Below are 219,817 nucleotides of genomic sequence, written 5' to 3' on the forward strand. Positions count from 1 at the left end.
GCGCCAGCAGCAGGGCCGCCCCCCCGGCGGAAGAGCGAGCGAGCCGGACTATCCTCTGCCGACAGCCATGGGCCCCGTCTATATCCGCTACCGACCGCCCCAAACGGCCTCTGCAATGGCCTGATCTGGTCGAAGGGCGGCTGCGCCTCGATCGTCTAGGCGCAACAGCGCCGTCAAACTTTCTTCCCCTGCCGGCTGCGCCGCCATTCCTCGCGCACCAAGAAAGTCCTCCTCTGCTGTCAGGCCCCTCCGGGGTGCGCCGCCGATCGCCTCCGACCTCCCGATCGCCATCGAGGCCGCAATGGAGCGGGCTCGAACGGAAACGGAGACTTACCATGGCGACCATCGGCACCTTCAAGAAGACCGGCTCGAACGACTTCACCGGGGAGATCGTCACCCTCAGCGTACAGGCCAAGAACGTCCGCATCGTCCAGGATCAGCGCGCCACCGGCGAGAACGCACCCAGCCACCGGGTTCTGGTCGGCCGCGTCGAGATCGGCGCCGCCTGGTCCAAGCAGTCGAACGAGGGCCGCAACTACCTCGGCCTGAAGCTCGACGATCCCAGCTTCACTGCCCCGATCTACGCCAACCTCTTCGACGACGAGGACGGCGAAGGTTACTCGCTGATCTGGTCCCGCCCCACCGGCCGACGCACCGACTAAGGCCACCTACGAAGGCCCCGACCGCCACGGTCGGGGCCTATCGCCATGCTGGTGGAGCGAATCAGCGGGCGCTGCGCAGGGCGCATGCGCGCACCCGCGCCAGCAGCATCTTGTGGCGCGAGGTGCAAAGAACGACTATTATAGCCGTAGTTCTGGCGTGCGTATTGGTCCGGGTGGGAGGTGATCGTCATGATCACCGCCCGACAATCTCGGGCCGCACGCGCGTTGCTGGGATGGACACAGGAGACGCTCGCTGACCGGGCCCGCGTATCACTGACCGCGCTCAAAAGGCTCGAGTCAGAAAGCGGGCTCGAAGTCTATGAGAGCACTCGCGATGAAGTCCGGCGCGCGTTCGAGCGCAGCGGGATCGTGCTCCTGAACTCCGCCCAAGGTGTTGGGGTGATGCTCGTTGAAGGATCTAGGGCAGACTGATCGCCGTCGCAGCGCAACGGCTCCCCGCAATGCGGGCGCTGACCGACAATCGTCAGTGGCAAATCCATCCATTCTGGATAGAAGCGCCTCGCTATGGTTACGGCGATGACGAGCAACTTCCCTGAGACACCGCCGAGCGATCCGTCGGTCACCGACTATGATCGCTCGCACCTCAAGCTCTATCTGCGCCTTCTCGATGCCGACGCCGAGGGCGCCGACTGGCGGGAGGTCGCATCAATCCTCTTCGGCCTCGATCCGGATGCAGATCCCATTCGCGCCAAGACCGTCCACGCCGCACATCTGGCGCGCGCCAAATGGATGACTGAGCACGGGCCAAACGAACTGGGCCGCTGACCGGTTTGTTTTGGTGATGCAGTAACGACATCACGTTGTCGCCACTTCGCTCTTCCCACGCAACCTCAACCTCCTGATTCTCTTCGAGCGCATCTCGCGTGCACGGATATGCGCGGAGGCTGGAGGGTGGCAGACGACGGCGATTGGCGTTCGGAGCACGCATACGACTATGTCGATGAGCTCTCGCCCACGGATTTGGCTTGGGAGTTCCTGCGCCGCAATCCCGAGTATCAGCGCGCTTACCGAGCCATCCGAACGCGCGCGCGCTTGACGCAAGAGGCGGAGACCGCTCTTGCCGAGCAATGGGGGTTGCGAAGTCCTGGCCGACCCCCGCCACTCCGCCAAACATCAACCGATATTCTGGTCCGTCCACGCCAATCCCGCCGCGATCGTTCTCACACCCGGTTGTACGCCAAGCACACTTCGGCTGACGAGCGATGACCTGCGTCCGCTCATGATCCTGCAGCATGCGCCGAGCCTCATGCGCCTCGATATTCGCGGCGATCAGTATGACGTCGAACTCACCGATCCCGATGATCGCCGAACCCTGTGCGCACTGACAGTTCTCGATGCGCTTACCCCCGACAGACTGGCCTCTCTTGAACGGTTCTGGTCCGGCCTCGCCGGAAAGCGGGTGCCCGCCGACCAGCGAGTGACACGACAGCGCCGCGCCCGTGCGCGTTTAATGCTGCGAGCCATCGATGGCGATGCGGCTCAGGCCACTTATCGGGCTATCGCGCTTCAGCTCTACCCGCAGCATCCTACCGAGCCCGGCGACTGGGTCGGCAGCCCGGTGCGAGAGACCGTGATCCGCCTTGCGCGCGATGGGCGGGTGCTTGTCGGTGGCGGATATCTCGACTTGATGCGCCGTCCCCGGCGCTCCCGCGGCTAAAGCCGCGATGTCGAAATTAGCCGCTTAACTTCGACATCGTCCGACCCGCCGAACGCACGCCACGATGCTCGCATCCCGCCGTCCCTGCACGGTGCCCCTGCGAACCACCGAGGTCTCTATGGCTGAAAAGGCCGCCACGCTCCCGAACCGCTACCTCCGCACGCCAGAAGCCGCCCGATTCCTCGGCCTCTCGCAACGGACGCTGGAAAAGCACCGCACCTACGGCACAGGACCGACCTTCCGTAAGCTCGGCGGCCGGGTCGTCTATTCAATCGACGAACTGCAGGCTTGGGCGGACCTCGGCGTTGCGACATCGACCTCCGATCCCCGTGCCCGCACCGTGCCGCCGGCCAAGCCCCATGCCGCCATCGCCGGACTCCCCGATCGCGCCTGATCGCCGATGCCCCCACCGACCCGGCAGCACGACGAACGCGCCCAGCTCGACCTGTTCAGATCGCTCCCCGGCGACCTTGCACCCCGCGACGCACAGGACCTCATGGCCTATCCATTCTTCTCCCTCGCCAAATCCAAGCGGCTCGCCCCAATCGACTTCAAAGCCGGTTCGGTGAAGATCCGCGTCGAAGCCGTACCCGAGCACGGCATGGCAACCATCTGGGACGCCGACATTCTCATCTGGGCCGCCTCCCAGATCGTCGAGGCGCGCGACCTCGGACTGCGCCCGTCGCGCCTGATGGCGACCACACCCTACGAAATCCTGAACTTCATCGGCCGGGGTGTCTCGCTGCGAGACTATGAGCGGCTCAAAGCTGCCCTCGACCGCCTCCAGTCGACGACGGTAGCCACCTCGATCCGGCAACCGACCGAGCGGCGCATGCACCGCTTCTCGTGGATCAATGAATGGAAGGAGCGAATCGACGAACGCGGACGCCCGCTCGGCCTGGAACTCATCGTCCCCGACTGGTTCTTCTCAGCCGTGCTCGACGACGCGCTCGTGCTGACGATCGACCGCGACTATTTCAACCTGACCGGCGGCCTCGAACGATGGCTCTACCGCCTAGTCCGCAAGCATGGCGGCCGACAGGAAACCGGATGGAGTTTCGACTTCGCGCATCTCCACGCGAAGTCCGGCTCGCTTTCGCCGCTCAAGCACTTCGCCTACGACCTGCGAGAGATCGTCCAGCGACAGCCACTCCCAGGCTACAAGCTCGCGATCCTGCCCGGCGCGGGCTGTCCCGACATCCTGACCTTTGTGCCCACCGATCCGATACCGTTCGCGGTGCCGCGCCGGCGCCGCCTGAAGCTCGCCCGGCCTGTGGATAAGCTGTGAAACCCCTCGTGCTATCAGGGACCAGCCCTATCGTGCCATCGGGGACCGGGCCATCGTGCTATCGGGGACCGGAATCGTCGAATTCCGCTTCGGATTCAGTGACTTATTTCGACTCTAACATTGCTAACCTAGATTCCTTCGGAATCTGTCTAACGGCCGCGCGCATCGTCGCGGTTTCGCCGAGCGACGCGCCGCCGGGACAGCCCGCATCATGATCGTGGCGCTGCTCAATCAGAAGGGCGGTGTCGGCAAGACGACGCTGGCGCTGCACCTCGCCGGACAGTGGGCGTGTGAGGGCAAGCGGGTCACCGTGATCGATGCCGACCCGCAAGGTTCGGCACTCGACTGGTCGGAACAACGCGCCCGCGAAGGCCACCCGCGGCTATTCGGCGTCGTCGGGCTGGCGCGCGACACGCTGCATCGCGAGGCACCCGAGCTTGCCCGTGATGTCGACCATGTCGTCATCGACGGGCCGCCGCGTGTTGCCAGTCTGATGCGCTCGGCGCTGCTCGCGACCGACGTCGTTCTGATCCCGGTTCAGCCGTCCCCGCTCGACGGTTGGGCGTCCGCCGAGATGCTCTCATTGCTCGGCGAGGCGCGCATCTACCGGCCCGAACTGGCCGCGCGGTTCGTCCTCAATCGCTGCTCGGCGCGCACCGTCATCGCACGCGAGACCGCAGCCGCACTGGCCGATCACGACCCGCCCGTGCTCGCCGCAGCGATCGGGCAGCGCATCGGCTTTGCAGAAGCCGCGCAAAGCGGCAGGCTCGCCAGCGAACTTAGCCACGCCCAGATTGCCGCCTCCGAAATCGCAGCGCTCGCCGCAGCGATCACTGGCATACTGCCATGAAGGAGCGGCAATCCTCCGGCGGTTTCGCTGCCCGACCGGGCGACGCCGAACGCTGGGTGCGAGCACCCGAACACACGCCGGTTCGTCCCCCCACAGCCGCCGAGGAATATCCCGCGCGCCTCACGATCGACGTCACTGTCGACATGCGCGGGCGGATCAAGATCGCGGCATTCCAGCGCGGCCAGACCGTCGCGGACATGCTGCGCGCGCTCTTCGAGCGTGAATTTCCAGCGCCATCAGGAGAGAAGGAATGACCACGCTCACCGCACCAGTTCCGGCAACCGACGGCTCCGAGCTGACGCAGGTCGAGCTTGTCTGGGTCGAGCAACAGACCGAACATTGGCTCCGCTTCGGCCGGGAAGTGGGCGAGCAGATCCTCGACCGTCGCCGCCGCGTTCTCTTCTTCGCTCCCGACGCCGTTTTCGCGCTCGTCAGATGGGCATCGAATGATCACGGCACGATCGCCTCGCGGCTCGACATCTTGCGCGCGGCCAGGCGAAGCGAGGGCTATCAGACAGTCCCAACCGTCTCGCCGGGTGCGGAAATCCTGCTGCGCGCCGCCGGCTGGCCGAAGGTGTCGCAGCTTCTGGAACATATCGACGCGATCGAAGCCCAGGACATCGACCCCTGCGCCGTGTCGCCCGACCACTGGCGACACGTCCAGAACCGCCTCGCGGTGGGAGCGCCGCCGCGACGATACACGCGAACGCGACATCGCGCTTTTGAACGCATGCGCGAGATCGGCGCATGACTCGCCGTCGTTACGCGGCAGCCACCACTGCGGGAATTGCGCTGGTAGCGACCTCGACGCTGGCGTCGTTCACGCCCCGGCTGATCTGGAACGCCTCGGCGAGCACGCCGATCGGCCTCTACGCCATCGCGCCCGCCAAGACGCTCGATCGCGGCGCGCTCGCGGTAGTCGTGCCACCGCCACCGCTCGCCGACTTCCTCGCCGAAGGCGGCTACCTCCCGCGCGGACTACCGCTCATCAAGCATGTCGCCGCAGTCCCCGGCCAGCGCGTCTGCCGCGTAGGACGGGCCATCACCATCGATGGCGCGATCGTCGGGAACTTGCAGGAACACGACCGGAACGGCCGGCCACTTCCCGGCTGGTACGGCTGTCGGCGGGTGTTGGAGGACGAGCTGTTCTTCATGAACACGGCGGTCCCAGGCAGCTTCGACGGCCGATATTTCGGCCCACTCAGCACCCGCGCCGTCATCGGCCGCGCGACCCCACTCTACACCGATGAACAGGGCGATGGCCGTTTCACATGGCGGGCGTCTGCGCGGTGACGACTCTCCCCCAATCCACTTCACCTCACGCGAAAGGAGATCAGCAATGGCATTGATTGGACAGTTCAAGCGCTTTGATGCGGGGTATCAGGGGCGCATCGAGACCCTCGGACTCTCGGCGGACCTCATGCTCGTCCCCGTCGGTCAGAGCGACGCGGAGAACGCTCCCGACTATCGTATCCATCTCGGCACCGACGAGGACGGCCCTGAAGTCGGCGCGGGCTGGAAACGGACCGGCGAGCGTGCCGGGGAATATGTCTCGCTACAGCTAGATTCCCCGACATTTACCTACCCGATCCGCGCCAACCTCTTCCAGTCCCCCGACGACGCCAGCGCCTGGGGGCTGTTCTGGAATCGTCCGCCAAAGCGCGGCGAGCGCGACTGACCCATGTCGGCCCAGCGCATCCGGACAGCGGCACCCAGACGCCGGAGCACCCCTGCCTGGGCGCTCATTTTCCTTCTCGGCCCGGCCTCCGGCCTCGCCCCGCTCACAGGCGCCAGCGCGCAATCGGCCGGCCCCGTCATGCCCACGCCGAGCGACCCCTACGCAGCCTACATCGCAGAAGCCTCGCAACGCTTCGGCGTGCCGGAGATGTGGATCAGGGCCGTGATGCGCGTCGAGAGCCGCGGGGATGTCCGCGCACTCTCGCCAAAGGGTGCGATGGGATTGATGCAGATCATGCCTGCGACATGGGGCTATCTGCGCGCGCGCTACGGCCTCGGCATCAACCCCTACGACACGCGCGACAACATCCTGGCGGGCGCCGCATATCTGCGCGAACTGCGCGATCGCTACGACTCGCCGGGCTTCCTCGCCGCCTACAATGCCGGCCCCGGTCGCTACGAAGACTATCGGGCGACCGGCAGACCGCTCCCTCCCGAAACCATCGCCTATGTGGCGGCGATCGCACCCGTCATCGGGGCGGAGCCGCTCTCTTCCTCCGTCCCGGCCACTGCGCCCGATCCATTCGCATGGACACGCTCTGCGCTGTTCGTTTCACAGACCGGCAGCAATCCCAGCACGCCGCGACCGCAGCCCGACGAGGGCGCCGCACCGCGTCCGCTGCAGACGGCCGACAGCGCCGGAACGCCCAGACAAGACACCCGCGACACCATCTTCGTCGCACGGGCCCCGGCTCCGGCGCCGCGATGACCGCCCCTCCCAGCCGGTGCAGCATGGCGTGCCCCGTCGCAGGTTCGGCGGGAAATGGGGAGGTATGGGGGAGAACAACCGCACGATGGCAGGATAAAGGGCCGCGAGGTGCGGTTTTGTGCGGTCGTGGTTTATCAGGGACTTATGATCGAGAAACGCGAGGTTCAGGCTATGGCCGCAGCCTGCGCGAGCCGAATTTTCCGAGGACATTAGCCGACGTTTCGCGATGTGCGGAGCGACGCCGATGACCGGCGACGACACCATCCGCATCCGTCCAGGCCGTATACGCTCGACGAAGACGCAGGCCGCGCGACCCTTCATTTCCCAGGCCCTCGCCGCTGCCCAGCGCGCCGGGGGAATGATTTCTCGGCGCGGAAATCTGTCCTCGGGGAGCCGCTCCCGTTTCGGCCGCGGGCAACGCGCGTCCATTCAGGCCAACCGCTTGCTCACGGCGCGCACGCGCGGCGTGGTGGTGAAAGCGCGAGTGGTCCGGCTCGGCGGACGTAATGCGCCGCTGGCCACACACCTGAGCTATCTGCGTCGCGACGGGGTTACCCGGGACGGAGAGAAGGCGCGCCTGTTCGGGCCCGGCGGCGGCGATGTCGATGCAAAGGGCTTCGCCGAGCGCAGCGCCGACGACCGTCATCACTTCCGCTTCATCGTCTCGCCAGACGACGCCGTCGAGATGTCCGACCTCAAGGCCTTCACCCGGGACCTGGCCGGGCAGATGGAGCAGGATCTCGGCACGCGCCTCGATTGGGCGGCGGTGGACCATTGGAACACGGAGCATCCCCACGTTCACCTGATCGTGCGCGGCGTGCGGGACGACGGCGAAAATCTCGTCATATCTCGCGACTACATCAAAGAAGGCATGCGCGACCGCGCGCGCGATCTTGTCACTCAGGAACTCGGCCCTCGCACCGACCTCGAAATCCGCCGCACCCTTGAACGCCAGATCGACGCCGAGCGATGGACCAGCCTCGATCGGCAGCTTGCCCGCGACGCCTACAGGACCGGCGTCATAGACCTCGCGCCATCAGCCAACCGGCAACCTGACGCATTCCACGTTCTCAAGATCGGGCGTCTTCGCAAACTCGAGGCGCTGGCTCTCGCCGAGGAGATCGGGCCGGGACAATGGACAGTCTCGGAACAGGCCGAGGCGACGCTTCGTCAGCTCGGCGAACGCGGCGATATTATCAAACGCATCCACCGTGGGCTTGCCACCAGTGGGATCGACCGCAGTGCCGCGAGCTATGTGCTGGCGGCCGAGACGATCAGCGACCCGATCGTCGGCCGTCTCGTTTCGCGCGGCCTCGACGACGAATTGAAGGGAACGGCCTATGCCGTCGTCGACGGCGTCGATGGCCGCACCCACCACATCAAACTCCCCGACTTCGACGCGGCTGGCGACAGCGCTCCCGGCTCTATCGTCGAGCTTCGCCGCTTCCATGACGCGCGCGGCGCCCAGCGCACGGCGCTGGCCGTGCGCTCCGATCTCGACGTTAGCGGGCAGATCGCGGCGGATGGCGCGACCTGGCTCGACCGTCAGGCCATCTCGCGCAACCCGCCCGCGCTCGCCAGCGCCGGGTTTGGCGCCGAAGTCCGGGACGCGCTGGATCGACGGGCCCAGCATTTGATCCAACGCGGTCTGGCCGAGCAGCGGGGCATCGGCGTCACGTTCAACCCCGGACTGATCGACACCCTCCGGCAACGCGAACTGGCGAGCGCGGCGGAAAAGATCGCGACGGAGACCGGGCGGCGACACGTCGGCACCGCCAGCGGCGAGTACGTCGCCGGCACCTACCGCCAGCGCCTGACGCTCGCGTCGGGCCGCTTCGCGATGATCGACGATGGCATGGGATTCCAGCTCGTGCCCTGGACGCCGTCGATCGACCGCCAGCTCGGCCAGCACATCAGCGGCGTCGCAAGACCCGATGGCGGGGTCGACTGGACCTCCCGCAAGCGCGGCCTCGCCCTCTAACCCAATCAAGGATCGATCATGTCCGCGACCAAGATACTCTGGGGCCAAATCCTCGCCGTCTTCCTGATCGTCCTGCTCACGACATGGGGCGCGACCGAATGGACGGCGTACCGGCTCGGATTTCAGGACGGTCTTGGCGCGCCATGGTTCACCATCGGACGCTGGCCGATCTACTACCCGCCCGCACTCTTCTGGTGGTGGTATTTCTATGATGCCTACGCGCCTTCGGTGTTCGCCGAGGGCGGCATGATCGCCGCGTCAGGCGGGATCGTCGCCACAATCGTCGCGATCGGAATGTCGGTATGGCGGGCGCGGGAGGCACAGAATGTGGAGACCTATGGCTCGGCGCGCTGGGCCCGCCTCGACGAGGTGAAGGCTGCCCACCTCCTCGATCAAGACGGGGTGATCCTGGGGAAACTTGATCGTGATTATCTCCGCCATGACGGCCCGGAGCATGTGCTCTGCTTCGCGCCGACCCGTTCCGGCAAGGGCGTCGGCCTCGTCGTCCCTTCACTCCTCACCTGGCCCGGCTCCGCGATCGTCCACGATATCAAGGGAGAGAACTGGACGCTGACCGCCGGTTATCGCTCGCGCTTTGGCCGCGTGCTGCTGTTCGACCCGACCAACGCCATGTCGGCCGCCTATAACCCGCTCCTCGAAGTACGGCGCGGCGAATGGGAAGTGCGCGACGTCCAGAATATCGCGGACATCCTCGTCGACCCGGAAGGCAGCCTCGAAAAGCGCAACCACTGGGAGAAGACCAGCCACGCCCTGCTGGTCGGTGCAATTCTTCATGTCCTCTACGCCGAGAAGGACAAGACCCTCGCCGGTGTCGCCGCGTTCCTGTCAGATCCCCGGCGCCCGATCGATTCGACCCTCGGGGCGATGATGAAGACTGCCCATCTCGGCGAAGCCGGGCCGCACCCCGTCATCGCCAGCGCGGCGCGGGAGCTTCTCAACAAGTCTGAGAATGAGCGATCCGGCGTGCTCTCCACCGCCATGTCGTTCCTTGGCCTCTATCGCGATCCCGTCGTTGCCGAGGTTACGCGCCGCTGCGATTGGCGCATCACCGACCTAGTCAGCGGCAAGCACCCGACGACGCTCTACCTCGTCGTGCCGCCCTCGGACATCAACCGGACGAAGCCGCTGATCCGGCTTATCCTCAATCAAGTCGGCCGCCGCCTCACCGAGGATCTGCAGGCGAAGGCGGGCCGGCATCGCCTGCTCCTCATGCTCGACGAGTTTCCCGCGCTCGGACGCCTCGACTTTTTCGAGAGCGCCCTGGCTTTCATGGCCGGTTATGGCCTCAAGAGCTTCCTCATCGCCCAATCGCTCAACCAGATCGATAAGGCTTACGGCCCCAACAACTCGATCCTCGACAACTGCCATGTCCGGGTGAGCTTCGCGACCAACGACGAACGCACAGCGAAACGGGTGTCCGACGCGCTCGGCACCGCCACCGAGATGAAGGCGATGAAGAACTATGCCGGCCACCGGCTGTCGCCCTGGCTCGGGCACATGATGGTCTCCCGGTCGGAAACCGCCCGTCCGCTCCTGACCCCGGGTGAAATCATGCAGCTCCCGGCAGGCGACGAGATCGTCATGGTCGCGGGAACGCCGCCGATCCGGGCACAGAAGGCACGCTATTTCGAGGACCGCCGCTTGCAGGAACGGGTGATCAGCCCACCCGTCCTGCGCAAAATCGCTGCCCCTGCGCCGGACGACTGGAGCAGGCTCGCTCTTCCCCACCCGCCGGCGGACGCTGCGCCGCCGTCCACCGTCGCGACTGATGACGAGGACACGACCGGCTCCGAACAGCGGCGCCAGCCCGAGATCGACCGTGCGCCTCCACCAGAGCCGGCCAAACCGATCAGCGAATTTGATTTCGATGCCGACGACGAGGCCGAGGACGACATAGCGCGCACCAGTCGCATGCGCGACACGATGCGGATGGCGGCGCGGCAGGCCTCACTCGACCCCGGCGACGGCATCGAGCTTTAGGAGGCCGACATGGCAAAGAAACAGCGGCTGTCGGTCTATCTCGACAATGACGTGCTCGACGCCCTCACCGCTTACGCCGTCCGTCGCGGACATTCGCTATCGCTGGTCGCCGAGGCGGGCATCGCGTCGTTCCTGTCGCCGGACGCCGCCGAGCGACAGGAAGCCGTCACGGCCAAGCGGCTCGACCAGCTAGACCGGCGATTGGCGCGGATCGAGCGCGACCTAGGCATCTCGATCGAGACGCTGGCCATCTTCGTGAGGTTCTGGCTGACAACCACGCCCGCTTTGCCCGAGCCTGCCGCCCAGGCTGCCCGCGCAAAGGCCAGTGAACGATACGACGCCTTCGTCACGGCGCTCGGTCGCCGCCTCGCCAACGGACCGAAGCTGCGGAACGAGATTCCCGAAGACGAAACACCGCCCGAATGACCGCACTTGGGACATTTCGGTCGTTCGGGGCATTCGCGTCGAACGACGAGTATCGGCAGAACCTGACATTAGATGTTGGAAGACACCCTAGGTATGTCGATCAGTGATAACGGCCGTGGAATAATCTCTTGCCACAACGTAGAATAGCTGATGCGTTTTGCGACCTACAAAAGGACTGCAAGTGCAGGCCGCAACAAGTTCGACCTCGCGAGCATCCGCGCAATCCCTTTGCGTGCGGTCGCGATCGACCTCGGATTCGGGCTGACGGCTGGCGGCACCGGACGTTGCCGTCTGCCCGGCCACGATGATCGCAATCCCTCCTTTTCCATTCGATCAGCGACTAACCGCTTCACCTGCTATGCATGTGGCGAAAACGGCGACGTGATCGATCTCGTGATGAAGATGCGCGATATCAGCTTCGTCGACGCTTGCGAATGGCTCACTGATCGGCATCTCGGCGGCGCCTCAGTGCGGCCGGAAATGGGGCGAAGGCCAGCCGGTAGAGCGGCGGCCGCCAAGCGCGCTTCGAGCGTGTCCGCCAAGGCGGAACACGCCGTCGCGCCCGACCACGAAGCCTTCGAATGGCTGCTACTTGATTCCAAGCTGAGTTCGTCCGGCTACGACTACCTGGCCAGCCGCGGCTTCAGTGCCGAGACCATAGCGCATTTCCGCGTCGGCCAGATCGGTGATCGCGGCAAGGCAATGAGGAAGGCGGTAGCCCGCTTCGGCCTGGAAAGGTTGCGGCGCTGCGGGCTCGTCTGCGATGGCAAGTTCGGAGACCGGTTCGTTTTTCCAGCCGGCTACCTCCTGTTCCCCTTCATTATAGACGGCAACGTCGCGTATCTTCAGGCGCGGCGCCCAGACAGCGGCACGCAGTGGCGCTGGCTCTGTCCGAACAGTCTCCTGCCCCCAGTGTTCAACCGGTCCGCGCTAACTGACGGCACGGCCACGATCTCCATTTGCGAAGGCGTCACTGACGTCGTCTCAGCCCACGAACTCGGCATGCCCGCCATCGGGCTCGTCGGCGCGAACGCTCGTCTCGAGGATGCAACGCTCGACTTGCTTCGCGGCCGCAACGTCGCGATCTTTGGCGACCGCGATGCCGCCGGCTCCCGCTTCGCCCGGCATCTGGTCGATCGGCTTGCGGAGATCGGTGTCACGGCGATACCAAAGCGGCTGCCGCCGGGAGCCGATGATCTGAACGACCATCTACGAAGGGTCAGAGGCCTCTTAGTATGACATGGCACGAGTTGCTCCAGCTGCCAGAGACCGCGCTCTGGGCATGGCGAAAGGTGCGCCGTGCATACCAAGCGGCTGACAGCCTGTATGATCCAGCCGAAGTCGCGGCCTTCGAGCTGAACCTCGAGGCTGAACTCGACGCCATCTGCGCCGCCTTCGCCGAAGGCCGCTGGTCGAACCGGCCGCTGCGCCTCGTGCCGCAGCCCAAGAACCCGGACAAGCAGGGCGCGCCGAGGATGCGCCAGTTCTTCGAGGTGTCCGTCCGCGACCAGGTCGCCTGGGCGGCGGTCGCGACCGTCCTGGGTCCCGAACTGGACCGGAAGATGCCCCCTTGGAGCTACGGGAACCGATTATACCGCGCCGCGTGGTATGATGAGGGACAGGAGACGGGAAAGGCCTCTCGGCTGAACATCGGGCCCTACAGGCATGCGGCTGGGCATCTATACCGCCGGTTCAAGCACAGCTGGCCACTGTACCGGCGCCACATCTCGCTGACGGCGCGGCGGATGGTCAACGAACGGCTCGACCCTGAGCTGCTCGACGAGAGCGATCTACGCGCCCTCGGCCAATCGGACGGCCTGCGATACCTGGATGCGCAGTTCTGGATCCGGAAGGCTCCGGAGGGCGGCACCATGTTCGCTGGATCGTTCGACCTCATGAAGTTCTACCCCTCCGTGCGGGTCGAGGCCATTCGACGGGGGTTCGATGATCACGTCCAAGGCATCGGCGACGAGCCGGTTCTGGCTGAACTACTCCGCCAGATGCTCGTGTTCGAGGTGGATGCCTCAGGCGTCTCGGAAGACATGAGGGAAGCGATCAACCCGCCTGTGTCATCCGGCGAGTTCGACGGCATCCCTACAGGCCTCTTCGTCGGCGGCTTCTTGGCGAACGTGGCAATGCTCTCGATCGACCTAGAAGCCGACAGGCTGCTGCTCGAGAACCGGGAAATCGCTCACTTCCGCTTCGTCGACGACCATGAAGTCCTGGCCTACGACTTCGAAGCCCTTCTGGATTGGATCCGAACCTATATCGGACTGCTGGAAGCATCCGGGATCGGCGTAAAGGTCGAGCCGGATAAATACGTTCCTCCCGAACTTAAGTGGCTCATCCATCCAGAGAGGCTGGAAGACGAGAAAGAGATCGAGAGGCCCCCGAATGCCGAAGAGGCGATGACCCGCGCAAGGAAGGCGTCAATGGTCGACGGGCGGAAGCCCACGCAGCTCATGACCCGTACCCTGGCCCAAGTGTCGATGCTGGCCGCGACCGACTTCGACCTCTTGACTGATGCCGGACGCAGTCAGCGACTTGAGCAGCTGGAGTGGCTGCTGCTCGCCAACATCCCCGAGCAGGAGATTCGGGGTGACACCCGCATGGCATTTGCTGCCGCGCGGATCGCATTGCTTACGCCGGCCCTTTTCCGCCCGAACGACGATCTCCTCGCCGCACGTCGCTCGATGCAGGGCCACCTCGACAAGAGAGACAAGGACAGACGCAGCGGCAGAGCCACCGACGAAGCGAACGAGATGGAGATCGCGAGCCTCGAGAAGCGCGTTGCGGAACTCGACGACCTCGAGAGGAAGGGTTGGCGCAACCTTCTGGATCGACACTTCGGCCTCCTCTTCGAGGCCTTCGCGGCACACCCGGACAAGGTGCGACTGTTCCTGCGCGTCATCGACTTCTGCCGCACGACAGGCCACGACGGCCTAGGCAGGCTGACGAGGTGGATGGACGAGAATCGAAACGGGGAAACCCGTCTCCTGTGCTGCTACCTCGGTGCGACGGCCGTCCAGGCACTCTCCCGGCACATCTTGACCGCTTGCGCGGACGTCAACCGGCCCAACCTGCTACACCGGGAGAGGAACGCTGCGATCTCCTTCCTTGAGAGCGTACTGAGCACGGACCTGGACCGTTTCGTCCCCATGGCCGCAGAGACTGCGTCCCTCCAGCACTTCCAGCATGACGCCAGGCGTGCCTATGTCGCCGCTCTGCTCCTCGGCGCCGCGGAGGTAGAGCAAGTCGCCCCTCAGCTCTCCGAGAAGATGCGTCAGCGCGTCATGGCGGCGATCGGCGGTGACACGTTCGAAGCCCTCGCCGCCGCCACCCGCGTTCCGATCGGCAGCTGGTATCACCTATTCCTGTCGACGACACGCGCGCATCGGGATCTGCCGCCGTCCTACTGGCCGAGAATCGAAGCCGCGCACGACCCGAACATTCCACAGGACTGGCTCAGTCTGCGGCGATACCCTGCAAGGCTGCCGGCCAAAGCGTGGGCGCGTCTCGTCCGCTATCCGGACCTGCTTCGCACAGACGATGCGGGCTGGCTGATCGAGGCCGCTCGCGCGAACCCGGCGGAGTTTGCCGGCCTCCCGCCATCAGATCCCGTCGTTGCCTCCGTGAAGGCGAGCCTCGCCGCCGAGAAAGGCGAGATGACGTTGCTGGACTGGGCGGCCTTCGCAAGGGAGCGTGAGCCGAACGATCCGCGCCGATCGGAGTGGACCGCTCTGGAAATCGCAAGGCAGATGCTGACGGCGTTCGGCGAGTTCGGCGGACCAGACATAGATGGCCTCGACCTGATCCACCCGGAGAACGTCTTCGTCGACCCGTCCTGGAAGGACCCGCCAGCCGACGTCCTCACGAACGAGCGGCTTACCTGGGAAGGCTGGCGCTCGGTGGCGCGGGCGAAGCCGGTGCACCTCCATCCGGAAGGGCTCGAGGACTACAGATACCGGGAGAATTTGGACGACAATGATCGCAAGTGGGCACGCCGGCTCAGACCGGTCGGCCAGTTGCTTTGGGGAACGCTGCGGCATGACTTCAGCCTGCCTTCGGCTTGGAACATCCGGGGACAGGAGCGCAGCCTAGTGGACTTGGTCGCCTGGGATCTCGAGCGTCTGCCTATCTCGTCGTTCACGCTGAAGATTCTCCAGGCATGCCTCCTTCCCCGCTCGCTGGAGAGCGCCCTGCTCCTCGACTTTCCCTCATTGTTCGGGAACCTCTTCGGTGGCGCGGCCGACGACGTCGAGTTCGACCGGCCGATCAAGAGCCTCCCCGTGCTGATCGATGTGATCGAGAGGGCACAGCTGGTCCTGACCCGAAGCCAGATGACCGTCCTAGAATACGAGCCCAGGCAGCTCATACCCGTTCGATTGCAGCATGTCGGACGGTTGGGCGAGGGCGATGCGGCCGAGCCGGAGGATCTCCAATGACGACGCCACACGTGTCCAGCCTCGAGGAGAAGTTGAAGATCGGGCTAATCCAGACATCACTCGATCCTGCCGCGGCGTGGGTGACGAACACGAAGATGACCGCATGCGAGGAAGAGCGGGCGATCATCGAGATCCGCTCCTTCTTCGCGACGTTCCATCAGGAGGAACCGCCTCCACACATTATCGTGCTTCCCGAACTGGCAGTCCCTACGGGTTTCGAAGCGAAGCTGCGCACGATGGCGACGAAGATGGAATCGGTGGTGATCGCTGGCTTCGACTACCGGGATGGGAACTCCGCGGGACAAGTCCACAACGACGCGCTCCTCATCGTTCCCCGCGTTTGGCGCGGTAAGAAGATGGGAGCGAAGACGACCACGCGCCGGATCGGGAAGACCTATCCGGCACCCGAGGAGAAGAAGAAGCTCCAGGCGATATCGTGTTCCTTCAAGGAGGACCCATCGGTCTGGCTGCTCGACGGCGGCGACATCGGCAGCTTCGGCGTGATGGTCTGCTACGACTTCCTCGATCTCGAGCGGATCGCGATGTATCGCGGCAAGGTCCACCATCTCTTCATCCTCGCGCTCAACAAGGATGCCACGTCCTTCCGTCACGTCGCGGAGGCCGTCGCCAGGATGGCCTTCTGCAACGTGATCATCTGCAATTGCGGACACTACGGCGGATCGCTCGCCGTCTCACCATACCGGCTGCCTGAGCGACGGACGATCTACCAGCATTCCGGTGCCGGCCTCGCCACCGCGCAGGTGATCGAGGTGCCCGTCTCGAAGCTCGACGAACATCAGCACCTCAACTATCCGCAGAGCGACGGTGTCAATCTCTTCAAGAGCCTGCCACCGGGCTACGTGTTCGCAGCCCCGCTGTATCGGCACATCGTGGATCTCTGATCGTGGCAGGCCTCTTGGATCGGATTCGTCACCGCCTCGCGGGTTCGCCGGCCGACCGCGCGGGAGGAAGGTCGTCAGGCTCCGACGAGCCCAGTGGCGAGGATCTCGCACTCAGGCTGTCATCGATGCCTGGCTATCGTGTCCTGCGGGAGGTTGATGCGAATGCTGGCGTCAAGCGGCTGCGGGCCACCGTCGCCGGCGAGCGCATCGCGGCGGTCGTCGACACGGAAACTACGGGTCTCGATCCGACCAACGACCGGATCATCGAGATCGCCGTCCAACGCATGATTTTCGATGGGGGGAAGCGCATCGTCGAGATCGAGCGCGCGAGGTCGTGGTTGGAGGACCCGCAACGCCCTCTCAGCGCCGATATCTCGCGGCTGACCGGACTCGTCGATCGCGACCTGTGCGGGCAGCGGTTCGACGACGAGGCGATCCTCGAAATGGTCGGCGCTTCTGACATCGTCATCGCCCACAACGCCGCGTTCGATCGCCCTTTCCTAGACCGGCGATTCCCGAGCCTCTCGGACTTTCCTTGGGCATGCAGCCTATCTCAGCTGGATTGGCGCGACCTCGGCTATGACGGTCGGGCACTGGGCCACCTCGTGCTGCAGAGCGGATGGTTCTTCGATGGCCACCGCGCCGGAAACGACACAAGCGCGCTGATCACACTACTGGGGACAATGGCACCAGATGGCCGCTCCGTCCTCGCCCACCTTCTGGACAGGTGCGAACGCGACAGCCATCGTATCGACGCCATCGGCGCCCCCTTTGAGGCCAAGGACGGATTGAAGTCACGGGGTTACAAATGGGACGCCGTCCGTCGCCACTGGTGGCGCGAGGTAGAGGCTTCCGAGCTCTCTCATGAAGAGGATTGGCTCGAAACGGAGGTGTATCGTGGCCGAGGCCGCCCGCGGTCCATCCCAATCACGCCGAGGACGCGCTTCAAGCGCGAAAGCCAGGCGTGATAGCCGCGCTCAGACTTAAGACCAAGTGCAAGGCTTGCGGATCCGTCCAAGAGTTACCCGGATGATCTATATCGGGCGCTGCCGACGGTGGCAGCTTTCGTCGAGACCGGACGATCATTAGCGCGCACCTGAGCGACTGACCTTGGTCGAGAGCGGCCGCAGAGCGGGCCTGTAACCCGCCGATTGCCTGTCTTTGCACGCTACAGTGCGATGACCACTCGACACTTGTTGAAATGCCTAGGTTTCTGCCTCCTCTATCTGCCCCACGCAGGGCCGCGCGACGTGCGTGGCCGGTAATCGGACGGGGCAAGGGTGACAAACCTGCACGCCAAACGAGAAGCGCTCCGACGCGGCGCGCGCATGCTCAGCACCGCGCTCGGACCGTCAATCGCGCAGTTTCTGGAAGACCCGGCCGTGGTCGAAGTCATGCTCAACCCGGACGGCCGACTCTGGGTCGATCGCCTCGCGGAAGGACTGGTCGAGACTGAGGCGACGCTCTCGCCCGAAGACGGGGAGAGGATCATCAGGCTAGTCGCGCACCATGTCGGCGCCGAGGTTCACGCCGGCGCGCCGCGCGTTTCCGCCGAACTGCCGGAAACCGGCGAGCGCTTTGAGGGCCTTCTGCCGCCCGTCGTCACCGCGCCAACCTTCGCCATCCGCAAGCCCGCCGTCGCGCTGTTCACGCTCGACGACTATGTCTGGACCGGCGTGATGCCAGCGGCGCACGCGGACGCGCTGCGCGTCGCCGTCGCCGAACGCCGCAATATCCTCGTTGCTGGCGGCACCTCCACCGGCAAGACGACGCTCACCAACGCCCTGCTGGCCGAAGTCGCCAAGACCAGCGACCGTGTCGTGCTGATCGAGGACACGCGCGAGTTGCAATGCGCCGCCCCGAACCTGGTCGCCATGCGAACCAAGGACGGCGTCGCGACGCTTTCCGACCTCGTCCGCTCGTCCCTTCGGCTCCGTCCCGACCGGATTCCGATCGGCGAGGTTCGCGGCGCGGAGGCGCTAGACCTCCTCAAGGCCTGGGGCACCGGACATCCCGGCGGGATCGGCACGATCCATGCCGGAAGCGCGATGGGCGCGCTCCGCCGCATGGAGCAGCTCATACAAGAAGCGGTCATCACCGTCCCGCGCGCGCTCATCGCGGAGACGATCGACATCGTCGCCGTCCTGTCCGGCCGGGGCGCAGCCCGGCGGCTTGCCGAACTGGCGCGCGTCGAAGGGCTGACAGGCGATGGCGACTACCGAGTGTCCCTCATCTTCTCGCCCGTCACAGGAGATCCGTCATGACCATCCGCGTGTCCAGCGCCCGTCGCCTCACGACAGTCGTTTCCTTCATCGCCTTCTCGGTCGCATTCGCCCCAGCCGCTCACGCCTCGGGATCGTCGATGCCTTGGGAGGCGCCGCTCCAATCGATTCTAGAATCGATCGAGGGGCCGGTGGCGAAAATCCTGTCGGTCATTGTCATCATTGTGACCGGCCTGACCCTCGCGTTCGGAGACAGCTCCGGCGGATTTCGCCGACTCATCCAGATCGTGTTCGGTCTCTCGATCGCCTTCGCCGCATCCAGCTTCTTCCTGTCATTCTTCTCGTTCGGCGGCGGGGCGCTGGTTTGATGGCGCTGGGCGCCGATCCTGCGGGCGACGTCCCCGGCTTCTCGGTCCCGGTTCACCGCGCCCTGACCGAGCATATCCTACTTGGGGGTGCCCCGCGCTCGATCGCGATCCTCAACGGGACGCTTGCCGGCGCGGTCGGTCTCGGCCTGCGCCTCTGGGTCGCGGGAATCGCCATCGGCCTGATCGGGCATGTGGCCGCAGTCTGGGCAGCGAAGCGCGACCCGCAATTTGTCGACGTGGTGAGGCGCCACCTCCGCTTTCCAACGCACCTATCGGTTTGAGGGTGCGCGACATGATGAGCCTCGCCGAATACCGCAACCGCAATTCCCGGCTCGCCGATTTCCTCCCTTGGGTCGGACTTGCCAGCGAGGGGGTGGTCCTCAACAAGGACGGATCGTTCCAGCGCACCGCGCGCTTTCGCGGGCCAGACCTCGATAGCGCCGTTCCGGCAGAACTGGTCGCAGTCGCCGCACGCCTCAACAATGCCTTCCGACGTCTCGGCTCAGGCTGGTCGATTTTCGTCGAAGCACAGCGCCACGAGGCTGCAACCTACCCGTCGAGCGAATTTCCGGACAACGCATCCGCGCTGGTGGACGCCGAGCGGAAAGCGGACTTCGAGGAGGAAGGCAGCCATTTCGAGTCGAGCTACTACCTCACGTTCCTCTACCTGCCTCCGGGCGAGGACGCCGCCCGCGCCGAAAGCTGGCTCTACGAAGGACGGGACCAAGGCGGTGTCGACGCGTTCGAAATCCTTCGCGGATTTGTCGACCGCACCGACCGAATCCTCCAGCTTATCGACGCTTTCATGCCCGAGAGCGCGTGGCTCGGCGATGCCGAGACTCTGACCTACCTGCACTCGACGGTCTCGACCAAGCGGCATCGCGTCCGCGTGCCCGAAACGCCGATGTATCTCGACGCGCTTCTCGCAGACCAACCGCTTACAGGTGGCCTCGAGCCACGGCTGGGCACGGCGCACCTGCGCGTATTGTCGATAGTCGGCTTCCCGACGGCGACGACGCCGGGGATACTCGACGAACTCAACCGGCTCGCCTTCCCTTATCGTTGGTCGACCCGCGCGATCCTGCTCGACAAGACCGATGCCACGAGGCTCCTGACCAAAATCCGGCGCCAGTGGTTCGCCAAGCGCAAGTCGATCGCCGCGATCCTCAAGGAGGTGATGACGAACGAGGCCTCGGTGCTGGTCGACAGCGACGCGGCCAACAAGGCTGCGGACGCCGACCTCGCTCTGCAGGAGCTAGGCGCGGACTATGCCGGCCAAGCCTATGTCACGGCGACCATCACCGTCTGGGACAACGATCCTCGCATCGCGGCCGAAAAGCTCCGCCTCGCAGAAAAGGTGATCCAGGGCCGCGACTTCACCGCGATGCCCGAGACGATCAACGCGGTCGACGCTTGGCTCGGTAGCCTCCCCGGCCACGTCTACGCCAACGTCCGGCAACCCCCGATCTCGACATTGAACCTCGCACACATAATCCCGCTGTCGGCGGTGTGGGCGGGGCCGGAACGGGACGAGCATTTTGGCGCCCCCCCCTTGCTCTACGGCAAGACCGATGGCTCCACCCCGTTCCGGCTGTCCATCCATGTCGGCGACGTAGGCCACACGCTGATCGTCGGCCCGACGGGCGCCGGCAAGTCGGTGCTCTTAGCGCTCATGGCGCTTCAGTTTCGCCGATACGCTGGCGCTCAGGTCTTCGCCTTCGACTTCGGCGGCTCGATCCGCGCCGCAGCGCTCGCCATGGGCGGCGACTGGCATGACCTTGGAGGCGGCCTCACTGACGGCTCCGATCAAAGCGTCTCGCTGCAACCGCTCGCGCGGATCGACGACGCTGCCGAACGGTCCTGGGCGGCCGACTGGATTGCGGCGATCCTCGCACGCGAGACCATCACGCTTTCGCCCGAGACGAAGGAGCATATCTGGTCGGCGCTGACGTCGCTGGCCTCTGCTCCGGCGTCGGAGCGGACGATGACCGGGCTCTCGGTCCTTCTGCAATCGAACGACCTCAAACAGGCGCTGCGCCCCTATTGTGTCGGCGGTCCCTATGGCCGCCTCCTCGACGCCGAGACCGAATATCTCGGCGAGGCGACCGTGCAGGCGTTCGAAACCGAGGGGCTTATCGGCACCGCAGCCGCACCGGCCGTGCTTGCCTACCTGTTCCACCGCATCGGCGACCGGCTCGACGGAAGCCCAACCCTCATTATCATCGACGAGGGCTGGCTCGCCCTCGACGACGAGGGGTTTGCCGGTCAACTCCGGGAATGGCTCAAGACGCTCCGCAAAAAGAACGCGAGCGTGCTCTTCGCCACACAGTCACTGTCCGACATCGACGGCTCCGCGATTGCGCCGGCCATCATCGAGAGCTGCCAAACCCGTATCCTGCTCCCCAACGAACGCGCGATTGAGCCTCAGATCACCGCCATCTACCGGCGGTTCGGCCTGAACGACCGCCAGATCGAGATCCTCGCGCGGGCGATGCCCAAGCGCGACTATTACTGCCAATCCCGGAAAGGAAACCGGCTCTTCGAGCTCGGTCTCTCTAAAGTCGCGCTCGCGCTCTGCGGTGCCTCCTCGCGCGCGGATCAGTCCGCGATCGCCACGATCCTAGCCGAACACGACCGCGCGGACTTCCTCGCGGCCTGGCTTCAGCATCACGACCTCGGTTGGGCGGCCGATCTCATCCCCATCCTAGAAAATAAGGAGACGACACCATGAAACCTCGACCCGGTCGCAGCATCCGCATCTCGATGCTCCTCCTGAGCGGTGCGATGACCGCCGGACTGATGCCGGCGCAGCCCGCCCATGCGCAGTTCGGTGGGATCGTGTTCGACCCGCGCAACTATGCGCAGAACATCCTTACCGCCGCTCGCACGCTCCAGCAGATCAACAACCAGATCACCTCGTTACAGAACGAAGCGGCAATGCTCATCAATCAGGGCCGCAATCTTGCGAGCCTGCCATACTCCTCGCTCCAGCAGCTTCAGCAATCGGTCCAGCAGACCCAACAGCTGCTCGGCCAGGCGCAGCGGATCGCCTACAACGTCGAGAACATCGATCAGGCATTCCGCACGACCTATGGGAACGCCTCGCTCTCCGCCACGGATCAGCAACTCGTCGCCGGCGCGCGCGAACGCTGGCAAAACACAGTCGGCGGCCTGCAGGACGCCATGCGGGTACAAGCCGGCGTCGTTGGAAACATCGACACCAACCGGACCGAGATGAGCGCGCTCATCGGCCGCAGCCAAGGCGCGACGGGCGCGCTTCAGGCGACGCAAGCCGGGAACCAGCTCCTCGCCTTGCAGGCCCAGCAGCTCGCCGACCTGACCGCCGTCGTGTCCGCAAACGGACGCGCGCAGGCGCTTTCCGAAGCAGAGAGATCCGCGGCCGTCGAGCAAGGGCGCGAACAGCGCCGGCGTTTCCTCACGCCGGGCACTGGCTACCAGCCCGGCAACGCGCGCATGTTCCAGAACAACGGCAACTGACCCGCCGATGGACGGGAAGTTCTTTGCCCGGATTGGTGCCGGGGTCTTCGTCGCGATCGCCATCACGGCGACAGCCGTCGAAATGACGCGCGACAAGGCGCCGATTGTGCGTCCGACTGTGACCCCATCCGCCGGGCGAGAGGGCGATCCCCTCCGCGTCGAACTGGTCAGGTGCCAGGAGCTAGGCGAAGCCGGACCGCGCGATCGTGACTGCCTGAAGGCATGGGCAGAGAACCGGCGCCGATTTCTCGCACCCGGTGCCCGGCCGGCCGGACTGATCCAAGCGCCCGCCACTGCCGACAGGCCGAAGGCCGGCACGGAGGCGCCAGCCCCATGAACAATACCGGCGTCATCGACCACTTTCTTGAGGTCTTCACCCGCTACATCGACGGGGGATTCGGCCTGCTCGGCGGAGAGGTCGCCTTCATCGCGACCACGCTGATCGTCATCGACGTCACGCTCGCGGCTCTGTTCTGGTCCTGGGGCGCCGACGACGACATTCTCGCGCGACTGGTCAAGAAGACCCTGTTCGTGGGCGTCTTCGCCTACATCATCGGCAACTGGAACAACCTTGCCAGAATCGTCTTCGAGAGCTTCGCCGGCCTCGGCCTGAAGGCGAGCGGCACGAGCTTCACGACCGCCGACCTGCTCCGCCCAGGCCGCGTCGCCCAAACCGGGCTCGATGCCGGGAGGCCCATCCTCGACTCGATCTCGGACCTGATGGGCTACTGGTCCTTCTTCGAGAATTTCATCCAGATCGCCTGCATGTTCTTCGCGTGGGTGCTGGTGCTGCTCGCCTTCTTCATTCTGGCAATCCAGCTTTTCGTCACGCTGATCGAGTTCAAGCTGACCACGCTCGCGGGCTTCGTGCTGATCCCGTTCGGCCTGTTCGGCAAATCCGCCTTCATGGCTGAGCGCGTCCTCGGCAATGTGATCTCATCGGGGATCAAGGTCTTGGTCCTCGCCGTCATCATCGGCATCGGATCGACGCTCTTCTCCGAGTTCACAAACGGCTTTGCCGGGCCGACCCCGACGATAGACGAGGCGATGGCAATCGCGCTCGCGGCATTGTCGCTCCTCGGCCTCGGGATCTTCGGGCCGGGCATCGCAAGCGGCATCGTCTCCGGTGGTCCGCAGCTCAGCGCCGGTGCGGCTGTCGGCACCGGCCTCGCTGCGGGCGGCGTCGTCGCGCTCGGCGCCGGGGCCGTCGGTGCTGCCGCAACGGGAGGGTCCGCGCTCGCCGGCGCCGCTGCCGCCGCGGCGCGCGGAGGCGCTGCGGTCGCTGGCGGCGCATCGACCGCCTACAGCCTCGGCGCGGCCGGGGAGTCCGGTATTTCCGGCGTCGCCTCCGGGCTGGGTGGCGGCGCACGCGCTGGCGCTCAAGCCGCCGCTTCTCCTCTGCGGCGCGCCGCCTCCCGCGCCAGAGACTCCATGCAGTCAAGCTTCAACGAGGGTGGTCGCGCCGTCCTCACCGGCGGTGCCCCGCGCCCGACACCGACCAACGAAAGCGCGCCTAGCCAAGGCGACGGGCCGCCGGCTTGGGCACGCCGCATGCGTCACTCCCAGCGCATGACCCATGCCGTGCAGGCGACGGCGCACGCGGTCCGCTCGGGCGATGCGGGCGGCGGCGGGGCATCCATCAACCTCTCCGAAGGCAACGGCTGATGTTCAAGAGACCCTCGACACATTACGGGAAGGTCCCCGCGCCGGAGACGCCATATCAGCGCGCCGCGCAGGTCTGGGACGATCGTATCGGCTCTGCTCGGCTGCAGGCTCGCAACTGGCGCTACATGGCGTTCGGCTCGCTCTTCCTGTCAGCGGGCTTCGCCGCTGCACTCGTCTGGCAGTCTGCTCGTGGATCGGTGGTCCCTTGGGTGGTGCAAACCGACCGCCTCGGCCAGGCGCAGGCCGTCGGGCCGGCAACGGCCGACTACCAGCCCACCGATGCGCAGATCGCATTCCACCTCGGGAGATTTATCGAGGAGGTGCGCTCCGTCCCGGCCGATGCGATCATCGTCCGGCAGAACTGGCTGCGCGCATACGACTTCACCACCGATCGCGGCGCCGCCGCGCTCAATGACTACGCGCGGGCCAACGACCCGTTCAGCAAGGTCGGTCGCCAGCAGGTCTCCGTCGAAGTCTCGAGCGTCATCCGTGCGTCGCCCAGCAGCTTCCGCGTCGCCTGGATCGAACGCCGGTACGAGAACGGCCAGCTCGGCACCACGGAGCGCTGGACCGCGATCCTGACAACCGTCGTGCAAGCCCCGCGCGACGCCGACACGGTGCGGAAGAACCCGCTCGGAATCTACGTCAACGCAATCAATTGGTCTCGGGAGCTAGGGCAATGAAGCCGACTTTCCGTAAAGCCGGCTCTGCGGTTTCACGCTTTTCCGTAAAGCCGTGCATTGTGCTCGCCGGCCTGTCGGCGCTCGGCGCTATGCCAGGATGTGCGGCGACGACCCCGCCTCCGAAGATCACCTATGACGATGCGGCCCCGGCCACGGTGATGCCGGAACCTCCCGCACCCGTCACCGTCGTCGAGGTGCCCAAGCCGCTGCCGCTGCCGGGACAGCTCAAGCCAATCGAACGAAGCGCCCGCCCACCCGAGCCGGTCGATCCGGCCGTTCGCATCAACCTCGCCAACGCCGCCGCACGCATGCAGCCCGTCCGCGACGGCTTCATCAACTCGATGCAGGTTTACCCGTTCACACCCGGCGCGCTCTATCAAGTCTATACCGCCATCGGGCAGATCACCGACATCGCGCTCCAGCCTGGGGAGCAACTCGTCGGATCGGGACCGGTAGCAGCAGGAGATACCGTTCGCTGGATCTTCGGGGACACAATGAGCGGGGCTGGCGCGGCGCAGCAGGTCCACATCCTCGTCAAACCCACCAGGACCGACCTGACGACGAACCTCATCATCAACACCAGTCTGCGAACCTATCATATGGAGTTACACTCGACCGAGCGGACCTACATGGCGTCGGTGTCGTGGCAGTACCCGCAAGATGAGCTGATCGCGCTGCGCAACCAAAGCGCCGCCGCTCAGGCTTCGCCAACCGTCGCCACCGGGATCGACCTCGCCGCCATCAACTTCCGATACGCCATCGAGGGCGACAAGGCGCCGTGGCGTCCCCTGCGCGCCTTCGACGACGGGCAGCAGGTCTTCATCGAGTTCCCGACCGGCATCGCTCAAGGCGAGATGCCGCCGCTGTTCGTCGTCGGCGACAGCGGCAAAACCTCCGAGCTGGTCAACTACCGCGTCCGCGGCCGTCATATGATCGTCGATCGGCTCTTTGCAGCCGCAGAATTGCGGTATGGGTCCGACAATAAGCAGCAGCGCGTCCGCATCGTCCGGACCGACGGCAGGCCCGCGAAGTGACCGAGCATCCGCCTTCGCCAGACGAGCGGCCGGATGAAGACGGCGAGCCGCTGACCGGCGAGCCGATCAACCCCGCAGCAATGCGCCTGCGCGCCGAACCGCCCCGCGTCACGAGGCTCTCTCGCCGCGTGCTTGCTACCATCGGCCTCGGCGCGACCCTCGGCGTGGGCGGCGCGTTGGTCTATGCGCTGCAGACCAGACATGCTGTGCATGCGCCCGAGGACCAGTATTCGACCGAGAACAGGCCGACCGCCGATGGCGTGGCCGCTCTTCCCCGAGACTATGCGACCGTCCCTAAATTGGGGCCACCCCTCCCAGGCGACCTCGGAAAGCCGATTCTGAGCGCGCAGCAGCGCGGACAGGATATTCCGGCGGCAGGCGCGACTGGCGCCCCCGGATCGGCGCCACGGGTCAGTCCAGAGCGCCAAAGGCGCTTTCAGGAAATTGAGTCCGCTCGAACAGCACGTCTCTTCGCCACGTCGGAGGCGCGCGGTGCCGAGGCGCCACCTGTGTCTGCCGGCGTGTTAGATTCCGGGACCGGGACAGCAGGGGCGCCGCCGAATACCCTATCCACAGCGCAGGATCGCCAGGCTGCCTTCCTCAATGCGGCACCCGAACGTCGGACGGTTTCGACCGAGCGGGTGACGTCGCCGCCATCCCGAAACATTCTGCAAGCTGGTGCTGTTATCTCGGCGGCGCTTATCACTGGCATACGGTCGGATTTGCCGGGCCAGATCACCGCTCAGGTGACGGAGAACACCTACGACAGCCTGACAGGCCGCATCCTTCTTGTTCCCCAAGGTACGCGACTGATCGGCCAATACGATAGCAGCGTCCAATTTGGGCAGTCTCGCGTATTGCTCGTCTGGAATCGTCTTCTTTTCCCTGATGGCAGATCCTTCGTCCTCGAGCGCTCACCAGGGGCAGATGCTGAAGGCTTCGCCGGCCTGCAAGACGGAGTAAATTTCCATTGGCTGGAGCTGGCCAAAGCGGCTGGGTTGTCGACACTGCTCAGTGTCGGGACTGAATTGGCGATCGACAATGACGACACGCTGCTCCGTGCTATCCGAAACGGCAGTCAGAACACATTCAACGATGCAGGGCAGCAGATCGTGCGTCGCCAACTGAACGTGGCGCCGACCCTCACGATCCGTCCTGGTTTCCCGGTTCGGGTAATCGTGACCCGCGACATGATCCTCGAGCCCTACGGAGAGCAATGATGGGAAAGCTGAAGATCACCTCGATCGACGATGACAAGCCGGTGAAGATCAATATCGAGCTCCCTGCCGGCCTCCATCGCGATCTCTCGGAGTATGCCGCCGTGCTCTCTGCGCAGTCGGGACAACCCGTTTCAGATCCGGCCCGGCTCATCGCCCCGATGTTGGAGCGGTTCATGGCGACCGATCGAGAGTTTGCGCGTGCTCGCCGGACAGGACGTTAGGCTGGCGGCCAGCGTCTGGCAGGAGCCGGCAGTTTGTGCCTTATCGCGACAACCGATCATCCCGACCTAGCGTTTCGGCGATCGTCACCAACTTCGTCGCGACCGGGTGTGCTCCGTGTTTTCGCCAGATAGCCATCATCGACATAGCCTCAGCTTCGCCACGCATAGGTCGGACAGCAAGCCGGTCTGGCTCGGTCCGCACGACTGAATCATTCGTCAGCGTGATCCCATAGCCCATCGCGACCAGATCGTAGATGCCGGCTTCCGAGACCGCGTGCACCTCAATGTTCGGCAGCCCATTCTCGCTTACCAGCCGCATCGTCAGACAGTCCAGAATATCTGAGCAAGGTCCACCCACACAGGAAACGAAGGTCTCCCCGCCAATGTCGGCCCAGGTCACTTCGGCCTTGCTGGAGAGGCGATGATCGCGAGGAAGCACGACGTAGATCCCCTCTCGCCAAAGCTCCTTAGTGGCGCAGGTCGGCAGATCGCCGCCTCGATGAACAAACGCTACGTCGAGCTCGCCTGCTGCTACACTGCGTTGCGCGTCAACGTGGGAGTATTCGCCGAGCATCATTCTGACTGCTGGATAGCGTGCCCGAAACGCGCCCAGCGCGCGAAGGAGGCGCCCACTTGTCCGCGACACGCCGACCCGGAGATCGCGGCTCTGTCGCCGGTGGACAGCGACGGCCTCGCGCGCTGCACCGTCGAATCGCTCGGCCGCGTCCACCGCGCTCTCGAGAAAGAGCCTTCCTGCAGGTGTGACCTGAATGCCAGCAGGACTGCGTATGAACAGAGGGAATCCGAGCCGGCGCTCCAATAACTGAATACGCCGGCTCACGGACGACTGCGGAAGTCCGAGCGTCTCGGCAGCTCGGCGAAAGCTACCCGCCTCGGCGGCCGAGATCGCACATTGAAGATTACGCAGATCGAGCGACAAATTGGTCAATATGCCGGCTGCCTGTCCTAGATTGCCATTACTGAACCGCCATCGACGCGGAGGTTGGTGCCGGTTATGAAGCCTGCCTGATCCGACGCGAGGAAGACGACGGCGGCCGCAACGTCTTCCGGATTGCCGGGGCGGCCGACCCCGATGTTGGGGCGAAGGACCGGCAGGAAATGAGCGGCCAGTTCGTCCGGCGAAAGATGCTCCGCGCCCTCCTGCTGCGACAGCAGGTCGCGGACGATGGGGGTATCTACGTAGGCCGGCGATACCACGTTCACGAACACCCCGCGGCTTGCGTAGGTCTTGGAGAGCCCCTTCGTCAGGATGTTCAGCGCGCTTTTGGCCGAGGCATATTCGATAGCGACGGCGTCGGGCTGGATGCCGCTTTCCGACGAGATGTTGATGATCCGTCCCCATCCGCGTTCCGCCATCGCTGGTGCCAACGCCCTAGTGATACGCACCACGGAAAGGACGTTGAACTCCCAGGTCTCCAGCCAATCGACGTCAGGGACATCCTCGAAAGGCCGGAACAGCCCGCCCGTCGACGACCTTAAGCCACCCGCATTATTCACGACAATGTCGATCGGCCCGAGCTTCGCTTCGATCGTGGCAAGCGCCTGCGCTAAGCTCTCTTCGTTGGTGACGTCGCCGCCGACCGCAAACGCCCTATCTCCCAGCGCCTCGACGATCGATACCAGCTTGCCCTCGCTGCGAGCCAAGAGCGCCACATTGGCACCCTCGGCGTGCAATGCTCGGGCGATCGCCTCGCCGATGCCTTGGCTCGCACCGGTCACCAAGGCGGTTCGACCTGTAAGCCCCATGTCCATCAAGACCTCCTATGGCTTGCCGATGCTGCTGCCGGGCGTCGCGCGGAACTCCGGTTTGCGCTCCGGGCTCGCCTCGGCCAGCGCCTTGCGGACGCCTTCCGCGTCGAGATTGGCAGCATAAACCGGGGTGCCCGGCTGCTGCCGCCAGGACTCGTCGAGAGGGCCGGCGTCGATCCCGTCATAGCCCAGCTCGTCGAAGAGCTTGATGACTCTCTCCTTGTGGCTCGCATTGTCGCCGGCCACCGGCAACGCGATGCGTCCCGGCGTGCCTGCCGGCTTGCCGCCGTTGAGCAGGCTCTGCCAGTGCAGGTTGTTGATGGCCTTCAGCACCGGGCGGCCGAGCTGATCTGCGACCCAACGGCTTTCAGCCGCACCATCCTCGATCGGATCGATCCGCCCATCCCGCTCCTGGGGATAGTAATTCCCCGTCTCCACGACGGCGACATCGGCATCCACACCGTCGAAGAGATCCTTCGGCAGATCGACGATCCTGAAGGCCGGGATTGCGACGAAGACGACCTCGCCACTGCGCGCCGCCTCATGGATGGTCACCGCCTTGGCGCCGGTTTCGGCGGCGAGATCTGCAAGCGATCCCGGGCCGCGCGAATTGGCGATGAAAACATCATGGCCCAGCGTCGAGAGCCGTCGTGCCAGCGAGCCGCCAATTTCCCCTGACCCTATGATTCCAACCTTCATCACTCATCTCCCAGCCTATGAATGGTTTGGTCGTCGCCAGCGTGGCGGCGCGCCGTTGTCGGCGCCGACGCGTGAGTACGCCGACGCCGGGGCAGTTCAGTCGATCAGAGCCGGTAGCCGCCGCTTGCCTCGATCACCTGACCGGTGACCCAGCCAGCATCGTCCGAAGCGAGGAAGGCAACGACCGCGGCGATGTCCGACGTTTCGCCGAAACGGCCGAACGCGGTGTCGGCCTCGATTGCCTTCACGGTGTTGGCGTCCTCTCGGACGGCAGCGTTCATGTCGGTCCGCGTCCAGCCCGGGGCCACCGCGTTCACCGCGATCCCGCGCGGACCAAGCTCCATCGCAAGCGCGTGAGTAAGGTTGTTGATCGCCGCCTTGGCCATCGAATAGATCGGCACCATCGGCTGCGGGCGCGTGGAAAGGCCTGACGAGATATTGATGATCCGCGCGCCATCGGACAGACGGCTGAGCGCCGACTGGACCATGAAGAACGGTGCGCGGGCATGGACCGCGATCAGCAAGTCCCAAGCCTCAGGCGTAGCATCGGCGAGACCGCCCCATCCTGAGTTGCCGGCATTGTTGACGAGAATGTCGAGCGTCTTGCTGCCGTTGCGCTCCGTCAGCTCGCGATCCAGCTCGTCGTACAAGCTAGGGATCGACCCAGCATCCGAGAGGTCAGCCTGTAGCGCGAAGGCAGTCCCGCCTGCCTTCTCGATCGCTTCGACCGCCTCTTCCGCGCCAGCGCTGCTGGCATTGTACGTGATCGCCACCGTCGCGCCGTCGGCCGCGAGCCGTTCAGCGATCGTCCGGCCGATGCCCCGGCCCGCGCCGGTCACGAGAGCGGTTTTGCCATTCAAAGTCTGCGCCATTGGAGATTTCCTTCGTAAAGCGGTTTGCAAATCTGGGATTTTCGGTCGAGCTGGTGCGCTCGATCAGGCGACACGTTCGCGCGTGATCGGGCCAGGATTGGCTACGACGACCGCGAGCGCGAGGCGGATCAGGTCAGCGTCGCCGCCAAACTCATTGTCCGCGATGTGATGCAGGAACACGCCGACCTGCTCGAGCTGCCGGGCACCCTTGAGATCGCCGGCGTTGATCGGCTTGAAACCAGCGTCACCGATGAGGCTCCGCGTTACGTCACCGGCGGCCTTGTCGTCGGTTGCGTAGAAGACGTTGGCCTTCACCGGCGATGCCGACCATGCTGCCGCTTCGAGCGACGGGGCTGCGATCAGGTTGAACCCCTTGACGATGCGCGCCTTTGGCAAGCGCCGTTGCAGATCTTCCGAAGTCGAGCTGTCGCGCATGAAGTCCAGATCATGGAAGTGCACGAAATCGGCGGTGACGCCGAGCGGGTTCATGGTCTCGATCACGACCTTGCCGTCTAGCGCGTCGCCGACTTCGCCGACGATCGCCTCGACCCGCGGCCAGTAAATCGAGAAAAGCACGACTTCGCCGAACTCCGCCGCCTCGCGGATCGTGCCGAGCCGCGCTCTGTCGCCCAGCTCCGCAAGAAGAGGTTCGATCTTCCGGTCCTCGCCGTCTTTCGCGATGACAAGTTCATGGCCTGCGGCTGCCCAGGCGCGGGCCAAACGACTGCCGAGATTGCCGGCGTTTAAAATTCCGATCCTCATTTGATATCCTACTAGCCTCGATCTTCGCGCCCTAGGGGAGCGGCCCAATCGAAAGTTAGGATATGGTTCCGAAATAGATTAGATGACCGTTTAGCCTCAGTCTGTTGTTTCCATGAACAACAGTTGGCGCACGGCGAGAGAGCGGAGCGGCACGCCCGCTCGCTTGAAAACGTCGGTAGGCTGGGGGGTTAGCCTAGGGCATGTTCCATAGCGGTAGCGACAGCGGGTTCTCCCCGGGCCTGATCCGGACCACCACCATCATCTTCAAAGGCGTCGCGACAAAGATCAATAAAGCCACGGACTTTCGGGTCCATGTAGCGCGTCGAGGCAAAAACAGCGTGGACCGGCATCGGAATGCTGGCCCAATCTGGCAGGAGGCGGACCAACCTACCTTCGACGACGTGCGGCTCGGCCATGAATCGTGGAAGCTGCGCAATTCCCAATCCGGATAGCGTCAGGTTCTTCGCCGCAACGATGTTATCGAGCACGCAGCGCGGCGTGTGCGTCACCTTCTCCGTCGCCTGACCATCGACCAACGTCCAAGTCGGGCGGCCACTCGACGCTTTCATGATGAGATCATGGTCCTTGAGATCAGTGACCGTGAGGACCGGCGCGGCGCGTTTCAGGTATGCGGGCGAAGCATAGAGGCCGTAGGTTATCTCTCCGAGCTTGCGCGCCGACAGATCGGAATCCTGCAGGGCGCCAATGCGGATCGCCACATCGATGCCCTCATGGATGATGTCGACGAGCCGGATCGAATAAACGGTCTCCACGCTGACCTGAGGCCATCTCGACAGATAGGCGGCGATCCAGTCATCCACCCGCGTCGTGCCGAACTCGGGTGTCGCTGAGATCTTCAAGCGGCCCTTGGGCTCCTGGCTTTGTTGAGCGACAGCGGCTTGCGCCGCCTCTGCCGCCGCCAGGATGGACGTGGCGCGCTCGAAATAATCCCGACCGGCCTCGGTCACGCTGAGCCGGCGCGTCGATCTGTTCAACAGTCTGGCGCCCAGCTTTTCCTCGACCCGCTGCACGATCCGGCTCACCCGCGCTTTGTCGGTATCGAGCCGTTCGGCCGCAGCGGTGAAGGATTCCTCCGTCACCACCGCGACGAAGACCTGCATCTCGGAAAAGCCAACTGTCGTCGTCATGGACAACGCCCTGTCATGCGGCGCATTTCATAGCAATCGGCGCAGCTAGCGGTGAGCTGACATTCAATCACGCGGTGCTGTTTCGATCGCGTCGACGCGATCTGGATAGAACGCAAGATGCCCCTTGATGACCGACATATGGTCGAAGGGATCTTCGTAGGACCAGGCAACATCCTTGGCGGCGCCATCGTGCGCGCTGAAGTAGCTTGCATCGCCCTTGTATGGGCAATGGGTGCGCGTGTCGCTAGAGGTAAGCGCCTCCATCGCGATCTCGCTGCGCGGAATGTAGAAGACCGGCGGCAAGCTGGCCTCGCGAAGGATCAGGGCATTGCGGCTCTCTGCCACAACTGTGTCTCCGATCCGCACGATAACCTTCTCTTCCGCCGGTTCGACGCTGATCGGATGATCGGGACCGGGCCGCGTTCCACCTTGCATGTCATGTTCCTTCTTGTTCGATCGCGACGACAACGGGCCGCGCCGGTCGGCGCTGGTCCGCAACGTGAATTTAGGATGCCTATTGCTCGAGCGGAACGAGTTGCATGGCCTGCCCACCGAGCTTGGGAACGAGCCGCTGCTGGATAGCGACCACGGCAGGCAACGGGCGCCACGCGATCGTCATCGTCTCAATGCGGCCATCCGCATCAAGGTGCACGTGGTCGAACGCATCGATCACATGGTCTTCGAACCGGATCGTGAGGATAGCGATGACGTCGGGGCCGTCGCGCATCATCTTCTTCGGCTCGAACGCGTCGATCGTGGAGAGCAGTGCGCCGAGGACGGCGATCACGCTGTCCCGCCCCTTGAATGGCGTCGGGAGGATCGGGCTGTTGAGCTCGACGGTCTCGGACAGATGCTCGCTTGCGCGCGCAAGGTCGCCCTCGTGCATCGCTTCGAGGAAAGGGGTCAAATGGTCTTGGCTTGGCATCGCTGCAGCTCCTGAATGCGGGCGGCCCTGCGACTTTTCGCAGGGCCGCCCGCAACGGGTGCCGGACGCCGGGGGGCAGGCGTCCGGCGGGGGGCTCAGTTGGCGGTGGTAGCGGCGCTGGCCTGGGCCATGAACAGGTCGACATGGACCTGCGGCATGCCATCGAACGTGCCGCCGATCGGCGACGGGCGATCTGCTGTTTCGATCAGGTGCTGCGCTTCTTCGCGCGACACGGGCTTACCGGGCTGCGTGTAGGCGGCCTCGGCATCCGGACCCGTCGCCTGCAGATCCATCTTCGGAGCGTACGGCCAGAAGTAGATCGGCGTGCTCGGTTCGATGCGCCAGCTGTCCGCGAGCGAGCCCGCGTCGATCGCATCGAAGCCGATCTTGTCGAAGAACTCGGTCACCGCCTGCTTCGCGCCGGCGTCGTCGCCCGCGATCGGCAGCGTCGTGCGGTTAGCCGAACCGCTCGGCGTCGCGTCGGCCTTCATGTGGAGCCAGCTCAGGTTGTGGAAGCCCTTGACGACCTTCGAACCCGGCAGACGCTGCGCGATCAGCTCGCTGGAAGTCAGCTCGGCCTTATCGAGAACGTCGTTATTGCCGAACGCGGGATAATAGTTCGTCTGGTCGAGGACGACCTTGCCCGCGAACTTGTCGGCAGGCAGCTGCTCGGAAGCGGCGATCGGGATCGAGAGCGTGACGATGTCACCCGCTGCGATCACTTCCTCGGTAGAGCCGGCGCTCGCCAGCGGACCAAGCTCCTCGACCAGTTCCTTGACGGTTTCCGCGCCGCGAGAGTTACTGATGACGACCTTGTAGCCGGCTGAGGTTGCAAGACGAGCAATGGCCTTGCCGACGAGGCCGGAGCCGATGATGCCGATTGTCTGTGTCATGTTCGTGATCTTTCTTCTCAGGGCGGTAGCCGCCGACAGGATTCATGCGCCGTCACTGTCTCGCGAGCCTTAGGACGGCGAGCATCGCAGCAGGCGACAGCAGCAAATTATGAATTTGATTGAGAAGATAACAGTCCGACCAAGGGCAACAGACTGTTGCCCCTCTAGCAGACAATACCCGCGCGAGCCACGTTGGCGATGGCAGGCCTGAAGCGGTCGGCGGACGAGGGCCGCTGCACGACCGCGAGGCACATCAGACTGGCATGCTCAGCTCGTCTTTGTCGAACGCCCGAATAACTGCCGGTCTCTGCAGGGTCCGGGCGGTAAGCTCGGCCCAGGCCGGATAGCGGCCCATCTCGACGTCGACGAGGCCGCCCCATCGATAGAAGACGAGCAGGAACGCGTCGACGACAGAGTAGGCATCGGCAACCGCCCATTGGCGCCCGTCCACCAATATGCGCTCGATCGCGTCGAACGCATCGAGCAGGTTGCCGCGCCCCTTGGCCCTGATACCGGCATGCGCTGGGGCATCAGCGCTGAAGCGCTCAGGGCGCCACTGTTGCGCAAACGCGACCGCATGGACCCATCCGGACAGCCAGTTCATCCATTCGAGCGCGCGCGCTTCTCGCGCGGGATCTGCGGGCATCAGGTCGAGGTCCGGTCGCAGCCGGGCGAGCCACGTCAGGATCGCAGGAACCTCGGTGAGCAAGAACGGCTCTCCACCCGCGCGACCGGGCACCGGAGATAATGCTGGCACACGACCCTTGGGATTGCGCGCGAGCCAGGCAGAGCCGAGCGTGTCACGATCTGCCGCGCGCGCCGACACACGATGCGCGCGATAGGCGCATCCCACTTCCTCAAGCACGATCCGGACCGCCAGCGAGCAAGAGCCGGCATCATAGAAGAAGTCGAAACCGGCTTCGTCGGTCATCGTGCCGCTCCCGCCGCCGACGCCCCGACAAGCGCGCGCAGAACCGTCGCACGTATGGTCTCGGTCGGGCGGCCGATCAGCCCGCTCAGCGTGCGCGAGCCATCGGCCAAGATGCCGCCCGCGGCCTTGGCGCTGTACTCGGCCAACGCCGCTGCGAACCCATCAGGTAGGCCGGCACCGATCAGAGCCTCGCGGTAGCCGCTTTCGGGCAGATCACGATATTCGACCGTCCTGCCGCTGGCTTCGCCCAGCGCCGCAGCGACATCCGACAGGGTAAAGGCTTCATCACCCGCCAGCTCGTAGACGCGATTTGGAGCCAGCGGCTCGGTAAGGATCACGGCCGCCGCTTCAGCATAGTCGGCGCGGGCGGCGCCCGAAATCCCACCGTCGCCCGTGCTGCCGAGCAGCGCGCCATGCGCGATCGCAGCTTCGGCACCGATCAGGTAATTCTCATTGTACCAGCCATTGCGCAGGATGGCGTAGGGAACGCCGCTCGCGGCGATCGCGCGCTCGGTTTCGCGGTGCGACTCCGCAAGACTGATCGGGTTCGCGTCGGCGTGGATGATACTGGTATAGGCGATCAACTCAACGCCGGCCCGCGCCGCTGCGTCGACCACGGCGCGATGCTGAGCGATGCGCTGGTCGGGCGTGTCGGACGAGATGAACAGCAGTCGCGTCACCCCCGCCAGCGGCTCAACCAAACGCTCTGGGGCGTCATAGTCGAACGGGCGGACCGCTACGCCCTGCCCGGCCAGGTCGGCGGCTTTGGCCGGATCGCGGACAAGGGCGACGACCTGGTTGGCGGCGGTACGCTGCAGAAGCGCTGCGAGGACAAGGCGGCCGAGCTGGCCAGTGGCGCCGGTGACTGCGAACATGATTGCTCCTTTCGAAAATGGAGCAAGCCACCTATGCCTATACCGCACTCGCGATAAGTACCAACACCGAGGTTAGTATGAAAGAGAAGCGCACTGACCACCTCGCGCGTCAGCTCGCACGCGGTGAAGTTTTTGACGCGAACTGTCGTTCTCGGGAGGTGCTGATGCACCTGACGGGTAAATGGAACGTCCTGCTGCTGATCGCGCTGCGTGACGGCACCATGCGCTTCGCCGAACTTCGTAGGAAAGTAGGCGGAGTGAGCGAACGCATGCTTGCCAGAAGCCTTCAGCAACTCGAGGGCCACCGCCTGCTTGTTCGCAAGAGCTATCCGGTCGTCCCGCCACACGTCGAATACACGCTGACCACGTTGGGGATGGAGGCTGCGGACCGCATGGCGGGACTGACCGACTGGATTGAAGAGAATGTGCATGCGCTAATCCAGGAGTGACGGCCTGTCAGGCGCTAGCTCTCGCAATTAGGCTGCCAAACTGTGACAGACCGTTGTCTAGAGGGACAACGCTACTTCACCCCCGCCGATGCTAATGCGCATTAGCCTAAGAGTAGCGAGCAAGCGCTAGCGCGGGGCAGGCCAGAAGATGCGTGAATTCGATCTGATAGTATACGGCGCGTCCGGCTTCACCGGCCAGCAGGCTGCCCGCTATCTCGCCGAAAAAGCACCTAAAGATCTCCGTTGGGCAATCGGCGGAAGAAGCTCCAGCAGTATGAACAAAGCCGGTGTCAACGTCCCGATCGTGGTCGCAGACGGGGCCGATCCCGCTGCCCTTGCGGATTTGGCGAAGCGCGCGCGCGTCGTGCTTAACATGGCCGGACCATTCAAGCTGTACGGCGACAAGCTTGTCGAAGCATGTATCGAGGCGGGCACCGATTACGCCGACATCAGCGGTGAAACAGCGCGCATCCGCCGATTGATCGATCGCTGCCACGCCAAGGCGGAGGAGCGACAGGTCAAGGTTGTCAATTTCTGCGGCGCCAGCTCACTGCCTGCGGACCTGGCGGTGGCCTTGCTCGATGAGCGGCTAGGAGGGACGCTCCACCAGGCCACCGCTACCGTTTCCATTGTGGGCGGCTCGTTTAACGGAGGGACGATTGCCAGTATCGTCGACGCCATAGAATCCGGCGACGCCATGATAGAGCGCGACCCGTTCCTCCTAGGGCCGGAGCCGGGCGGTGCGCCCCAGGATATTGAACGAGATCCCACGGGGCTTTTGCGCGGCGGCGAACTTGGGGCGTGGCTTGCGCCCTCGCCACTCGGCATTTCGGACACCCGCGCCGTTCGGCGAAGCGCAGCTCTGCTCGGACGCAATATCACCTTCCAGGAATATGCCGTTTTTGAGAGCTGGCGGGAGGCGGCTACATTCGCCGCGGCCCTTCGCTTGCTGGGGATCGCATTACGGCAACCATGGGCGAGGCGGCTGATTCAAAACCGCATTAGGCCCGGCACCGGTCCAAGTGCCGAGCAAATGGACCGCGCTCGCTTTCAACTCGTTGTGCGTGGCGTCGGAGCTGCGGGCGTGACGGGCTCCGCCCAGATCACTGGCGATGGAGATGCAGGGAACCGCATCACCGTCGCATGTGCCTGCGAATGCGCGCTTGCCCTGGCATTGAACCACCCATCGTTACCCGCGAGATTCGGAGTCCTGACGCCCGCAGTCGCTATCGGGACCATGCTGGCCGAACGGCTACGGCAAGCCGGAATGACAATATCGGTAGTCTGATCGGCGCCCTTGGGGGGTGTGCCACGTGGCAGACCACGTCGTCGGCCGCCCCGCAGAATATCTCAACGTCACCCTTCGACGTCGCTCCTGAAGCCATCGCGACAGACGTCCACAAAATCCCGAACCTTGGGGTCCATGTAGCGCGTCGACGCAAAGACAGCGTGGACCGGCACAGGGATACGCGCCCAGCCCTGCAGCACCCTTGTAAGCCGACTACCCGCCACATGGGGTTCACCCATGTATGTTGGAAGCTGCACGATCCCCAAACCCGATAGAGCGGCGTTCATAGCCGCCACCGTGTTGTCGAGAGCGCAGCGCGGCGTATGCAAAACCTTCTCCGTCTTCTCGCCATTCACTAACGTCCAACCGGGGCGACCGCGCGGCGCGTGCATAATCAGATCATGTCGCTTCAGGTCATCAACAGTGCGAAGTGGTGCCGCACGATCCAGATAGCCGGGAGACGCATACAACCCGTAGCTCAGCTCCCCCAGCTTGCGTGCCGACAGCTCTGAATCTTCCAACGAACCTATGCGGATCGCTACGTCCACGCCCTCATGGATGATATCGACAAGGCGGTTGGTATATTCCGTTTCGATGCTCACCTTCGGCCACCTATGAAGGAAGGCCGCAATCCAACCATCGACCCGCATCGTCCCAAACTCGGCACCAACAGTTATTTTGAGGCGGCCTTTCGGTTCCTCCGCGCGCTGCGCCACGGCGGCTTCGGCCATCTCAGCCGCCTTAACGATCGACGAAACACGCTCGAAATAGTCCCGCCCCACCTCTGTCACGCTAAGGTGTCGCGTCGACCGATTGAGAAGCCGCGCTCCGAGCTTTTCTTCCATCCGCCGCACGATCCGGCTTATCCGCGCCTTATCGGTATTCAAGCGTTCCGCAGCTGTGGTGAACGATCCTTCGACCACCACGGCGATAAAAGCCTGCATTTCTGCGAAATCTACTGTTGTCGTCATAAGCAACGGTGTGTCACTTTTCGCTAGCCTTATCAATCGACGAACAACTGTCATCTTGGCCCAGTCGCGCAAAAGGGAGTGAAGATGAGCATCGAGGAGACGGAAAGTGCCGCTTCGGGCGCACCGTCGACACCGCGGGAGGCGGCCCGCGCCAGCCACCATAGCGGTGCAACAACGACGGGAACCGAACGCAATTGCTGGCACACCACCGACGCTCAAATCTCGTCAGACGAGCCAAATATCAAGGCGGCTAAGGGCTTCTTCGCAGCGCAGTATTGCGGCGAGCTGGACGGCTCATTTGCGAACTTCGTTCAACCCGATTTCCGTTTTGTGGTTTCCTGCGCATGCAATGACGAGCTTCGCGCCGCCATTCCCTGGGCCGGCTACGAGCATAAAGGTCGTGAGGGCTATCAGCGTCTCACGGCGCTTCTCTACTCTGAGTACGAGCTGCTCTCCTACGAGACCACGCGGTACACCAACGCTGGCACCCAGGTGTTCGTCGAGGGCCACTTTCGCCTGCGGCACCGCGAAACGGCGAGGATCGCCGACAGCGACTTTCTCGCGCGGCTTGAGATGCGGAATGGCAAGATCGCGAGCGGTCAGTTCTACGAGAATACGGCTGCGGTCGCTGCCGCCCGCAGCGCAGACTGACCGCATACCGAAGCTGCTCACGTCATAGGCACCCATCCGGTGACCGTCGCTTCGAGGCCGCGCCAGACGCGCTTGTGTCAGACGGTCGAGACGCGCCAGTAGACGAGCTGCGCCGACCGAAGGCGAAGCTAGGGGCGCCGCGCTCCCGGTCCCGAATGATATGTTTAACTTTTCAAACCCGCCGATTTGCCGCCGAACATGCGAAACAACCGCTCTCCGGCATCAGAGGGCTTCCGGTCCCCGCATCTATCGCCTTCTATCGCCGCGCCTCGGAAAACGCGGAGAATTACATGGGCACGAACACTACCCCAGCCGCCTCGCGGCGAACCATCCGCCGACAGCAGCTCCGCGAAATCGTGCCCCTAGCTGACAGCACCATCTTCGAGATGGAGCAACGCGGTGAGTTTCCTCAGCGCTTCTATCTGACCTCTCGATGCGTCGTTTGGGATCTCGGGGAGGTGGAGCAATGGCTTGACGCGCGACGTGCGGCCTCCCGCGCGAAGTCCATCAAACTCGCGCCAACACCTGATGTTCGCTTGCGTCGCGCGAAGCCCGTCACACAGTAGGATCGAGTTCGAGCATGCCCATCGCCTTGGGCATGAGCGTGGGAATATACTTCTGGCCCGCTGTCCACGCTTCGATAAGGTTCGACCATTCTTGCATCATGTGGCGGCGCTGATGCTCGTACTCGGCCTTGTTATAGACGCCCCGAGACGACCGCCCATCCTCATGCGCCAGACACTTCTCGATCCAGTCGCGGTTGAAGCCTAGCTCGTTTAGCAGCGTCGACCCGGTACGTCGCAGGTCATGGACGGTGAACGGCTCTAGCGGCAGCCCCTCACTCTTCGCCCTCTCAACCACCGAATATGTCACGCGGTTGAAGGTCGCGCGCGACATCGGGGCGTCGGCATCGTACCGCGATGGGAGTAGGTACTTTGAGTTGCCGGCGCAGGTCTTCAATGCGACCATGATGTCGAGCACCTGGGCCGACAGATAGACGTTGTGGGCCTTCGACCGCTTCATGCGCTCTTTCGGAATCGTCCACACGGCGTTCTCGAAATCGACCTCGTCCCAGACCGCGTCCTGCAACTCACTCTTGCGGACCATCGTCATCAAGAACAACCGCATGCCTAGTCGGATCGTCGGCAGCGTCGCTACGTGTTCCAATTGCTTGAGCATCACGCGGATCTCACTCGGCGAGAGCGAGCGGTCCTTCGGAACAAAGGTTGCAATCGAAGCAGGCCCGACCTCATCGGCGGGGTTCGCGACCTTCTCGCCGTGCAGAATCGCAAATCCGTAAATCTGCTTCAGGATGTCTCGGACATGGATAGCGGTAGCCGGAGCGCCTCGATCGACGATCTTGCCGCAGTGAGCGCGAAGGTCGTTGGGGCTGATCTCCGTCAGTAGGCGGTTACGCCATGCGGGGAGCAACTCCCGCTCCCAGATCGACCGCCGCATCGCCCGCGTGCTGTCGGCCATCGGGGCGGCAGTGAGCCACTTTTCGCCGAACTCGCCGAAGCTCTTCGCTTCCTTGATGCGTCGCTTTTCCCGTTGCTTTTCGATCGCGGGAGACTGGCCCTCCGCAACAAGTCGCCGAGCATCTATGCACTTCTCGCGCGCCCGAGCTAGCGAAAGACCATCGGGCCCATACTTTCCAAGGACAATAGTCTCGCGTCGGCCGTGAAGCCTGTAGTCTAGACGAAATGAAATCGAGCCCTTTACGGAGACGAGAACATACATACCGTCCCTGTCCGTTACCTTGTATGGCTTTTCTCTTGTTCTAAGCGATCGAATAGCTGTGTCCGTGAGCATATGAGCCTCCGAGCTAAAAATACCGTCAGGCGATTTTTAGAGGCCGCAAGGGATCTTTCCGTAAGCATTACAGATGCTTACGGCGAAAAAAATACCGTCACGACTTCAATTGCCGTGACGGTATTCGCGAAAATCGCGTTGCGCAATACTTCCACAGTCCGTCACTCTGTCCACAAACCGGAACGCTAGGCCGGTGATCGACGGTGATAGATGACGACAGGAAATTATTTTGTTTTCAGAGGGTTACATCGCAGAAAATCGCAGTTTCGGCGGCTTCCGGCGGCGCGGGAATTATTCCCACTCGATCGTGCCGGGGGGTTTGGAGGTGTAATCGTAGACCACCCGGTTGATGCCCTGCACTTCGTTCACGATGCGCGTGGCGCAGCGGGCGAGGAAGGCGGCGTCGAAGGGGTAGATGTCCGCCGTCATGCCGTCCGTCGAGGTGACGGCGCGCAGCGCGCAGACCGAATCATAGGTGCGGTGATCGCCCATCACGCCCACGGTGCGGACGGGGAGCAGCACCGCGAAGGCCTGCCAGATCGCATCGTACAGACCCGCGCGGCGGATCTCGTCGAGATAGATGGCGTCGGCCTTGCGCAGGATGTCGCACCGCTCCTGCGTCACCTCGCCCGGAATGCGGATGGCGAGGCCCGGCCCCGGGAAGGGATGGCGGCCGACGAAGATGTCCGGCAGGCCCAGCTCCTTGCCCAGCACGCGCACTTCATCCTTGAACAGCTCACGCAGCGGCTCGACCAGCTGCATGTTCATCCGCTCGGGCAGGCCGCCGACATTGTGGTGGCTCTTGATCGTGACCGAAGGCCCGCCGGTGAAGCTGACGCTCTCGATCACATCGGGATAGAGCGTGCCCTGCGCGAGGAAATCAGCGCCGCCGATCTTCTTGGCTTCGGCCTCGAACAATTCGATGAAGGCCTTGCCGATGAACTTGCGCTTGGCCTCCGGATCGGTGAGCCCGGCGAGACCGCCCAGGAAACGCTCGCTGGCGTCCACATGGACGAGCGGGATGCCGTAATGCTCGCGGAACAGGCTCACCACCTGCTCCGCCTCACCCAGCCGCATCAGGCCGTGATCCACGAACACGCAGGTCAGCTGATCGCCGATCGCCTCGTGGATCAGCACCGCCGCCACCGCGGAATCGACGCCGCCCGAAAGCCCGCAGATCACGCGACCCGTGCCCACCTGCGCACGGATGTCGGCGATCTTGGCGGCGCGGAATTCTGCCATCGTCCAGTCGCCCGCGAGACCGCAGATGTGGCGCGCGAAATTGGCGATCAGCTTGCCGCCGTCCGGCGTGTGGACCACCTCCGGGTGGAACATCATCGAATAGAAGCGGCGCTTCTCATCGGTGGCGATCGCGTAGGGCGCGCCCTCGGAGCGGGCGACGATCGAGAAGCCGGGGGCGAGTTCCTCGACGCGATCGCCGTGGCTCATCCACACTTGGTGGCTCTCGCCCTGCTTCCACAGCCCGTCGAACAAGGCCGACTCGCCGACCACATCGATGAAGGCGCGGCCGAATTCCCGATTGTCGGAGGGGGCGACGCGCCCGCCCAGCTGATGCGCCATCGTCTGCTGACCGTAGCAGATCGCGAGAATCGGCAGCCCGCTTTCGAAGAAACGCTGCGGCGCGCGCGGGCTATCCTCCCACATCACGGACGAAGGCCCGCCCGAGAAGATGATGCCGGCGGGCTTCATCCGATCGAAAGCCGCATCGGCGGCGTTGAAGGGAGCGATTTCGCAATAGACGCCCGCTTCGCGCACGCGGCGCGCGATCAGCTGGGTCACTTGGCTGCCGAAATCGACGATCAGGATGCAATCTTGCGGGGCGACGCTCATGCCCAAGGCCGGATAGGGACGGAGGCGCACCCTGTCCAGCAGACGCTTCGGGCAATGTGCTGAAAAGCGCATTGCTGTCGGTACCGCATGCGCCGGAGGCACATCAGCAAACAGCCGCTCTGCGGCGCCTCTGTAACGGTAATGCCTTATTTACCAACGCACGCGTAGGTTGCGCCGTTCATCGGTCAACGGGACATCTTCATGCCGCGTCGTATCCGAGCTTTGCTGTCGATCCTGCGAGAAGAAGTGGAGCTGCACGCGGCCGAATCGGAGCGCGTGGCCGGCCGCACGAACCTGCTCGCCCTGAACGCGACGATCGAGGCCGCGCGCTCCGGCGATGCCGGGCGCGGCTTTTCGGTGGTGGCGCAGGAGGTGAAGGCGCTGGCGGGGCAGGCGCGCAAATCCGCCGCCGCTTTCCGCGCCGACGTGCTGGATCGGTTGGATCTCGCCAACGGCATCGCCAGCGAGATGCTGGCCGAGATCGAGGGCGCGCGGCTGGTGGAGCTGGCGGACACGATGATGGCGCAGGTCACGCGCACGCTGGCGGGCCGGGGCGCGCATCTCGCGATGCTCTCGACCGATCCCGCGATCACCGAGGGCGTGATGCGGCGGACGCCGGAGGCGCTGGCGGTGGGCAATGCCCGCCTCGCCCACATGGTGAGGGCCAGCCAGGACTATCTGAACGCCTTTGTCGTCGCCGCCGACGGCCGGCTGATCATGAGCGGGCACGAGGCGCCCAATCTGGCGATGCACGATTTCTCGCGTGCCGATCAGTTCATGAAGGCGATGGCGAGCGCCGATCCCGACGCCTGGTTCACCGACGCGGTGTGGCAGAACCCCTTCTCCCATTATCGCGCGGTGCTGGTCTTCGTGATGGCGATCCGCACACAGAGCGGCGGCGCGCCCGATGGGGTGCTCTATCTGGAATTCGACTGGCAGCAGCTGATGAACGAGGTGTTCGCCGCCGGGCTCGCCGATCGCGAAACCGGGCGCGGCATGACCGTGACGATTGTGGACGTCGACGGCCGCTCGGTCGGCTCCTCCTGCGGTGGCGCGTTCGGGCGGCCGGTGGCACTGCCGCCGGGCACGCTTTCGGGGATCGAGCGGCGCGCGGATTCGGTCGCGGCGTTCGCCGCCGCCACGCCCTTCCGCTCCTTCTCCGGTCTCGGCTTCCGCTGCCTGATCGAACAGCCCATGCCGAGCGAGGAGGAGATTGCGCGCGCGATCGGCGCCAGCGATCGGGAGATCGCCGCTCTGACGCAGGCCACCGAACGCCGCGCCGCCTGACCGACAGGCATTTACCCCCGCCGATAAGCGGCTAAGCTATTGCGCTTGCGGGGCAGGCACCGAAAGGCGCGCCGGGGGGCACGTCGCCAGTCCTCGCACCCTATGAGGACGCCGAAAGACCGATGAACCGTTTCCTGCTCGGCCCGATCGGCATGGCCGTCCTCCTCGCCGTCGCCGTGGCCCTGTCGAGCGACCGCAAGGCGATCCGGCTGCGCGTGGTGGGTGCGGCCTTCGCGCTGCAGGCAGGCATCGCGATCCTCGTCCTCTATGTGCCGGCCGGACGGCGGGTGATCCGGGGCCTGTCCGAAGGCGTCGCCGCCCTGCTCGGCTATGCGCAGGCGGGCGTGGACTTCATCTTCGGGCCGATCGCGTCCCCCGAAATCGGCGGCCATGCCTTCGCCATCGCCGCCCTCCCGGTGATCATCTTCTTCGCCTCGCTCATCTCGATCCTCTATTATCTCGGCGTCATGCAGTTCATCGTCCGCTGGATCGGCGGCGGGATCGAAAAGGTGATCGGCGTCTCCAAGGTGGAGTCGCTGTGCGCCGCCGCCAACATCTTCGTCGGCCAGTCCGAATCCCCGCTGGTGATCCGCCCCTATCTGGCGAGCCTGACGCCCACCCAGCTCTTCACCGTGATGACGAGCGGCATGGCCGGCGTGGCCGGCACGATCCTGGCCGCTTATGCCGCGATGGGCGTGAAGGTGGATTATCTGCTGGCGGCCAGCTTCATGTCCGCGCCGGGCGGCATCCTGATGGCCAAGCTGATGATGCCCGATCCCCGCCCCGTCGCCGGCGCCTCGACCGAGGTGGCGGAGGATGAAGTGATCGCGCTGGCCGACGTGCACGAGGCCGAGGAGCGCCCCGCCAACATCATCCAGGCGGCGGCCGAGGGCGCGCAGCTGGGCGTGCGGCTGGCGGTGGCCGTCGGCGCGATGGTGCTGGCGTTCGTGGCGCTGGTGGCGCTGGCCAACGGTCTGCTGGGACAGGCGGGCGCCCTGATCGGGCAGAGCGACCTGACCTTCCAGAAGCTGCTGGGATCGGTGTTCGCGCCGGTCATGTATCTGCTCAACGTGCCCTGGACCGAGGCGAGCGCGGCGGGCGGCCTGTTCGGCGAGAAGATCGTGCTGAACGAGTTCGTGGCCTATATCCACCTCGGCAAGCTGGCGCCGCCTTTGTCCGAACATGCCACCGCCGTCGTCACCTTCGCTTTGTGCGGCTTCGCCAACTTCTCGTCGATCGCGATCCAGATGGCGGTGACGGGCAACCTCGCCCCCAACCAGCGCCCGATGATCGCCAAGCTGGGCATCCGGGCCCTGTGCGCGGGTAGTCTCGCGAACCTGATGTCGGCGGCGCTGGCGGGGATGCTGATCGCGTAGCTTGCGATCGTCCCTGCCGCGCTGATCGGCAGGACTCGGACCTCCATCCTCCCCCGCCAAGGGAGGTGGCGCCGCAGACGGCGGAGGGGCCGACAGCGACCGATCCGCTTCCGCCCCCTCCGTCAGGCTTTGCCTGACACCTCCCCCTGGCGGGGAGGATGAACCTGCGCCCCCTATCGCCGGAACCAGTGTTGCGCGCCGAACCAGGCGCCGCCCACGGCCGCCATCGCCACGCAGAAGATCGCGACGATCCAGAAGCCGGCGCCGTGCTGGAGCGGGATGCCGCCGACGTTCATGCCGAACAGGCCGGTGACGAAGGTGAGCGGCAGGAAGACCAGCGCGACCACCGAGATCAGCAGCGCGCGATCCTCCATCAGCTCGGCACGCAGATCGGTGAGCTGCTCGTGGATCAGCGCCGATCGCTCGCGCACCGATTCCAGTTCCTCGGCCATGCGCGAGAAGCGATCGGCGGCCTCGCGCAGATGGAGGCGATCATCCTCCTCCAGCCAGTGCGCGTCGAGCCCCGCCAAAGCGGTGAGCGCTTCCCGCTGGGGCACGATGAAGCGGCGATAGACGATCGCCTCGGATCGCGCGCGTGCGATCCTGCGGCGCGTGTCATAGGCCTGATCGGGCTCCAGCATCGTCTCGCAATCGTCCACCAGATCGCCGAGATCGGCGATGGTGGGATCGATCTGCTTCGTGATCAGCATCGCCAGATGCGAGACGAAATCGCCCGGATCCTTGATCTGGCCCGCCTCCATCTGCTCGCGCACCACGCCCAGGGTGGCGATCGGGCGATAGCTGACCGAGATCACGCGCCCTTCCTCCAGCCACAGGCGGATCGAGACGAGCGGATCGCCATCGTCGGGCGTGAGCGCGGGGCCGCGCAGATTGACGAGCGCGCCCTCCCCGATCGCCTCGCAGCGCGGGCGCGTCTCCACCGCCGTCAGTGCGTAGGCGACCGTCTCGGGCATGCCACCGTGGGCGCGCAGCCATTCCAGCGTGCCGCCCTCGCGCCCGTCCAGATGCGCCCAGACGAGCCGCGCGGGATCGGGCTGCTGCGCGCACGCCTGCGCCGGCTCCGCCTCATGCCCCTTCCCGTCCGCGCCCAACACGATAGCGAAGCGATTACTCATGCGTTTCCGATCAATTCCACCGACAGGCCCGGCGGCGGCAACGTGGGAACGGGCCCGACGATCCGCACCGCATCAGCGCGCGCGCGATTGAGGATGGCGGCGGGCGCATCGGGGGCGTGATAGATGCGGTCGGCCAGCGCGAGCAGGCGGGCCGCGCGCAGGGTGAGATCGTCGGGATCGCGAGACGTCAGTTCGATCCGCTCCACCCGTGCGGAGGGCTCCTCCCTCTCTTGCGGAGAAAAAGCGGGATCGGCCTGGGCGATCATCGGATCGAGCGGACCGCCCGGCATCAACATTTCAGCGATCGCCCGGCGACGCTCTCCCGCGTCGGGATAAGAAGAGCGGAGCGCTTGCCGCGCCTCCGCCAGCGTGCGCGCCAGCGCGCCGAGCGTATGGGGCAGCAGCACCTCCAACCGCTGGCGCAATGCCGCCGCGAGGCCGGCCGAGGCGCCGCCGGTGCCGATGGCGATCGTCACCGGATCGCGATCGACGATCGCGGGGAGCGTGAAATCGCAGAGATCCGGCCGATCGGCGACGTTCAGGAGAAGCCCGCGCGCGCGGAGGCGTGCGGCGGTGTCATCGGGCTGATCCAGCGCGACGAAGGCCAGCTTTGCGTCGGCCGTCTCATCGACGATCGTCGCGCCCGCGCGCTCCAGCAGGCGCCGCTTGGCCTCGCCCGCCGCTCCCTCGCCCACCAAAATGACAGGCAGGCCGCGCACGCGCACGAAGATGGGAAGGCTCTGCACCCCGGCCTTGTCGCGCGGTCACGATGCCTTGCCAAGCGGGATGCGTCCGGTCGCCGCGACGCGCCAGCAAACCGTCATGCGAGCATGTTCCGGTAGCGACCGGGGCACACCCCGACGCGCTCATCCTTTCGCCCGGGCCTCGCCAGGGCGACGGGATCAGACCCGCATCGGCATCAGCACATACAGCGCCGGCGCCTTGTCATTTTCGCGGATCAGCGTGGGGGCTGCGGCGTCGGCGAGGTGGATCTCCACCGAATCGCCTTCGATCTGGCCGAGAATGTCGAGCAGATAGCGCGCGTTGAAGCCGATCTCGAACGGCAGACTGGTATAGTCGCCGGGGACCTCCTCGGCCGCCGTGCCGTTTTCCGGGCTGGTCACCGAGAGCGTGATCTTGTCGCGCTCCAGCGCCATCTTCACGGCGCGGGTCTTCTCGCTGGCGATGGTGGCGACGCGATCGACGCCATCCTCGAAGCTGCGCGGATCGATCTTCAGCAGCTTGTCATTCCCGGTGGGAATGACGCGGCTGTAATCGGGGAACGTGCCGTCGATCAGCTTGGAGGTGAGGATCGCCGCGCCCATGCCGAAGCGAACCTTGGTGGGCGAGAGCGATACTTCGACCGAACCGTCCACCTCGTCCAGCAGCTTGCGCAGCTCACCCACGCACTTCCGCGGGATGATCACGTCGGGCATGCCCTCGGCGCCGTCCGGACGCGGCACGGTGACGCGCGCGAGGCGGTGGCCATCGGTGGCGGCGGCCTTCAGCACCGGCGTCGCATCGTCCGACACGTGCAGGAAGATGCCGTTCAGATAGTAACGCGTCTCTTCGGTGGAGATGGCGAAGCGCGTCTTGTCGATGATCTGCTTCAGCGTTTCGGCCGGCAGCTCGAACTTGGTCGGCAGCTCGCCTTCCGCAATCACGGGGAAATCGTCGCGCGGCAGCGTCTGCAGATTGAAGCGCGCGCGGCCCGCCACGATCAGCATCTTGCCCTCGGCGGCCGAAAGCTGGACCTGGCTGCCCTCGGAGAGCTTGCGGGCGATATCGAACAGCGTGTGCGCGGGAACCGTGATCGCGCCGGGCGTATCCACCGCGGCGCCGATCGTCTCCACGATCTGGAGATCGAGGTCGGTCGCCATCAGCTTCAGGCCGCCATCGGCCGAAGCCTCCAGCAGCACGTTCGACAGGATCGGTATGGTATTCCTACGCTCCACGACCGATTGCACATGGCTCAGCGCCTTCAACAAGGTCGCTCGCTCGATCGTCGCCTTCATATTCCGCCCCGAAATCCGCTGGGACAAGGCTTATAGCGCGGGCGACCGCCTCCGCCAGAGTTTGTTTGAGCTTTGCGGGAAGGGACTTGTGGATGGCCGCATTGTGCGGGGCCCGCGCATGCAGCAGAGGGGGCGCGATGAAGCGGCGCGCGATCCTGATGGTGACGATGGTGGCGCCGGGCCTGGTCGCCGCATCCGGGCCGCAGGCGATCGGCCAATATGGCCGCTGGGGCGCGTTTCGCACGGCGGACGGCGGCGCCTGTTACGCGATCGCCCAGCCCGCCAGATCAGGAAAGGACGACACCGCCGCGATCACCATCTCGTCCTGGCCCACGCGGCGGCTGTTCCGCCAGATCCACGTGCGGTTTCGGGGAGAGGCGGAGAATGATGCGATGCTGACGATCGCGGATCGCCGCTTCCCGCTGACGACACGCGGTGCCGACGGGTGGCTCGCCTCCAGCCGGGATGGCACGCAGATCATCCGCCTGCTGCGCGATGCCGAAACGCTGCGCGTGATCGCCCGGATCAACGGCCGCCGCGTGACCGACAGCTATGCCCCGGCAGGCGCCGCCAGCGCGATCGATGCCGCCGATGTCGCCTGCCTGCGCGGGCGCTAGATCCAGCGGACACCGCAGGTCTGGTGGTATGAAAGGAAACCGTGCTCCTGCGAGCGGCGTGCCCAAAAGCACACGGCACCGCCCGAATATCCACCCATCCTAGCCGGAGCGGCACATTTTCCCTATATGGGCCGGCATCATGAACGCCCCCATGCCCATCCCCGGACTGATCGATCCCGTGCCCGTGCCGCGCGCGCCAACCCTGCGCCCCGATGGCCGGATCGACCTGATCGGCCTGCCGCGCGAGACGCTGCGCGACGTGCTGGCCGAAGCCGGGCTGGACGCGAAGCAGGCGAAGCTGCGCGCCAAGCAGATCTGGCACTGGATCTACAATCGCGGCGCGCGCGACTTTTCGGCCATGACGGACATCGCCAAGGCGATGCATCCGTGGCTGGAGGAGCGCTTCGTGGTCGGCCGGCCGAGCGTGATGGAGGCGCAAGTCTCCACCGACGGCACGCGCAAATGGCTGCTCCAGTCCGACGACGGCCATGATTACGAGATGGTGTTCATCCCCGATGCGGATCGCGGCACGCTCTGCGTCTCCAGCCAGGTGGGCTGCACGCTCAATTGCAGCTTCTGCCATACGGGCACGATGCGGCTGGTCCGCAACCTGACGGCGGGCGAGATCGTGGGCCAGGTGATGCTGGCGCGCGATGCGCTGGGCGAATGGCCGAGCCAGCCCGAGGGGCGCCTGCTCACCAACATCGTGATGATGGGCATGGGCGAGCCGCTCTACAATTTCGACGCGGTGCGCGATGCGCTGAAGCTGGTGATGGACGGCGACGGCCTCGCGCTCTCCAAGCGGCGCATCACGCTCTCCACCTCGGGCGTGATCCCGATGATGGAACGGGCGGGCGCGGAGATCGGCGTCAATCTGGCCGTCTCGCTCCACGGCGTGACCAAGGAGGTCCGCGACGAGCTGGTGCCGCTCAACAAGAAATACGGGATCGAGGAATTGCTGGCGGCCTGCGCCGCCTATCCCGGCGCCAACAACGCCCGGCGCATCACGTTCGAATATGTGATGCTGAAGGACAAGAATGACAGCGACGATCATGCACGCGAACTCGTGCGCCTGATCCGCCATTATGATCTGCCGGCGAAGGTGAATCTGATCCCGTTCAATCCGTGGCCGGGCAGCGAATATGAATGCTCGACCAAGGAGCGGATCGCACGCTTTTCGGACATCGTGTTCAAGGGCGGCATCTCCGCCCCCGTGCGCACGCCGCGCGGCCGCGACATCGATGCCGCCTGCGGCCAGCTGAAGACCGCGGCCGAAAAAAAGCGCAGAAGTGAGCGGGATCGCGAGGCCGCCGCGACGAATGCAGAGATTGCACTCCCGGCCTGAGCAATTACCTAGCCGGGCATGTGGCTATTCGATCGTGCGTTCAAGAAGCTGATCCGCAAGGGCGAGCTTCAGGTTACCGACTATAAGGGCAGGGTCTATCGCTATGGCGAGCCCGTGCCGGGACGGGAATTGGTGGCGGTGCGCTTCACCGATCGCACCACGCCCGAACGGATCGTTTCCGCCCCCTCGCTCGGCGCGGGCGAGGCCTATATGGATGGGCGCCTGATCATGGAGCGGGGCGACATCCACGCCCTGATCGATCTGGTCACCTGGAACAATCGCTGGGAGAAACGCGGCGACCGCGCCAAGCTGGAGCGCAAGGTGCGGATGCCCGGCCACGATCTCGGCGGCTGGCTGCGGACCTGGAATTACGAGCGCCGCGCCCGGCGCAACGTGGCCCACCATTATGATCTGTCGGCGCGGCTCTACGATCTCTTCCTCGATGTCGACCGCCAATATAGCTGCGCCTATTTCACCGATCCGGGCAACAGCCTGGAACAGGCGCAGATCGACAAGAAGGCGCATATCGCCGCCAAGCTGAAGCTCGATCGGCCGGGCCTGCGCGTGCTGGAGATCGGCTGCGGCTGGGGCGGGCTCGCGCTCTACATCCACGAAAAGACCGGCGCCGAAGTGCTGGGCATCACCCTGTCCGAAGAGCAATTGATCGTCGCGCGCCAGCGGGCCGAGGCGGCGGGCGTGGCGGACAAGGTGAAGTTCGAGCTGATCGACTATCGCGCGATGACGGGCAAATATGACCGGATCGTCTCAGTCGGCATGTTCGAGCATGTCGGGCCCGGCCATTTCCGCCAGTTCTTCGCCCGCTGTCGCAAGCTTCTGGCCGATGACGGCGTGATGCTGCTGCACACGATCGGCCGGATGGGCGCGCGCCGCCCGACCGATCCATGGACGGTCAAATATATCTTCCCCGGCGGCTATATCCCGACGCTTTCCGAAATCGCCGAGGCGACCGAGGCGGTGCGGCTGATCACCACCGACGTGGAGACGCTGCGCCACCATTATGGCCATACGCTGGAGCGGTGGCTGCGCCGCACACAGGCCGCGAAGGCCGAGATCGAGGCGATGTACGATCCACGCTTCTACCGGATGTGGGAATTCTACCTCGCCGGATCGATGACCGGATTCTTCAACGGGCAGATGGTGAATTATCAGCTGCAATATGTGCGCGATCGCACCGCGCTGCCGATCACGCGCGATTATATCGCGGAGGCGGAGACGGCGCTGCGGGGCGAGTAAGGCGGGACTGATTAGCCCTAACGTCATCCCGGACTTGTTCCGGGATACACGGTGCGGCTGGATCAGCGGCGTCGAATTTGCCGCTCGGTGGATCCCGGAACAAGTCCGAGATGACGATGGGCTTTATTCGAGCACCTTGACCATCCGCCCCGCCTTCCGCAGACGGCCGGCGCCGCTCCTCCGCTGGGGAAGGAGCGACGCCTCCGGGATCACTTTCCCTCCGGCCCCCCGTGGCGACGATCGCCGTCCGGGCCGTCGCCGTGCATCCGGTGCTGCATCGCGACGATCATCTCGTCCCGATCGATCACGCCGTCATGATTGACGTCGGCCTTGTCGAACGCGGCGAGCGCGGCCTTCTGCGCCTCGGCCAGCGTGACCTTGCCATCGTGGTTCGCATCAGCCTTTTCCAGCATGCGGCCGCCGCCCATCATGCCGAAGCCGGGGCCGCCATGGCCACGCATGCCCATGCGGCCCATCCGACCGGGGCCTTCGCCGGGACCATCCGGTCCGGGGCCGCGCATATGATCGGGACCACCGGGTCCGCCAGGTCCGTCGCGACCGTCAGGACCATCCGGACCGCCGCGCCCCTCGGGACCGCGCGGGCCACGCTCGCCCGGCGGGGGCGGCGGCGGCGCATCGAATTCGGCGCGCGAGATCGATCCGTCCTTGTTCGTATCCAGCATCGCGAACATCCGATCGCGATCCGCCTTCATATCGGCCTCGCGGTCGGCGCGGCGCTTGGCGACCATCGCGACGCGATCAGCATCGTCGAACACGCCATCCTTGTTGAGATCCAGCATCGCGAAATGCTGGGCGACCATCGCCGGCACGTCCGCGCGCTTCAGCGGTTCCCGCATCGGCCGGTGGCCTTCCATGCCGCCCGGCGGCGGGGGCGGCGGCATCATGCCCGCGCCGTCGCCGGCATTCTGCGCGACCGCGGCGCCCGCCATCAGGACGCCCAGCGCCGCGCCCGTGAGAAATTTACGCATCCGATCCACTCCAGCTATGCGACCCATCGCCGCAGCATGACCTCTCTGTGCGAGTCGTCTTGCACGGATAGTTCGATGGCGATGCGATGTTGCGATGCTGACATGTTGAGCGGTTCGGCAAAGCCGAACCGGGCGGCACCGGCCCGCTCCCCCACCCCACCTCCCAATCAGGATACTCTGTGGGAGGTCGGGAGGGGGAGCGGGCCGGTGCCGCCATCCGCGTGAGCGGATCAGACTAACGCGCCAGCGCCCTCGCCCGGCGACGCTGCACCGACGAGCCCAGCCCGATCGCCTCGCGATATTTGGCCACCGTGCGCCGCGCGAGGCCGAAGCCCTTGGCGTTCAACAGCTCGACCAGCTTGTCGTCGGACAGGATATCGTCGCCTTCCTCGGCGATGAGCCTGGCGATCTGGCTCTTCACCGCCTCGGCCGAGACGGCATCGCCCCCGTCCGTGCCGGCGACACCGCTCGTGAAGAAATATTTGAGCTCGTAGAATCCGCGCTCGCACGAGAGATATTTGTTCGAGGTGACGCGGCTGACGGTGGATTCGTGCATGCCGATCGCATCCGCCACCGTCCTCAGCGTGAGCGGCTTCAGGTGGCTGACGCCCTGCAGGAAGAAGCCCTCCTGCTGCTTCACGATCTCGGTCGTGACCTTCATGATCGTGCGCGCGCGCTGATCCAGCGCCTTCACCAGCCAGTTGGCGCTGGCGAGGCAATCCGCGACCCATGCCTTGGACTGGCGATTGGCGGCGCCCGCGCTCAGCTCGGCATGATAGCGCCGATCGACCAGCACGCGCGGCAGGGTGGCGCTGTTCAGCTCGATCTGCCAGCCGCCGCGAAGCCGCCCGACGAACACATCGGGGGAGACGGGGGTGGCGGGCTCGCCGCCAAATTTCAGGCCGGGCTTCGGATCGTAATTGCGAAGCTCCCGGATCATGTCCGACAGATCTTCCTCATCCACCATGCAGATGCGGCGCAGCTGGGCGAGCTGGCCGCGCGCGAGCAGATCGAGATGATCGAGCAGGGCCGCCATGGCGGGATCGTAGCGATCCACCTCGCGCGCCTGAATGGCGAGGCATTCGGCCAGATTGCGGGCGCCGACGCCTGACGGATCGAAGCTCTGGATCACGGCCAGCACCGGCTGCACCTGCGACAGTTCCAGCCCGAGCTGCGCCGCCAGATCGTCGAGCGGCTCGGTCAGGTAACCGGCATCGTCGATCGCATCGATCAGGCGGTGCGCGATCAGCAGGGCGATCCCGTCCAGCCGCTCGCCCGCCTGCGCGGCGAGGTGATCGTGGAGCGAGAGCGCGGTGGCTGCGACCGTGTCGAAATCGAAGCCCTCGTCGGAGAGGGAGCCGCCGCTCTGCCCGCCCGCATCGATCGCGCTGTCGTGGTGGAAGGTTTCCTCGCCATAATCGACGTCGAGCGGGGCATCGGCGTCCGCATCGCCCGCCACCACCAGCCGATCGGCGGTGGGAGGATCATCGGGGAGATCGCCGCCAAGATCCCCGGCCGCGTCCCCGGCCCATTCGCCGTCCGGATCGGGCGCGGGCGCCTCGCCCTCCTCCGGGCCGCCGGTCAGCAGCGGGTTCTTCTCGATCTCCTCGGCGATGAACGCCTCGATCTCGAGATTGGAGAGCGCCAGCAGCTTGATCGCCTGCTGCAGCTGCGGCGTCATCACCAGCGACTGGGATTGCCGCAGGTCGAGGCGCGGGGCGAGGCTCATGGCTTCAGCGGGCCGCAATCAATCGTTCGTGCTGAGCGAAGTCGAAGCACGGCTACACAGGACATCGCTTGCAGCACGTCCTTCGACTTCGCTCAGGACGAACTGGGTTCCTGAGGAGGCCGGTGCCACTGCTATAGCTCGAAGCTCTCGCCCAGATACAGGCGGCGCACATCCTCGTTCGCGACGAGATCGGCCGGGCTGCCCTGGAAGAGGACGCGGCCATCATAGATGATGCAGGCGCGATCGACGATGTCGAGCGTCTCGCGCACGTTATGATCGGTGATCAGCACGCCGATGTCGCGCCGCTTCAGATCCTTCACCAGATCGCGAATGTCGCTGATCGAGATGGGATCGATGCCGGCGAACGGCTCGTCCAGCAGCATGATCGAGGGATCGGCGGCGAGGCTGCGCGCGATCTCGCAGCGGCGACGCTCGCCGCCCGACAGCGCGGTGGCGGGCGCATCGCGCAACCGCTCCAGATGGAATTCGCCCAGCAGCGATTCGAGCCGCTCGGCGCGCACGGCCTTGTCCGGCTCGGACACTTCCAGCACGGACATGATGTTCTGAGCGACCGACAGCCCCCGGAAGATCGAGGTTTCCTGCGGCAGATAGCCGAGGCCCAGGATCGCGCGGCGATACATGGGCAGGCCGGTGACATCGTTGCCGTCGAGCAGGATACGGCCCGCATCGGGCTTCACGAGGCCCATGACGGAATAGAAACAGGTCGTTTTGCCGGCGCCGTTCGGGCCGAGCAGGCCGACCACTTCGCCGCGCGCGACCTCCAGACTCACGTCATGAAGCACCTGGCGCTTGTCATAAGCCTTGGCGATCGAAACGATCGCGAGCCCCGATGCCTGATCGGGCACGTGGGGCGCGGAGGCCGTGAGAGACATCTCGTTCATCGCTCCGCGTTACCCGTTCGGGCGGCGAACGGCAATTCGGCTTGCTTCTTGCAGGTTAGGAAGAGCCCTTTGATGCGCCTGACGGCGCGGTGCCGCACCAGCCCGCTCCCCCACCCGGCCTCCCATCTAGGATACTCTGCTTGGGAGGCCGGGGGAGCGGCCACGGTTCAGCAGAGCTGAGCCGTCTCAAGGAATCACTCAGTCGACGCGCTCGGTGCGAATCCAGTCTGGAGTTTCTTTCCCGCGCACGATCTTCGCGTAGAGGGCGAGCTTCCAGCCCATGTAGAGCGGCAGGCGGATGAGCGTCGAAGCGGAGAGCATCGCGCGGCCGGCGGCGGCCCAGGCGGCCAGCACCGCCATCACCACCAGCCCGGCCAGCCCGATCATCGCGACCGGCGCCGCCAAAGGCGCCGCGCCGATCAGCCAGAGCAGCAGCCACAGCAGCACGGCCGCACCGTTCAGCATCAGCAACAGGGTGAGCGGGGCGGTGAGCAGGTGCAGGCCCATCCACAGCATCTGCCAGTCGAGCCGGGCGAGGCCGCGCAGCAGCAGAGGCAGGCCGAAGCCGCGCGCGGTGGCGAGGAAGCCGCCCTCCCAGCGCGCGCGCTGCGTGCCGGTGCCCTGCTCGCTGGAGGGATTGGACCAGATGGTCGCACGCGGCTCGAACACCGGCGGCTGGCTGCGGCGGACGAGATCGACGCCGAGCGCCAGATCCTCGACGATATTGCCCGTCGCCAGATCGAGCGACGCATAAAGCGGCCACGGAAAGGCCATGCCGGAGCCGGTGAGCAGAGCGGGCGCGCCGATGCGGCGGCCGCCGCGCTGGCGCACCAGATTCTTCACGAGCATCGCGAAATTGGAGATCTGCACGATCGGGCCGCCATCGCGGCGCGGCGCGAACAGATAGCTGGCCTGCACGGCGCGGCCATATTTCTCCGAGGTCGCGGCCAGCCGCGCGATGGCGCCGGCGGCGGGCGTGCAATCGGCATCGACGACGATCACGGTGGCGGGAGGTGCCGCCATCAGAGCCGCCTTGCCACCCGCCAGCGCATAGCCCTTCCCGCGCCGATCGGGCTCATTCAGCACATGGACCTCGGCGCCGCCCGCACGCGCCTGCTCGGCGGTGGCATCGCTGCAATTGTGCGCGACGACGAGGACGCGCGTGCCAGCGGGCGATTCGGCGATCATCTTCTCCACCGAGGCGCGAACCACGCTTTGCTCGTTATGCGCGGGCACGATCAGGGCGATCGATCCGGTGGGGCGGGCAAGGCCGCCCGTGTCGTTGCCGCGCAGGCCCAACAGCACCTCGATCAGGAACACCCCGTCCGTGACGATCAGGGGCACGCACAGGATCGCAGCAAGGAACCCGAGGATCATCATGCGCGGAACAGCTCCGCCATCGCGGCGCCATTGGCGCGCGCGTCGTGGCGGGCGAGAACGCGGGCGCGGCCTACCTCCCCCATCGCGCGCAGATCGGCCGGATCGGCGGCGAGGGCTGCGGCCATCGCATCACACAGGGCCTCGATCGATCCGGCGGGGACGACCCAGCCGCAGCTGGCATCCACCAGTTCGGGCACGCCCGCGATGGCGGTGGTGACGACGGGCACGCGGAGCGCGAGCGCCTCCATGATGACGACCGGCAGGCCTTCCGCGAAGCTGGGCAGCACCATCGCGCGGGACGCGAGCAGGCGCGCGCGGACGCCCGCCGCATCGAGATAGCCGGTGATCGCGATAATCTCGCCAAGGCCGTGATCGGCGATGGCGGCTTCGATCTCTTTCCGCATCTCGCCGTCGCCCACCAAAGTCAGGTGGAAGGGGACACCCCGCGCCCGCAATGCGGCGGCGGCCTCGATCAGCAGAGGCAGGCCCTTCTGCGCGCTCAGGCGGGCGACGCAGCACAGCTCGGCGGCGGAGACGGGTGGCGCAGGTGGCGCCGAAGCGAAGCCCTCGTCGATGCCGCAGCGGACGACGTTCAGCTTTTGCCACTGGGCGGGCTTCGTCCAGCGCATCAGCTGGCTCCGGCCGAAATCGCTGATCGCGACCACCTGGGCGGCATCCACGATCTTGGCGGGCAGATCGAGCGCACCGGGCGCATCGAACTCCTCCGGCCCATGGACCGTGAAACTGTAGGGAATGCCCGACAGGAGATGGACGAGCCGGGCGACGGCGGCGGGATTGGTGCCGAAATGGGCGTGGAGCCGATCGACGCCTGCCAGAGCACGCGCGAGCCAGCAGGCCTCGACCAGATAGATCAGGTGACGCAGCGCGATCTTGGGACGCCCCTGCCCCATCGCGATCGCGGCCTTTAGCGCGCCGAGAAAGCGACCGGGCCTGGCGAGCGCCATCTTCGCCGCCGCGCACAGCAAGGCCGATTTGGGCTGACCGAGGATGACGGTGGTGCGATCCAGCTCGGCGCGATCGGCAGCATCGGGCAGCGACGCATCGGGCGGGCGGATCGAGAAGCGCAGGACATCGACCCCCGCCGCCTCCACGCCCGCAATCTCGCGGCGGATGAAGCTGTGGCTGACGGCCGGATACCGGTTCACGAGATAGGCGACGCGCATTTTCCCCCGAACGTCTGCCTGCAAAGGATGGTGACGGGGTTAACGCGCGATTGTTTCACCGTCCAGCGGGTGAAACCAAACCCCCGTTTGCCCTGAGCTTGTCGAAGGGCAGTCCTTCTTCCGCGCCGACGGAGAAGAAGGACAGTGCCCTTCGACTGCCCGCCTGCGGCAGTCGCTCAGGACAGGCCCCGACAGGCTCAGCACAAACGGGAAAAGAGAGGGATCAGAACGGCAGCTTGAAGCCCGGCGGCAGCGGCAGGCCCGCCGTCATCTTGCCCATTTCCTCGTTGCCGGCGGCATCCGCCTTGCCGCGCGCGTCGTTCAGCGCGGCGGCGATCAGATCCTCCAGCATCTGCTTTTCGGACAGGACCATCAGCGAATCGTCGATCGCGACGCCGATGATGCGGCCCTTGGCGGTGGCGCGGATCTTGACGAGACCGCCGCCGGCGACGCCCTCCACCTCGATCTTGTCGAGCCCGGCCTGGGCATCGGCCATCTGCGACTGGATATTGCCGGCCATCGCCTGCGCGGCGGCCATCAGTTCGTTCAGATCCTTCATCGCGACATACTCCTGGATTCGTCGGGCGCGTAGCCGATCAGCTCCGCATCGGGAAAGGCGGCGAAAGCGGCGGCCACGACCGGCGCTGCCAAGATGGCATCGCGCGCCGCATTTTCACGGGCCCTGTCCTCATCGTCGAGCGAGGGCTTGCCGATGCCGTCCGCCACCGTGATCGACCAGACGACGCCGGGCCGCGCCTTGCGGAGGCAATCCTGCAGTGGGCGGACATCCTCCGCCTTGAGGCCGGAACCCGCCGCCACCAGCAATTCGGGCGCGGCGAAGCGGATGAAGCGCAGCCGGCGGATCGTGACCGCCCATGTCTTCGCGGTGGGGACCGGGCTCTGGTCCATCAGATCGAACAAGGCCTGCGGGCTATCGGGCAGAGCGGGCGGCTGCGGCGGCTCCTCGCGCTGGACGGCGACGGGCGCGGCGGCGGCGACCGGCGCGCTCGCTGCTGCGGGAGGCGGGCTGGAGCCTGGGACCAGGGCCGATACCTCGCCCGAACGGAGGCGCTTCGCCAGATCCTGCGGATCGGGCAGCTGGCTGGCGTGAACGACGCGGAGCAGGGCCATCTCGGCCGCCTCGCGCGGCAGCACCGCCGTCTGCACCTCGCCATGGCCCTTGAGCAGCAATTGCCACAGGCGATGGAGCGTGGCGAAACCCATCCGGCTCGCCCAATCGGCGAACGCCTCGCGCTCTTCCACCGACAGCGCGGGATCGTCGGCCCCGCCCACCTTGGCGCGGGTGACGCCGTGGACGGTTTCCAGCAGGCCCTTGAGCATCGCGGCGGGCTCCACGCCCAGCGCATGCTGCTGCGCGACCGAGCCCAGCACGCCCGGCACGTCGCCCGCCAGCAATTGCCCGAACAGCCGCCGGATCGCGCCGCGATCGGACAGGCCGAGCATGTCGCGCACCTGCGCGGCGGTGACGCCGCCACCAGCCGCGCCGTGCGCGATCGCCTGATCGAGGATCGAGAGGCCGTCGCGCGCCGAGCCTTCGGCCGCGCGCGCCACCAAGGCCAGCGCCTCGGGCTCGACCTCGACGCCCTCCTCCGTGGCGACCTTCGCGAAATGGGCGGCGAGGCTGTCGGCCGGAATGCGGCGCAGATCGAAGCGCTGGCAGCGCGACAGCACCGTGACCGGCACCTTGTTCACCTCCGTGGTGGCGAACAGGAATTTCACATGCGCCGGCGGCTCCTCCAGCGTTTTCAGAAGCGCGTTGAACGCATTCTTCGAGAGCATGTGGACTTCGTCGATGATGTAGACCTTGTAGCGCGCCGAGACGGCCGCGTAGCGCACCGCCTCGATGATCTCGCGCACGTCGTCCACGCCGGTATGGCTGGCGGCGTCCATCTCCACCACGTCGATGTGGCGGCCCTCGGCGATGGCGACGCAGGGCTCGCACTGCCCACAGGGATCGATCGTGGGGCCGCCCTGCCCGTCCGGCCCGATGCAGTTGAGCGCCTTGGCGATCAGGCGCGCCGTGGAGGTCTTGCCGACACCGCGCACGCCGGTGAGCAGGAAGGCATGGGCGAGACGATCGCGGCGGATCGCATTGCCCAGCGTCTGCACCATCGCATCCTGCCCGATCAGCTCCGTAAAGCGCTGCGGCCGATATTTGCGCGCGAGGACACGATAGACGGGTGGGGAGTCGGACATGGGCACAGCCTAGCGCCTCCGACGCGGCGCGTCATTCCCCGGCGCGCGTCCCTTCCGGACAGGGCGATATCCGCGACCGCGCATTTTTCCGTCGATAGCGGGCGGATCCACCTTGACGCGCCGCAGCATTCGTTCAGTATCGTTAATGAACAATTAACAAACTGGAAACATCGCCGACAGATTCAAAGAGGGGGTAAGAGTATGGTGCGCGCCCGTATCCGGCTTCTTGTTGCGTCCGTGATCGCCTTCGCCGCTGCCACGACGCAGCCCGCGCAGGCGGTGACCTTCAACCTCAACGATGTCGGAGGCGCCGGACAGGGGACGCTGGCCCGACAGGGCTTCGACATCGCCACCAAATTCTGGTCCTCGGTGCTGACCGACAATGTGACCATCAATCTGAACATCGGCTTCGAGAGTCTGGGCAGCAACATCCTCGGCCAGACGGGCAGCAATTCGCAGATCGCCTATCTCGCGGACGTCTATGGCGCGCTGGCCGCCGACCGGACATCCCTGCTCGACCAGAGCGCGGTGGCGCATCTGCCGACGCCGCAAGGCCCGGACGGCAGCGTCTCCATGGTCGTCAACAACTTCGCCGATCCCGCCACGCGGTCCGGCTATACGGACGCCAGCCAGCGCTTCGACAATGACGGCTCGGCGAACAATTTCGCGCTGGAGGTCAACACCGCCAATCTGAGGGCGCTGGGCATCACACAGGACGCCTTCGGCGCGCCGATCGACAGCAATCCCGACGGCACGATCATCTTCAGCACCGATTTCGCATTCGATTTCGATCCGACCGACGGGATCACGACCGGAAGCTCCGATTTCATCGCCGTCGCCATCCACGAGATCGGCCATGCGCTGGGCTTTGTCAGCGGAGTGGATACTTACGACATCGTGTCGGGCCCCAACAGCCCGATCATCGACCCGGACAATCTGCCCATCACCTACGCGCAGGCGCTGGAACTGGGCCTGCTGACCGACGATGGCAGCTCCAATCTCGAAGATTTCGCGCTGGGCAACACGCTCGATCTCTTCCGCTATAACGAAGCAGGCCTGCTCGACTGGTCGACCAGCGATGGCCGCAAGATCTTCTCCGTCGACGGACAGACCGCCGTCTACGGCACGGGCGCCTTCTCGCTCGGATCGTTCAACGGCGACGGGAATCAGGCGTCGCACTGGCTGCAGCCCGCCGACCAGTCGACGCGCGATGCCGCCTGCAGCAATTTCCTGGGGATCATGAACCCCTATCTCTGCCGAGGTCAGAGCGGTTCGATCAGCGGGCTCGATCTGGCCGCGATGGACGCGATCGGCTGGGATCTGGCCGCCAACGTGCGCGATCAGGCCAGCTACAGCTTCAGCACGGCGGACGCCTATCGCGCCTTCGCATCGGGCGTGCCGGAGCCCGCGACCTGGGCGGAACTGGTGCTGGGCTTCGGCCTGATCGGCGCGGGTGCGCGGCGCCATCGCAGGCGGCTCGCCCCGGCCTGAGGCGGGATTTCGGCGAAGATGGGGTCCGGGGCCGCAGGCGTTTCGCCTGACGCTCCGGGCTCCTGTTTCGCAGAAGGACCGGCGCGATACGCTGAGCTTTGCCTGAAAGCGGTGGGAGCCGGAACGACCCGATACGAAATCGTTGCGGCTGCTTCCTTCCGGACCTGACCGGGTTGGCGACGGCACCGTCCGCCCGACTCCCGTGCGGGCATATGGTCGAGAGGGGGCGGGCTGGCAAGTGCCGCGCCAGAGGCGCACTCAGAGCCTGTCTGGAAATGCGAGGAAGATCGCATTTCGAGGGGCCGCAAGGCGCAACCCTAAACAATCTCGGCGGGATGCGGCCGGGCGAAGCGCAGCACCCCATAACCCACGATCGCGGACAGCAGCGATCCGGCCAGCACGCCCAGCTTCACCTCCGCCAACATCGGCCCGTCGCCAAAAGCGAGGCCGCCGACGAACAGGCTCATCGTGAAGCCGATGCCGCCCAGTATCGCCGCGCCGTAAAGCTGGAGCCCGCTCGCACCCTCCGGCCGGGGCGCCAGCCGGAAATGCAGGCAGGCGAAGGTGCCGAGGCCGATCCCCGCCTGCTTGCCGAGGAACAGCCCCGCCGCGATCGCCAGCGGCAACGGTGCCGCCAGCGCGCCGAGCCCAAGCCCCGCCAGCGAGACGCCCGCATTGGCGAAACCGAACATCGGCACCACCCCGAAGGCGACCCAGGGGTGCAGCCGGTGTTCCAGATCGTGCAGCGGTGCCGAGCCGCCATGGCCCCGCAGCGGAATCGTCAGCGCCGCCAGCACGCCGGCCACGGTGGCGTGGACGCCCGAGCGATAGATGGCGACCCAGAGCAGGGCCGCCAGCACGGCATAGGGCCACAGCCGATCCACGCCGCGCCGGTTGAGCAGGAGCATCACGGCGAGGATCGCGGCGGCGGCGGCCAGCATCACGCCATCGACCGCCGCCGTATAGCCGAAGGCGATGATCAGCACCGCGCCGATATCGTCCACCACGGCCACGGTGGTAAGGAACAGGCGGAGCGCGGGCGGCACGCGCGGGCCCGCCAGCAGCAGGATCGCCTGGGCGAAGGCGATATCGGTCGCCGCCGGGATCGCCCAACCGCGCGCCAGCGCCGGATCGCGCGCGGCGAACAGGAGATAGACGATCGCGGGGACGATCATGCCCGCAGCCGCGACGATCACCGGCAGCACGCGCGCTCCGGCATCGCTGAGCGAGCCTTCCAGCACTTCGCGCTTCACCTCCAGCCCCACCAGCAGGAAGAAGAGCGCCATCAGTGCATCGTTGATCCAGTGGGCGACGCTGAGCGGCCCGATATGCGCGTGCAGCGCCTCCTGATATTCGGACGCATAAGGCGAATTGGCCACGATCAGGGCCAGCGCGGCCGCCGCGATCAGCAGGATGCCCCCGGCCGCCTCCATCCGGAAAAAGGCGGAGGTCGTGGAAAGGAGCGTCTTGGTCGCCATCGGCCCGGGCTAACCTGCGGAAGCGGGCCCGGCAATCCGCGATTCCCGCTTGCGCCCGACCATCCGCGACCTACGCTCCACCCCGGGGACAGGGGGGCGATCGATTGGGGGCGATCGAGAGCGCGGCGCAGGCCGCGGCGTGGCTGCTCGCCGCGCTGACGCGCGAACTGGGGCTGTTCGCGGCGATCGGCCTCGCCGTCGGCGGGCTGGACGATCTCGCCGTGGATGGGCTGTGGATCGGCCGCAGCCTGTGGCGGCGCGCGACCGTCTATCGCCGCCACGCGCGCATGACGATGGCGACGCTGCCGCCCCCGGAGGAGCCCGGCGCCATCGCCATCTTTATCGGCGCCTGGTCCGAATCCGCCGTCATCGGCGCGATGCTGCGAGCGGCGCTGGCCGGGATCCGGCACGGCGATTATCGGATCTATGTCGGCACCTATCCCAATGATCCGGAGACGGAGCGCGCCGTGCTGGGTGTCGGCGATGCGCGGATCCGCAGGGTAGGCGGCGTGCTGCCGGGGCCGACCACCAAGGCCGAATGCCTGAACCGCATCTGGCAGTCGATGCTGGCCGACGAGCGGGCATCGGGCCGCCGCTTCAAGGCGATCGTGCTGCACGACGCCGAGGACGTGATCCACCCGCACGAACTGGACCTCTACGACCGGATGATCGAACGCTTCGATCTCGTCCAGATTCCCGTGCTGCCGCTGCTCGCGAACGAGAGTCGCTGGGCCTGGACGATTTCGGCCACCTATGCGGACGAGTTCGCCGAATCGCACCAGAAAAGCCTGGTCCTGCGCGAGGCGGTGGGCGCGGCGGTGCCCTCCGCCGGGGTGGGCTGCGCGATCCAGCGCGCGATGATGGCGCGGATCGCCGAGCAAGGCGGCGGCCTGCCTTTCTCCGCCGACAGCCTGACCGAGGATTATGAGCTCGGCCTGCGCGTGCGCGCGATGGGCGGGCGGAGCGCATTCATCGCGATGCCCGTGGCGCCGGGAAAGGGGCTGGTGGCGGTGCGGGCCCATTTCCCGGAAACGATCGAGGCGGCCGTCCGCCAGAAGACGCGCTGGATCATCGGCATCGCGCTGGCAGGATGGGACAGGCTGCGCTGGGACGGCGGCGTTACCGAGCGCTGGATGCGGCTGCGCGACAGGCGGGCACCGATCGCCGCGCTGGTGCTGGCAGTCGCTTACGGTGCGCTCCTTCTCTCGATCGTCTGCCGGATCGCCGGGATCCGCCCGGACTGGCCGGACGCGCTGGAGCCCATCCTGACGCTGACAGGCGCGCTGCTCGTCTGGCGGCTCGCGATGCGCGCCCTGTTCGTAACGAAGGCCTATGGCTGGCGCGAGGGGCTGTGCGCGATCCCGCGCGTGTTCATCGCCAACATCATCGAGATCGCGGCGGCGTGGCGGGCGGTGCTGCATTACGTGCCGGGCACGACGCCCATATGGGACAAGACGCGCCATCGCTTTCCCGAGAGGGTCGGCGAATGAAGGGCCGCCAGGGGCGATTCCTGCTGATCGTGATCGGCGGCTGGGCGCTGGCGCGGGCCGCGATGCTGTGGCCGACGGAAACGCCGCTGGCCGGAGAGGCGGAGCGGATGGCCGACAGCGAAGGCGGCGAGCGATCGCGACGACGCGCGCCGCCGCGCGTGCCCGTTCTGGCGTTGCCCCCCGGCCGTGAGGCGAGCCGGAGAAGCAAACGGGGCCCTCTCATGGCCAGGCCGGCCATCCGGACGATCCACGGGTTCCTACCCTCTCCTTCCGCCCCTTCCGTGGTGCGGATCGACGCGCCTCCGGTCGAAGAGCCCGGAAGCACGCCGCCTCGTATCGAACCCGGCGAGAGCCCCGCGCCGCCCTCCCCGCCTGCGCCACGCCCGGCGTCGCGAGACCGCATCGAGGCGCAGGCCTATCTCTTCATCCGCCCCGGCAGCGGGCGGGCGCTGGCTGCGGGCAGCGCGCTGGGCGGGAGCCAGGCCGCCATCCGGATCGCCGTTCCGATCGACGGGCATGGCCATGTCGCGGCCGCCGCCCGCGTTTACGCGCCGCTCGCGGCGAAGGGCGCCGAGGCCGCTCTGGGCATCGATTGGCGCCCGCTCGCGAACCGCGCGCTGCGCGTCTCGGTCGAGCGGCGCCAGCGGTTCGACTCCGCCGGCCGCTCCGCCTGGTCGGCTTATGCTGCCGGGGGAGTCTATCGGGCGCTCGGCCCGGGCTTGCTGCTGGATGCCTATGCGCAGGCCGGCATCGTGGGCGCGCGGCAGCGCGACCGGTTCGCCGACGGCGCGATCAGGATCGAGCGGCCCGCGACGATCGGCCCCGTCGCGATCGGCCTCGGCGGCGGGCTCTGGGGCGCCGCCCAGCCGGGTGCCGCGCGGCTCGATATCGGCCCGCGCGCCGTTGCCCGCCTGCCCGTCGCCGATCATGTGCTGAGCCTCGCCGTCGAAGGCCGCTTTCGCGTGGCGGGCAACGCGCGGCCCGGATCCGGTGTCGCGATGACGCTCGCGGCGGACCTTTGAGGCGCCTCCGCGCTTGCCTATATCGCACAGGCCCGCCTAAGCGCTGGCTTCCTTTCCTTTCCAGCCCGAGTGAAACCATGTCCGCGATGCTGAAGATCAGTCTGCCCGATGGCTCCGTCCGCGAAGTCGCGGTCGGCACCACTCCGGCCGACATCGCGGCTGCGATCGGGCCGGGCCTCGCCAAGGCGGCGATCGCCGCGCGTGTCGACGGCGAGCTGCGCGACATCATGCGCCCGCTGGAGGCCGACGCCAGCCTCGCGCTGGTGACGGCGAAGGACGAGGCCGACGCGCTCGATCTCGCCCGCCACGATTATGCGCATGTGCTGGCCGAGGCGGTGCAGAACCTTTTCCCCGGCACGCAGATCACGTTCGGCCCGTCCACGGACGATGGCTTCTATTATGATTTCGCGCCCAAGGATCGCGCCTTCACCGAGGAGGATCTGCCCGCGATCGAGGCCGAGATGCGCAAGATCATCGCGAAGGACGAGAAGCTCGTTCGCGAAGTGTGGGATCGTGACGATCTGATCGCATTGTGGAAGCGTCAGGGCGAGACGTTCAAGGCCGAATGGGCGGGCGAGCTGCCCGAGGGCGAGGAGCTGACCGTCTATCGCGCGGGCGAATTCCTCGACATGTGCCGCGGGCCGCATCTGGCCTCGACGGGCAAGCTGGACCCCAACGCCTTCAAGCTCACGCGCGTCTCCGGCGCTTATTGGCGCGGCGACCAGAAGAACGCGATGCTCTCGCGCATCTACGGCACGGGCTGGCTCACCAAGAAGCAGCTCGACGCGCACCTGACGCGACTGGAAGAGGCCGCCAAGCGCGACCATCGCCGCATCGGCCAGGAGATGGACCTGTTCCACCTCCAGCCGGAGGCGCAGGGCAGCGTGTTCTGGCATCCCAAGGGCTTCGTGATGTGGCGCGTGCTGGAGGCCTATATGCGCCGCCGGCTGGATGCCGCCGACTATGCCGAGGTGAAGACGCCGCAGCTGATGGACGCGCACCAGTGGGAGCAGAGCGGCCACTGGGGCAAATATCGCGAAAACATGTTCGTCGTGCCCGACGAGGTGCCCAACACCGAGGAGGAAGGCCCCGTCCTGACGGGCGAAGGCGACCTGATGGCGCTGAAGCCGATGAACTGCCCGGCGCACGTGCTGATCTTCAAGCAGGGCATCAAGAGCTATCGCGACCTGCCGATCCGCATGGCCGAATTCGGCTGCTGCCACCGCAACGAGGCGCATGGCGCGCTCCACGGCATCATGCGGGTGCGCCAGTTCACGCAGGACGACGCGCACATCTTCATCCGGCCCGACCAGCTGGTGGACGAGGTGACGCGCTTCTGCGACCTGCTCGACGTGATCTACAAGGATCTCGGCTTCGATCAGTATGCGATCAAGCTGGCGCTGCGCCCGGAGAAGCGCTTCGGCAGCGAAGAGATGTGGGATTGGGCCGAGCAGAGCCTGCGCGACGCCGTCGCCGCGACGGGCCGCGCCACCGAGGCGTTCGGCTGGGAGGAGCTTCCCGGCGAAGGCGCCTTCTATGCGCCGAAGCTGGAGTTTCACCTGACCGACGCGATCGGTCGGACGTGGCAGTGCGGCACGCTGCAGACCGACACGGTGCTGCCCGAACGACTGGACGCGAGCTTCATCGGCGAGGATGGCGCGCGCCACCGGCCGATCATGCTCCACCGCGCGATCCTCGGCACGTTCGAGCGCTTCCTGGGCATCCTGATCGAGCATCATGCCGGCCGCATGCCGATGTGGCTTTCGCCCGTGCAGGCGGTGGTGGCGACGATCGTGTCCGACGCGGATGATTATGCCCACGCCGCGATCGCCAAGCTGCGCGCGGCGGGGCTGCGCGTGGAAGGCGACCTCCGCAACGAGAAGATCAACTACAAGGTGCGCGAGCACAGCCTGGCGCGCGTGCCGGCCCTGCTGGTGGTCGGCCGGCGCGAGGCGGAGGAAGGCACCGTCGCCATCCGCCGCCTGGGCAAGGAAGGCCAGCAGGTGGTGACGCTGGACGAGGCGATCGCGCTGCTTTCCGCCGAGGCGACCCCGCCCGATCTGGTGGCCGCCAATGGCTGAAACCCTCCGGGCGTGATAGGAGGATGGCATGACCGTCTTCCAGAACGTCCGGAAGGGATTGATCCCCGCTCGGCTCACCGTGGACGAAGTCTATGCGCTCACCGAATCGGGGGTGCTGGGCGAGGGCGACGATTTCGAGCTGATCGACGGGGAGATCGTGCCGATGGCGGCTGCCAAAGCAAGCTGGCACGAACTGATGAAGTCGAAACTTACACGCGCGCTCGTATTGGCTACGACCGCCGATGTGCGCCTGTTCGTTGAAGCCTCGATCACGCTGTCGCCCAATACCCTGGTCGAACCCGATCTGGTGTTGGCGACGGGATCGATGTCGCGCGAACTACGCGGCCCCGATCTGCTGCTGGCGATCGAAGTTGCCGACACATCGCTGGGCTATGATATCCGCGTGAAGGCGCCACTCTATGCCCGCTTCGGCGTGCGCGACTATTGGGTCGTCGATGCCGTGCGGCAGACGATCCGGGTTCATCGCGATCCACAGGACGGCGTCTATCGTGATGTCGAGGAGTATGAGCGGCAGGACGAAATCACGGCACTGTTGCTGCCCGACGTCACGATCCGGCTCGATCGACTCGACTGACGCCGCCCATCTTTAAAAACGCGCTCCCAGCGCGTATATGCGCGCGATGCGGCATAGGGCCGCGACAGGAGAAAGCGTTATACCACCGCCCATGATGCGCCGTCCGCTCGGCCAGCCGCCGATGCCGCTGAACGGCCCGCGCTACAACGAGTTCATCCAGAGCCAGAAGGTTCGGGTGATCGACGAGAATGGCGAAAATCTGGGCGTGATGTACACGCGCGAGGCGATGGCGCAGGCCAACGAGATCGGTCTCGATCTGGTTGAGGTGTCGCCCAACGCCGATCCGCCCGTCGCCAAGTTCCTCGACGTCGGCAAGTTCAAGTACGAGACGCAGAAGAAGGCGAATCTCGCCCGCAAAAGCCAGAAGACGCAGGAGATCAAAGAGATCAAGATGCGTCCCAACATCGACGACCATGATTACGGCACGAAGATGAAGAAGATCTTCGAGTTCATCGAGGAAGGCGACAAGGTGAAATGCACCCTGCGCTTCCGGGGCCGCGAGATGGCGCATCTTCAGCTCGGCATGCAGGTGCTGCAGCGCGTGCAGGCCGACACGGCGGAAATCGCCAAGGTGGAGCAGTTCCCGCGCACCGAAGGCCGCCAGATGCTGATGGTGATCGCGCCCAAGTGAGGTGACGGGCGGCCTGCGCGGGCCGCCCTTAACCCGCGCTGTCATGCTGAACTTGTTTCAGCATCCATGGACCGGGATCACAACCGTACCGTCCAGTGGCGATGTCAGGCCGTGGATCCTGAAACAAGTTCAGGATGACGGGGGCTAGGACGGCATCGCCTCAAACGGTCGGGCGCTTCTCGAAGCCCTGCACCACATCCCCGCTCTCGTCATCCGTCACCGCGACGTCCGTCACGCGCGCGGCCGGCGGCCCCGCATGGGCCCGCGCCACGATCGCCTCGATCATTTCGGGCGCGCCGCGGACGACCGCCTCCACGCTGCCGTCCGCGCGATTGCGGACCCAGCCGTCGAGGCCGAGCGCGTGTGCCTGCTCCATGAACCAGGCGCGATAGAAGACGCCCTGCACCTTGCCGGTGATGCGGAGATTCTTCGCGATCATCGTCTCCTCCTTTGCCCGCCGCCGCTGCCGCCGATCAGGAAGACCAGCAGGAACGGCCAGAAGAACGTCCAGAACAGATCGCCGATCGTGCCCGAGAGCGTCCACTTGGTCGGGAAGAGATAATCCGCGACCTCGTTCAGCGTTTCCAGGATGATGACGGGCAGCAGGTTGCGCCTGTCTCCCCAGCTGCGCCCGCGCAGCAGCACGGTGCCAAGCCAGAGGATCAGGCCTGCATTCATGTGAAGCAGCTTGTCGCTGGCCGGGCCATTGCGCTCGATCCAGAGCGCGGCGTCGTGATAGCGGTGCATCCAGCCCAGCAGGGTGATCTGGACGGTGTGAAGGAAGGACATCATGCGAGAGCGGACCTAGCCGCTGCGGATGAGATGTCGAGCGCTGTAGCGCGAAACGGGGCGATCCTGCGACCGCCCCGTCCGTTTAAATCAAAGCTTAGAGGTCAGTTCGGGGACGATCTGGAAGAGATCGCCGACGAGGCCGATGTCGGCGACCTGGAAGATGGGGGCGTCCTCGTCCTTGTTGATGGCGACGATGGTCTTGCTGTCCTTCATGCCGGCGAGATGCTGGATCGCCCCCGAAATGCCGACCGCGACATAGACGTCCGGCGCCACGATCTTGCCGGTCTGGCCGACCTGATAGTCGTTCGGCGCATAGCCCGCATCGACTGCGGCCCGGCTCGCGCCGACGCCCGCGCCGAGCTTGTCCGCCAGCGGATCGATCACCGCATGGAACTGCTCCTCCGAGCCCAGCGCGCGGCCGCCCGAGACGATCACCCTGGCCGACGTCAGTTCCGGACGCTCCGACTTGGCGATCTCGGCGCCGACGAAGCTCGACAGGCCCGCATCGGCACCCGACGCCGCCTCGATCGCGGCCGAGCCGCCCTCGCGGGCCGCCTTCTCGAACGCGGTGCCGCGCACCGTGATCACCTTCTTCGCGTCCGACGACTGCACCGTCGCGATCGCATTGCCCGCATAGATGGGGCGCGTGAACGTATCGGCGCTCTCGACCGAGAGGATGTCGCTGACCTGCATCACGTCGAGCAGGGCCGCCACGCGCGGCGCGATATTCTTGCCGTTGGAGGTGGCGGGCGCCACGAACGCGTCATGGCCGCCCATCAGCGCGACCACGGCCGGCGCGACATTCTCCGCCAGCGCATGCTCGAACGCGGCATCGTCCAGCACCACGACCTTGGCGACGCCGGCGATCTTCGCGGCCGCCTCCGCCACGCCGGCGACGCCGGAACCGGCGACCAGCAGGTGGACCTCGCCGAGCTGGGTGGCGGCGGTGACGGCGGAGAGCGTGGCGTCCTTCACGGCGCCCGCTTCCTGTTCGACCCAGACGAGGACGCTCATGCGGCGACTCCCAAAGCTTTCAGCTTGCCGACGAGTTCATCCACGTCGGCCACCTTGATGCCCGCCTGACGCTTCGGCGGCTCGGCCACCTTCAGCGTCTTCAGGCGCGGGGCGATGTCCACGCCCAGATCGGCGGGCGCCTTCACGGCCATCGGCTTCGACTTGGCCTTCATGATGTTCGGCAGCGACGCATAGCGCGGCTCGTTGAGGCGCAGATCGGTCGTCACGATCGCGGGGATCTTGAGGCTGACCGTCTCGAGGCCGCCATCCACTTCGCGCGTCACGGCGACGCTCTCGCCCGACACCTCGACCTTCGACGCGAACGTGCCCTGGCCCCAGCCGAGCAGCGCCGCCAGCATCTGGCCGGTCTGGTTCGAATCGTCGTCGATCGCCTGCTTGCCGAGGATCACGAGGCCGGGAGCCTCCTCGGTGGCGATCGCCTTCAGGATCTTGGCGACGGCGAGCGGCTCGACCTCGTCGTCCGTCTGCACCAGGATCGCGCGATCGGCGCCCATCGCCAGCGCGGTGCGCAGCGTGTCCTGCGCCTTCTGCGGGCCGACCGAGACGGCCACGACCTCGGTCGCGACACCCTTCTCCTTCAGGCGGATCGCTTCCTCGACCGCAATCTCGTCGAACGGGTTCATCGACATCTTCACGTTCGCCAGATCGACGCCCGTGCCGTCCAGCTTCACCCGCGGCTTCACATTATAATCGATCACCCGCTTCACGGGCACCAGAACCTTCATGGCTCGTCTCCTCTCGTGGCCTCCGCGCTTACCAACGGACGCTCGAACCGGTTGAGCCATGGCCGGCCCCGGTCCTGTCCGCACGACTTAGCAGCGGATTGACGTATACGTAAAGACACTGTCCTATGCGTCTTACGTCGGGCCGCGCCGTCGCCTGCCCGTTCGGTTTGTCCGCCGTCGCCGCGATTGCAAATGCGAACTTGCGAACTTGCGAAGGGCCGATCCGCAGACCAGCCCTTCGCAGGACCGGATCAGGCGGCCTTCTTCACCTGCGCCACGATCTTCTTGGCGGCGTCGCCCAGATCGTCGGCGGCCACGATCGGCAGACCGCTATTGGCGAGGATGTCCTTGCCCTGCTGCACGTTCGTGCCCTCAAGGCGCACGACGAGCGGCACCGAGAGGTTCACTTCCTTCGCGGCGGCGACGATGCCTTCCGCGATGATATCGCAGCGCATGATGCCGCCGAAGATGTTGACGAGGATGCCCTCGACCGCCGGATCGGACAGGATCAGCTTGAACGCCGACGTCACCTTCTCCTTGTTGGCGCCGCCGCCCACGTCGAGGAAGTTGGCCGGGAAGGCGCCGTTGAGCTTGATGATGTCCATCGTCGCCATGGCGAGACCGGCGCCGTTGACCATGCAGCCGATGTTGCCGTCGAGCTTGATGTAGGCGAGGTCGTACTTCGACGCCTCGACCTCGGCCGGATCCTCTTCCGTCTCGTCGCGCAGCGCGAGAATGTCGGGGTGGCGATACAGGCTGTTCGAATCGAACGAAACCTTCGCGTCCAGCACCAGCAGCTTGCCGTCGACCGTCTCGACCAGCGGGTTGATCTCCAGCATGGCCATGTCGGTCGCCATGAAGGCGTCATAGAGCTGGCTGGCGACCTTGGCCGCCTGCTTGTTGAGATCGCCCGTGAGCTTCAGCGCGAACGCCACGGCGCGGCCGTGATGCGGCTGGAAACCCTCGGCCGGATCGATCGTGATCGTACGGATCAGCTCCGGCGTGTCGTGCGCGACCGTCTCGATGTCCATGCCGCCCTCGGTGGAGACGACCATCGCGACGCGGCCGGTGGCACGATCGACGAGCATCGAAAGATAATATTCCTTCGCGATGTCCGCGCCGTCCGTGATGTACAGACGGTTGACCTGCTTGCCGGCCTCACCCGTCTGGATCGTCACCAGCGTGTTGCCGAGCATGTCGGTCGCGTTCGCGCGGACCTCGTCCAGCGTCTTCGAGAGGCGGACGCCGCCCTTGGCTTCGGGGGCCAGTTCCTTGAACTTGCCCTTGCCGCGGCCGCCGGCATGGATCTGCGACTTCACGACATAGAGCGGTCCGGGCAGCTTGCCGGCGGCCTCGACCGCCTCATCGACCGTCATGGCCGCATAGCCGGCGGGAATCGCCACGCCGAACTTCGCAAGCAGTTCCTTGGCCTGATATTCGTGGATGTTCATCGAGCGGGACCCCTTCTGGGCGGAAGCGGGGGTAGAGTCCCCCGGGGAAAAGCGCTCCGCGCCTAAAGCATATGCGGCATGCAGGCCGCAAGGCCGCGTCTCGCAACTGCGGCATGACACGTCTATGGAGCGGCGATGCACTGGGCCATCGGACTCGCTCTGTTTTTCCTCACCGTCGCCGGGATGGAGGCCTTCGCCTATGCCGCGCACCGCTGGCTGATGCACGGGCCGGGCTGGTTCCTGCACGAGAGCCACCATCGCCCCCGCACCGGCAAGTGGGAGCTGAACGATCTGTATGCGGCGATCTTCGCCGTGCCCTCGTTCGTGCTGATCCTGGGCGGGGCGCAGCTGGGCTGGTGGCCGGGCTGCACCTGGATCGGTGCGGGCATCGCCGCCTATGGCGCCATCTATTTCGGCTTCCACGACTGGATCGTGCACCAGCGCCTTCCGGGGCGCTTCGTGCCGCGATCACGCTACATGAAGCGGATCGTGCAGGCGCACCGGCTGCATCATGTGGTGAACACCAAGCACGGCACGGTGAGCTTCGGCTTCCTCGTCGCCCCCGCGCCGGAGCGCCTCAAGGCCGAGCTGAAGCGTCGCGAAATGGCCGGAGTCCGCGCGCCCCGCGCTTGACCCCGTCATCGATCGCTTGATCGATCGAATCGATTGTAGTGGCCGGATTATCCAATTTCTTCTTTGCTGCCGACATGCGTAGATCGACGCTGTCAGACCGACTCACAGCAAGGGAAATACCGATGGCGATCATGAGCACCCCTATCAAGCCGTTCACGGCGACGGCCTACAAGGAAGGCAAGTTCGTCGACGTCACCGACGCGGACGTGAAGGGCAAATGGTCTGTCTTCTTCTTCTATCCGGCCGACTTCACGTTCGTCTGCCCGACGGAGCTTGAGGATCTGGCCGACATCTATCCGACGCTGCAGGGCATGGGCGTCGAGGTCTATTCGGTCTCGACCGACACGCATTTCAGCCACAAGGCCTGGCACGACACGTCGCCGGCGATCGGCAAGATCAACTACTACATGCTGGGCGACCAGAACCATGTGATCTCGAACAATTTCGACGTTCTGCGTCCGGGCGTGGGCCTGGCCGATCGCGGCACCTTCGTGGTGGACCCCGAGGGCGTCGTCCAGCTCGTCGAGATCACGCCGGAGGGCGTGGGCCGCAACGCGGCCGAGCTGCTCCGCAAGATCAAGGCGCTGCAGTATTGGGTCAGCCACCCGGGCGAAGTGTGCCCGGCCAAGTGGGAAGAGGGCGAAGCCACGCTCGCTCCCTCGCTCGACCTCGTCGGCAAGATCTAACTCCCTATCGCCGGGGCGGGCCTTCGCCTGCCCCGGCACCTTACCCCCATTTAGCGTAACCGGAGTTCCCCATGTTGGACGCCAATCTGCAGGGCCAGTTGAAGGCCTATCTCGCGAACATCCGTCAGCCGATCGAGCTGGTGGCGTCGCTGGACGACGCGCCCAAATCGGTCGAGCTCCGTGACCTGCTGATCCAGATCGCCGGCCTCGCGCCGGACAAGGTTTCCTTCGTCCGCGCGGACGACAACGCCCGCAAGCCCAGCTTCCTGATCCGCCGCGTCGGCACCGAGATCGGCGTGCGCTTCGCCGGCATCCCGATGGGCCATGAATTCACCAGCCTCGTTCTGGCGCTGCTGCAGGTGGGCGGTCATCCGTCCAAGGCCGCGCAGGACCTGATCGAGCAAGTGAAGGGCCTCGACGGCGATTTCGCGTTCGAGACCTATTTCTCGCTCTCGTGCCAGAATTGCCCCGACGTGGTGCAGGCGCTGAACCTGATGAGCGTGCTGAACCCGCGCATCAGCCATGTCGCGATCGAGGGCGGCCTGTTTCAGGACGAGGTGAACGAGCGCAAGGTGATGGCCGTGCCCACCATCTTCCTGAACGGCGAACTGTTCGGCCAGGGCCGGATGGAGATGGAGCAGATCGTCGCCAAGATCGACAGCGGCGCCACCGCCAAAGCCGCCGAGAAGATAAAGGCCAAGGATCCGTTCGACGTGCTGGTGGTCGGCGGCGGCCCCGCCGGGGCGGCCGCGGCGATCTACACCGCGCGCAAGGGCATCCGCACCGGCATCGCCGCCGAGCGCTTCGGCGGGCAGGTGCTCGACACGATGGCGATCGAGAATTTCATCTCCGTCTCGCACACGGAAGGGCCCAAGCTCGCCGCGCATCTGGAGCAGCACGTCAAGGACTATGACGTGGACATCATGAACCTGCAGAAGGCGCAGAAGCTGATCCCCGCGAAGAGCGAGGGCGGCCTGCACGAAGTGGTGCTGGAAAATGGCGCGAGCCTGAAGGCGCGCACGATCATCCTCTCCACCGGCGCGCGCTGGCGGCAGATGGGCGTGCCCGGCGAGGACACGTACAAGAACAAGGGCGTGGCCTATTGCCCGCACTGCGACGGCCCGCTCTTCAAGGGCAAGCGCGTGGCCGTGATCGGCGGCGGCAATTCGGGCGTCGAGGCGGCGATCGATCTGGCCGGCATCGTGGCGCATGTGACGCTGATCGAATATGACAGCGATCTGCGCGCCGATGCGGTGCTGCAGCGCAAGCTGGCCAGCCTGCCCAACGTGAAGATCATCACGTCCGCGCTCACCACCGAGGTGAAGGGCGACGGCGAGAAGGTGAACGCGCTCGTCTACAAGGACCGCAACCACGGGACGGTGCACGAGATCGAGCTGGAGGGCATCTTCGTCCAGATCGGGCTTGTGCCCAACACCGAATTCCTGCGCGACACGGTGGCGCTCTCCCCGCGTGGCGAGATCGAGATCGACGCGCGCGGCGAAACCTCGCAGCCGGGCATCTTCGCGGCGGGCGACTGCACGACCGTGCCCTACAAGCAGATCGTGATCGCGATGGGCGCGGGATCGACGGCGGCGCTTTCGGCCTTCGATTATCTGATCCGCCTGCCCACGCAGGACGAGGCCGAGCGCGAGGCGATCGCGGCCTGATCCTTCTCCCGTTCGTCATGAGCGAAGTCGAAGGACGAACGGGTTTTTTTAGGCAGGCCTTATTCCGGCAAGGCCTTCAAGAACGCCGTCACCACCAGCGCGCTGTTTTCGCTCGCCAGCGGATAGAAAGCGCGCGCCTGATTCTCGCCCGGATCACCGCCGGCCAGATCGGAGAGGCTGCGGAAGGCGATGAACGGCACGGCGTTCGAATAGGCGACGTGGGCGACCGCCGCCGTCTCCATATCCAGCACCTGCGCGTCGAACGTCTTGAACAGATATTGCCGATATTCGGCATTATCCATGAACACCGGCCCCGACACGCCATGCCCGCCCACGATCACGCGGGGCTGCGCCTTCAGGCACAGGGAATCGGAACAGCGCTTGAGAGTAACCGGCGGCATCGCCTTCGCCACCGCCAGCATGGCCGGATCGGCATCGAACCACACGCGCCGCTCGTAGCGCGGATTGCCGGCGCGCACGACGCCGACCGTGCGCGGGAACATCATCCCGTAACTGGCGAGATTCGCCGCGCCATCGTCGCGATGCGGGGGCACGAAGCCATCGGCGGTCTTTCGCCCGAACGCGCTTTCCAGATATTCGGCCCACGTGTCGGCGACGACGACATCGCCCACGTCCAGCTTGGGATCGATGCCCCCGGCGACACCGGAAAAGACGATGCTTTTGACCGGGAAGCGATCCAGCGCGAGCTGCGTCGTCATCGCCGCGTTCGTCATGCTGACGCCGCTCAGGAACAGCACCACCTTCTTGCCGCCGAGCGTGCCGAGAAGGAAACGATTGCCGTTGATCACCTGCTCGGACGTGCCGGTCATCGCCTTCTGCAGAGCGATCCACTCCGGCTCGAACGCGGAGATGACGGCGATGCGTTTCTCCGGCTCGGCGGCGGCCGCGGGAAGCGCCAGGCCGAGCAGGCCCATCCCTATCGAAACACGAGCAATCTGGCGCACGAGCAGCCCTCCCTGAATGATATACGGCCCGCCCCACCCGTTCGCCCTGAGCCTGTCGAAGGGCTGTTCTTCTCTCTTGCTGACGAAGAGGAAGGACGGTGCTTCGACAGGCTCAGCACGAACGGACAAGGTGGTCGGGGCCTCCCCTTCCCCAGCCTAGCGGGCGATGCTGCGCCGCAAAAGAGGCGTCAGGGGCGGATCCAGAAGGTGAAGGCGGCGGTATGGTTCATCCGGATGCGGCCGCCGGGATCGTTGATCGTCTGATTCTGATAGCCGACGTCCATCGTCGAGCGCCCGAATAGGGGCACTTCGAAGCCCACCAAGGTGCGGAGCTGATCGAAGCCGTCGCGGGCGCCCCAATCGGTCTTGTTGAGCGCGACGAATCCCTCGATCTGGATCAGCGGGCGCGCATGCTTGGGATTGCCGAGCGGATGGACGTAACGGACGAGCTGGCGCAGGCGCCAACCCGTATCCTCGCCATGCGACAGGGTGCGACGCTCGATCCGCGTGCGCAGCAGTCCGCTGCCGCCCGCCACCTTCGGCAAGGCCCAGTTGAGCTGGCCGAAGATGCGCTCCTCGTTGCGATCGCGGCCATTCTCGATCGGCAGGAACACATGCGCATAGCCGACATAGGCGGTGACCGTATCGGTGAGGCGATAGCCGACGGCGGGGCGCAGAAGGAGCTGCTGCGTGCGGCTGATGCCGTTGCCGATGCGGGGCTGCGCCTCGACGAAATAAGCGAATTTGTTGACGTTCCCGATCACGGTGAAATTGGCCCAGAGCTGCTCGTCATGCTCGGTCCGGGCCGACGCGGGGCTCACCGGAAACACTCCGGCAAGCATCAGCAACAATCCAGAAAAGATCAACGTAATCAGGCGCTTATTTCGCATCCCGCTTCCGTGCCTTACCGGCGTGGGCGCGTCCAGAGCGTATCGGGCCGGGGCGGCAGGGGATCAGGTGCGGCCTGACGGGCGAGGCGCCACGCGCGGAAGACCGCGGCGAGCTTCGACCATTTGGAGGTCGACACGCGATGATCCCAGGCGTGCGCGCCCGCCTGCGCCACCGCGCGACCGATCCCGCCATAGATGTCCGCCGCCGCCAGCACCGCCCAGCGTGCGCGGAACGGCAGCGCATACGCGCCGATGCGCGCGCTCGCCTCGTACCGCGCGGCCTGATCGGTCAGCAGCCGCGCGAGCGAGACGAGGCCGGCGCGGTGCGCGGGACGCATATGTTCGCCGGGGGGGACATCCAGCTCCGCCAGCCATTCGGCCGGAAGATAGCAGCGGCCGACCGCATCATCCTCGCTCAGATCGCGGGCGATATTGGCGAGCTGGAAAGCGAGGCCGAGATCGCAGGCGCGGTCCAGCGTCGCCTCGTCCCCAGCGGGCACGCCCATCACGATCGCCATCATCACGCCGACCGCGCCCGCGACATGATAGCAATAGCGCAGGAGATCGTCGGCCGTGCGCGGGCTCCAGCCCTCGCCATCCAGCGCGAAACCATCGATCACGTCGAACGGTAGCCAGTGCGGAATCCCGCATTCGGCCGCGACGAGGCCCAGGGCATCGAAGGCGGGTTCGCCCGTCGCCTTGCCCGCCAGCGCATCGGCGGTGAGCGCCCGGATGCGTGCGATCCGCTCGGGCCCGTCGGACAGGCGCGTCATGCCATGGCCATGATCCTGCCCGTCGGCGATATCGTCGCAGGCGCGGCACCAGGCATAGAGCAGCCACGCCCGATCGCGCGTCTGCGGATCGAACAATTTCGACGCCATCGCGAAGGACTTGGAGCCCCGCGCGATCGACTCGCGTGCGAACCGAACAAGCGCGGCGCGATCCGTGCTCAGAGTTCGGCCGCTTTCATCTGGCCCACGGTGCGGATCGGTTGGTGCGCGGCCATGCGCGCGAGCAGATCGTCGAGCGTATCCGCCGCGATCAACAGATCCTGATGCTGGGGCCGCAGGAACCCCACCTCGCCCATCGTCCGCACGAAGGTGAGCAGGCCATCATAATAGCCGGCCACGTTGAGCAGGCCGACGGGCTTGGCGTGATAGCCGATCTGCGCCCAGCTCATCGCCTCCCACAATTCGTCCATCGTGCCGGTGCCGCCGGGAAGCGTGACGAAGCCGTCCGACAGATCGGTGAAGGCCTTCTTGCGCTGGTGCATCGTGTCGACGACGTGCAGCTCGGTGAGGCCGCGATGCGCGACCTCGGCATCGACCAAGGCCTTGGGGATCACGCCGATCACCTCTCCGCCCGCCGCCAGCGCGCCGTCCGCGACCGCGCCCATCAGCCCGAGCCGCCCGCCGCCATAGACGACGCCGATGCCGCGCTCGGCCAGCGTGCGCCCGACTTCGGCGGCGTTCTCGACATAGCGGGAATCGGCCGGCGTGGCCGAACCGCAATAGACTGCGAGGCGCTTCATGCTTCTGCTACTCCAGCATCACTATCCGTTCGTGCTGAGCGAAGTCGAAGCACGTGCTGCAAGCGGCAACCTATGCAGCACGTGCTTCGACTTCGCTCAGCACGAACGGCTCCTTTGACACTCACCGCAAATCCTCCAGCATGAGACGCGCCGTGGCCTTGGCCGATCCGACGACGCCGGGAATGCCCGCGCCCGGATGCGTGCCGGCGCCGACGAAATACAGGTTCGGGATCGCATCGTCGCGATTGTGCGTGCGAAACCAGGCGGACTGGGTCAGCAGCGGCTCCAGACTGAAGGCCGAGCCGAGATGCGCGGCGAGATCGCCCCGGAAATCCTCCGGCGTGTAGCAGAAGCGCGTGACGATCCGCGCCTGGATGTCCGGGATCAGGCGCCGCTCGATTTCCGCCAGGATGCGATCGGCATAGGCCTCCTTCATCTGCTCCCAGTCGATCGGCAGCTTGCCGAGATGCGGCACGGGCGCGAGCGCATAGAAGGTCGAGCAGCCCTCCGGCGCCAGCGACGGATCGGTGACGGTCGGGTGATGCAGATAGAGCGAGAAATCGGCGGGCAGCACGCCGGTTTCGTAAATGTCGTGAAGCAGGCCGCCATAGCGCGGGCCGAACAGGATCATGTGGTGCGGAATGCCCGGCCACGTGCCCTTGATCCCGAAATGGACGACGAAGAGCGAAGGCGACCAGCGCTTGCGCTCCAGCGACCTGGCCACACGCCGCCCGCGCCCCGATCCGCCGAGCAGATCGCGATAGCTGTGCATCAGATCGGCATTGGAGGCGACCGCATCGAACTTCGCGCTCCAGCCGCTCTTCGTGCGGACGCCGGTCACGCGGTCGCCCAGCGTCGCGATCTCCTCGACCGGATCGCCGACGCGGATCGTGCCGCCCAGCCGCTCGAACAGGGCCACCATGCCATCCACCAGCGCGCTGGTGCCGCCCTTGGCGAACCAGACGCCGCCGGCTTTCTCCAGCTTGTGGATCAGCGCGTAGATGGAGCTGGTCGTCATCGGATTGCCGCCGACCAGAAGCGTATGGAACGACAGCGTCTGCCGCAGCCGCTCGTCCTTCACGAAGGACGACACCATCGAATAGACCGAGCGCCACGCCTGATATTGGGCAAGCGCGGGCGCGGCTTTGATCATGCTCGCGAAATCGAGGAAGGCGTGCGCGCCGAGCTTCTCATAGCCCTCGTGATAGACGCCCGCCGAATAATCGAGGAAGCGGCGGTAGCCCGCCAGATCGCCGGGGCACATGCGCTCGATCTCGGCCTGCAAAGCGGGCTCGTCGTTCGAATAATCGAAGTTCGTGCCGTCGGGCCAGTTGAGCCGATAGAAAGGCATCACCGGCTGCAGCGTCACGTCGCGATCGATCGACTGGCCGGAGAGGCCCCACAATTCCTGCAGGCAGGCCGGATCGGTGATCACGGTGGGGCCGGCATCGAAGGTGAAGCCCTCGCGCTGCCAGCGATAGGCGCGCCCGCCCGGACGATCGCGCGCCTCGATCAGCGTGGTGGCGATCCCCGCCGATTGCAGGCGGATGGCAAGCGCCAGCCCGCCGAATCCGGCGCCGATCACCGCCGCCGTGCGCGCTGCCATAGACTTCATCCCCCCAAGATCACGCGCATGGCCCGTCCCAGCGGCACAGGGGGCTTTCCGCACATGATGCGGGCCTTGTCCAGCCCGGTCGACTGGCCGGCATAGAAGCGCGCGATCAGCTTTCCATCGAGCGCATAGAAACGCTCGAGCATCCTGTAGCGATCGGCCGGCGCCGCCGCGCGGAACAGCATCCGTGCGAGCAGGCGATAATAACCGCGCTCCTTCCATGCCTTTTCGGCGTGGACGCGCAGCGCCTCATGCAGCGCATGCACTTCCAGACTGGGCAGCGACGCCACCAGAGAGGCCGTCCGCACCGCATCGGGCAGCGAATAGCCGGTCATCGGCTGGAACAGGCCAGCGCCCATGCCGATCTTGCCGATCCATTGCGGGCCGGTGCGCCACAGAAGCTCGAAATTGCCGCCGGTGGCGATGGGGAGTGCGGCCGCCTCCTCCCGCTCCACCGCGCGGACGCTCCAGCCGCGCGCGGCGGCATAATCGGCGATGCGGGTGCGGATGGCGGGCACGTCCAGCTCGGCGCCGGTGGTGTAATAGGTATCCTCGACGAAGAGGCGATCGGGGCCGAAGGGCAGCAGATAGACGAAGCGATAGCCGTCCGCCTGATCGACCGTGGCGTCCATGATCGTCGGCCGGGTGAGCCCGTGCGGGCGATCCAGCACGAGCAACTGCCCGACGAACTTCTGCCAGCCCAGCTCCAGCGCGGAGAGATCGCGCGCACCGCGCGCATCGATGCAGGATTCCGCCTCGATCCGGCTGCCGTCCACCAGCGTCACGCCTCCGCGATCCACCGCCATCACGCGCGCGCCGGTGACGAGATCCTCAGGGGGAAGCGCGGTGCGGACGACGGCGTCCAGCCGCTCGGATTCGATCGAGTGATACGCGTTCGGGATCGAACGGGCGTAGCGCGGGAAGGCGACGTCATAGCCTTCCCAGCTGTGGCAGATGAGCGGCGCGACCAGCCCCATATCTTCCGGCGCGATATCGCTGCCGAAGAAGGACCAGATGTGATTCCCGCCGATCCGCTCGCCGCTTTCGACGAGCATCACGCGCGTGCCGGGGCGCCGCGCGCGGATGGCGAGCGCGAGCAATCCCCCCGCCAGCCCGCCGCCGGCGATCAACAGGTCCACGGGTCGCGCCATAGCGTTCTCCCTAGCCCTTCCTCACCACGCGAGAAAGCGGGCTTCCTCGCGAAAAATAAGGTTCATTTGTCGTTAACCTGCCGCCGAACCGCAATGAAACGCCTCTAGCAGCGACCAGCCGCTTCAAACGAGGATATTGTTTTCATGAGCATTATGCTGGCCGGCCGGTTCGTGGCCGCTGCCCTTTCGATCGTCGCCGGTTCGGCCGCTCTGGCCGCCGGATCCTCCCCCACGCCGACCGCCATCAGCCTCGGCACCAGCCCCTACACCCAGAATTTCGACACGCTGACCGCGACCGGCACCAGCAGCTACACGGCGCTGCCCACCGGCTGGCAGATCACCGAGAACGGCACCGGCGCCGCCGCCGACGGCCGCTATATCGTCGGCACCGGCAGCAACAATGCGGGCGGCGCCTACAGCTTCGGTGCGGCCGGCAGCAGCGATCGCGCGCTCGGCAGCCTCACCAGCGGCACCGTCAACCCGATCTATTTCGGCGCCTTCTTCACCAACGATACCGGCGCGACGATCACGGGCCTGTCGCTCGATTACACGGGCGAGCTGTGGCGCCGTGGCTCCAATTCGGGCGATGCGCTGAACTTCAGCTATTATGTCGGCACGCCGACCTCGCTCTCGTCGACGGGCTGGGTGAATTTCGACGCGCTCGATTTCGTCTCGCCGGGCACCGGCAGTGGCGCCGTGGACGGCAACACCGTTTCCACCGACATCGCCGCGATCATCTCCGGCCTGTCGATCAGCGCGGGCTCCAGCTTCGCCATCCGCTGGACCGACAGCACCATCTCGCCCGGCACGAATGACGGCATGGCGATCGACGATCTGAGCCTGACCGCGATCACCGCGTCGGCCGTGCCCGAAACCGGCACCTGGGCGATGATGGTGGCGGGCTTCGGCCTGCTCGGCGGGGCGATGCGCCGCCGCCGCGTGACGGCGTTCGCCTGAACCGCACGACGCGGCGACCGGATCGGGCTCCGCGCCTGATCCGATCGTCGCGGCAGGTCATTTCGCCCGGTGGGAAATGGCTCTAGGAGGGCGGCGATGGAGATCATCGTCGCCCTCTTTCTGTCCGCGCTGGCGATGACTTTGATCGTGGGCGTGCGCTATCTGATCGCGAGCGCGGGCTTCGCCTGGGCGACGAAGCTGCGCCAGCCGGGCCTTTATGCCGGCCAGCGCCCGCAGATCCTGCGCGAGATCGGCTGGAGCCTCGCCTCCGCCGCCATTTACGGCGTGCCGGCCGGGATCGTGGCGTGGGGCTGGCAGCAGCGCGGCTGGACGCGGATCTATGAGGATGCGCATGCCTATCCGCTCTGGTGGATGCCCGTCTCGGTGCTCGTTTATCTGCTCGCGCACGATACCTGGTTCTATTGGACGCACCGCGCGATGCACGAGCCGCGCCTGTTCCGGCTGATGCATGCGGTCCATCACGCCAGCCGCCCGCCGACCGCCTGGGCGGCGATGAGCTTTCATCCGTGGGAGGCGCTGACCGGCGCGATCGTGATCCCCGCGCTCGTCTTCCTCGTGCCGATCCATGTCGGCGCGCTGGGCGTGGTGCTGACGATCATGACGGTGATGGGCGTCACCAATCATATGGGTTGGGAGATGTTTCCGCGCGCTCTGGTGGAGGGGCCGGCGGGCCGCTGGCTGATCACGGCGAGCCACCACCAGCGCCACCACGAGCAATATCGCTGCAATTACGGGCTGTACTTCCGCCTGTGGGATCGGTTGTCCGGGACGGACAAGGGGCTTGGGCAGTTCGGGGCGGAGAAAAGGGGCACGCTTCGCTGACGCTTTCGCGGGGCTGCGCCCTACCTGCACCACGTCCACTCGTCGTCATGCCAGCGCAGGCTGGCATCTCTCTCTGCTTCGGCGATCAGATAGTTTTGTGCTGATAGACATGGATCCTAGCCTTCGCTGGGATGACGGGAGAAGGTTCGACGACCTTAGCCCCGGTTGCCGACGTTCCTCCTCCCCTCCCTGGAAGGGAGGGGTCGGGGGTAGGTGGAAGCTCGCGCTACCGCTGATAGGATGGGCGGGTGCAGTGCATACCGCCCGAGACGACAAACAATGCGCGGCGCCTCCGACGCGAGGCAACGTTCGAAGAGCGGCTGTTATGGTCGGCCTTGCGCGAGAGCAGGCCCCGCTTCACGCGCCAGTTGGCGATCGATCGATATGTTGTCGATTTCGCCTGCCGGTCCGCACGGATAGCCATCGAGCTTGATGGAGGGCAGCATTCCAGCCGGACCGAGGAGGATGCCGCTCGGACCGCTCATCTGGAGCAGCAGGGTTGGACTGTTTTGCGCTTCTGGAACAACGAGGTACGCGATCATCTCGAGGGTGTGGTCGACACGATCCTTCGAGCCGTCTCGCGAGCTTCCACCCACCCCCAACCCCTCCCTTCCAGGGAGGGGAGCTAGGTCCGCGTCCCCAAGAGCAGCCCTTCACAACAAGCGCGGCTGCTCGATCAACTGCCAGCGGCCCAGCGTGCGATGCATGGTCAGGCGCAGCAGGCTGTGGATCAGGACGAAATCCTGCGCGCGCCAGGCGATCGGATCGATCGGGCGGCCGGCGAAGGCGGGCAAGGCATCGTAGCCGAGCGTGACGTGCGGGTTGAACGCCCACTCCTTGCGCGGGGCGATCCCGGCGCCGGTCAGCGCCCCTGCCACGGATTTCTGGAAGCGCCGCAGCGCAGGTGCCCAGGCGGGCACGAGGCTGCCGCCGCGATGGCCGATCCGGTCCAGCGCGAGATCGAATGCGTCGGCGCGCACGCGATCCAGCGCGGCGTGCATCCGGGCGCCGAGCGCGGACGGCTCGCTCTCATAATCCTCGGTGATGAAGAGCGTCATGTGCAGCCGTGCGGGCGCGACCCGATCCGCGATCGCGATCCGCCGCTGGATCCGCTCCATCTCCGCCACCGCCTCGGCTGGCGGGCGCAGGGCGACGAAATAGCGATGTTTGGCGAGCGATCCGGGCGGGAAATCCGGCTGATGGACGGTCACGATTCGAGGCTCCTCCACCCCGGATCATGTCAGGCCATTCGGAACATTTCAAGAACGATCTGCTACCCTGCCCCGTTCGTGCTGAGCTTGTCGAAGCACTGCCCTTCTTTCTGCACACGAGAAAGAGAAGGACGGCCCTTCGACAGGCTCAGGGCAAACGGGGAGTGGCGTAGGGAGTAATTAGGCGCCGGCCTGCGCGAGCAGTTCTTTCGCCTTGGCGCCGGTCCAGTCGAGATCGCCCGAAATACGCCACACTTCCTTGCCCTCGGCATCGTAGAGGATCGAGACGGGCAGCGACGCCTCCTTCAGCGCCATCATCAGCGCATTGTCGCGATCATGATAGGGGTGGATCGCGATGCCCTTGTCCTTGAGGAACGGCGTGACGACCTTCGCGCCCTGCATATCCTGGCTGATCGCGATCACCTGCAACTTGTCCGGCTCGGCGGTGGAGAGCTTGGCCAGCGTGGGGAGCTCCTTCACGCAGGGGACGCACCACGTCGCCCACAAATTCACCAGCAAGGGCTTGCCCTTGAAATCGGCGATCGTCTTCTCCGATCCGTCGGCCAGATCCTCGAACTTCGTCTTGGGCGCATATTTGCCCTGATTGTCCGTGATCGCGGCCAGCGACGGCTCCGGCGCGGCGGCCGGAGCGGCGGCGGTGGGCGCGGTCGCTTGCGGCGCTGCGGCCTCTTGCTTATGGCAGCCGCCGGTCGTTGCGACCATCAGCATCATCACGGGAAGAAGGGCTACACGCCGCATGTCTGACTCCAACGCCATGTGGGGAGGACGGTTCGCTGGCGGGCCTAGCGCGATCATGCGCGAAATCAACGCCTCGATCCCATTCGACAAGCGATTGTGGAAGCAGGACATTGCCGGCAGCCGCGCGCATGTGGCGATGCTGGGCGCGCAGGGCATCGTCGCGGCCGACGACATGGCCGCGATCGACGGCGGCCTCGCGACCATCGCCGAGGAATATGCGGCGAACGGCGTGCCCGAGGATCTGGACCGCGAAGACATCCACATGACGGCGGAGAGCCGCCTGGCCGAACTGATCGGCCCGGCAGCCGGCCGCCTGCACACCGCCCGCAGCCGCAACGATCAGGTGGCGACCGACTTCAAGCTGTGGGTGCGCGACGCGATCGACGCGGTGGAGGCGGGCCTGAAGAGCCTGCAGGTGGCGCTGGTGACGCGCGCCGGGGAACATGCCGCCAGCGTGATGCCGGGCTTCACGCATCTGCAGGTGGCGCAGCCGGTCACGCTGGGCCACCATCTGATGGCCTATTATGAGATGATCGGCCGGGATCGTAGCCGCTTCGCCGATGCGCGGGCGCGGGCCAACCTCTGCCCGCTGGGATCGGCGGCGCTGGCGGGCACGGGTTTCCCGATCGATCGCGCGGCGACGGCGAGCGCGCTGGGCTTCGACGGCCCGACGCGCAACTCGCTCGACAGCGTCTCCGATCGCGATTTCGCGCTCGATTATCTGATGGCCGCCACCCAGTGCGCGCTGCATCTGTCGCGGCTGGCCGAAGAATTCGTGATCTGGGCGAGCCAGCCCTACGGCTTCGTCTCGCTGCCCGACAGTTACTCCACCGGATCGTCGATCATGCCGCAGAAGCGGAACCCGGATGCGGCCGAACTCGTGCGCGGGCATAGCGGGCGCATCGCGGGCTGCATGGTGGCGCTCACGATGACGATGAAGGGCCTGCCCCTGGCCTATTCCAAGGACATGCAGGACGATAAGCCGCCCGTGTTCGAGGCGCACGATCTGCTGGCGCTCTCGATCGCGGCGATGACCGGGATGGTGGAAAGCTCCACCTTCCGCACCGATCGCATGCGCGGCGCCGCCGAGGCGGGCTTCTCCACCGCGACCGATCTGGCCGACTGGCTGGTGCGGCAGGCGGACATTCCGTTCCGCGAGGCGCATCATATCACGGGCCGGGCGGTGAAGCTGGCCGAGACGGAGGGCGTGGCGCTGTCGGCGCTGTCGCTGGAGGCGCTGAAGGAGATCGACGCGCGGATCGACGCGCGCGTATTCGCCGCGCTCACCGTCGACGCCTCGGTCGCCGCGCGCAAGAGCTTCGGCGGCACCGCGCCGGATCAGGTGCGCGCCCGCGTGGCGGAGGCCAAGGCGGGGCTGGAGGCAGACGCATGAAGACGGCCGCTTTCCTCCTGCTCGCCACGCTGGCGCTGGCCGGCTGCGGCAAGCGCCAGCCGCTGGTGCCGGCCGCCGGCCACGCTCTGCCGGTGAAGCCCGCCACATCGGCGACGCAGCCCAACTCGACCAAGCTGCTCGCCTCGCCCGCGCAGATGCGCCCCACGCGCAGCGACGAGGTGCTGACGCGGAGCCAGGTGCGCCCCGACGACCATTTCGATCTGCCGCCGCGCTGACCATGGACCATTTCGAGCTTCGCGACGGCAGCCTGCATGCCGAGGACGTGGCGCTGGCCACGATCGCCGACGCCGTCGGCACGCCCACCTATGTCTATTCCACCGCCACGATCGAGCGGCACGTGCGCGTGTTCCGTGAGGGGCTGGAGGGTGTTGAGAGTGGCCCCGAGGGACCGCTGATCGCCTTCGCGGTGAAGGCCAATCCCAACAAGGCGGTGCTGGCGACGCTGGCGGCGGCAGGCTTTGGCGCCGATGTCGTCTCCGGCGGCGAGCTGATGCGCGCGCGGGCGGCGGGCATTCCGGCGAACAAGATCGTCTTCTCCGGCGTCGGCAAGACCGCCGACGAGATGGCGCTGGCGCTGCGCGAGGGCATCTTCCAGTTCAATCTGGAATCGGAGCCCGAGGCGGAGATGCTGTCGGAAGTGGCGACGACGCTGGGCCTCACCGCGCCCGTCGCCTTCCGCGTGAACCCCGATGTGGAGGCGGGCACGCACGCCAAGATCTCCACCGGCGGATCCGAGGACAAGTTCGGCGTACCGATCAGCCGAGCCATGGCCGCCTATGCGCGCGCGGCGATCTTGCCCGGCCTGACGGTGCAGGGCGTGGCCGTGCATATCGGCAGCCAGCTGACCGATCTCGGCCCCAGCCGTGCCGCCTTCAGCCGGGTCGGCGCGCTGATCGCGGAATTGCGCGCGGCGGGCCATTCCATCGCCACCGCCGATCTGGGCGGCGGGCTGGGCGTGCCCTACGATCCCGCCAAGCCGGTGCCGCCGAGCCCCGCCGAATATGGCGCGATGGTGCGCGAGGTGACGGCCGGCTGGAACGTTCGCCTGCTGTTCGAGCCGGGCCGCGTGATCGTGGGCAATGCGGGCGTTCTGCTGACGCGCGTGATCCGCGTGAAGCAGGGCGAGACGCAGCCCTTCCTGATCGTGGACGCGGCGATGAACGACCTGATCCGCCCCAGCCTGTACGAGGCCTATCACGCCATCCGCGCGGTGACGCCCACGGGCGCGCAGTTCACGGCGACGGTGGTGGGCCCGATCTGCGAGAGCGGCGACACTTTCGCCAAGCGCCGCACGATGGACGAGGTGAAGGACGGCGATCTCGTCGCCTTCATGACGGCCGGCGCATACGGCGCGACGATGGCCAGCACGTATAATTCGCGTGGGTTAACGCCGGAGGTGATGGTTTCCCGTCACGAATGGGCGATAGTGCGGCCCCGCCAGACAATCGAATCACTGATTTCCGCCGATTCCCTGCCCGCGTGGCTCGAGAAGGAGACAGTTGCATGAGTGTGAAGCCCGTCCGTAAGGCTATTTTTCCTGTCGCCGGTTTCGGCACGCGCTTCCTCCCCGCCACCAAGGCCGTTCCCAAGGAACTGCTTCCCGTCGTCGATCGGCCGCTGATCCAATATGCGGTGGACGAGGCATTGGCGGCGGGCTTCGACCAGCTGATTTTCGTCACCGGCCGATCCAAGCACGCGATCGAGGATTATTTCGATCGCGCGTTCGAGATCGAGGCCGATCTGCACGCCAAGCAGAAGACCGAGATCATCGAACTGCTGAAGCCCACCCGGCTGAAGCCCGGCCAGGCGGCGTTCGTGCGCCAGCAGGAAATGTCGGGCCTCGGCCATGCCGTGTGGTGCGCCAAGGGGCTGATCGGCAACGAGCCCTTCGCCGTGCTGCTGCCCGACGAGCTTCTGTGGAATCCGGCCAATCCCTGCCTGAAGCAGATGCGCGAAACCTATGACGCGAAGGGCGGCAACGTCATCTCCGTGGTCGAGGTGCCGGCCGAGCATACGCATCGCTATGGCGTGATCACGCCGGGCGCGGGCGAAGGCGCCGTGACCGAGATCAAGGGGATGGTGGAGAAGCCCAAGCAGGGCACCTCGCCGTCGAACCTCGCCGTGGTCGGCCGCTATATCCTGCAGCCCGAAGTGCTCGACATCCTCGATGCGGGCAAGAAGGGTGCGGGCGGTGAGATCCAGCTGACCGACGCGATGGCCGAACTGATCGGCGTGCAGCCTTTCCACGCCCAGACCTTCGACGGCACGCGCCACGATTGCGGCGAGAAACTGGGCTTCATCCAGGCCAATGTCGCGCTCGCGCTGGAGCGCGAGGATATCGGGCCCGCGCTGAAGGCTTGGCTCAAGGGGCTCTGATTCCCTTCCGCGAAAGCGGGATCGTTCTTCTTCTCTCTCTGCGTCTCCGCGTCTCTGCGTGAAAAAGAAAAATGGATTCGCGCAGAGGCGCAGAGACACGGAGAAGAAAAGGTGATGGGCCCTGCGGGCCGGGCCATTGCGGGGCGGCCTATCGCGATAGTGATGCAGTGGTGCAAAGGGTGAGGCGATGACCGCGCTCGCCCGTCTCGCGTTGACCGACCTCCGCAATCATGCGGCGCTGACGATCGCGCCGGGGCCGGGTCTCGTGCTGCTCACGGGGCTGAACGGTTCGGGCAAGACCAATATCCTCGAGGCCGTCTCGCTGCTGGCGCCAGGGCGCGGGCTGCGCGGGGCGACCTTGTCCGAAATGGCGCGCAGCGACGGTCCGGGCGGCTTCGCGATCAGCGCGCGCACGATCGACGAGCAGGAACTGGGCACGGGTACGCTGGCGGCCGCGCCCGAGCGGCGGCAGGTGCGCATCAACGGCGCGAGCGGCAGCGCCACGGCGCTGGGCGATTATCTGGCGATCCTGTGGGTGACGCCGGCGATGGACCGGCTGTTCGTGGAAGGGGCGAGCGCGCGGCGGCGCTTTCTCGACCGGCTGGTGCTGGCGCGAGAGCCGGGCCATGCGACCCACGCCAGCCGCTACGAAGCGGCGATGCGCGCGCGCAACAAGCTGCTGGCCGAACCCGACGGCGCCGATCCCGGCTGGCTCGCCGCGCTGGAGGCCGGCATGGCCGAACATGGCAGCGCGATCGCCGCCGCGCGCATCGGCACGGTGGAGAGATTGGGCGAACGGCTGACGGCGCAGGCCGAAGGACCGTTCGCGCGGGCCGGACTTGCCCTGGATGGCTGGGCACCTGCGCCGGAGGATGGCCAGACCGCCCTCGCCCACGAACTCCGCGCGGGCCGGGGACGCGATGCCGCCGCCGGGCGCACGCTGGCGGGGCCGCATCGCACCGATCTGGCCGTCACGCATCTCGGCAAGGCGCAGCCCGCCGCGCTCTGCTCCACGGGCGAGCAGAAGGCGCTGCTGCTCGGCATCGTCCTTGCCCATGCCGATCTGGTGGCGGCGGATCGCCGCGCGCGGCCGATCCTGCTGCTCGACGAGGTAGCGGCGCATCTGGATCCGCTGCGGCGCGCCGCTTTGCTCGATCGGCTCACCGATGCGGGCGGGCAGGTATGGATGACGGGCACCGACATGGCGGCCTTCGGCCCTCTCCCCGCAGCGGCAACATCGATCGATCTGGGCCAATAAGCCTTAGAAAAGCCCAGATTCCCGAGAAAAAGCCGGATCGGCCCGATCGAAGTGTTAGGAACTGAACCGGGCCTAACGCATTGACCTGTGCAGTAGCTCTTATTGCCCGACGTCACTCCAGGCCGGGAATGGCAATGGACCGTATCGACGAGCATGTGCTGGAAGGCGCCAATATGGTGTGGGACCTCTTCGACGGAGAGGCCGGCGGCGCCATCGAACGCCGCGTCGCCTGGGCCCTCGATTGCGCCCGGATCGAGGACGCCATGTATTGGCTGGCCGTAGGAGCCGCCCTCAACGGCGAGCCTCGATAGGGTCGATCGATCAGGCTGGCGGGGACGCAACGAGCTCCTGAGAAAGCAGGAGCCGAGGGCATCTCGCGCTGCGTCTGAAGCCCTGGACTCCGGCTTTCGCCGGAGTACCGATCGCCCGGCCTGGGGCGGGGCCTCCCCTTATTTCGGCCCTTCCGCGTAGGTCTTGACCAGATCGGTCAGGAAATCGCGCCCGCCATAGACGGACGCGACCGAGCGCCGCTCGTTCAGGCCGTGCGCGCCGTTTCCGTCCGGATCGCCATAGCCGCCGGGCGGACCATAGACCGGGATGCCGATCCCTTCGAGGAAGATGCCGTCCGTGCCGCCGGTCGACATGGCGGGGACGAAGGGCACGCCCGGATAATATTTGGCGACGAGCTTCTCGGCCGGGCCGAAGATCTTGGGATCCAGCGGCGGCGGCACCGCCGGCGGACGGATCGGCTGCACCAGCGTGACCGTCACCTTCGGATCGTCGATCGCTTTGGCCAGCGCCGCCTGCGTCGCTTCCACGCTGTTGCCGGGGAAGATCCGGCAATTGATGTTGGCGCCCGCACGCTGCGGCAGCGCGTTGTTGGCATGGCCGCCGTCGAGCAACGTCGCCACGCAGGTCGTCCGCAGCATCGAATGATAGGAGCGGTCCTTGTCGAGGATCGCGAGCGCGGCCTTGTCGGTCGGATCCTTGGAGATGGCGACCATCGCCGCGCCCAGCTCGCCCGGCTGCGTCTTGCCGACGCGCGCGAAATAGCTGCGCGTCGTATCCGACAGCTGGACCGGGAATTCATACGCCGCGACCTTCTTCAGCGCATCGGCCAATTCGTAGATCGCATTGTCCGGCACGGGCACCGAGCTGTGGCCGCCGGGATTGGTCGTCTCGATCCGATAATTCTGCACGGCCTTCTCGCCGACATGCATCGTCATCAGCACGACCTTGCCGTGGCCATCCGTGCGCCCGCCGCCGCCCTCGTTGAGCGCGAATTCGGCCGCGATCAGATCGGGCTTGTTCTTGGCGAGCCACTCGGCGCCGTCGAACGCGCCGGTCGTTTCCTCGCCGCAGGTGAGCGCCATCTTGATCGTGCGCTTGGGCTTGTACCCGCTCCTCTTGAAGCGGATCATCATATCGACCCAGGCGGCGTCCATCGCCTTCATGTCCGAGGTACCACGGCCGTAGAAATAGCCGTTTTCCTCGATCAGTTTGTACGGATCGCGCGTCCAGTCCTCGCGCTTGGCGACGACGACGTCGAGATGGCCGAGCAGCAGCATCGGCTTCAGCGTCTTCGAGGTGCCGGGATAGACGAGAACGAGGCCGCCCTCTTTCGGCTTCTCGGGAATGGCGAAGCGCGTGATCTGGTCCGGCGTGTAGCCCGCCTCCTTCAGATGCGCCTCGATCTTGTCGGCCAGCAACGTGCAGCTGCCGGTGGTGATCGACGTGTCCGTCTCCACCATCTCCTGATAGAGCGCGCGGAAGCTCTGCTGCTCCGGCGTGAGCGGCGCGGTCTGCGCGGCGAGCGACGTGGCCAGCAGCGACACACCGGCCGATCCCAAAAGTCGCTTCTTCATGCCTGTCCCCCATTGACCGGGCGACGGGCGCCCGCAGCGGTCATGATGGAATGCGGATCGCCCGGCGCGCAAGCCCGGATCGATTTCGGCGCAGAAATGGCCGCCAATCGGGAACCAGGCCGCGGATCGAGAGTTGGGCGATCTGGAGAGAGGGTGCCCCTCTTCAACGATAACAGAATAAGCACTCGTAAGCGTAGCTTGTATCCCCCCGCCCCGCGTCGCTCCCCCCTTGCGGCGCGGGGCATCGTGTTTGTGGGGTTTTCCGGCCACACCGCGCCTTCCCATTTCGCTTGGGTTACGCCGCCCGAATCCCTATATGCTCGGTATGGCAGATACCCCCGAAACCAGCGGCTCCACCAACAGCGCCAGCGAAGATTATGGCGCCTCCTCGATCAAGGTGCTCAAGGGCCTCGATGCGGTCCGCAAGCGGCCTGGCATGTATATCGGCGATACGGACGACGGCTCCGGCCTCCACCATATGGTGTTCGAAGTCTCCGACAACGCGATCGACGAAGCGCTGGCGGGCCATTGCGACCGGATCGTCATCACGCTGAATCCCGAAGGCTCTGTTTCGGTCGAGGACAATGGCCGCGGCATTCCGACGGGCATCCATGCCGAGGAGGGCGTCTCCGCCGCCGAGGTCATCATGACCCAGCTGCATGCCGGCGGTAAGTTCGACAATACGAACGACGCCAATGCCTACAAGGTTTCGGGCGGCCTGCACGGCGTGGGCGTGTCGGTGGTGAACGCGCTCAGCGAATATCTGGACCTGACGATCTGGCGCGACGGCGAGCAGCACGAGATGCGCTTCGCGCACGGTGACGCGGTGGCGCCGCTCAAGGTGACCGGCAAGGCACCCGAGGGCAAGAAGGGCACCAAGGTGACCTTCCTGCCGAGCCCCGCCACGTTCAAGATCACCGAATTCGATTTCGAGAAGCTCGAGCATCGCTATCGCGAGCTGGCCTTCCTCAATTCGGGCGTGCGCATCTTCCTGGTCGATGCGCGCCATGCCGAGAAGGTGGAGCATGAGCTGTATTACGAGGGCGGCATCGCGGCTTTCGTGAAATATCTCGACCGTGCCAAATCGCCGCTGTTCCCGGATCCGATCGCGGTGACCGGCCAGCGCGACGATGTGGGCATCGACGTCGCGCTGGAATGGAATGACAGCTATTACGAGAATGTCCTTCCGTTCACGAACAACATCCCGCAGCGCGACGGCGGCACGCATCTGGCCGCCTTCCGCGCCGCGCTGACGCGCACGCTGAACAATTATGCGGAAAAGTCCGGCGCGCTGAAGAAGGAGAAGGTGACCCTCACCGGCGACGACATGCGCGAGGGCCTCACCGCGATCGTCTCGGTCAAGCTGCCCGATCCCAAGTTCAGCAGCCAGACCAAGGACAAGCTCGTCTCGTCCGAGGTGCGCGCGCCGCTGGAAAGCCTGATCGCGGACAAGCTCGCCGAATGGCTGGAGGAGAATCCCAACCACGCCAAGGCGATCGTCCAGAAGATCATCGACGCCGCCGCTGCGCGCGAAGCCGCCAAGAAGGCGCGCGAGCTGACCCGGCGCAAGGGCGTGATGGACATCGCCTCCCTGCCCGGCAAGCTGGCCGACTGCCAGGAGCGTGATCCCGCCAAGAGCGAGCTCTTCCTGGTCGAGGGTGACTCGGCCGGCGGCTCCGCCAAGCAGGGCCGCGATCGCAACACGCAGGCGATCCTGCCGCTGAAGGGCAAAATCCTGAACGTGGAGCGCGCGCGCTTCGACAAGATGCTGTCGTCCAAGGAAGTCGGCACGCTCATCCAAGCGATGGGCACCGGCATCGGCCGCGACGATTTCAACATCGAGAAGCTGCGCTACCACAAGATCGTCATTATGACGGACGCCGACGTGGACGGCGCGCACATCCGCACGTTGCTGCTGACCTTCTTCTACAGGCACATGCCGGAGATCATCGAGCGCGGGCACCTCTTCATCGCCCAGCCGCCGCTCTACAAGGTCGCGAAGGGCCGCTCCGAAGTCTATCTGAAGGACGGTCCGGCGCTGGACAATTACCTTGTCGAAGCGGGCCTCGGCTCCAATGCGCTGGAAACGAGCGAGGGCACGCGCACCGGGCTCGATCTGCGGACGCTGATCGATCATGCGCAGCGCGTGTCGCGCCTGATGGCCTATGTGCCGCGCCGCTACGATCATGGGATGATCGAGGCGATGGCGCTGGCCGGCGCGCTCGATCCCGAGATCGGCGATCGGGCCCGCGTGGCGGTGACGGCGGGCGAGTGGCTCAATCGCGCCGATCCCGAGGCACGCTGGACGGTCGAGGCGACCGGCGAGGGCGGCTATCACGCCAAGCGCCTGTGGCGCGGCGTGACCGACCATCATGTGGTGGATGCGGGCTTCGTGGTTTCGACCGAGGCGCGCCGCCTCCATGCGCTGATCGCCGAGCAGGCCACGAGCTATTCCGGCGAGGCACGGCTCGTCTCGATCAAGCAGGCCGAGAGCCGTGACGAAGCCGACGAGGATGCGGCGCCCGAGCCCGCCAAGGGCAAGCGCATCACGCGTCCGTCCGAGCTGCTGGAGGCGATCCTCGCCTCGGGCCGCAAGGGCCTCGCCATCGCCCGCTACAAGGGCCTCGGCGAGATGAATGCCGAGCAGCTGTGGGAAACCACGCTGGATCCGGCCAACCGCTCGATGCTGAAGGTGGAGATCGCGCAGGCCGACGTGGCCGACGAGATCTTCACGCGCCTGATGGGCGACGTGGTGGAGCCACGCCGCGAATTCATTCAGGACAATGCGCTGTCGGTCGCCAATCTGGACGTGTGACGTCCGGCTGACATGCGTTTGACGTCATCGCGACCCCGGCCTTGAGCCGGGGTCGCGATGGCGAAGGTGCTGTGGATCGAAATAGTGCGGTGAGGGATTGAGCAGGCCATGACCGACATCGTCTCGATCCGATCCGACCGGCTTTCCGCCGAAATCTCCACGCTCGGCGCCGAACTGCATGCCCTACGCGACGAAGCCGGGCGCGATCTCCTGTGGGATGGCGATCCGGCCTGGTGGACGGGCCGCGCACCAGTGCTGTTCCCGATCGTGGGCGCGGTGGCGAACGACACGATCCATGTCGACGGCACGGCCTACACGCTCGCCAAGCACGGTTTCGCCCGCAAGACCGAGTGGGAGCTGGTGGAGCGGACGGAGAGCTGCGCCACGTTCCGGCTGGAGGACAGCGAGGCGACCCGCGCCGTCTATCCCTTCGCTTTCCGGCTCGACCTGCGCTTCACGATCGAGGGCGCGACGCTCTCGATGATCGCGACGCTCGACAATATCGGTACGCGCGATCTGCCCGCGAGCTTCGGCTTCCACCCGGCCCTGCGCTGGCCCCTGCCCTATGGCGGCGCGAAGGACGCGCATCGCGTGATCTTCGCGGCACCCGAGCCCGCGCCGATCCGCCGCATCGACGGCGCCGGGCTGATGCGCCCCGCACCCGAACCGACGCCGGTGGCGGGCGACACGCTCGCGCCCGATGCCAACCTGTTCGAGGACGATGCGATCATCTTCGATCGCCTCGCCAGCCGATCGCTGATCTTCGGTGCGCCGGACACGCGCGGGCTGCAGGTGGATTTTCCTGACATGCCGGAGCTGGGCATCTGGCAGAAGCCGGGCGCGCCCTATCTCTGCATCGAGCCGTGGGCGGGCTTCGCCGATCCGCAGGGCTATGCCGGCGAACTGCGCGACAAGCCCGGCATCCTGAAGCTGCCGGCGGGATCGAGCCACAGATTCATGATGGCCATCACGCTCGGTTCAGAAACACTCAAGTAACAAAAGGCGGTGATCGCGCATATCAACCGCGTCGGAACCGCCACCCCGCCCAACGAGGTCCACGGCCTGTTCGTGGAATGGGCCAGAAGCCGCATCGAGGATCGCCGCACCGCGACGCTTTTCAAGCGCATGGCGGATCGATCGGGGATCGTGAATCGCTGGTCGGTGCTGGCGCCCGAGCCCGGCGCGCGCCAGATCGACCCCGGCGGCTTCTATCATGGCGCCTCCCCCACCACCGCGCGGCGCATGGCCATCTATGCCGAGGAGGCGCCGAGGCTCGCGCTGGAGGCGATCGCGGCACTCGGCCCGATCGAGGGCGTCACGCATCTGGTGGTGGCGAGCTGCACCGGCTTCACCGCCCCCGGCATCGACCAGATCATCGCCGCGCGGCTGGGCCTTCCACCCTCGATCGAGCGGACTTTGGTGGGATTCATGGGCTGCTATGCGGCCGTCGCGGCGCTGCGGACCGCGCACCATATCGTGCGCTCCGAACCCGCAGCAAAAGTCCTCGTCGTCACCGTCGAATTGTGCACGCTCCATCTGCAGCATGACGTGACGATCGAGCCCTTGCTGGCGATGCTGCAGTTCGGCGACGGCGCCGCCGCCGCGATCGTGAGCGCGGAGCCCGAGGGGCTGGCGATCACCCGCACCTTCTCCGCCGCTTTGCCCGACAGCGCCGATCTGATCCGCTGGGATATAGGCGATACCGGCTTCGTGATGACGCTGGACGGCGCGGTGCCGGGCCGGATCGCGGAGGCGCTGGCCGATCCCATGATCCGGGCGGCGAGCGTGGGCGACGCGCCGGTCGACATGTGGGCGGTCCACGCCGGCGGGCGATCGGTGCTGGATGCGGTGGAGCGCGCGCTTTCCCTGCCGGACGATGCGCTGGCGGCATCGCGCACGGTATTGGCCGAGAAGGGCAATATGTCATCCGCGACCCTGCTGTTCGTGCTCGATCGCCTGATCCGGGGCGACACGCGCGCGGACAATGGCGTGGCCCTGGCCTTCGGGCCGGGCATGGCGGCGGAGGGCTTCGGCTTCCGCATCGCCCGATGAGCCGGCTCGCCATCCGCTCCCGCGAGGAGGAGCAGATGGATGCGGCCGATCTCGATTTCGAAACCTATGCGGCGCTGCTGGGCGATCTGGCCAAGGTGAACCGCCTGCTGTTCGCGGCGCACCCCACGCTCGCCTTTCTGGCGCGGGCGCTGCGGGGCAGGATGCGCTTCCGGCTGCTGGACGTGGGCTACGGCCATGGGGATATGCTGCGCGCCATAGCCCGCTGGGCGCAGGCGCGCGGGATCGAGGCGGAGCTGATCGGCGTGGACCTGAACCCGCGATCAGAGCGCGTGGCGAAGGCCGCGACGCCGCCCACGATGGGCATCGATTTCCGCACCGGCGATTATGCCGATCTCGCAGGCGGCGGCATCGACATCGTCGTCTCCAGCCTCGTCGCGCATCACATGAGCGACGAACAGCTGATCGCCTTCCTGCGCTTCATGGAGCGGGAGGCGGCGGTCGGCTGGATGATCAACGATCTGCGGCGCAGCGCCTTTGCCTACACCACCTATCCCTGGCTGACGCGGCTGATGCGCTGGCACAGGATCGTGCGCGAGGACGGCACGCTCTCGATCGCGCGCAGCTTTCGCGCGCCCGAATGGCAGCCCTATCTGGAGGCGGCCGGGGGCGATGTGCGCGCTGCCCGCGTCGTTCGCCGCTTCGCCTTTCGCCTGTGCGTCGAACGGATACGCTGATCGTCGGCGGCGGGCCCGCCGGGGCCGCCGCCGCCATCCTGCTCGCGCGGGCGGGGCGGGACGCGTTGCTGATCGAGCGGCGCGAGCGGCCAGGCGGGATCGTCTGCGGCGGCTTCCTCGGCTGGGACGCGCTGGCAGCCCTGCGCGCGCTCGGCATCGATACGGTGGCTTTGGGCGCCGTACCGATCACGCATGTGAAGCTGTTCGCAGGGCGCCGCACGGCCGAAGCGCGCCTGCCGGGGCCGGCGGCGGGCCTGTCCCGCGTCCGCCTCGATGAGGCGATGCTGGCACTGGCCGAAGTGGAAGGCGTCTCCCTGCTCCGGGGCACAGCGGTCAAGCGGGTTGCCGGCACGGAAGCCGAGCTGGCCGATGGCGAGCGCGTCACAGGTGAACGGCTGATCCTCGCGACCGGCAAGCATGCGGTGCGCGGAGTGGCGCGCGATGCCCCCGCTGGATCGATCGGCCTGCGCGCCACCATCCCGGCGCCGCCCGATCTGGTGGGACGGATCGAGCTGCACCTGTTCCGCGACGGCTATGCCGGGCTTTTGCTGCAGGAGGACGGGCGCGCCAATCTGTGCCTGTCGGTGCGGCCTGAACGCTTTCGCGAGGCGGGAGGCAGGCCGGACGCGCTGATCGCGGCCCTCGCGCGGGAGGCGCCCGCCATCGCCGCGCTCGGCGCCGCCGCCACGCGCTGGGACGCGATCGCGGCCGTGCCCTATGGCTGGCGCGCGCGGGCCAGCAAACCGGGTCTCTACCGCGTGGGCGATCAGGCGGCGGTGATCGCCTCGCTGGCGGGCGACGGCATCGCCATCGCGCTGGCGAGTGGGCGTGCGGCGGCCGAGGCGATCCTCTCCGGCGACGATGCCACCCGCTTCACGACCGATTTCGCGGGGCGCGCGGACCGGCCGCTGCGCCATGCCGAGACGATCCGGCATATCGCGGAATCGCCCGTCCCCGCCGCCCTCGCCGTCGCTTGCCTGCGCCTCCTGCCCGGCCTCGCGCGCCACGCTGCCCGGCTCACCCGGATCGGCCATTGATCCGTGCCCCGGCGCCACCCACATTCGCCTGATGGAGAAGATCGATCTGCCTGACGCCGAATGGCGCGAGCGGCTCAGCCCCGAGCAATATCATGTGCTGCGCGAGGCCGGCACCGAGCGGGCCTTCACCGGCCGTTACTGGGACCATCACGAAACGGGCGCCTATGTCTGCGCCGGCTGCGGGGCGCCGCTCTTCGCGAGCGGCGACAAATATGAGTCCGGCTCCGGCTGGCCCAGCTTCACCAAGCCCTCCGAGAAGCAGTCCGTGACCGAGCATAGGGACATGGGGCACGGCATGATCCGCACCGAGGTGCGCTGCGCCGCCTGCGGGGGTCATCTGGGCCATGTATTCCCGGATGGACCGGGCCCCGAGGGCCTGCGCTTCTGCATCAATTCGGCTTCGCTGCATTTCCAGCCGCAAAACGGCACGGATAAGGGTTGAATCGGGCTCGCCGCGCGGCAATCCATCGGGATCGCCTTGTGAGCGGACGCGCGAGGCGGTAATCGCGCTACAGCCTTATGCCCTCCGCCAAATCCAAACCCTCGGGCGGCATGCGCCGCATCGCCAGGATCGCCCTTCGAACCATCCTGTTCGGCGCGCTCGCCGGCATCGCCGCGCTCGTCGTGGCGGTGATGGTGACGATGGCCTCGCTCCCGTCCTTCAACGACATGATGCAGAAGCCCAACGGGCAGACCGTGCGCGTCCACGCCGCGGACGGATCGCTGCTGCTGGCGCTGGGGCCGAGCTATGGCGACTGGCTGCCGCACGACCGCATCCCCAAGGTGATGCAGGACGCGATCGTGGCGGTGGAGGACCGGCGCTACTACAGCCATCCCGGCATCGATCCGATCGGCATCGCGCGCATGTTCTATGTGGCCAAGCGCCTGCACGACGAGGGCCGTCGCCTGCAGGGCGGATCGACGATCACGCAGCAGCTGGCGCGTAACATCTTCCTCTCCAGCAATTACAGCTATGCCCGCAAGATCCGCGAGGCGATCCTGGCGCTGGCGATGGAGCGCAAATTCTCCAAGGCGCAGATCCTGGAGCTGTATCTCAACCGCGTCTATTTCGGCGGTGGCGCGTACGGCATCGACGCGGCCGCCCGCAAATTCTTCGGCCATCCCGGTGATCATCTGACGCTGGCCGAATCCGCGATCATCGCGGGTCTGGTGAAGGCGCCGTCCCATTATTCGCCCTCCGCCGACGCGCAGGCCGCGCGCGACCGCGCCTCCGTCGTGCTGGACGTGATGGTGGATGCGGGCACGCTGACGCCCGCACAGGCGGCCGGCGTCGACCTCAAGGCCGTGACCTTCGCGCCCGAGCCCAAGCAGAACAGCGTGCGCTATTTCACCGACTGGGCGCTGGCCCAGCTCGACACTCTGGTGGACGAGCAGAGCGCGCCGCTGGACGTGTGGACCACGCTCGACCGCAAGATGCAGGACGCGGCCGATGCGGCGATCCGCCAGAATACGCCGGAAGGCCTGCAGGGCGCGCTCGTCTCGATGGAGAATGACGGCGCCGTGCGCGCGATGGTGGGCGGCACCGATTATGTCTCCTCCATCTACAATCGCGCGACGCAGGCGGAGCGGCAGCCGGGATCGGCCTTCAAGCTGTTCGTCTATCTCTCCGCGCTGGAGGCGGGCGTGAAGCCGGGCGATCCGGTGACGGACGAACCGATCACGATCGATAACTGGAGCCCGCGCAACAGCAGCCGGCGCTTCCTGGGCGATATCGACATCCGCACCGCCTTCGCTTTCTCGATCAACACGGTCGCGGCGAAGATCGGCCAGCAGGTGGGCTTCGACAGCGTGGCGGACATGGCCAAGCGCTTCGGCATCTCGACGCCGATCAACACGCATCCCTCGATGGTGCTGGGCACGTCCGACGTGCGCCTGATCGACATGACGCGCGCCTTCGCCGCCATCTCGGCCAACGGCACGGCGGTGGCACCTTACGGCATCCTCAAGGTAACGACCACCGACGGCACCGTGATCTACCAGCGCGAGCAGAGCCAGCCGCGCGTGCTGGTCGCGCCGTTCGTCGCCGCCGAGATGACCGATCTGCTGCAGACCGCCGTCAATGTCGGCACCGCGCGCGCCGCGCAGATCGGCCGGCCGGTGGCGGGCAAGACGGGCACGACCAATTCGAACAAGGACGGCTGGTTCCTCGGCTTCTCCAGCGGGCTGACCACCGGCGTGTGGATGGGCCGCGACGATGCGAAGCCGATCCCCGGCCTGCAGGGCGGCCGCAATCCGGCGCAGGCCTTCGCGTCGTTCATGCGCGTGGCGCTGCAGAGCCGCCCGGCCGAGAAGTTCGATACCGACGTGACCTTGCCCGAATGGCAGCTGGAGCCGGACGACGAAGCCTATTTCGGCAATCCCGACCAGGGCTTCGGCGGCGATGCCGCGCCGCCCGCAACCGGCGGTGACGAAGTGACGGGCGACGTGCCCGAGCTGCAGCCGGCGCCCGCTCCCGGCAACGCTCCGACTCTGCCCGATGCGCCCCCCGCCCCGGCGACCCCGCCGCGTGCGGACTCGCAGGAACCGCAGCTGGACCAGCGCTGGCTGGACAATGTGCTGCGCGACCAGCGCAAGCCCAATCCGACGCAGCCGGCCACGCCGCCGCGCTGAGAAGAGTAGCGCGTCGGCCTCTTCGTGCTCCTGCGAAAGCAGGAGCCCAGGGCGGCGAGCGCTGCGTTTTGAAACTCTGGGCTCCTGCTTTCGCAGGAGTACCGTCGCGCTTAGCCCCGGCCGAAACTGTGCAGCCGGCTGCCATTCGCGCGGAGCCACGCACGCTCGGGCGCGGGATCCCGGCCGTAGAGGCGCGCGACGGCGGCGTGGAAGGCGGGGCTGTGATTCATGTGCAGCCGGTGCCCCACTTCGTGCGCGACGGTCGCGCGGCGCACCTCGGGCGGGGCCAGGATCAGGCGCCAATTGTAGCGGATATCGCCTGAGGCCGTGCAACTGCCCCAGCGCGTCTTGGCATCGCCGATGCCGACGCGCGCGGGGGTGACGCCCGCGAGACGGCAATAATGCTCGGTCTCGGCCTTCAGCCTCACCAGCGCCTCGGCGCGCAGCCAGCGCAGCAGGCGGGGTACCGCCAGTTCCTCCGGACCGCCCACCACGATCCGATCATCGTCGATCGTCACGCGGCGGGGCGCATCCGCGCGCCAGCTCAGGCGATAGTCACGCCCCTCGAACGGAATCGTCGCGCCGTCCGCCAGGGGATCGGGGCGCGGCAGAGCGGCGATCGTCGCCTCGATCCAGGCGCGCTTGCTCTCCGCCCAGCGCACGGCCGACGCGAGGTTCGCGCGCGCCGGCACGGTGAGCTTCACCGCGCCGTCGCGCGGATCGACCACCAACCGCACCCGCCGCGCGCGCGGCGATCGGCGCACCACCAGCGCCCGCCTGCCTCCCTGCGGATCGGCGAAGCTGGGTTCAGAGCTCACGATCGATCATATGATATTCGAGTTCGCCGGCATCGTCCTCGGACACGGTCCAGCCGCGCGTGGAAGCGCCCGCCTCATGCACCGTCTCGCGGCTGCCGCTGATCAGATGGTGCCAGTCGGGCAGAGGCTTGCCGTCCGCGACGAGGCGATAGGCGCAGCTCTTCGGCAGCCAGTCGATCGTGTGGAGCTTGGCGGGGGTCAGCCGCACGCAATCGGGCACGTGCGTGCGCCGGTTGGGATAATCCATGCACTGCGCGTTCTTGCGATCGAGCAGGCGGCAGGCGACGTTGGTGGCGAAAACCTCGCCCGTCTCCTCATCCTCCAATTTGTGGAGGCAGCATTTGCCGCAGCCGTCACACAGCGATTCCCATTCCGTGCGGCTCATCCGCTCGAGCGGTTTCTCTTCCCAGAAGCGGCTCATTTCACCCACGCCGCCAATGTTTCGGTCACGGCCTGCGCGCTTGCCTCGACCGGGACCAAAGCGATCGGCTCGCCCTTGGGGCCGAACAGGATCGCCGTGCTCATATGCTGCATCAGATAGCCGGAGGCGCCCGGCGCCGGATCCTGTTTCTGGTACGTCGTGGCATATTCCTTCGCAACGGCGGCGATCTGCGCCTCCGTGCCGGTGAGGCCGATCAGACGCGGATGGAAGGCAGCGACATAGCGTTTCAGCACCTCCGGCGTATCGCGCGCGGGATCGACCGAGATGAAGACGGGCTGCACCCGGGCGGCGCGCGCGGCATCCTGCGCCTCGAACGCCTTCAGCCCCTTGCCCAGATTGAGCATGTCGGTGGGGCAGACGTCCGGGCAGAAGGTGTAGCCGAAATAGACGATGGCATAGCGCCCCTTCAGTTTCTCGCTCGGGAACGGCGCCCCATCCTGATCGATCAGGGTGAAGGGACCGCCGATCCGGGCGCCCGCCAGCGGGGCTTCCTGCGCCGTGGAAGACTTCGGGCCGCAGGCACCGAGCGCCAGCGCGAGCAGCGCGGCGGCGACCAGACGTGGATTGTTCATGGTGTGCTCAATCATGCTTTGCTAGGAGGCCGGTGACAAGCGCACGTCTCGCGCCGCCACCTTCCAGGAGCAGAATATGGGTGTTCGCAACCGCTTTGCCATGATCGCCGCCGGTGCGATCGGCCTTGCGCTCGCCGCGCCCAGCCTCGCCCAGTTTTCCGACAGCTTCTCCTTCCTGAAAGCGGTGAAGGAGCGCGACGGCAACAAGGCGATGCCGTTCCTGAACAAGCCCGGCGCGCCCGTGCTGAATGCGCGCGATCCCAGCACCGGCGAGACGGCCCTGCACATTGTGACGCGCGGGCACGATTCGACCTGGCTGAGCTTCCTGCTGAGCCGGAGCGCCGCGACCGACATCAAGGACAATCAGGGCATGACGCCGCTTCTCGTGGCGGCCCAGACCGGCGATGCCGACGCGACCCGCCTGCTGATCACCGCCGGCGCCAACGTGAACGCAACCGACAATAGCGGCGAGACGCCGTTGATCTTCGCGGTCCGCAATCGCGATCTGGTGGTGGGGCGGCAGCTGATCACGGCCGGCGCCAATCCGGACGCGCAGGACACGATCGCGGGCAAGAGCGCGCGCGATTATGCGAAGGAGGATCGCCGCGGCACGGCGATGCTGAAGCTGCTGGACGAGGCCAAGCCCGCCAAGGCCGCGAACGGGAAGATTGCCGGGCCGGTTCGCTAAGACGAACGAAGGGTTCGATCGAGCGGTCCTCACCCATCCTCCCGACCAGGAGGAGGCGGCGCCGAAGGCGACGGAGGGGAAGGTCAGCAACCGTCCGGCTTCCGCCCCCTCCGTCAGGCTCCGCCTGACACCTCCCCTGGCGGGGGAGGATGAATTTCCTAATCCAGCCCGGCCAGCCCCGGATCGAGCGAGCCCAGCAGGCGCTGGGCGGCGCGGCGGGCGAAGCGGAGCGTCTCGGTCTTGCGGCGGGCACCGGCGAGCGGGCGATGCGAGGGCTCACGCAGGATCGCCGCATCATAGCGATCGGCCACGATCAGCCCGCAAACCTCCGGGCGGAAATGCGCTTCCTCGAAGGGTGAGAGATCGAAGCCGGCAGGGACCGCCCACAGGAATCGATCGCAATAGTCCAGATAATCCGGCCATTTGCCGTCACCGCGCAGATCCGCGCGCGAGACCTTGATCTCCACGATCGTGATGCAGCCCTTCGCATCCAGCGCCATGATGTCCGCGCGCCGGCCATTGCCGAGCGGCACCTCGCAGAGCGCGACCAGATCCTGCCGGAAGAAGAGCCGCGCCACGCCACGCGCGACATCGGCCGCGACCAGCGGGCCATCTTCGAAACAGGGGAGCGTAGACGCCATAGCGTCTGTTTAGAACGATTCGGGAACATCGGGAAGGCGATTCGGATCCAACCCTTGCCCACCGCTTGAAGGGTCCGAGGTCAGCCCAACAGATCCAGCGCGATCCTTCGCGCCTCGGCATGATCCAGCTCGACGATCCACAGATCGGGATCGGTGCGGCGTCGACTCTTCAGATAGTCGGCGCGATCGGCCGGGTCTGCGGGGCCCGTCTCGCGCCACGCATAGCCGTCCACGCCGAAGCTGCGTTCGAGCAAGGGCCCGTCCACGCCACGATCGGCGAGCGCCAGCAGGATCGCGCCCGCCGTAGCGTCCCCCTTCGCCAGCACCATCGCGGAGCCGCCCTCTTCCTCGATCCGGCGGACCAGAGCGGAAACGAGCAGGCCGGCGGCGGCCCGCGCCTCCATCACGTCAGGCCGCGTCCCGCGCGTCCGTCTCGACGAACAGAGCGTAGAGCGCGTCGCGCGAGCCCGCCCCGCGCAGCTTGGCGACGAACGCGGCATCGCGCAGGCGCCGGCTGACGCGGGACAGAGCCTTCAGATGCTCCACCCCCGCATCGGGGGGCGAGAGCAAAAGGAAGACGAGATCGACGGGCATGTCGTCGATCGCCTGGAAATCGATCGGGCTGGCGAGCCGGGCGAAGGCACCGACCACACGGCCAATGCCCTCGATCTTGCCGTGGGGAATGGCGATGCCGCCCCCGAAGCCCGTCGACCCCAGACGCTCGCGTTCCGTCAGCCGGCTGACGATCTGACGGGGATCGATCCCCGTCAGATCGCCTGCGGCGGCTGCAAGTTGCTGGAAAAGCACCTTCTTGTTCGGAACGGCCAGCTCCGAAAAAACGGAACTGGGCGCCAGGATATCCGCAAACTCGTCCATGCTGCTCGGTATCGTCTTGCCAGAAGTGAAAAGGCCTGAATCAGGCCGCGTGCTGCGGCTCGACCCACCCGATCGTGCCGTCGCCGCGGCGATACACCATATTGAAGGCGCCGGTGCCGGAATTCTTGAACAGCAGCGCATTCGTGTTGCGCAGATCAAGCATCATCACGGCATCGCCCACGCTCGCCTCGGGCACGTCGACGCGCAGTTCGGCCACGATCGGGGGATGATCGCCGGCGGCATCCTCTTCCTCCTGCTGCACCTGGAAGACGGTGTAAGCCGCATTATCGGCAATCTCGCCCGGCGCCACCGCCGCGCCGTTTACCGCATGCTTGTTCTTCAGCCGGCGCATGTAGCGACGCAGCTGGGTCTCGATCCGCTCGGCCGCCACATCGAAGGCCGGGTGCGCTTCATTGCCCTGGCCCGAGCCCTTCAGGATCACGCCCTGCATCACATGGGCGACGATATCGCAGGAGAAAGCGCTGTGAGGGGCATTGCCGAAGGTGACGTGCGCCGAGATGCTGCGCGAAAAATATTTGTCCGCAACACCCTGCAGCCGATCCTCGACATGGGTTCGCAGCGCGTCGCCCGTGTCGACCTGGTGGCCAGAGACCCGGATGTCCATCAATGCTCTCCTTCATCAAGGGCCGCGCCGCTGCGGAGCGCTGGCCTCAAGCCCAGCATGGGCGCGAGGTCAAGCTGACTGGGTCAGCTCGTTCCACAACGGTTCGACCAGGGTAGATACAAATACGGCGTGCCGCGCGAGTTCCGCGTCGCTTGCGCGATGCGGCCGGGCCGGCCGGAAAAGTCGCTCGATCGGGACGGCCGCAAAGGCCGCGTCGTCGACGAGCGCCGCACTGGATTCGGCAAGCGACAGGCCGATCTGGCGACCGCCCTTCAGCTCGACATAGACCTGCGACAGAAGCTGCGCGTCGAGCAGCGCGCCATGCTTGATCCGCTGGCTGCGATCGATGCCATAGCGGCTGCAGAGCGCATCGAGACTGAGCTTGGCGCCGGGGTGGCGCGTGCGCGCGATGGCAAGCGTATCCACCATCCGCGTCAGGCTGATGGGCTCCAGCCCGCAGGCCTGCAGCTCCCAGTTCAGGAAGGTGAAATCGAAATTCGCATTGTGCGCGACGAGCGGGGCATCGCCGATGAATTCCAGCAGATCGGCGGCGACGTCCCCGAACAGGGGCTTATCCGACAGGAAATTCTCGGACAGGCCGTGAACGGCTTCCGCCTCGGCCGGCATCGAGCGCAGCGGATTGATATAGCGATGGAAATCGCGTCCGGTTTCGACCCGGTTGATCATCTCGATGCAACCGATCTCGACGAGCTTGTGGCCCTCGGCGGGATTGAAGCCCGTGGTTTCGGTATCGAAGACGATCTCACGCATGGCCGGATACTATCGGCCCGCGCGCGCGCCCACGCAAGCGAGGATGCGGCGCAGATCGCGACCCGTGCGCTCCTGCGTCCCTCCGGTGGAGAGGATGAAATCGGCACGCCGCCTCTTTTCCGCGTCGGGCGTCTGCAAGGCTCTGATTCGGGCCAGTTTCGCCGCCGTCATGCCCGGCCGGGCGAGCACCCGCTTGCGCTGTTGCCACGCCGCCGCCGACACCACGACGATCGCATCCACCCGACGCCAGCCGCCTTTTTCGAACAGCAAAGGGATATCGAGCACGACGACTCGGCGCGCCCGATAGCGGCGGACAAAGGCGCGACGCGAACGCTCCACGGCGGGGTGGATCACATGCTCCAGCCGCTCCAGCGCCGCGCGATCCCCGAACACCGCCTGCCCCAGTTTCTCGCGATCGAGGCCGCCCGCATGCGTCGTGCCGGGAAAGAGCGCCTCGATCGCGGGGAGCAGGGCGCCGCCGGGCCCCTGCAGGCGACGCACCTCCGCATCGGCATCGAAGATCGGGATACCGAGTTCGCGGATCATCGCCGCCACGGTCGATTTGCCCATGCCGATCGATCCGGTGAGGCCAATCACGATGCTCACGGACGCGCCGCCGCGCTCAGGCCGTGAGCAGCAGGCGGAGCGCCGCGTCGCTCTCGGGATCGGAGGGCGGCTCCGCGTCGAACAGCAGGCGGAAAGCGATGCGCGCCTGGCCGAGCAGCATCTGCAGCCCGTCGATCGCCGGATGGCCGAGCGCACGCGCCTGCTTCAGCAGCGGCGTCTCCAGCGGCGAATAGACCGCGTCATAGATGATCGCGCCGGGCGGCATGTGGCTGAAATCCACATCCAGCGCGGGCTGGCCGGTCATGCCCAGCGGTGTCGCGTTGACCACCACATCCAGCCGCCCGTCCGTCTCCTTCCAGTCGAAATCCTGCGGCTGAGAGAAATGGGCGAGATCGACGACATGGACGTGCGCGGGATCGAACCCCGCCGCGATCTCGGCCGCGGCCTCTTCCTTGCGCGCGGCGAGGATCAGCGTGAAACCCTTGCTCCACAGGCCATGCGCGATCGCACGCGCAGCGCCGCCCGAACCGAAGATCCGCGCCGTGCGCAGCAGATGCCGCTCTTCCAGCCAGGGCTTCAGCGGTTCGAGGAAGCCATCGGCGTCGCTATTATAGCCCTTCAGCTTCCCGTCCCGCGCGACGATCGTGTTGACCGCGCCGATCCTGCACGCGACCGGATCGATCGCGTCGAGCAGAGGAAGAACCGCCTGCTTGTGTGGGATCGTGACGTTGCAGCCGCGCCAGTCCGGATCGGAGCGCCGTCCGTCGAGAAAGCTCGCCAGATCCTCGGGGCGGACATGCGCGCGGCGATAATCGCCCGCCAGCCCCAGCCGCTCCAGCCAGAACGTGTGGATGATCGGCGATTTCGAATGGGCGATCGGATCCCCGATCACCTCTGCGTAAATGCTCATGCCTGGATCACGCCCCGGATGCGAAGCCAGTCGAGCAACGGCAGCAGCGGCAGGCCCATGATGGTGAACTGGCTTCCCTCAATCCGCGCGAACAATTGCGCGCCGAGCCCCTCGATCCGATAGCCGCCGACGCAGCCGCCGATCGCGGGCCATTCGTCCTCCAGATAGGACTCGAGAAACGCATCGGAGAAAGGCCGCATCGTCATCTTCGCGACATCGACATAGCGCCAGATCGGCGCGCCGCCGAGCGCGACGACGGCCGCGCTCGTCAGCCGATGCGTGGTGCCGGCAAGCGCGGCAAGCTGGTCGCGCGCTTCCTCGCGGCTCTCGGCCTTGTCGAGCAGCGCGCCATCGGACGCCTGCACGGTGGAATCGCAGCCCAGCACCAGCGCATCGGGATAGCGGCGCGACAGCTTCACCGCCTTCAGCTCGGCCAGCGCATCGGCCAGCCCGCGCCCGTCATAGCCCTCGGCCTGAAAGGCGAGCTTCGCGGCCTCCTCGTCCACCCCCGCCGCCTCGGCACGGAAAGGCACGCCAGCGGCCTCCAGCATGGCGCGGCGCGAGGAGGATTGGGAGGCGAGGATCAGGTCTGTCATGCTTTCTGCCCGGTGGCGCGTGCGCCCAGAAGGTTGATGATGGCGGCCGCGGTTTCCTCGATCGAACGGCGCGTGACGTCGATCACCGGCCAGCCCTTGTCCGCGAAGATGCGCCGCGCGAAAGCCAGTTCGCCCGCCACCGCCTCCTGATCGACATATGGCGTCTCCGTCACCTGATTCAGCGACAGCAGGCGGTTGCGGCGGATCTGGATCAGCCGGTCGGGACTGGTCGTGAGGCCGACGACGAGCGGATTTTTCAGCGAATAGAGGATCGGCGGCGGCGGACTTTCCACCACCAGCGGAATGTTCGCGACCTTGTAGCCGCGATTGGCGAGATAGATGGAGGTGGGCGTCTTCGAGCAGCGCGAGACGCCCGCGAGCAGGATGTCCGCCTCCTCCCAATCCTCGGGCGCGATCCCGTCATCATGCGCGATCGTGAACTGGATCGCATCCACGCGCGCGAAATAGGCCGCGTCCAGCGTGTGCTGGCGGCCGGGCTTGGCCTTGGCCTCCTGCCCCAGCAGCCGCTGCAGCGCATCCGTCACCGGATCGAGCGCGGCGACATGCGGCAGGCCCGCGACCTGGCAGCGCTGCTCCAGTGTGCGGCGCACCTCCGAATTGACGAGCGTATAGATGATGAGCCCCGGCCGCTGGAGGATCTCCCCCATCACGCGATCCAGATGCCCTTCGGATCGGACCATCGGCCAGAAATGCTTGATCGTCTCCACCCCGTCGAACTGGGCGATGCCGGCCTTGGCGATCGCCTCGAGCGTTTCGCCGGTGGAATCGGACAGGAGGTGGAGATGCAGACGCATGAAAACCGGCTCTAGTTACTCTTCCACCGGCGGGGAAGCGGCACCGGAGCGCGAGAAGCGCTCCGGAATCGGCCCTATGAGAAGCCTGTGGAAAAATATGGGGGCGACTCGCGCCGAAAAGCCGTGGGCAGGCTCGGGGATGCCCTGCGATCCCCGCATCGAAACAGTGATCCCGCCTTTTTTCCACAGGGGATCAAACGAAACGGGCACCTGTGGATAACGGGGGCAGTTTGATCGACTCGTCGAATCTAAAGGAGAATCTCGGGCGTCAATCTGTTGGCAAGTCCGACACCGGTGAATAAATCCCGCTTCCGGCCCGCCTACAGACTCCTACAGACTCCTTTCTAAACTCTATTGAATCAGAAGAAGGGTGGATCCGATTCCGGCGAATGACGTGCCCGAGAGCCTGACCGACCGTCCCCTCCTCGCCGTTTTGCGCGGCGAGCGGCGCGATCCCCCGCCTGTGTGGCTGATGCGCCAAGCCGGCCGCTATCTCCCTGAATATCGGGCGTTGCGGGAGGCCAAGGGCGGCTTCCTCGCCATGTGCTATGATCCGGAAACGGCAGCCGCGATCACGCTCCAGCCGATCCGGCGGTTCGGCTTCGACGGGGCGATCCTGTTTTCCGACATTCTCGTGATTCCCCATGCACTTGGGCAGGATCTGTGGTTCGAGACCGGCGAAGGCCCGCGGCTCGCCCCGCCGCTGCTGGATGGCGATCTCAGCGGGTTGAGCGCGAAGACGTCCCTGCTCGATCCAGTCTATGAGACGGTGCGCCGGGTGGTGGCGGAGCTTCCGGCCGGGACGACGATGCTGGGCTTCGCGGGATCGCCCTGGACGGTGGCGACCTACATGGTGGCGGGCGCCGGATCGAAGGACCAGGGTGCGGCGCGAAGGCTCGCCTATGGCGATCCGATCGCCTTCCAGCGCGTGATCGACGCGATCGTCGGCCTCACGATCGACTATCTGATCGGCCAGATCGATGCCGGCGTGATGGCGGTGCAGCTGTTCGACAGCTGGGCCGGCACGCTCGCGCCGGATGAATTCCGTCGCTGGGTGGTCGCACCCAATCGTGCCATCGTGGATGCGGTTCGCGCCGCGCGCCCGGATGCGGCGATCATCGGCTTTCCGAAGGGGATTGGCGAGAAGCTGCCATTCTATGCGCGGGAAACCGGCGTGGATGCGCTCGGTCTGGACGAGACGATCGATCCGGCCTGGGCGGACGAGGCCTTGCCCAAGGGCTTGCCGGTGCAGGGAAATCTCGATCCGCTGGCGCTCATCGCCGGTGGCGCGGCACTGGAACGCGCGGTCGGCACGATCCGCGCGGCGCTCAACACGCGGCCCCATATCTTCAATCTCGGCCACGGAATTCTGCCGGAAACGCCGGTATCGCATGTCGAGCGACTGATCGCTATGGTCCGCCAATGACCCCCCTGAGCCTGGGAGCCGTGCTCGCCTTGACGTATGAATGGATCAAGGCCGGCCATGTCATTTTCGTGATCTTCTGGATCGCGGGCCTGTTCATGCTGCCGCGCTATTACATCTACCATCAGGAATCCCCGCCGGGCTCGGCCGAGGAGAAGCGCTGGATCGATCGCGAGCGGAAGCTGCGCAACATCATCATCACGCCCTCGATGATTCTCGTCTGGCTGTTCGGCGGCATCCTCGCCTGGCAGCTCGGCCTGTTTTCGGGCGGCGGCGGGCTCGGCTGGCTGCACCTGAAGATCCTGCTGGTGCTCGGCCTGTCCGGCTATCACGGCTACATGGTCGGCTATGGCAAGAAGCTGGCGCGTGGCGAGCGGCCGGTGAGCGGCAAGGCGCTCAGGATGATGAACGAAATTCCGGGGATCGTGACCGCCGTGATCGTCATTCTGGTGATCGTGAAGCCGTTCTGATCGGGATTGTCGATTGAAGGGGCTTGCGGGCCATGACTCGGACCACCATCTGACGGCTTGACGACAGGCGACGCGGCATTTACGCCTCCGCCAAAGGCCCAACGCGTTCTGCGCGGGTCTCCAGCCTTCAAGCTCAGAAGAATGTCGCCCGCTCCGGCCCGCGCGTCTCCCCTCCCCCGATCCATCACCGGACTGCCCAGATGCACCTGAAAGACCTCAAGAAAAAAACGCCCGCCGAACTGGTCGCCATGGCCGAGGAGCGCGGCGTCGAGGGCGCATCGACGATGCGGAAGCAGGATCTGATGTTCGGCATCCTCAAGGCCGAGGCCGAAGAGGGCGAGCAGATCCTGGGTCTGGGTACGATCGAGGTGCTGCAGGACGGCTTCGGATTCCTCCGCAGCCCCGAGGCGAACTATCTCGCCGGGCCCGACGACATCTATGTCTCGCCGAACCAGGTCCGTAAATTCGGCCTGAGAACCGGTGACACGGTGGAAGGCGAGATTCGGGAGCCGAAGGACGGCGAACGCTATTTCGCGCTCACACGGCTCACACAGGTCAATTTCGACGATCCCTCGGCCGTCCGCCACCGCGTCAATTTCGACAATCTGACGCCGCTCTACCCCGAGCAGAAGCTGACGCTGGATCCGCAGGATCCGACCAACAAGGATAAATCCAGCCGCGTGATCGATCTGGTCAGCCCGCAGGGCAAAGGCCAGCGCACGCTGATCGTGGCGCCGCCGCGCGTCGGCAAGACGGTGATGCTCCAGAACATCGCCAAGGCGATCACGGACAATCACCCCGAAGTGTTCCTGATCGTGCTGCTGATCGACGAGCGGCCGGAGGAAGTGACCGACATGCAGCGCTCGGTGAAGGGCGAGGTCGTCTCCTCCACCTTCGACGAGCCCGCGACGCGCCACGTGCAGGTCGCCGAGATGGTGATCGAGAAGGCCAAGCGCCTCGTCGAGCACAAGAAGGACGTCGTGATCCTGCTCGATTCGATCACGCGCTTGGGCCGTGCCTACAACACGGTCGTGCCGTCGTCGGGCAAGGTGCTGACGGGCGGTGTCGATGCCAATGCGCTCCAGCGGCCGAAGCGATTCTTCGGTGCGGCGCGCAACATCGAGGAAGGCGGCTCGCTCTCCATCATCGCGACGGCCCTGATCGATACGGGCAGCCGCATGGACGAAGTGATCTTCGAAGAGTTCAAGGGCACCGGCAACTCGGAAATCGTGCTGGACCGCAAGGTGGCCGACAAGCGCATCTTCCCGGCGATGGACGTCGGCAAGTCCGGCACGCGCAAGGAGGAGCTGCTGCTCGACAAGAGCAAGCTCTCCAAGATGTGGGTGCTGCGCCGGATCCTCATGCAGATGGGCACCACCGATGCGATGGAGTTCCTGCTCGACAAGATGAAGGATTCGAAGACCAACGAGGATTTCTTCGACTCGATGAACCAGTAATCCGCAGCCGGGCCTGCCGCATATTGCGGCAGGACTCCGGCAAGGACGGTCGGCGGGCCAAAGGCCCGTCCGATGCGTGGGCTTTGCCCACGCGACACCCCGATACCGCCATCATGCTGAACCTGTTTCAGCACTCATGAACCGACCTGTCTGCCCCGCCTGCCCTCGGCGGCGGGCACTGGATGCTGAAACAAGTTCGGCATGACGGTCGGGATGAATCGACAGGCCCGTCCCGGCCCGATAACAGCAACCTATGCTCGAGCTTTGGCAGCACATCGTCGCGGATTTCGCGAGTTTCGGATCGACGGCGGCGCTGGCCGCTTTCGGCCAGGTGCTGATGATCGACGTGATGCTGGCGGGCGACAATGCGATCGTGGTCGGCGCGCTGGCGGCGGGCTTGCCGGCCGAGCAGCGTCGCAAGGTGATCCTGATCGGCATTCTCGCGGCGCTGGTGCTGCGGATCGCATTCGCCCTGATCGTCACGCAATTGCTGCAGGTGGTAGGCCTCGTTTTCGCGGGTGGGCTGCTGCTGTTGTGGGTCGCGTGGAGGATGTGGCGCGAGCTGCGCGACGATCCCAAGACCGAAGCGCACGAAGATCTGAAGCCCGTGCGGAGCTTCGCCGCTGCCGCATGGGCGGTCGCGGTGGCCGACATCAGCATGAGCCTGGACAATGTGCTGGCGGTGGCCGGCGCCGCGCGCGCGCATCCGGGCATCCTCATCATCGGGCTGGTGCTGTCGGTGATCCTGATGGGTGTGGCGGCCAATGTGCTGGCCAAGGTGATCGAGCGCTATCGCTGGATCGCCTATTTCGGCCTGCTGGTGATCCTCTACGTCGCCGCCAAGATGATCTACGACGGGATCACGAACACCGACGTGGGGTTGCTGACGCTTTTCTCCTGACGCTGTCTTCCCAGGAAGCCATCGTCATTGCGAGCGTAGAGAAGCTATCTAGCTCCGAGTGGGGGACTGGATTGCTTCGCTGCGCTCGCAATGACGAATGTTTCTCAGACGGCTTCAGGGAATCAGGATGGTCGAGCCGGTCGTCGCCCGGCTTTCGATCGCTTCCTGCGCCTTGCCCGCCTCCGCCAGCGGCCATTCCGCACCGATATCGACGCGGACCTTGCCCGATTCCAGCATCGCGAACAGGCGATCCGCAGCAGCGGTGCGCTCCTCCGGCGTCGCGGTATAGTCGCCCAGGGTCGGCCGGGTGAGAAACACCGATCCGGCGCGCATCAGCGCCAGCGGCGCGACCGGATCGACGGGGCCCGAGGCATTGCCGAAGCTGATGATGAGCCCCCGCTTCGCGACCGAGGCGATCGATGGCGCCCAGCTGTCGCGTCCGACACTGTCGAACACGACATCCACGCCCCGGCCACCGGTCGCGGCGCGGACCTGCTCGGCAAGGCCCTCCAGAGGCCCGTGGAACGCGTGATCCGCGCCGAGGCGCTGCGCACGGGCGGCCTTCTCCGGCGTGCCGGTATGGGCGATCACCGTGGTGCCAAGAGCCTTCAGCCATTGGATCAGCAGCGATCCCACGCCGCCGGCTGCGGCATGGACGAGCGCCGTCTGCCCGGCCTGCACCTTGCCGCACGCGCCGACCAGCATATCGACGGTCAGGCCCTTCAGCATGGCGGCAGCCGCAATGCGGGAGTCGACCCCATCTGGCAGACGCACCAGCGGCGCGGCCGGCATGGTGCGGACGCTGCAATAGGCGCCCAGCGGCCCACCGGCATACGCGATGCGATCACCGGGGGTGACGTGGGTGACGCCCTCCCCCACCGCCTCGACGATGCCAGCGGCTTCCGTGCCGAGGCCGCTTGGCAGATCGAGCGGATAGACGCCCTTGCGATAATAGATGTCGATGAAATTGACGCCGATCGCCTCGTGGCGGACGCGCACCTCGCCCGGACCCGGCTCGGAGAACACGGCGGGTGCCTGCTCCAGGACCTCGGCGCCGCCCGTGCGCGGCACGACGATGCGGATGTCGCTCATGCCAGATACCCCGCGAAGAAATCGCGCGTGCGCCCCTCGGCGATCAACGCGGCGGTGTCGCTGCGGCGCTTGCCGGCTGTGTCGGCGAAGCCATGATCGACGCCGGCATATTCCTCGATCGCGACATGGTGATTGCCGTCGAGCGCGGCGTGGATCTTGCCCCGCGCCTCCTGGCTGATGAAGCCGTCCTCCTCCGCGAAATGGAGCAGCAGCGGTTTCGCGATGGCGTGCGCTTCGGCGAGATACAGCGGGATGGCGGCGCCATAGAAGCCGACGCTGGCATCCACATCGGTGCGCGTGGCGGCGAGATAGGCGATACCGCCGCCCATGCAGAAACCGACGATGCCGACCTTGCCGCCCGTCATCAATGCGCGGGCGGCGCGGATCACCGCCTCGACATCCTCTATCCCTTTGTTAAAATTGAACTTTGTTCGGATTTCGAAGGCGTCCGCCATCTCTTCCGGCACATCGGGATTCACGTCGTAGCCGGGGGCGAAGCGCCAGAACATGTCCGGTGCCAGCGCCAGATAGCCGAGCGCGGCCCAATCGTCCGCTTTCTGGCGGATGCCGGCATTCACGCCGAAAATCTCCTGGATCACGATGATCGCGGCCTTGGGCGGCCCGGAGGGAAGCGCGCGATAGACCGAGAAGCTGCCTGAGCCGTCCAGCGCGGCCACGTCCATCCGATCACCCATGCGCTCGATCCTCCTGATCCTGGGCCGAAAGCGCGCTTTTGTGCGTCCCTCGACGGTTTCGCCACGATCCTCTACCAATCGCCCGACCTCGCGCAACGGGATGTGGCCGGCCATGAACATTACGATGAACATCGATTGCACGCCGGAGGAGGCCCGCCGCCTGATGGGCCTGCCCGATATGGCGCCGATCCATGACCTTTACATGGACAAGCTGAAGCAGACGATGGGCGAAGGCTTCACCCCCGAGGTGATCGAGAATATGATGCGATCGTGGACGCCGATGGGCGAAGTGGGCTTCGGCGTATGGAAGCAGCTGATCGATCAGATGACGGGTTCGGCGACGAAGAAATGACGCTCTCCTCCGCGGGGGACACCATCTTCGCGCTTTCGAGCGGAGCGCCGCCGGCTGCCATCGCGATCGTCCGGGTGAGCGGGCCGGGTGCCGGACCGGCGCTGGCGGCGATCGCCGGATCGGTGCCGGAGCCCCGCCGGGCGCGCCATGCGGCGCTGCGGGACGATGACGGCGCCTTGATCGATCGGGCCCTGCTTCTGTGGATGCCGGGGCCGAACTCCGCGACGGGCGAAGATCTGGCGGAGTTTCATCTGCATGGTGGCCGCGCGGTGGTGGCGGCGTTGTTCGATCGGTTGGCGGGGCTGCCGGGATTGCGGAGTGCCTTGCCCGGCGAATTCACCCGGCGGGCCTTTCTCCATGGCCGGATCGACCTGACCGAAGCCGAGGGGCTCGCGGATCTGCTGAGCGCGGAGACCGCGGGCCAGCATCGGCGCGCTCTCCGCATGGCCGAGGGCGGATTAGGCCGGATCATCGAGCGGTGGCGGTCTGTCCTGCTGGGCCTTTCGGCACAGATCGAGGCGGCGATCGAATTCGGCGAATCCGACGAGGAGGTCGGCACCGCGATCCGGATCGACGGGGCGTTGGCCGAATTGGCGGGTGAGGCCAAGGCCTTGCTGGCGGCGCCTCCGGCCGAACGGCTGCGGGATGGCCTGCGGATCGTGGCGGCAGGGCCCCCGAATTCCGGTAAATCCACCCTTATCAATGCCTTGGCGGGGCGAGAGGTGGCGTTGGCCACGCCGATTGCGGGCACGACGCGCGATATCATCGAGGCGCCCGTACGGCTGGATGGTCATGCCATCCTGCTCACGGATACGGCGGGGTTGCGTGATGGTGCGGAGGAGGTCGAGCGTCTCGGTATCGCCCGCGCGCGGAATGCGATCGATGGCGCCGACCTGATCCTGTGGTGCGGAGCGCCGGAGGACTGCCCTGCCCCCGATCGGAGCCTCCTGCTTCACACGCGCGCGGATGAGCGGAGTGATGTGGCGCCGGTGGGAAGCCTCGGCGTTTCGATCCATGACCCGAATAGCCTGATCGCGTTGCGGCGCAGCATCGATGCCAAAGCGCATCTGCTGGCAGGGCCTGACGATGCCCTGTCTCTCAACGCACGGCAAAGGGCGTTGGTGGGGACGATCGCGGAAGAACTGGCGGTGGCCTCGTCAATGCTCGATCCGATCCTGCAGGCGGAGCATCTTCGGATCTGTCGCGATGCCCTGGATCGGCTGGTGGGGCGATCCGGCGTCGAGGACATGCTCGACAGTCTGTTCGGTCGTTTCTGCCTCGGCAAATAGTTCCACGTGGAACATCGCGCCCGCAGCCGGTAAGGGACTGCCATGTTGAGCGCGGATGTCATCATCGTCGGGGGAGGTCACGCCGGAGTCGAGGCTGCGGCTGCGGCCGCGCGGCTGGGCGCATCGGTCACTCTCGTCACCGCACGCGCCGACATGATCGGCGCGATGTCCTGCAATCCGGCAATCGGCGGGATCGGCAAAGGGCATCTCGTACGTGAGCTCGACGCATGCGGCGGGCTGATGGCGCAATCGGCGGATCAGGCTGCGATCCACTATCGAATGCTGAATCGCTCGAAGGGGCCCGCCGTCCGTGGCCCGCGCATCCAGGCGGATCGCAAGCGTTTCCGGGCCGCCATTCAGGCGGAGGTAGCGGCGCAATCGGGGCTGCGCGTGATCGAGGGATCGGTGGCCGGGCTGGCGATCGAGCGCGGTGCCGTCGCTGGAGTGTCGCTTGAGGACGGTCGCGTACTGACCGCGCGCGCCGTGGTGCTGGCGACGGGAACCTTCCTCGGTGGGCGGCTCTATTTCGGCATGGAGATTTGCGATGGCGGCCGCATCGGCGAGCCGGGCGCGCATCCCCTCGCCCGTCAGATCGCGGCCCTGGGCCTGCCGATTGCACGGCTCAAAACGGGCACCCCGCCGCGCCTCGACGGACGTCTGATTGACTGGGCGGCGCTGGAATCGCAGCCGAGCGACGATGATCCGTGGACCTTCTCGCCCGTTACCAAAAGCCGCCCCCTGCCCCAGCTGGCCTGCGCGATCAGCCGCACCTCTTCGCGGACGCACGATATCATCCGGGCCAATCTGGATCGGTCCCCGCTTTATGCCGGCGTGATCGAGGGCGTCGGACCACGTTATTGTCCGTCGATCGAGGACAAGATCGTCCGCTTCGGCGATCGCGACGGGCATCAGATCTTTCTGGAGCCCGAGGGGCTGGACGATCACGCCGTCTATCCCAACGGCCTTTCCACCTCGCTGCCGCTGGATGTGCAGCAGGCTTTGATCGCGTCGATTCCGGGATTGGAGCACGCCACGATCCTCCAGCCCGGCTATGCCGTCGAGTATGATCATATCGATCCGCGCGTGCTGGATCACGGCCTGGGGGTGCGGGACGTGCCCGGCCTGTATTGCGCGGGCCAGATAAACGGCACCACGGGCTATGAGGAAGCGGGCGCGCAGGGCCTCGTCGCGGGGATCGGCGCGGCGCGATATACAGCGGGTCTGAGCCCCGTGCGGTTCGATCGCACGCAATCCTATATCGGCGTGATGATCGACGATCTCGTGCTGCAGGGCGTGACGGAGCCGTATCGCATGCTCACGTCGCGCGCCGAGTTCCGGCTGCACTTGCGCGCCGATAATGCGGGTGCGCGGCTGGGCCGCTTCGCGCAGGAATTGGGTCTGCTGTCTGGTGAGCGATCCGAGGCGATCGATCGGCATCTGGCCGCGAAGGGCGATGTTGGTCGACTTCTGGCCCCCCGAACCGATGCCATAGCGCGGGGTACAGGCGCAGAGGCATTGGTCGCGGCCGATCCCACGCTGGCGGAGTTCGACGCCGATCTGGTCGATGAGGTCGTCGCCGATATCGCCTATCTCCCCTATGTCGAGCGGCAGCAGCGTGAGGAGCAGGCTCGTCGTGGCGGCGATGCGGCAATCGCGCTCGGCCGAATCGAAAGCTTCGGGCATATCGCTGGCTTGTCAAACGAGATGATCGAGCGACTGGATCGTGCCCGGCCCGCAACGCTGGCGGATGCGAGCCGCGTGCGCGGCATCACGCCTGCCGCATTGACCGCGATCCTGGTCGCTGTACGGCGCGCGGCATGACGGAAGAGGAAGCGCGCGTGCGCGTCGCAGAGGGTGTTTCACGTGAAACACTGGACGGGCTGGACCGGCTCGTCGCTTTGGTGAGCGAGGAAAATGCGCGCCAGAATCTGGTGTCGCCCTCGACCCTCTCGATCATGTGGAGCCGCCACATCCTGGATTCCGCGCAGCTGTTTTGGCTGGCGGAGGGGGCATCCGGATCATGGCTCGATATCGGATCGGGTGGTGGTTTTCCGGGCCTCGTCATCGCCCTGATGCGATCCGACCTCACCATATTGGCCGAGCCGCGCAGCAAGCGAGCCACCTTTCTGCGCGAAACGGCCGATGCCCTGGGCATCGTAGATCGGGTTCGGGTGGCGGCCTCGCGTGTGGAAACGGCCCCGATCGATACGCCCGTTTCGATCGTGAGCGCGCGCGCCGTTGCCGCCCTTCCCGCTCTGTTCGCGATGGCGGCCCGCCACACGACAAAAAATACGCTCTGGCTGCTGCCAAAGGGCCGATCTGCGGCGGATGAGGTGGCGGAGGCCGCGCGGGAATGGCAGGGTGATCTGCGCCTCGTGCCGAGTCTCTCCGATCCCGATTCGGCGATCGTCGTGGCGCGGGCCATGCGGAGGATAAGCGGATGAACCGGATCGCGATCGCGAATCAGAAGGGTGGCGTCGGCAAGACGACGAGCGCGATCAACATCGCGACCGGCCTCGCAGCCGCCGGCAAGCGCGTGTTGCTGATCGATTTCGATCCGCAGGGCAATGCCTCCACCGGCCTCGGCATCGACCAGCATAGCCGCGCGGCGTCGTCCTACCAGCTCGTCACCGGGGCGGCCGGGCTCGACGAATGCGTGCGCGCGACCAGCGTACCCAAGCTCGATATCGTCCCCGCGACGCAGGATCTTTCCGCGATCGAGGTAGAGCTGGTGGATGAAGCCGATCGCGCGCATCGCCTCGCCAAGGCACTGGATCAGGCGAACAGCCGCTGGGACATCTGCCTGATTGATTGCCCGCCCTCGCTCGGGCTGCTGACGATCAACGCGCTAGTCGCCTCCTCCTCCTTGCTGGTACCCCTCCAGTGCGAGTTCTTCGCGCTGGAGGGGCTCAGCCAGCTGCTCCACACGGTCGAGCGTGTGCGTCAGCGGCTCAACCCCGATCTCGCTATCCTGGGAATTGCCCTCACCATGTATGATCGCCGTAATCGCCTGTCGGAACAGGTCGCGCAGGATGTGCGCGCCGTGATCGGCGATCTCGTTTTCAACACCGTGATTCCGCGCAACGTGCGCCTGTCCGAGGCGCCGAGCCATGGCCTCCCTGCCCTCGTTTACGATCATCGCTGCCCCGGATCGGAGGCCTATATCGCGCTTGTGCGCGAAATGATCGGCCGTCTGCCCCAGCCGGCCAAGGCGGCCGCATGAGCGAAGTGAAGCGTGGGCTAGGCCGTGGTCTGTCGGCCCTGCTCGGGGATGTTCAGCGCGAGCAGCCGATCGATCCGGCAGCCCCCCGCGAGGGTGGCATCCGCCTGATCGACGTTGCCGCGATCAAGCCCAATCCCGATCAGCCGCGTCGTCATTTCGACGAGACCGCGCTGGAGGAACTCGCCGCCTCGCTGAAGGAGCGCGGTGTACTCCAGCCGATCATCGTCCGCACGCAGGACAGCGGCTATCAGATCGTCGCCGGCGAGCGCCGCTGGCGCGCGGCGCAGCGAGCGCAATTGCATCAGGTGCCGGCGATCGTCCGCACAATGACGGACGCCGAGACGTTCGAACTGGCGATCATCGAGAATATCCAGCGCCAGGATCTCAATGCGATCGAAGAAGCTGAGGCTTATCAAAGACTTGGCGCTGAATATGGTCATACGCAGGAAGCGCTGGGCAAGCTGGTCGGCAAATCGCGCAGCCATGTCGCCAATCTGCTGCGCCTGCTGGAGCTGCCGGGCGATGTGCGCGCGGCGGTGGCGGACGGGCGGCTCAGCATGGGCCATGCACGCGCGCTGATCACGGCCGAGGATCCCGCGACGCTGGCGGAGCAGGTGATGCGCGACGGCCTCTCGGTGCGCGACACGGAGAAGCTCGCCAAGCAGGCCAGGGGCGGCAAGGAAAAGCGCCCTGGGCCGATGGAGTATAAGGGCAGCAGCGCCGACACCGAGGCGCTGGAGCGGCAGCTGAGCGATCTGCTGGGGCTGAAGGTGGCGATCGCGCATGGGCCGAAGGGCGGCACCGTCACGATCGGCTATTCGACGCTCGATCAGCTGGATCTGATCTGCCAGCGGCTCAACGGCGGGCCGATCTGATCGGTATCCCGTCACCCCGGCAGGCTGAGGTCGCGTGAGGCGAAGTGTCGCACTTCCCTTCGAGAGATCCCAGCCAGCGCTGGGATGACGCGTGCATCACCCCACCTCGTTCGCCCTGAGCGTGTTGAAGGGCCGTCCTTCTCATCGTTCGTGAAGAAGGTCGGTGCTTCGACAGGCTCAGCACGAATGGTTTTGGGAGAGTGTGGGCCCTATCGCCGCCGGGCGGCGTGGCGGCTGACGGCGAGGACTTCCTCCGCCGCGACGAAGCTGCCGGCATAGCCGCTCGTCTTCAATTGCCGCTCCGCCTCACCCAGCCGGCCGAGGGCCGTGGCGAGCGAGCCGGCATTCCAGCGGGACAGTTCGGAACGGACCGCGTCCTTCTCCTTCCAGAAGATCGCGCGACCGGCCGTCTCCATCACGCGGTCGATCCCCTCGCCACCCTCCATCTGGCCCCGCAATTGGGCCAGCAGCAACGCGCGGCGGCTGAGGGCACGCAACACCGGCACGCCCTCGATTCCCTCGCTGGCGAGCCGTTTCAGCTCTTCGTCGGCCACGGCGACCTGCCCGCCGAACACGGCATGGGACAGGCGCGTCAGATCGCCCTCCTCAATCCCCGCGCCCAGGGCGTCCAGCGCCTCATGGCCGATCTCGCGGATCCGGTCGGGCGCGGCATCGACGAACAGCGCGAGCTTCTCCAGTTCCTGCGCCAATACGGCGCGATCGTTGGAGGCGGCGGCCACCAGCCGGTGCGCGACATCGTTGCGCATCTGCAGGCCCAGCGCGCGGCCCATTTCCAGCGCCATGCCATCGGCATCGCGGCCCTCGGGCGGATAGCAGGCGTGGACGATCGCGGCGTTGCTGGCGCTGGCGGCTTTCACCAGCTTCGAATCCTTGCGCAGCCCCGGCCCAATCGCGACGGCGGGGTTACCGGCGGCGGCCGCCTCCAGCAGCGCCGCGACGGCCTCGGCCGCATCGTCGGTGGCGGGATCGATCCGGATCCAGCGCTTGCCGCCGAACATCGAGAAGGAGGCCGCCTCGTCCGCCAGCCGGGCGGGATCGCCCTTGAGTTGGGCGGAGGTCATGTCGACGCGCTCGGCCCCCTCGCCCAGCGCCTTGCCCAGCCGCGCCGCAAATGCGCGCGCACCGGCCTCGTCGGGGCCGTGGAAGAGATAGAGACGGATATCGGGATCGGCGGCGTCCAGCGCGCGCAACAGCCGCGCCTCCGCCGGTTTCATCGACGCGCCGCCATTACCGGTCGGTCGTCTTGGTGCGCGAGGCGTAGAGGGCGAGGCGCGCGACGATCTGGTCCGCCACCTGCCCCGAAAGCCGTTCCAGCGCGGTCTGCTCGGCCGCGATCACCGCATATTCTGAGCGGACCACGTCGATGCCCGCATCCGATCCGGCGGTGGCGTCCACCAGCACCGTGCCCGCTTCGATATCGACGAGCTTGTAGCGCGCGCGGAGCGTCCGCCGCTCGCGCGTCACCGTATTGTCGGCGCGCACGCCGAAGCCGAGGATCTGGTCGTCCAGTTCGACATCCAGCCGGTAGCGCGCGCCACCGGCCTTGCCGAGCCGATCGATCAGCGCGTTGCGCATCAGCCAGCCGTCCTTGCCGCCGATCTGGCCGACCTCGACCGTGCCCAGCGTCTGCGCGACCGGGCCGTTGCCGCCCGCCGCATAAAGCGGGTGCAGGCCGCAGCCGTTCAGCAACGGGGCGGTGACGGCGAGCAGAGCGAGGGCGGCCAGGCGCGTCATGCGACGATATTCACCAGTCGATCGGGCACCACGATCACCTTCTTGGGCACCGCGCCCGCCAGTATGATCTGCACCTTCGGATTGGCGAGCGCCAGAGCCTCCAGCGCATCCTTCGCGCTGCCCTTGGCGACCGAGATCGTATCGCGCAGCTTGCCGTTGACCTGCAGCGCGACCGTCACCTCGTCATCGACGAGCAGAGCCGGATCGAAAGCGGGCCAGGCCGCATCCGCGATCAGCCCCTCGCCGCCGACGCGCTCCCACGCCGATTCCGCCAGATGCGGGATCATCGGGCTGACGAGCAGGATCAGGGCACGCGCCGCCTCGGTCCGGTCGGGCGACGGCGCCGCCTTTTCCAGCGCGCCGACGAGCGTGAAGATCTTGGCGACCGCCTTGTTGAACTGCAGCGCCTCGATATCCTCGGCGATGCCCGCGATCGTGCGGTGGAGCAGCTTGCGGAGCGCGATGTCGCCGCCCTCGCCCGCCGTCCCGGTCGGCTCGGTCAGGCGCCACACGCGCTGGACGAGGCGCGCCGCGCCCTCGATCCCGGCCAGCGACCATTCCAGATCGCGCTCGGGCGGGCTGTCGGACAGCATGAACCAGCGGACGGCATCGGCGCCGTAGCGATCGAGAATGGGCGCGGGATCGACCACATTCTTCTTCGACTTCGACATCTTCTCGACGCGGCCGACATGGATCGGATGATCGGTGCCGGTCTGGAACAGGCCCTCGGGGCGGCGCTCGATCTCGTCGGTGGCGACCCAGCTGGAGACGGTGACCATATCCGTGCCCAGCGCCGCTTTCTCTTCGGCGGTGGCGGGCAGTTCGATCTTCGTCTGATAGGTTTCGTGCGTCACCATGCCCTGCGTGAACAGGCCGGTGAACGGCTCGGCGATATCGATCTTGCCGATCCGCTTCAGCGCGCGCGTCCAGAAGCGGGCATAGAGCAGGTGCAGGATCGCATGCTCCACGCCGCCGATATACTGGCCTACGGGCAGCCAGCGCTCGGCCACGTCCTTGTCGAACGGCTTGTCGGCCGGGCCGCTGGCGAAGCGGATGAAATACCAGGAGGAATCCGCGAACGTATCGAGCGTGTCGGTCTCGCGCCGCGCGGGCTTGCCGCAGCTCGGGCAATCGACATGCTTCCAGGTCGGGTGCCGGTCGAGCGGATTGCCGGGAATGTCGAAGCTCACATCCTCGGGCAGCACCACGGGCAGCTGCGCCTTGGGCACGGGCACGACGCCGCACGCCTCGCAGTGGATCACCGGGATCGGCGTGCCCCAGTAACGCTGGCGGCTGACGCCCCAGTCGCGCAGGCGGAAGACGGTGGTGCCGGTGCCCCAGCCTTCGCCCTCGGCGCGATCGATCACGGCGGCCTTGGCGTCCTCGGAAGCCATGCCGTCCAGGAAGCGCGAATTGACGATCAGGCCGGGCGCCGTGTCCGCCTCGTCCTGGATCGGCGCGTCCTTCTCGTCCGGAGACGCCGCGACGACGCGCGTGACGGGCAGCTGATATTTGCGCGCGAAATCCAGATCGCGCTGGTCATGCGCGGGCACGCCGAAGACGGCGCCCGTGCCATAGTCCATCAGCACGAAATTCGCGATGAAGACCGGCAGCGTCCACGTCGGATCCAGCGGGTGGACCGCCGACAGGCCGGTGTCGAAACCCAGTTTCTCGGCCGTCTCGATCTCGGCCGCCGCCGTGCCGGTGCGGCGGCATTCGGCGATGAACGCCTCCAGCCCCGGCGTGCCCTGGGCGAGCAAAGCCTGCGCCAGCGGATGATCGACCGAAACCGCGACGAACGACGCGCCGAAGATCGTGTCCGGCCGCGTGGTGAACACCTCGACGTTCGGCAGCGGCCCGGATTCCAGCGCGAAACGGAAGCGCAGCCCTCTGGACCGTCCGATCCAATTGGCCTGCATCAGCTTCACCTTGTCGGGCCAGTGATCGAGGCCATCCAGCCCGTCCAGCAGCTCGTCGGCGAAATCGGTGATCTTCAGGAACCACTGGCTGAGCTTGCGCCGCTCGACCAGAGCGCCGGAGCGCCAGCCGCGCCCGTCGATCACCTGCTCGTTGGCCAGCACGGTCATGTCGACCGGGTCCCAGTTGACCGCGCTTTCCTTGCGATAGACGAGGCCCGCCGCGAACATGTCGAGGAACAGCGCCTGCTCCTGACCGTAATAATCGGGCTCGCAGGTGGCGAGTTCGCGGCTCCAGTCGAGCGCGAAGCCGATCCGCTTCAGTTGGGCCTTCATCGCCTCGATATTCTGGCGGGTCCAGGCGCCGGGATGGACCTTCTTCTCCATCGCCGCATTTTCGGCGGGCATGCCGAAGGCGTCCCAGCCCATCGGGTGGAGCACCTCATGCCCCGTCATCCGCCGGAAGCGGGCGAGCACGTCCCCCATCGTATAATTGCGGACATGCCCCATGTGGATGCGCCCCGAGGGATAGGGAAACATCTCCAGCACGTAGCTCTTGGGCTTGGGGCTGTTATCGTCGGCGTGGAAGGTGCCACGTTCGGCCCACGCCTGCTGCCAGCGGCCATCGGCCGCGACGGGATCGAAACGCGCGCGATCCGCGGCTGTCCGGTCTTCGGTCATGACGGGATCAGCCGGCGGCGTTGCGCCGCAGGTCGCGCGCCTTCTGGAGGATCACTTCCTCCAGCTTCTGGTTGGTGCCGGCGGCGACGGACGTATCCACCCACTGGCCGTTCTGCAGAACCTGGCGCGCGGTGGAGACGCGGATCGCGTCGGCGCGCAGATCCTGATCCAGGATCGAGACCGAGGCCTTCATCCGCTCCGTCTGCACGGCCGGGTTCACATACCATTCGGTGACGATCACGCCGCCGTTCGAATCCGTGTGCGCGATCGTCATGAACGAGAGCGTGTCGAGCGTCGCGCGCCACAGATAGGCGTTCACGCCGATCGTGGTGATCCGCGCGGGCGCCAGCTCCTTCACGGCCGCCTTTTTCTTGTCGTGATGGCCGAACAGGCCGCCTCCGCAGGCGGCGAGGCTCGCGCAGAGGGCGAGGCCGGTGGCAATGCGGGCAACACGGATCATGGAGCGAAAACCTTGGGACATGGCTTGCGGAAGTCCGGCACCGTTATAGATGGCGCGGCAAGGCCGCAAGCGCGGCCCGTCGCAGCCCCCTCGGCGTGAGGCGTCACTCTGTGGATAAGCTGCAACAGCTGCAAAAGATTCCATAATGGATGTGGAACGTTAAGCGGGCTCCATGGTAGGCGCCAAGCTCATTGGGGTGATTCTGGTGTGATGCGCGATTTGGCGATCAGGTTGGCGAAGTGGGGCGGCGCGCTTGCGTTCGTCGCCGCTCTGTCGTCCGCGCCTGCCGAATCCCGCTCGCCGCGCGTGAAGACCAGCAACAAGACCGCGGTGATGAACGGTGCCGGATTCGGTGCCTTCACCCCGGCCGCCGCCGATCCCCGCCTCGCCGCCGCCTTCGCGCGCAGCGGCCTCGGCACCTCGAATTTCGCGGGCGGCGCGTTCCGCTTCACGCCGGGCACGCCCACGAAGAGCCGCGCCGTCACGGTGGCGATGCGCTCGCGCGTCGTCACGAAGGCGGATGCCGCGCGCAATCTGCAGATCTCCAGCGATATCGCGCCCTCCGCCTACAGCCTCGGCATGTCGGTGGGCTGGAAGCGGTTCGCCATTTCCGGCGACATGTCGCGCACGGATGGCGGCCTGATGCCGGACGGCCGCGAATCGGCCGATATCGGCTTCGCTTATTATGGCCGCCGCTGGGCGACGAAGCTGGATCTGGGCGCCGAGCGCTCGACCGATCGGCCTCCGGTGGTCGGAATCGATCAGAGCTGGTCGCTGGGCCTGGGCACCACATACTCGCTCACCCACAATCTCGATGTGACGGGTGGCGTTCGCTATCGCGCGCAGCGGGACCAGTTCCAGTCGCTGGTCGATGATCGCCGCGACAGCCAGTCCGTCTATCTGGGCACTACCTTCCGCTTCTGATTTTTGAGCGGTCCGGGTTATCCGCCCCAGGCATCGATCCCGGCCCAGCCTGACGCGCCGAGCGCGATCAATCTGCGATAGCGGCGCGCGGACATTCCGCCGAGCGCGATCACCCTGATTCCCGCCTCTCTGGCGATCCGCGCGAACCCGATCGGGCCGAGCGTCGCGGCACCGGGGTGAGAGCGTGTCGGGAAGACGGGCGAGACGAAGACCAGATCCGCTCCTGCCCGGCGCGCGGTCTCCATTTCGCGCAGGTCATGCACGGGCGCGGTACGGAGCATGAGGCGCGGGAGCCGCCTGGATCCACGACCATGCCACCCATCCGCGCGCCAGCCGATCGCGTCGCGCGGATCGCCGGCGAGGATCAGCACGAGCCCCCGCGCGCGCGCGATCCGACGGACCCGATCGAACCGGGCGCGGCGTTGTCCGTGCGGGGTCGCATGATGGCGGAAGACGATTCCCGCCCCGCGCGGCAGGCGGTGAAGCACCCGCTCCAGAGCCGCATCGGCGCGCTCGTCGGTCATCAGCCAGAGCGTCGGCACGGGTTGGCGGGCGGGCATGGCGCCACCTATAGGGGCGCCATGCCCCAGCCCGAAACCCAGACCGCCGCCGAACGCCTCGACCTTGTCCGCACCGCCCTCGCGCGCTCGGCTGCCCTTGGTGGACGTAAGGCCGATGCGGTCGAACTGATCGCTATTTCCAAGACGCATGAGGCCGGGGCGATCCTGCCGGTGCTGGAAGCGGGCCAGCGCAGCTTCGGCGAGAATCGCGTGCAGGAAGCGGAGGCGAAATGGCCTGCGCTGAAGGCGCTCTATCCCGATGTGCGGCTGCACCTTGTCGGCCAGCTCCAGTCGAACAAGGCCGCGCAGGCGGTGGCGTTGTTCGATGCGATCCACGGCGTCGATCGCCCGTCGCTGGTGACGGCGCTCGCCGCGGCGATGGCCGCCGCGGGCAAGCGCCCGGATTGCTATGTGCAGGTGAATATCGGGGAGGAGCCGCAGAAAGGCGGCTGCGCGATCGCCGATCTGCCCGGGCTGCTGGATCAGGCGCGGGGGGCGGGCCTGCCCGTCGTCGGCCTGATGGCGGTGCCGCCCGCCGATGTGGAGCCCGCCCCTTATTTCGCGCTGCTGGCGGAGCAGGCCAAGCGCCACGGCCTCGACGGCCTCAGCATGGGCATGTCGGGCGATTATGAAACGGCGGCGCTGATCGGCGCGACCTGCGTGCGTGTGGGTACGGCGCTGTTCGGCGGGCGGCGCTGAGCCCCTTTTTCAGAAACGACATCGTATTCCTGCGAATGCAGGAATCCAGAGCTACGAACGCTGCTTTTGAAGCCTTGGGCTCCTGCGTTCGTAGGAGCACGGTGCTTGCTCTCAGGCGATCCGCAGCATCTCGCCCGGTGTGAGCCGCTCGACCAGCGCGATCAGATCGTCTTTCGCCACCGCCACGCAGCCCTCGGTCGTGGCCTTATCCCGCCAGCAATGGAGGAAGATCGCGCTGCCGAGGCCGGGCACGGGCGGCGCATCGTTATGGCCGAGAATCACGATCAGATCGTAGAGCCCGTCCTCCCGCCACAGCCGTTCGGCCGAGAAGGCATGGGGATGACGGACGGCCCGGTTGTAGGCCGGATCGGCGGGATCGTCGGACCAGCCATCGTCGGGGCGGATCCAGCGCCACGGCAGAGCCGTGCGGATCGGGCCGACACGATCGGGGCGCAGCAGCAGCGCGCGGATCGGCCAGTCGCCCAGAGGCGTCGCGCCGTCGCCCTCCCTCTTATCCGCCGCCGCGATCGTGCCGCCGCGCCCGATCGCGCAGGTTATGTCACCGGTCGGCCCGCGCAACAGGCCCGCGCGGGTATCGGCGACCCACGTCACAGCAGATGGCCGGTCCGGTCGCGCTTCACGTCGAGATAATGGGCGTTGTGGGGATTGGAGGGCAAGGCCAGCGGCAGCCGCTCCACCACCGCGATGCCCCTCGCCTCCAGCCCCGCCACCTTGGCGGGATTGTTGGTCAGCAGGCGGATGCGCTCCTGCCCCAGCAGGTTCAGCATCCGCGCCGCCACGCCGAAATCGCGCGCGTCGATCGCGAAGCCCAGCCGCAGATTGGCGTCGACCGTGTCGAAGCCCTGATCCTGCAGCGCATAAGCGCGCAATTTGTTGACGAGGCCGATGCCGCGCCCCTCCTGCCGCAGATAGAGCAGGATTCCCCAGCCCACGCCGGCAATCTCCCGCAACGCCTCGGCCAGCTGCGGACCGCAATCGCACTTCAGGCTCCCCAGCACGTCGCCGGTCAGACATTCGCTGTGGAGGCGGACGAGCGGCGGCGTGCCGTCGGGCGTGCCGATGATCAGCGCGACATGCTCGGTGGAATCGGCCGGACCACGGAAGGCGACGATCTCGGCCTTTTCCGCCGCCGTCACGGGCAGGCGCGCGCGCGCCGCGATGGCGAGGTTGGTGGGCTCCTCATAGGCCTGAACGGCGGCGGTGGAGACGGTCGCCCCCCCCTCGCCTGCGCCATCGCGTACGAACACGGCCGGCAGCAGCCCCGCGAGACGCGCCAGCGCCAGCGCGGCGGTGGCCGCATCGGGATCGGTCAGCGGCGTCGTGCGATAGGGGCCCTTGAGCGGGGTGGCGAGGTCGCCCGCCGGGTCGGCCAGCGCGAGGGCTGCGGGGAGATCCAGCCAGCGCACCCGCTCGATCCGCACCGGCAGGCCGGGCGTTGCGGCATCGCGCTGGTTGGCGAGCTTCAGCACGGTCGCGCGGTGCGAGGAAAGCAGCAGGTCGGCCGAGCCATCGGCATCGTAGGCGGCGAGGCGAATATCGTCGGCGGTTTCCACGGCGAGGATCGTGACCGCCCCCGCCCCGCTCGTGATCGTGACGGGCCAGCCGCGTCGGAGTGCATCGATCGCCTGCGCCGCCGCGCGTGGATCCGCGCCGCTCACACCTCGAACTCCGTCACCAGCGGCACATGGTCCGAGGGCTTCAGCCAGTTGCGGCAGGCTTCGTGCACCTTGTGCGCGGTGGCTTTCGCCGCGAGCGACGGGGTCGCCCACATATGGTCCAGTCGGCGGCCGCGATCGTTCACGGTCCAGTCGGGTGAGCGATAGCTCCACCACGTATGCAGCCGCGCGGGCGCGGGATAGAAATGGCGGCCGAGATCGACCCAGTCATGCGCGTCCTGCAGTCGGCCGAGCGCGGCGACCTCGACGGGTGTGTGGCTGACGACGTCGAGCAACTGCTTGTGGCTCCACACGTCGGATTCCAGCGGTGCGATGTTGAAGTCACCCACCATCAGGGTCGGCTCGGTCAGGCAGCGCGACCATTCGGTCATGCGCTCGACGAAGGCCAGCTTCTGCGCGAATTTGGGATTGAGCGCGGGATCGGGAATGTCGCCACCTGCAGGCACATAGACATTTTCCAGCCGGAAGCCCGCCTCCAGCCACACGCCCACATGGCGGGCCTCGCCATTATCCTGCCAGTCGTAGCGCCAGCAGGCGTCGGAGGCGTCGCGGAACGGCACCTTGCTCAGGATCGCCACGCCGTGATGCATGCGCTGGCCGTGCAGCCGCTGGTGGACATAGCCCAGCTTGCGGAATGGATCGGCGGGGAAGACGTCGTCGGCCGCCTTGGTTTCCTGCAGGCACAGAACGTCCGGTTGTTCGTCGCGCAGAAACTGTTCGACGATCCCGATCCGCGCCCGCACCGAATTGATATTCCACGAAGCGATCTTGAGGGCTGTCATAGGCGGGCGATGTAGCGACGCGCCGGGCGTTTCGCCAGCGGGCGGCGAATCACGATTCGTCGCCTGCCTTTTTTCCGTCACGCCAGCGCAGGCTGGCATCTTTTCCGGTTGAGGCGCGAACGGGGGGTGTGTCTCCGCCGCCGGCAGATGCCAGCCTGCGTTGGCGTGACGGATGGGGAGGGAGCCGAAAGGAAATGCCATCGGGCCAAAGGCCCGCAAGGCCGAATGGCCGCCCGGACCCGCGCAGCGGGGAGGATAGCCAAGCGGGCGAATGCCCGCGCCGGCGCCGGAGGCTCAGCAAAAACAGAATGGCCCTCGCTCCGGGGGCTTGGAGCGAGGGCCGACCTGGCGTTCGTCACGCAGGCAGGTAGCGGAGCATATTGTCCTCGGGAACAGGGGGGAATCCGAGGAGCGGCTCCGCGACCGCAAAACTCATTTAGGACAGGGGACCTGTCGCGAACATGAATGGGTGATCAGCGTCCGCGATTTTGCGGGCGCGGGTCGCGCCACAGGAACGTTCTGTCGTTGATGTCCATGCCGAACTGCTGATCGGAGAGGACGACGGTCGATCGATTGCCCTGCGCGTCGATCACCGTCCAGCCTGCCAGCATCAGCCCACCAGGGGCGTTCGGTGCCTTGGTGAAGCCGATCGTGATCGTGCCGAATTCGGGATGCTTGGCATCCTTGCCCTCCACGAGGATGCGGCCCGGCGGGGCGGGAATCAGTTTCCCATATTGGGAAAGATCGCGATTCGGATCGATCAGCGCGCCGAGCGGCGAATTGCCGATCGGCCAGCGCGACACCTGGTTTACCTTATAGTCGATGAACGTCAGCGCCTTGCCGTCGCCCACGATCAGCAGCGGCACGCCCTTCTCATATTGGAAGCGGATCTTGCCGGGGCGCTTCAACGACAGCACGCCGCCGCGCGAATGGCCGGTGGCGTCGATCTGCGTGAAATTGGCGGTCATCGTGGTGATGGCGCGCAGATGCGCCTGCACCTGCGCCAGTTCGGGGGCGGGCACCGGCGCCGCGACAAGCATCGCGGGCGCGGCGAAGGCGGCGATCGAGGCCGCTGCGAGATATCGGATCATGGAAACTCAGTCGCTGGAAGGGCTTGAACCGCCACTGAACCCGCGGCCGATCATTTCGGATCCGTGCCGAGCAGATTCTTCTGCCAGAAGAGCAGGCTCGCCCAGAACTGATAGTCGAGATTGTCCTTCTTCACATAGCCATGGCCCTCGTCGGCTGCGAGGACATGCCACACGGGCACGCCGTTGCCGCGCAGCGCCGTCACCATCTGCTCCGACTCGGACGGGGGCACGCGCGGATCGTTGCCGCCGGTCACGATCACCAGCGGGATCTTGATCTCGGAAACGTGCGTCACGGGCGAGATGGCGATCAGCTTGGCGCGCTGCTTCGGATCGCGCTCGTCGCCATATTCGGCGCGGCGCAGATCGCGGCGGTAGCTCTGCGTATGTTCGAGCAAGGAGACGAAGCCGGAGACGGCGCGCTGGCAGATCCCGCCCCTAAACCGCGCGCCATATCGGATGGCGCTGGCGTAGCACATATAGCCGCCATAGCTGCCGCCGGTCTCGCCGACGCGGCTGGCGTCGATCTGCGGATCGGTGGTGAGGCGATCGAGGAAGGCGCCGATGTCCTTCACCGAATCCTCGCGCTTGAACGGCCCGTTGTCGAGCGAGACGAAGCGCTTGCCGTAACCGGAAGAGCCCCGCACGTTCGGATAGAAGAGCGCGACGCCCAGCTCGTTCGGATAATAATTGGCGCGGCCGAGGAAGCCGGGGCGCGTCTGGCTTTCGGGGCCGCCGTGAATGTCCACGATCAGCGGGCGCTTGCCGGGGAATTTCTTCGGATCGGGCCGATAGAGGAAGCCCGACACGGTTTCCCCGTCGAAGCTCTTCACCGTCACCAGTTCGGGTTCGACATTGGTGGCGGGGTCCAGCCCGCCCGTCTCGCTCTGCGTCCAGCGCGTCACCTTCAGCGTCTTCGGATCGACCGAATAGATGTCCGCCGCCGATCGCGCCGAGGCGAGGCTGAAACCGATCTCGCCCCAGGGTGCCACCTTCAGCCCCGTGATCACGCCCACCGGCACGTCGGCGACGGCGCGGATCCTGTTCGTGCGCGTATCGAGAATGCTCAGCCGGCTGACGCCCGCCTCGTTGGTGGTGAAGGCGACGAAATCGCCCTCGGCGGAAAGGCCGAACTGCTCGATATCCCACTTCGCCTGTCCGGGCACGGGCGTGAACACGCCACTCGACGGATCGACCGTGCCAAGCTGTTGAAAATCGGAGCCTTCGTCGGACGTCACCCAGAGGACGCCGTCCTTGGCGAAGCGCGCCTCGCCATAGGAGATCGCCTTCTTATGGTCGCCCAGCGGGCGCATCGCCCCGCTTTCGATGTCCATCAGGAACAGGTCGGTCTTGTTGATCGACTGATATTGGCCGACCAGCGCGCTGGTGCCGTCGGGCGTGAAGCCCATCACGCGCCAGCCGCCCCCCGTCACCTTCGCCACCATCCGGTCGCTCTTCGGATCGCGCGGATCGATTAGATAGAGGTCGCTGTCGGTGCCGTTGCGGCGCGTGGAACTGTAGGCCAGCCACTGGCCGTCGCGCGACCAGGGGCCCATCTGGTTGCGGCTCTTGCCGTCGGTCAGCAGCGTGAGGCGGCCATCGGCCAGCGTATAGAGCTGCCAGAATTCGCTGCCGCCGACATCCTTCTGCACGACGATCACATCGCCCTTGGCCGGCGCGACTTCGCCCGAGGCGATCGTGTCCGTCTCGAACGAGATCTGTCGCCGGCTGCCCATCGGCGTCGCCACTTCGTGGAGCTGGCGGGTATTGCCGAAATTGGTGCCGATCAGCGCCGCCTTCGTCTTCGGATTCCACCCCTCGAACACGGCCGCGCGATATTCCAGATAGGGCCGCGTGGCGGCGGCGAGCGCGGCGGGAATGGCAGGCACGCCATCGCCCGTGACCGCGGCGGGCGGGGCGATGGTGGGCGCGGCCTTGTCCTGCGCGCCTGCGGAACTCGCGACCGTCATTGCGGCGACGATCGCCACCCAGTTCGTCTTCATAAGAATGCCCCTTATTGCCGGCTGCGTCAGATCGGCTGGCCGTTGCGGTCGATCAGCACTTCGCGGCGGCCGACATGGTCGGGTGAGCCAACGACGCCTTCCTTCTCCATCCGGTCGATCAGGCGCGCGGCGGAATTGTAGCCGATGCGGAGCTGGCGCTGGACGTAGCTGGTCGAGGCCTTCTGCGATTCGGCCACGACCTGCACGGCCTTGCGATAGAGCTGCGCGTCGGGCGAATCGTCGCCGGCGGGCGCGCCGTCCATCGCGAAGCTGCCATCCTCGGGCTCCTCGGTGACGGACGAGATATATTCCGGCGCCTTCTGATCCTTCCAGTGATCCGCCACGGCGCGCACCTCGTCGTCCGAGACGAACGGACCGTGGACGCGCACGATCTGCTTGCCGCCGGGCATGTAGAGCATGTCGCCCTTGCCCAGAAGCTGCTCGGCCCCCTGCTCGCCCAGGATGGTGCGCGAATCGATCTTGGAGGTGACGGAGAAGCTGATGCGCGTCGGCAGATTGGCCTTGATCACGCCGGTGATGACGTCGACCGAGGGGCGCTGCGTCGCCATGATCAGGTGGATGCCGGCCGCGCGCGCCTTTTGTGCCAGCCGCTGGATCAGGAATTCCACTTCCTTGCCCGCCGTCATCATCAGATCGGCCAGCTCGTCGATGATCACGACGATCTTGGGCAAAGGCTCGAATTCGAGCTTCTCTTCCTCATAGATCGGCTGACCGCTGTCGGCGTCGTAACCGGTCTGCACCCGGCGGCCGAGCGGCTGGCCCTTGGCCTTGGCGGCGCGGATCTTGTCGTTGAACGAGGAGAGGCTGCGGACGCCGACCGAGGCCATCATCCGGTAGCGATCCTCCATCTGCTCCACCGCCCATTTCAGCGCGCGGATTGCCTTGGGCGGATCGGTGACGACGGGGGCGAGCAGATGCGGGATATCCTCGTAGATGCTGAGTTCCAGCATCTTGGGATCGATCATGATCATCCGGCACTCATCCGGCGTGAGCCGGTAGAGCAGCGAGAGGATCATCGAATTGAGGCCGACCGACTTGCCCGATCCGGTCGTGCCGGCGACGAGCAGGTGGGGCATGGGCGCGAGATCGGCCACGACGGGATCGCCCGCGATATTCTTGCCCAGGATCAGCGGCAGCGTGCCCGGCGCCTGCTCCTCGAAGGTGCGGCTGGCGATCATCTCGGAGAAGGACACGGCCTCGCGCTTCTGGTTCGGCAGCTCGATGCCGATCACAGTGCGGCCCGGCACCGTCGCGATGCGGGCCGAGAGCGCGGACATGTTGCGTGCGATATCGTCCGAAAGCGCGGTGACGCGGCTGGCCTTGATGCCGGCGGCGGGCTCCAGTTCGTACATCGTCACGACCGGGCCGGGGCGGACCTCGGTGATGTGGCCGCGCACGTGGAAATCCTCGAGCACGGTCTCCAGCAGGCGGGCATTGCGCTCCAGCGAGGGCTTGTCGATCGGCTGGCCGCCACTGGCCGGCACGGGGGCGAGCAGGTCGAGCGTCGGCAGCACCCAGGTATCCCCCAGCGCCAGATTCGCCTGCCGCTCGCGGCTGACCCGCTGGCTGGTGGCGGGGGCCGGCGTCGGGGTGGTGATGGTGGTGCGCGGCGCGGGCTCGTCATCGTCCGCCACGATCGTGGCGCGCGGAGCGGGCTTGGCCGCCTTCTTTACGGGCGGCGCTTCGACGTCGAACGGCACATCGTCGACGAAATCCTCCTCATCCTCATAGCGATCGCGGCGGCGCAGGATGGTCGCGCGTTCGTCGGCGGTGAGGCCGAGCGAATAGAGGCTGACGGTGATGCCGAACGCCAGCAGCAGCGCCGCACCCGCCAGCCGGAGGGGCGGGGCGAGGCCGGGATCGGGCAGATGGGCGAGCCCGGCCTCGGCGGCGGTGCCCACGGCGATGCCGACGATACCGCCCAGGCCCGCGGGCAGAGGCAGGATGGCCCCGCCCCGGAACAGACCCAGCGCGCCATCCAGCAACAGGATGGCGATCAGCGCGATCGGCAACATCCGCTTCCACCGCCCCGGCCCGACGCCGCGCCACAGCCGCAGCGCCACCACCACCAGAGGCGGCAGCAGCAGCACGACGGGCAGGCCGATCAGCGTGAACAGCAGATCGGCCATCCACGCGCCCGGCACGCCCAGCACATTGGCGGGCGGGCCGCCGGCGGCGGTGTTCAGCCCCGGATCGGTCGGCCGGTAGCTGGCGAGCGCGAAGGCGGTGAGGAGGATCGCCGCCAGGATCGCGACCGCGCCCAGCATGGCGCCCCCGCGACGGCCGACATGGCCCACTTTATCCTGCCAATTTCCGTCGCGCGCACGCGTCGCCATTGCCGTTTCGTCCCTTTACCGGCGCCAATTGTGCCGCAAATGTTCCGCCGGAGCAAACTGGGGGATCTGCCGATCGATGCCTGTCGCCCGCCCAACTTCTCCGTTCGTCCTGAGCGTAGTCGCAGGACGTGCTTCAAACGGTGTCGCGCGTAGCCCGTGCTTCGACTTCGCTCAGCACGAACGGGTTATGTGGTATCGTCCGTATGCCGTGTTGGTCTCACAGTAGAGGCGGATGCGGCTGATCTCCGTTCACGCGCTCCAGTCGAGCGACGGCCAGCTGCGGCGATCGGCCAGCCGGCGGAGCTTCGGGCTGGCGTTGACGGCGAAGGGCTCGTCCGCCCATTCCAGCACGGGCGCATCGGAGACGTGATCCGAATAGAAGCGGATGCGCGTGTCGGTCCGGTCGATGCCTTCCTTGTCCATCCAGGCCTCGATCAGGCGCAGTTTCGCCGGGCCGTAATTGTTCTCGCCGTCGATCTTGGCGTGGATGATGTCGTCCAGCCCCATGATGCTGCCGGTGGCGATCACGTCGTCGAAGCCCAGTCGCTCGGCGATGGGCTCGACATAGAAGCGATAGGAGGCGGTCGCGAGGACGAGCCTGCGCCCGGCCGCCTTGTCCTCGGCGATCTGGCGGAGCGCGCCCGGCAGCACGTTGGTCTTCAGGATCAGGTCGGCGAAGCTTTCCGTCACCGGCGCCAGCTTCGCGCGGGGCACCGCGCCGCCCAGCAGCAGGCACTGGTTGATCTCTTTCAGTCTCCGCCGGTCGATCGCCTTGGCCGCATAGGCGGCCATCACGAACGGCACCGCCGGCGCCGCCAGCAGCCGCCACGGAAACAGGCGGGACGCCGCGTGAAACAGAAAGGGCGTGTAGGTGCCCGTGCGGGTCACCGTACGATCCATGTCGTAAATGGCGAGCTCGTTCATCCCGGCTGACGGACACGAAGCCGGCGCGGCATGCAAGAGGCTTTGCAAAGGATCTGAAATCCGCCGGAACCTTAGCTTGCGCCGCGCGTCTCCCCGGCGATGCCTCGTTTCGCGCCCGTTGCGCTTTTCCGCCGACACGATATCCGTTCGTTATGAGCGCGGCTGCCGATTTCCATCTCGACGACCGCGACGGCGGTACGCTCCGCTTCACCGGCGACATGACGCTCGCGCGGATGGGCACCTTGCCCCAGCGGCTGGATGCGCTGTCCTCCCGCCCCGGCAAGGTGGATCTGGGCGAGGTCGGCCGGATGGACACGGTCGGCGCCTGGCTCGTCCACCGCATCGTGCGCGATCATGACGCGGAGGTGATCGGCGCGAGCCCCGAGGAAGCGCATCTGCTGGAGCAGGTCGCCGCCGCCGACAAGCCGCTGAAGATCCGGCCGGACGGCACCCTGCCCCTGTTCCGCGTGCTGAACCAGATCGGCGCGGCGACATCGATGGCGGGGCGCACGACGCTGGGCCTGATCGGTTTCTACGGCGGCGTGCTCGTCAGCTACTGGGATATCCTGCGCAATCCCAAGCGGCTGCGCTGGAACGCGGTCGTCCGCCAGTTCGAGGTGGTCGGCGTGGAGGCGCTGGCGATCATCGGGCTGATGAGCTTCCTGATCGGCGTCGTGATCGCCCAGCAGGGCGCCATCCAGCTGCGCCAGTTCGGCGCGGAGGTGTTCACGATCAACCTCGTCGGCCGACTCACCTTCCGCGAACTGGGCGTGCTGATGACGGCGATCATGGTCGCGGGCCGATCCGGTTCCGCCTTCGCCGCGCAGATCGGATCGATGCGTCTGGCCGAGGAGGTGGATGCGATGCGGACGATCGGCGTCTCCCCGATGGAGGCGCTGGTGATCCCGCGCATCACGGCGGCGGTCGCGATGATGCCGCTGCTCGCTTTCTATGCGGCGATGGTCGCGCTGATCGGCGGCGGCCTCTTCTGCTGGACCTCGCTCGACATGCCGCCGATCACCTTCGTCTCGCGCATCCGCGAAGTGGTGCCGATCACGGACGTCTATCAGGGCCTGATCAAGGCGCCGGTCTTCGGCCTGATCATCGCCATTTCGGGCTGTTTCCAGGGCATGCAGGTGGAAGGCAATGCCGAGGCGGTCGGCCTCCGGACCACCTCGGCGGTCGTCCAGTCGATCTTCCTCGTGATCGTGCTGGACGCCTTCTTCGCCGTCTTCTTCGCATCGATCGGCTGGATATGAGCGTCTGCAAGGCCGATAAGGATCAGGCGCCCGTGATCTGCGTGCGCGGCCTCTCCAATGCGTTTGGCGAGCAGGTCGTGCACGAGAATCTCGATCTCGACGTGCGGCGCGGCGAGATTCTCGGCGTCGTCGGTGGATCGGGCACGGGCAAATCGGTGCTTATGCGCTCGATCATCGGGCTGCAGACCCCGGTCGCGGGCGAAGTGGACGTGTTCGGCGAGCCGATGATGGGGCGCGACGAGCAGGATGCGCGCGACGTGCGCCGCCGCTGGGGCGTGCTGTTTCAGGGCGGTGCGCTCTTCTCCACGCTGACCGTGGCCGAGAATGTCGAAGTGCCGCTGCGCGAATATTTCCCGCAGCTGGGCGAGGAATTTCTCGACGAGATCGCGGCCTACAAGGTGGCGATGACGGGGCTCCCCCCCGAAGCCGGGCCGAAATTCCCGTCCGAGCTTTCGGGCGGCATGCGCAAACGCGCGGGCCTGGCGCGCAGCCTCGCTCTGGATCCCGAGCTGCTGTTCCTCGACGAGCCGACGGCCGGCCTCGATCCGATCGGCGCGGCCGCGTTCGACGATCTGATCAAGGGCCTGAAGGAGACGATGGGGCTCACGGTGTTCCTGATCACGCACGATCTGGATACGCTGCACGCCATCTGCGATCGGGTGGCCGTATTGGCGGACAAGAAGGTGGTGGCGGTCGGCACGATCCCGGAGCTGCTCGCGCTGGATCACCCCTGGATCCAGGAATATTTCAGCGGCCCGCGTGGCCGCGCCGCGGCGGAGGCCGCCGAACGATTCGATGAGGAAGACCCTGCCGAAAGTGCCCGCCGCCGCGATGCCGCGCTGGCGTCGGCCGGCGGGGACGAGAGCGAGGTTGCGGACGGTGCCGACAGCAGGGCCGGATCTGCCAAGGATGATGAGGAAAGCTGATGGAAAACCGGTCCAACAACATCCTCGTCGGCAGTATCGTCCTGATCCTGCTCGTCGTCACGGTCGTGTTCCTCGTCTGGCTCGCCGGCTTCGGCGGGTCGAGCGAGAAGCGCTACGACATCCTGTTCAAGAGCTCGGTCGACGGGCTCGCCAAAGGATCGGCGATCACTTTCTCGGGCGTTCCGGTGGGCAAGGTCGAGGATATCGCGATCATGCCCGATCAGCCGGAGCTGATCCGCGTCCGCATCGCGATCAAGAATGATACGCCGGTGCTGCAGGGCACGAACGCCACGATCGCGGGCGTCGGCTTCACGGGCGTCAGCCAGATCAATCTGGACGGTGCCGTGCAGGGCGCGCCGCCGATCGATCAGCCGGGCCCGTGGGGCTATCCCCTGATTCCGCCGAAGACCGGGGGCCTGGGCGCGTTGCTCAACAATGCGCCGCGCCTGCTGGAGAAACTGACGGTGCTGACGGAGCGGGTGAGCGATCTGCTGAATCCCGAAAATCAGCAATCGATCACGGGCATTCTCCACCATATCGATTCGCTGAGCGGATCGCTGGCGGATCGTGGGCCGGATATCGCCGCCACGCTGGCGCAGGCGAAGATCGCGGTGAAGCAGGCCGGTGACGCCGCCGAGAAGATCGGCGCGCTGGCGGATACGACCAACCAGAATGTCGGGCCGCTGCTGGTCAACATGAACGAGGCGGTCGGCTCGGCGAAGAAGAGCATGGCCAGTCTGGATGCCGCGATCACCGATGCGCGGCCGGGCCTGAAGGCGATCTCCACGCAGACCGTGCCCGCCGCCAACCAGCTGATCCGCGATCTGGCCGATACCGCCGCCTCGCTACAGGCGATCACCAACCGCTTCGATCGCGGCGGCGCCGGGGGCCTGATCGGCGGAAGTCGCCTGCCCGATTACAAGCCCGCCAAGTGAGGGACGAAACCGCCATGACCGCCACGTTCGCCACCCTCCTCACCCGCACGGTTCTGATCGGCGTGGCCGCCTTGCCGCTGGCCGGCTGCATCAGCTTCGGCCCGAAGCCGCCGCCCACCCTGATGTCGCTCCATGCCGTGACGCCGGTGGCGGCCGGTGCCGCGCATACCAGCGATGATGCCCATGCCGTCGCCGTCTCGGTGCCGGTCGCCGTGCCGACCCTGTCGACGCAGCGCGTGATGGTGCAGGCCGGCCCCAATTCGATCGCCTATCTGAAGGATGGGCTGTGGGCGGCGGCACCAGCCGTGCTGATGCGCAACCTGCTGGCCGAGACGATCGAGGCCAAGACGGGGCGCTTCGTGCCGGATGCGCGCTTCGTCGGCTTGCAGCCGGATACGCGGCTGACGGGCACGCTGGCCGCGTTCGGGCTGGATGGTCCGGGCAAGGCCGTGATCGTCACCTATGATGGCACGATCACGCGATCGGGATCGCCGTCGATCGAGACGCGGCGCTTCTCGGCGCGCGTGCCGGTTTCGTCGGAGCAGCCGCAGGCGGTGGGCATGGCGCTGGATCAGGCCGCCAATCAGGTGGCGGGCGACGTCGCCGACTGGATCGGGGCGCGCTGAGTTGAATGGCCAAATCCGTTTGTGCTGAGCCTGTCGAAGCACTGGCCTTCTTTTTTGCTCAACAACGACGGAAAGGAAGAACGGTACTTCGACAGGCTCAGTGCGGACGGGGTTTGAGGCATTCAACGTAGCCCGTGCCTTCCCCCTCACCCGATCCGCTTCTAAGAGCGGGCGCATGACGATCAGCATCGGGATATTGGGCGCCGCCGGGCGCATGGGGCGCGCCATCGCGGCGGCGGCTGAAGAGGCGGGCGTGACCGTCGCGGGCGGGCTGGATCGCGAAGGCGTCGTCTCGGGCGGACCGGCCGATGCGCAGGCGCTGGCGGCTGCTGCCGACGTGCTGATCGATTTCTCTTTGCCCGAGGCGCTCGAAGGCAATCTGGCGCTGGCGGTGGAAACCGGCACGCCGCTTCTGATCGGCACGACCGGGCTGCAGCCGGAGCATCACGCCGCGATCGATCGCGCCGCCGAGCATGTCGCGATCCTGCAGACGGCCAATACGTCGCTGGGCGTGAACGTGCTGCGCGGCCTGGTCGAGCAGGCGGCACGCATCCTCGGTGCGGACTGGGATATCGAGATCGTCGAGATGCACCACCGCCACAAGCTGGACAGCCCCTCCGGCACGGCGCTCCTTCTCGGGGCGTCTGCCAATGTCGGCCGGGGTGCCGCCTCGACCACCGATCTGAACCGCTTCGATCGGATGCAGGAAGGCGCCCACGCCCGCGAAGAGGGCGGCATCTATTATGCGTCGCTGCGCGGCGGATCGGTGGCGGGCGATCATCAGGTGATCTTCGCGGCGGAGGGCGAGCGGATCGAGCTGGGCCATCGCGCCGAGAATCGCGGCATCTTCGCCAAGGGAGCGCTGCGCGGCGCGCAGTGGCTCGCGGGCAAGCCCGCCGGCCGCTATGCGATGGCGGATGCGCTCGGCTTCCGGTGAAGAAAGCCGACATCTTCGAATTCTACCGCCGCCTCGCCGAGGACAATCCCTCGCCCGAGACCGAGCTGGAATGGACGAACCCCTATACATTGCTCGTCGCCGTCGCGCTTTCCGCGCAGGCGACCGACGTGGGCGTGAACAAGGCGACGCGGGCGCTGTTCGCCACGGTCGATACGCCCGAAAAGATGGTCGCGCTGGGCGAGGCGGGGCTGAAGGAGCATATCAAGACGATCGGCCTGTTCAACACCAAGGCCAGGAACGTCATCGCCCTCTCCGAAAGGCTGATCGCCGAATATGGCGGCGAGGTGCCGCATGATCGCGCCGCGCTGGAAACCTTGCCCGGTGTCGGCCGCAAGACCGCGAACGTCGTGCTGAACGTCGCCTTCGGGGAGGAGACGTTCGCGGTGGACACGCACATCTTCCGCGTCGGCAATCGCACCGGCCTCGCCAAGGGCAAGGACGTGCGTGCCGTGGAGGACAGGCTGGAGAAGGACACGCCCGCGCCTTTCCGCGTCCACGCGCATCACTGGCTGATCCTGCACGGCCGCTATGTCTGCAAGGCGCGACGGCCCGAATGCTGGCGCTGCATCGAGATCGACCTCTGCGCGTTCCGGCCGAAGACGCCGGCGCCCAAGGGAGCGGCCACCAACCCGTAACAGGGCATGGCGATAAGGACGATACGATGATCCGGATCCTGCCCTTCGCCCTTCTCGCATCCCTGATGGGGGCGCCGCTGGCCGCCAGGGACAGGCCCGCGCCCGTGGCGACGCCGGACGGCCCGCCGGTCAGCTGCATTTCCATGCCGATCGGGCAGAGCGTGGTGCGCGACGACCGCACGATCGATTTCTTCGTGGGCCGCAAGGTCTATCGCAATGTCCTGCCGCAGGCTTGTCCCGGCCTCGGTTCGGAGAAGGCCTTTTCCTACAACACGTCGATCAGTCGGCTCTGTTCGGTCGATCTCATCACGGTTCTGCAGCGCGTGGGTGGCCAGTTCATGCGCGGTGCCACGTGCGGGCTCGGGCCGTTCCAGCCCGCCACCGGAATCAAGCGCTGACAAAGGCGTGCGGCGGGGGGTGGCGAGAGCGGGACTTGCCTGCTATCGGCGCGATCAGGCATCCGTAGCTCAGCTGGATAGAGCGCTGCCCTCCGAAGGCAGAGGCCAGGGGTTCGAATCCCTTCGGGTGCACCATCACTCTCTCGTCCTATCTCCCGGAGCCTTGTCCCGATGAGCGATATCAAGCGCGTCGTCCTCGCCTATTCCGGCGGCCTCGATACGAGCGTTATCCTGAAATGGCTGAAGGAGACCTACCAGTGTGAGGTCGTGACCTTCACGGCCGATCTGGGCCAGGGCGAGGAACTGGAGCCGGCGCGCAAGAAGGCCGAGCTGATGGGCGTGAAGCCCGAGCATATCTTCATCGATGATCTGCGCGAGGAATTCGTGCGTGATTACGTGATGCCGATGATGCGCTCGAACGCGCTGTACGAAGGCCTGTATCTGCTCGGCACCTCGATCGCGCGGCCGCTGATCGCCAAGCGCCAGATCGAGATTGCACGTCAGGTCGGTGCCGATGCCGTCAGCCACGGCGCGACCGGCAAGGGCAATGATCAGGTGCGCTTCGAGCTGGGCTATTATGCGCTCGCGCCCGACATCAAGGTGATCGCGCCATGGCGCGAGTGGGATCTCACCAGCCGCACCCGCCTGATCGAATATGCCGAGCAGCACCAGATTCCGGTGCCCAAGGACAAGCGCGGCGAGAGCCCCTTCTCCACCGACGCGAACCTGCTCCACACCTCGTCCGAGGGCAAGGTGCTGGAAGATCCGTGGGACGAGGTGCCGGATTACGTCTTCTCGCGCACCGACAATCCCGAAACCGCGCCCGATACGCCCGAGATCATCACGATCGATTTCGAACGCGGCGATGCGGTGGCGGTGAACGGCGTGGCGCTGTCGCCGGCGGCGTTGCTCACCAAGCTCAACGAGCTGGGCAAGCTGCACGGCATCGGCCGCCTCGATCTGGTCGAGAACCGCTTCGTCGGCATGAAGAGCCGCGGCATGTATGAAACGCCGGGCGGCACCATCTATCATCTCGCGCATCGCGGGATCGAGCAGATCACGCTGGATCGCGGCGCCGCGCACCTGAAGGACGAGCTGGCTCCGCGCTATGCCGAACTGATCTATAACGGCTTCTGGTTCTCGCCCGAGCGCGAGATGCTGCAGGCCGCGATCGATCACAGCCAGGAAAAGGTGTCGGGCACCGTCCGGCTGAAGCTCTACAAGGGCTCGGTCAACGTCATCGGTCGTCGTTCGCCCAACAGCCTCTATTCGGAGAAGGTCGTCACGTTCGAGGACGATCAGGGCGCCTATGACCAGCGCGACGCGGCCGGCTTCATCAAGCTCAACGCGCTGCGTCTGCGTCTGCTGGGCCGGCGCGACCGCTGATCGCGTCTGGGCGTGCGGCATGGTCTGCACGCCCGTCCCGCACCTCTGACGACAGCCCCGCAGGGCCGATATCATGCCATTTTGCCGTGCGCGTACGGAACTACTGGATCGCAGGTTTCGTTTACGCTACGAAAATAAGAAAATAGGCGAGGATGTCATGGATCAGGTTGGAGGGCGTGCCCTCACATTCGATCGCAAGATTGCGAGCATGTCGTGGGACGTCGATCGCGCTTATGGCGCGATGACGGTGCGCGACCTCGAAGGCCTTACCCGAGCACTGGTTCTGGCCGTTCCCGTGTCCGCCTTGCTCTGGATCGGCTGCGCCGCCGCTTTGCTGAGCGCGATTCGCTAGTCTCGAATCGGGACGATCCGGGCGCCATGTCCGGACGATAAAAAATTCTTCCGTCTGCGCGAACGCGGCGATTTTCCGCCTGAATCTGCGGGCTGACGGACGGAAACGGACCGAATTGTCGGTCTCCGCCATTGAGCATCCTAACGGTTTGTTATACTGCGCCCCTAGTCTTGGGGCGCTTCTGCCCGAAGCGCCTTTCCGCGCTAGAAATGATCGCCACGTGACTGTGATCGCGGGCCTTTTTCTTCAGCTTGGTTTCCTGAACATTCCGCAATGCACCCAGTCGATTCGAGCTGGTCGATGGCCGGCGATGCGCGCGTGAAGAAGATCTTCCACACCTGTGTCGGTCGGAAGTGGCCGTTTCAGGGCGAACAGGGTTAATCGCGCGCTTACCTTCTATCTTTTGCATCGCAGCAAGGGTATGACCGTCGGGCTGGTGCCACTCATCAGAGGACTGGTAAGTAACATGGCGAGTATCGCGTTGGGAGAGCGGCTCTTGCCCGAAACGGGCCGCAAGCAGAACGAGGGTAAGCGCTGGGGTCGTTCGGTCGATCTGGTGATGACCCGGCTGTTCGATATTTGCGCCAGTCTGGCGTTGCTGATGTTTCTGGCTCCGCTGATGATTGTCGTCGCGGCGCTGATCGTCATCACCAATCCCGGCCCCGTGATTTTCGGGCACAAGCGTCTTGGCCGCGATGGCCGGACCTTCCACTGCCTGAAGTTCCGCAGCATGGTCACGGACTCGCAGGAGCGGCTCGCGCAGCTGCTGGCGACCGACGCCGAGGCGCGGCGCGAGTGGGAGCGGGATCACAAGCTCAAGAACGATCCGCGTATCACGCCGATCGGCGCGTTCCTGCGCAAGAGCAGCCTGGATGAGCTGCCGCAGCTCTTCAACGTGCTGCGCGGCGACATGAGCCTGGTCGGCCCGCGTCCGATCGTGATGGACGAAGTGCGCCGTTACGGCCGCTATTTCAGCCATTATTCCCAGGTTCGTCCCGGCATCACGGGCCTCTGGCAGATCAGCGGCCGCAACAACACGACCTATCGTCGTCGCGTCGCGCTGGACGTCGCCTATTCGCGCTCGCGCTCGCTGGCGCTCAACCTGAAGATCCTTTTCATGACCGTGCCCAGCGTGCTGCTGGCGAAGGGCTCTTACTGAGCCGTTGCCGGGGGCGGGCATCGTTCCGAAGATCGATCCCTTCCGGGGCCGCCGCGGAGCTTCCGTCGGCGGCCTTGCTTTAGGCGGCGTGTCAGTCGGCCTGGCCGGCGGCTCCGTCCAGCCAGAGCCGGTAACGATCGATCGATTCCTGGCTGTCGAATTCCCACCAGCTCTCACGCGGCACCATCACGGCCTGCGGCGGGACATCGGCGAGGCCGGCGATGATGCTGTGCCATGTCAGCATGCGCTGCTCGGCCTTTTCGCGCTCGATCCCGGCGCGGACGACCTCGCGGACCCGCGCGAGCGCGGCCGATCCCCTGATCTGCAGCAGGCCCGCCGAAACGGGCAACGCGTCCACGGCCGCCAGATGCTTGGCGGCGACGCGGATCCCTTGCTCGTCGAGCTGGAGCTGAACGTCGTCCGCATCGCCGCCCGCCCCGATCGGGCTGGCGAGCAGCGCGATCTCACTGTGCGAGGCGGCCAGCGCGGCCAGAGCCTGCGGCTGGAAGATCGTATCGCCGTTGCCGATCGTGACGACGCCCCCGGCGTCCTCCAGACCTTCGAGGCCGATCTCGATCGAGCGGAGGGGCCCGGCCACGGCATGATCCGGGTTCGTCACCGTTTCGGTCACGGGGCCGCCCTGCCTGGCGGCGACGAAATCCGCGACCGCGCCGGCGCCGTAACCCGTCACGATCCGCACGCGCGCCTGCGGATCGACCGTCGCGATATTCCCCAGATTATGGTCGAGAATGGCCCGCCCATCGACATCGACGAGGATCTTGGCGCGGTTGCTCGTCAGCACGCCCATCCGTGTGCCGCTGCCTGCGCCGAGAAGGATATAGATCAAATCGAAAGGGCTCCGCTGGCCTCTGGCATTGGGCCGGCTCGGCTAGCCATGCCGCCCGTGCCGGTCAATCGACGGCGCGCGCCCTGCCTGGCCAGTTGCTGTTTCACGCGTCCAGTCTCCTCCGCGAAACCCGGTCCGCATGGCAGCGGGATGTCCGCATCCGCGCGTCCATGGGATGGGCGCGGGGGCGATGGCGCGCCCGATCGGCGTCGCCCGACCGGATCATCATCGCCCCGGAGCCTGCCTCTGTCAAAAAATGGTCACGGCCGGATTCCCTCGGCGATCACGCCCTGGGCGATGCCAAAGGCGCGCGGAAAGCGCCCAATATCAAGCTCGACATCATGACCGAAACGGCTAAGGAAGAGGGGAAGCCCGGCTCGATCGGACTTTTCCCATCTTATCCTGATATTGGACAGCCCGAGACGATGAACGTCGCAGGACCGGGGATAGGAACGCCTCGGCCTGCCGGGCCGATGCGGATCTGCCTTGTGCTGGAGGCGTCCGGGGGCGGCGCGGGGCGCCATGTGCTGGATCTGTCGCGCGGCCTGATCGCGCGCGGGCATGACGTCCATCTCGTCTATTCGCCGGTGCGGGCCGAGCCGATCTTCCTCGATGCGCTGCGCGAGGCGAAGGTCAGCCTCAGCGAACTGGAGATGAATCGCGGCATCGGCCCCGGCGATTTCAAGAGCGCGCTGCGGCTGGGCCGTCTGCTGAAGCGGATCGGCCCGTTCGATATCGTCCATGCCCACAGCTCGAAGGCGGGCGCGATCCTGCGGCTGGTGCCGTCGTTGCAGGGCAAGATCGTCTATACGCCGCACGCCTTCCGCTCGCTGGATCCGACCACGTCGTTCCTGGCGCGGATGTTCTTCGACGTCGCCGAATCCCTGCTCGCGCTGCGGACCGATGCGATCGTGCTGGTTTCGCGTGACGAGCTGGATCATGCGCGGCGTCTGGGCATTGCCGGCCGCAAGCTGCACGTCGTCCGCAATTCCATTCCGCCGCTGGCGTTGCGCGATCGCGCGGCGGTGCGGGAGGAACTAAGCGTGGCCGGTTCCGCGCTGGCGGTGGGCTTCATCGGCCGCTTCTCGCATCAGAAGGCGCCCGAGACGTTCGTGGCGGCGATGGAGCGCGTGATGGCGGCGCATCCCGATGTCGTGGCGGTAATGATCGGCGACGGCGATCTGCGCGATTCGGTGGCCGGATGCGTGGCGAGGAGCGCCTATGCGGATCGCTTCCGCCTGCTCGGCGCCAGGCGCAGTGCGGATTATCTCGCGGGCTTCGACGTGCTGCTGATGACGAGCCGCTATGAGGCGATGTCCTATGTGATGCTGGAGGCGCTCGCGGCGGGCCTGCCCCTCGTCACCACGCCCGTCGCCGGCGCGAGCGAGATCATCGTGCAGGACGGCAATGGTGTGATCGTCGGCTCGCACGAGGCGGCGCCTGTCGCCGAGGCCGTCGGCAGGATCGTGGGTGACCGAGCTTTGCTTTCCGGGATGAGCGACATGGCTGTGCAGCAGGACAAGAGCATCAACGGCGATCATATGGTGATCGAAACCGAGCAGCTTTACCGCCAGTTGCTGGGCCGCGCATGAGCCTCGCGCCGCGTACCGTCTTCATCAACGGCCGCTATCTCACCCAGCCGCTCAGCGGCGTGCAGCGTTATGCGGAGGAGATCGTCCGCGCGCTGGATGCCCGCATCGGCGCGGGCGCGGCCAAGGCCCGTTACGTGCTGCTTTGCCCGCCCGGCGCTCGCGCTGCGGGGCTGTCGAACATTCCGCAGCAGACGATCGGCAAGCGGTGCGGCCATGTGTGGGATCAGCTGGATTTCGCGCTGGCCGCGCGCAGGGGCGTGGCTTTGTGTCTCGCCTCGGTGGGGCCGATCGCGCTGTCGCGGCAGGTGGTGGTGATCCACGATGCGGCGGTGCAGCGCCATCCCGAGCATTTCAGCAAGGGCTATGCCGCCGTCCACAAGACGATCGACTGGATCGTCGCGCGCCGGGCGAAGCTCGCCACCGTCTCGGATTTCTCGAAGGTCGAGCTGGCCGAGGTGCTGGGCGTGCCGGCCGATCCCATCATCGTCGCCAAGAATGGCGCCGAGCATCTGCAGATCGCGCCGGATGCGGGCGTGGTCGATCGGCTCGGTTTGGCGAACACACCCTACTTCCTCGTGCTGGGCAACATCACGCGGAACAAGAACCTGGCTGTGGCGATGCGCGCGCTGGCCCTGCTCCAGCCCTCGCCGATCAAGCTGGTCGCGGTCGGGCGGCTGGATGCTTCGGTGTTCGGCAAGGGTTTCCTGCCGCCGATGGGGGACGGGCTGGTGTTGCCGGGGCGTCTGGACGATGCCGAGGTGGCGGGCCTGATGCGCCAGGCGCGCGCGCTGATCTTCCCCAGCCTCTATGAAGGCTTCGGCATCCCGCCGCTGGAGGCGATGGCGAATGATTGCCCCGTTCTGGCCAGCACCGCCGATGCGATCGTGGAGACGTGCGGCGAGGCGGCCGAATTCTTCGCCCCGCATGACGAGGAGGCGCTGGCGGCCCTGATGCGCCGCGCGGCGGAAGATGATGGCAGCTGGCGCGCGGAGCGGATCGCCGCCGGCCGCGTGCGGCTCGGCCAGTTCAGCTGGCGCGCCTCCGCCGATACGCTGGCCGGGGTGGTCGAGGGAATGGCCCGCTAGGCCGGACCAACAATAAGATCGTTCGAAAAGACGAGCGCGACGTCATTCGCTTCGCCATCCCGGATCAAGCCTGTCCTGAGCTTGTCGAAGGGGCCGGGGTGACGGCGGGAAGAACGGAAAACGGTGAATGGGGATCCGGCCCTAGGCCGACTTGGCCTTCGGCCCGAAGGCCTCGCGATAGACGTTTCCGATCGCAGGCAGATGGCCGTCGCTCAGGCGGGCGTTGATGCCGCCATCGGTGCGGTCCCAATAATTGTGGTGGGACAGGCGGGGGCCCTGCGCGGCGATCCACTGCGTCATCAGCCGCATGAATGCGGTCGCGCGATCATCGTCCACGCCCCATTCGGACAGGCCGATCAGCTTGCCGTGCTTCCGGCCGAAGCCGGCCAGCCAGTCGAGCCCGAACGGCTGCGACTTGCGATAATAGAAGATGCCGAGGCCCGCATCATTGTGCCCCTGATCGTCGTACAGCGCCTGATAATAGACATCGAGGCTCACGACATCGACGACATCGTCGCCCGGATAGCAGCTTTCCGGATCGATCCCGCCGCGTCCGATATTGGGGCACCAGTCGAAATAGAAGAGCGGGGAGGCACGGCGGAACAGGGTCGCGATCCGGCGATAGGCGGCCACATAAGCGGCGGCATTCCACTGTCCCGCCGCATCGCGCGCGGCCAGCGTCTGGCTCTCCAGATTGAACTCCCACGGCAGGCGCACGCAGATGCGCCCGGCCCGTTCGGGATAGAGGGCGCGGATCGCGCGCGCGATCCGCGTGTAGAGCGCATCCTGCTTGCCTGCCGCCACATCGGCATAGGCGTCCTTTCCGCCGACCGGCACCGACCAGTGGACCCGGCGCCCGTCCGCGATTGCGTGGCGGCCGAGATCGGGGATGAACTCGATCGAATCCGCCAGGCGCTGCCAGCTCTCCTGATTGAAGTAGAGCAGGTCATGATCCTCGGTGCGGCCCAGCCAGCGGCGCCAGTCCGCCATCAGCTTCGCATCGTTGCCGGTGACCACGCCCAGCTGTTGCGTGGGGATTTCCGGATGAGCGGCGGGCGCGGCCGCGCCGCGGCAATCGGTGAGCGCTGCTGCAACGCCGCATACTCCCAGCCGCATCGCGGCGCGGCGATCGATCCCGGATCGTTCGATCATTCCTGTGGACACCGATCATCCTCACGCGATGCGGGCAGGATTGCCAGGGCAAGGTCGGACCGCTCCAACGGTGCTGGTCCTTGCGGGTGATAAGCCGCCTGTGCAAACTAGCTGCAGCAGGCGAGGTTCCGGCCCGGCCCGGCATCGCCGCCCGGGGTGCGGAAGCCCGCGCTGGGCGGAATCTCGCTCGATCAGAGAGTAGGGCGGATCATGAAGGCCGATAAAGTCGGAAATCGAGCGACCTTCGCATCCCGCATTGCAGCGCAGGATGGCAGGCCCGTGGGGTTCGACTATCTTCGCCTGACGCTCGCGCTGCTGGTGATCATCCTCCATGCGCCGTTCGTCGTGCGCGGGCAGGCCGGTGTGGATTCGGTGTGGAACGATAGTTTCATGCCGCTCTTCCGGCTGGTCGTGCCGATGTTCTTCGCGCTGAGCGGCTTTCTCGTGGCCGGCAGCTTCGAGCGGTGCCGCACGATGCTGATGTTCTTCGGCCTGCGCGCGATCCGGATCTTTCCGGCGCTGGCGGTGGAAACCGTGATCTCGGCCCTGATCCTCGGGCCGTTGCTGACCGAATTTACGCTCGGCCGCTATTTTTCGGATCCGCTGTTCGCCCGATATGCACTGAACATGCTCGGCGAGCCTCAATATTTCCTGCCGGGCGTGTTCGCGCACAATCCCTTCCCGGATATGGTCAACGGACAGCTCTGGACGATCCCGTTCGAGCTGTTCTGCTATATCTCGATCGGCATCATCGCGCTTTTCCGGGCCCGGAAATATCCGGTCGTGGCGCCGCTGGCGACCGTGGCGGCGACATTGGTCTATCTGGTGGCGCGCTATATCCATTGGGGTAGCCTGCCAGACATTCACCGCAGTCTGGCGGGGCCGCTGCTCATCCCGTGCTTCCTCGCGGGTGTAAGCCTCTATCTCTACCGGCACGTGATTCCGGCCACGCATGCGCTGGGGATCGTTTCGCTGGCGATATCCGCCCTGTTTCTGGCGATTCCGGGCCTGCCGCAATTCCTGGCACCGTGGCCGCTGGCCTATGCGACCGCTTATCTCGGGTGCCTGAAGCTTCCGCGTACCTGGTTCAGCGCGGGTGCCGATTATTCCTACGGAATCTATCTATACGGTTTCCCGGTTCAGCAGATGGTCGTCTATTTCACGTTCTCGCGCGATTCCCTCCTGCTGAACGTCGTCGCATCCGTTGCGATCTGCACGGCGATCGCCGCCTTTTCCTGGCGCTTCATCGAAAAGCCGGCGCTCAAGCTGAAGACGAACCTGTCGGCGGTCGAGAAAAAGTGGCTCGCATGGCATGGCGCGCGCCGTGCGGGCCTCCTGGCGGCCGAAGCCGAGCTTTGATGATGCACGGCCCGCGTCGCCGTCTGGTGGCCTGAGACGGATCCCTGAAGCCGGGATCGGCCGGGTGCGGAATCCATCCCCTCAGGCGGCTGGTCGGTCCGGATCGGTCGCCTGCGCGTCAAGCCGCACCGACATGGCCGGATCCCAGATCGCATAGGTCTTCTTGAACACGACCGATTCGATCACGCCCTGCGCCACGCCGAACAGGCTGAGCAGCGCGGAGGAGAAGAGCGAGAAGGGCTTGATCTGCGCCTTTTCGCCGATCAGCAGCAGGATCGCGGCCAGCAGCACGACGCCGCCCACCGCCGCAGCCCCCGCCACCGCGCCGATCGCGGCCAGCAAAGCGAGGCCGGCGCCCGCCACGAAGAAGGGCATCAGCCACTTCATCGGCCGGTGCGAGACATAGGCATAGAGCGGCAGCGCGGCCATTCGCCGCAGCCGGGGCCACATCGCGCGATGGACGTTGATCGCCTGGCAGGCGATCCGCTGCTTGCGCCGCTTCTCCTCGTCCGCGCCGGTGGCGCTGCGCTCGAACACCTCGACATGATCGACCGAGACGATCCGGCTGCCGGATACGAGGATCTGGAGGCTGAGATACAGATCGTCGATCAGGTGGGGCGGCGGCGGCGTGTGCAGCGCGCGCCGCATCACGAACATCGCGCCATCGCAGCCGACCAGCCCGATCCGGTCGCTTTCGATCCGTTTGATCCATTCCTCGAGCGCCCAGTAGAAGGAGCCCAGCCGGCTGGTCGAGGATTCGCGGCTGTTGGAATAGATGAGTTGGGCGGTGGTGCAGCCTACCGTCGGATCTGCGAGCGGCGCCGTCAGCTCGATCGCGACATCGGCCTCGCTCTCGACATTGGCGTCGGTGAACATCAGCAGGTCGCTCTGGCTGCGCGCCACCAGCAGGTTCATGCCATAGGTCTTGCCGGCCCGCTCGGTGCCGATGACGAGTTCGATCCGGTCGGCATAACGCTGGGCGATGACGGCGGTGTCGTCGGAGGGCGCATCGGTGTAAACGTGGATCGTGGCCGGGCCATAGGCCTCGGCGATTTCGATCAGCCGCTCGATTTTCGCGGCGATCACGCTCTCCTCGCGATAGGCGCACATGCAGATGGCGAGCGACGGGCGCGGAGCATCGGCCGCGCGCAGCCGGACGGGCGGCCGCTTGCGGACGAAAAGCGCCAGACTGACAGGATAGGTCAGTATCGGGTGGACCGCGAGCAGCATCAGCGCCCCGGCCATCGTCACTGCCAGATCAAAGCCCGTGCCGATGATGGCCCCCGAACGGTACGGAAAAGAACAACCGATTCGCCACGTCTCACATCTTCGCTAACGGGCAGATAATGCCCGCGTAGCACGAGCCTGCCGAAAGGGAAATTGACGCGACACGTGCACGAACTGCCGGAGTTCCGGCCTTTCCAACAAGACTCGACAGTAACGATCGTTCCAAGGAGCTAGCGGTTTACGATATTTTCAGCCATGCAGGATGGCGGGAGTGGATGCTGCATCGCAGCATGTTGACGCGGGCTGCGGCTTCGTAGAGGTTGCTGCCCGAGTAGAGGGGCGTGAGAATGGTACGCAAGACGATCGCATGTGTCGGGCTGCTCGCGATGATGCTGGGCAGCGGAGCAAATGTTGCCCTTGCACAGTCGGCGCCGGCCAGCGCCCCGGCCGGGGCTGGCTCCGGAGGCTATACGCTTGGGCCCGGAGACAAACTTCAGATCACCGTTTACGGCGAGGAAGATCTTTCCAGCGAGCAGCAGGTGGGGCCCGACGGCACCGTCGCGATCCCGCTGATCGGCCGCGTTCCGGCCACGGGGCGCACCACGACCGCGCTGACCGACGAGATCCGCTCCAAGCTGGCCGAAGGCTTCGTCCAGAATCCGAGCGTGACCGTCACGATCACCACCTATCGCCCGTTCTACATCCTCGGCGAGGTCAATACGCCGGGGCAGTATGAATATGCGAACGGCATGACCGTGATGTCTGCCGTGGCGCGTGCCGGCGGCTTCACGTACCGCGCCAAGAAGGGCGAGGTCTTCGTGAAGCATGCGGGCGGCCAGGAAGAGCGCGTGAAGCTGACCGGCGATCTGCCGATCCAGCCGGGTGACACGATTCGCGTCGGCGAGCGCTACTTCTGATGACAAACGCTCGCGTGCGGCCGCGAGCGAGCGGCCGCTCCGGCTCCGTCGGGTTGCGGGACATGCGTCGTGCGATGGGCCTCGGCCTGCTTGTCGCGGGCGCCATCTGGCCGACGGCGGCTTCGGCGCAGTTTTACGGCCAACTGCTGGAATCGGAGATTCCGCTCAAGACCGTCACCGGTCGAAACCTGGGCGTGCGCGATCGGCTGAAGCCTGAACTCGACCAGATCGGGATGTCCGTCGGCAGCTTTCACATCCTGCCGGCCGTGGCGGCCGGCGTGGGCTATACCAGCAACGTCATCGGCGCCGAGGTGAACAAGAGCGCGGATGGCTATGCCGAGATCCGGCCGGAGCTGGCGATCCGCAGCGACTGGACGCGCCATTCGCTGAACGCGATCGTGCAATATGATGGCCTGCGTTACTTCAACACCAAGGCCAAGAATCAGGATGGCTTCCTGGCCCGGGTGGAAGGTTCGCTGAACGTCCATGACGAAAGCAGCATCATCGGTTCGGCCTCCTTCCGCCGCACCTACGAAGATCAGCAGGAGGCGACCTTCCCGGCCAATGGCGGCGGCGCCATCTCGGTCGAGCAGCCGCAGGCGCAGCTGCGCGCGACCTATGTCGTCAATCGCGTGCGCCTGACCGGAAGCGTCGATTATAACGGCTTCTCCTACGGCGATACGATTTCCACCACCGGCGCGCGGCTCGACCTCTCGTTCCGTAATCGCGACGTCTATCGCGCGAGCGGGCGCTTCGAATATCTGCTGGGGCAGGACAACAGCATCTTCGGCCAGGCCACCTACCGCCGCACCGATTATCGCACCTCGGTCGTCGCCGACGATCGCACCAGCAACGAATGGCGCGTGGGCCTCGGCGCGATCGCCGACGTGACGAATCTGGTCCGGGTCGCCGGCGCGGTCGGCTATTATCATCGCACCTACGACAACAAGTCCGTCTACCGTTCGGTGGGCGGCCTCGCGGTGGACGTGCGCGCCGATTATTATCTGTCGCAGCTGACGACGATCACCGCGATCGTCTCGCGCCAGATCGAGGAAGCCGCCGTCACCGGATCGTCTGGCTATGTCGCGACCCGCTATGGCGCGCGGGTGGATCACGAACTGCTCCGCAACCTGATCCCCTATCTGTTCGCGGATCGCTTCCTCTCGAAGTTCAAGGGTGTCGATCGCGACGATCGCTCCTGGGATGCAGGCGGCGGGGTCGATTATCGGCTCAGCCGGATCTTCATGCTGTCGCCGAACGCGGCCTATGTGTCGCGCACCAGTGTGGGCACGGCCCGCGGGCCCAACATCAACGAACTCCGCGGGCTGATCACGCTGAAGTACACGCCTTGATCGCCCTTTCGCCCATCGTCGAACGCCCCGGACGTCTCGTCCGCATCCAACGAGCAGGTCTCCTATGAATCCAGAACAAGAGGCAGCCACGACCCAGGATCTGGCGGGCATTGTTTCGCGCTTCCGGCGTCATGTGCCGATCGGCCTGGCGATCATTTTCGTCATGCTGCTGCTCGCTTATGGCGGCACGAAGATGATGACGCCGCGTTATTCCGCGGCGGCGCAGCTGAGCTATGCACCGCAGCAGGCCCTGTCCCGTGACGGGCAGGCGGCACCGCCCCAGCAGATGAGCGACTCCGCGCGCGACGCCGCCGTCGAATCGCAGCTGCAGATCGCCATGTCGCTGCCGGTCGCGATCCAGGCGCTGAAGAATCCCCAGGTCGCGAACGATCCGCATATCCGTTCGCGGGCCAAGGCGTTCGATCCCACCGGCAAGTCCAGCGATGCGCTCGCCGCGTCGCTGCTGGCGAGCGTCACCACGGCGCGTCTCGGCACTACGCCCTTCTTCACGATCGGCTATTCGGATACCGATCCGCTCGCCGCGGCGCGCATCGCCAATGCGGTGGCCGCCGCCTATCTGGTGGTGCAGGCCGAACAGAAGCTGGGCCAGGGTTCCGCTACCTCGAACCAGCTCAAGGCCCAGGTCGACAAGCTGCGCGCGCAGGCCGAGCAGGCCGACGCCGCCGTCGCCGCTTACCGGCTCAAGCACAATATCCTGACCGATCCGAATGCCTCGATGCCCGACAACGAGATGTCGAACATCGGCGTGCAGCTGTCCGATGCGCGCGGTGCCGCCGCACAGGCGCAGTCGCGCAGCGCGGTCAGCGGATCGACCGTCATTTCGGGCGGCGTCGATACCACCGCGCTCGCCACGCTGCGCGAGCAGCGGGCCGAGGCGTCGCGCGATCTGGCGGGGCTCGCCTCGCGTTATGGCGATCGCAACCCGCAGGTGATCGATGCGCGCCAGAAGGTCGCCGATCTCGACGATGCGCTGGCCAAGGAAATGGCGAGCATGTCGCGCAGCGCGCGGGCCGAATCGAATGCGGCGGCGGCCCGCTCGGCCTCGCTCCAGTCCAGCCTCGCCCAGGCGCAGGCCAAGCTGGCGGGCACGGTGAATGCCGGCGTCCAGCTGGCGGAGCTGCAGCGCCGGGCCGATAACGCCCATACGCTCTACACCAACCTGCTCACTGCATCGGGCCAGCAGAATGCCAATGCGGCGATGATCCAGCCCGACGCGCAGCTCGTCACGCCGGCGGTCGCGCCGCTGGCGCCGTCGTCGCCGAAGATGCTGATCAACCTGCTGGTCGGCTTCATCGCGGGCCTCGCCATCGCCATCGCCGTCGCTTACCTGCGCGAGCGCTGGTCGCAGACGATCAACACGATCGAGGACGTTCAGCGCCTGCTCGGCGTCGAATTCCTGACGACGATTCCGACGCTGCAGTCGGCGATCGACAAGCCCAAGACGCGCGATCCGGCCGAGGCGGTGATCCTGCATCCGCTGTCCTCTTATGCGGAAGCGTTCCGCAGCCTGGCGCAGACGCTGGTGTTCGACGCGCGCAAGTCGGAGGCTCCGGGCGGCCGTGTGATCGGCGTCGGCTCCGCGCTGCCGCGCGAGGGCAAGACGACGACGACCATCTCGATCGCGCGCGTGCTCGCGATGGGCGCCACCAAGGTGGTGCTGATCGACGCCGATCTTCGCCGCCGTTCGGTGACGGAGACGCTGGCGCCCTCCACCCAGAAGGGCTGGATCGACGTGCTGAACGGCACGGCGACGCTCAGCGAAGTGATGATCGAGGATCAGACCGGCGCGATCGTGCTGCCGCTGGCGCCGGGATCGGAGCGCGCCCAGCGCGTGTTCGACGGTGACGCGTTCGAAAAGATGCTGACGCATCTGCGCGAGCATTTCGAAGTCGTCGTGGTCGATACCGCGCCGGTGCTGGCGCTGGTCGACACGCGCGCGATGATGCCGCATCTCGACTCGTTCGTGCTGCTCGCCCACTGGCGCACCACGCCGGTCAAGGCGATCCGCGCCGCGTTGCATCAGCTGGATACGATCGGTGCGGCCGTGGCCGGCGTCGCGATGACGATGGTCAATCTCAAGACGCAGGCGCAGTCGGGCTATGGCGACGCCTCCTATTACTACAGCGAGATGAAGGACTATTACGTCAGCTCCTGATGGCCGTGCCGGGCGCGGCCAGCGGGTAAGGAGACGCGGGATTTCGAGCTCGTTCCTGGAGCGCCCGGTGCGCGCCCTGCTCGATCCGGTCGAGCGCCGGATCGGCGCCGGCCGGGCGGCACGGCTCTATGCGGTCGCCGATCAGGGCTCGTCCGGCGTCGCCAACATCATCGCCTTCGCCTTGCTCGGCCGGTCGCTGCCGGTCGGGCAGTTCGGCGCGATCGGCATGATGATCGGGCTGCATTATTTCATCGCGGGCTTCCATCGCTCGGCCGTGGTGCTGCCCTTCACCACCGATCATCGCGCGGATGGCGGCGGAGACGGCGCCCATAAGGAAGATACGGGCTGGTGGTGGCTGGGCTTCGCGCTCGCCATCCTGCTGTCGATCGCGATCGCGCTGGCGGGTCTCGTGGTCGGAGCCGTGGGGCGCACGCTGCCGAGCTGGCGCTGGCTGGCCGATCCGCTGTTGCTGACCGGCCTGATCTCGCCGGCCATGCTGGTGTGGGAATTCGCCCGTCGCTGGCTCTACAAGATCGAGCGGGCCGATATCGTGAGCGTCTGCTCGCTCGCTTATTTCGTGATGCTCGGCCTCGTCTCGTGGCTGGTCAGCCGCCATGCGCCGTCCGCTTATGCCGGGGCGCTGGGCTGGGTCGCGGCGAGCCTCGCGGCGCTGGCGCTGGCCTTGCCGACGCTCCGGCCGGGCCTGTTCGATCGCGCGGCGGCCACGCGTCTGATCCGCGAGAATCGCGCGGAAGCGGGCTGGCTCGCGGCGACCAACCTGCCTTACTCCGTCTATAGCAGCGCCTCGATCGTGGTGCTGATCGGGCTGCTGGTCGGCTCGGTCGCGGCGGCGGTCTTCTCGGCCGCGCGCACGCTCACCAATCCCGCGATCAGTCTCGTCTCCGCGATCGATTCGATCGACAAGCCGCGCGCCGCGCGGGCGTTCGCACGCGATGGCATGCCGGGGCTCCGCTCGGTCGTGCAGCGCTCCCGCCTGTCGATCGCGCTCGCGACGGGGCTCTATCTCGGGCTGGTCGCCCTGTTCGCCGGGCCGCTGATCGCTTTCGTGTTCAAGGGCCAATATGCGGGGCTGGAGCGCGAGGTGCGGCTGCTGGCGCTGGGCTTCTTCCTGTTCGGGCTGAACCTGCCGTCGGAAACGATGCTGATCGTGCTGCGCGCGGGCCGCGCGATGCTCACGGTGCGCACGATCACCGCCGTTGCCACGATCGCCGCGCTGGCGATCGGATCGGCGCACGGCGTCTCCGGCATGGCGATCGCCTTCGCGATCACGCAGGCGGCCAATTTCGTGCTGCTGCGCTTCATCGAGGCCGGCGTGGGCCGCCGCGTCGAGCGGGGTTTCGCATGAGCGGCACGCCCCGTTTCTCGATCGTGATCCTCACCTTCGCGCGCGAGGCGATCCTGGCGCAGGTGCTGGATCGGCTCGCCGGTCATCTCGCCGGCCGCAGCGATTACGAACTCATCATCGTCGACAACAATATCGAGCCAGTCGATCGCACCGCCCAGCTCGCGCCGTTCCATAGCGCGCGGCATTTGTGGGACGGGCGGAACAAGGGTGTCGTCGCGCGCAATCTCGGCTTCGATGCGGCGGCGGGCGAGATCGTCGTGCTGCTCGACGATGACGTGTTCGTCGACACGCCCGATTTCCTTGATCGCTTCGGCGCGCGCTTCACGGCCGCGCCGCGTCTGGGCTGCGTCACGATCCGCAAATATGTGAAGGGCGACACACGCCGCCGCGTCGATCTGATCCCGCACACCGACAAGAGCGTGGATCTCGCCAGGCCCTTCCCCACCTTCCGCTTCGTCGGCGGCTGCGTCGGCTTCCGCGCCGCGATGCTGGGCGAGACGGGCGGCTTCCTCCCCGATTTCTTCTACGGGCTGGAGGAGATCGAGCTGTCCTACCGGATGATCGATCGCGGCTGGACGCTCCTCTACGATCCCGACATCGTGTGCGAGGAGCTGGAGCATCCCGCCGGGCGCCGGCCCAAGCGGCTGGTGCAGGCGGATCGGCTGACGAACAAGTTCATCATCAGCTTCCTGCACATGCCGTCGCCCTATGTGTGGCTGAACCTGATCGCGTTTCCGCCTTATGCTTACTTCTTCTCGCGCGGGGAAATGGACGTGCCGCTGGCGGTGCGTCAGTTCGTCGCGTGGCTGCGCAAGCCCGATCGCCTGCGCCGCCACCCCATCGGCCGTGCGGCGCGCGACTATATCCGGCAATGCGGAGGACATTTGTGGCGGTGACATCCTTGCCCGCGCTGGGCCTCGGCTGCGCGCGGATCGGTTCGTTCAACAATCCCAGTCCGCTGGCGGAGAGCATCGCGCTGATCCGGGGCGCGATGGATCTGGGCGTGCGCCTGCTGGATACCGCCAACATCTACGGCCAGGGCGATAGCGAGCGCGCGATCGGCAAGGCGGTGCGCGGCGTGCGATCGGAGGCGTTCATCGTCACCAAGGGCGGCCTCGCTTTCTCGGCCAAGATGAAGCTGATGCGCCCGTTGAAGCCGCTCCTGCGGCCCCTGCTCGCGCGCGGCGAGATGCAGAACAGCGTCACCGCCAGCCGCGATTCCGTGATGCGCTCGGACTGGAACGAGGCGGGTCTGCTCGCCAGCCTCGACGGATCGTTGCGGCGGCTCGGCACCGACCGGGTCGATGCGTTCCTGCTGCACAGCCCGTCCGCCGGGGTGCTGGGCCAGCCTGGTCCCGCCGAGGCGCTGGCGAAGATCTCCGCCTCGGGCCGGGCCATGCTGGTCGGCGTCGCCTGCGACGATCTCGCCGCGCTGGATGCCGCGCTCGCGCTGGATCGCGTCGAGATACTCGAGCTGCCGTTCGATCTGCTCACGGAGATCGCCGACGGCCCCCGCGCCGCCGCGATCGCCGCGCGCCACATCGCGGTGATCGCGCGCGAGGTGGTGAAGCTGCAGCCGGGCGTCGATCCCGCGCAGGCGGTCGCCAACGCGCGCGCGATGCCGATCGTCAGCTCCACCCTGATCGGATCGCGCAGGCTCGATCGGGTGCGTGCGATCGCGCTGCAGGAGAGCCGGGCATGAAGATCGCGTTCGTCGGCTGCGGCTATGTGTTCGATATCTACATGCGCACGCGCTGGGCCTATCCCGAGATCGAGATATGCGGCGTGTTCGATCGCGACGCGAAGCGCGCCGAGGTGGTCCACCGCCATTACGGCTTCCCGCTCTATCCCGATCTGGAGACGTTGCTCGCCGATCCGCGCGTGGAGGTGGTGATCAACCTCACCAGCATCGCCTCGCATTTCGAAGTGACGCAGCGCGCGCTGGAAGCGGGCAAGCACGTCTATACCGAAAAGCCGATCACCACCGATCTGGCGACCACGCAGGAATTGTTCGCGATCGCCAAGGCGCATGATCGCATCCTCGCGGCGGCCCCCTGCAATCTCTATTCGGATGCGCTCGCCACCGTCTGGAAAGTGGTGAAGGAGGGCACGATCGGCCGCCCCGTGCTGGTCTATGCCGAGATGGACGACAGCCCCGCCCATCTGATGCACCTCGATAGCGTGCGCAGCCCCACCGGCGCGCCCTTTCCGTATGCCGAGGAGCTGCAGGAAGGCTGCACCGTCGAGCATATCGGCTATCATCTGGTGTGGCTGTGCGCGCTGTTCGGCCCGGCGATCGGCGTGACGGCCTTCTCCAAATTCCTGGTGCCGGACAAGGTGGCCGCGCCGCTCTCGCCGCCCGACACGCCCGATCTGTCGGTCGCCTGTCTCGATTTCGCGAACGGGGTCGCGGCGCGCATCACCTGCAGCTGGGTCGCGCCGCGCGATCACAGCCTCCGGATCATCGGCGATGCCGGGCAGATCAGCCTCGACAATGCCTTCCACGATCAGTCGCCGGTCTTTCTCGAGCGCTTCTCCCGCGTTTCGCTCAGCGCGCGCAAGGCTTACACGGCCCGCACCCAGCCTCTGGTCGGGCGGCGCTTCGGTATCGGTGGCGGCCGGCTGGATCTCGTCCGTCGCTGGAAATCGCACGCGGTGGAGCAGGAGCGGGGCGTCGGCCGCAGCCCCAAGCACAGATTGGTGAGCTGGCTGCGCCGCCGCGAAGTCTATGCGCAGGACAAGATCCTCGGCATCGCCGAGATGGGCAAGGCGATCGCGGAAGGGCGCCCGCAGCTGATGGCGCCCGATTTCCTGATGCACCTGAACGAGCTGACCCTGCTGGTGCAGGGCGCGGGATCGGAAGGGCGCACGGTGAAGCCCACCACCAGCTTCGCCCCGATCGACCTGCCCGCCGATTTCGCGACGACGCAGCCGGATTTCCAGAAGGCGCAGCGCCCGAAGTTTCTGGAGCGGCGGATTGCGGGTGTGGTCGGCCGAATGCAGCGATGATGCGGCGCAGCGCACTGGACGATCATGCTGCAGCACGGCATGACCGGGTGCCGGGCGCGCTGATGCCGCGCGGAACCATGTAGCTTTGGTTGACCGGATTCGGGGAGACATCGGGATGGCGGCGACGGCCCATCACGGCGCAGCGGTGGCTTCCGGCGAATTCACCATGCCGCCGCCCGAAGGCAGCAAGGTAGGGCGTCTCGGCCATATCGATGCGTTGCGCGGCATCGCCGCCGTTTTGGTGATGATCCAGCACACGCTGGAAATCGTCGCCGTGCATCCCGGCGCGCCGCTGTGGTTTCGCCATTGGGCGGACGCGATCAGCTTCTCCTTCTTCAATTTCGGGCGGGCGGGCGTGATCGCCTTCTTCCTGATCAGCGGCTTCGTCGTGCCGTTCAGCCTGAAGGAACCGCGCGCGCTGGGCGCCTTCGCCATCTCGCGTTTCTTCCGGCTCTATCCGGCTTACTGGCTGTCGCTGCTGATCTCGGTCACGTTGCTGCCCGCGCTCGGCCTCATCCATTTCCCGCTGAAGCAGGTGCTGGCCAACGTCACGATGCTCCAGTTCGCGCTGCGCCAGCCCGACGTGATCGGCGCTTACTGGACATTGTTCATCGAGATGGCCTTTTACGGCTGCTGCGCGCTCTGGTTCCTGTTCGGCGTGCTGCGCTCGGCGCGCTTTCTCGTCGCCACGACGATCGGCCTGCTGGGCCTCGCGCTGGCCGCCGCCTTCGTCCGCTATCACCACCCGCATGCGCCGCTGCCGGTGGGCTACATCAATTTCCTCGCCGCGATGCATATCGGCATGATCACGCGGCTGGCGATGCTGGAAGGCGATGCGCTGGCGCGGCGTCTGCTCGGGCCGATCGTCGGCCTCGCCCTGATCCTCGCGGTCGCCATCTCCTGGTTCGCTTATTCGAAGACGCCGGAGGTCGAGCCGTGGTTCGCGGGCGTCGCGGGCATCTATGTCGGCTATGCCCTGTTCTTCTATTGCGTCACGCAGCGCGCCTTCGCCAACCGCGTGACGCTGTATCTCGGCGGGATCAGCTATTCCTTCTATCTGTTCCACGGCCTGCTGCTCAGGCTCGGCCGGCCGATCGGCTTCGCGCTGCCCTGGTGGGAGGGCGCGCTCGTGATCCTGCTGTTCGCGTCGGCGCTGTCGATGCTGATCGCGACGTTCGTGTTCGAGTTCGTCGAGCGCCCGTCGGTGAAGATCGGGCACCGGCTGATGCAACGGTGGCGCGCGATCGGGCGCGATCGGCATGCGGATATCCGCGCGTGACCGGGACGCGGCGGAAATATCTCTCGCTGGAGGCGGGCCGCTTCTTCGCGGCGCTGGCCGTGGTGCTGTTCCACATCGATATCACGACGTCACAGCCCAAATATTTCGGCCATCATGTCGCGCGCTGGTTCGCCGGCGGCTTCTCCGGCGTCGAATTCTTCTTCGTCCTCAGCGGTTTCGTGATCGTCAGCGCCCATTATGCGGATCTCCGCAGCCCGGATAAGGCGGCCGTCACCCGGACCTTCCTGTGGAAGCGCTTCGTGCGGCTCTATCCGGCGCTGTGGGGGATTTTGCTGGTGCTGGCCCCCGCCGTCTATTTCGTCACGGCGCTTCAGTGGAGCGGCCCGGTGTCGCTCGTGGATGTCGTGGCCGCCTTTGCGATCACCCCGATCAGCGAGGATCGGATCCTCGCGGTCGAATGGACGCTGCGATACGAGGTGCTGTTCTATGCCTTGTTCGCGCTCCTGCTGTGGAAGCGTGCGCTCGGGATCAGCGGCTTCGCGATCCTCATCGGCCTCAGCCTGCTCAGCTATGCGGTATCCGTCAGCGGCATCGCGGGCTTTTTCGTCTCACCTTATCCGCTGATGTTCGTGGCGGGGGCGGCGATCGCCTTTGCGTCGCGCACCATGGCGCTGCGCTTCGCATGGCCGTCCTGCGCGATCGGGGCCGCCATTTTCCTGTGGCGCCTGAAAGTGTGCGCGGATCATCCGGCGCGTGAGGGATTGCTGTTCTGGGATTCCACCTTTTTCGGGCTGGGGGCGGCGCTGATCGTCTATGGCCTGGTCGCGTGGGAATCGCGGCGGCCCATCGCGGTGCCGAGGGCGCTGCAATATCTCGGCGCGGCATCCTATTCGATCTACCTGATCCATTATCCGGTGGTTTCGCTGTCCGCGAAAGTCGCGATGAAGCTGAGGCCGCATGTGACCGATCCGCTGCTGTTCGTGCTGATGGCCGTCGTCGCCGTGGGCAGCGGGATCGCCTATCACGAGGGCTTCGAAAAGCGCATCATCGCGCTGCTGCGCCGGGCCCCGCGCACGTCGGCGGCCCCGTCCATGGTCTCGGCCTGAACGGTTCGATGGCGGATCGCCGGGAAGACGCGCCCGCCCGCCACGCCGGGCGCGCGGGCGGCCGTCCTTGTCAGCCAGTTTGTCCGCTGAAAGCGGCGACGACCCCGCCGTTCGTCACCGATCGCGCCTTCGGGAATTTGCCGCCGCGCATGTAGACTGCACCGAACCGGGCGGTGATCGAATATTGCGAGCTGGCTGCCGCGCAATTCTCCAGGAACAGCTTCGATCCGCCCGCGCTCTCCGCGAGATTGACCATGAAGTCGCTGGGCTGCACGCTTCCGCCCAGCGCGATATCGCCCCTGCTTGCGTAGCAGAAGGTGTCGATGCACCACATCGCCGTGCCGTCATTGGCGATGGCCACGTTCGCGCCCGCGTTGCGCGCGCCCACGCCACGCAGATCGATCCACTTGCCGCCGTCGTGCGTGGTGAAGGCGTTGTTGCTGGTCGATCCCGGCCGGCCATTGTTGAGGCCGGTGCAGTCCATCGTGAACACGAACGCCTGATTGCCGCCCGCAATGTGGCTGTTGAACCCGTCCGACTGGTTGCCGCTCGCATCGCATCGGAGGAAGGCGGCGCCCAGCACGTCGAAGATGCTCGCCCCGCCGCTGGCGATATTCTTCGCGGCGGTGACGATACCGTCGTCGCCGGCGGAATAGCGGAAGGTGCAGTCCTCGGCCACGAACCGATAGGCGGCGGCGGATTGCAGGATCAGCGGCGTGAACCCGCCCGAAAGGTCGAAGCCGCTGACGAACATGTTGCCGCCGCCGGACATGCGCATCACGGCCGCATTGCCCGTCATCTGCAGCGCGCGGCTGTTGGCGTTGGTGACCGCCGCGCCGTCGGCCCGGTTGACGTAGACGATGGCATTGTCGGTCCACCACGATCCCGGCGTCGCGCGGCACGCGGCCAGGCTCGTCGCGAAGGCCAGATCCGGGCGGAGCCCATCCTGGTCCACGGTCGCCAGATCGATCACGCGGCGCACGTCCGCCTGCGTCGCCTTGTAGGTGGTGCCCGTGTCGAGCGACCAGGCCGGGGTGCCGAACAGGCCCGTATCGACGCGGCCGCCCACTGCGATCAGCGCGCAGGCCTTGGTCGGGGTGGATCCGGCGCCCAGTCCGTTGGGGGCCGGATAGGTGCCGGCGCGGACGTTGACGATGTAGGGCGCCGTGCCCGCATTGCCCGCCTGGATCGCGGCGACGATCGATTTCTTGGCCGTGGCCCAGCTCAGGCCGTCGCCGGTGTCGTCGGCCCGGTTGATGTCGACATGATAGGTGGTCGGGTTGGTCCAGGGGGTGACGTCGGGCGTCGGCGCCCAGGCGCGGCGATCGAAATTGGTGCGCACGCGCCCGGTGGCGTCACGCCAGAAGTCGAACGGGAAGAGGCTGCGCGCGTAGGTGAAGCCCTCGGGCCGGGTGAGGGGGGTGCCGAAGGCGAGGCCGCGAGCGGCGAGGCTGCTGTCGCTGATGCCGCCGAGTGCGCCGGAGGTTCGCGTCATCGTTCAGGCCTCCGCGACCAGATCGGTGGCGGTCGTGCCGGTCGCGCGCACATACGCGGCGCGCACCGCGATGTAGCTCGCGTCGGGCAGGTTGCGGTAGGTCACGTCGGCGGCGCCGCCGATCCCGCGCAGCGTCACGTCGCCGCCGGTCCCCACATACAGGCCGCGCGGCACGATCGGCAGCGCGACGCTGTCGCTGGGGGTGACAGCATAGGGTGCGAGCGCCGGTGCGGAGGCGGAATCGGTAAAATTCGCAAAGGCATCGATTGGCATGTGCAAAGCTCCCTTCGAATTGCGTGTTCTCTTTATGTTCCTTCTCCTTTTGTAGGAAAGCGCTTTCCGTGATCGGTGGACAAAGAGCGGGGCATCTGCGATTTTCGTCAGGACATTGAGTAACCTGAAGGACTCCGGCGTTGGCCGAACTGAGCGATTCGAGCAGCCGGATGGATGGACCTTTGGCGCTGGATCCGTCTGGCTCGCCCACGCGCCGCCGGCGCAGCGGCGGTTCGGGGCGCAGCGGGTCGGGCAGCGGATCCTCGGGCAGCGCGCGCGGCAGCCGGTCCTCCCGTTCGGGCGAGGATGCCGGCGCGCTCGATCCGGTGACGACCACGCAGCAGAATATCGTCTTCGGCGTCTTCGCCGTGCTGATGATCTGCCTCACCGTCTTCCAGAAGATCGGCTATGTGCCGAGCAAGGCCTTCATCATCCCGATCATCCTGCCGGTCGCCTATGTGGCGCTCGGCGTCGGCGTGCTGTTCGCGCGCCCGGTCTTCCGGCCGGAGCGGGCGATCCTCTATCTGGCGCTGGTCACGCTATCGACGCTCAGCAATGTGCTGTTCGCGCCGAAATATTCGCTGGGCAGCATGGCGCTCTATTACGCGCTCTATCTGCCCTTCCTGGTCGCGTTCGATACGACGCGCGCCACCTACCGGCGCTGTCTCGATTTCTTCTGCACGGTGATGCTCGTCTTCGCCGGGATCGTGTGGGCGCAGCATGCGATCCAGATCAGCATCGGGTGGCAATATTGGCCCAATCTGGACAAATTGCTGCCGCCGAGCCTGCTCATTCCGGAATTCAATTACATCCAGCCGATCGAATGGGGGCTGAATCTGATGAAGCCTTCGGGGATCGCTTTCCTCGAAGTGTCGATCCTCTCGCAGTTCATCACGTTCGCGCTGATCATCGAGCTGCTCTATTTCCAGCGCGTCCAGCGCGCCGTCTTCTTCGGTGCCACCCTGCTGGCGACGTTCGCGGGCACGGGTCTGGTGCTGCTGCTGGTGAGCCTGCCGATCATCTTCAGCCGCATGAACACGCGCGTGTTCGCGATCATGCTCGCCACCGCTTTCTTCGCCTTGTTCGTCGCGCTGGAGCTGCACTGGTTCGATCTGGTCGCGCACCGCTTCGGCGAGTTTCAGGAGACGGGCAGCAGCGCCAATTCGCGCTTCATCGCGCCGCTGGATCGCATCCGCATCGCGCTGATCGATCCGCACGGCGTCTATGGTGGCGCGGGCGCGGGCCAGATCGAGGCGGGCGGCAACACCTTCTGGTGGCCGATCGCCAAGACCACGGTGGAATATGGCCTGCTCGAAGGCATTTTCTTCTACGTTTTCTATCTGACGTGCCTGTTCGACAAGGCGCCCAGCAAGCAGCTCGCCTTCGTGATCGCGATCTGGTTCTCGTTCGAGGGCACGTTGCTGACGGCGCTCAACCCGATCACCTGCGTGATGTTGTCGACGATGTTCGTCGTGCGGGACGAAAAGCGCGTCCGCCGTCGCCGCTCGTCGTCCGAAAGCGGCAGCGTCTCCGGGCTGGCGGAACCGGGCCCGGCGGTGGCCGTGTGAGGATGTCGTCTTGGCGTTAGTCGATCGTCTGGTTTACGCGATCGGGGATATTCACGGGCGCGCCGATCTGCTCGCCCGCCTGCTCGATCAGATCCGCGCCGATCGCGCGCGGCAGGCGCCGGGCGCGGAGCCCACGCTGGCCATCTTCCTCGGCGATTATGTCGATCGCGGGCCCCAGTCGCGTCAGGTGATCGATCTGCTGCTGGAGTTCCGGCGCGATCCCGCGTTCGAATCGCGCTTCCTGCTCGGCAATCACGAAGACACGATGCTCGATTATCTCGACGGGCAGGTGAGCGGGCTCGGCTGGAGCCGGCATGGCGGCGCGGCGACGCTGCAATCCTATGGCGTGGCGCCGCCCGCCGAGGAGAGCCGTGCCGCCTGGTCCGCCCGACGCAAGGCGCTGGTGGCCGCCGTCCCGCCCGAGCATCGCGCCTTTCTGGAAGGGCTGGAACTGACCATCTCGCTCGGCCAGATCCTGTTCGTCCATGCCGGCATCCGGCCGGGCGTCGCGCTGGATCAGCAGAGCAAGCGCGATCTGCTCTGGATCCGCCGCGAGTTTCTGGAGGCCGAGCGCACCGATCCGTGGCTGGTCGTCCACGGCCACACGCCCAAGGGCGAGGCTTATGGTGCCCCCGGCCGGCTCTGTCTCGACAGCGGCGGCTATATTTCGGGCCGGCTGACGGCCGCGTCCTTCTGCGGCGATACCGTCCGCCTGATCGAAACCGGCCGACCGGAACCGCGCATATTCCCGGCGCAACTCGCAAACGCGGCATAAGGCATTGGTCGTTCCGGCGCGGCGGCGCATCGCGCGTATGACGGTTTTGTTCGCAGTCGCAGCAAAGAGGGCTTGCGGCGCCGCCTGTCTTGGGTGAGGACAGCCTTAACCAAAGTAAGGTGGGGTGGGACCATGCGTATTCTGGTAACCGGCGTGGCAGGCTTCATCGGCAGCCATGTGGCGCGACGCCTGCTGGCGCGCGGTGACACCGTCGTCGGCATCGATAATCTGAACGATTATAATCCGGTCCAGCTGAAGCGCGATCGGCTGGATGCGATCGTGGCGGACGGCGGCGCCGATCGCTTCACGTTTCACCATCTCGATTTCTCGGATCACGAGGCGCTGGATGCGGCGCTGGGCGCGACCGATATCGACAGCATCGTCCATCTCGGCGCGCAGGCGGGCGTACGTTACTCGCTCACCAATCCGCGCGCTTATGTCGCGTCGAATCTCGCCGGCCATGTGAACATTCTCGAGCTGGCCCGCGCCCGGCGCGTCGACCATCTCGTCTATGCCTCGTCCTCGTCGGTCTATGGCACCAGCCCGGATCTGCCCTTCCGGGTCGAGCAGCGCGTGGATTTCCCGATCTCGCTCTATGCCGCCACCAAGAAGGCGGACGAGCTGATGAGCGAAACCTACGCGCATCTCTATCGCATCCCGCAGACGGGCCTGCGCTTCTTCACCGTCTATGGCCCGTGGGGCCGGCCGGACATGGCCGTGTGGGGCTTCACCGACAAGATCCTGTCGGGCGTGCCGATCGAGGTGTTCAACGGCGGCAACATGCGCCGCGATTTCACCTTCATCGACGATATCGTGACGGGCATCATCGCCGCGCTCGACAATCCGCCGCCGGATGACGGCGCAGCCAAGGCGGGCGGCAGCGTCTCGCCGCACCGGCTCTACAATATCGGCAACAACCAGGCCGAGCAGCTGGAGACGATGATCGGGCTGATCGAGGAGAGCTGCGGTTGCAAGGCGATCCGGATCGAGAAGCCGATGCAGCCGGGCGACGTGCCTGCCACCTATGCCGATCTCACCGCGATCCGCGAGGATCTCGGCTTCCGGCCGACCACGCCGATCTCCGTCGGCATTCCGATCTTCGTCGAATGGTTCAAGGGCTATCGCGCGTCGGCCCGCAACTGACCGGTCAAACCGGTTCGCTACAGTCGCGGCAGGCCGTGTGAGGAGAGTTTAGCGTGCGGATCCTTCATCTCAGTTCCCTTTACCCGCCGCACCTCGTGGGCGGTGCCGAGCGCGTCGTCGAGATGCTCGCGGAAGGACAGGCGCGCGAGGGGCATGACGTGAGCGTCGCCTATATCGTGCCCGAGGCGCAGCCGGAGGGCGAGCGTCACGGCGTGAAGACCTATCCGATCGCCAATTCCAATCTCTACTGGATCGATGACGTGCCGTTCAAATCCGGCCCGCTCCGGATGATCAACAAGGCGATCACGACCTTCAATTTCCGCTCGGCCGCCGATTTCGGCAGGATCGCCCGCAAGGTGAAGCCGGACGTCGTGCATTCGCACTCGATGGTCACCTTCTCGCCGCTCGCCTGGCAGCGCGCGAAGAATGCCGGCGCGCGGCTGGTCCACACGCTCCACGATTATGACATGGTCTGCCTGCGCGCGACCCTGTTCAACAATGGCCGCAACTGCGTCACCCGTCGCGCCGCCTGCGAATATGCGTCGCGCTGGAAGGCGACCTACGCCTCGCTGTTCGATGCCGTGGTCGGCGTGTCGGAAGCGGTGCTGGACGAACATGTCACGCGCGGCGCTTTGGCGGGTGTCTCGCCCGATCGCCTGTCGGTGATCTGGAACGGCGCGCGCGTCACTCGTCATGATGCCATCGCCGAGCGCGCGGCGCGGCAGGGCCCGTTCACCTTCGGCTTCATCGGCCGCCTCGTCCCCGAAAAGGGGCTCGACGTGCTGCTCGCGGCCTGCCGCCTGCTTCCGGCCGAGGGCTGGACGCTGCGGATCGCGGGCAAGGCGCCGGGCGAGAATGATTATGAGGAGCGCGCCAGGGGCCTCCCGATCGAATTCTGCGGCTTCGTGGATTCGTCGGCCTTCATGGATACGCTGGACGTGCTGGTCGTCCCCTCGGTCTGGCGCGAGCCGTTCGGCCTCACCGTGGTCGAATCCCTGGCGCGCGGCGTGCCCGTGCTGGGCACGGCGCATGGCGCGGTGTGCGAGCTTGTCACCAAGAGCGGCCTCGGCAGCGATTGGGTGGTGAAGGCGGACGATCCCGCCGCGCTCGCCCAGCGCATGACCGAGATCATGGCGCGCGGGCGGCAGGCGCTGCCCTCGGCCGCCACCTTCGGCGGGCTGCTGGATCAGGTCTCGCCCGAGAAGATGGTGGGCTCCTATCTCGGCCTTTACGAAGGCCTTCTCTCTGATCGTGTTGCTGCGGAGTAAATCGTGCGGATCCTTCATCTCAGTACGCTGTATCCGCCCCATATCGTCGGCGGAGCGGAGCGCTCGGTCGAATTGCTGGCGGAGGCGCAGGTCGCGCTCGGCCACACGGTCGGCGCCGCCTGCCTCAATCGCGAGACGGTCGCGCGCACGGAGCGCAACGACGTCAGCGTCTATCGCATGGCGCACGGCAATGATTTCTGGATGGAGGATGTCGAGGAGCATGGCCGCGCCGCGCGCACGGTCGCCAAGCTCAAGCAGCCCTTCAACACCGCGCTCGCCGGCCGCTTCGGCGCGGTGCTGGACGATTTCAAGCCGGATATCCTCCACAGCCATTCGATGGTGGAGGTCAGCAGCCTGCTCTGGACCGAAGCCGCCAAGCGCGGCATTCCGGTGGCGCACACGATCCGCGATTATGAGCTGCTCTGCACCAATTCGGGCATGTTCAAGAACGGCAAGACCTGCGCCTCGCGCCACGTGAAGTGCAAGGTGCTGACGCTCGACAAGCTCATGCGCCATCGCGCGGTCGGGGCGGTCGCCAGCGTCGGTCGGCAGATCCTCGATACGCATCTGGACGAGGGATATTTCTCCCACGTCGACAGGAATTATCGCCGCGTCATCTGGAATCCGGCGATCGTGAAGGGGGCGGGGGCCAATTATGTGAAGCCCCGGCTCGAAGGGCCGCTGCGCTTCGGCTATCTCGGCCGCATCTCGGCGGAAAAGGGTGTCGATACGATGCTGGAGGCGCTGCGCCTTCTGCCCGCCGGCGGCTGGGAGGCGATCATCGCCGGCAAGGCGCCCGCCGACATGCCCCGGTTCGAGGCGCTCGCGGCGGGCATGCCTGTCACGTTTGCCGGCTTCATGGATCCGAAGGACTTCTTCGAGGCGATCGATGTGCTGATCGTGCCGTCGCTGTGGGCGGAGCCGCTGCCGCGCACGATCCTGGAGGCCTGCGCGATGCGCGTGCCGTCGCTCGGCGCGCGCTCCGGCGGCATTCCCGAGCTGATCGGCGAAGAGAATAAGGACTGGCTGTACGACGCGCATGATCCGGCCGACATGGCCGCGCGCATGGCGCCGATTGTGGAGCGCGGCCGCGACGGCCTCACCTTCGATCGCTTCGAGCTGGTCCTGTCGCAGACACAGCCCAGCACCGTCGCGAACAAATATCTGGATCTGTATCAGGGCGCACTGGCGAGCCGTGGGAAGACCCTCTCCGCGGCGGCCTAGGCCCCGGATCGACCTCGGCTCCTCTTCTTCGTCACCCCGGCCTTGAGCCGGGGTCCCGCTGCCTTTGTTCCGGGTTCGGTGCGCGAAGAAGCGGGATGAAACGAACCCGCGCTCGCCTGTTATGATGGCGCGATGCGGCGGTGCGCGGCGATGCCGTGCGCCGGATTTCAGGAGACAAGCAATGAGCGCACTTTCGGCGGGCAATGTGGCGATCGTGACGGGCGCGGCCGGCGGGATCGGCCTCGCCGTGGCCCGGCGGCTCGCGGCTCGGCAACTCACCGTGTGCCTCGTCGATCGATCCGATACGGTGCTGGAGCGCGCCCGTGAGCTGGCGGGCGCCGAGGGCTTCGTGGCCGATGTGTCGGATCGCGGAGCGGTCGAGGCGCTGGCGGCCGATATCCACGCCCGCTTCGGGCCCGTCTCGTTCCTGATGAACAATGCCGCGATCGCGGGCGGTGCCGATGCGCTGGGCGGCGCCGATATCTGGGCGGACGTGCTCGGCGTGAATTTGATGGGCGTGCTGCACGGGATCCAGGCGTTCGTCCCCGCCATGATCGCGAGCGGCGCACCGGGCATCGTCGTGAACACCGGATCCAAGCAGGGCATCACCCAGCCGCCCGGCAACACCGCCTACAATGTCAGCAAGTCGGCCGTGAAGGCGCTGACGGAGGGGCTGGCGCACAGCCTGCGCGAGGGGGCGGGGGACCGCATCGGCGCGCATCTGCTGATCCCCGGCTTCACCTTCACCGGCATGACAGCGCGGGCCGAAAAGCCGGACGCCGCGTGGACCGCCGATCAGGTAGCGGATTTTCTGTTCGAACGGATGGCGGCGGGCGACTTCTACATCCTCTGCCCGGACAATGACGTCACGCGCGACACTGACGAGAAGCGCATGGCCTGGGCGATGGGCGACATCATCGAGAATCGCCCCGCTCTGTCGCGCTGGCATCCCGATTATCAGGATGCCTTCGCCGCCTTCCTGAAAAGCTGAGGTGCGGCCTCAGAGGGCCAGTTCCAGCCCCTCGTGCGCCAGCAGGTAGCGCTTCGCCTCCAGCCCGCCGGCGAAGCCGGTGAGCGTGCCGTTGCCGCCGATCACGCGGTGGCACGGCGCGACGATCGAAAGCGGGTTGCGGCCGTTGGCGCCTCCCACCGCGCGCACCGCATTGGGCGATCCGATCGCGCGTGCGATCTCGCCATAGGTGCGCGTCTCGCCGAACGGGATGGCGAGCAGCTGCTCCCACACGCGCTTCTGGAAATCGGTGCCCATCGCATCCAGCGGCAGATCGAAGCGCGTGCGCGTGCCGGCGAAATAGTCGCGCAGCTGCGCCTCCGTCTCCATCAGCACGGGATGGTCGGGCCGCTCCTCCATCGCGCCGAGCGTCACGCGGCCCGGCCGGTCATCCTCCCACAGGATTGCGGCGAGCCCGTTGTCGCTCGCCACCAGAGTCAGCGTGCCGACGGGCGAGGGCATTGTTGTGAAAGCGTAGGTCATCGAATGTCTCCGGCTTTCCGCCTTTGGGGGCGATGCGATGCCCCTTAAAACCCGTTCGTGCTGAGCCTGTCGAAGCACCGTCCTTGTTCTTTCAGCGTGAGGAGAAGAACGGCACTTCGACAGGCTCAGTGCGAACGGAAAAAGAAGGGCATCGTCGAACGTCGAGCGATTTAGCAGCGCGGGCCGCTCTCCGCCTCCCGCCGCTTGCGCTCAAAGCGGGGTCAGTCGCTGCCCAGATAGAAGACGAAGGAGGTGAAAAGGCTCAGCGTGATCGTCGTCATCACCAGCATCGCCGCCGTGCGCCACAGCGCGCTGAAGCGGCTGAGATCATAGGCGCCCTTCAACTGCCGGTAGATGTGGATCGGCGGCACGATCATCGCGATCAGCGGGATGATCGCGCCGGACAGGCCGATCCGGCCCAGCACCGCCAGCACCACCACCGCCAGCGACATGAAGGAGAGCGAGTAGATCGCGAAGATGGCGTGATCGTAGAGGCCCACGTCGCGGCGGAAGCAGAAGAGCAGCCAGATGAAGGGCACGGAGATGGGGATCAGCGCCCAGCTATATTTGTAGGCGTAATTCTTCATCTTGTAGACGACGAGTTCGGGATTATCGGCCGCATGCGCCAGCAGCCCGCCCACATAGGGGATCTGCGTCACCGGGCTCGGCGCCTCGCTGGCATGGTCCGCCGCGCCCTCGGCGGCCTTGCCCGCGACCGGCGTCGTGCCGGCGGCTTTGGCCGCCACTTCCGCCGCTTTCCGGGCGGCCTGCGGGTCGGCGGCGGCGCGGCTGGCCTCCACCGCCGCCTTGCCCACGCCCGCCAGCCCGTGCGTCTCGATCGCCCGCAGCGCGGCCACCTCGGCGGTCAGATCGGTGATCTTCTCGGTCAGCCGGGCGCGATCGTCGGGGTCGGTTTCCTCGGCGAGCAAACGGCGCGTCTTGTCCAGTTTCACGCGCGTCTTCACGATCTCGGAGGCCACGCCCTGCTTGGTCGCTTCCGCCTTCGCCTTGGCGCCATGCCCGCCGAGATTGGAGACGACCGCGAACATCAGGAAGACGGAAAACAGGAACAAGGCGATGGGCGAGACGAACTTGGCGCGCTCGCCCGCGACATAGCGCTTGGTCAGCTCGCCCGGCCGCAGCGCCAGCATCGGCAGCGTGTTCCAGATCTTGCCCTCGAAATGGAACACGCCGTGGGCGAGATCGTGGACCAGCGCCATCAGGTTGCGATGGACATGCCCCGCCTGCCCGCAGACGTGGCAATAGGGCCCTTCGCGCACCGTGCCGCAATTGGCGCAGGGCTCGTGCACGTCATGTCCCACCGCGGGCTCGCCCAGCCGTGCGCGCTCCACTTCGCGCGCCAGCAGGCCGGCCGTCGCCAGGTCCCCGATCGTGTCCGCCCCCTCGGTCATGGGGCGATGATGCCGAAGCGGTCGCGTTCCGTCGAGGGGGGTCAGTCGGTGCCGGGCAGGCGGCCCTGCGCGCGCCAGCGGGCGATCGTGCGCGCCAGCCGTGCGGGCTCCTCGGCCGCCACCTGCCAGCCCAGCGCGAACGAGGGATCGGACGAAGCGGGCAGCTTCTCCGGCTCCAGATCGTCGAACACCGCGCGCATCGGCAGCGCGACGCCTTCGCCCACCACCACGGCCTCGCGATTGCGCAGGCCCGGGATCGCGTCGATCAGCCCGCGCGCGCCCTCGGGCACGGCCGAGCGGACATGCGCCTGATCCTTGTCGTTGTTCAGCCGCATCGAGACGATCGTGCCGCACTGGGAAAGCACGCCCTCGGCCAGATCGGACGGCCGCTGCGAGATCAGGCCGAGCGACACGCCATATTTGCGGCCTTCCTTGGCGATCCGCTCCAGAATGCGGCGCGCGGGCGACATGGCATCGGCCGGAATGTAGCGATGCGCCTCCTCGCACACGAGCAGAACGGGCCGGGCATCGGCTCCGCGCGACCAGAGCGCATGATCGAACACCAGCCGCGCCAGCAGCGCCACCAGCACCGGCGTGATCTCGGACGGCACGGCGGAGAGATCGACGATCGCGATCGGCTTGCCGTCGGCGGGCAGGCGCAGCAGGCGCTGCAGCACCGCCTGCATCGTATCGCCCACCATCATGCCGGAGAACATGAAAGCGTAGCGCGGATCCACCTTCAGCTCGTCGATCCGCGCCTTCAGCCGCAGATAGGGGCCGATGCCCGTGCCGCCCTTGTCCAGTTTGCCCATCTCGGCCGAGAGGATGTTGCCCAGATCGGAGAGGAGATAGGGGATCGGGCTGTCGGCGGTGAGCCGGGCGATGCCCTCCGACGCCCGATTGCGCGCGCGTGCGGCGAGCAGGCATTTGGCGAAGATGTCGATGTCGATCTGACGCTCGGGGCCGCGCGCCGTCACGAAGATCTCGGCATGCTCCTCCAGATTCATCAGCCAATAGGGAAGGGCGAGGCTCGTCACGTCGAACACCGCGCCGGCTCCCGCGAAGGAGGCGCCATATTCGCCGTGCGGATCGATCATCAGCACGTGGCCATTCGTCGCCCGCTCGCAGATGCGGTGGAGCAGAAGCGCCGCGGCGGAGGATTTGCCCGTGCCGGTCGAGCCGAGGATCGCGAAATGGCGGCCGAGCAGCCCGTCGATATAGAAAGCCGCGCGCGCCTCGCCCGCCGAATGGATCCGGCCGAACGTGATGTGCGGCCGTTCGTCGGGTGCGAAGATGGCGATGCGATCCGCCTCGCTCGTCGCATAGAGGCGGCAGCCGGGCAAAGGCAGGTGGCTCACGCCGCGCCGGAAGCGGCGAAAGCTCACGCCGTCGGCATCGGCCTCGCCCACGAAATCCAGATTGGCCACGATCAGGTCGCTGTCCGCTTCCTCGCGGCGCAGCGCGCTCACCTGCGCGATCACCCAGTTGGTGCCGACGGGCAGCTTCAGGTGGCTGCCGATCGCGCCGGGCTGGGCGGGTCCCGCCTGGCCGAGCGTCGCCAGCATGGCGGCGTCCAGCGTCGCGCGCGCGCCGGCCCCGGAAATCTCCAGAACCCGGCCGATTTCGATGGCGCCGTCGGAGGCGGCGGTCAGGCGGAGATCCATCATCGTCATGCCCCCAGCCCATAGCCGCGAAAGCTTAAGACGCTCCTGACGAGGTCCGCGCCGGCGGAGAGGCGTGGCGGCGGCCCGCGCCCGGCGATAAAGCGGGCACATGGCCGATTATTTAATCCGAGATGGCAAGCCCTCCCTCGCTTATCATCACCGCCCCGGCACGGGCCCGACGATCGTGTTCCTGCCGGGCTACATGTCCGACATGAACGGCGGCAAGGCGCTCGCGCTGGAGGCGTGGGCGATGGCGCGCGGCCACGCGATGCTGCGCCTCGATTATGCCGGCTGCGGCGAGAGCGAGGGCGTGTTCGCCGAACAGACGCTGGCGAGCTGGCATGAGGACGTGCTGGGTCTGATCGATAATGTCACCGTCGGGCCGTTGGTGCTGGTCGGCTCCTCGATGGGCGGGTGGCAGATGCTGCTCGCCGCCGTCGCCCGGCCGGATCGCGTCGCGGGCCTCGTCGGCATCGCCGCCGCGCCCGATTTCACCGAATGGGGTTTTGACGACGCGATGCGGCAGACGCTGGCCGAGGATGGCCTGCTGGTCGAGGAATCGCCTTATTCCCCCACGCCGATGATCACCACGCTGCCTTTGTGGCAGAGCGGGCAGGCGCTGCTGCTGCTCGATGATGAGATCGCCTATGATGGCCCCGTCCGCCTGCTCCACGGTCTGGACGATCCCGACGTGCCACCCTCGATCTCGTTCCGGCTGGGCCGGGCGCTGCGTTCAGACGATGTGCAGACGATTCTGGTCAAGGGCGGCGATCATCGCCTGTCGCGCCCGCAGGATCTGGATCTGCTGGTGCAGACGGTCGCCCGCCTGATCGAGAGCTGAGTGATCCTTCTTTTCCTTCTCGCCGCCGCTGCCGGCACGTCCCCCACGCCGCTGGCGAAGCTTCCGGGCGACGATACGGCGCGCTTCAACGCCTGCGTCGCGCTCACCAAGAGCGATGTGCCGCGCGCACTGAGCGAGGCGACGGAGTGGGCGAAACAGGCGGACAATCTGCCCTCGCGTCACTGTCTCGGGCTGGCCCAGGGCGCGGATGGCGACTGGAATGCCGCCGCCGCCACCTTCGTGCGCGCGGGCACGGCGGCCGAATCCGCGAACGATCCGCGCGCCGTGCTGCTGTGGACGCAGGCGGGCAATGCGGCGCTGGCGGGCGACGATCCGCAACTGGCGCGCACCGCGATCGATCGCGCGCTGAAGCTGCCGGGCCTGACGGAGGTGATGCAGGGCGAGGCGTGGCTGGATCGGGCCCGCGCCAATGTCGGGCTGAACGATCCGGCGGCCGCGCGCATCGATATCGATCGCGCGCTGAAGCTGGTGCCGAACGATCCTTTCGCCTGGCTGCTCTCGGCCACGCTGGCGCGGCGTCAGGACGATCTGGAGCGCGCCTCGCGCGACATATCGGAGGCCGCCAAGCTCGCGCCCGATGCGGCGGCGGTGGCGCTGGAGGCGGGCAATATCGCGATCATGGCGGGCGCCGATTCCGCCGCGAAAGTGGCGTGGGAACGCGCGAAGAAGCTCGCGCCCGGCGATCCGGCCGGGCAGGCGGCGGCGGCGCAACTGGAGGAATTGGCCGCTCAGGCGGACGACCCGCCGAAGAAGTGATCTCCGATCATCGCTGTTCGTGCCGTTCGCAATGACGAACCAGGGGGAGCCGCTCGCGCCCACATGTTCGTTCGTTCAAAGAGAGAGGCCGAGGCGGACCAGCACGGTATCGCCAGCCGCGCTGGTCGCGGGTGTATCCCGATCCGACGCCCGTATGTCGTTACCCACATAGAGCAGGCTCACCGTGATCGGCCCGCGAGCATGCTCGATGCCGAGCTGCCAGTCGAAATAGGCGCCGCCGGGGCGCAGCCGATCGGCGCGGGCGGCCTTGCTCACGTCGCCGGAGGAATGGCCGATGCCGCCGGTCGCCGAGAAAGGCGTGCCCAGGATCGCCACGCGCGCCTGAGCCGCCAGATAGAGATTGTCGCCGCCGATCGCTTTCTGCCGTGGTGCGTAGCTGGCGGACAGATCAAGGGAGGCCGGGCCAAGGCTGGTGCCGATGCCGCCTTGCACCTCGGCATAATCGAGCGGGCCCGAACCGCCGGCGAAGAGGTGGCCGACGATGCCCGCATCCAGACGGATGGCGCCGGTTTGCGCGCGCCATGAGGCGCCGAGATCGAATCCGGCATCGGCGCCGCCATGGCGCGCCGCGCCCCGGAGCGTTGTCGCGGCGGCATCCAGCCGGAAGGCCGGGGAGGGATCGATCGCGAGCGCCGCTCGCGCAGCGGCTTTTCCTCCACTCCAGCTGAGGCCTCGCCGCCGCTCGTCCGATCCGGCCTCGAAGGTGGCCGTGGCGGCACGGGCCGCCACCGGCAGGCATAGGATTGCGAGAGCCAGAATCGTGCGGGCGGCGGCGATCACCTTATTCCGATCCGCCGCCGGCCACCGCGATGCTGGTAGCCACAACCGGGCCGTCCGCTTCCGCCACCGTCACGACATGGTCTCTCAACGTGGCGTTGCGGCGCGCCACGTCGCGCTCGATGCCGGAGGCGACGGTCAGGCAATCGCCCGCGCGCAACCCGCTCAGCACCGTGCGGCTGCCGAGCGGGGTGGGCTCGCTGCCGGGCGGCGTGCGCGACACATGGATGTTGGCATTCCAGTCACAGATCTGGGTGCTCATCCGCCCCGGTGCGCTGGCCATGCCGCGCTGCTTCAGCGCGATGTTGGTCACGCCCTCATAGGTCGCGGTCACATTGCGGCCCTGATGCTGGTGATGGATCGTGTGGGAAAGATGGGTGGCGGGCGGTGTGCCTGCCATCGCCGCTGCCAGGGCGGTGATCATGAGGATGCTCATCTCAGGTCTCCTGCGAACGCCGGGCTATGCTGCCCGTACGCCCGAGCCGAGATGGTGTGGCCGCATGTCCTCATCATGTCGCATCGGTGAGTTTTGATGCCGGATACGACAAGGCCCGGCCTCCGATCGGAAGCCGGGCCTCGCGATTTCAGGCCTTGCGGCCGGAGCTTACTGCTCCTGATCGGCGCGGCTGGCGCCGTTGCCGTCGAGATTCTGGCCGACGAAATCCCAGTTGATCACGTTCGCCAGCACCGTGTCCGCGAACTTCGGACGCGCGTTGCGATAGTCGATGTAATAGGCATGCTCCCACACATCGAGCGTCAGGAGCGGCTTCACGCCTTCATACACGATCGGCGTGTCGGCATCGTGGTAGGAGGTGATCTTCAGGGCGTCGCCCTCCAGCACCAGCCACGCCCAGCCGCTGCCGAAATGGCCGACGGCCTCGGCGGCCAGCTTCTTCAGCAGTTCGTCGGTCGAGCCGAAGGCGGCCGTGATCTTCTCGGCGAGGATGCCGGTCGGCGCCTGGCCGGCGGGCGCCAGGCAGTTCCAGAAGAAGGTGTGGTTCCAGATCTGGGCGGCGTTGTTGAACAGGCCCTTGTCGCCCGTCTCCTTCGCCTTCTTGGTCACGTCGATCAGGCTCAGCCCGCCGAGCTTCTTCTCGTCGATCCAGCCGTTGACCTTGTCGACATAGGCCTTGTGATGCTTGCCGTGGTGATATTCGAAGGTCTCCGCCGACATGTAGGGGTCGAGAGCCGAGCTGTCGAAGGGAAGCGGCGGAAGTTCGAAGGCCATGACTGCATCTCCTGGCTGGGTGTCGAGCGCCCCTAACGCCGCTTGGCGGCAAAGGTCACCACGAAATCGACTGTTGCGAGTCGTTAGCAGATGGGCGTCGGGCGAGCCCCTCGGGCGCCCCGCCGGCCCCCGATCCTTTCGCCGCCGAAGCGACTCGTACGTCGATGGCCTCCAGCGGGTTGCAGCCAATAGCGTTTATGAACAGCGCCAATCGATTTTGCGCCAAATCAAAATGCGGCAGGCAAGATGCTAATGCTGCATGCACAGTTGCAATCAAGCGTATCTAAAGGCTCTTCCACACGGGGCGCGGCTTTCAGCCTGTTCAGGTCCGCACTCGCGCTCCTCTGTGCGTGGGGCATGCCATGATGATTTCAAGACCCGATTGATCGCATCGCGTCGAGGCGGTGTTTTCATGCAACAGGCCGTATGACGTTTATGTGACATTCAGGTTCCGGCGCCCAATGGCGCCGCCCCGCGTCGTTGGCATCGTTTTCCCCACCCGCCGACCACGCGACTGAATGGAGTTGAATATGCGCTATCTTCTCGTCGCCGCAGCCGCCATGGCCGTTGCCGCTCCCGCGTTCGCGCAGGACGCCGCGCCGTTCACCGGCGCCCGCATCGGTGCGACGCTCGGCTATGACAAGACCCATGGCCGCGACGGTTTCACCTATGGCGGTTCGTTCGGCTACGATTATGCCATCGCCCCCAAGATCACGATCGGCGCCGAGGCTTCGCTCGAGGATTCGACCACCAAGTTCGGTGATGTCCACGCCTCGCGCGATCTCGCCATCTCGGGCCGCGTCGGCTACGTCCTGACCCCGCAGATCCTGGGCTTCGCGAAGGTCGGCTACGACACGACCCGCATCGACGTCGCGGGCAGCCACACCAACCTCGAGGGCGTGCGCTTCGGTGGCGGTCTCGAATATGCGATCACGCCGCGTTACTACATCTCGGCCGAATATCGCCGCACCGAGTATGAGAACAACTTCGGTGGCCGCGACGCGGGCATCGTGGGCGTCGGCGTCCGCTTCTAAATCCTGAAAGCCGGAGGTGGCGGCGCCGAGGTGCATCCGCCGATGGCCTGACGGATGAAGACGAAAGCGCCCGGCTGGCAGCCCCCGCTGCCGGCCGGGCGTTGGCGTATTTGGCGTCCGTTATGGCGAGCGCTCTATTCGCAGGTGGCGTTGCTCTAGCCCGGCGCCTTTTCCAGCAGATCATGCCGCCGCAAGGCATGGCGCAATTGATCGTAGGTCAGCTTCAAGGCCAAAGCGGTCTGGCGCTGATTGTAGCGGCAGCGTGCCAGCGCCGCTTCCAGCAGCATCCGCTCATAAGCATGGCAGGCGGCGCGCAGATCGTCGCAGTCGACGGAGGGCATCGCCGTGGCGACCACGGCCGGTTCGCTCAGTGCCGCCGGCTCGGCCGGCACGATCGCCGTCGCGGGCTTCAGCGCCGCCAGCCGCCAGGGCGAGGCGAAGGGATCGAAGCTGATCTCCTCGATCGGGCGCCTCTCATCCTCCCAGCGATAGACGGCGCGCTCCACCACGTTGCGAAGCTCGCGCACATTGCCGGGCCAGCCATAGGTCTGCAGCGCCTCGGCCGCCTTTCCCGAGAAGCCGGGCCAGCGATCCCAGCCGATCTCCGTCGCCATGCGCCGCCCGAAATGCTCGGCCAGCACGGGCACGTCGCCCTCGCGCGCGCGCAGGGGCGGCAGGGTGATCACCTCGAAGGACAGGCGATCGAGCAGATCGGCACGGAAGCGGCCTTCTTCCGCCATCTTCGGCAGATGTTCGTTGGTCGCGGCCACGATGCGCACGTCGACACGGATCGCCCGGCTCGCGCCGATGCGCGTCACCTCGCCATATTCCACCGCGCGCAACAGCCTCTCCTGCGCGCCCATGCTCAGCGTGGCGAGTTCGTCTAGAAAGAGCGTGCCGCCGTCGGCTTCCTCGAAGCGGCCGGCGCGCGCCTTGGTGGCGCCGGTGAAGGCGCCCGCCTCATGGCCGAACAGCTCGGCCTCGATCAGCGTCTCGGGCAGCGCCGCGCAGTTGAGCGTCACGAGCGGGCCGGACCAGCGGCCGGACAGGCGATGGAGGCGCTCGGCCACCAGTTCCTTGCCCGTCCCCCGTTCGCCGATCACCAGCACCGGCCGGTTGAGCGCGGCCGCCCGGCTCGCGCGTTCGACCGCGTCGAGAAAGGCCGAGGACTGGCCGATGAACTGAACGTCGCGGTCCATTCCGGCAATTTGGCGAATTTTGCCACTTGTTGGCAAGAGATTCGATGAGCCTCGGTGGGCGCATTTTAGGATTACACAACAAAATCAATAAAATGAGGAATTGGCACGCCTTCTGCAAAGCATTGTCCGACACCGGAACACGGTGTGCCAATGTTCAAGGTGGGAGTTTTTGCGATGTCTCTGTTCACAAACCCCAACGCCCAACGCCTCGCTTTTTCCGCTTTCGGCGCGATGGCTTTGACCGTCACCTGCGTCACCGCCGCGGTCGCCCCGGCCGGTGCCGCCACCGTGCCCGGCTCGATCGCGGCCTGGCAGGACAAGGTCGAAGACCAGATCGCCGGGCGCCGGGATAGCTTCTCGCTCAAGATGGACGCGGGCAAGCGCGCCGAGGCCGTCCTCGCCGTCCGCTTCACCCCGCAGGGCGACTATGCCGGTGCCGAGATCGCGCGTTCGTCCGGCAACCGGAAGGTCAATCGTCACGCGCTGCAGGTCGCGGGCTCGATCAAATATCCGCCGCTGCCCGAATCGGCGCTGGGTCGCCCGCAGACGGTGGCGATGCGCCTCTATTTCGGCCGCGCCGACAGCTTCCGTCAGCTCGACGAGATGCAGAGCGATCTGAAGAGCGTTCGCCTTGCCGATGCCGGCGGCATCGGCGGCACTCAGGTCACCGCCAAGTGACGGTGATGCCGGGGTCGGCCCTTTCCCCTAGGCCGGCCCCGGCGCTATCGTGGGGCGACTGGAAGACACGAACGACGCAGCCGCCGCGCGAGACTGGTTTCAAGGAGTATTTCATCATGGGCATCTTCTCCCGCACGCGCGACATCATCGCCGCGAACATGACCGATCTGCTCGATCGGGCGGAGGATCCCGCGAAGATGATCCGCATGATCATCCTCGAGATGGAGGAGACTCTGGTCGAGGTGCGCGCCTCCGCCGCGCGGCACATCGCCGATCAGAAGGAGATGCGCCGCCAGATCGCCAAGCTGGATCAGGTGCAGGACGGCTGGATCGACAAGGCCGAGCTGGCTCTGTCCAAGGGCCGCGAGGATCTGGCCAAGGCCGCGCTCGTCGAAAAGCAGAAGGCCGGCGATCTGGCCGATCAGCTGAAGGACGAGATCACCCAGATCGACGAGGCGCTTTCGGCCTGCGAGGCGGACATCGCCAAGCTGCAGAACAAGCTGCGCGAGGCCCGCACCCGCCAGAATTCGATCGCGACCCGCCTCGAATCGGCGCACAATCGCACCAGGCTGCGTGAGATGTATGCGGGCCAGAAGGTGGAGGAGGCGTTCAGCCGCTTCGACGTTCTCGAGCGCCGGGTCGATCTGGCCGAGGGCCGGGCCGATGCCGCCGGGCTGGGCGTGCAGAAGAGCCTGGAGGAAGAGATTGCCGAGCTGCGCTCCGCCGACAAGGTGGATGCCGAGCTGGAAGCGCTCAAGGCCCGCGCCCGCGCGCGCCTGAGCGATCAGGAGGGTTGAGATGGGCGATCTTCTGCCGGTTCTCATCTGCGGCATGCTCTTCATCGGGCTGCCCTGGCTGATCTTCCATTATGTCACCCAGTGGAAAAAGTCCGGCACGCTGCCGATCGAGGATGAGAAACTGCTCGATGAGCTGCACGATCTCGCCCGCCGCCTGGACGATCGCATGGCCACGATCGAGCGCATCGTCGCCGCCGACAATCCCCATTTCCGCCGTCCGGATACCGAGCGTCTGATGGACGATCGCGAGGACGATCATGTGTTCGATCGCATTGCGGAGCGCCGCCGCCAGCGCTGAGCCGCGCCCGGCCGCCCCCCCCAGACAGGAAAGGACCTCGAGATGACACCGAGCCGCACCAGCTTCTATCTCGACAAGAGCAACGGCAAGTTCCTGGGCGTCTGCTCCGGCATCGCCGATTATACGGGCATCGATCCGCTGCTGATCCGCGTCGGCTTCGTGCTGATCGGTTTCGCCACGGGCTTCATGGGCGGCGGCCAGCTGCTCGCTTATTTCCTCGTCGCCTGGCTGGCGAAGGATAAGCCGCGCGAATTCGAATATCAGGATCGCGAGGATCGCAAATTCTGGCAGGGCGTCCGCGCCCGGCCCGGCAATTCGGTGCGCGATGTGCGCGCCCGCTTCCGCGATATCGATCGCCGTCTGGCCGATGTGGAGACGCACGTGACCAGCCAGAATCGCCGCCTCGCGGACGAGATCGAGGCGCTGCGCTGATCGGCTGACGACAGAAGGGGGGACGTATCGTGAGTCAGCTGGCTCTTCTGATCCCGATCGCGGCGATCACCATCGGCCCGATCTCGTGGGTCGCGAACAACTGGATCCGCGCGCGGCACGGCTATGCCCCGCAGGACTATCGCCGCCGCCGCCATGGCGCGGCCGATCCGGAGGCCGAGCGCAAGGTTCTCCTGCTGTCGGACGAGAATGAGCGTCTGACGGGGCAGGTGCTGCGGCTGGAGGAAAGGATCGCGGTGCTGGAACGCATCGCCACCGATCCCGCGACCAGGCTGGAGCGCGAGATAGAACTTCTCCGCGACAGGCCGGCCCGTAACGAACTGGCCCATCGGGCAGAATAAGCATCAAGGGATTCGGCTCGCCCGGCGCGCCGATCGAGGGACTGAAACATGATCGAGTTCGCACCTTTTCTGATGGTCGTCGCCATCGTGGCGATCATTTCCTTCACCCGGCTCCAGCGCGCCCGCCTGAATGCGGGCGAGGGGCGGGGGCAGGGGGATGCCGATGCCCAGCGGCTGCAGGGCGAGATCCGCCAGTTGAAGGACCGGATCGCCGTGCTGGAGCGGATCGTCACCGATGGCGATCATGCCCGCGGGATCGCGCTGGAGCGCGAGATCGAGGCGCTGCGCGATGCGCGCGAGGGAGCGAAGCAATGACCGAGATACTGACGGAGGCTGTGATGACCGAGACCATGATGTCCGTCACCGTCGCGTTCGCCGCTCTGGCCGGCGTGATCGTCCTGGCGCTCGCCGGGCTGCGCGCCTGGCACGAATGGGTGGAGCTGCAGCGTTATGCGCTGTCCGGCGGCCGGCGCGAGAGCGAGGTGCCCGCGTCGGCGTCCCCCGCCGCCGCCCGGATCGAGCTGGCCGACCTGCGCGAACGAGTCCGCAAGCTGGAGGCGATCGCCGCTGGCGTCGATCTGTAGGCCGGGGGCAGGCGCGGGCGGCGATGATGGGGAGGGATTCCCAGCCTGCTCCTGAAAGAGGTCGCTGCCCATGGGGTCGCGTGCCGGATCCCGCCACTTCGGATCAGCAAAATTCAGGGATGGCCGTAACGATTCTGGAGATTGCCATCATATCCTTATAGGCTGGGTGCGTGGTTACCGTTCGCAACATCGTGGTCCTCACGGGCGCCGGGATTTCCGCCGAAAGCGGGCTTGCCACGTTCCGGGGGCCGGGGGGCTTATGGGAGGGCCACCGCGTGGAGGATATCTGCACCCCAGAGGCGCTGGATCGGGACGAAGCGCTGGTTCTGGGCTTCTATGATGCGCGTCGTCGCGGCCTCGCCCATGTCGCGCCCAATGCCGCGCATCGCGCGCTCGCGAAGCTGGAGGCCGAATGGCCCGGCAAGCTGCTGATCGTCACCCAGAATGTCGATGATCTGCACGAGCGCGCCGGCAGCCGGCGCCTGATTCACATGCATGGCGAGTTGCTTTCCGCGCTCTGCCGCGTCTGCGGGGAGCATACGGCATTTGCGGGCGACATGATCGGCGGCACGGTCTGCCCCTCCTGCTCCGCGCGCGATCGGCTTCGTCCCGACATCGTCTTCTTCGGCGAGATGCCCTATGAGATGGAGCCGATCGAACAGGCGCTGATCGCTTGCGATCTGTTCGTGTCGATCGGCACGTCCGGCGCGGTCTATCCGGCGGCGGGTTTTGTCCAGATCGCCAACGCCACCAACGCCTGGACGCTCGAACTCAACCTGGATCGCTCCGCCGGAAGCCACCATTTCGACGATGCCCGCTATGGCGCGGCCAGCCAGCTCGTTCCCGAATGGGTCGATTCGGTGCTGGCGATGGCGTGAGACCTCGCCGCGCCGAAACGGGGCGAGCCGGCTATCCGCGATGCCCCGCACGGCCCCATTTCAGCCATCATCCCTGTGCTACGTGACCGGGCATGACCTATCTCATGCTCGCCATCGTCGCCGAAGTTCTCGGCACCACCGCCATGAAGCAGTCGAACGGCTTCACGCAGCCGCTGTGGAGCGCGGCGACGATCGCCGGATACGGCGTGGCCTTCTACTTCCTGTCGATCACGCTGCGGACGATGCCGACCGGCATCGCTTATGCGATCTGGTCGGGCGTCGGGATCGTGCTGATCTCCGCCATCGCATGGGCCTTCCAGGGCCAGAAGCTGGATGCCGCGGCGATGCTGGGAATGGCGCTGATCATCTGCGGCGTCATCGTGATGAACGTCTTTTCGCGCGTGGCGGCGCACTGAACGAATAGGGCCGCGGCCGCTGCTCAAGGCTGGATCAGAGATCCTCGTCGTCATGCCGGGCCCGTTTCAGCATCCAGGCGCCGATGTGCCTCGTCGATGAGAGGGTGGGTTGTTGGACGCTGAGGCAGTCCATGGCGAGGGTCGCGGAAGGACGGTTGCTCGCCGCACCGGCAGGGGCTCGGCGCCATCGAAGCGCATTCCCGCCGACCCAAAACGAAAACGGGCCGGGATGCCCCAGCATCCCGGCCCGTCCACTCTCGCGTTGCCGCGAAACTGTATCGTGAATTAGTCGATGCGCGCGGTCGGCGCGTCGTAACGCACGTCGGTGTGATCGTAGCGGCCCGAGACCTTGCCGTTGACCAGCTTCAGGTCGAACGTGCGGCCCGAGCCCAGCTCCTTGCCGGTGATGCGGGTCACGCCGTTGTCGGCGGTGATGACGTTGGCTTCGTAGCGGATGCCGTCACGCTCGAACGAGAGCGGAGCAACCTGGGTCTGCGCGACGGCCGGAGCGGCGACGACGAGCGCGAGAGCGGGAAGAGCGAACTTGATCATGGCAGTCTCCATCGATTGGGTCTGCCTCTGCCTAGACGGTGATGTTGTTCTATATTGCGCTGCAAGAACTGCCCGGACCGGCCTCTTGCTGCAACTGCGAAGCTGGCGAGTCCGCTTGCACTTTCCGCAATTAAAAGCTGCGCTTTCTGCGCCCCCTTCCCGGGCAAAGCCGCTAAAGGGGCAGGATGCGCGTTCAGGCAAAGATATGCGGGCTTTCCACGGCCGATACGGTGACGGCGTCGTTGCGCGGTGGGGCCGCGTGGCTCGGCTTCGTGATGTTCCCGAAAAGCCCGAGGAATGTGACGCCCGATCAGGCGGCTGGATTGATCGCGCCCGTCCCCGCCGGAGTCGGCACGGTGGCGGTGCTGGTCGATCCCGACGACGATCTCGTTGCGCGCGCGATCGGGGCGGGCGTCACGGCGCTGCAACTCCACGGCCATGAGGCGCCGGAGCGTGTTGTTGCACTGCGGCATAGGTTCGGTGTCGAGATCTGGAAGGCGGTGCCGGTGCGGACGCGCGTCGATCTGGCGGGCGCGGCCGCCTTCCGGGGCGCCGCCGATCGCATCCTCTACGATGCCAAGACGCCAGACGGCGCCGCTTTGCCCGGCGGTATGGGGTTGCGCTTCGACTGGACTTTGCTGCACGGCTTCGATCATCCCTTGCCCTGGGCGCTCTCGGGCGGGCTGGATGCGGAGAATGTGGCCGATGCGGTGGGCGTCACCGGCGCCCGGCTGGTGGATGTCTCTTCGGGCGTGGAGCGCGCGCCCGGCCTCAAGGATGTGGACAAGATCGCCGCCTTCCTTCAAGCGACCGCCCGCCTATGACTCTTCCCAACAGCCTTCGCTCCCAGCCTGACGCGCAGGGAAATTTCGGTGACTATGGCGGCCGCTACGTCGCCGAGACGCTGATGCCGCTCATTCTGGAGCTGGATCGCGAATATCGTGCCGCCAAGGCCGATCCCGCCTTCCGCGCCGAGCTGGAAAGCCTCGCCAAACATTATGTCGGACGGCCCAGCCCGCTTTATTATGCGGAGCGCCTGACCGAGACGATCCGCGAGGGGGCCGCCCCCGGCATGGGCGCGAAGGTCTATCTGAAGCGCGAGGAACTGAACCACACCGGCGCGCACAAGATCAACAACTGCATCGGCCAGATCCTGCTCGCGCGCCGCATGGGCCGCACGCGCATCATCGCGGAAACGGGTGCGGGCTCGCACGGCGTCGCCACCGCCACGGTCTGCGCGCGCTTCGGTCTGAAGTGCGTCGTCTATATGGGCGCCAAGGATGTCGAACGACAGCAGCCGAACGTGTTCCGCATGAAGCTGCTGGGCGCCGAGGTGATTCCCGTCACCAACGGCGCGCAGACGCTGAAGGATGCGCTGAACGAGGCGCTGCGCGACTGGGTCGCCAATGTCGACGACACCTTCTACCTGATCGGCACGGTGGCGGGCCCGCATCCCTATCCGGAGCTGGTGCGCGATTTCCAGTCGGTGATCGGCACGGAAGCCCGCGCCCAGATCCTCGAGATGGAAGGGCGCCTGCCCGATCTGCTCGTGGCGGCGGTGGGCGGCGGATCGAATGCGATCGGTCTGTTCCATCCCTTCCTCGACGATGCCGAGGTGGCGATGCTCGGCGTCGAGGCGGCGGGCCACGGAATGGACACGGACAAGCATGCCGCCAGTATCGGCGGCGGCAGCCCCGGCGTGCTGCACGGCAACCGCACCTATCTGCTGCAGGATGACGACGGCCAGATCATCGAGGCGCATTCGGTGTCTGCCGGGCTCGATTATCCCGGCATCGGGCCGGAGCATGCCTGGCTCAACGATATCGGCCGCGTCTCCTATGAGGGCGTGACGGACCAGGAGGCGATCGATGCCTTCACCCTGCTGACCCGCGTGGAGGGCATCATCCCCGCGCTGGAAAGCGCCCATGCGCTCGCCGCCGTGCCCGCCAAGGCGCGCGCGATGCGCGAGGACCAGATCGTCGTCGTCAACCTCTCCGGTCGCGGCGACAAGGACATGGCGACGGTCGCCGCCTCGCTGGGGGTGACGATATGAGCCGTGCTGACCAAGGGGACCACGATTTCCCGTTCGTCCTGAGCGAAGTCGAAGGACGTGCTCCGGGCGATTCGTGTGCAGCCCATGCTTCGACTGCGCTCAGCACGAACGGCGTGGCTGGGACCAGCGTGAACGGAGGCCGGGCATGAGCAATCGCATCGCCACCGCCTTCGCCCGTGCGCGCTCCGAAGGCCGCGCCGCGCTCGTCACCTTCGTCACCGGGGGCGATCCGTCGCTCGCCGCCACGCCCGCCATCCTCGATGCGCTGGTCGCGGGCGGAGCGGACCTGATCGAGTTGGGCCTGCCCTTCACTGATCCGATGGCGGACGGTCCCGCGATCCAGCGCGCCAACCTGCGCGCGCTGGAGGCGGGCGCCACCAGCGCCACCATCATGGCCATCGCGCGTGATTTCCGCGCGCGTCATCCCCATGTGCCGCTCGTGCTGATGGGCTATGCCAATCCGATGCTGCGCCGGGGCGCCGATGCGTTCGCCGCCTCCTGCGTGGACGCGGGCGTGGACGGCGTGATCTGCGTCGATATTCCGGCCGAGCAGGATGTGGCGATGGGCCCGGCGCTGCGCGCGGCGGACGTCGCGTTCGTCCGCCTCGCCACGCCCACTACCGATGCCGCGCGGCTTCCCGCCGTGCTGGAGGGGGCCGCGGGCTTCCTCTATTATGTCTCGGTCGCCGGCATCACCGGCAGCCAGCAGGCGGCGCAGGCCAGCATCGAGCAGGCGGTGGCTCGCCTGAAAGCGGCGACCGATCTGCCCGTCGCGGTCGGCTTCGGCGTCCGCACACCCGAACAGGCCGCGGCGATCGGCCGCGTGGCCGACGGCGTCGTCGTCGGCTCCGCGATCGTCGAGGCCATCGCCGCTGCGGCGGAGGCGGGCGCAGATCCCGCCGCTGCCGCGCGCACCATCGTGGCCGGGCTCTCCGCAGCCCTGGCCGGAACCAAGGAGGAGCAGCCCGCATGAGCTGGCTCGATCGCGTCCGCACCGCCGTCCCCTTCCTTCAGAAGAAGGAGACGCCCGACAATCTCTGGCACAAATGCCCCGCGTGCGGGACGATGGTGTTCACGAAGGAATATGAGGACAATCAGTCCGTCTGCCCGAAGTGTGATCATCATGGTCGCATCGGCCCGGATGCGCGCTTCGACGAGATTTTTGATAGTGGCGTCTATGTGCCGCTACCCAATCCGCAGGTGCGCGAAGATCCGCTGAAATTCCGCGATTCGAAGAAATATGTCGATCGCCTGAAAGCCGCGCGCACCGCGACCGGCGAGGGCGACGCGCTCGTCAATGCCAGCGGCCGGATCGAGGGGATGAAGGCGATCGTCGGCGTCCAGGATTTCGCCTTCATGGGCGGATCGATGGGCCTCGCCGTGGGCGCGGCCTTCGTCGTCGGGGTCGAGGCCGCGATCGCCGAGCAATGCCCCTACATCATCTTCACGGCCGCCGGCGGCGCGCGCATGCAGGAGGGCATTCTCAGCCTGATGCAGATGCCCAAGACCACCGTGGCGATCCAGAAGCTGCGCGAGGCGGGCCTGCCCTATATCGTGGTGATGACCGATCCCACCACCGGCGGCGTCACCGCCAGCTATGCGATGCTGGGCGACGTGCAGATCGCCGAGCCGGGCGCCCTGATCGGTTTCGCCGGCCAGCGCGTGATCGAATCGACGATCCGCGAGAAGCTGCCCGATGGCTTCCAGCGCGCCGAATATCTGCTGGCGCACGGGATGCTCGACATGGTCGTCCATCGCCACAAGCTGCGCGCCGAGCTGGCCCGCCTGATCGGCTATCTCTGCGGGGACAAGGCCGCTGCCTGAGCAGGGTTTGCGCTGATGGCCGATCATGCCGTCTCGTCCGATCCGGCCGTGCAGGCGCAGCTCGATCGGCTGTCCCTGCTGTCGCCGGGGGCGGATATTCTCGGGCTGGAGCGGATCAGCGCGCTGCTGCGGCGGCTCGGCAATCCGCACCATGATCTGCCGCCGGTCTTCCATGTCGCGGGTACGAACGGGAAGGGCTCCACCTGCGCCTTTCTGCGCGCCGCGTTGGAGGCTGCGGGCCACAAGGTCCATGCTTATACGAGCCCGCATCTCGTCCGCTTCAACGAGCGGATCCGCATCGCCGGCAGCCTGATCGAGGATGCGCTGCTGGCCGAATTGCTGGCCGAGGTGCTGGATGTCGGTGCCGATGTCGGCGCCAGTTTCTTCGAGGTGACGACCGCCGCCGCGTTCCTCGCCTTCGCGCGCACGCCGGCCGATGCCTGCGTGATCGAGGTGGGGCTGGGCGGCCGGTTGGATGCGACCAATGTGATCGAACGCCCGCTGATCTGCGGCATCGCGCAGCTCGGCCTCGATCATCAGCAGTTTCTGGGTGACCGGATCGAGGATATCGCGGCCGAGAAGGCCGGGATCGCCAAGGCCGGAGCGCCGCTCGTCACGCAGCATTATTCCGCCCGCATCGCGGCGCCCATCGCGCGCGCGGCGGCCGCCGTGAACGCGCCGTGGCTGGCGGCGGGCGCAGCCTGGTCGGTCGATGGCACGCGCGGGCGGCTCGACTATCGCGATCTGATCGGCCCGCTCGATCTGCCGCTGCCGCGCCTGCCCGGCGGGCATCAGGCCGACAATGCCGGGCTCGCGATCGCGATGCTGCGTCATCAGGACGCGCTGGCCGTGCCGCCCGCCGCTCTGCGCGCGGCGATGGGCTGGGCCGAATGGCCCGCGCGGCTCCAGCGGCTCGATCGCGGGCCACTGCCCGCTCTGCTCGCGCCGGGCAGCGAATTGTGGCTGGATGGCGGGCACAACCCCGCCGCCGCGCGCGTGATCGCCGAATATTTCCGGCTGCGCGTCGCGCCGGGCCGGCGCTTCCATATCCTGCTCGGCATGCTGGAGAATAAGGATCTGGAAGGCTTTCTCGAGCCTTTCGCCGGCAGCGGCGCGATCATCCATCCACTGCCCATAGCCGGCCATGCCTGCCACGCCCCCGCCGCCATCGCCGCCGCGGCCAACCAGGCCGGCCTCGCCGCACGCGCGGCCGGCGGGATCGAAGCCGCGCTGTCGGCGGTCGCGGCAGAGCGGGACGATCCCCCTCCGATCGTCCTTGTCGGCGGCTCGCTCTATCTCGCGGGCACTCTGCTCGCGGCGAACGGTACGCCGCCCGTCTGATCTCGCTCTTATTGCGATTGACTTGCAATAGCGTGAGTGCCAGCATCCCTCCCGTCCAGAAGGAGTGTATGATGCAGAAGAGCTCGCAGGCGGCGAACATGCTGCCCTTCACGGTGCCGGAAAGCGCCTATGCGCGGCTGTTGCTCTATTCGGTGCGGCGGATGGCGGCGGGTGGCCTGGACGATGCGTTCGCCGCGCAGGCGCTGATCGGCGGGTTCGGCATCAATTTCCGCCGCCCGCTGGTGCTGTTGCGTGCGTTCATGGGCGAATCGGCACGGATCGCGGGCAAGAAGCTGATGGTGGCGCCCTGCTGCTGCGGTCGGATGACGGGGGACGAACGCGCCTTGATTTCGGCGGTGGCGCTGGCGCAGGATCATCCAGACCTCGCGCATGACGCCCTCGCCGAAACGCTCGCTGTGCCCTCCTGCCTCGGTCTGTTGACCAGCGCGCAGGCGGTGGCGGCCAGCTTCGCCGATCTCGGCATGCCGCTGTCGCCTCTTTTGGAAAGCTGATCCCACGCGCCTGCGCTTCTCCCGCGATCCCGGCCGGCCGTTGACGGAGGGCGAGAGGGCGCTGGCGGCGCAGGCGTTCGGATCGACGCTCGATCCTGCGCGCGCACGAATCCACCGCGCGCGCTGGTGGCCATTCCAGCCACGCAATGTCGTGATGGCGCCCGATGGCGACATCTGGGTGCCGCCCGACGATGCGCTCTGGCGCGAGGATTATGCGACCGCCGAATGGAATGTGCGGGCTCTGTTCGTGCACGAACTTACCCACGTCTGGCAGCATCAAAGCGGCCTCTTTCTGCCGCTGCGGCGTCATCCCTTCTGCCGCTACACCTACGATCTCGTCCCCGGCCGCCCGCTGGAGGCTTATGGCATCGAGCAGCAGGCGATGATCGTCCAGCATGGCTGGTGGCGTCGCGCCCACGGGGAGGAACTGGGACCCTATCGGGGCCTGCTGCCGGCGACGCGGGGCGGGAAGCGCTGAGGTTTCTTCATCCTCCCCATCGCAGATGGGGAGGGGGACCGTGGAGGGGCGTTGCCACACGCCCGAGGATGGCAGCGACGATGCACGGAAGATCCGCCATCGCGTCCCGCGCGGAAAAGCGCAGTACATCGATCCCTTGCTCAGCCAGCCAGCGATCACGCGCCTCGTCCCGCGCAGGACGATCACCCATGTCGTGAGCGATGCCGTCGATCTCGATCGCCAGCTTCCCGTGTGGGCAGTAGAAATCGAGTATGAAGAGCCCGATTGGATGCTGTCGGCGAAAGCGGTAGCCGCCGGGTCGTGATCGCAGAGCCGCCCAGAGGCGAACCTCTGGGGCTGTCATTGCCCTGCGAAGCTGTCGTGCTTTCTCCACCGTCCGGCGTGGCGCCATTCCCCTCCACCACGCTGCGCGTGGTCCCCCTCCCCATGCAAGCATGGGGAGGATGCAGGGCGCGGCCTGCCGAAACAAGCCTACCGAAGAACAGAACCGCAGCCCTCAGGCCGAACGCCTCGCATCCTCCGCCAGCGCCAGCGCCAGCGTGTCGCGGATCGCGCGCAGGGGAGATGCGGGGGCAATCGGGGCGCCCGGTCCCTTGCGCGCCTCGTCGGTCAGCTGCTTCTGCACGCCCTTGATCGTATAGCCGTCGCGGTTGAGCAGATCGTGGATGCGCTGCACCAGAGCCACGTCGGCGGGCCGATAATAGCGGCGGTTGCCCGCGCGCTGCAGCGGCTTCAGCTGCGGAAAGCGCGTTTCCCAATAGCGCAGGATATGCTGGGGCAGGCCGAGCAGGTCCGCCACCTCGCTGATCGTGCGGAATGCGCTGTCGGGCTTGCCGCCGTCCGCCATCGTCTCGCGATCAGCCCGCTTCGACGATGCGTTCGCGCATCGACTGGCTGGCGCGGAAGGTCAGCACGCGGCGCGGCGCGATCGGCACTTCGATGCCCGTCTTGGGATTGCGGCCCACGCGCTGCGCCTTGTCGCGCAGCACGAACGTGCCGAAACCGGAAATCTTGACGTTCTCGCCCCGGTCCATCGCGCCGCAGAGGTGGCCCAGCAGGTCCTCGACGATCTCGGCGCAGGCGGCCCGGGACAGGCCGATATTCTCATGAACGATTTCAGACAGATCGGCGCGCGTCAAAGTCCCCGAATCGAGCATCTCTTCCCCCCAATATCTGGTCGGCTGTTCTAAACCGCATTGCGCGCTCGCAGCAAGTTGAGCGATGCGCGCTAAGCGGCTGTTTGAGAATGCGGCTTTGGCGGATAACCGCGCCTGCCGGTTCGCCGCGCCGTCAGAAGCGGACGGCGGCGGCGCCCCAGGTGAAGCCGCCGCCCATCGCTTCCAGCACGATCACGTCGCCGCGCCGGATGCGCCCGTCGCGTACCGCCGTATCCAGCGCCAGCGGCACCGATGCGGCGGAGGTGTTCGCATGCTCGTCGACGGTGATGATCACCTTCTCCGGCGCCAGGCCCAGCTTGCGCGCGGTGGCGTCCAGAATGCGGCGATTGGCCTGATGCGGTACCAGCCAGTCGATCGCGTCGACGCCGAGCCCGGCCTTGTCGAGCGCTTCGCCCAGCACGGCCGCGAGATTCACCACGGCGTGGCGAAACACTTCCTGCCCCTTCATACGGAGCTTGCCGACCGTGCCCGTCGTGGAAGGGCCGCCATCGACATAGAGCAGCTGGTTATGCTGCCCGTCGGCATGGAGCGCGACGGAAAGGATGCCGCGATCCTCGCTGTCCTCGGCTGCCAGCACCACGGCGCCCGCGCCATCGCCGAACAGGACGCAGGTGGTGCGGTCGTCCCAGTCGAGGATCCGGCTGAACGTCTCCGCACCGATCACCAGAGCGGTGCGCGCGCTGCCCGCGCGAATCATGCTTTCCGCCACCGAAACGGCATAGAGAAAGCCCGAGCAGACAGCGGCGACGTCGAAGGAGACGCAGTCCGCAATGCCCAGCATATGCTGGATGCGCGTGGCGGAGGCGGGAAAGGTCTGGTCGGGCGTGGCGGTCGCCAGCACGATCAGGTCGACGGCGGAAGCCTCGATCCCGGCGGCGGCCAGCGCGTTGCGCGCGGCTTCGGCGCCCAAAGTGGAGGTCGTCTCGCCGTCGCCGGCGATATGGCGGGCGCGGATGCCGGTGCGCGCGACGATCCACTCGTCGGACGTATCGACCGTCTCTGCCAGCTCGTCGTTGGTCACCCGGCGTTTGGGAAGGGCGGAGCCCGTTCCGGCAATCACGGCACGAAGCGTCATGCGGCGCTGTCTACGGTCGGCTGCCTGGTTTCCGCAAGGTCTTCCGCGATTCTGTCGGTGATCCGTGCGCGGGCGAGCTTGGCCGCCACGCCGATCGCATTGGCGAAGCCGACGGCGGAGGCACTGCCGTGGCTCTTCACCACCGTACCGGTTAGGCCGAGGAAGACCGCGCCGTTGCGCGTGTTGGGATCCAGCCCCTGGCGCAGCAGCGTGATCGCCGGGCGCGAGAGCAGGAAGCCGAATTTGGAGCGGAGCGAGCTGGTGAAGGCGCGGCGGATCAGGTCACCGATGAAGGTGGCGGTGCCCTCGGCCGTCTTCAGCGCGATATTGCCGGAAAAGCCGTCGGAGACGATCACGTCGGCTTCGCCCCGGCCCAGCGCATTGGCCTCGATGAAGCCGTCGAATCGCAGGGGCAGGTGCGGGGCGCTGCGGATCAGGGCGGCGGCGTCGCGAACGGCATCCGTGCCCTTCATCTCCTCGGTGCCGATATTGAGGAGGCGCACCTTCGGCTCGGCGATGTCGTGGACGATGCGCGAATAGGCCGCGCCCATGATCGCGAATTCGAACAGGTTGCGCGCGTCGCACTCGGTATTGGCGCCGAGGTCCAGCATCACGAGATCGTGCGCGCCGAGGGTGGGCAGCAGGGCCGCCAGCGCGGGCCGGTCGATGCCGGATATGGTGCGGAGCGCGACCTTCGCGGTCGCCATCAGCGCACCGGTATTGCCGGCCGATACGGCGGCGTCGGCGGTGCCGTCCTTCACGGCGGCGATGGCGAGGCCCATCGAGGTCTTCTTCGCGCGGCGCAGCGCGACGCTCGGCTTTTCCTCGCCCGAGACGATTTCGGGCGCGTGCGAAATCGCGATTCGTCCGGCTGCGGCCTTGGCGCGCGCCACCAGCGGCGTGAGGACAGCCTCGTCGCCGAACAACGTGAACGAAAGCGCGGGATCGTGGCGCAGAGCATGGACTACGCCGGCGACTGTCGTCTCCGGCCCAACATCTCCGCCCATCGCGTCAATCGCGAGATGCGGTGCCCCACTCACCCCAGACTCTATCCTTAAACGATCCAGCCCGAACGATCGGTTCAGGCGCTGACCGGAAGGATCTCGCGCCCGTTATAGTGGCCGCAATGGCCGCACAGCATATGCGGCTGCTTCAGCTCGCCGCAGTTCGAGCATTCCTGGAACGCTTCGGCCTGCAGCGCGTGGTGGCTGCGGCGCATGTTACGCCGCGAAGGCGAGGTTTTTCTCTTGGGGACGGCCATCTCGGCACCTGTTCTGCAGAGGTCAAAAAAATGCGCGACGGGCCAATAGCTTTTGCCACCCACGAACCACTGGTTCGGGGAGGGCTTGGGCCCGGCTCGTCGCGAACGGAGCCGCCCTATAGCGATTTCGGCCCGCGTTGCAAGTCGATGACTCAGCCCGCTATGGGGTCCGATATGGCGGTCTGGCCCTGATAGGCCGCCCAAAAGGGGATCAAAAGATGGTGTTGCCGATCACGACCACGATGGCGGGCGCCGCCACCATCCTCAATCTGTGGCTGGCGATTCGCTGCAGCCAGGTGCGCGTGCAGGGCAAGATCAATGTCGGTGACGGCGGCAATCCGCAGATGCTGGCGCGCGGCCGGGCGCATGCCAATTTCGTCGAATATGCGCCCTTCTTCCTGATCCTGCTCGGCCTGATCGAATATGCGCGCGGGCCCGAATCGTGGCTGTGGGGCGTCTCGGTGCTGTTCATCGTCGCGCGCATCGCCCATCCGCTCGGCATGGAGCAGCCGGCACCCAGCAGGCTGCGCGCCGGCGGCATCATGGTCACGTGGCTGATCCTGCTGATTCTCGCGGGCTACGCGCTGTACCTGCCCTACGCGATGCCGCGCTGAGTCAGATCGTCATGCCAGCGAAAGCTGGCATCGCGTGCAGTAGAGCGATCGGCGGGCTTCGAGCGACCCCGGCCTTCGCTGGGGCGACGGATAACGTCAGCCCCCCGCCAGCACCGTGTCCGCCACGAACGGGTTGCTCTTCCGCTCGTGGCCGAAGTTGGACATCGGGCCGTGGCCGGGGATGAAGGCGGTGGCGTCACCCAGCGGCCACAGCTTGGTGGTGATCGCGTCGAGCAGATCCTGATGATTGCCGCGCGGAAAGTCCGTGCGCCCGATCGATCCCTGGAACAGCACGTCGCCCACGATCGCCAGCTGGGAGGGCGCGTGGTGGAACACGACATGGCCGGGCGTGTGGCCGGGGCAGTGATAGACGTCCAGCACCAGCTCGCCCACCGTCACCTGATCGCCATCCTCCAGCCAGCGATCCGGCTCGAACGGCTTCCCCTCGATCCCGTATTTGCGGCCGTCATCGTCGAGGCGGGAGATCCAGAAGCGGTCCTCCTCCTGCGGTCCCTCGATCGGCACGCCCAGTTCCTTGGCGAGCACGGCCGTGCCGCCACAGTGATCGATATGGCCATGCGTCACGAGCAGCTTCTCGATCGTCACCCCCGCCTGCGCCGCCGCCGCCTTCAGCCGCGGCAGATCGCCGCCCGCATCGACGAAGGCACCCTTCATCGTCTTCGTACACCAGATCAGCGAGCAATTCTGCTGAAGCGGGGTGACGGGCACGATCGCGGCGCGGAGCGGGGGCTGGCTGGTCATGCCCGCCGAAATGAGGCCGAAGCCGGGGAAGGGCAAGCCGCCGGTGCGCTTTCGGGATTTTGCCGCTGCGGCGGGGCGGCGTAAGGGCACGGCAAATGCCGCCAAAACCGCCCTTTCTGCTGCTCGACGATGCCCGTCCGGGCGGTCGTCGCCTGCTCTATCGCGATCCGGTCGAGATCGTCGTCGCCCATCGACCGGACGAGGTGCGCCCCGCGCTGGAGCGGCTCCGCGCGCTGACGGCGGCGGGCTATCATGTCGCGGGCACGCTCAGCTATGAAGCGGGCCTCGCGCTTGACGATCGCCTTGCGCCGCTCGCCCGGCCGGGCCAGCCCCTCCTCTGGTTCGGTGCCTTTCCGGAACCCGAACAGCTGGGCGATCGGGCGTTCCAGCTCGATCCGGCCGGGGCGTGCACGGGCGAACCCGAGCCGCTCGTCACGCGCGAGGACTATCATGCCGCCGTGGACGAGATGCAGCGCCTGATCGCGGCGGGCGACATCTATCAGGCCAATCTCTCCTTCCGCGCGCGCCTGCCCGTCTTCGGCTCTCCGCTTGCGCTCTATGCCCGGCTGCGCGCCGCCGCCGGGGCGGGCTGGGGCGCGCTCCTCGCGGACGGCGAGCGCTGGCTGCTCTCCTTTTCGCCCGAAATGTTCTTCACGCTGTCGGGCAACCGGCTGGCCGCCCGCCCGATGAAGGGCACCAGCCGGCGCGGCGTCGATCCGGCCGAGGATGATGCGCTCGCCGCGGCGCTCGCCGCCGATCCCAAGCAGCGCGCCGAAAACCTCATGATCGTCGATCTGATGCGCAACGATCTCGCCCGCGTCGCCGCGCCCGGCAGCGTGCGCGTGCCCGAGCTGTTCGCGCTTGAGCGCTACCCCACCGTGCTGCAGATGGTGAGCCAGGTGGAGGCTGATCTGGCACCGGACCGCGACGCGATCGACGTGCTATCGGCACTCTTCCCGTGCGGATCGATCACGGGTGCCCCGAAGCTGCGCGCGATGGAGGCGATCGCGGCGGTGGAGCAGGGGCCGCGTCGGGCCTATACCGGCGCGATCGGCGCAATGTCGCCGGATGGCGATGCGATGTTCAGCGTCGCCATCCGGACGATCGAGTGGGAGGAGGGGGCGCATGAGGCACGGCTGGGGCTGGGATCGGCCATCGTCGCGGATTCGACGGCGGAGGCCGAATGGGCCGAATGCCTGCAGAAGGCCGCGTTCGTGAGTGCGGGCCTCCCCACCTTCGATCTGATCGAGACGTTGCGCTTCGATCCGGATGAAGGCCTGCCCGATCTGGAGCGTCACGTCGCGCGGCTGAAGGCGAGCGCGCTGGAGCTGGGTTTCACGATCGATCGCCACGCGCTTCGCAACGATGTCCACGCCGCCACCTTCCGTCGCACCGTGGAAAGCCGGGTACGGATCCGCGTGTCGCGCGGCGGCGCGGTGGCGATCGAGGTGATGGCGATGCCCGCCAGGCTGCAGGGCGAGGCCAAGGTCGCCATTCGCCCGTTGCCGGTCGATCCGTCCGACATCCGCCTGCGCCACAAGACCAGCGATCGGGGTTTCTATCGCGAGGCGCGCGCCGCGGCCGGGCGATTCGAGGTGCTGTTCCTCCATCCCTCGGGCCAGATCACCGAAGGCAGCTTCACCAGCCTGTTCGTGCCCGATCGCGACGGCCGCCTGCGGACGCCACCGCTCGCGCTGGGTCTGCTCCCCGGCGTGCTGCGCGCGCGCCTGATCGAGGAAGGGCAGGCCTATGAGGACGAGGTGCGCGAGGCGGATCTGGCGGGCGGTTTCTTTCTCGGCAACGCGCTCCGGGGATTGATTCCGTCGCGTTTGGCCTGATCGGCGCATAGTGGTTGCGATGGCGGCGCGCCGCCCTCTATAGGCGCACCGCCTCTTCCCTAGCGCAGGATGTGATCCATGCCCTTCCTTTCGGCCGCCCTCGGCCGCATTTCGCCGTCTCCCACGCTCGCGATGACGTCGCGCACGCTCGAGCTTCAGGCGAAGGGCATCAAGGTCATCGGCCTCGCGGCGGGCGAGCCGGATTTCGATACGCCGGATTTCGTGAAGGACGCCGCGATCGAGGCGATCCGCGCGGGCAAGACCAAATATACCAATGTCGATGGCACGCCTGAGCTGAAGGCCGCGATCGTCGCCAAATTCGCCCGTGAGAACGGCCTGAGCTATGACCCGTCGCAGATCAGCGTGAATTCGGGCGGCAAGCACACACTCTTCAACGCGCTGGTCGCCACGGTCGAGGCGGGCGACGAGGTGATCGTGCCCGCGCCTTACTGGGTTTCCTATCCCGATATCGTCCAGTTCGCGGGCGGCACGCCGGTCTTCATCCGGGCGGGTGCCGCGCAGGGCTACAAGATCCTGCCCGAGCAGCTGGATGCGGCGATCACGCCGAAGACCAAGTGGGTGATCCTGAACTCGCCGTCCAACCCGACGGGCGCGGCCTATACCGAAGCCGAGCTGAAGGCGCTGGGCGAGGTGCTGGTGCGCCACCCGCACGTCTGGATCCTGAACGACGATATGTACGAGCATATCGTCTATGGCGATTTCCGGTTCACCACGATCGCGCAGGTCGTGCCGGAACTGTATGAGCGCACGCTGACGGTGAACGGCTGCTCGAAGGCCTATTCGATGACCGGCTGGCGCATCGGCTATGCCGGCGGCCCGGTGCAGCTCATCAAGGCGATGTCGAAGCTGCAGTCGCAATCGACGTCGAACCCGTCGTCGATCAGCCAGGCGGCCGCTGTCGCCGCGCTCAACGGCCCGCAGGATTTCCTCGCCGATCGCAACGCCGCCTTCCAGCGCCGCCGCGATCTGGTCGTCCGCATGCTGAACGACGTGGAGGGCATCCACTGCCCGACGCCGGACGGCGCCTTCTACGTCTATCCGGACGTGTCGGGCCTGATCGGCAAGGCGACGCCGAAGGGCGTGAAGATCGAGAATGATTCCGCGCTGATCGACTATTTCCTCGATGAAGCGCGCGTCGCCGCCGTTCCCGGCGTGGCCTTCGGCCTCGAGCCCTGCTTCCGCGTGAGCTACGCCATGTCGGAAGAGGCGCTCACCGACGCCTGCACCCGCATCCAGGAAGCCTGCGCGGCCCTGCGCTAAGATCCTCCGCTACTCCCGCGAACGCGGGAGCCCAGGGCTAAAGGCGGTTCATTCGCGGCTCTGGGCTCCTCCGTTCGCAGGAGCACGGGGCGCCATCATGGCCTCCTTCAAGGCCGATCTGTAACCATCCATACTGCGCCTCCGTATCGGGAATTAGTCCCTACGGAGAGTCGCCATGTCGTCTTTCGCTTCCCGCATTCTCGCCGGCGTCGCCGCCCTCGGGCTCGGCTATGCTCTGGTCGGCGGGACATCCAGCCTCGCCGCCGAAACCGCGATCAACGCGCCGGCGCCCGCCATCACCGCCCCCGCCACCGGCACCAGCGAGACGGCGATGTTCGCCGGCGGCTGCTTCTGGGGCGTGCAGGGCGTGTTCCAGCATGTGAAGGGCGTGAAGTCGGCGCTGTCCGGCTATACGGGCGGCAGCCTGCGCGGGCCGAACTATGAGCGCGTTTCCGAAGGCGACACTGGCCATGCCGAATCGGTGAAGGTGGTCTTCGATCCCCGCGTCGTCAGCTATGCCGATCTGCTGCGCGTCTATTTCTCGGTCATCACCGATCCCACCCAGTTGAACCGGCAGGGTCCCGATACGGGCACGCAATATCGCTCGGCGCTGTTTCCCACCTCGCCAGAGCAGCAGAAGGTGGCCGAGGCCTATCTCGCCCAGCTCCGTCTGGCGAGGCTGTGGCAGCGGCCGATCGTGACGCGGATCGAAAAGGCGCAGGCCTTCTATCCGGCCGAGGGCTATCATCAGGATTATCTGACGCTGCACCCGGACGCGGGCTATATCCGCTACAATGATCTGCCCAAGGTGGCGGCGCTGAAGCGGCTCTATCCGCAATTCTGGCGCGAGAAGCCGGTGCTGGTGCGCGGCTGATCCCTCCCCACCGTTTGTGCTGAGCCTGTCGAAGCACCGTCCTTCTCTCTGCCCCCTCGCAAGCAGAAAGAAGGGCAGTGCTTCGACAGGCTCAGCACGAGCGGGGAAAAGGAGCGTTTGGGGGGAGCGCTGATCGCTCTTTCGTACATCGCCAGCCTTCGTCAGGCTCGCACTACAACAGCGCCCCTCCCGTTTCGCCTTGGCCACAGCGGCGAAAATCGTCGAGTCACGCCGCCAGCGGGAACCTCAGCAGCCGATCCGCCAGCGGCACCAGCGCCTGCGCGCGGCCGCCGATCGCTTTCCGGATCACCGGATCATGCGCGTCGAGGCCGCCCGTCAGCGCGCCGAAGGCGGGCAGGATCAGCTTGGTCGCACTCGCCACGAAGCAGCGCCGCGCCACATGCCGCCCGCGCACGCTCAGCCGCAGCTTGGGGTGGAAATGGCCGGAAAGCTCGGGCCGCGTCTCGGCCGGATCGGCTTCGTGCGTCAGGAACAGGCCGTCGACGAACGCGTCGCCTATCACGGCGCCGCCGCAATGATCGGCCACGTCACGCGCGGCATGATCGTGATTGCCCGCGATCCAGTGCCAGCGGACCGATCCGGTCAGCGCGCGCAGCCGGGCCTTGTCCGCCTCCGGCATGCGCGCGCAGCCCTCCGCATCGTGGAAGCTGTCGCCCAGGCACCAGATTTCGGCGGGGTCTACGGTGGCCTTCAGCGCCTCCAGTTCGCCCAATGTTGCGGCGGTGTCGTAAGGCGGCAACATCTGGCCCGATCGCGCGAACCAGCTGGCTTTCTCGAAATGCAGATCGGCCACCAGCAACGCGCGCCGCGCCGGCCACCACAAGGCGCCGGAGGCGTGGGCGGCCAGCTCGACACCGCAGAACGAAAAGCGAACCATCGCCTGCCCATATCGTGGCGGGGCGCGCCCGCGCAACATTGGACTGGCGAAGATCGCTCCGAATCCCCACATGAAATGGGACGCGCGCTTTCCTTTCCGTGACTTCGGGGCTAAGGGGGCGCGATTTTTTTACGCCCTTATTCATTCGAGGTTTTGTTTGGCGAAGGAAGAACTGCTCGAGATGCGCGGCCAGGTGGTCGAGCTTCTGCCCAATGCGATGTTTCGCGTGCGGCTGGAGAATGACCATGAAATCCTGGGTCACACCGCCGGCAAGATGCGCAAGAACCGCATCCGCGTCCTCGTCGGAGACGAGGTGCTCGTCGAGCTGACGCCCTATGATCTGACCAAGGGTCGCATCACCTACCGCTTCAAATAAGGTGGGTGGCACGATGGTGCCCCCCAGCACCCCCCCGGAGCGCCTTGTCCTAGCATCCGCAAGCCCGCGACGGCTCGACCTTCTCGCGCGTCTGGGCCTCGTCCCCGACGCGATCGATCCCGCCGATATCGACGAGAGCCCGCTGAAGGCGGAGTTGCCCGCTGTCCACGCCCGCCGTCTCGCGGCCGGCAAGGCGGCGGCCACGGCGGCGCGTCATCCGGGCAGCGTCGTGCTGGCGGCCGATACGGTCGTCGCCGCAGGTCGTCGCATCCTGCCCAAGGCGGAGAGTGCGGAGCAGGTGGTCGCCTGCCTCGAACTGTTGTCCGGCCGGCGCCACCGCGTGCTGACGGCGCTGACGGTGATCGATGCCGCCGGTACGGCCCGCCACCGCCTGTCCGAAACGATCGTCGTCTTCGCGCCGCTCAGCGCCGCCGCCATCCGCGCTTATGCGGATGCGGGCGAGGGCGTCGGCAAAGCGGGCGGCTATGCGATCCAGGGCACGGCCGAGGCCTTCGTCCGCCGCATCGACGGCAGCCATTCCGGCGTCGTCGGCTTGCCTCTGTTCGAAACGCGCGGCCTGCTGATCGCGGCAGGGCTGCTCCCGGCCTGACATGGCCGAATGGCTTTATGAGCAGGGCATAGGCGAAGCGCGCGCCGCCTTGGTGGAAGGCGGCCGCATCCTTGAAATGTGGATCGAGCCCGACGAGCCCGGCCTGCGCGTCGGCGCCATCTGCGATGCGAAGCTGATCCGCGCCACCGACGCCACCGGACGCGCCCGCGTCACGATCGATGGGACCGAGGCCGATCTGGTCGCCGTACCGCCCGGCACGAGCGTCGGCCGCACCCTGCGCGTCGAGGTGATCCGCGAGGCCCTGCCGGAGCGAGGCGCGGTGAAGCTGCCCCGCGTCCGCGTCACCACCGCCGAGATGGCCGAGGCACCCGATCTGCGGGCCCGAATCGTTGCCACCGGCATTCCGATCCGCGCGACCTCCCACGGTGCCGATCCGTTCGAGGATCATGGCTGGTCCGAACGGATGGAGGAGGCCGCCACCGGCATCGTCGCGCATGAGGACGCGATGCTCCGCATCAGCCTGACCCCGGCAATGACGTTGATCGACGTCGACGGCGGGGGGCCCCCCGCCGCGCTCGCCATCGCGGGTGCGCGGCGTTCGGGCGAGGCGATCCGCTGCTTCGGCATTGCGGGCTCGATCGGCATCGATCTGCCGACGCTGGCGGACAAGGGGCAGCGGCAGGCGGCCGCGGCCGCTCTGGACGCCGTTTTGCCCCAGCCATTCGAGCGGACGGCGGTGAACGGTTTCGGCTTCCTCCAGATCGTCCGTCGCCGCGAACGCCCCTCGCTCCCTGAACGAATCGCCACCGATCCGGCTCTTGCGGCCGCCCGCGCCTTGTTGCGCCGGGCCGAGCGGGCACAGGGAAGGGGCGCCGTCACTCTCAGCGCCGCGCCGGCCCTGATCGCCGTCCTCGAAGCCCGTCCGGTGTGGCTGATCGAACTGCAGCGCCGAATCGGTGCCGAGGCGCGGTTGCAGGCGAACCCTGGCCTCCCCATTTTCGGTGCCCATGCCCAGCGCGACCATGTCTGAACCCCGCCGCCGCAACGCCTGTCCGGTCTGCGGAAAGCCTGTGGCCGAGGCCGCCAAACCCTTCTGCAGCCAGGGCTGCAAGGATCGCGATCTGCTGCAATGGCTGTCCGACGGTCACCGCATTCCTGGGCCATCCGTCGAAGAAGGCGAAGATATGCGCGAAGACGGGCTGGACAGCTAGGCAAACGCACCTCTATAGGCGCGCCTCCCAACGCGCCCTGCCCGGGTAGCTCAGTTGGTAGAGCACGTGACTGAAAATCACGGTGTCGGCGGTTCGATTCCGTCCCCGGGCACCATCGCGCTTCGGCCAGCGCCTTCCATTCTTCTCCGCTGCGGAACGATCTCCGCCGATCCGGCCTTATGCCGGGACACGGCGCGGAGAGCATGAGCATGCACACGGTTATCGGAAGCGACAGCCTGCTGATCGCCTTTCTCATCTGGATCATCGTGGGTGCCCTGATCGGCTGGCTCGCGGGCTTGATCGTGCAGGGCGGCGGTTTCGGCTTCGTCCTCGATGCGCTGATCGGCATTTTCGGATCGGTCGTCGCGGGATGGCTGTTCCCGTATCTGGGGATCACGCTCGGCGGCGGCCTGATCGGTTCGATCCTCGCCTCGGTGATCGGTGCCGTGATCGTCGCGGTCGCGGTGCGGCTGTTGCGACGGATCTAGCCGCCCTTCCCCTGGGCAGGCGCATTTGCGACGAGCGGATGGGCGGTTCGTATCAATCGGCCGATCCTTTCCTACATAGGGGCATCGAGCGGATGCGGCTCGGGGAGTGCGTTGGATGGCTATCGGGAAGATCGTTGCCGCGGTGGCAGTCGCCGCCTTGATCGTAAGCCCTGCCTGGTCTCAGAGAGGCGGTGGCCGTGGTGGCGGTTTTCGCGGCGGCGGCGGCGGTTATCACGGTGGTGGTTTTGGCGGCGGTGGTTTCCGGGGCGGCGGGTATCGCCCGGGCTCGTCATTCCATGTCGCACCCAGGCCCTATTATCGGGGTGGATATGGCTATCGCGGCTGGGGCGGAGGGTATCGGCCCTATTATGGCTACAGCACGGCTTTCGGGCTGGGCCTGCTAGGCGGCTATACGTTCGGGCCCTATCCTTACGCCGCTTACGAACCGTCCTACGCGTTCGACGCGCCTTATGCCTATGCCGCCCCTACCTACGAAGAGGATGAGGTGGACGCGGAAGGCGCGCCTTTCCCCAGCCCGGACGCGCCGCCGCCCTCCGATACGCCGGGCTATGTGACGCAACCCGACGAGCAGGCGCCGCCGGCTGCCGACGAGCATTGCCCGATGTACTGGGACGAGGCGACGGGGCGCTACATACCGCGCTGTGACTGAGGCTTCAGCCGAGGATCAGCCGGTCCTTCTCGATCCGCACCGTGCCCAGCCGCGAGAGCAAATTCTGGCCGAGCAGCGAGACGCCAGCATCCTTTTCCAGCACGGCGGCGCGGACATCCTCGATCCGCCTGCCCGCCACGTCGACCGTGTCGATCCTCGTCCAGCCGAACACGGCGCGCCCGTTGGCGGTGTCGGCGCGTCCGGCCGCGCGGGCATCGGGCATGATGTCCAGCCTGCGGGCATCGTCGGCCGTCAATGTCACGACGCTGGCGCCGGTATCGACGAGGAAGCGGACCGGTTGGCCGTCGATCAGCGCGGTCGCATAGAACAGTCCGTCGCTGGCGCGCGGCAGCGACGTGGCCGCAGGTGATGTCGGCGCGGCCGGATCGGGCGCCATGGCCACGGCCGGCCGGGCGGACAGATCGCTGGGCGCGACCACGGCGGCGCGGGCGCGATGCTGCGCGTGATGATCGATCGCCCGGGGCATCCACAGTCCCGCCACGCCGAGCGCGATCCCGATGAGGACCGAGCTGACGTCGCGGCGACGCAGCTGGCGGGCGATATCGGCGCGCCGCGCCGCGCGGCGCAGCATGTCGGCGGCGGGCCTGATCCGGCGGCGCCTGCGGGGCTCCGACGATTCGATGGTGACGGACGTGTTCATCGCCCGCGTCCGGACAGCCGGCCGCCTGGCCGTTTCAATGGTTCGTCGCGCATCCCACACCCCGCGAACTTACTGTGCAGCGTTCACCATGTTCTTCGGCTGGGCCCGTGCCAAAGCCGATAAGACGGGCATGACGTGCGGCGCGACGAATATGCCTGATCCGGACCTTTCGGTCGGGCCACGCCGCTGGCGCCTTCGGGCTTTTCAAGCACGCCCGATTGTGGTCGGGAGCCTCGCGTAACGAGGAGACACGCAGTGAAGACCCGCGCCGCCGTAGCGTTCGAAGCGAAAAGCCCGCTGGAGATCGTCGAGGTGGATCTCGAAGGCCCCAAGTTTGGCGAAGTCCTCGTCGAGATCATGGCGACGGGCATCTGCCATACCGATGCCTACACGCTGGACGGGCTCGATTCGGAGGGCATCTTCCCCTCGATCCTCGGCCATGAGGGCGCGGGCATCGTGCGCGAGGTGGGGCCGGGCGTCACCAGCGTGAAGCCGGGCGATCATGTGATCCCGCTCTACACGCCCGAATGCCGCCAGTGCAAAAGCTGCCTCAGCGGCAAGACCAACCTGTGCACCGCGATCCGCGCGACGCAGGGCAAGGGCCTGATGCCCGATGGCACGACGCGCTTCAGCTACAAGGGCCAGCCCATCTTCCATTACATGGGTTGCTCGACCTTCTCGAACTTCACCGTGCTGCCCGAGATCGCCGTGGCGAAGATCCGCGAGGACGCGCCGTTCAAGACGAGCTGCTATATCGGCTGCGGCGTGACGACGGGCGTGGGCGCGGTGGTGAACACCGCCAAGGTCGCGCCGGGCGACAATGTTATCATCTTCGGGCTGGGCGGCATCGGCCTCAACGTGCTGCAGGGCGCGAAGATGGCGGGCGCGAACATGATCGTCGGCGTCGACATCAATCCCGATCGCGAGGAATGGGGCCGCCGTTTCGGCATGACCCACTTCGTGAATCCGAAGGACGTGAGCGGCGACATCGTCCAGCATCTCGTCGCGCTGACGGACGGTGGCGCGGACTATACGTTCGACTGCACCGGCAACACGACGGTGATGCGGCAGGCGCTGGAAGCCTGCCATCGCGGCTGGGGCACCAGCATCATCATCGGCGTGGCCGAGGCGGGCAAGGAGATCAGCACGCGGCCGTTCCAGCTGGTCACGGGCCGCAACTGGCGGGGCACGGCCTTCGGCGGCGCCAAGGGCCGTACCGACGTGCCCAAGATCGTCGACTGGTATATGAACGGCAAGATCGAGATCGATCCGATGATCACCCACGTGCTGACGCTGGACGAGATCAACAAGGGCTTCGATCTGATGCATGCGGGCGAAAGCATCCGCAGCGTGGTGGTGTTCTAACCGACGGGGAGACGAGGCATGTTCAGCCATGTGATGATCGGCGCGGACGATATCGATGTCGCCAAGCGCTTCTACGACGCGGCACTGGGCACGCTCGGCGTGCCGGAAGGGACGATCGATAGCCGGGGGCGGATCGCCTACAGCCATGCTGGCGGCCGCCTGATGGTGACCAAGCCGATCAACGGCGATCCGGCCTGCCATGCCAATGGCGGCACGATCGGCTTCGCTGCCACCTCTCCCGAGGCGGTGGATGCCTGGCATGCGGCGGGCGTCGCCGAGGGTGGCAAGCCGTGCGAGGACGGCCCCGGCTGGCGCCAGAGCCCGATCGGCAAGCTCTACCTCGCCTACATGCGCGATCCGGCCGGCAACAAATTGTGCGGGCTCTACCGCGCCCCCGACGCCTGATCCGCGTGGAGCAGCTTTCGGCCCATCGCGCCTTCGGCGGCGTGCAGGGCGTCTTTCGCCACGCATCCTCCGCCACCGGCACGGGCATGACCTTTTCGGTCTATGTGCCGCCGCATGCGGAAGGCGCGAAGCTGCCGGTGGTCTGGTATCTCTCCGGGCTCACCTGCACGCATGCCAACGTGACCGAGAAGGGCGAGTTTCGCGCGGCCTGTGCGGAACTGGGCCTGATCTTCGTGGCGCCCGATACCTCGCCGCGTGGCGACGGCGTCGCCGACGATCCGGCGGGCGCCTATGATTTCGGGCTGGGCGCGGGCTTCTATGTCGATGCGACCGAGGCGCCTTATGCGGCCCATTATCGCATGTGGACCTATGTGACCGAGGAACTGCCCGCCTTGATCGGCGCGCATTTCCCCGCGGACATGGCGCGCCAGTCGATCATGGGCCATTCGATGGGCGGACATGGTGCGCTGACGATCGGGCTGAGCTTTCCCGATCGCTACAAGGCCGTCTCCGCTTTCGCGCCGATCGTGGCGCCTTCGCAGGTGCCTTGGGGGGAGAAGGCGCTCGGCGGCTATCTCGGGCCGGATCGGGCGGCATGGGCGAAGCATGACGCGGTGGCGCTGATCGAGGCGGGGGCACGCCTGCCCGATCTGCTGGTGGATCAGGGCGGGGCGGACACGTTCCTGGAGAAGGAATTGCGGCCGGATCTGCTGCGCGAGGTCTGCGCGGCGGCGGGGCAAAGGCTGACGCTGCGGATCCAACAGGGCTACGACCACAGCTATTATTTCATTTCCACCTTCATGGCGGAGCATCTGGCCTGGCATGCGGAGCGGCTGGGGTAGGGTTTCCGGAAACCGTCTCGGGTCGTCATGCCGGACTTGTTCCGGCATCCACCCATCTCCACGTGCTTCGGGCCGCTGTTCCCGCCGATTGGTGGACCCCGGAACAAGTCCGGGGCGACGGCTTCGGAGGAGTTGGCGCTTCGGGAGCGATGGGGCGCCCGACCCGAAGGTCGCGCCCGTGGGCGCCCGCGCAGATATGCGTACTCTCGGCATCGGGCCGCCGCTTTTCCCGCCGTGACAGTTGTACCCGGCGCCCGCGATCGACAAAGCGCGGTCATGTTCCAGCTCCTCTGGGTACCCGCCACGATCGCGGCGTCCATTTTCCAGGTCGGTCGCAATGCGCTTCAGCGGGGGGTGATGGCCTCGGCGGGGGCGTGGGGCGCTACGCTCGTGCGCTTCCTGTTCGGTCTGCCCTTCTCGCTCCTGTTCGTGGCCGTGGCGCTGGCGGTGGTGCCGGCCGCGCATCCCCATTTCGGCTCGGCCTTCTGGATCTCGGCGGTGACGGGCGCGGCCTCGCAGGTGCTGGCGACCGCCGCCTTGCTGGTGGCGATGCACCGCGCGGGCTTCGCGGTGGGGACGGCGCTGCAGCAGAGTTCGCTGCCGCTGGCGGCTCTGCTCGGCCTCGTCATCTATCATGATCGATTGAGCGGCACGGCCTGGGCGGGCGTGGTGATCACGACGGCGGGGCTAGTGACGCTGAGCTGGCCGAGCGAGGGCGCGAGCGGGAAGCCGCACGGCCTGTCCGGTGCTTTCTTCGGCGTGCTTTCGGGGCTGTGCTTCGGATTTTCGCTCAATGCCTTCCGGCATAGCGCGCTGGCGCTGGAACCGGCGCATCCCGTCTATGCGGCGATCCTGAGCGTGGCGGTGGTGCAGGCGATGCAGGCCGTGACGCTGACGGCGGTGCTGGCAGTCCGCGATCCGGCGGCGTTGCGCGCGGTGTTCGCGAACTGGCGATCCTCGCTCGGCGCGGGGCTGTGCGGCGCCTGCGCGTCGGCGGGGTGGTTCATCGCCCTGGCCCTGTCGCCGGCCGCGCCGGTGCGCGCGCTGGGCGTGATCGAAGCGCCGATCGCCGCCTTTGCCGGGCATCGGCTGTTCCGCGAGACGCTGCACCTGAAACAGATCGTCGCGGTGGCGGCGGCGATCGGCGGGATCGTGCTGACCTCGCTTTTCTGAGGGGCGATTCGTTACAGAGCGGGCAGGTTTACACCTTCATGTCGCCGTGGAGGGTGCAGCCGCCACATTCGTCGATCTCGATCTGGATCGTCGTGTGGTCGATCCTGAACTTCTGTTTGAGGCGCTCCGCCAGACCCGCCGCGAAGCTGGGCCCCGGATAGCCGGCCGGAAGGACGAGATGGGCGGTCAACGCGGTCTCGGTCGTGCTCATCGGCCAGATGTGGAGATCGTGGACGGCCGACACGCCGGGTTCGGCCGCGAGGAAGGCGTCGACCTCTTGCGGATCGATGCCGGGCGGGGCGGCGTGCAGGCTCATGTTTACCGAATCGCGCAGCAGGCTCCACGTGCCGATCGCGACGATCGCGGTGACGATCAGGCTGACGGCGGGATCGATCCAGACGAGGCCGGTCTTCAGGATCGCGAAGCCCGCGACGACGACGCCCGCGGAAATGGCGGCGTCTGCGGCCATGTGGAGGAAGGCGCCGCGAATGTTGATGTCATGATCGCGGCCGCCGGCGAACAGCATCGCGGTGGCGCCGTTGATCAGGATGCCCACGGCCGCGACGATCATCATCGTCACGCCCTGCACCGGCTCCGGCGCGAAGAAGCGGCCGATCGCCTCCACCGCGATCACGCCGATCGCGACGAGCAGCATCAGTGCATTGAGCAGGGCGGCGAGGATCGAGGAACTGCGCAGCCCATAGGTGTAGCGGCCCTTGGGCGCGCGCTTGCCGAGGCTGGCCGCCGTCCAGGCGATGCCGAGGCCCAGCACGTCCGAGAGATTGTGGCCCGCATCGGCCAGCAGCGACATGGATCCGCTGGCGATGCCGTAGCCGGCCTCGACCACGACGAAGACGAGGTTGAGGCTGGTGCCGATCGCGAAAGCGCGGCCGAAGCTGGCGGGCGCGTGGCTGTGGCCATGGCCGCCATGCGAATGGCTGTGCGCATGGCCATGCGTGCGATCATGGGCGTCGTCATGGCTGTGACCATGATCGTGCCCATCATCGTGGCTGTGCCCATCAGTCTGATCGTGAACGTGCGGCGGTGACATGGCGCGCTTTATGTCAGGCATGGGGCCGAATGTCGCCTGCGGCCGCGTTGCATTTGCGCCGCACCGCGGCAAAGGTGGCGGCAACAGCGAAGGACGGAAGATGGCGGATTATGAAACGCTTCTGATCGAACGGCACGATGCGGTGACGCTCGTGCGGCTGAACCGGCCGCAGGCGCTGAATGCGTTGAACAGCCAGGTGCTGGCCGATCTGACCGCCGCCTTCGCGGCCTACGACGCCGATCCCGAGCAACGCTGCCTCGTGCTGACGGGCAGCGAAAAGGCGTTCGCGGCCGGCGCCGACATCAAGGAGATGCAGGCCAAGGGCTTCGCCGACATGTATGCCGGGAATTTCTTCGCCGGCTGGGATCGGGTGACGGCGACGCGCAAGCCCTGGATCGCGGCGGTGGCGGGCTTCGCGCTCGGCGGCGGGTGCGAACTGGCGATGATGGCGGATTTCATCCTCGCGGCCGACACGGCCAAGTTCGGCCAGCCCGAGATCAAGCTGGGCGTGGCGCCGGGCATGGGCGGATCGCAGCGTCTGACCCGCGCCGTCGGCAAGGCCAAGGCGATGGAGATGTGCCTCACCGGCCGGATGATGGATGCGGCCGAGGCCGAGCGCGCGAGCCTGGTGGCGCGCGTGCTGCCCGCCGCCGATCTGCTCGACGAGGCGATGAAAACCGCCGCCACGATCGCGGGGATGGCGCCGCTGGCCGTCATCGCCAACAAGGAAATGGTCAATGCCGCGTTCGAGACGGGGCTGGGGATGGGCATCGCCTTCGAGCGGCGCCTGTTCCACGGGCTCGCCGCGACCGAGGACAAGATGGAAGGCATGACCGCCTTCGTCGAGAAGCGTGCTGGCAAGTGGAGTGGTCGATGAAGACTGTGATGGGGGGTGTGGTGGCGCTGCTGCTGGCGGGATCGGCGGCGGCGATGGAGCCCAAGGCGGCGGTGCAGGCGGTGGACGCGCAGATCGCGAAGGACTGGCCGAAGCTGGACGCGCTCTACAAGGACATTCACGCCCATCCTGAACTGGCCTTCCAGGAGACGCGCTCGGCGGCGTTGCTCGCCAAGGAGATGCGCGCGCTGGGCTTCACCGTCACGGAAGGCGTCGGCAAGACCGGCGTGGTCGCGATCCTGAAGAACGGTGCGGGCCCCACCATCATGCTGCGGACCGAAATGGACGGCCTGCCGATGGAGGAGAAGAGCGGCCTGCCTTATGCCAGCCGCGTGCAGGTGGAGACGCCGGATGGCGGCAAAACCTTCGTCGCCGAAAGCTGCGGCCACGACAATCACATGGCCTGGTGGGTGGGCGCGGCCCGCACGCTGCTGGCGATGAAGACGCAGTGGAAGGGCACGCTCATGTTCATCGCGCAGCCCGCCGAAGAGGTGGGCAAGGGCGCGCATGCGATGCTGGACGACGGCTTGTTCACCAAATTCCCGAAGCCCGATTTCGCGATCGGCGCGCATGTCGGATCGGGGCTGGCGGGGACGGTTGGCGTGAAGGACGGTGCGGCTACATCGAACAGCGATACGCTGGAGATCACCTTCAAGGGGCGAGGCGCGCACGGATCGATGCCGAGCGCCTCGATCGACCCGATCGTGATGGGCGCGCATTTCGTGACCGACGTGCAGAGCGTGGTGAGCCGCGAGCGCGAGGCGGCGAGCTTCGGCGTGGTGACGGTCGGCAGCTTCCAGGCGGGCACCGTCGCGAACATCATCCCGGATACGGCGCTGGTGAAGCTCAGCATCCGCTCCTTCTCGCCCGAGGTGCGGACCAAGCTGCTCGACGGCGTGACGCGCACCGCCAAGGGGGCTGCGATCATGGCCGGCGCGCCCGAGCCCGTGATCGCGCATCCCGGCGAGAATCACGCGGTGATCAACGATCACAAGCTCTCGGTGGAGGCGGCCGACTATCTGACCAAGGCCGGCGGCGACACGATCCAATATGTGCGGCCCGAACTGCCCGGCTGGTCCGCCAGCGAGGATTTCTCGGCTTATGGGGAGCAGGGTGTGCCGTCGCTCTTCTACAGCATCGGCGGCTATGATGCGGCGACCCTGGCCGAATATGCGAAGAAGGGTCAGGCCGTGCCGACCAATCACTCGCCCTTCTTCACGCCCGATCACGATAAGGCGATTCCCACGGGGATCCGCACGCTGGCGCTGACGGTGCTGATGCTGGCACCTGCCAGCTGAGGGGGAAGCGGCGCGTCATTGCGAGCGCAGCGAAGTAATCCAGTCCCGCACGGCCGGAGCTGGATTGCTTCCGCCGGCTCAAGGCCGGAGTCGCAATGACGGACGGCAACTAACCCGTTCGTCCTGAGCGAAGTCGAAGGACGGGGTCCGGGCGGAGTGTTTGCGGCCCGTGCTGCGACTTCGCTCAGCACGGACGGGGAACAGGGGGCTGTGCCGGAGCAGCCCTCAGCCGATGGCGCTCCAGGCGCCGGCGACGTCGGCCAGCATCGCGCGGGCCTGTTCCAGCGCGGTGTCGCGGCCGGCGCCGGGAATGGTGACGAGGCGGCGGGCCTCGCGATAGATCTTGGCCAGGCTCACGGCGATCTCGCCGCCCTTGTCCATATCCAGCCCCGTTTCCAGACCGTGCAGGATCGACAGCGCGCGCGACTGCAACGGTGCCGCGCGCCCGCGATCGCCGGCCGCCTCGGCCGCGCGCAGCGAGTCGAGCGCCTTCATCAGCTCCTCGAACAGGATCACGATCAGCTGATGCGGGCTCGCGCCTTCGACGCGGGCATTCACATCGACGGTGCGATAGCGGGCGGCGGTGGCAGCGCCGTAACGGGATGAGGCTCCAAACATCAGGCGGTACTCTTCGTCCAGACGGCGACTTGCTGCTCCAGATAGCTCTGGGTCGCCTTGTACGCGGCGACGCGTGTGTTCATCGCCGCAAATTGGGTCGTCAGACGATCGCGATAATTCGCGCTGTCGTCGGCGATCTTGGTCTTCTGATCAGTGAGATCGGTCTTCTCGGTGGTCAGCTGGGTGCTGAGCGCATCCAGCACACCGCCCGAGGCGCGCAGCGAATCGCGGATCGCCTGCAATGCGCCGCCGAGGCCGAGATCCACCGTGATCGTGGCGCTGGCGATATCGCCGCTGGGCTGGATCACGAGGCCGCTCGCGCCCGACGTGACCGAGGCATAGAGACTGCCGCCGGTGGTGACGCCTGCGACGCCCGCGATCGTGCCCGAGGCGGAGTGCTCGCTCGTCTGCGCGACGATGTTGGTCAGCTGATAGGTGCCGGGCTTGGTGGCGCCCATCGCGCTGGTGATCTTGATCAGCGGGCTCGACGCGTGCTGCGTGGGATTGAACATCGCCTCGACCGCGTCGGGATAAGCGGTGAGCTGCTTGGTGAGCAGCGCATTGTCCAGGGTCAGCGTGCCGTCGCGGTTGGTGACCACGCCGATCTCGGCCAGCGTGCTGGGGCCGCCCGATGTGTTGAGCACGGTCGACGTGAGGCGCGACAGCTGCGTCTGCATCTGGCGGATCGCGCTGTTGTTGTAGAGCGGGCCGGTGGTGACGCTGCCGTCCGTACCGGTGACGCTGGTGGCCGTGGCGGTGTCGATCTGGCCCTTCAGCTCGTTATAGGCGGCGACGAAATCGCTCACCGCCTGCTTGATCGCGTCGGTGGGGCGGGAGGCGCCCAGAGTGATCGTCTCGTTCGGAGCGGCCGACACGAGATTGAGCGACACGCCGTCGATCAGATCGTCGATCGTATTGCTGGCGCGCGAGACGTCGACGCCGTCGAGACGCACGATCGCGTCCTGCGCGGACTGCGCCTGCGTCATGCCGCTGGTCGGCTGCGGATAGACGAAGCGGACCTGGCCCACCTGGGCGTTCGCGGCGGGCTGCAGCGTGAAGCTGGGTGCGGTCAGGCCGCCATTGCTGTCGCTGATGGCGAGGCGCGAGCCCGACGCATCGGTGACGATCGAGGCGGTGACGCCGAGGCCCGCATTGTTGATCGCGTCGGCCATGCCGGTGAGATTGTCCGACGCGGAGTCGATCGTGATCGTCGCGCTGCCCTGCGCCGTGGTGAGCGTGAAATTGCCCTGGCCGACGGCTGCGGTGGTGGCGTCCTTGAGCGCGGGCGAGACGACGCTGCTGCCCGAAACCGTCATCCCCGAGGCGTTGAAGGCGAGCTTCGCCAGATCGGCGCTGGCGTCGGGTCCGGGCGTGATCGTGAAGGCGTTCGCCGCGCCCGTCGCGCCCTTGAGCGTGAGGCGCGCACCGGTGGAATCGGTGACGACGGAGGCGGTGACGCCCGCGCCGCTGCTGTTGATCGCCTGGGCGAGCCCGGCCAGCGTGTTGTTGCCGCTGTTGATCGTCACGGCATAGCTGTTGGCGCCCGAGCCGATTACGATCGTGCCGGTGCCGACCGCGGCGCCCGCATTGGCATAATAAGGCGAGACGAGGCTCTGCGCCTGGGCGACCTGACGGACGCTCAACTGCGCCGAGAGCGCGCCGATCTGTGAACCGGCCTTGGCGGTGGCGGTGAGGACGGACGTGTTGGAGCTGGTCGGCTGGGTGAACAGCGACCCGCCCGAGATCAGCGTCGTCAGCGCGGTCGAGAAGGCGTCGATGCCGTTCGAGAGCGTGGCGAGCGACGAGATCTTGGCGGTGTTCGCCGTTTCCTTCGCCGTGACCGCCGCCGTCTTGGTATCGTAGGTCGCGGAGACGAGACCCGTGACGAGCGAGCCCGTATCGATGCCGTTATTGGCATTCAGCGCCGTGAGGATGGCGCTCCCGCTCGACGCGGCCGTGGCTGAGGTGGTGGTCATGATCGGCTGCGTCTCCGTGTTGGATTAACGGCGAAGGGGGCGGCGTTTTTAGGGGCCGACCCGGACGATTTTGAGGTTCGGATCATCGTCAGGCGGTCGCGCGGCCGGTTTCGTCGAAGCGGGCCTCGGGCGGCACGTCCACACTCGGCTGGCGGACGCCTTCGGCCATCGCGCGATCGAGATTGAAGACGAAGGCGAGGACGGTGGCGACCGCGATGAACAGATCGTCGCGGATCACCTGGCCCGTGCGCGAAGTGAAGTAGATGGCGCGCGTGAGCTGCGGATAGCTGAGGATCGGCACGGCGTTCGCATCCGCCAGTTCGCGGATCGCGCGAGCGGTCTCGTCCTTGCCGCGCGCGATCACCACCGGCACCACGTCGAAGCCGGGGCGATAGCGCAGGGCGACCGCGAAGTGGGTCGGGTTGGTGAGGACGACGGTCGCTTCCGGGATCGCCTTGCGAACGGCGTTGTTCAATATCTCGTACTGGCGCCGGCGGCGCGCGCCCTTCATCTCGGGCGAGCCCTCATTCTGCTTATGCTCTTCCTTCACCTGCTGCTTGCTCATCCGCAGGCGGCCGGCGCGCTGGAAGATCTGCGTCGGGATATCCATGCCGGCAATCGCGCCCAGCGCCAGCGCCATGACGAGGATGGAGACGGTGAAGACGTGGCCGACATTGGCGAGTTCGCCCGCAATGTCGCCCCGGCCGAGGCCGATCAGGCTCGGCATCCGCCCCTTGAGCATCCAGTAAGCGACCGCGCCGAGCAGGACCACCTTCACCAGGCTCTTGCCCAGCTCGACGAGCCCCTGCATCCCGAAGATGCGCTTCACGCCATTCAGCGGATTGAGCTTGTCCGGCTTGAACGCGACCGCGCCCCAGCGGAAGCCGAGCGACCCCAGCGCCGCCGGCGTGCCGACCGCGGCGACGAGCGTGAGGCCGAACAGCGTGAAGAGCGGCACCACCAGCGGCAGGATCAGGCCGATCGCCGCCTGGGCGGGATCGAACCCCTCGATGCTGGCGCGATCGAAGGTCAGGCCGCGCACCAGCACATTCTGGCAGGCGCCCACGAACGAGGGCCCCGCCAGCGCGATCCAGGCCGCGCCCGAGAGCACGACGAGCGCCGTCCCCAGTTCGCGCGACTGGAGGACGTCGCCTTGCTCGACGGCCTCCTTCCGACGCTTCTCGGTCGGGGCTTCCGTCTGTTCGTCGCGATCGGGTTTCTCTGACATGCGCGCGTGATGCGCCCGCTATGGTTAAGAGGGAGTTAGGAGAGGTTGATGA

At 66.6% G+C, this 219,817-nt stretch carries 231 protein-coding genes, 2 tRNA genes, 1 other RNA gene and 1 pseudogene; 142 read left to right on the plus strand and 93 right to left on the minus strand.

Annotated features, from left to right (window positions below; translation table 11 throughout):
* Positions 1 to 335: 335 nt before the first annotated feature.
* The 31 genes and pseudogenes from HL653_RS04360 to HL653_RS04505 all read left to right on the plus strand — a co-directional run bounded on the left by HL653_RS04360 (position 336) and on the right by HL653_RS04505 (position 27,590).
* Positions 336 to 662, plus strand: coding sequence for a DUF736 domain-containing protein (locus HL653_RS04360; RefSeq protein WP_171743432.1), 327 nt, complete (start codon positions 336 to 338; stop codon positions 660 to 662).
* 189 nt (positions 663 to 851) lie between these two features.
* Positions 852 to 1,094: a helix-turn-helix transcriptional regulator gene (locus tag HL653_RS04365; RefSeq protein WP_171746772.1), complete on the plus strand. Its 243-nt coding sequence runs from the start codon at positions 852 to 854 to the stop codon at positions 1,092 to 1,094.
* A gap of 93 nt (positions 1,095 to 1,187) precedes the next feature.
* On the plus strand, positions 1,188 to 1,448 hold the full coding sequence (locus HL653_RS04370; protein WP_253717529.1) for a DUF2285 domain-containing protein: 261 nt from the start codon (positions 1,188 to 1,190) through the stop codon (positions 1,446 to 1,448).
* A 108-nt stretch (positions 1,449 to 1,556) separates the two neighbouring features.
* The gene (locus HL653_RS24565) at positions 1,557 to 1,889 is read left to right on the plus strand and encodes a DUF6499 domain-containing protein (protein ID WP_367613591.1); all 333 of its coding nucleotides are present in this window, start codon (positions 1,557 to 1,559) and stop codon (positions 1,887 to 1,889) included.
* Between the two features lie 13 nt (positions 1,890 to 1,902).
* Positions 1,903 to 2,340 (plus strand): DUF2285 domain-containing protein, encoded by a 438-nt coding sequence (locus tag HL653_RS04375; protein ID WP_171743433.1) that lies wholly within the window; start codon positions 1,903 to 1,905, stop codon positions 2,338 to 2,340.
* Positions 2,341 to 2,458: 118 nt separating this feature from the next.
* Positions 2,459 to 2,734, plus strand: coding sequence for an AlpA family transcriptional regulator (locus HL653_RS04380; protein WP_171743434.1), 276 nt, complete (start codon positions 2,459 to 2,461; stop codon positions 2,732 to 2,734).
* A 6-nt stretch (positions 2,735 to 2,740) separates the two neighbouring features.
* Positions 2,741 to 3,628, plus strand: a complete 888-nt coding sequence (locus HL653_RS04385) for a replication initiator protein A (RefSeq protein WP_171743435.1) — start codon at positions 2,741 to 2,743, stop codon at positions 3,626 to 3,628.
* A 211-nt stretch (positions 3,629 to 3,839) separates the two neighbouring features.
* Complete coding sequence (parA, locus tag HL653_RS04390; RefSeq protein WP_171743436.1) at positions 3,840 to 4,478, plus strand: ParA family partition ATPase; 639 nt, start codon at positions 3,840 to 3,842, stop codon at positions 4,476 to 4,478.
* Positions 4,475 to 4,732: a hypothetical protein gene (locus tag HL653_RS04395; protein ID WP_171743437.1), complete on the plus strand. Its 258-nt coding sequence runs from the start codon at positions 4,475 to 4,477 to the stop codon at positions 4,730 to 4,732. Before parA ends, HL653_RS04395 begins: the two co-directional genes overlap by 4 nt.
* The gene (locus HL653_RS04400) at positions 4,729 to 5,229 is read left to right on the plus strand and encodes a DUF2840 domain-containing protein (RefSeq protein WP_171743438.1); all 501 of its coding nucleotides are present in this window, start codon (positions 4,729 to 4,731) and stop codon (positions 5,227 to 5,229) included. The genes HL653_RS04395 and HL653_RS04400 overlap by 4 nt, the downstream gene beginning before the upstream one ends.
* Positions 5,226 to 5,771, plus strand: coding sequence for a S26 family signal peptidase (locus HL653_RS04405; RefSeq protein WP_171743439.1), 546 nt, complete (start codon positions 5,226 to 5,228; stop codon positions 5,769 to 5,771). The genes HL653_RS04400 and HL653_RS04405 overlap by 4 nt, the downstream gene beginning before the upstream one ends.
* Positions 5,772 to 5,817: 46 nt before the next feature.
* Positions 5,818 to 6,156: a DUF736 domain-containing protein gene (locus HL653_RS04410; RefSeq protein WP_171743440.1), complete on the plus strand. Its 339-nt coding sequence runs from the start codon at positions 5,818 to 5,820 to the stop codon at positions 6,154 to 6,156.
* Positions 6,157 to 6,294: 138 nt separating this feature from the next.
* Positions 6,295 to 6,924 (plus strand): lytic transglycosylase domain-containing protein, encoded by a 630-nt coding sequence (locus HL653_RS04415; RefSeq protein ID WP_253717533.1) that lies wholly within the window; start codon positions 6,295 to 6,297, stop codon positions 6,922 to 6,924.
* Between the two features lie 244 nt (positions 6,925 to 7,168).
* A complete protein-coding gene (locus tag HL653_RS04420; RefSeq protein WP_171743442.1) occupies positions 7,169 to 8,905 on the plus strand; it encodes a VirD2 family relaxase/mobilization nuclease in 1,737 nt (578 codons plus the stop codon).
* A gap of 18 nt (positions 8,906 to 8,923) precedes the next feature.
* Positions 8,924 to 10,906 carry a conjugal transfer protein TraG gene (locus HL653_RS04425; protein ID WP_171743443.1) on the plus strand — a complete coding sequence of 661 codons (1,983 nt, stop codon included), beginning with the start codon at positions 8,924 to 8,926 and terminating at the stop codon, positions 10,904 to 10,906.
* 9 nt (positions 10,907 to 10,915) lie between these two features.
* Complete coding sequence (locus HL653_RS04430; protein ID WP_171743444.1) at positions 10,916 to 11,332, plus strand: CopG family transcriptional regulator; 417 nt, start codon at positions 10,916 to 10,918, stop codon at positions 11,330 to 11,332.
* A gap of 150 nt (positions 11,333 to 11,482) precedes the next feature.
* A complete protein-coding gene (locus HL653_RS04435) occupies positions 11,483 to 12,571 on the plus strand; it encodes a CHC2 zinc finger domain-containing protein (protein ID WP_171743445.1) in 1,089 nt (362 codons plus the stop codon).
* Positions 12,568 to 15,777, plus strand: coding sequence for an RNA-directed DNA polymerase (locus HL653_RS04440; protein WP_171743446.1), 3,210 nt, complete (start codon positions 12,568 to 12,570; stop codon positions 15,775 to 15,777). The genes HL653_RS04435 and HL653_RS04440 overlap by 4 nt, the downstream gene beginning before the upstream one ends.
* Positions 15,774 to 16,679: a hypothetical protein gene (locus tag HL653_RS04445; RefSeq protein WP_171743447.1), complete on the plus strand. Its 906-nt coding sequence runs from the start codon at positions 15,774 to 15,776 to the stop codon at positions 16,677 to 16,679. The genes HL653_RS04440 and HL653_RS04445 overlap by 4 nt, the downstream gene beginning before the upstream one ends.
* Positions 16,680 to 16,804: 125 nt before the next feature.
* Entirely contained in the window at positions 16,805 to 17,647 is an 843-nt protein-coding gene (locus tag HL653_RS04450) for a 3'-5' exonuclease (RefSeq protein WP_171743448.1), read from the plus strand.
* Positions 17,648 to 18,007: 360 nt separating this feature from the next.
* Complete coding sequence (trbB, locus tag HL653_RS04455; protein ID WP_171743449.1) at positions 18,008 to 18,943, plus strand: P-type conjugative transfer ATPase TrbB; 936 nt, start codon at positions 18,008 to 18,010, stop codon at positions 18,941 to 18,943.
* 68 nt (positions 18,944 to 19,011) lie between these two features.
* Positions 19,012 to 19,269, plus strand: a pseudogene (locus HL653_RS04460) (TrbC/VirB2 family protein); the annotation flags it as partial.
* Positions 19,269 to 19,550, plus strand: a complete 282-nt coding sequence (locus tag HL653_RS04465) for a VirB3 family type IV secretion system protein (RefSeq protein WP_171743451.1) — start codon at positions 19,269 to 19,271, stop codon at positions 19,548 to 19,550. The pseudogene HL653_RS04460 and the gene HL653_RS04465, both read left to right, overlap by 1 nt.
* 11 nt (positions 19,551 to 19,561) lie before the next feature.
* On the plus strand, positions 19,562 to 22,000 hold the full coding sequence (gene trbE, locus HL653_RS04470) for a conjugal transfer protein TrbE (RefSeq protein WP_171743452.1): 2,439 nt from the start codon (positions 19,562 to 19,564) through the stop codon (positions 21,998 to 22,000).
* Between the two features lie 32 nt (positions 22,001 to 22,032).
* Complete coding sequence (gene trbJ, locus HL653_RS04475; protein ID WP_253717982.1) at positions 22,033 to 22,767, plus strand: P-type conjugative transfer protein TrbJ; 735 nt, start codon at positions 22,033 to 22,035, stop codon at positions 22,765 to 22,767.
* A gap of 7 nt (positions 22,768 to 22,774) precedes the next feature.
* Positions 22,775 to 23,104, plus strand: a complete 330-nt coding sequence (trbK-alt, locus tag HL653_RS04480) for a putative entry exclusion protein TrbK-alt (protein WP_171743454.1) — start codon at positions 22,775 to 22,777, stop codon at positions 23,102 to 23,104.
* Complete coding sequence (trbL, locus tag HL653_RS04485; RefSeq protein WP_171743455.1) at positions 23,101 to 24,432, plus strand: P-type conjugative transfer protein TrbL; 1,332 nt, start codon at positions 23,101 to 23,103, stop codon at positions 24,430 to 24,432. The genes trbK-alt and trbL overlap by 4 nt, the downstream gene beginning before the upstream one ends.
* Positions 24,432 to 25,115: a conjugal transfer protein TrbF gene (gene trbF / locus HL653_RS04490; RefSeq protein ID WP_171743456.1), complete on the plus strand. Its 684-nt coding sequence runs from the start codon at positions 24,432 to 24,434 to the stop codon at positions 25,113 to 25,115. The genes trbL and trbF overlap by 1 nt, the downstream gene beginning before the upstream one ends.
* Entirely contained in the window at positions 25,112 to 26,149 is a 1,038-nt protein-coding gene (gene trbG, locus HL653_RS04495) for a P-type conjugative transfer protein TrbG (protein ID WP_171743457.1), read from the plus strand. Before trbF ends, trbG begins: the two co-directional genes overlap by 4 nt.
* A gap of 80 nt (positions 26,150 to 26,229) precedes the next feature.
* The gene (locus tag HL653_RS04500) at positions 26,230 to 27,369 is read left to right on the plus strand and encodes a TrbI/VirB10 family protein (protein ID WP_171746774.1); all 1,140 of its coding nucleotides are present in this window, start codon (positions 26,230 to 26,232) and stop codon (positions 27,367 to 27,369) included.
* Positions 27,369 to 27,590 (plus strand): DUF2274 domain-containing protein, encoded by a 222-nt coding sequence (locus HL653_RS04505; protein ID WP_171746775.1) that lies wholly within the window; start codon positions 27,369 to 27,371, stop codon positions 27,588 to 27,590. Before HL653_RS04500 ends, HL653_RS04505 begins: the two co-directional genes overlap by 1 nt.
* A 40-nt stretch (positions 27,591 to 27,630) precedes the next feature.
* Here HL653_RS04505 and HL653_RS04510 read toward each other — a convergent pair whose 3' ends face one another.
* The 11 genes from HL653_RS04510 to HL653_RS04560 form a co-directional block, all read right to left on the minus strand.
* On the minus strand, positions 27,631 to 28,539 hold the full coding sequence (locus tag HL653_RS04510; protein WP_171743458.1) for a LysR family transcriptional regulator: 909 nt from the start codon (positions 28,537 to 28,539) through the stop codon (positions 27,631 to 27,633).
* 17 nt (positions 28,540 to 28,556) lie between these two features.
* Positions 28,557 to 29,363, minus strand: coding sequence for an SDR family NAD(P)-dependent oxidoreductase (locus tag HL653_RS04515; RefSeq protein ID WP_171743459.1), 807 nt, complete (start codon positions 29,361 to 29,363; stop codon positions 28,557 to 28,559).
* 9 nt (positions 29,364 to 29,372) lie between these two features.
* Positions 29,373 to 30,059: an NADPH-dependent F420 reductase gene (locus tag HL653_RS04520; RefSeq protein ID WP_171743460.1), complete on the minus strand. Its 687-nt coding sequence runs from the start codon at positions 30,057 to 30,059 to the stop codon at positions 29,373 to 29,375.
* A 104-nt stretch (positions 30,060 to 30,163) separates the two neighbouring features.
* The gene (locus HL653_RS04525) at positions 30,164 to 30,898 is read right to left on the minus strand and encodes an SDR family NAD(P)-dependent oxidoreductase (RefSeq protein WP_253717536.1); all 735 of its coding nucleotides are present in this window, start codon (positions 30,896 to 30,898) and stop codon (positions 30,164 to 30,166) included.
* A 96-nt stretch (positions 30,899 to 30,994) separates the two neighbouring features.
* Positions 30,995 to 31,693 (minus strand): NADPH-dependent F420 reductase, encoded by a 699-nt coding sequence (locus tag HL653_RS04530; protein ID WP_171743462.1) that lies wholly within the window; start codon positions 31,691 to 31,693, stop codon positions 30,995 to 30,997.
* 188 nt (positions 31,694 to 31,881) lie between these two features.
* Complete coding sequence (locus HL653_RS04535; RefSeq protein ID WP_171743463.1) at positions 31,882 to 32,841, minus strand: LysR family transcriptional regulator; 960 nt, start codon at positions 32,839 to 32,841, stop codon at positions 31,882 to 31,884.
* A 63-nt stretch (positions 32,842 to 32,904) separates the two neighbouring features.
* The gene (locus HL653_RS04540) at positions 32,905 to 33,276 is read right to left on the minus strand and encodes a DUF427 domain-containing protein (protein WP_171743464.1); all 372 of its coding nucleotides are present in this window, start codon (positions 33,274 to 33,276) and stop codon (positions 32,905 to 32,907) included.
* A gap of 79 nt (positions 33,277 to 33,355) precedes the next feature.
* A complete protein-coding gene (locus HL653_RS04545) occupies positions 33,356 to 33,766 on the minus strand; it encodes a nuclear transport factor 2 family protein (RefSeq protein ID WP_171743465.1) in 411 nt (136 codons plus the stop codon).
* 95 nt (positions 33,767 to 33,861) lie between these two features.
* Positions 33,862 to 34,659: an NADPH-dependent F420 reductase gene (locus HL653_RS04550; protein WP_171743466.1), complete on the minus strand. Its 798-nt coding sequence runs from the start codon at positions 34,657 to 34,659 to the stop codon at positions 33,862 to 33,864.
* A 253-nt stretch (positions 34,660 to 34,912) separates the two neighbouring features.
* Positions 34,913 to 35,590, minus strand: a complete 678-nt coding sequence (locus HL653_RS04555) for a glutathione S-transferase family protein (protein ID WP_171743467.1) — start codon at positions 35,588 to 35,590, stop codon at positions 34,913 to 34,915.
* The gene (locus tag HL653_RS04560) at positions 35,587 to 36,465 is read right to left on the minus strand and encodes an NAD(P)H-binding protein (RefSeq protein WP_171743468.1); all 879 of its coding nucleotides are present in this window, start codon (positions 36,463 to 36,465) and stop codon (positions 35,587 to 35,589) included. Before HL653_RS04560 ends, HL653_RS04555 begins: the two co-directional genes overlap by 4 nt.
* Positions 36,466 to 36,542: 77 nt before the next feature.
* Here HL653_RS04560 and HL653_RS04565 point away from each other — a divergent pair, with 77 nt between their 5' ends.
* Positions 36,543 to 36,914 carry a helix-turn-helix domain-containing protein gene (locus tag HL653_RS04565; protein WP_171743469.1) on the plus strand — a complete coding sequence of 124 codons (372 nt, stop codon included), beginning with the start codon at positions 36,543 to 36,545 and terminating at the stop codon, positions 36,912 to 36,914.
* A gap of 148 nt (positions 36,915 to 37,062) precedes the next feature.
* Complete coding sequence (locus tag HL653_RS04570; protein WP_171743470.1) at positions 37,063 to 38,202, plus strand: trans-acting enoyl reductase family protein; 1,140 nt, start codon at positions 37,063 to 37,065, stop codon at positions 38,200 to 38,202.
* A gap of 68 nt (positions 38,203 to 38,270) precedes the next feature.
* Here the strand turns inward: HL653_RS04570 and HL653_RS04575 are convergent, their stop codons facing one another.
* Positions 38,271 to 39,227: a LysR family transcriptional regulator gene (locus HL653_RS04575; protein ID WP_216599949.1), complete on the minus strand. Its 957-nt coding sequence runs from the start codon at positions 39,225 to 39,227 to the stop codon at positions 38,271 to 38,273.
* A gap of 30 nt (positions 39,228 to 39,257) precedes the next feature.
* Between HL653_RS04575 and HL653_RS04580 the strand changes: the two genes are divergently transcribed.
* Both HL653_RS04580 and HL653_RS04585 read left to right on the plus strand, forming a co-directional pair.
* A complete protein-coding gene (locus HL653_RS04580; protein ID WP_216599950.1) occupies positions 39,258 to 39,824 on the plus strand; it encodes a nuclear transport factor 2 family protein in 567 nt (188 codons plus the stop codon).
* Between the two features lie 290 nt (positions 39,825 to 40,114).
* Entirely contained in the window at positions 40,115 to 40,390 is a 276-nt protein-coding gene (locus HL653_RS04585; RefSeq protein ID WP_171743471.1) for an AlpA family transcriptional regulator, read from the plus strand.
* Here HL653_RS04585 and HL653_RS04590 read toward each other — a convergent pair.
* A complete protein-coding gene (locus HL653_RS04590; RefSeq protein ID WP_171743472.1) occupies positions 40,380 to 41,636 on the minus strand; it encodes a tyrosine-type recombinase/integrase in 1,257 nt (418 codons plus the stop codon). The genes HL653_RS04585 and HL653_RS04590 overlap by 11 nt on opposite strands.
* 291 nt (positions 41,637 to 41,927) lie before the next feature.
* A complete protein-coding gene (gene guaA / locus HL653_RS04595) occupies positions 41,928 to 43,487 on the minus strand; it encodes a glutamine-hydrolyzing GMP synthase (protein WP_171743473.1) in 1,560 nt (519 codons plus the stop codon).
* 201 nt (positions 43,488 to 43,688) lie between these two features.
* Here guaA and HL653_RS24445 point away from each other — a divergent pair, with 201 nt between their 5' ends.
* Positions 43,689 to 44,774, plus strand: a complete 1,086-nt coding sequence (locus tag HL653_RS24445) for a cache domain-containing protein (RefSeq protein WP_171743474.1) — start codon at positions 43,689 to 43,691, stop codon at positions 44,772 to 44,774.
* Positions 44,775 to 44,896: 122 nt separating this feature from the next.
* The gene (locus HL653_RS04605; protein ID WP_171743475.1) at positions 44,897 to 46,150 is read left to right on the plus strand and encodes a NupC/NupG family nucleoside CNT transporter; all 1,254 of its coding nucleotides are present in this window, start codon (positions 44,897 to 44,899) and stop codon (positions 46,148 to 46,150) included.
* A 173-nt stretch (positions 46,151 to 46,323) separates the two neighbouring features.
* Here HL653_RS04605 and HL653_RS04610 read toward each other — a convergent pair whose 3' ends face one another.
* From HL653_RS04610 to dnaN, 3 genes are all read right to left on the minus strand, one after another.
* Positions 46,324 to 47,286, minus strand: coding sequence for a zinc transporter ZntB (locus HL653_RS04610; RefSeq protein WP_171743476.1), 963 nt, complete (start codon positions 47,284 to 47,286; stop codon positions 46,324 to 46,326).
* Positions 47,283 to 48,032, minus strand: coding sequence for a bifunctional precorrin-2 dehydrogenase/sirohydrochlorin ferrochelatase (locus tag HL653_RS04615; protein ID WP_171743477.1), 750 nt, complete (start codon positions 48,030 to 48,032; stop codon positions 47,283 to 47,285). Before HL653_RS04615 ends, HL653_RS04610 begins: the two co-directional genes overlap by 4 nt.
* 156 nt (positions 48,033 to 48,188) lie before the next feature.
* Positions 48,189 to 49,301, minus strand: coding sequence for a DNA polymerase III subunit beta (gene dnaN / locus HL653_RS04620; protein WP_171743478.1), 1,113 nt, complete (start codon positions 49,299 to 49,301; stop codon positions 48,189 to 48,191).
* 137 nt (positions 49,302 to 49,438) lie between these two features.
* Here dnaN and HL653_RS04625 point away from each other — a divergent pair, with 137 nt between their 5' ends.
* From HL653_RS04625 to HL653_RS04635, 3 genes are all read left to right on the plus strand, one after another.
* Complete coding sequence (locus HL653_RS04625; protein ID WP_171743479.1) at positions 49,439 to 49,918, plus strand: hypothetical protein; 480 nt, start codon at positions 49,439 to 49,441, stop codon at positions 49,916 to 49,918.
* Positions 49,919 to 50,069: 151 nt separating this feature from the next.
* The gene (gene rlmN, locus HL653_RS04630; protein ID WP_171743480.1) at positions 50,070 to 51,263 is read left to right on the plus strand and encodes a 23S rRNA (adenine(2503)-C(2))-methyltransferase RlmN; all 1,194 of its coding nucleotides are present in this window, start codon (positions 50,070 to 50,072) and stop codon (positions 51,261 to 51,263) included.
* Positions 51,264 to 51,281: 18 nt separating this feature from the next.
* The gene (locus tag HL653_RS04635) at positions 51,282 to 52,517 is read left to right on the plus strand and encodes a cyclopropane-fatty-acyl-phospholipid synthase family protein (RefSeq protein WP_171743481.1); all 1,236 of its coding nucleotides are present in this window, start codon (positions 51,282 to 51,284) and stop codon (positions 52,515 to 52,517) included.
* A 209-nt stretch (positions 52,518 to 52,726) separates the two neighbouring features.
* Here the strand turns inward: HL653_RS04635 and HL653_RS04640 are convergent, their stop codons facing one another.
* The 7 genes from HL653_RS04640 to HL653_RS04670 form a co-directional block, all read right to left on the minus strand.
* Complete coding sequence (locus tag HL653_RS04640; protein WP_216599951.1) at positions 52,727 to 53,506, minus strand: EF-hand domain-containing protein; 780 nt, start codon at positions 53,504 to 53,506, stop codon at positions 52,727 to 52,729.
* Positions 53,507 to 53,741: 235 nt separating this feature from the next.
* Positions 53,742 to 55,235, minus strand: a complete 1,494-nt coding sequence (rpoN, locus tag HL653_RS04645; RefSeq protein ID WP_171743483.1) for an RNA polymerase factor sigma-54 — start codon at positions 55,233 to 55,235, stop codon at positions 53,742 to 53,744.
* 131 nt (positions 55,236 to 55,366) lie between these two features.
* Positions 55,367 to 56,137: an LPS export ABC transporter ATP-binding protein gene (lptB, locus tag HL653_RS04650; RefSeq protein WP_171743484.1), complete on the minus strand. Its 771-nt coding sequence runs from the start codon at positions 56,135 to 56,137 to the stop codon at positions 55,367 to 55,369.
* Positions 56,138 to 56,335: 198 nt separating this feature from the next.
* On the minus strand, positions 56,336 to 57,517 hold the full coding sequence (locus tag HL653_RS04655) for a glycosyltransferase family 2 protein (RefSeq protein ID WP_171743485.1): 1,182 nt from the start codon (positions 57,515 to 57,517) through the stop codon (positions 56,336 to 56,338).
* The gene (locus HL653_RS04660; protein ID WP_171743486.1) at positions 57,514 to 58,701 is read right to left on the minus strand and encodes a glycosyltransferase family 4 protein; all 1,188 of its coding nucleotides are present in this window, start codon (positions 58,699 to 58,701) and stop codon (positions 57,514 to 57,516) included. Before HL653_RS04660 ends, HL653_RS04655 begins: the two co-directional genes overlap by 4 nt.
* A gap of 223 nt (positions 58,702 to 58,924) precedes the next feature.
* The gene (locus HL653_RS04665) at positions 58,925 to 59,260 is read right to left on the minus strand and encodes a YbaB/EbfC family nucleoid-associated protein (protein ID WP_171743487.1); all 336 of its coding nucleotides are present in this window, start codon (positions 59,258 to 59,260) and stop codon (positions 58,925 to 58,927) included.
* Positions 59,257 to 60,918 carry a DNA polymerase III subunit gamma/tau gene (locus HL653_RS04670; RefSeq protein WP_171743488.1) on the minus strand — a complete coding sequence of 554 codons (1,662 nt, stop codon included), beginning with the start codon at positions 60,916 to 60,918 and terminating at the stop codon, positions 59,257 to 59,259. Before HL653_RS04670 ends, HL653_RS04665 begins: the two co-directional genes overlap by 4 nt.
* A 201-nt stretch (positions 60,919 to 61,119) precedes the next feature.
* On the opposite strand from HL653_RS04670, the gene HL653_RS04675 reads away from it, so the two are divergent.
* Complete coding sequence (locus HL653_RS04675; protein ID WP_171743489.1) at positions 61,120 to 62,409, plus strand: NF038122 family metalloprotease; 1,290 nt, start codon at positions 61,120 to 61,122, stop codon at positions 62,407 to 62,409.
* A gap of 107 nt (positions 62,410 to 62,516) precedes the next feature.
* On the opposite strand, the gene ffs is transcribed toward HL653_RS04675, so the two are convergent.
* Both ffs and nhaA read right to left on the minus strand, forming a co-directional pair.
* An RNA gene (gene ffs, locus HL653_RS04680) (signal recognition particle sRNA small type) lies at positions 62,517 to 62,614 on the minus strand.
* A 112-nt stretch (positions 62,615 to 62,726) separates the two neighbouring features.
* Entirely contained in the window at positions 62,727 to 63,887 is a 1,161-nt protein-coding gene (gene nhaA, locus HL653_RS04685; RefSeq protein WP_171743490.1) for a Na+/H+ antiporter NhaA, read from the minus strand.
* Positions 63,888 to 63,991: 104 nt separating this feature from the next.
* On the opposite strand from nhaA, the gene HL653_RS04690 reads away from it, so the two are divergent.
* The 5 genes from HL653_RS04690 to infC all read left to right on the plus strand — a co-directional run bounded on the left by HL653_RS04690 (position 63,992) and on the right by infC (position 69,706).
* Positions 63,992 to 65,377 (plus strand): glycosyl transferase family protein, encoded by a 1,386-nt coding sequence (locus HL653_RS04690; protein WP_253717538.1) that lies wholly within the window; start codon positions 63,992 to 63,994, stop codon positions 65,375 to 65,377.
* The gene (locus HL653_RS04695) at positions 65,374 to 66,399 is read left to right on the plus strand and encodes a hypothetical protein (RefSeq protein WP_171743491.1); all 1,026 of its coding nucleotides are present in this window, start codon (positions 65,374 to 65,376) and stop codon (positions 66,397 to 66,399) included. The genes HL653_RS04690 and HL653_RS04695 overlap by 4 nt, the downstream gene beginning before the upstream one ends.
* Before the next feature lie 77 nt (positions 66,400 to 66,476).
* Positions 66,477 to 68,480, plus strand: coding sequence for a threonine--tRNA ligase (thrS, locus tag HL653_RS04700; RefSeq protein WP_171743492.1), 2,004 nt, complete (start codon positions 66,477 to 66,479; stop codon positions 68,478 to 68,480).
* Between the two features lie 28 nt (positions 68,481 to 68,508).
* The gene (locus HL653_RS04705) at positions 68,509 to 69,075 is read left to right on the plus strand and encodes a Uma2 family endonuclease (protein WP_171743493.1); all 567 of its coding nucleotides are present in this window, start codon (positions 68,509 to 68,511) and stop codon (positions 69,073 to 69,075) included.
* 91 nt (positions 69,076 to 69,166) lie between these two features.
* Positions 69,167 to 69,706 carry a translation initiation factor IF-3 gene (gene infC / locus HL653_RS04710; protein WP_171743494.1) on the plus strand — a complete coding sequence of 180 codons (540 nt, stop codon included), beginning with the start codon at positions 69,167 to 69,169 and terminating at the stop codon, positions 69,704 to 69,706.
* A gap of 160 nt (positions 69,707 to 69,866) precedes the next feature.
* On the opposite strand, the gene HL653_RS04715 is transcribed toward infC, so the two are convergent.
* The 5 genes from HL653_RS04715 to sucC form a co-directional block, all read right to left on the minus strand.
* Positions 69,867 to 70,145, minus strand: coding sequence for an acylphosphatase (locus HL653_RS04715; protein ID WP_171743495.1), 279 nt, complete (start codon positions 70,143 to 70,145; stop codon positions 69,867 to 69,869).
* Complete coding sequence (locus tag HL653_RS04720; protein ID WP_171743496.1) at positions 70,142 to 70,498, minus strand: hypothetical protein; 357 nt, start codon at positions 70,496 to 70,498, stop codon at positions 70,142 to 70,144. The genes HL653_RS04715 and HL653_RS04720 overlap by 4 nt, the downstream gene beginning before the upstream one ends.
* Before the next feature lie 87 nt (positions 70,499 to 70,585).
* On the minus strand, positions 70,586 to 71,512 hold the full coding sequence (locus HL653_RS04725) for an electron transfer flavoprotein subunit alpha/FixB family protein (protein ID WP_171743497.1): 927 nt from the start codon (positions 71,510 to 71,512) through the stop codon (positions 70,586 to 70,588).
* Positions 71,509 to 72,258 (minus strand): electron transfer flavoprotein subunit beta/FixA family protein, encoded by a 750-nt coding sequence (locus HL653_RS04730; RefSeq protein WP_171743498.1) that lies wholly within the window; start codon positions 72,256 to 72,258, stop codon positions 71,509 to 71,511. The genes HL653_RS04725 and HL653_RS04730 overlap by 4 nt, the downstream gene beginning before the upstream one ends.
* A 251-nt stretch (positions 72,259 to 72,509) precedes the next feature.
* Positions 72,510 to 73,709, minus strand: a complete 1,200-nt coding sequence (gene sucC / locus HL653_RS04735) for an ADP-forming succinate--CoA ligase subunit beta (protein WP_171743499.1) — start codon at positions 73,707 to 73,709, stop codon at positions 72,510 to 72,512.
* Positions 73,710 to 73,844: 135 nt separating this feature from the next.
* Between sucC and HL653_RS04740 the strand changes: the two genes are divergently transcribed.
* From HL653_RS04740 to ahpF, 3 genes are all read left to right on the plus strand, one after another.
* Entirely contained in the window at positions 73,845 to 74,342 is a 498-nt protein-coding gene (locus HL653_RS04740; RefSeq protein WP_171743500.1) for a sterol desaturase family protein, read from the plus strand.
* 122 nt (positions 74,343 to 74,464) lie between these two features.
* The gene (gene ahpC, locus HL653_RS04745) at positions 74,465 to 75,028 is read left to right on the plus strand and encodes an alkyl hydroperoxide reductase subunit C (protein WP_171743501.1); all 564 of its coding nucleotides are present in this window, start codon (positions 74,465 to 74,467) and stop codon (positions 75,026 to 75,028) included.
* 71 nt (positions 75,029 to 75,099) lie between these two features.
* On the plus strand, positions 75,100 to 76,695 hold the full coding sequence (gene ahpF, locus HL653_RS04750) for an alkyl hydroperoxide reductase subunit F (protein WP_171743502.1): 1,596 nt from the start codon (positions 75,100 to 75,102) through the stop codon (positions 76,693 to 76,695).
* Positions 76,696 to 76,754: 59 nt separating this feature from the next.
* Here the strand turns inward: ahpF and HL653_RS04755 are convergent, their stop codons facing one another.
* From HL653_RS04755 to crtY, 6 genes are all read right to left on the minus strand, one after another.
* Positions 76,755 to 77,660, minus strand: a complete 906-nt coding sequence (locus HL653_RS04755) for a 5'-methylthioadenosine/S-adenosylhomocysteine nucleosidase (protein WP_253717540.1) — start codon at positions 77,658 to 77,660, stop codon at positions 76,755 to 76,757.
* 188 nt (positions 77,661 to 77,848) lie between these two features.
* A complete protein-coding gene (locus HL653_RS04760; RefSeq protein WP_253717548.1) occupies positions 77,849 to 78,502 on the minus strand; it encodes a DUF2490 domain-containing protein in 654 nt (217 codons plus the stop codon).
* Between the two features lie 62 nt (positions 78,503 to 78,564).
* Positions 78,565 to 79,431, minus strand: a complete 867-nt coding sequence (locus tag HL653_RS04765; protein WP_171743504.1) for a phytoene/squalene synthase family protein — start codon at positions 79,429 to 79,431, stop codon at positions 78,565 to 78,567.
* A 68-nt stretch (positions 79,432 to 79,499) separates the two neighbouring features.
* A complete protein-coding gene (locus HL653_RS04770; RefSeq protein ID WP_171743505.1) occupies positions 79,500 to 80,081 on the minus strand; it encodes a TIGR00730 family Rossman fold protein in 582 nt (193 codons plus the stop codon).
* Between the two features lie 121 nt (positions 80,082 to 80,202).
* A complete protein-coding gene (locus tag HL653_RS04775) occupies positions 80,203 to 81,687 on the minus strand; it encodes a phytoene desaturase (protein WP_171743506.1) in 1,485 nt (494 codons plus the stop codon).
* 5 nt (positions 81,688 to 81,692) lie between these two features.
* Complete coding sequence (gene crtY / locus HL653_RS04780) at positions 81,693 to 82,844, minus strand: lycopene beta-cyclase CrtY (protein ID WP_171743507.1); 1,152 nt, start codon at positions 82,842 to 82,844, stop codon at positions 81,693 to 81,695.
* 144 nt (positions 82,845 to 82,988) lie between these two features.
* On the opposite strand from crtY, the gene HL653_RS04785 reads away from it, so the two are divergent.
* The 3 genes from HL653_RS04785 to HL653_RS04795 all read left to right on the plus strand — a co-directional run bounded on the left by HL653_RS04785 (position 82,989) and on the right by HL653_RS04795 (position 85,273).
* Complete coding sequence (locus tag HL653_RS04785) at positions 82,989 to 83,801, plus strand: PEPxxWA-CTERM sorting domain-containing protein (RefSeq protein WP_253717550.1); 813 nt, start codon at positions 82,989 to 82,991, stop codon at positions 83,799 to 83,801.
* A 102-nt stretch (positions 83,802 to 83,903) separates the two neighbouring features.
* A complete protein-coding gene (locus HL653_RS04790; protein ID WP_171746781.1) occupies positions 83,904 to 84,644 on the plus strand; it encodes a sterol desaturase family protein in 741 nt (246 codons plus the stop codon).
* A gap of 248 nt (positions 84,645 to 84,892) precedes the next feature.
* Positions 84,893 to 85,273, plus strand: coding sequence for an endonuclease domain-containing protein (locus HL653_RS04795; protein WP_171743508.1), 381 nt, complete (start codon positions 84,893 to 84,895; stop codon positions 85,271 to 85,273).
* A gap of 24 nt (positions 85,274 to 85,297) precedes the next feature.
* Here the strand turns inward: HL653_RS04795 and HL653_RS04800 are convergent, their stop codons facing one another.
* A complete protein-coding gene (locus tag HL653_RS04800; protein WP_171743509.1) occupies positions 85,298 to 85,855 on the minus strand; it encodes a 2'-5' RNA ligase family protein in 558 nt (185 codons plus the stop codon).
* Between the two features lie 180 nt (positions 85,856 to 86,035).
* A complete protein-coding gene (locus HL653_RS04805) occupies positions 86,036 to 86,614 on the minus strand; it encodes a TlpA disulfide reductase family protein (RefSeq protein ID WP_171743510.1) in 579 nt (192 codons plus the stop codon).
* Between the two features lie 16 nt (positions 86,615 to 86,630).
* Here HL653_RS04805 and argH point away from each other — a divergent pair, with 16 nt between their 5' ends.
* The 6 genes from argH (at position 86,631) to HL653_RS04835 (ending at position 91,973) form a co-directional block, all read left to right on the plus strand.
* Positions 86,631 to 88,007 carry an argininosuccinate lyase gene (gene argH / locus HL653_RS04810; RefSeq protein WP_171746782.1) on the plus strand — a complete coding sequence of 459 codons (1,377 nt, stop codon included), beginning with the start codon at positions 86,631 to 86,633 and terminating at the stop codon, positions 88,005 to 88,007.
* Entirely contained in the window at positions 88,004 to 88,243 is a 240-nt protein-coding gene (locus HL653_RS04815; protein ID WP_171743511.1) for a hypothetical protein, read from the plus strand. The genes argH and HL653_RS04815 overlap by 4 nt, the downstream gene beginning before the upstream one ends.
* Positions 88,244 to 88,245: 2 nt before the next feature.
* On the plus strand, positions 88,246 to 89,535 hold the full coding sequence (gene lysA / locus HL653_RS04820; RefSeq protein ID WP_171743512.1) for a diaminopimelate decarboxylase: 1,290 nt from the start codon (positions 88,246 to 88,248) through the stop codon (positions 89,533 to 89,535).
* A 2-nt stretch (positions 89,536 to 89,537) separates the two neighbouring features.
* Positions 89,538 to 90,404 (plus strand): UTP--glucose-1-phosphate uridylyltransferase GalU, encoded by an 867-nt coding sequence (gene galU / locus HL653_RS04825; RefSeq protein ID WP_171746783.1) that lies wholly within the window; start codon positions 89,538 to 89,540, stop codon positions 90,402 to 90,404.
* A gap of 187 nt (positions 90,405 to 90,591) precedes the next feature.
* Positions 90,592 to 91,662, plus strand: coding sequence for a DNA replication/repair protein RecF (gene recF, locus HL653_RS04830; RefSeq protein WP_171743513.1), 1,071 nt, complete (start codon positions 90,592 to 90,594; stop codon positions 91,660 to 91,662).
* A gap of 134 nt (positions 91,663 to 91,796) precedes the next feature.
* A complete protein-coding gene (locus HL653_RS04835; protein WP_171743514.1) occupies positions 91,797 to 91,973 on the plus strand; it encodes a hypothetical protein in 177 nt (58 codons plus the stop codon).
* Positions 91,974 to 92,111: 138 nt separating this feature from the next.
* On the opposite strand, the gene HL653_RS04840 is transcribed toward HL653_RS04835, so the two are convergent.
* Positions 92,112 to 93,527 carry a M20/M25/M40 family metallo-hydrolase gene (locus HL653_RS04840; protein ID WP_171743515.1) on the minus strand — a complete coding sequence of 472 codons (1,416 nt, stop codon included), beginning with the start codon at positions 93,525 to 93,527 and terminating at the stop codon, positions 92,112 to 92,114.
* Between the two features lie 325 nt (positions 93,528 to 93,852).
* Between HL653_RS04840 and gyrB the strand changes: the two genes are divergently transcribed.
* The 7 genes from gyrB to HL653_RS04875 all read left to right on the plus strand — a co-directional run bounded on the left by gyrB (position 93,853) and on the right by HL653_RS04875 (position 102,757).
* A complete protein-coding gene (gene gyrB / locus HL653_RS04845) occupies positions 93,853 to 96,342 on the plus strand; it encodes a DNA topoisomerase (ATP-hydrolyzing) subunit B (protein WP_171746784.1) in 2,490 nt (829 codons plus the stop codon).
* A 108-nt stretch (positions 96,343 to 96,450) separates the two neighbouring features.
* Positions 96,451 to 97,338 carry an aldose 1-epimerase family protein gene (locus tag HL653_RS04850; protein WP_171743516.1) on the plus strand — a complete coding sequence of 296 codons (888 nt, stop codon included), beginning with the start codon at positions 96,451 to 96,453 and terminating at the stop codon, positions 97,336 to 97,338.
* Between the two features lie 9 nt (positions 97,339 to 97,347).
* Positions 97,348 to 98,394: a type III polyketide synthase gene (locus HL653_RS04855; protein ID WP_171743517.1), complete on the plus strand. Its 1,047-nt coding sequence runs from the start codon at positions 97,348 to 97,350 to the stop codon at positions 98,392 to 98,394.
* A complete protein-coding gene (locus HL653_RS04860) occupies positions 98,391 to 99,089 on the plus strand; it encodes a methyltransferase domain-containing protein (protein WP_171743518.1) in 699 nt (232 codons plus the stop codon). The genes HL653_RS04855 and HL653_RS04860 overlap by 4 nt, the downstream gene beginning before the upstream one ends.
* Entirely contained in the window at positions 99,068 to 100,126 is a 1,059-nt protein-coding gene (locus HL653_RS04865) for an NAD(P)/FAD-dependent oxidoreductase (protein WP_253717552.1), read from the plus strand. The genes HL653_RS04860 and HL653_RS04865 overlap by 22 nt, the downstream gene beginning before the upstream one ends.
* 31 nt (positions 100,127 to 100,157) lie before the next feature.
* Positions 100,158 to 100,568, plus strand: a complete 411-nt coding sequence (gene msrB / locus HL653_RS04870) for a peptide-methionine (R)-S-oxide reductase MsrB (protein WP_171743520.1) — start codon at positions 100,158 to 100,160, stop codon at positions 100,566 to 100,568.
* A gap of 110 nt (positions 100,569 to 100,678) precedes the next feature.
* Positions 100,679 to 102,757 (plus strand): transglycosylase domain-containing protein, encoded by a 2,079-nt coding sequence (locus HL653_RS04875; RefSeq protein ID WP_253717554.1) that lies wholly within the window; start codon positions 100,679 to 100,681, stop codon positions 102,755 to 102,757.
* A gap of 110 nt (positions 102,758 to 102,867) precedes the next feature.
* Here HL653_RS04875 and HL653_RS04880 read toward each other — a convergent pair whose 3' ends face one another.
* The 3 genes from HL653_RS04880 to HL653_RS04890 are packed head-to-tail and all read right to left on the minus strand — an operon-like array spanning position 102,868 to position 104,589.
* Positions 102,868 to 103,575, minus strand: a complete 708-nt coding sequence (locus HL653_RS04880) for a M48 family metallopeptidase (RefSeq protein ID WP_171743522.1) — start codon at positions 103,573 to 103,575, stop codon at positions 102,868 to 102,870.
* Entirely contained in the window at positions 103,565 to 103,996 is a 432-nt protein-coding gene (locus HL653_RS04885; RefSeq protein ID WP_171743523.1) for a YcgN family cysteine cluster protein, read from the minus strand. Before HL653_RS04885 ends, HL653_RS04880 begins: the two co-directional genes overlap by 11 nt.
* The gene (locus HL653_RS04890) at positions 103,993 to 104,589 is read right to left on the minus strand and encodes an SCO family protein (protein ID WP_253717555.1); all 597 of its coding nucleotides are present in this window, start codon (positions 104,587 to 104,589) and stop codon (positions 103,993 to 103,995) included. Before HL653_RS04890 ends, HL653_RS04885 begins: the two co-directional genes overlap by 4 nt.
* Positions 104,590 to 104,665: 76 nt before the next feature.
* Here HL653_RS04890 and HL653_RS04895 point away from each other — a divergent pair, with 76 nt between their 5' ends.
* Positions 104,666 to 105,277: an ankyrin repeat domain-containing protein gene (locus tag HL653_RS04895; RefSeq protein ID WP_171743525.1), complete on the plus strand. Its 612-nt coding sequence runs from the start codon at positions 104,666 to 104,668 to the stop codon at positions 105,275 to 105,277.
* Positions 105,278 to 105,435: 158 nt separating this feature from the next.
* On the opposite strand, the gene HL653_RS04900 is transcribed toward HL653_RS04895, so the two are convergent.
* The 9 genes from HL653_RS04900 to HL653_RS04940 all read right to left on the minus strand — a co-directional run bounded on the left by HL653_RS04900 (position 105,436) and on the right by HL653_RS04940 (position 111,078).
* Entirely contained in the window at positions 105,436 to 105,918 is a 483-nt protein-coding gene (locus HL653_RS04900; RefSeq protein ID WP_171743526.1) for an MmcB family DNA repair protein, read from the minus strand.
* Between the two features lie 80 nt (positions 105,919 to 105,998).
* Complete coding sequence (locus tag HL653_RS04905) at positions 105,999 to 106,322, minus strand: DUF1491 family protein (RefSeq protein ID WP_171746785.1); 324 nt, start codon at positions 106,320 to 106,322, stop codon at positions 105,999 to 106,001.
* A gap of 4 nt (positions 106,323 to 106,326) precedes the next feature.
* Positions 106,327 to 106,794 (minus strand): PTS sugar transporter subunit IIA, encoded by a 468-nt coding sequence (locus HL653_RS04910; protein WP_171743527.1) that lies wholly within the window; start codon positions 106,792 to 106,794, stop codon positions 106,327 to 106,329.
* A gap of 40 nt (positions 106,795 to 106,834) precedes the next feature.
* The gene (gene raiA / locus HL653_RS04915) at positions 106,835 to 107,419 is read right to left on the minus strand and encodes a ribosome-associated translation inhibitor RaiA (RefSeq protein ID WP_171743528.1); all 585 of its coding nucleotides are present in this window, start codon (positions 107,417 to 107,419) and stop codon (positions 106,835 to 106,837) included.
* 69 nt (positions 107,420 to 107,488) lie between these two features.
* A complete protein-coding gene (gene dnaQ, locus HL653_RS04920; protein ID WP_171743529.1) occupies positions 107,489 to 108,190 on the minus strand; it encodes a DNA polymerase III subunit epsilon in 702 nt (233 codons plus the stop codon).
* A gap of 9 nt (positions 108,191 to 108,199) precedes the next feature.
* Positions 108,200 to 108,760, minus strand: coding sequence for a dephospho-CoA kinase (gene coaE, locus HL653_RS04925; RefSeq protein WP_171746786.1), 561 nt, complete (start codon positions 108,758 to 108,760; stop codon positions 108,200 to 108,202).
* 52 nt (positions 108,761 to 108,812) lie between these two features.
* Positions 108,813 to 109,667 (minus strand): shikimate dehydrogenase, encoded by an 855-nt coding sequence (aroE, locus tag HL653_RS04930; protein ID WP_171743530.1) that lies wholly within the window; start codon positions 109,665 to 109,667, stop codon positions 108,813 to 108,815.
* Positions 109,664 to 110,263: a nucleoside triphosphate pyrophosphatase gene (locus HL653_RS04935; RefSeq protein WP_171743531.1), complete on the minus strand. Its 600-nt coding sequence runs from the start codon at positions 110,261 to 110,263 to the stop codon at positions 109,664 to 109,666. The genes aroE and HL653_RS04935 overlap by 4 nt, the downstream gene beginning before the upstream one ends.
* A complete protein-coding gene (locus tag HL653_RS04940) occupies positions 110,260 to 111,078 on the minus strand; it encodes a pyruvate, water dikinase regulatory protein (protein ID WP_171743532.1) in 819 nt (272 codons plus the stop codon). The genes HL653_RS04935 and HL653_RS04940 overlap by 4 nt, the downstream gene beginning before the upstream one ends.
* A gap of 394 nt (positions 111,079 to 111,472) precedes the next feature.
* Here HL653_RS04940 and hemE point away from each other — a divergent pair, with 394 nt between their 5' ends.
* The 4 genes from hemE to HL653_RS04960 all read left to right on the plus strand — a co-directional run bounded on the left by hemE (position 111,473) and on the right by HL653_RS04960 (position 115,329).
* On the plus strand, positions 111,473 to 112,504 hold the full coding sequence (gene hemE, locus HL653_RS04945) for a uroporphyrinogen decarboxylase (protein ID WP_171746787.1): 1,032 nt from the start codon (positions 111,473 to 111,475) through the stop codon (positions 112,502 to 112,504).
* Complete coding sequence (locus HL653_RS04950) at positions 112,501 to 112,971, plus strand: CopD family protein (RefSeq protein WP_171743533.1); 471 nt, start codon at positions 112,501 to 112,503, stop codon at positions 112,969 to 112,971. The genes hemE and HL653_RS04950 overlap by 4 nt, the downstream gene beginning before the upstream one ends.
* 200 nt (positions 112,972 to 113,171) lie before the next feature.
* Complete coding sequence (rho, locus tag HL653_RS04955) at positions 113,172 to 114,428, plus strand: transcription termination factor Rho (RefSeq protein ID WP_171743534.1); 1,257 nt, start codon at positions 113,172 to 113,174, stop codon at positions 114,426 to 114,428.
* Positions 114,429 to 114,681: 253 nt separating this feature from the next.
* On the plus strand, positions 114,682 to 115,329 hold the full coding sequence (locus tag HL653_RS04960) for a TerC family protein (protein WP_171743535.1): 648 nt from the start codon (positions 114,682 to 114,684) through the stop codon (positions 115,327 to 115,329).
* Positions 115,330 to 115,443: 114 nt separating this feature from the next.
* On the opposite strand, the gene HL653_RS04965 is transcribed toward HL653_RS04960, so the two are convergent.
* Together HL653_RS04965 and HL653_RS04970 are read right to left on the minus strand one after the other, a co-directional pair.
* On the minus strand, positions 115,444 to 116,421 hold the full coding sequence (locus tag HL653_RS04965) for a quinone oxidoreductase (RefSeq protein WP_171743536.1): 978 nt from the start codon (positions 116,419 to 116,421) through the stop codon (positions 115,444 to 115,446).
* Entirely contained in the window at positions 116,418 to 117,116 is a 699-nt protein-coding gene (locus HL653_RS04970; protein WP_171743537.1) for a dienelactone hydrolase family protein, read from the minus strand. The genes HL653_RS04965 and HL653_RS04970 overlap by 4 nt, the downstream gene beginning before the upstream one ends.
* A 124-nt stretch (positions 117,117 to 117,240) precedes the next feature.
* Between HL653_RS04970 and HL653_RS04975 the strand changes: the two genes are divergently transcribed.
* Genes HL653_RS04975 through HL653_RS05000 form a run of 6 tightly spaced genes read left to right on the plus strand, consistent with a single transcriptional unit; the run spans position 117,241 to position 122,855 of the window.
* Positions 117,241 to 117,468: a DUF6489 family protein gene (locus HL653_RS04975; RefSeq protein WP_253717556.1), complete on the plus strand. Its 228-nt coding sequence runs from the start codon at positions 117,241 to 117,243 to the stop codon at positions 117,466 to 117,468.
* The gene (gene mnmE / locus HL653_RS04980; protein WP_171743539.1) at positions 117,465 to 118,757 is read left to right on the plus strand and encodes a tRNA uridine-5-carboxymethylaminomethyl(34) synthesis GTPase MnmE; all 1,293 of its coding nucleotides are present in this window, start codon (positions 117,465 to 117,467) and stop codon (positions 118,755 to 118,757) included. Before HL653_RS04975 ends, mnmE begins: the two co-directional genes overlap by 4 nt.
* A gap of 42 nt (positions 118,758 to 118,799) precedes the next feature.
* Positions 118,800 to 120,578 carry a tRNA uridine-5-carboxymethylaminomethyl(34) synthesis enzyme MnmG gene (gene mnmG / locus HL653_RS04985; protein ID WP_171743540.1) on the plus strand — a complete coding sequence of 593 codons (1,779 nt, stop codon included), beginning with the start codon at positions 118,800 to 118,802 and terminating at the stop codon, positions 120,576 to 120,578.
* Positions 120,575 to 121,201, plus strand: coding sequence for a 16S rRNA (guanine(527)-N(7))-methyltransferase RsmG (gene rsmG / locus HL653_RS04990; RefSeq protein ID WP_171743541.1), 627 nt, complete (start codon positions 120,575 to 120,577; stop codon positions 121,199 to 121,201). The genes mnmG and rsmG overlap by 4 nt, the downstream gene beginning before the upstream one ends.
* Positions 121,198 to 121,980: a ParA family protein gene (locus HL653_RS04995; RefSeq protein ID WP_171743542.1), complete on the plus strand. Its 783-nt coding sequence runs from the start codon at positions 121,198 to 121,200 to the stop codon at positions 121,978 to 121,980. The genes rsmG and HL653_RS04995 overlap by 4 nt, the downstream gene beginning before the upstream one ends.
* Entirely contained in the window at positions 121,977 to 122,855 is an 879-nt protein-coding gene (locus HL653_RS05000; RefSeq protein WP_171743543.1) for a ParB/RepB/Spo0J family partition protein, read from the plus strand. The genes HL653_RS04995 and HL653_RS05000 overlap by 4 nt, the downstream gene beginning before the upstream one ends.
* Before the next feature lie 209 nt (positions 122,856 to 123,064).
* Here the strand turns inward: HL653_RS05000 and holA are convergent, their stop codons facing one another.
* Genes holA through HL653_RS05020 form a run of 4 tightly spaced genes read right to left on the minus strand, consistent with a single transcriptional unit; the run spans position 123,065 to position 127,667 of the window.
* Positions 123,065 to 124,090 (minus strand): DNA polymerase III subunit delta, encoded by a 1,026-nt coding sequence (gene holA / locus HL653_RS05005; protein ID WP_171743544.1) that lies wholly within the window; start codon positions 124,088 to 124,090, stop codon positions 123,065 to 123,067.
* Between the two features lie 13 nt (positions 124,091 to 124,103).
* Positions 124,104 to 124,610 carry an LPS assembly lipoprotein LptE gene (lptE, locus tag HL653_RS05010; RefSeq protein ID WP_171743545.1) on the minus strand — a complete coding sequence of 169 codons (507 nt, stop codon included), beginning with the start codon at positions 124,608 to 124,610 and terminating at the stop codon, positions 124,104 to 124,106.
* Positions 124,607 to 127,207 (minus strand): leucine--tRNA ligase, encoded by a 2,601-nt coding sequence (gene leuS / locus HL653_RS05015; RefSeq protein ID WP_171743546.1) that lies wholly within the window; start codon positions 127,205 to 127,207, stop codon positions 124,607 to 124,609. The genes lptE and leuS overlap by 4 nt, the downstream gene beginning before the upstream one ends.
* A 7-nt stretch (positions 127,208 to 127,214) precedes the next feature.
* Positions 127,215 to 127,667, minus strand: coding sequence for a DUF3576 domain-containing protein (locus HL653_RS05020; protein ID WP_171743547.1), 453 nt, complete (start codon positions 127,665 to 127,667; stop codon positions 127,215 to 127,217).
* A 210-nt stretch (positions 127,668 to 127,877) separates the two neighbouring features.
* Between HL653_RS05020 and HL653_RS05025 the strand changes: the two genes are divergently transcribed.
* On the plus strand, positions 127,878 to 128,591 hold the full coding sequence (locus HL653_RS05025; protein ID WP_171743548.1) for a hypothetical protein: 714 nt from the start codon (positions 127,878 to 127,880) through the stop codon (positions 128,589 to 128,591).
* 17 nt (positions 128,592 to 128,608) lie between these two features.
* Here HL653_RS05025 and HL653_RS05030 read toward each other — a convergent pair whose 3' ends face one another.
* Positions 128,609 to 129,151 carry a thiamine phosphate synthase gene (locus HL653_RS05030; protein WP_171743549.1) on the minus strand — a complete coding sequence of 181 codons (543 nt, stop codon included), beginning with the start codon at positions 129,149 to 129,151 and terminating at the stop codon, positions 128,609 to 128,611.
* A gap of 21 nt (positions 129,152 to 129,172) precedes the next feature.
* Between HL653_RS05030 and HL653_RS05035 the strand changes: the two genes are divergently transcribed.
* Entirely contained in the window at positions 129,173 to 129,850 is a 678-nt protein-coding gene (locus tag HL653_RS05035) for a YggS family pyridoxal phosphate-dependent enzyme (RefSeq protein ID WP_171743550.1), read from the plus strand.
* 111 nt (positions 129,851 to 129,961) lie between these two features.
* Here HL653_RS05035 and HL653_RS05040 read toward each other — a convergent pair whose 3' ends face one another.
* From HL653_RS05040 to HL653_RS05070, 7 genes are all read right to left on the minus strand, one after another.
* Positions 129,962 to 130,462 (minus strand): L,D-transpeptidase, encoded by a 501-nt coding sequence (locus HL653_RS05040; protein WP_171743551.1) that lies wholly within the window; start codon positions 130,460 to 130,462, stop codon positions 129,962 to 129,964.
* On the minus strand, positions 130,459 to 131,529 hold the full coding sequence (gene ribA, locus HL653_RS05045; protein ID WP_171743552.1) for a GTP cyclohydrolase II: 1,071 nt from the start codon (positions 131,527 to 131,529) through the stop codon (positions 130,459 to 130,461). The genes HL653_RS05040 and ribA overlap by 4 nt, the downstream gene beginning before the upstream one ends.
* The gene (locus HL653_RS05050; protein ID WP_171743553.1) at positions 131,526 to 132,329 is read right to left on the minus strand and encodes an exodeoxyribonuclease III; all 804 of its coding nucleotides are present in this window, start codon (positions 132,327 to 132,329) and stop codon (positions 131,526 to 131,528) included. The genes ribA and HL653_RS05050 overlap by 4 nt, the downstream gene beginning before the upstream one ends.
* A gap of 473 nt (positions 132,330 to 132,802) precedes the next feature.
* Complete coding sequence (locus HL653_RS05055) at positions 132,803 to 133,420, minus strand: outer membrane lipoprotein carrier protein LolA (RefSeq protein WP_171743554.1); 618 nt, start codon at positions 133,418 to 133,420, stop codon at positions 132,803 to 132,805.
* A gap of 50 nt (positions 133,421 to 133,470) precedes the next feature.
* Positions 133,471 to 135,420, minus strand: coding sequence for a prolyl oligopeptidase family serine peptidase (locus tag HL653_RS05060; protein ID WP_171743555.1), 1,950 nt, complete (start codon positions 135,418 to 135,420; stop codon positions 133,471 to 133,473).
* Positions 135,421 to 135,446: 26 nt separating this feature from the next.
* The gene (locus tag HL653_RS05065) at positions 135,447 to 137,777 is read right to left on the minus strand and encodes a DNA translocase FtsK 4TM domain-containing protein (protein ID WP_171743556.1); all 2,331 of its coding nucleotides are present in this window, start codon (positions 137,775 to 137,777) and stop codon (positions 135,447 to 135,449) included.
* Between the two features lie 249 nt (positions 137,778 to 138,026).
* Entirely contained in the window at positions 138,027 to 138,701 is a 675-nt protein-coding gene (locus HL653_RS05070; protein WP_171743557.1) for an HAD family phosphatase, read from the minus strand.
* A 152-nt stretch (positions 138,702 to 138,853) separates the two neighbouring features.
* Here HL653_RS05070 and HL653_RS05075 point away from each other — a divergent pair, with 152 nt between their 5' ends.
* The 9 genes from HL653_RS05075 to HL653_RS05115 all read left to right on the plus strand — a co-directional run bounded on the left by HL653_RS05075 (position 138,854) and on the right by HL653_RS05115 (position 145,824).
* Positions 138,854 to 139,960: an ABC transporter permease gene (locus tag HL653_RS05075; protein ID WP_171743558.1), complete on the plus strand. Its 1,107-nt coding sequence runs from the start codon at positions 138,854 to 138,856 to the stop codon at positions 139,958 to 139,960.
* Positions 139,957 to 140,886, plus strand: coding sequence for an ABC transporter ATP-binding protein (locus HL653_RS05080; RefSeq protein WP_171743559.1), 930 nt, complete (start codon positions 139,957 to 139,959; stop codon positions 140,884 to 140,886). Before HL653_RS05075 ends, HL653_RS05080 begins: the two co-directional genes overlap by 4 nt.
* A complete protein-coding gene (locus tag HL653_RS05085; protein ID WP_171743560.1) occupies positions 140,886 to 141,821 on the plus strand; it encodes an MlaD family protein in 936 nt (311 codons plus the stop codon). Before HL653_RS05080 ends, HL653_RS05085 begins: the two co-directional genes overlap by 1 nt.
* A gap of 14 nt (positions 141,822 to 141,835) precedes the next feature.
* Complete coding sequence (locus tag HL653_RS05090) at positions 141,836 to 142,447, plus strand: ABC-type transport auxiliary lipoprotein family protein (protein ID WP_171743561.1); 612 nt, start codon at positions 141,836 to 141,838, stop codon at positions 142,445 to 142,447.
* Between the two features lie 175 nt (positions 142,448 to 142,622).
* The gene (dapB, locus tag HL653_RS05095) at positions 142,623 to 143,384 is read left to right on the plus strand and encodes a 4-hydroxy-tetrahydrodipicolinate reductase (protein ID WP_171743562.1); all 762 of its coding nucleotides are present in this window, start codon (positions 142,623 to 142,625) and stop codon (positions 143,382 to 143,384) included.
* Positions 143,381 to 144,040, plus strand: a complete 660-nt coding sequence (nth, locus tag HL653_RS05100; protein WP_171743563.1) for an endonuclease III — start codon at positions 143,381 to 143,383, stop codon at positions 144,038 to 144,040. Before dapB ends, nth begins: the two co-directional genes overlap by 4 nt.
* Before the next feature lie 26 nt (positions 144,041 to 144,066).
* Positions 144,067 to 144,438 carry a hypothetical protein gene (locus tag HL653_RS05105; RefSeq protein ID WP_171743564.1) on the plus strand — a complete coding sequence of 124 codons (372 nt, stop codon included), beginning with the start codon at positions 144,067 to 144,069 and terminating at the stop codon, positions 144,436 to 144,438.
* A gap of 58 nt (positions 144,439 to 144,496) precedes the next feature.
* A tRNA-Arg gene (locus HL653_RS05110) sits at positions 144,497 to 144,573 on the plus strand.
* Positions 144,574 to 144,609: 36 nt separating this feature from the next.
* The gene (locus tag HL653_RS05115) at positions 144,610 to 145,824 is read left to right on the plus strand and encodes an argininosuccinate synthase (RefSeq protein ID WP_171743565.1); all 1,215 of its coding nucleotides are present in this window, start codon (positions 144,610 to 144,612) and stop codon (positions 145,822 to 145,824) included.
* A gap of 121 nt (positions 145,825 to 145,945) precedes the next feature.
* Here the strand turns inward: HL653_RS05115 and HL653_RS05120 are convergent, their stop codons facing one another.
* Positions 145,946 to 146,308, minus strand: a complete 363-nt coding sequence (locus tag HL653_RS05120) for a hypothetical protein (RefSeq protein ID WP_171743566.1) — start codon at positions 146,306 to 146,308, stop codon at positions 145,946 to 145,948.
* Between the two features lie 289 nt (positions 146,309 to 146,597).
* Between HL653_RS05120 and HL653_RS05125 the strand changes: the two genes are divergently transcribed.
* Positions 146,598 to 147,335 carry a sugar transferase gene (locus HL653_RS05125; RefSeq protein WP_253717557.1) on the plus strand — a complete coding sequence of 246 codons (738 nt, stop codon included), beginning with the start codon at positions 146,598 to 146,600 and terminating at the stop codon, positions 147,333 to 147,335.
* A 91-nt stretch (positions 147,336 to 147,426) separates the two neighbouring features.
* Here HL653_RS05125 and HL653_RS05130 read toward each other — a convergent pair whose 3' ends face one another.
* The gene (locus HL653_RS05130; RefSeq protein WP_171743567.1) at positions 147,427 to 148,182 is read right to left on the minus strand and encodes an NTP transferase domain-containing protein; all 756 of its coding nucleotides are present in this window, start codon (positions 148,180 to 148,182) and stop codon (positions 147,427 to 147,429) included.
* A 473-nt stretch (positions 148,183 to 148,655) separates the two neighbouring features.
* On the opposite strand from HL653_RS05130, the gene HL653_RS05135 reads away from it, so the two are divergent.
* Together HL653_RS05135 and HL653_RS05140 are read left to right on the plus strand one after the other, a co-directional pair.
* Complete coding sequence (locus HL653_RS05135; RefSeq protein ID WP_171743568.1) at positions 148,656 to 149,774, plus strand: glycosyltransferase; 1,119 nt, start codon at positions 148,656 to 148,658, stop codon at positions 149,772 to 149,774.
* Positions 149,771 to 150,859: a glycosyltransferase family 1 protein gene (locus HL653_RS05140; protein ID WP_171743569.1), complete on the plus strand. Its 1,089-nt coding sequence runs from the start codon at positions 149,771 to 149,773 to the stop codon at positions 150,857 to 150,859. Before HL653_RS05135 ends, HL653_RS05140 begins: the two co-directional genes overlap by 4 nt.
* 141 nt (positions 150,860 to 151,000) lie before the next feature.
* Here the strand turns inward: HL653_RS05140 and HL653_RS05145 are convergent, their stop codons facing one another.
* Positions 151,001 to 152,011, minus strand: coding sequence for a hypothetical protein (locus tag HL653_RS05145; protein ID WP_171743570.1), 1,011 nt, complete (start codon positions 152,009 to 152,011; stop codon positions 151,001 to 151,003).
* A gap of 279 nt (positions 152,012 to 152,290) precedes the next feature.
* Between HL653_RS05145 and HL653_RS05150 the strand changes: the two genes are divergently transcribed.
* A complete protein-coding gene (locus HL653_RS05150; protein ID WP_171743571.1) occupies positions 152,291 to 153,370 on the plus strand; it encodes an acyltransferase in 1,080 nt (359 codons plus the stop codon).
* An 81-nt stretch (positions 153,371 to 153,451) separates the two neighbouring features.
* Here the strand turns inward: HL653_RS05150 and HL653_RS05155 are convergent, their stop codons facing one another.
* Positions 153,452 to 154,615 (minus strand): glycosyltransferase, encoded by a 1,164-nt coding sequence (locus HL653_RS05155; protein ID WP_253717986.1) that lies wholly within the window; start codon positions 154,613 to 154,615, stop codon positions 153,452 to 153,454.
* 329 nt (positions 154,616 to 154,944) lie between these two features.
* On the opposite strand from HL653_RS05155, the gene HL653_RS05160 reads away from it, so the two are divergent.
* The 9 genes from HL653_RS05160 (at position 154,945) to HL653_RS05200 (ending at position 165,763) form a co-directional block, all read left to right on the plus strand.
* Complete coding sequence (locus HL653_RS05160) at positions 154,945 to 155,514, plus strand: polysaccharide biosynthesis/export family protein (RefSeq protein ID WP_171743573.1); 570 nt, start codon at positions 154,945 to 154,947, stop codon at positions 155,512 to 155,514.
* 62 nt (positions 155,515 to 155,576) lie between these two features.
* A complete protein-coding gene (locus tag HL653_RS05165) occupies positions 155,577 to 156,866 on the plus strand; it encodes an outer membrane beta-barrel protein (RefSeq protein ID WP_171743574.1) in 1,290 nt (429 codons plus the stop codon).
* 64 nt (positions 156,867 to 156,930) lie between these two features.
* Entirely contained in the window at positions 156,931 to 159,042 is a 2,112-nt protein-coding gene (locus HL653_RS05170; RefSeq protein WP_171743575.1) for a polysaccharide biosynthesis tyrosine autokinase, read from the plus strand.
* 67 nt (positions 159,043 to 159,109) lie between these two features.
* On the plus strand, positions 159,110 to 160,408 hold the full coding sequence (locus HL653_RS05175) for a lipopolysaccharide biosynthesis protein (protein WP_171743576.1): 1,299 nt from the start codon (positions 159,110 to 159,112) through the stop codon (positions 160,406 to 160,408).
* The gene (locus tag HL653_RS05180; RefSeq protein WP_171743577.1) at positions 160,405 to 161,304 is read left to right on the plus strand and encodes a glycosyltransferase family 2 protein; all 900 of its coding nucleotides are present in this window, start codon (positions 160,405 to 160,407) and stop codon (positions 161,302 to 161,304) included. The genes HL653_RS05175 and HL653_RS05180 overlap by 4 nt, the downstream gene beginning before the upstream one ends.
* A complete protein-coding gene (locus HL653_RS05185) occupies positions 161,295 to 162,110 on the plus strand; it encodes an aldo/keto reductase (RefSeq protein WP_171743578.1) in 816 nt (271 codons plus the stop codon). The genes HL653_RS05180 and HL653_RS05185 overlap by 10 nt, the downstream gene beginning before the upstream one ends.
* Positions 162,107 to 163,417: a Gfo/Idh/MocA family protein gene (locus HL653_RS05190; RefSeq protein ID WP_171743579.1), complete on the plus strand. Its 1,311-nt coding sequence runs from the start codon at positions 162,107 to 162,109 to the stop codon at positions 163,415 to 163,417. The genes HL653_RS05185 and HL653_RS05190 overlap by 4 nt, the downstream gene beginning before the upstream one ends.
* A 115-nt stretch (positions 163,418 to 163,532) precedes the next feature.
* Complete coding sequence (locus HL653_RS05195; RefSeq protein WP_171743580.1) at positions 163,533 to 164,696, plus strand: acyltransferase; 1,164 nt, start codon at positions 163,533 to 163,535, stop codon at positions 164,694 to 164,696.
* Positions 164,693 to 165,763 carry an acyltransferase gene (locus tag HL653_RS05200; RefSeq protein WP_171743581.1) on the plus strand — a complete coding sequence of 357 codons (1,071 nt, stop codon included), beginning with the start codon at positions 164,693 to 164,695 and terminating at the stop codon, positions 165,761 to 165,763. The genes HL653_RS05195 and HL653_RS05200 overlap by 4 nt, the downstream gene beginning before the upstream one ends.
* 70 nt (positions 165,764 to 165,833) lie before the next feature.
* Here HL653_RS05200 and HL653_RS05205 read toward each other — a convergent pair whose 3' ends face one another.
* Positions 165,834 to 167,258, minus strand: coding sequence for a hypothetical protein (locus tag HL653_RS05205; protein WP_171743582.1), 1,425 nt, complete (start codon positions 167,256 to 167,258; stop codon positions 165,834 to 165,836).
* Positions 167,259 to 167,261: 3 nt separating this feature from the next.
* Positions 167,262 to 167,531 carry a hypothetical protein gene (locus HL653_RS05210; protein ID WP_171743583.1) on the minus strand — a complete coding sequence of 90 codons (270 nt, stop codon included), beginning with the start codon at positions 167,529 to 167,531 and terminating at the stop codon, positions 167,262 to 167,264.
* 140 nt (positions 167,532 to 167,671) lie between these two features.
* On the opposite strand from HL653_RS05210, the gene HL653_RS05215 reads away from it, so the two are divergent.
* The 6 genes from HL653_RS05215 (at position 167,672) to HL653_RS05240 (ending at position 174,500) form a co-directional block, all read left to right on the plus strand.
* On the plus strand, positions 167,672 to 169,099 hold the full coding sequence (locus tag HL653_RS05215) for a hypothetical protein (protein WP_171743584.1): 1,428 nt from the start codon (positions 167,672 to 167,674) through the stop codon (positions 169,097 to 169,099).
* 10 nt (positions 169,100 to 169,109) lie between these two features.
* Positions 169,110 to 169,874, plus strand: a complete 765-nt coding sequence (locus HL653_RS05220) for a metallophosphoesterase family protein (protein WP_171743585.1) — start codon at positions 169,110 to 169,112, stop codon at positions 169,872 to 169,874.
* 132 nt (positions 169,875 to 170,006) lie between these two features.
* Complete coding sequence (locus HL653_RS05225; RefSeq protein ID WP_171743586.1) at positions 170,007 to 171,017, plus strand: NAD-dependent epimerase/dehydratase family protein; 1,011 nt, start codon at positions 170,007 to 170,009, stop codon at positions 171,015 to 171,017.
* A gap of 53 nt (positions 171,018 to 171,070) precedes the next feature.
* Positions 171,071 to 172,285, plus strand: coding sequence for a glycosyltransferase family 4 protein (locus HL653_RS05230; protein WP_171743587.1), 1,215 nt, complete (start codon positions 171,071 to 171,073; stop codon positions 172,283 to 172,285).
* Positions 172,286 to 172,288: 3 nt separating this feature from the next.
* Positions 172,289 to 173,509 (plus strand): glycosyltransferase family 4 protein, encoded by a 1,221-nt coding sequence (locus HL653_RS05235; RefSeq protein ID WP_171743588.1) that lies wholly within the window; start codon positions 172,289 to 172,291, stop codon positions 173,507 to 173,509.
* Between the two features lie 181 nt (positions 173,510 to 173,690).
* Positions 173,691 to 174,500 (plus strand): SDR family NAD(P)-dependent oxidoreductase, encoded by an 810-nt coding sequence (locus HL653_RS05240; RefSeq protein WP_171743589.1) that lies wholly within the window; start codon positions 173,691 to 173,693, stop codon positions 174,498 to 174,500.
* Positions 174,501 to 174,509: 9 nt separating this feature from the next.
* Here HL653_RS05240 and HL653_RS05245 read toward each other — a convergent pair whose 3' ends face one another.
* From HL653_RS05245 to HL653_RS05255, 3 genes are all read right to left on the minus strand, one after another.
* Entirely contained in the window at positions 174,510 to 175,001 is a 492-nt protein-coding gene (locus tag HL653_RS05245; protein ID WP_171743590.1) for a methylated-DNA--[protein]-cysteine S-methyltransferase, read from the minus strand.
* A gap of 221 nt (positions 175,002 to 175,222) precedes the next feature.
* On the minus strand, positions 175,223 to 176,413 hold the full coding sequence (locus HL653_RS05250) for a DUF3667 domain-containing protein (RefSeq protein ID WP_171743591.1): 1,191 nt from the start codon (positions 176,411 to 176,413) through the stop codon (positions 175,223 to 175,225).
* A 41-nt stretch (positions 176,414 to 176,454) separates the two neighbouring features.
* Positions 176,455 to 178,086: an ATP-binding protein gene (locus HL653_RS05255; RefSeq protein ID WP_253717566.1), complete on the minus strand. Its 1,632-nt coding sequence runs from the start codon at positions 178,084 to 178,086 to the stop codon at positions 176,455 to 176,457.
* Positions 178,087 to 178,186: 100 nt separating this feature from the next.
* Here HL653_RS05255 and HL653_RS05260 point away from each other — a divergent pair, with 100 nt between their 5' ends.
* Both HL653_RS05260 and HL653_RS05265 read left to right on the plus strand, forming a co-directional pair.
* On the plus strand, positions 178,187 to 178,918 hold the full coding sequence (locus HL653_RS05260; protein ID WP_171743592.1) for an alpha/beta fold hydrolase: 732 nt from the start codon (positions 178,187 to 178,189) through the stop codon (positions 178,916 to 178,918).
* On the plus strand, positions 178,919 to 179,695 hold the full coding sequence (locus HL653_RS05265; protein WP_216599952.1) for a M48 family metallopeptidase: 777 nt from the start codon (positions 178,919 to 178,921) through the stop codon (positions 179,693 to 179,695). It begins immediately after the preceding gene.
* 75 nt (positions 179,696 to 179,770) lie between these two features.
* Here the strand turns inward: HL653_RS05265 and HL653_RS05270 are convergent, their stop codons facing one another.
* The 3 genes from HL653_RS05270 to HL653_RS05280 all read right to left on the minus strand — a co-directional run bounded on the left by HL653_RS05270 (position 179,771) and on the right by HL653_RS05280 (position 181,721).
* Positions 179,771 to 180,496, minus strand: coding sequence for a TorF family putative porin (locus HL653_RS05270; protein WP_253717569.1), 726 nt, complete (start codon positions 180,494 to 180,496; stop codon positions 179,771 to 179,773).
* A gap of 1 nt (position 180,497) precedes the next feature.
* Entirely contained in the window at positions 180,498 to 180,929 is a 432-nt protein-coding gene (locus tag HL653_RS05275; protein WP_171743593.1) for a hypothetical protein, read from the minus strand.
* A 168-nt stretch (positions 180,930 to 181,097) separates the two neighbouring features.
* Entirely contained in the window at positions 181,098 to 181,721 is a 624-nt protein-coding gene (locus HL653_RS05280; protein ID WP_171743594.1) for a superoxide dismutase, read from the minus strand.
* A 530-nt stretch (positions 181,722 to 182,251) separates the two neighbouring features.
* Between HL653_RS05280 and HL653_RS05285 the strand changes: the two genes are divergently transcribed.
* The gene (locus HL653_RS05285; RefSeq protein ID WP_171743595.1) at positions 182,252 to 182,755 is read left to right on the plus strand and encodes an outer membrane protein; all 504 of its coding nucleotides are present in this window, start codon (positions 182,252 to 182,254) and stop codon (positions 182,753 to 182,755) included.
* A gap of 155 nt (positions 182,756 to 182,910) precedes the next feature.
* Here the strand turns inward: HL653_RS05285 and pspF are convergent, their stop codons facing one another.
* A complete protein-coding gene (gene pspF / locus HL653_RS05290; protein ID WP_171743596.1) occupies positions 182,911 to 183,954 on the minus strand; it encodes a phage shock protein operon transcriptional activator in 1,044 nt (347 codons plus the stop codon).
* Between the two features lie 174 nt (positions 183,955 to 184,128).
* Here pspF and HL653_RS05295 point away from each other — a divergent pair, with 174 nt between their 5' ends.
* The 9 genes from HL653_RS05295 to HL653_RS05335 all read left to right on the plus strand — a co-directional run bounded on the left by HL653_RS05295 (position 184,129) and on the right by HL653_RS05335 (position 188,396).
* Positions 184,129 to 184,632, plus strand: a complete 504-nt coding sequence (locus tag HL653_RS05295) for an energy transducer TonB (protein WP_171743597.1) — start codon at positions 184,129 to 184,131, stop codon at positions 184,630 to 184,632.
* 116 nt (positions 184,633 to 184,748) lie between these two features.
* On the plus strand, positions 184,749 to 185,429 hold the full coding sequence (gene pspA, locus HL653_RS05300; protein ID WP_171743598.1) for a phage shock protein PspA: 681 nt from the start codon (positions 184,749 to 184,751) through the stop codon (positions 185,427 to 185,429).
* A gap of 1 nt (position 185,430) precedes the next feature.
* The gene (gene pspB, locus HL653_RS05305) at positions 185,431 to 185,727 is read left to right on the plus strand and encodes an envelope stress response membrane protein PspB (protein WP_171743599.1); all 297 of its coding nucleotides are present in this window, start codon (positions 185,431 to 185,433) and stop codon (positions 185,725 to 185,727) included.
* 42 nt (positions 185,728 to 185,769) lie between these two features.
* Positions 185,770 to 186,159 carry an envelope stress response membrane protein PspC gene (gene pspC / locus HL653_RS05310; protein ID WP_171743600.1) on the plus strand — a complete coding sequence of 130 codons (390 nt, stop codon included), beginning with the start codon at positions 185,770 to 185,772 and terminating at the stop codon, positions 186,157 to 186,159.
* Between the two features lie 26 nt (positions 186,160 to 186,185).
* Positions 186,186 to 186,518, plus strand: a complete 333-nt coding sequence (locus HL653_RS05315) for a hypothetical protein (protein WP_171746791.1) — start codon at positions 186,186 to 186,188, stop codon at positions 186,516 to 186,518.
* A gap of 48 nt (positions 186,519 to 186,566) precedes the next feature.
* Positions 186,567 to 186,833, plus strand: a complete 267-nt coding sequence (locus tag HL653_RS05320) for a hypothetical protein (protein WP_171743601.1) — start codon at positions 186,567 to 186,569, stop codon at positions 186,831 to 186,833.
* A 23-nt stretch (positions 186,834 to 186,856) separates the two neighbouring features.
* Complete coding sequence (locus HL653_RS05325) at positions 186,857 to 187,102, plus strand: hypothetical protein (protein ID WP_171746792.1); 246 nt, start codon at positions 186,857 to 186,859, stop codon at positions 187,100 to 187,102.
* 170 nt (positions 187,103 to 187,272) lie between these two features.
* Positions 187,273 to 187,980: an NAD-dependent deacylase gene (locus tag HL653_RS05330; RefSeq protein ID WP_171743602.1), complete on the plus strand. Its 708-nt coding sequence runs from the start codon at positions 187,273 to 187,275 to the stop codon at positions 187,978 to 187,980.
* 92 nt (positions 187,981 to 188,072) lie between these two features.
* Positions 188,073 to 188,396 carry a multidrug efflux SMR transporter gene (locus HL653_RS05335; protein ID WP_171743603.1) on the plus strand — a complete coding sequence of 108 codons (324 nt, stop codon included), beginning with the start codon at positions 188,073 to 188,075 and terminating at the stop codon, positions 188,394 to 188,396.
* 285 nt (positions 188,397 to 188,681) lie between these two features.
* On the opposite strand, the gene HL653_RS05340 is transcribed toward HL653_RS05335, so the two are convergent.
* Positions 188,682 to 188,948 carry a hypothetical protein gene (locus tag HL653_RS05340; protein ID WP_171743604.1) on the minus strand — a complete coding sequence of 89 codons (267 nt, stop codon included), beginning with the start codon at positions 188,946 to 188,948 and terminating at the stop codon, positions 188,682 to 188,684.
* A 185-nt stretch (positions 188,949 to 189,133) separates the two neighbouring features.
* Between HL653_RS05340 and HL653_RS05345 the strand changes: the two genes are divergently transcribed.
* From HL653_RS05345 to HL653_RS05375, 7 genes are all read left to right on the plus strand, one after another.
* A complete protein-coding gene (locus HL653_RS05345) occupies positions 189,134 to 189,772 on the plus strand; it encodes a phosphoribosylanthranilate isomerase (protein ID WP_171743605.1) in 639 nt (212 codons plus the stop codon).
* On the plus strand, positions 189,769 to 191,001 hold the full coding sequence (trpB, locus tag HL653_RS05350) for a tryptophan synthase subunit beta (RefSeq protein ID WP_171743606.1): 1,233 nt from the start codon (positions 189,769 to 189,771) through the stop codon (positions 190,999 to 191,001). Before HL653_RS05345 ends, trpB begins: the two co-directional genes overlap by 4 nt.
* A gap of 145 nt (positions 191,002 to 191,146) precedes the next feature.
* On the plus strand, positions 191,147 to 191,974 hold the full coding sequence (gene trpA / locus HL653_RS05355; RefSeq protein ID WP_171743607.1) for a tryptophan synthase subunit alpha: 828 nt from the start codon (positions 191,147 to 191,149) through the stop codon (positions 191,972 to 191,974).
* Entirely contained in the window at positions 191,971 to 192,825 is an 855-nt protein-coding gene (accD, locus tag HL653_RS05360) for an acetyl-CoA carboxylase, carboxyltransferase subunit beta (RefSeq protein WP_171743608.1), read from the plus strand. Before trpA ends, accD begins: the two co-directional genes overlap by 4 nt.
* A gap of 15 nt (positions 192,826 to 192,840) precedes the next feature.
* Positions 192,841 to 194,166 carry a folylpolyglutamate synthase/dihydrofolate synthase family protein gene (locus tag HL653_RS05365; RefSeq protein WP_171743609.1) on the plus strand — a complete coding sequence of 442 codons (1,326 nt, stop codon included), beginning with the start codon at positions 192,841 to 192,843 and terminating at the stop codon, positions 194,164 to 194,166.
* 68 nt (positions 194,167 to 194,234) lie between these two features.
* The gene (locus tag HL653_RS05370; RefSeq protein WP_253717570.1) at positions 194,235 to 194,678 is read left to right on the plus strand and encodes a DUF6628 family protein; all 444 of its coding nucleotides are present in this window, start codon (positions 194,235 to 194,237) and stop codon (positions 194,676 to 194,678) included.
* Positions 194,679 to 194,718: 40 nt separating this feature from the next.
* Positions 194,719 to 195,156: a vgr related protein gene (locus tag HL653_RS05375; RefSeq protein WP_253717572.1), complete on the plus strand. Its 438-nt coding sequence runs from the start codon at positions 194,719 to 194,721 to the stop codon at positions 195,154 to 195,156.
* Positions 195,157 to 195,163: 7 nt separating this feature from the next.
* Here HL653_RS05375 and HL653_RS05380 read toward each other — a convergent pair whose 3' ends face one another.
* The 6 genes from HL653_RS05380 to rpmF all read right to left on the minus strand — a co-directional run bounded on the left by HL653_RS05380 (position 195,164) and on the right by rpmF (position 198,670).
* The gene (locus tag HL653_RS05380) at positions 195,164 to 195,592 is read right to left on the minus strand and encodes an endonuclease domain-containing protein (protein ID WP_367613592.1); all 429 of its coding nucleotides are present in this window, start codon (positions 195,590 to 195,592) and stop codon (positions 195,164 to 195,166) included.
* Positions 195,593 to 195,652: 60 nt separating this feature from the next.
* Positions 195,653 to 196,003, minus strand: a complete 351-nt coding sequence (locus HL653_RS05385) for a MerR family transcriptional regulator (RefSeq protein ID WP_171743611.1) — start codon at positions 196,001 to 196,003, stop codon at positions 195,653 to 195,655.
* Between the two features lie 10 nt (positions 196,004 to 196,013).
* Positions 196,014 to 196,313: an integration host factor subunit alpha gene (locus HL653_RS05390; RefSeq protein WP_171743612.1), complete on the minus strand. Its 300-nt coding sequence runs from the start codon at positions 196,311 to 196,313 to the stop codon at positions 196,014 to 196,016.
* A gap of 133 nt (positions 196,314 to 196,446) precedes the next feature.
* The gene (locus HL653_RS05395) at positions 196,447 to 197,409 is read right to left on the minus strand and encodes a beta-ketoacyl-ACP synthase III (protein ID WP_171743613.1); all 963 of its coding nucleotides are present in this window, start codon (positions 197,407 to 197,409) and stop codon (positions 196,447 to 196,449) included.
* Positions 197,406 to 198,449 (minus strand): phosphate acyltransferase PlsX, encoded by a 1,044-nt coding sequence (gene plsX / locus HL653_RS05400; RefSeq protein WP_171743614.1) that lies wholly within the window; start codon positions 198,447 to 198,449, stop codon positions 197,406 to 197,408. Before plsX ends, HL653_RS05395 begins: the two co-directional genes overlap by 4 nt.
* A 41-nt stretch (positions 198,450 to 198,490) precedes the next feature.
* Entirely contained in the window at positions 198,491 to 198,670 is a 180-nt protein-coding gene (gene rpmF, locus HL653_RS05405; protein WP_171743615.1) for a 50S ribosomal protein L32, read from the minus strand.
* Between the two features lie 218 nt (positions 198,671 to 198,888).
* On the opposite strand from rpmF, the gene HL653_RS05410 reads away from it, so the two are divergent.
* Positions 198,889 to 199,284, plus strand: a complete 396-nt coding sequence (locus HL653_RS05410) for an MAPEG family protein (RefSeq protein ID WP_171743616.1) — start codon at positions 198,889 to 198,891, stop codon at positions 199,282 to 199,284.
* Positions 199,285 to 199,380: 96 nt separating this feature from the next.
* Here HL653_RS05410 and HL653_RS05415 read toward each other — a convergent pair whose 3' ends face one another.
* Positions 199,381 to 200,046: an MBL fold metallo-hydrolase gene (locus HL653_RS05415; RefSeq protein ID WP_171746795.1), complete on the minus strand. Its 666-nt coding sequence runs from the start codon at positions 200,044 to 200,046 to the stop codon at positions 199,381 to 199,383.
* A 95-nt stretch (positions 200,047 to 200,141) separates the two neighbouring features.
* Between HL653_RS05415 and pabB the strand changes: the two genes are divergently transcribed.
* From pabB to msrA, 3 genes are all read left to right on the plus strand, one after another.
* Positions 200,142 to 201,884, plus strand: coding sequence for an aminodeoxychorismate synthase component I (pabB, locus tag HL653_RS05420; RefSeq protein WP_171743617.1), 1,743 nt, complete (start codon positions 200,142 to 200,144; stop codon positions 201,882 to 201,884).
* Between the two features lie 78 nt (positions 201,885 to 201,962).
* Positions 201,963 to 203,165 (plus strand): pyridoxal phosphate-dependent aminotransferase, encoded by a 1,203-nt coding sequence (locus tag HL653_RS05425; RefSeq protein ID WP_171743618.1) that lies wholly within the window; start codon positions 201,963 to 201,965, stop codon positions 203,163 to 203,165.
* 175 nt (positions 203,166 to 203,340) lie between these two features.
* Complete coding sequence (gene msrA / locus HL653_RS05430) at positions 203,341 to 204,039, plus strand: peptide-methionine (S)-S-oxide reductase MsrA (protein ID WP_171743619.1); 699 nt, start codon at positions 203,341 to 203,343, stop codon at positions 204,037 to 204,039.
* Positions 204,040 to 204,265: 226 nt separating this feature from the next.
* On the opposite strand, the gene pdeM is transcribed toward msrA, so the two are convergent.
* Entirely contained in the window at positions 204,266 to 204,937 is a 672-nt protein-coding gene (gene pdeM / locus HL653_RS05435; RefSeq protein ID WP_171743620.1) for a ligase-associated DNA damage response endonuclease PdeM, read from the minus strand.
* A 157-nt stretch (positions 204,938 to 205,094) separates the two neighbouring features.
* On the opposite strand from pdeM, the gene infA reads away from it, so the two are divergent.
* From infA to HL653_RS05470, 7 genes are all read left to right on the plus strand, one after another.
* Positions 205,095 to 205,313 (plus strand): translation initiation factor IF-1, encoded by a 219-nt coding sequence (gene infA, locus HL653_RS05440; protein ID WP_003049127.1) that lies wholly within the window; start codon positions 205,095 to 205,097, stop codon positions 205,311 to 205,313.
* 13 nt (positions 205,314 to 205,326) lie between these two features.
* Complete coding sequence (locus HL653_RS05445; protein ID WP_171743621.1) at positions 205,327 to 205,923, plus strand: nucleoside triphosphate pyrophosphatase; 597 nt, start codon at positions 205,327 to 205,329, stop codon at positions 205,921 to 205,923.
* A 1-nt stretch (position 205,924) separates the two neighbouring features.
* The gene (locus HL653_RS05450; protein WP_171743622.1) at positions 205,925 to 206,914 is read left to right on the plus strand and encodes a ribonuclease; all 990 of its coding nucleotides are present in this window, start codon (positions 205,925 to 205,927) and stop codon (positions 206,912 to 206,914) included.
* 40 nt (positions 206,915 to 206,954) lie between these two features.
* Positions 206,955 to 207,095 carry a DNA gyrase inhibitor YacG gene (locus HL653_RS05455; RefSeq protein ID WP_367613593.1) on the plus strand — a complete coding sequence of 47 codons (141 nt, stop codon included), beginning with the start codon at positions 206,955 to 206,957 and terminating at the stop codon, positions 207,093 to 207,095.
* Positions 207,096 to 207,134: 39 nt separating this feature from the next.
* A tRNA-Phe gene (locus HL653_RS05460) sits at positions 207,135 to 207,210 on the plus strand.
* A gap of 94 nt (positions 207,211 to 207,304) precedes the next feature.
* Positions 207,305 to 207,583 carry a GlsB/YeaQ/YmgE family stress response membrane protein gene (locus HL653_RS05465; protein ID WP_171743624.1) on the plus strand — a complete coding sequence of 93 codons (279 nt, stop codon included), beginning with the start codon at positions 207,305 to 207,307 and terminating at the stop codon, positions 207,581 to 207,583.
* Positions 207,584 to 207,698: 115 nt separating this feature from the next.
* Positions 207,699 to 208,253, plus strand: coding sequence for a hypothetical protein (locus HL653_RS05470; protein WP_171743625.1), 555 nt, complete (start codon positions 207,699 to 207,701; stop codon positions 208,251 to 208,253).
* A gap of 4 nt (positions 208,254 to 208,257) precedes the next feature.
* Here HL653_RS05470 and HL653_RS05475 read toward each other — a convergent pair whose 3' ends face one another.
* Positions 208,258 to 208,914 (minus strand): TIGR02281 family clan AA aspartic protease, encoded by a 657-nt coding sequence (locus HL653_RS05475; RefSeq protein ID WP_171743626.1) that lies wholly within the window; start codon positions 208,912 to 208,914, stop codon positions 208,258 to 208,260.
* Positions 208,915 to 209,169: 255 nt separating this feature from the next.
* Between HL653_RS05475 and HL653_RS05480 the strand changes: the two genes are divergently transcribed.
* The 4 genes from HL653_RS05480 (at position 209,170) to HL653_RS05495 (ending at position 212,699) form a co-directional block, all read left to right on the plus strand.
* The gene (locus HL653_RS05480) at positions 209,170 to 210,279 is read left to right on the plus strand and encodes an S-(hydroxymethyl)glutathione dehydrogenase/class III alcohol dehydrogenase (protein WP_171743627.1); all 1,110 of its coding nucleotides are present in this window, start codon (positions 209,170 to 209,172) and stop codon (positions 210,277 to 210,279) included.
* Between the two features lie 18 nt (positions 210,280 to 210,297).
* Complete coding sequence (locus HL653_RS05485) at positions 210,298 to 210,684, plus strand: VOC family protein (protein WP_171743628.1); 387 nt, start codon at positions 210,298 to 210,300, stop codon at positions 210,682 to 210,684.
* Between the two features lie 5 nt (positions 210,685 to 210,689).
* Positions 210,690 to 211,526: an S-formylglutathione hydrolase gene (gene fghA / locus HL653_RS05490; RefSeq protein ID WP_171746796.1), complete on the plus strand. Its 837-nt coding sequence runs from the start codon at positions 210,690 to 210,692 to the stop codon at positions 211,524 to 211,526.
* Between the two features lie 276 nt (positions 211,527 to 211,802).
* Positions 211,803 to 212,699 carry a DMT family transporter gene (locus HL653_RS05495; protein ID WP_171743629.1) on the plus strand — a complete coding sequence of 299 codons (897 nt, stop codon included), beginning with the start codon at positions 211,803 to 211,805 and terminating at the stop codon, positions 212,697 to 212,699.
* A 28-nt stretch (positions 212,700 to 212,727) separates the two neighbouring features.
* Here the strand turns inward: HL653_RS05495 and HL653_RS05500 are convergent, their stop codons facing one another.
* The gene (locus HL653_RS05500) at positions 212,728 to 213,771 is read right to left on the minus strand and encodes a cation diffusion facilitator family transporter (protein WP_253717573.1); all 1,044 of its coding nucleotides are present in this window, start codon (positions 213,769 to 213,771) and stop codon (positions 212,728 to 212,730) included.
* A gap of 79 nt (positions 213,772 to 213,850) precedes the next feature.
* Here HL653_RS05500 and HL653_RS05505 point away from each other — a divergent pair, with 79 nt between their 5' ends.
* Together HL653_RS05505 and HL653_RS05510 are read left to right on the plus strand one after the other, a co-directional pair.
* The gene (locus HL653_RS05505; protein WP_171743630.1) at positions 213,851 to 214,627 is read left to right on the plus strand and encodes an enoyl-CoA hydratase-related protein; all 777 of its coding nucleotides are present in this window, start codon (positions 213,851 to 213,853) and stop codon (positions 214,625 to 214,627) included.
* Positions 214,624 to 215,943 carry an amidohydrolase gene (locus HL653_RS05510; RefSeq protein WP_171743631.1) on the plus strand — a complete coding sequence of 440 codons (1,320 nt, stop codon included), beginning with the start codon at positions 214,624 to 214,626 and terminating at the stop codon, positions 215,941 to 215,943. The genes HL653_RS05505 and HL653_RS05510 overlap by 4 nt, the downstream gene beginning before the upstream one ends.
* Positions 215,944 to 216,168: 225 nt before the next feature.
* Here the strand turns inward: HL653_RS05510 and fliS are convergent, their stop codons facing one another.
* The 3 genes from fliS to flhB form a co-directional block, all read right to left on the minus strand.
* On the minus strand, positions 216,169 to 216,561 hold the full coding sequence (gene fliS / locus HL653_RS05515; protein ID WP_171743632.1) for a flagellar export chaperone FliS: 393 nt from the start codon (positions 216,559 to 216,561) through the stop codon (positions 216,169 to 216,171).
* Entirely contained in the window at positions 216,561 to 218,537 is a 1,977-nt protein-coding gene (gene fliD / locus HL653_RS05520) for a flagellar filament capping protein FliD (protein ID WP_171743633.1), read from the minus strand. Before fliD ends, fliS begins: the two co-directional genes overlap by 1 nt.
* A gap of 88 nt (positions 218,538 to 218,625) precedes the next feature.
* The gene (flhB, locus tag HL653_RS05525; protein ID WP_171743634.1) at positions 218,626 to 219,765 is read right to left on the minus strand and encodes a flagellar type III secretion system protein FlhB; all 1,140 of its coding nucleotides are present in this window, start codon (positions 219,763 to 219,765) and stop codon (positions 218,626 to 218,628) included.
* Positions 219,766 to 219,817: the final 52 nt, after the last annotated feature.

It is taken from the genome of Sphingomonas sp. AP4-R1 (genome assembly GCF_013113735.1).
Classification (GTDB): domain Bacteria; phylum Pseudomonadota; class Alphaproteobacteria; order Sphingomonadales; family Sphingomonadaceae; genus Sphingomonas_I.

Bases quoted from the DNA above. Each gene is read 5' to 3' on its own strand.
- HL653_RS05025 (WP_171743548.1), top strand. From the start codon at position 127,878: ATGCGCGATTTGGCGATCAGGTTGGCGAAGTGGGGCGGCGCGCTTGCG.
- HL653_RS04505 (WP_171746775.1), top strand. From the start codon at position 27,369: ATGGGAAAGCTGAAGATCACCTCGATCGACGATGACAAGCCGGTGAAG.
- coaE (WP_171746786.1), bottom strand. From the start codon at position 108,760: ATGGGCAAATCGACCGTGGCGGCGATGATCCGCGAACTCGGTATCCCG.
- HL653_RS05210 (WP_171743583.1), bottom strand. From the start codon at position 167,531: ATGCCAATCGATGCCTTTGCGAATTTTACCGATTCCGCCTCCGCACCG.
- HL653_RS05120 (WP_171743566.1), bottom strand. From the start codon at position 146,308: ATGGCGGAGACCGACAATTCGGTCCGTTTCCGTCCGTCAGCCCGCAGA.
- parA (WP_171743436.1), top strand. From the start codon at position 3,840: ATGATCGTGGCGCTGCTCAATCAGAAGGGCGGTGTCGGCAAGACGACG.
- HL653_RS04540 (WP_171743464.1), bottom strand. From the start codon at position 33,276: ATGCAAGGTGGAACGCGGCCCGGTCCCGATCATCCGATCAGCGTCGAA.
- HL653_RS04730 (WP_171743498.1), bottom strand. From the start codon at position 72,258: ATGAAGGTTCTGGTGCCCGTGAAGCGGGTGATCGATTATAATGTGAAG.
- guaA (WP_171743473.1), bottom strand. From the start codon at position 43,487: ATGAGCGTCGCCCCGCAAGATTGCATCCTGATCGTCGATTTCGGCAGC.
- HL653_RS04665 (WP_171743487.1), bottom strand. From the start codon at position 59,260: ATGAAGGATCTGAACGAACTGATGGCCGCCGCGCAGGCGATGGCCGGC.
- HL653_RS05170 (WP_171743575.1), top strand. From the start codon at position 156,931: ATGAATCCAGAACAAGAGGCAGCCACGACCCAGGATCTGGCGGGCATT.
- aroE (WP_171743530.1), bottom strand. From the start codon at position 109,667: ATGAGCATTTACGCAGAGGTGATCGGGGATCCGATCGCCCATTCGAAA.
- HL653_RS04975 (WP_253717556.1), top strand. From the start codon at position 117,241: ATGAACATCGATTGCACGCCGGAGGAGGCCCGCCGCCTGATGGGCCTG.
- HL653_RS05035 (WP_171743550.1), top strand. From the start codon at position 129,173: ATGCCCCAGCCCGAAACCCAGACCGCCGCCGAACGCCTCGACCTTGTC.
- dapB (WP_171743562.1), top strand. From the start codon at position 142,623: ATGACGATCAGCATCGGGATATTGGGCGCCGCCGGGCGCATGGGGCGC.
- HL653_RS05195 (WP_171743580.1), top strand. From the start codon at position 163,533: ATGGCGGCGACGGCCCATCACGGCGCAGCGGTGGCTTCCGGCGAATTC.
- HL653_RS05240 (WP_171743589.1), top strand. From the start codon at position 173,691: ATGAGCGCACTTTCGGCGGGCAATGTGGCGATCGTGACGGGCGCGGCC.
- HL653_RS05425 (WP_171743618.1), top strand. From the start codon at position 201,963: ATGCCCTTCCTTTCGGCCGCCCTCGGCCGCATTTCGCCGTCTCCCACG.
- HL653_RS05325 (WP_171746792.1), top strand. From the start codon at position 186,857: ATGACCGAGACCATGATGTCCGTCACCGTCGCGTTCGCCGCTCTGGCC.
- HL653_RS04440 (WP_171743446.1), top strand. From the start codon at position 12,568: ATGACATGGCACGAGTTGCTCCAGCTGCCAGAGACCGCGCTCTGGGCA.
- trbG (WP_171743457.1), top strand. From the start codon at position 25,112: ATGAAGCCGACTTTCCGTAAAGCCGGCTCTGCGGTTTCACGCTTTTCC.
- HL653_RS04640 (WP_216599951.1), bottom strand. From the start codon at position 53,506: ATGCGTAAATTTCTCACGGGCGCGGCGCTGGGCGTCCTGATGGCGGGC.
- HL653_RS04785 (WP_253717550.1), top strand. From the start codon at position 82,989: ATGAGCATTATGCTGGCCGGCCGGTTCGTGGCCGCTGCCCTTTCGATC.
- HL653_RS05180 (WP_171743577.1), top strand. From the start codon at position 160,405: ATGAGCGGCACGCCCCGTTTCTCGATCGTGATCCTCACCTTCGCGCGC.
- HL653_RS05485 (WP_171743628.1), top strand. From the start codon at position 210,298: ATGTTCAGCCATGTGATGATCGGCGCGGACGATATCGATGTCGCCAAG.
- HL653_RS05160 (WP_171743573.1), top strand. From the start codon at position 154,945: ATGGTACGCAAGACGATCGCATGTGTCGGGCTGCTCGCGATGATGCTG.
- HL653_RS04530 (WP_171743462.1), bottom strand. From the start codon at position 31,693: ATGAGGATCGGAATTTTAAACGCCGGCAATCTCGGCAGTCGTTTGGCC.
- HL653_RS05090 (WP_171743561.1), top strand. From the start codon at position 141,836: ATGACCGCCACGTTCGCCACCCTCCTCACCCGCACGGTTCTGATCGGC.
- HL653_RS04760 (WP_253717548.1), bottom strand. From the start codon at position 78,502: ATGCTTGCCGGAGTGTTTCCGGTGAGCCCCGCGTCGGCCCGGACCGAG.
- HL653_RS04660 (WP_171743486.1), bottom strand. From the start codon at position 58,701: ATGCGCGTCGCCTATCTCGTGAACCGGTATCCGGCCGTCAGCCACAGC.
- flhB (WP_171743634.1), bottom strand. From the start codon at position 219,765: ATGTCAGAGAAACCCGATCGCGACGAACAGACGGAAGCCCCGACCGAG.
- HL653_RS05345 (WP_171743605.1), top strand. From the start codon at position 189,134: ATGCGCGTTCAGGCAAAGATATGCGGGCTTTCCACGGCCGATACGGTG.
- HL653_RS05510 (WP_171743631.1), top strand. From the start codon at position 214,624: ATGAAGACTGTGATGGGGGGTGTGGTGGCGCTGCTGCTGGCGGGATCG.
- HL653_RS04590 (WP_171743472.1), bottom strand. From the start codon at position 41,636: ATGCTCACGGACACAGCTATTCGATCGCTTAGAACAAGAGAAAAGCCA.
- pspF (WP_171743596.1), bottom strand. From the start codon at position 183,954: ATGGACCGCGACGTTCAGTTCATCGGCCAGTCCTCGGCCTTTCTCGAC.
- HL653_RS04715 (WP_171743495.1), bottom strand. From the start codon at position 70,145: ATGATCGCGAAGAATCTCCGCATCACCGGCAAGGTGCAGGGCGTCTTC.
- HL653_RS04580 (WP_216599950.1), top strand. From the start codon at position 39,258: ATGAGCATCGAGGAGACGGAAAGTGCCGCTTCGGGCGCACCGTCGACA.
- HL653_RS04655 (WP_171743485.1), bottom strand. From the start codon at position 57,517: ATGATGATCCTCGGGTTCCTTGCTGCGATCCTGTGCGTGCCCCTGATC.
- lysA (WP_171743512.1), top strand. From the start codon at position 88,246: ATGGACCATTTCGAGCTTCGCGACGGCAGCCTGCATGCCGAGGACGTG.
- HL653_RS04555 (WP_171743467.1), bottom strand. From the start codon at position 35,590: ATGACCGACGAAGCCGGTTTCGACTTCTTCTATGATGCCGGCTCTTGC.
- dnaN (WP_171743478.1), bottom strand. From the start codon at position 49,301: ATGAAGGCGACGATCGAGCGAGCGACCTTGTTGAAGGCGCTGAGCCAT.
- HL653_RS04720 (WP_171743496.1), bottom strand. From the start codon at position 70,498: ATGATGTCCTTCCTTCACACCGTCCAGATCACCCTGCTGGGCTGGATG.
- HL653_RS05465 (WP_171743624.1), top strand. From the start codon at position 207,305: ATGCACACGGTTATCGGAAGCGACAGCCTGCTGATCGCCTTTCTCATC.
- HL653_RS04425 (WP_171743443.1), top strand. From the start codon at position 8,924: ATGTCCGCGACCAAGATACTCTGGGGCCAAATCCTCGCCGTCTTCCTG.
- HL653_RS04515 (WP_171743459.1), bottom strand. From the start codon at position 29,363: ATGGACATGGGGCTTACAGGTCGAACCGCCTTGGTGACCGGTGCGAGC.
- lptB (WP_171743484.1), bottom strand. From the start codon at position 56,137: ATGAACGAGATGTCTCTCACGGCCTCCGCGCCCCACGTGCCCGATCAG.
- HL653_RS05470 (WP_171743625.1), top strand. From the start codon at position 207,699: ATGGCTATCGGGAAGATCGTTGCCGCGGTGGCAGTCGCCGCCTTGATC.
- HL653_RS05125 (WP_253717557.1), top strand. From the start codon at position 146,598: ATGACCGTCGGGCTGGTGCCACTCATCAGAGGACTGGTAAGTAACATG.
- trbL (WP_171743455.1), top strand. From the start codon at position 23,101: ATGAACAATACCGGCGTCATCGACCACTTTCTTGAGGTCTTCACCCGC.
- HL653_RS04765 (WP_171743504.1), bottom strand. From the start codon at position 79,431: ATGGCGTCGAAATTGTTCGATCCGCAGACGCGCGATCGGGCGTGGCTG.
- HL653_RS05155 (WP_253717986.1), bottom strand. From the start codon at position 154,615: ATGGCCGGGGCGCTGATGCTGCTCGCGGTCCACCCGATACTGACCTAT.
- HL653_RS05080 (WP_171743559.1), top strand. From the start codon at position 139,957: ATGAGCGTCTGCAAGGCCGATAAGGATCAGGCGCCCGTGATCTGCGTG.
- HL653_RS05335 (WP_171743603.1), top strand. From the start codon at position 188,073: ATGACCTATCTCATGCTCGCCATCGTCGCCGAAGTTCTCGGCACCACC.
- HL653_RS05370 (WP_253717570.1), top strand. From the start codon at position 194,235: ATGATGCAGAAGAGCTCGCAGGCGGCGAACATGCTGCCCTTCACGGTG.
- HL653_RS04740 (WP_171743500.1), top strand. From the start codon at position 73,845: ATGCACTGGGCCATCGGACTCGCTCTGTTTTTCCTCACCGTCGCCGGG.
- HL653_RS05020 (WP_171743547.1), bottom strand. From the start codon at position 127,667: ATGATCCGTGTTGCCCGCATTGCCACCGGCCTCGCCCTCTGCGCGAGC.
- HL653_RS04405 (WP_171743439.1), top strand. From the start codon at position 5,226: ATGACTCGCCGTCGTTACGCGGCAGCCACCACTGCGGGAATTGCGCTG.
- trbB (WP_171743449.1), top strand. From the start codon at position 18,008: ATGCTCAGCACCGCGCTCGGACCGTCAATCGCGCAGTTTCTGGAAGAC.
- HL653_RS04910 (WP_171743527.1), bottom strand. From the start codon at position 106,794: ATGGACGAGTTTGCGGATATCCTGGCGCCCAGTTCCGTTTTTTCGGAG.
- HL653_RS04670 (WP_171743488.1), bottom strand. From the start codon at position 60,918: ATGTCCGACTCCCCACCCGTCTATCGTGTCCTCGCGCGCAAATATCGG.
- HL653_RS05205 (WP_171743582.1), bottom strand. From the start codon at position 167,258: ATGACGCGAACCTCCGGCGCACTCGGCGGCATCAGCGACAGCAGCCTC.
- rpoN (WP_171743483.1), bottom strand. From the start codon at position 55,235: ATGAGCCTCGCCCCGCGCCTCGACCTGCGGCAATCCCAGTCGCTGGTG.
- HL653_RS04965 (WP_171743536.1), bottom strand. From the start codon at position 116,421: ATGAGCGACATCCGCATCGTCGTGCCGCGCACGGGCGGCGCCGAGGTC.
- raiA (WP_171743528.1), bottom strand. From the start codon at position 107,419: ATGGACATCCGGGTCTCTGGCCACCAGGTCGACACGGGCGACGCGCTG.
- msrA (WP_171743619.1), top strand. From the start codon at position 203,341: ATGTCGTCTTTCGCTTCCCGCATTCTCGCCGGCGTCGCCGCCCTCGGG.
- HL653_RS04625 (WP_171743479.1), top strand. From the start codon at position 49,439: ATGAAGCGGCGCGCGATCCTGATGGTGACGATGGTGGCGCCGGGCCTG.
- HL653_RS04430 (WP_171743444.1), top strand. From the start codon at position 10,916: ATGGCAAAGAAACAGCGGCTGTCGGTCTATCTCGACAATGACGTGCTC.
- HL653_RS05000 (WP_171743543.1), top strand. From the start codon at position 121,977: ATGAGCGAAGTGAAGCGTGGGCTAGGCCGTGGTCTGTCGGCCCTGCTC.
- HL653_RS04705 (WP_171743493.1), top strand. From the start codon at position 68,509: ATGACCGTCTTCCAGAACGTCCGGAAGGGATTGATCCCCGCTCGGCTC.
- dnaQ (WP_171743529.1), bottom strand. From the start codon at position 108,190: ATGCGTGAGATCGTCTTCGATACCGAAACCACGGGCTTCAATCCCGCC.
- HL653_RS05285 (WP_171743595.1), top strand. From the start codon at position 182,252: ATGCGCTATCTTCTCGTCGCCGCAGCCGCCATGGCCGTTGCCGCTCCC.
- HL653_RS04840 (WP_171743515.1), bottom strand. From the start codon at position 93,527: ATGAAGAAGCGACTTTTGGGATCGGCCGGTGTGTCGCTGCTGGCCACG.
- HL653_RS04360 (WP_171743432.1), top strand. From the start codon at position 336: ATGGCGACCATCGGCACCTTCAAGAAGACCGGCTCGAACGACTTCACC.
- HL653_RS05135 (WP_171743568.1), top strand. From the start codon at position 148,656: ATGCGGATCTGCCTTGTGCTGGAGGCGTCCGGGGGCGGCGCGGGGCGC.
- rho (WP_171743534.1), top strand. From the start codon at position 113,172: ATGCACCTGAAAGACCTCAAGAAAAAAACGCCCGCCGAACTGGTCGCC.
- infC (WP_171743494.1), top strand. From the start codon at position 69,167: ATGATGCGCCGTCCGCTCGGCCAGCCGCCGATGCCGCTGAACGGCCCG.
- rsmG (WP_171743541.1), top strand. From the start codon at position 120,575: ATGACGGAAGAGGAAGCGCGCGTGCGCGTCGCAGAGGGTGTTTCACGT.
- HL653_RS04695 (WP_171743491.1), top strand. From the start codon at position 65,374: ATGAAGGGCCGCCAGGGGCGATTCCTGCTGATCGTGATCGGCGGCTGG.
- HL653_RS04850 (WP_171743516.1), top strand. From the start codon at position 96,451: ATGACCGACATCGTCTCGATCCGATCCGACCGGCTTTCCGCCGAAATC.
- HL653_RS04370 (WP_253717529.1), top strand. From the start codon at position 1,188: ATGGTTACGGCGATGACGAGCAACTTCCCTGAGACACCGCCGAGCGAT.
- pspA (WP_171743598.1), top strand. From the start codon at position 184,749: ATGGGCATCTTCTCCCGCACGCGCGACATCATCGCCGCGAACATGACC.
- pdeM (WP_171743620.1), bottom strand. From the start codon at position 204,937: ATGGTTCGCTTTTCGTTCTGCGGTGTCGAGCTGGCCGCCCACGCCTCC.
- HL653_RS05415 (WP_171746795.1), bottom strand. From the start codon at position 200,046: ATGACCAGCCAGCCCCCGCTCCGCGCCGCGATCGTGCCCGTCACCCCG.
- HL653_RS05055 (WP_171743554.1), bottom strand. From the start codon at position 133,420: ATGATCCGATATCTCGCAGCGGCCTCGATCGCCGCCTTCGCCGCGCCC.
- sucC (WP_171743499.1), bottom strand. From the start codon at position 73,709: ATGAACATCCACGAATATCAGGCCAAGGAACTGCTTGCGAAGTTCGGC.
- HL653_RS04610 (WP_171743476.1), bottom strand. From the start codon at position 47,286: ATGAGTAATCGCTTCGCTATCGTGTTGGGCGCGGACGGGAAGGGGCAT.
- pspB (WP_171743599.1), top strand. From the start codon at position 185,431: ATGGGCGATCTTCTGCCGGTTCTCATCTGCGGCATGCTCTTCATCGGG.
- fliD (WP_171743633.1), bottom strand. From the start codon at position 218,537: ATGACCACCACCTCAGCCACGGCCGCGTCGAGCGGGAGCGCCATCCTC.
- trbK-alt (WP_171743454.1), top strand. From the start codon at position 22,775: ATGGACGGGAAGTTCTTTGCCCGGATTGGTGCCGGGGTCTTCGTCGCG.
- HL653_RS05085 (WP_171743560.1), top strand. From the start codon at position 140,886: ATGGAAAACCGGTCCAACAACATCCTCGTCGGCAGTATCGTCCTGATC.
- HL653_RS05060 (WP_171743555.1), bottom strand. From the start codon at position 135,420: ATGAAGACGAACTGGGTGGCGATCGTCGCCGCAATGACGGTCGCGAGT.
- HL653_RS05225 (WP_171743586.1), top strand. From the start codon at position 170,007: ATGCGTATTCTGGTAACCGGCGTGGCAGGCTTCATCGGCAGCCATGTG.
- HL653_RS04775 (WP_171743506.1), bottom strand. From the start codon at position 81,687: ATGGCAGCGCGCACGGCGGCGGTGATCGGCGCCGGATTCGGCGGGCTG.
- HL653_RS04860 (WP_171743518.1), top strand. From the start codon at position 98,391: ATGAGCCGGCTCGCCATCCGCTCCCGCGAGGAGGAGCAGATGGATGCG.
- HL653_RS05250 (WP_171743591.1), bottom strand. From the start codon at position 176,413: ATGACCGAGGGGGCGGACACGATCGGGGACCTGGCGACGGCCGGCCTG.
- HL653_RS05245 (WP_171743590.1), bottom strand. From the start codon at position 175,001: ATGACCTACGCTTTCACAACAATGCCCTCGCCCGTCGGCACGCTGACT.
- HL653_RS05365 (WP_171743609.1), top strand. From the start codon at position 192,841: ATGGCCGATCATGCCGTCTCGTCCGATCCGGCCGTGCAGGCGCAGCTC.
- HL653_RS04725 (WP_171743497.1), bottom strand. From the start codon at position 71,512: ATGAGCGTCCTCGTCTGGGTCGAACAGGAAGCGGGCGCCGTGAAGGAC.
- HL653_RS04445 (WP_171743447.1), top strand. From the start codon at position 15,774: ATGACGACGCCACACGTGTCCAGCCTCGAGGAGAAGTTGAAGATCGGG.
- argH (WP_171746782.1), top strand. From the start codon at position 86,631: ATGTGGGGAGGACGGTTCGCTGGCGGGCCTAGCGCGATCATGCGCGAA.
- msrB (WP_171743520.1), top strand. From the start codon at position 100,158: ATGGAGAAGATCGATCTGCCTGACGCCGAATGGCGCGAGCGGCTCAGC.
- HL653_RS05395 (WP_171743613.1), bottom strand. From the start codon at position 197,409: ATGACGCTTCGTGCCGTGATTGCCGGAACGGGCTCCGCCCTTCCCAAA.
- HL653_RS04565 (WP_171743469.1), top strand. From the start codon at position 36,543: ATGAAAGAGAAGCGCACTGACCACCTCGCGCGTCAGCTCGCACGCGGT.
- HL653_RS04940 (WP_171743532.1), bottom strand. From the start codon at position 111,078: ATGCGTCTGCATCTCCACCTCCTGTCCGATTCCACCGGCGAAACGCTC.
- HL653_RS04400 (WP_171743438.1), top strand. From the start codon at position 4,729: ATGACCACGCTCACCGCACCAGTTCCGGCAACCGACGGCTCCGAGCTG.
- HL653_RS05445 (WP_171743621.1), top strand. From the start codon at position 205,327: ATGGTGCCCCCCAGCACCCCCCCGGAGCGCCTTGTCCTAGCATCCGCA.
- ahpF (WP_171743502.1), top strand. From the start codon at position 75,100: ATGTTGGACGCCAATCTGCAGGGCCAGTTGAAGGCCTATCTCGCGAAC.
- trbF (WP_171743456.1), top strand. From the start codon at position 24,432: ATGTTCAAGAGACCCTCGACACATTACGGGAAGGTCCCCGCGCCGGAG.
- HL653_RS04435 (WP_171743445.1), top strand. From the start codon at position 11,483: ATGCGTTTTGCGACCTACAAAAGGACTGCAAGTGCAGGCCGCAACAAG.
- HL653_RS04935 (WP_171743531.1), bottom strand. From the start codon at position 110,263: ATGACAGACCTGATCCTCGCCTCCCAATCCTCCTCGCGCCGCGCCATG.
- trpB (WP_171743606.1), top strand. From the start codon at position 189,769: ATGACTCTTCCCAACAGCCTTCGCTCCCAGCCTGACGCGCAGGGAAAT.
- HL653_RS04420 (WP_171743442.1), top strand. From the start codon at position 7,169: ATGACCGGCGACGACACCATCCGCATCCGTCCAGGCCGTATACGCTCG.
- mnmE (WP_171743539.1), top strand. From the start codon at position 117,465: ATGACGCTCTCCTCCGCGGGGGACACCATCTTCGCGCTTTCGAGCGGA.
- HL653_RS05450 (WP_171743622.1), top strand. From the start codon at position 205,925: ATGGCCGAATGGCTTTATGAGCAGGGCATAGGCGAAGCGCGCGCCGCC.
- trpA (WP_171743607.1), top strand. From the start codon at position 191,147: ATGAGCAATCGCATCGCCACCGCCTTCGCCCGTGCGCGCTCCGAAGGC.
- HL653_RS04960 (WP_171743535.1), top strand. From the start codon at position 114,682: ATGCTCGAGCTTTGGCAGCACATCGTCGCGGATTTCGCGAGTTTCGGA.
- HL653_RS04465 (WP_171743451.1), top strand. From the start codon at position 19,269: ATGGCGCTGGGCGCCGATCCTGCGGGCGACGTCCCCGGCTTCTCGGTC.
- ahpC (WP_171743501.1), top strand. From the start codon at position 74,465: ATGGCGATCATGAGCACCCCTATCAAGCCGTTCACGGCGACGGCCTAC.
- HL653_RS04770 (WP_171743505.1), bottom strand. From the start codon at position 80,081: ATGAAGCGCCTCGCAGTCTATTGCGGTTCGGCCACGCCGGCCGATTCC.
- HL653_RS24565 (WP_367613591.1), top strand. From the start codon at position 1,557: ATGCGCGGAGGCTGGAGGGTGGCAGACGACGGCGATTGGCGTTCGGAG.
- nhaA (WP_171743490.1), bottom strand. From the start codon at position 63,887: ATGGCGACCAAGACGCTCCTTTCCACGACCTCCGCCTTTTTCCGGATG.
- HL653_RS05190 (WP_171743579.1), top strand. From the start codon at position 162,107: ATGAAGATCGCGTTCGTCGGCTGCGGCTATGTGTTCGATATCTACATG.
- HL653_RS05380 (WP_367613592.1), bottom strand. From the start codon at position 195,592: ATGCTTGCATGGGGAGGGGGACCACGCGCAGCGTGGTGGAGGGGAATG.
- HL653_RS04450 (WP_171743448.1), top strand. From the start codon at position 16,805: ATGCCTGGCTATCGTGTCCTGCGGGAGGTTGATGCGAATGCTGGCGTC.
- HL653_RS05280 (WP_171743594.1), bottom strand. From the start codon at position 181,721: ATGGCCTTCGAACTTCCGCCGCTTCCCTTCGACAGCTCGGCTCTCGAC.
- pabB (WP_171743617.1), top strand. From the start codon at position 200,142: ATGCCGCCAAAACCGCCCTTTCTGCTGCTCGACGATGCCCGTCCGGGC.
- HL653_RS04815 (WP_171743511.1), top strand. From the start codon at position 88,004: ATGAAGACGGCCGCTTTCCTCCTGCTCGCCACGCTGGCGCTGGCCGGC.
- HL653_RS04905 (WP_171746785.1), bottom strand. From the start codon at position 106,322: ATGGAGGCGCGGGCCGCCGCCGGCCTGCTCGTTTCCGCTCTGGTCCGC.
- HL653_RS05340 (WP_171743604.1), bottom strand. From the start codon at position 188,948: ATGATCAAGTTCGCTCTTCCCGCTCTCGCGCTCGTCGTCGCCGCTCCG.
- HL653_RS05030 (WP_171743549.1), bottom strand. From the start codon at position 129,151: ATGCCCGCCCGCCAACCCGTGCCGACGCTCTGGCTGATGACCGACGAG.
- trbE (WP_171743452.1), top strand. From the start codon at position 19,562: ATGATGAGCCTCGCCGAATACCGCAACCGCAATTCCCGGCTCGCCGAT.
- HL653_RS04500 (WP_171746774.1), top strand. From the start codon at position 26,230: ATGCGCCTGCGCGCCGAACCGCCCCGCGTCACGAGGCTCTCTCGCCGC.
- HL653_RS04635 (WP_171743481.1), top strand. From the start codon at position 51,282: ATGTGGCTATTCGATCGTGCGTTCAAGAAGCTGATCCGCAAGGGCGAG.
- gyrB (WP_171746784.1), top strand. From the start codon at position 93,853: ATGGCAGATACCCCCGAAACCAGCGGCTCCACCAACAGCGCCAGCGAA.
- HL653_RS04875 (WP_253717554.1), top strand. From the start codon at position 100,679: ATGCGCCGCATCGCCAGGATCGCCCTTCGAACCATCCTGTTCGGCGCG.
- HL653_RS05475 (WP_171743626.1), bottom strand. From the start codon at position 208,914: ATGAACACGTCCGTCACCATCGAATCGTCGGAGCCCCGCAGGCGCCGC.
- HL653_RS04375 (WP_171743433.1), top strand. From the start codon at position 1,903: ATGATCCTGCAGCATGCGCCGAGCCTCATGCGCCTCGATATTCGCGGC.
- HL653_RS05410 (WP_171743616.1), top strand. From the start codon at position 198,889: ATGGTGTTGCCGATCACGACCACGATGGCGGGCGCCGCCACCATCCTC.
- HL653_RS05165 (WP_171743574.1), top strand. From the start codon at position 155,577: ATGCGTCGTGCGATGGGCCTCGGCCTGCTTGTCGCGGGCGCCATCTGG.
- HL653_RS05070 (WP_171743557.1), bottom strand. From the start codon at position 138,701: ATGAACGAGCTCGCCATTTACGACATGGATCGTACGGTGACCCGCACG.
- rpmF (WP_171743615.1), bottom strand. From the start codon at position 198,670: ATGGCCGTCCCCAAGAGAAAAACCTCGCCTTCGCGGCGTAACATGCGC.
- HL653_RS04550 (WP_171743466.1), bottom strand. From the start codon at position 34,659: ATGACACAGACAATCGGCATCATCGGCTCCGGCCTCGTCGGCAAGGCC.
- HL653_RS04950 (WP_171743533.1), top strand. From the start codon at position 112,501: ATGACCCCCCTGAGCCTGGGAGCCGTGCTCGCCTTGACGTATGAATGG.
- HL653_RS04805 (WP_171743510.1), bottom strand. From the start codon at position 86,614: ATGCGGCGTGTAGCCCTTCTTCCCGTGATGATGCTGATGGTCGCAACG.
- HL653_RS04520 (WP_171743460.1), bottom strand. From the start codon at position 30,059: ATGAAGGTTGGAATCATAGGGTCAGGGGAAATTGGCGGCTCGCTGGCA.
- HL653_RS05275 (WP_171743593.1), bottom strand. From the start codon at position 180,929: ATGAGCATCCTCATGATCACCGCCCTGGCAGCGGCGATGGCAGGCACA.
- HL653_RS05105 (WP_171743564.1), top strand. From the start codon at position 144,067: ATGATCCGGATCCTGCCCTTCGCCCTTCTCGCATCCCTGATGGGGGCG.
- HL653_RS24445 (WP_171743474.1), top strand. From the start codon at position 43,689: ATGCCGCGTCGTATCCGAGCTTTGCTGTCGATCCTGCGAGAAGAAGTG.
- HL653_RS05140 (WP_171743569.1), top strand. From the start codon at position 149,771: ATGAGCCTCGCGCCGCGTACCGTCTTCATCAACGGCCGCTATCTCACC.
- accD (WP_171743608.1), top strand. From the start codon at position 191,971: ATGAGCTGGCTCGATCGCGTCCGCACCGCCGTCCCCTTCCTTCAGAAG.
- HL653_RS05255 (WP_253717566.1), bottom strand. From the start codon at position 178,086: ATGACGATGATGGATCTCCGCCTGACCGCCGCCTCCGACGGCGCCATC.
- trbJ (WP_253717982.1), top strand. From the start codon at position 22,033: ATGCTCCTCCTGAGCGGTGCGATGACCGCCGGACTGATGCCGGCGCAG.
- HL653_RS04560 (WP_171743468.1), bottom strand. From the start codon at position 36,465: ATGTTCGCAGTCACCGGCGCCACTGGCCAGCTCGGCCGCCTTGTCCTC.
- HL653_RS04380 (WP_171743434.1), top strand. From the start codon at position 2,459: ATGGCTGAAAAGGCCGCCACGCTCCCGAACCGCTACCTCCGCACGCCA.
- HL653_RS05075 (WP_171743558.1), top strand. From the start codon at position 138,854: ATGAGCGCGGCTGCCGATTTCCATCTCGACGACCGCGACGGCGGTACG.
- HL653_RS04675 (WP_171743489.1), top strand. From the start codon at position 61,120: ATGGTGCGCGCCCGTATCCGGCTTCTTGTTGCGTCCGTGATCGCCTTC.
- HL653_RS04970 (WP_171743537.1), bottom strand. From the start codon at position 117,116: ATGGGTGATCGGATGGACGTGGCCGCGCTGGACGGCTCAGGCAGCTTC.
- lptE (WP_171743545.1), bottom strand. From the start codon at position 124,610: ATGACGCGCCTGGCCGCCCTCGCTCTGCTCGCCGTCACCGCCCCGTTG.
- HL653_RS05065 (WP_171743556.1), bottom strand. From the start codon at position 137,777: ATGGCGACGCGTGCGCGCGACGGAAATTGGCAGGATAAAGTGGGCCAT.
- HL653_RS05050 (WP_171743553.1), bottom strand. From the start codon at position 132,329: ATGACAGCCCTCAAGATCGCTTCGTGGAATATCAATTCGGTGCGGGCG.
- HL653_RS05390 (WP_171743612.1), bottom strand. From the start codon at position 196,313: ATGCTCGATTCGGGGACTTTGACGCGCGCCGATCTGTCTGAAATCGTT.
- HL653_RS04575 (WP_216599949.1), bottom strand. From the start codon at position 39,227: ATGACAGTTGTTCGTCGATTGATAAGGCTAGCGAAAAGTGACACACCG.
- HL653_RS04605 (WP_171743475.1), top strand. From the start codon at position 44,897: ATGAACCGTTTCCTGCTCGGCCCGATCGGCATGGCCGTCCTCCTCGCC.
- HL653_RS05505 (WP_171743630.1), top strand. From the start codon at position 213,851: ATGGCGGATTATGAAACGCTTCTGATCGAACGGCACGATGCGGTGACG.
- HL653_RS05495 (WP_171743629.1), top strand. From the start codon at position 211,803: ATGTTCCAGCTCCTCTGGGTACCCGCCACGATCGCGGCGTCCATTTTC.
- holA (WP_171743544.1), bottom strand. From the start codon at position 124,090: ATGAAACCGGCGGAGGCGCGGCTGTTGCGCGCGCTGGACGCCGCCGAT.
- HL653_RS05385 (WP_171743611.1), bottom strand. From the start codon at position 196,003: ATGGCGGACGGCGGCAAGCCCGACAGCGCATTCCGCACGATCAGCGAG.
- HL653_RS05145 (WP_171743570.1), bottom strand. From the start codon at position 152,011: ATGATCGAACGATCCGGGATCGATCGCCGCGCCGCGATGCGGCTGGGA.
- HL653_RS05115 (WP_171743565.1), top strand. From the start codon at position 144,610: ATGAGCGATATCAAGCGCGTCGTCCTCGCCTATTCCGGCGGCCTCGAT.
- HL653_RS04890 (WP_253717555.1), bottom strand. From the start codon at position 104,589: ATGAACAATCCACGTCTGGTCGCCGCCGCGCTGCTCGCGCTGGCGCTC.
- HL653_RS04570 (WP_171743470.1), top strand. From the start codon at position 37,063: ATGCGTGAATTCGATCTGATAGTATACGGCGCGTCCGGCTTCACCGGC.
- HL653_RS04395 (WP_171743437.1), top strand. From the start codon at position 4,475: ATGAAGGAGCGGCAATCCTCCGGCGGTTTCGCTGCCCGACCGGGCGAC.
- HL653_RS05260 (WP_171743592.1), top strand. From the start codon at position 178,187: ATGGCCGATTATTTAATCCGAGATGGCAAGCCCTCCCTCGCTTATCAT.
- leuS (WP_171743546.1), bottom strand. From the start codon at position 127,207: ATGACCGAAGACCGGACAGCCGCGGATCGCGCGCGTTTCGATCCCGTC.
- HL653_RS04415 (WP_253717533.1), top strand. From the start codon at position 6,295: ATGCCCACGCCGAGCGACCCCTACGCAGCCTACATCGCAGAAGCCTCG.
- HL653_RS04410 (WP_171743440.1), top strand. From the start codon at position 5,818: ATGGCATTGATTGGACAGTTCAAGCGCTTTGATGCGGGGTATCAGGGG.
- HL653_RS04585 (WP_171743471.1), top strand. From the start codon at position 40,115: ATGGGCACGAACACTACCCCAGCCGCCTCGCGGCGAACCATCCGCCGA.
- pspC (WP_171743600.1), top strand. From the start codon at position 185,770: ATGACACCGAGCCGCACCAGCTTCTATCTCGACAAGAGCAACGGCAAG.
- HL653_RS04895 (WP_171743525.1), top strand. From the start codon at position 104,666: ATGGGTGTTCGCAACCGCTTTGCCATGATCGCCGCCGGTGCGATCGGC.
- HL653_RS04535 (WP_171743463.1), bottom strand. From the start codon at position 32,841: ATGACGACGACAGTTGGCTTTTCCGAGATGCAGGTCTTCGTCGCGGTG.
- HL653_RS04385 (WP_171743435.1), top strand. From the start codon at position 2,741: ATGCCCCCACCGACCCGGCAGCACGACGAACGCGCCCAGCTCGACCTG.
- fliS (WP_171743632.1), bottom strand. From the start codon at position 216,561: ATGTTTGGAGCCTCATCCCGTTACGGCGCTGCCACCGCCGCCCGCTAT.
- HL653_RS04995 (WP_171743542.1), top strand. From the start codon at position 121,198: ATGAACCGGATCGCGATCGCGAATCAGAAGGGTGGCGTCGGCAAGACG.
- recF (WP_171743513.1), top strand. From the start codon at position 90,592: ATGACCGCGCTCGCCCGTCTCGCGTTGACCGACCTCCGCAATCATGCG.
- HL653_RS05295 (WP_171743597.1), top strand. From the start codon at position 184,129: ATGTCTCTGTTCACAAACCCCAACGCCCAACGCCTCGCTTTTTCCGCT.
- HL653_RS05500 (WP_253717573.1), bottom strand. From the start codon at position 213,771: ATGCCTGACATAAAGCGCGCCATGTCACCGCCGCACGTTCACGATCAG.
- HL653_RS04900 (WP_171743526.1), bottom strand. From the start codon at position 105,918: ATGGCGTCTACGCTCCCCTGTTTCGAAGATGGCCCGCTGGTCGCGGCC.
- mnmG (WP_171743540.1), top strand. From the start codon at position 118,800: ATGTTGAGCGCGGATGTCATCATCGTCGGGGGAGGTCACGCCGGAGTC.
- thrS (WP_171743492.1), top strand. From the start codon at position 66,477: ATGTCCGCGATGCTGAAGATCAGTCTGCCCGATGGCTCCGTCCGCGAA.
- HL653_RS04835 (WP_171743514.1), top strand. From the start codon at position 91,797: ATGGACCGTATCGACGAGCATGTGCTGGAAGGCGCCAATATGGTGTGG.
- rlmN (WP_171743480.1), top strand. From the start codon at position 50,070: ATGCCCATCCCCGGACTGATCGATCCCGTGCCCGTGCCGCGCGCGCCA.
- HL653_RS04885 (WP_171743523.1), bottom strand. From the start codon at position 103,996: ATGAGCCGCTTCTGGGAAGAGAAACCGCTCGAGCGGATGAGCCGCACG.
- HL653_RS05320 (WP_171743601.1), top strand. From the start codon at position 186,567: ATGATCGAGTTCGCACCTTTTCTGATGGTCGTCGCCATCGTGGCGATC.
- HL653_RS04365 (WP_171746772.1), top strand. From the start codon at position 852: ATGATCACCGCCCGACAATCTCGGGCCGCACGCGCGTTGCTGGGATGG.
- crtY (WP_171743507.1), bottom strand. From the start codon at position 82,844: ATGGCGCGACCCGTGGACCTGTTGATCGCCGGCGGCGGGCTGGCGGGG.
- HL653_RS04545 (WP_171743465.1), bottom strand. From the start codon at position 33,766: ATGCCAAGCCAAGACCATTTGACCCCTTTCCTCGAAGCGATGCACGAG.